Genomic DNA, 227,252 nt, shown 5'->3' on the forward strand with positions numbered 1-227,252 from the left:
AGACCCGAGGCGGCGACGTCCTCGAAGTCGATCGCCTCAAGCTCCTTCAGACGCTGGAGGCGCTTGTAGACGGTGGAGAAGTTGGTGAGCATGCCACCCAGCCAGCGCTGGTTGACGTACGGCATGCCGACGCGGGTCGCCTGCTCGGCGATGGCCTCCTGCGCCTGCTTCTTCGTACCGACGAACATGATGGAGCCACCGTGCGCGACGGTCTCCTTCACGAACTCGTAGGCGCGGTCGATGTACGACAGCGACTGGAGCAGGTCGATGATGTAGATGCCGTTGCGCTCGGTGAAGATGAAGCGCTTCATCTTCGGGTTCCAGCGACGGGTCTGGTGACCGAAGTGGACGCCGCTCTCCAGCAGCTCCCGCATCGTTACGACGGCCATGGCCATCTCCTTGGTTTCTCGGTTTTGGTTCCTGACGCCCCGCCGCGCCCTGCCCCTTGAGGGACCGAGAGACGCTTTCACCTGACCGAACCGGTCGGCGCTGGGGCGTGCGAAGTCGACCCGGTGACCCGGATCGCCACAAGAAGTGTACGGGACCCGGCGGTATGCCGGGTGACGCCGTTGTCCACAGCCCCGCGGCCGTCCACAGGCGCGGGCCGGCCGGGCCGCCCGCGCGGGATCCTGCCGGGCATGACGAAACTGCTGCTCATCCTGCTTCTGGCCCTGCCCCTGCCACTGCCCGGGCCGCCGCCCGCCCCCGGGCCGCAGGCCCCGGATCGCGGCTCCTCCGCGCCCGTCGCACCGGTGCGCGGCGGGGGCGCGGTGCGCGGGGTGCGGGGCGCGCGCCCCCTGCCCGCGCCGCTGTCCGTGGCGCGCTGGTGGGATCCGCCGCCGACGCCTTACGCGGCCGGCCACCGCGGTGTGGACCTGTCGGCGGCGGCCGGGGCGGAGGTACGGGCCGTGGGGCCCGGCCGGGTGCACTTCGCGGGACCGGTCGCGGGGCGCGGGGTGCTCTCGCTCACCCTCCCGGGCGGGCTGCGCACGACGTACGAGCCGGTGCGGCCGCTGGTGGCGCAGGGGGAGGCGGTCGTGGCGGGGCAGGTGGTGGCGGTGCTCACGGAGGGCTCCCACTGCCCGGGCCCCTGCCTGCACTGGGGCCTGCTGGCGGGCAAGGACGCCTACCTGAACCCGCTGGCCCTGCTCCCGGCGCCCACGCCCCGGCTGCTGCCGGGGGCTCCCCGGGCCGTGGCCCCCGGCCCGGCCCGGGCGGCCGTCAGGCCGTGACGCCCCGCAGGGCCATGGAGACGGCGGTCTCGGTGATCACGGCGGGGTCCTCGGCGGCGCCGAGCTCGATCCGGCGGGCCGCGGCGTCCACGACGCCCTGGAGCAGCATCGCGGAGAGGCGGGGCTCCGGCAGCCCGAGGGCGCCCAGGGCCTCGACGATCATCGCCACCAGGCCGCCGTGCGCGGCGCGGATCTTCTCCCGCGCGCCGGCGTCCAGCTCGCCGGCGGAGATCGCCACCACCGCGCGGTGGCGCTGGTCCCCCACCAGCCCCAGCTGGGTGCGCACGTAGGCCTCGATCTTCGTCTCCGGCGTGGGCGCCTGCTCCATCGCCGCCTCGATCTCGGCGGCCCAGACGGGGAAGTCCACGGCGCACAGCTCTTCGACGACGGCCGCGCGGGACCGGAAGTACTCGTACACGGACGACCGGGCGAGCCCGGTCCGCTCCGCCAGGGCGGGGAAGGTCAGGGCTTCCGTCCCGCCTTCGGACAACAGGGAACGTGCGGCGTCCAACAGGGCGCCGCGCTGCATCGACCGGTGCTCGGCCACGGAGGCCGCTCGAATCCTGGGCACGTCACCACTCTACGGAGGCCCGCAAGGGGTGTCGGCCCCGCCGGAGAGGGCTCAGCGGCCGACGTCGGCGAGCTTGGCCCGCAGCTGCAGCACGGACTTGGTGTGGATCTGGCTGACCCGGCTCTCGGTCACGCCCAGCACGTTGCCGATCTCGGCGAGGGTCAGGCCCTCGTAGTAGTAGAGCGTCACCACTGTCTTCTCCCGCTCCGGGAGGGTGTTGATGGCCCGCGCGAGCAGCCGGCGCAGCTCCCGGTCCTCGGCCACCTCGACCGGGTTGTCGGCGGCGGTGTCCTCCAGGGTGTCCATCAGGGAGAGCCGGTCCCCGCCCTCCCCGCCCACGTGCAGCAGCTCTTCCAGGGCGACCACGTTGGCCAGGGACAACTGACTGAAGACCGTGTGGAGTTCCTCCACCGCGATGCCCATCTCCCCCGCGACCTCACCCTCCGTGGGGGTGCGCCGCAGCTGGGCCTCCAGCGTCGCGTAGGCGCGTTCTACGGCCCGCGCCTTCTGCCGCACGGAGCGCGGGATCCAGTCCAGCGCGCGCAGCTCGTCGATCATCGCGCCGCGGATCCGCGTGATGGCGTACGTCTCGAACTTGATGGAGCGTTCGATGTCGAACTTCTCGATCGCGTCGATCAGGCCGAAGACCCCGGAGGAGACGAAATCGGCCTGCTCCACATTGGGCGGCAGGCCCACGCTGACCCGGCCGGCCACGTACTTGACCAGGGGCGAGTAGTGCAGGATCAGCTGCTCCCGCAGCCGCTCGTCGCCCGAGTCCTTGTATGAGCGCCAGAGCACCTCCAGGGACGAGGGCGCGGTGGACCGCTCGCTGCCACGGGCAGCGGGGGGCACCGCAGCGCGGTCGGACCCTGAGGTGTGCTGGGGCATGCTTCGCCTTTGCCGGAGCGGGATTCCTTGGGAGCGTAGCGTGACGGAAGTGTCGCGGTGCGCGAAGAGTACGGGATGGCGCGGGGGCCCAGGGGCGTCCGCCCTCGCGCGGGCGGCCCGGGACCGGCGCCTCGCGCACGGTCCCGGCGACTGCCACCGGGAGGACCGCGTCTGTCATCGCCGTCACTCTTTCACCGGAACGCCCCAGGTCAACGACCGCCTCGCCGGTCGGCTCCGGATTGCACCCCCTCTCGCGACGTCCGCGGGGTCAACCGCCAGCCGTCGCCCTGCCGTTCGACGAACCCCAGAGAGTGAAGTTCGTACAGTCTGCCGATGACTTCATCGGTGCCGACGGCCGCGCCGAGGGCGATCTCGTCGAGGCCCGCCGGGCGGCCCGCGGGGAGCGCCTCCAGCACCCGTGCGGCGCCGGGGGCCAGCAGGTCCCGGGCGTGGACCGGGCCGCGCCGGGCGGGGGCCAGCTCGCCCATGTCGCCGACGAGTTCGACGATCTCGTCGGCGTCGGTGACGAGCACCGCCTCGCCGCGCAGCAGTTCGTGCACCCCGGCCGAGAGGCCGCTGGTGGCGGGGCCGGGTACGCCCATGGTGAGCCGGCCCAGCTCCTGGGCGCGGCGGGCGGTGACCAGGGATCCGCTGCGGTGGGCGGCCTCCACGACCACCGTGCCCCGGGTGAGGGCGGCGATGACCCGGTTGCGCAGCACGAACCGGCTCGGGGTGGGGTGGGTGCCGGGCGGCAGTTCGCCCAGGACCAGACCCTGACGGGTGATCCGGCCCAGGAGTCCGGCGTGGCCGCGCGGGTAGGCCGTGTCCACCCCGCAGGCCAGTACCGCCGCGGTGGCTCCGCCCGAGGCGAGGGCCCCGCGGTGGGCGGCGCCGTCGATCCCGTACGCCGCCCCCGAGACGACCACCCAGCCGCGCTCGGCGAGCCCGGCGGCCAGGGTCTGCGCCATGTGGGCCCCGTACGGGGTGCACGCCCGGGCCCCGACCACGGCGACCGAGCGCAGGGCCCAGGTCCGCAGGTGGGGGCGGCCCCGCAGCCAGAGCCCGACGGGCCGGGCGTCGCCGAGGTCGTCCAGCTGGGTCGGCCACTCCGCCGCGCCGGGGCACACGAAGCGCACGCCCGAGCCGGCGGCGCTCTCCAGGTCCCGCAGGGGCTCCGCGACGGCGGCCCGTCTGCGGTACCCGGCGAGCCGCTCGGGCCCCACCCCGGTCAGCGGCCCGGGCTCCGGGTCGGGGCCGGTCAGGAGCCGCATCACCGCGGTGGCCCCGAGCTCCCGGATCCAGCGGCCGCCGTGCTCGTCCCCCGGCTCCAGCACCCTGGTCAGCGCGGCCCGGGCCAGGAGCTCCGGATCGGGCCGCCCTTCCGCGCTCACGAGCCCGACCCCACGGCTCGGGCGGCGCCCCGGGCGATGCCGGTGCGCAGCTCCAGTGCGACGGCCGCGTCCAGCGCCTCGGGACGGTCGCGGCCCCGCAGGTCGGCGACGGTCCAGGCGACCCGCAGCACCCGGTCCAGCCCCCGCGCGGTGAGCAGTCCGCGCTCCATGTCCCGCTCGGCCAGGGCCAGGGCGCCGGGGCCGGCGGGCCAGCGGGTGCGCAGCTCGTGCCCGGGCACCTCGGAGTTGAGCCGCCACGGGGTGCCGGAGAGCCTGGCGGCGGCCCGGTCGCGGGCCTCGCGGACCCGGTCGGCGACGGCCGTTGTGGCCTCTCCCCGGCCGCCCCGGCCGAGCAGGTCGGAGCGGGTGACCGGCTCCACCTCGACCCGCAGGTCGACCCGGTCGAGCAGCGGCCCGGACAGCCGGGCCTGGTAGCGCCTGATCACCGAGGCGGGGCATTCGCAGCCGGACCCCGTGAAGCCGTGGCGGCCGCAGGGGCAGGGGTTCGCCGCGAGGACCATCAGGAAGCGGGCGGGCAGCCGTACCACCCCGGCGGCCCTGGCGATGACCACGTGCCCGGCTTCGAGTGGCTGTCGCAGGGCGTCCAGCACCTTGCCGCTGAACTCGGCGGCCTCGTCCAGGAAGAGCACCCCCCTGTGGGCCAGGGAGACCGCTCCGGGCCTGGGGATCCCGGCCCCGCCGCCGACCAGCGACTGCATGGTCGCGGAGTGGTGCGGGGCGCAGTACGGGGCCCTGCCGACCAGCGGTTCGCCGGGCGGCAGGATTCCCGCGACCGAGTGGACGGCCGTCACTTCCAGGGAGTCCTGTCGGGTGAGCGGCGGCAGCAGCCAGGGCAGGCGCTCGGCGAGCATCGTCTTGCCCGCGCCCGGGGGCCCGCTGAGGAACAGGTGGTGGCCCCCAGAGGCCGCCACCTCCAGGGCGCGGCGGGCGCCGTGCTGCCCGGCGACGTCGGCGAGGTCGGGGAAGTCCGCGGGGTCGCCCCGGCCCGAGAGGCCCGTACCGAGCCCGGTGCCGGGCAGGACCAGGCCGGCGAGCATCGGATCGGGGCGCCCGGCCTCCGGTGCGGGCTCCTCGTCGGGTGCCTCCCCGTCGGTCAGCACCGCGATCAGCTGCCGCAGGCTGCGCACGCCCAGCACCGAGACGTCCGGGACCAGGGTGGCCTCGGCCGAGCACTGCTGCGGCACGACCACCTGCCGGTACCCGGCCTCGGCGGCGGCGAGCACGGCCGGCAGGATCCCCCGCACCGGGCGCACCCGGCCGTCGAGGCCCAGCTCCCCGATGAGCACCAGGTCGGCGATCCTGCCCGGGTCGACGACCTCGGCGGCGCCCAGCACGGCCGCGGCGACGGCCAGGTCGAAATGGGCGCCGGACTTCGGCACGGACGCGGGGCTGAGGCCGACCGTGAGCTTCTTCTGCGGCCAGGGGGCGCCCGAGTTCGCCACCGCCGCCCGTACCCGGTCGCGGCTCTCGACCAGGGTCTTGTCGGGCAGCCCCACCAGGGTGAAGGCCGCCACCCCCGGCTCCAGGTCGGCCTGCACTTCCACGAGTACGCCCTCGACGCCCACCAGGGCCACCGAGCAGGCCCTCGCGAACCCCATCAGGCCACCCCCCTGACGTGCTCCACCACGGGCGCCCCGCGCCGGGGCAGCAGGACGCCGACGAGGTCGATCCGCACCCCGCCCGGCGGCGGGCCCCCGTGGTCGGCGAGCCACCGCCCGGCGAGCCGGCGCAGCCGCTCGGCCTTGCCGGCCCGGACGGCGGCCATGGGGTGTTCGAAGTCGCCCGCGCGGCGCGTCTTGACCTCGCACACGACGAGGGCGTCCCCGTCGCGGGCGACGATGTCGATCTCCCCGGCGCGGCACCGCCAGTTCCTGGCGATCACCGTCATCCCGGACTCGGTCAGCCTCCGCGCGGCGAGCTCCTCGCCGTACCGCCCCAATGCCTGCTGTGCCACGCCCTTCGCGCTCATCCGGCACCACCTCCGACGCCGACGGTCCCGCGTTCCGGCGCAGCAAGTGGATCTTGGTGGAAAACCAGGGCGTTGTGGACGACCGGCTCACCCCTCAGGGTGAACCGGCCGGTAGGAGGTCGGAGGGTTGGGGGGCCCGGACCGGTCCGCGGATCAGCCCGGCAGGTCGGCGCCCGGCAGTTCGAGGTCGCTCTTGTTGAGCTCCTCGATGTTCACGTCCTTGAAGGTCAGGACGCGGACCTGCTTGACGAAGCGGGCCGGCCGGTACATGTCCCAGACCCAGGCGTCGGCCATGGAGACCTCGAAGAAGACCTCGCCCTGGACCGAGTGCACCTGCATCTCGTAGTCGTTGGTGAGGTAGAAACGTCGTTCGGTCTCGATCACGTACTTGAACAGCCCGACGACGTCGCGGTACTCCCGATAGAGCTTCAGCTCCATCTCGGTCTCGTACTTCTCGAGGTCCTCGGCGCTCATGGCATGTTCCCCTTCAGCCGTGCGTCCCCCTATTGTGCGCCAGCGCCGTACGCCCCTAAACGATTTCCGGGGCGAGGACCACCGGAGCGCCCGGAGGACCGTCGTCGAGCAGCGTCCGGAGCAGCTCGGCCAGTCTGGTCGGGTACACCGTCTCACGGGCCGCGAGAAGTTCCTCGGAGGTCCACCACCTGGCCCCGGTGACGCTGCGCCGCTCCAGCTCGGTGAGGCCGCCCATCTCGGTGTCGGTCTGGGCGGTACGGGCCAGGAAGTACCACTCGTCCTGCTCCCAGCGCCTGCCGTCGAAGGGGAAGGAGCAGTACCGGCGCCACAGCACCGGCCCCAGTTCCACCTCTGTGATCCCGGTCTCCTCGGCGAGTTCCCGCAGCGCGGCCTGCTCCCGGCTCTCGGCGCCCTCCAGTCCTCCGCCGGGGGTGAACCACCAGTCGTCCGCGGGGTCGTCCGGCTGGAAGCCGTGCAGCAGCAGGATCCGGTCCGCGGGGTCCAGCAGGACCACCCTGGAGACCTTCCGCGGCCTCCCGGCCGGCTCAGCGGCCATCGGCGCCCGCCTTCCCGCGCCCGCGCCCCAGGAGCCGCGCGAGCGGCCCGTAGGCGCCGCCCAGCACCACCAGGGCCCCGCCGGCCAGCACCGCGGCCACCTGGAGCCGCAGCGGCCCGGGAGCGGAGATCCCTCCGGGCAGGGCGGCGAAGACCTGCGGCCGCTCCAGCATCTTCACGGACGGCCACGCCAGCGCGTCGACCCGGGCCGAGACCGCCGACCGGGGCACCGTCCCCTGACCGACGTCCTCGAGGTGCGAACGGGAGTCCAGCGAGCCGCCGCGGCGGTCGCCCATCAGGAAGAGGTTGCCCTCGGGCACCTTGACCTCGAACGGCTTCGTGCCCGCCGCCGCAGCCGCGCTCGCGCCCTCCCGGTCCAGGTACGGCTCGTCCAGCGGCTCGCCGTTCACGGTCACCCGGCCGCCCTGGCCACAGCAGGAGACGGTGTCGCCGCCGACCGCCACGACCCGCTTGACCATGGGCGAATTGCTCCACACGGTGTCGGTGAAGACGACCACGTCACCTCGCCGCACCTCGCCGCCGTCGATCCGCTGCGCCAGCACCCGGTCGCCGGGCTGCACCGTCGGCACCATCGAGTCCGTCGGCACCGTGTACGGCTGGTACACCAGGGCGCCCCAGACGAAGCCGCCGAGGAAGATCACAAAGCCGACGGCCACGGCGATCCCCGACAACGTGTTGCCGAGGCCGCCGCGGCCGTCCTTGCGCGTACGTATTGCCTGCGTTCCGCCCATTGCAGCGCCCCCATGACTCGGGATCGTCGACCTGGGCGGCACCCTACCGGGCGGTACGCCCCTTGGTCAGCCTCCGCCTGCGCCACATGACCAGCGGCACGGCTCCGACGAGCCCCAGCGCGGCCGGGGTGACCCCCGCCGTGCCCGGCCCGCTCGCCTGCGGCGAGTGCAGCGGCGCCGGGGGCTGCTTGCCGATGCCCGGCTGGTCGAAGGTGTCCGGCACGGGGAGGGTGGACCAGCGGGTGAGGGGCCACGCCACCACCACGGCCCGGCCGACGACGTCCTTGACCGGGACGAAGCCCTGGGTGGAGTCCTGCTGGTGGTAGCGGGAGTCCTGGGAGTTCTGGCGGTGGTCGCCCATCACCCAGATCTTGCCCTTGGGCACGGTGATCGGGCCGAAGGGGAAGTCGTCGCACGCGCTGTTGCCGGGAAAGATGTACGGCTCGTCCAGCGCCTTGCCGTTGACGACGACCGGTCCACCCTTCTTGCACTCCACGGTGTCCCCGCCGATGGCGATGGTCCGCTTGATCAGGTCCTTCTCGTCGGCGGACGGCATCAGGCCGATCTTGCTGAGGATCGTCTGCGCGATGTTGGGCTCCGGGGTGGGCTCCCCGGCCAGCCAGTTCGCGGGGTCGTGGAAGACCACGACCTCGCCGCGCTCGGGCTCCGAGCCGAACCACGGGGTCAGCTTGTCCACCAGCACCCGGTCACCGCGCTGCAGGGTGTTCTGCATCGAGTCGGACGGGATGGAGAACGCCTGCACCAGGAAGGTCTTGATCAGCAGGGCCAGCAGCAGGGCGATACCGATGAGGAGCGGGAGCTCCTTCCAGAAGGAGCGCTGCGGCTGCTCCGCCTCGGCGCCCTCCTCCTCGGTCTCGTGCCCGACGGCGTCGTCCGGCCGCTCCTCACCCTCATCGCGTCCGGATCGCGCGCCTACCGCCACGTCCCCCACATCCACTCCTCACTCGGAAAACCGCTGCCCGTACCGGAACAGGAACGGGCCCTCCCCTCCCCTAACGAGCGGGAGTTCCCTAAGGCGCGGGAGACCAGGGCCACACTATGCGAACGCCGTGCCGCGACGGCGCCGACCGGGCCCGCGCCGCCTGCCGCCGCGCACGGGATCCGGTACTTGCAGGAAGGTCGCCGGCTGGTCGAGTCCGCGCCAGTGGTCGTAGGGCCAGGCGATCACCACAGCCTGCCCGACCACGCCCTTCTCGTCGATGGTCCCTTCGAAGGCCTCGTCGAGGTGGTAACGGGAATCGGCCGAATTGGCGCGGTGGTCGCCCATCACGAAGATCCGCCCGGCCGGTACGCGCACCTCGAATCGGATTTCGGAGGGGGCGTTGCCGGGTGACACGTAAGGCTCATCGAGCGGCGTTCCGTTGACGGTCACCCGGCCCCGGGCGTCGCAGCACTTCACCGTGTCCCCGCCGATGCCGATGACCCGCTTGATCAGGTCCTGCTCGTCCGCCGAGGGCAGCAGGCCGATGAAGGTCAGGGCCTGCTTGATCTGCTTGACGCCCGCCGGGTCCGGTTCGGGCCTCGCGGCCTCGCCCTTGAGCCAGCCGCCCGGGTCCTTGAACACGACGACGTCGCCCCGCCGGACCTTCGAGCCGAACCACGGGGTCAGCTTGTCCACCAGCACCCGGTCCCCGATCCGGATCGTCTGCTCCATGGAGCCGGACGGGATGAAGAAGGCCTGCACCAGGAAGGTCTTGAGCACCAGGGCTATGCACAGCGCGACCGCCACCAGCAGCGGCAGCTCGCCCACGCGGCGGGTACGCCTGCGCCGGCGGACCTTGCGCGCCAGTCGGCGCCGTTCGGCCCGCCCACCGGGCTCGACGGGCTCGACGGGCTCGACGGACTCCACGCCCTCGGCACTCGCCGCCTCCCCGGGCGCCCGCTCCGGCGCGGCCTCGCCCGCGGGCTCCGCCGCGGGCGCGCGCCGGGGCGCCCGCTCCGGGCTCCGCCGGGGCCGTTCGGGCCGCTCCGCCCGGTTCCCCCGCCCCGGTTCCGGGCGGCCCGCACCTCGCGGGCGGCCGCGGCTACCCATGCGGGCCGTCCCCGGTCCGCGCCCCGGACACCGAACCCCAGCGCGACACCGGCCAGCCGATCCAGTCGGCCCGGCCGATCACCTTGTCCACCGGCACCATCCCCCCGCCAGGCTCCCCCAGGTGGTCCCGGGAGTCCCTGGACTGGGAGCGGTGATCGCCCATGACCCACAGGGTCCCCAGCGGGACGACGATCCGGAAGGGCACCTTCGAGGCCGAGTCCCCTGCGTACAGGTAGGGCTCTTCCACCGGGACCCCGTTGACCTGGATCCGGCCGCCCTGGTCGCAGCACACCACGTCGTCCCCGCCGACGCCCACGACCCGCTTCACGAAGTCGGTGTCGGAGGGCTCCGCGAGCCCGAGCGCCGAGAGCGCGCCGTGCACCGCGTCGGCCACCGGATTGCCGCCCGCGGGCTCCCGCACGAAGGACCCGGCGCCGTCGAAGACCACCACGTCCCCCCGCCGGGGCTCGGCGCCGAAACGGTACGCCAGCTTGTTGACCAGGACCCGGTCCCCCACCCGCAGGGTCGGCTCCATGGAACGGCTCGGGATCTGGAAGGGCTGGACGACGAAGTTGGCCAGCAGCAGGGAGACGGCGCAGAGCGCGCCGATCAGCCCGGCCCGCCGCCAGGAACCCGAAAGCCGGACCCCGAACGGCCAGGACCCGGGAAAAGCAGAACGCGGCCGCCCCTCCCCCTGTGCGGGGGAGGAGTGGCCGCGCTGTGTGAGCTCTGCTTCGGTGTCCATCGGGTGCGAGCCTATCCGCCCGTCCCCGGGACCCGGAGAGGAGATCAGCGGTCGCGCTTCTCCTTGATCTTCGCGGCCTTGCCGCGGAGCTCACGGAGGAAGTACAGCTTGGCGCGACGCACGTCACCGCGGGTGACGAGCTCGATCTTCTCGAAGATCGGGGAGTGGACCGGGAAGGTGCGCTCCACGCCGACGCTGAAGGAGACCTTGCGAACGGTGAAGGTCTCGGAGACGCCAGAGCCCTGGCGACGGATGACAACGCCCTTGAACTGCTGGATACGGGAGCGGTTGCCCTCGATCACGCGGACGTGCACGTTGATCGTGTCACCCGGGCGGAAGGCCGGGACGTCCGTGCGCAGGGAGGCGGCGTTGACGCCATCGAGCAGGTGAGACATGTTGTTCGTCTGCTTTCTTCGCACGACGCCACAGGTCGCCGGTGCGGGTTTCCGTAGAGAATTCGGGAGCCGTGCCACTCCCCGTACGGCGATCCCCCTGTGGCAGGAGCGTACGGAAGCACACAGCAGCCGCCTATTCTTCCACGGCCTGCGGCCTGCGCCAAAATCGGCCGTCTCCGGACGGCTTCCAGCCCAGGATGCTGAGGATCTCGCGGTCCTTCTTGTCGAAGGCCGAGGCCTCGCAGCGCTCGATCAGGTCCGGCCGGTTCTGCGCGGTGCGGCGGAAGGCCTCGTCGCGGCGCCAGCGGGCGATCTTGCCGTGGTGGCCGCTGAGCAGCACCTCGGGGATGCCCCGGCCGCGCCACTGCGGGGGCTTCGTGTAGACGGGGCCTTCGAGCAGGTTGGCCATCTCGCCGGGGGCGAAGGAGTCGTCGCGGTGCGACTCGGCGTTGCCGAGCACTCCGGGCAGCAGCCGGGCCACGGCCTCGGTGACGACCAGCACGGCCGCCTCCCCGCCCGCCAGGACGTAGTCGCCGATGGAGACCTCGTAGACCGGCATCCGCGTCGCGTACTCGTCCATGACCCGGCGGTCGATGCCCTCGTACCGGGCCGGGGTGAAGATCAGCCAGGGGCGCTCGGAGAGCTCGACGGCCAGTTCCTGGGTGAAGGGCCGGCCGCTGGGCGTGGGGACGACCATGACCGGGCCGTGCGCGCCGGTCTCGTAGCCGTCGGCCAGCGCGGAGTCCAGGGCCTCGCCCCAGGGGTCGGTCTTCATGACCATGCCGGGGCCGCCGCCGTAGGGGGTGTCGTCGACGGTGTTGTGCCGGTCGTACGTCCACTCCCGCAGGTCGTGCACGTGTACGTCGAGCTGCCCGCGCGCCCTCGCCTTGCCGACGAGGGAGACGTTCAGCGGCTCCAGGTACTCGGGGAAGATCGTGACGACGTCGAGCCGCATCAGACGTCGTCCCCGGACTTCTCGGCCTCCGGGGAAGCCTCGGCGTCGCGGGCGGAGGCGACCTCGGCGCGGTCGTCGATCAGGCCGGGCGGCGGGGTGATGACGCAGCGCTGCTCCTCCAGGTCGATCTCGGCGACGATCTCCTCGACGAAGGGGATCATGACCTCGGTGCCGTCCGGGCGCTCGACGATGAAGAGGTCCTGCGAGGGCAGGTGCGAGATCTCGGTGATCCGGCCGATCTCGGTGCCGTCCTCGAGTACGACGTCCAGGTCCATGAGCTGGTGGTCGTAGTACTCGTCCTCCTCCTCGGGAAGCTCCGCCGGGTCGACGTCCGCGATCAGGAGGGTGTTGCGCAGCCCCTCGGCGGCGGTGCGGTCCTTGACGCCCTCGAAGCGGAGCAGGAGCCGGCCGCTGTGCACCCGGCCCGTCTCGATGGTCAGCGGACCCGCCGACGCCGGTTCGGTCCGCAGCACGGCACCGGGCGAGAGCCGCAGCTCCGGCTCGTCGGTCCGCACCTCGACGGTGACCTCACCCTTGATCCCGTGGGCGCGGCCGACCCGCGCGACTACCAGCTCCACCTGTATCTCCTGTTCAGACGACAACGGGCCGGGGCGGGCACGTGTGCCCTCCCCGGCCCGTGCCGGTGTTCAACTGCTCAGCGGACCTGGTCCACGTCGACGAGGTCGACGCGGATCCCCCGGCCGCCGATGGCGCCCACGACGGTACGCAGAGCACGAGCGGTGCGGCCGTTGCGGCCGATCACCTTGCCGAGGTCGTCGGGGTGTACCCGGACCTCCAGCACCTGCCCGCGGCGCAGGTTGCGCGAGGCGACCTGCACGTCGTCGGGGTTGTCCACAATGCCCTTTACGAGGTGCTCAAGAGCCTCCTCGAGCATGCTCAGGCCTCGGTCGACTCGGCGGCGGCCTCAGCCTCGTCCGCCTTCTTGTCGGCCTTCTTCTTCTGCGTGATGGCCTCGCCCTTGCCCTCGCCGATGCCCTCGAGGGCCTTGGCGAACTCGTCGAAGGAACGACGCTTGTCTTCCTTCGTCGCCGGCTGCAGCAGCGGCGCCGGGGCCGGAAGGCCCTTGTGCGCCTGCCAGTCACCGGTGAGCTTCAGAATGGCGAGGACGGCCTCGGTGGGCTGGGCGCCCACGGACAGCCAGTACTGCGCGCGCTCGGCGTTGACCTCGATGCGCGAGGGGTTGTAGGTCGGCTGGTAGATGCCGATCTCCTCGATCGCGCGACCGTCCCGGCGGGTGCGAGCGTCGGCGACGACGATGCGGTAGTGCGGGGAGCGGATCTTACCGAGGCGCTTGAGCTTGATCTTGACTGCCACTGGAGTGGTGTCTCCTGAACTTGACGTGGTTGGGCACTTGAGATGCCACGTGGGGTTGCGGTACTCGGGTGCCCGATGGACGCGTCAGCCGGAGGAGAGAGGGGTCCTATGCGGCTGTCGAGTACAGCTGCCCATTGTGCCACACGCCCGCGGCGCTTCCGAGCGGGCGGGAGTTCCCCGGCCGCCCGCACCGCAGGTCGCGGAGCGGGCCGGACCGGCCGCGCCCCGGCCGCCCGTCCCGCTCCGCCGGACCGCGCCCGCACGCCACGTGCCGGGGCGGCCGCGCTCAGGATGCAGCCGCGGTGGCGACCTCGGGGATGCGGAAGGGCTTCATGCAGCCGCCGCAGACGATCGGCGCCTGCGCCAGCACGGAGGGGACCACCCGGACGTTGCGCCCGCAGTCGCAGACCGCCTTGACCCGCACGCCGCCGCCCGAGGAGCCGTGCCGGGCGGCCGGGCCCCGGAAGCTGCGCTTGGTGTCGGCCGCGGTGGCCGCCGTATGCGCCTTGAGGGCGCGCTGGAGCCGCTCGATGGTGGGGCGGTAGCGCTTCTTGGCCTCGGGGTTGAGGGTGACCAGGGAGAACCCGCTGCTGGCGTGCGGCTCCTCGGAGTGGTCCAGCCCCATCTCCTCGGCGATCGCGAGGAATCTGCGGTTGTGGTAGCGGCCGGCGCGCGAGGTGTCACGCACTCCGCGGGCGGCGGCGATGCCGTGGACTGCCTCGTGCAGCAGTCGCTCGAAGGAGAGCTCGGCGCCACAGGCGGACGAGGACTCTCCGATCAGGGACTCGGGCGCGGCAAGGTCAGGCAGCTCGGGGTGGTACCGCTGAATGTCGGCCCACGCCTGCGCCAGCTCTGCGGCGAGAACAGGTGGTGTCGTGCTCACGTCGTGACAACGAGCCGGGGGGCCCCGGTGTTCCGATTCCGGGCCATTCCAAATTTTTTGCACGTACCAGTCAGTTCACGCTGATGCGTCCTGACGAGGACGGGTGCGCATATCCCAGGAGGAGTCGGTACGTAACGAGGGCTATCGACACCGACGCCCCCGGCGCGCGGCCGGAGCCGCACGCCGGGGGCGCCGGGGCAAATCAGTAGGAGCGCGCGACGATCGCGAGCGTACCGGGGGCGTCGTCGGCCACCGGGACCGACCCGTCCTCGGCCACCAGGCAGCGCACCGAGACGGCCTGCTCGCCCAGCTTGGCCTCGCCCTCGGGGCCGAGGTCGGCCCACGGGATGCGCGCCCAGCCGCCCGCGATGGCGGCCTCGGCGGCCTCCTCGATGGTGGCGACGTCGCTCGTACGGGACTCGCGGCGCTCGCGGGACTCGCGCAGCAGCTGCGCCTGGTCCTCGTCGAGGACCTTGGGCAGCAGGTCGGCGAGCGCGTCGATCTGCACCGGGGTCTTCCCGCCCGGGATCCGGCGGGCCAGCATCGCGGTGCCGGCCTCCAGGTCGCGGGGGCCGATCTCGATGCGCACCGGTACGCCCTTGAGCTCCCAGTCGACCGCGCGGCGGCCGAAGGGGGTGTCGACGCGGTCGTCGACGTGGACGCGGATGCCCGCGGCCTTGAGCCGGTCGCCCAGCTCGCGGACCTTCGCGACGGCCTCGTCGCCCTTGATCGCCATGACGACGACCTGGACGTTGGCCAGGCGCGGCGGCACCCGCAGGCCGTTGTCGTCGCCGTGGGACATGATCAGACCGCCGACCATGCGGGTCGAGACGCCCCACGAGGTCTGCCAGACCAGCTCCTGCCGGCCCTCCTTCGACAGGTACTGGGTGTTGAAGGCCTTGGCGAAGTTGGTGCCGAGCTCGTGGCTCGTGCCCATCTGCAGGGCCTTGCCGTCGCCCATCATGCCCTCGAGGGTGAGGGTGTTGATGGCGCCGGCGAAGCGCTCCTTGGCGGTCTTGCGGCCGAGCACGACGTCGATGCCGAGCACGTTCGTCATGAAGTCGCCGTAGACGTCGCGGTGGATCCGGGCCGCGTAGTCGCGGGCGTCCTCGTACGTGGCGTGGGCGGTGTGGCCCTCCTGCCAGAGGAACTCGCTCGTACGGAGGAACACGCGGGGGCGCATCTCCCAGCGGACCACGTTGGCCCACTGGTTGATCAGCAGCGGCAGGTCCCGGTAGCTCTGCACCCACTTGGAGAAGTAGTCGTTGATGATCGTCTCGGAGGTGGGCCGGACGACGACCGGCTCCTCCAGCTCCTTGCCGCCGCCGTGCGTGACGACCGCGAGCTCGGGGGCGAAGCCCTCGACGTGCTCGGCTTCCTTCGTCAGGTACGACTGCGGGATGAACAGCGGGAAGTACGCGTTCTGTGCGCCGGCGTCCTTGATGCGGGCGTCCATCTCCTGCTGCATCCGCTCCCACAGGCCGTAGCCGTAAGGGCGGATGACCATGGTGCCGCGGACCGGACCGTTGTCGGCCAGCTCGGCCTTGTTGATCAGATCCTGGTACCAGCGGGGGAAATCCTCCGCCTGCGGGGTGAGAACGGGTGCCTTTGCCATGGCGCGAATGGTACGGCGCCGGGCGGGTCGAGCGTGAATCGGGTGGCGCGCTCCTCTGGACGCGGGGGCGAATGGGGAGTTCCCTGGCAACGGGGGCAAGGGGGCGACACGGAATCAGGAGCGCTCTTTCGATGACACCGACGCCGACGGCGACGCTCGTCGCCCGGGACTGGGCGGAGATCCAGGAACGGATGCTGGTACCGCTGTACGAAGCGGTATACGACCGGCTGGAGATCGGGCCGGGTGACCGGCTGCTGGGCCTCGACTGCGGGGCCGGGCTGGCCCTGCTGCTGGCCGGGGGGCGGGGTGCCGCCGCCACCGGCGTGGAGGCGGATCCGGCCCGCCGGGCGCTGGCCCGCGAACGGCTGCTGGAGGTGGTGGCGGCTCCCCCGGTGCCCGCCGCGCGCCCCTACGACGTACTGCTCGCCTTCGCGCCCTCCGCGGGCGCCCTGGCCGCGGCCCTGCCGGCGGTCCGGCGGGGCGGGGCGGTGGTGCTGGCCGGCTGGGGTCCGCCGGAGCGCTGCACGGTGCCTGCGGTGCTGGGCGGCGGCCCGGCGGCCCTGGACCTGGACGCGCTGGCGGCGCGGGCGGGGCTGGTGCCCGACGGGTCGGGGCGGGTGTTCTGCCCGTTCGGGTACGCGGACGTGGACAGCGCGGTCCGGGGCCTGCTGTCGACGGGGCTGTACGGCGGCGGGGCGGATCCCGCCCTGGCGGAGAAGGAGCTGTCGGAGGCCCTTCACCCGTACGAGCGGGCCGACGGAGCCGTCTGGCTGCCGAACATCTTCCGGTACGTCGTCGCCCGGGTGGCGTAACGGGGGCGCGGGTTATTTGGCGAGGCGGGGGATGCCGGCCGCCGCGTACGCCGCCTGCTCGTCCAGGGTCTCGGCCTCCAGGAGGGCCTCGGCGAGGGCGTCGAGTTTCGGCCGGTGCTCGCGCAGCAGGCGGCAGGCCTCCTCGTAGCACTCGTCGACGATGCGGCGCATCTCGTGGTCCACGGTGTCGAGCGTGGTGGGCGCGGCGGCCAGGCCGTACGGGCCCTGCCCGTCGGAGGGGACGGCGGTGAGCTTGCCGACGCGCTCGCTCATGCCCCAGCGGGCGACCATCCCGCGGACGATGTTGGTGACCTGTTCGAGGTCGTTCTCGGCGCCGGTGGTGATCATGTCGTAGACGGTCTGCTCGGCCGCCATCCCGCCGAGCGCGCCGATGATGCGGCCGCGGAGGTACTCCTCCGTGTACGCGTACCGGTCCGCGTCGGGGGTGGAGAGGGTGACGCCGAGGGCCCGGCCGCGGGGCACGATGGTGATCTTGCGTACGGGGTCGGCGCCCGGCTGGAGCATGCCCAGCAGGGCGTGGCCGCCCTCGTGGTAGGCGGTGCGACGGCGCTCCTCCAGCGGCATCACCAGGGGGCGTTCCGCGCCGAGCTGGACCTTCTCCAGGGCGTCGGAGAGGTCCGCCTGGGTGACCTGGCGCTGCTTGCGCTTGACGGCGAGCAGCGCGGCCTCGTTGGCCAGGTTGGCGAGTTCGGCCCCGGTCATGCCGGGGGTGGTGCGGGCCACCTGGGCGAGGTCGACGCCGGCGGCGAGCGGGATGTCGCGGGTGTGGATGCGCAGGATGGCCTCGCGGCCGTCCCGGTCGGGCGGGGAGACCACGACCGTGCGGTCGAAGCGGCCGGGGCGGGTCAGGGCGGGGTCGAGGACGTCCGCCCGGTTGGTGGCGGCGAGGACGACGACGCCCTCGGAGCCGGAGAAGCCGTCCATCTCGGTGAGGATCTGGTTCAGGGTCTGCTCGCGCTCGTCGTGGCCGCCCATGCCCGCACCGCCGCCACGCACCCTGCCGATGGTGTCGATCTCGTCGATGAACACGATCGCGGGGGCCACCTTGCGCGCCTCGGCGAAGAGCTCCCTGACCCTGGAGGCGCCGACGCCCACGATCATCTCGATGAACTCGGAGGCGGACGCGGAGAAGAACGGCACCCCGGCCTCGCCCGCGACGGCCCGCGCGAGGAGGGTCTTGCCGGTGCCGGGCGGCCCGGCGAGGAGGACGCCGCCGGGCATCCGGGCGCCCATGTCGCGGTACTGCTGGGGGTTCTTGAGGAAGTCGACGACGTCGTTCAGCTCGCCCTCGACCTCGTCGATGCCGGCGACGTCGTCGAAGGTGGTGCGCGGGGCGCCCGCCTCCAGTTCCACGGGCTTGGGCGGGCCCTTGCGGCCCAGCGCGCCCATCCCGCCCATGGCCGAGCCCATCCGGCGGGCGATGAGCAGCCACAGGCCGACGAGGAGCAGCATCGGGGCGAGCGAGATCAGCAGGTTGGCCAGGAAGCTGCGCTGCTCGACCACCGGGGAGGCGGTGACGGTGACGCCCTTGCCCGTGAGGCTGGACCACAGCTGGTCGTCGGCGAAGGCGGGGCGCTGGGTGACGAACTTGGTGTAGTCGCCCTTGCCGCCGGGGACGGGCTGCTCGCTCTTGAGCTGGCCCTGGATGGCGTCTCCCTTGGAGTAGATCTTGGAGACGTTCCCGTCGGCGACCTGCTTGCTGAACTCCGTGTAGGAGATCGTCGGCTCGTCGCCCTCGTTGAAGAAGGACAGCACGAGGTTGGTCAGCAGGAAGACGATCAGGGCGGCGAGGACCAGTCCGCGCCATCCCCCGCCGGGCAGCTTCCGCTTGGCGGGCGGGGCGGGCGGGGCGCCCTCCGAGCGCCAGGGGGTGTCGGCGCGGTCGCGCGGCGGTACGGGGGTGGGGCTGGGCACGTGGGCGCCTCCTTATGCCGTCATGCCGTCCTCCCGGCCGACCATAAGCGACAAATAGACCCGCTGCCCCCGCAGATGCGGAAGGGCCCCGGCCGCATGACGCGCCCGGGGCCCTTCCGCAGCGGCTTCCCGCCCTGCTACTTCATGAACTTCTTGAACTCGTCCGGCAGGTCGAAGTCCTGACCCGGCTGGCCGCCGCCGGCGGGGAGCCCGAACGGGTTGCCGCCCTCGGCCGGAGCGCCGGGCTGCGCGCCCTGCTCGCGGCGGGCCGCGGCCGCGGCCTCCTCTTCCTTGCGCTTCATCGGGTTGCCGCTCTTGCGCTTGCCCTTGGCCTGCTTGACCTGCTTCTTCTGCCGGCCGGGGCCGCCGCCCATGCCCGGGATGCCGGGCATGCCGGGCATCCCGCCGCCCTGGGCCATGCGGGACATCATCTTGCGGGCCTCGAAGAAGCGCTCCACCAGCGACTTCACGGCGCTGACCTCGACACCGGAGCCCTTGGCGATACGGGCGCGGCGCGAGCCGTTGATGATGTGCGGGTCCTGGCGCTCGGCCGGGGTCATCGACTTGATGATCGCGGCGGTGCGGTCCACGTCGCGCTCGTCGATGTTGTTGATCTGGTCCTTGATCTGGCCCATGCCCGGCAGCATGCCGAGGAGCTTGGAGATGGAGCCCATCTTGCGGACCTGCTCCATCTGGGCCAGGAAGTCGTCGAGCGTGAACTCCTTGGGACCCTTGGCGAGCTTGGCCGCCATCTTCTCGGCCTCGGCCTGCGAGAAGGTCTTCTCGGCCTGCTCGATGAGGGTGAGCATGTCACCCATGTCGAGGATCCGGCCCGCCATGCGGTCGGGGTGGAAGGCGTCGAAGTCGTCGAGCTTCTCGCCGTTCGAGGCGAACATGATCTGCTTGCCGGTGACGTGCGCGATGGAGAGCGCGGCACCACCACGGGCGTCGCCGTCGAGCTTGGACAGCACCACGCCGTCGAAGCCGACGCCGTCGCGGAAGGCCTCGGCGGTGTTGACCGCGTCCTGGCCGATCATCGCGTCGACGACGAAGAGGATCTCGTCGGGGCTGACGGCGTCGCGGATGTCCGCGGCCTGCTGCATCAGCTCCTGGTCGATGCCGAGGCGGCCGGCGGTGTCGACGATGACGATGTCGTGCTGCTTGGCACGGGCGTACTCGACGGAGTCCTTGGCCACCTGGACCGGGTCGCCGACGCCGTTGCCGGGCTGGGGCGCGTAGACCGCGACGCCGGCGCGGTCGGCGACGACGCTGAGCTGGTTGACGGCGTTCGGGCGCTGGAGGTCGCAGGCGACGAGGAGCGGGGTGTGGCCCTGCCCCTTCAGCCAGAAGCCGAGCTTTCCGGCGAGGGTGGTCTTACCGGCACCCTGGAGACCGGCCAGCATGATCACGGTGGGCGCGGTCTTGGCGAAGCGCAGCCGGCGGGTCTCGCCGCCGAGGATGGAGACCAGCTCGTCGTTGACGATCTTCAGGACCTGCTGGCCGGGGTTCAGCGCCTTGCTGACCTCCTCGCCGCGGGCCCTTTCCTTGACGTTCGCGATGAAGGAGCGGACGACGGGAAGCGCGACGTCGGCCTCGAGGAGGGCGATACGGATTTCCCGCGCCGCAGCGTCGATGTCCTGCTCGGAGAGGCGGCCTTTGCCCCGGAGGGACTTGAAGGTCGCGCTGAGGCGGTCGGAAAGCGTATCGAACACGGTGGTCGCGATTCCTCGGGTCGGGGGCGTGGTGGTCGTCCCCCAGGGTATCCGGCCGTTCCCCCTCCCGGGGGCGGGGTCGGGGGGCCGCTGCGCGGGGCCGTCCCCTGCCCGCCCTTCCACCGTTCCCAGGGGCTCCGCCCCTGACCCCGTTCCGTGCGCTCCGCGCCCGGCGCGCTCAAGCGCCGCGCGGGCTGGATGTATCCGGCCCCGCCGGCGTTTGAGGCACGGGGGTCTGGGGCGGAGCCCCCAGGGGACGGGCGAAGGGCGGGCAGGGGACGGCCCCGCGCAGCGGCCTACGTCAAGGCCGCCTGGACGCGGGAGGCGACTTCGGCGGCAGCCTGCGGCGGGAGGGGTTTGCCGTCCGGGTCGACCACGTAGACGGTGTCGACCGCGTTCGCCCCCAGGGTGGAGACGTGCGCGCTGCGCACCCGCACCCCCGCCGACTCCAGGGCCCGCCCGATCCGGTGCAGCAGCCCCACCGCGTCCGGGGCGCGGACCTCCAGGACCGTGGCCAGCGGCGAGACGTCCGGGACCACCGTGACGCGCGGCGGCGGCGGGACCACCCCCCGCCGGCGCGGGTACGCCGCCTCGCGGCCGGCCAGCTTCGCCGGGACGTCCAGGGTGCCGTCCAGCGCCCGCACCAGATCGGTCCGCAGCCGGGCCGCCTGCGGCAGCGCCCCGAACTCCGCGGCCACCCGCCAGCGCAGCACCAGCACCTCGCCCAGATGGTCCGGCAGCTCCAGGAACCGCAGGTCCGCAGCCCGTACCGTGAGCCGGTGCAGGGCGAGTACCCCGGACACCGCCGGGAGCACCCCGGGCTGGTCGGGGACGGCCACGACCAGTTCGACGCCGACGGCCTCGTCCTCCTCCTGCCGGGCGTGCAGGGTGAGCACCGGCTCCCCGGTGCGCAGCGCCTCCAGCGCCAGCCGCTCCTGCTCCGTGGTGGGCAGGTCCGGCTCGGGGCCGGCCGGCGGGGCCCCGCTCAGCACGGCGGCGACCCGCCGCACCAGGTCGGCCACCAGGGAGCCCCGCCAGGTGCTCCAGGCGGCGGGCCCGGTCGCGAGGGCGTCGGCCTCGGTGAGGGCGTGCAGGATCTCCAGGGTGCCCGTCGACCCGACGGCCCGGGCCACGGCGGTGACGGTCGCCGGGTCGTCGAGGTCCCGCCGGGTCGCGGTGTCCACGAGCAGCAGGTGGTGGCGTACGAGCGTGCCCAGCACGGCGGTGTCCTCGGCGTCGAAGCCCACCCGCACGGCCGTGTCGCGGGCGATGGTCTCGCCGACGACGGAGTGGTCGCCGGGCCAGCCCTTGCCGATGTCGTGCAGCAGGGCCGCCATCAGCAGCAGGTCGGGCCGGCCGACCCGGCGGGTCAGCGCCGAGGCCCGCACCGCCGTCTCGATGAGGTGCCGGTCCACCGTCCAGGTGTGCACGGGGTTGTGCTGGGGCCGGCAGCGCACCCGCTCCCAGTCGGGCAGCAGCCGGCTGATCAGGCCCTCGGCCTCCAGGGCCTCCCACACCCCCACCATCGGCTCGCCCGCGCCCAGCAGGGTCAGCAGCTGCTCCCGGGCCTCCGCCGGCCACGGCACGGGCAGCGGCCGGGCCTGCGCGGCGAGCCGGCGCACGGCGTGCAGCGAGACGGGCAGGCCCGCCTGCGCGGCGGCGGCGCCGAAGCGCAGGGGCAGCACGGGGTCCCGGTCGGGCCGGGCGGCGAGCGCGAGCACCGCCTCCCCGTCGGACTCCACCACCCCCTCGGCCAGCGGCGCCCGCTCGGGGGCGGTCGTCCCCCGGGTCCCGAGCAGTCCGCGCAGCCTCGGCCGGGCGGCCCTGGCGCGCAGCACCCGCCCGACCTCCCGCCAGGTGACGTCGCCGGCGTACGCGACCACCCGCGCGGCCCCGTACACCTCGCGCAGCAGCGCGTCGGCGTCGAGCAGCCCCAGCCGGGCGGCGACCTGGGGCTGTTCCTGGAGCGAGAGCCGGTCGGTGGCCCGGCCGGTGACCAGGTGCAGGGCGTCGCGCGCGTCCAGCAGCCGCCGCCGGGCCTCGGCGAGCCCCTCGCGCGGGGCGTCGGCGAGCCAGGAGGCGGCGACGGCCCGCAGGACGGTGGCGTCGCGGAGCCCGCCGCGCGCCTCCTTGAGGTCGGGTTCCAGCAGGAAGCGCAGCTCCCCGGCCCGCTCGGCCCGCTCCCGGCACAGGGCGTGCAGCTGCGGGAGGCGTTTGGGGGCCTGGTTGCGCCAGTCGGCGAGGACCGAGGTGCGCAGCCCGGCGAGCAGGCCGGCGTCGCCGGAGACGAGCCGCGCGTCGAGCAGTCCGAGGTGGGCCTTGAGGTCCTCGGCGGCGGTCTTGCGTGCCTCGGCGGGGGTGCGTACGGAGTGGTCCAGGGCCAGGCCGAGGTCCCAGACGGGGTACCAGAGGCGGTCGGCGAGGGCCTTCAGGTCGGCGGGGCGCGCCTTGCCGTCGTGGAGCAGCAGCAGGTCGAGGTCGCTGCGCGGGGAGAGGTCGCCGCGTCCGTAGCCGCCGACGGCGACGAGGGCGGCGCCCCGTACGCCGGTCTCCCGCGCGGCCCGCGCGAACTGTGCGTTCAGCCATTGGTCGGTCAGCCCGGACAGGGCGGAACGCCGGGAAGGCCCGGACCGCGACTCCTCCTGGAGGAGTCGCAGCCGGGCCTCGGCGTAGCCGCCGGGTCCGGAGCCGGCCGGGTCGTCCTGCGTGGTCTCTTCGACGCTCGTCACCCGGGGCTCCCGTCGTCTAGAGCGCGTCGGCGCCGCGCTCGCCGGTGCGGACCCGGACGACCGAGTCCACGGGGACGCTCCACACCTTGCCGTCGCCGATCTTCTCGGTCCGGGCGGCGCTGACGATGACGGAGATCAGCTCTTCGGCCTCCTCGTCCTCGACCAGCACCTCGATGCGGATCTTCGGTACGAGGTCCACGGTGTACTCGGCGCCGCGGTACACCTCGGTGTGGCCGCGCTGGCGTCCGTATCCGCTGGCCTCGGAGACGGTGAGGCCCTGGACCCCGAAGGCGTGGAGGGCTTCCTTGATCTCGTCCAGCTTGTAGGGCTTGACGATGGCGGTGATCAGCTTCATGCGTCGACCTTCTTGCTCGCGGCGGCGGGGGCGGGTGCGGCGGTGGTCCGTGCGGAGATCCCGCCGCCGGCGCCGCTGAAGTCGTAGGCGGTCTCGGCGTGCTCGACCTGGTCGATGCCGGAGACCTCGACGTCCTCCGCGACCCGCATCCCGATGGTCTTGTCGAGGAGGAAGGCCATGATCGCGGATACCACGAGGGAGTAGGCGAGCACGGAGAAGACTCCGACGGCCTGCTTGCCGAGCTGCTCCAGCCCGCCGCCGTAGAAGAGGCCCTTGGCGTCGGACTGGACGCCGCCGGTGGCGAAGAAGCCGACGAGCAGGGAGCCGGCGATGCCGCCGACGAGGTGGACGCCGACCACGTCGAGGGAGTCGTCGTAGCCGAACCTGTACTTCAGGCCGACGGCCATGGCGCACAGCACGCCGGCGATGGCGCCGACGGCGATCGCGCCGAGCGGGCTGACGGAGCCGCCGGCGGGGGTGATGGCGACGAGTCCGGCGACGGCGCCGGAGGCGGCTCCGAGGGTGGTGAAGGAGCCGTGGCGCAGCTTCTCGTAGCCGAGCCAGGCGAGCATGGCGGCGGCGGTGGCGACCTGGGTGTTGACGAACATGACGGCGCCGATGCCGTCGTCGTTGCCGAGCCAGGAGCCGGCGTTGAAGCCGAACCAGCCGAACCACAGCAGGCCCGCGCCGAGCATGACCAGGGGGAGGCTGTGCGGGCGCATCGGGTCCTTCTTGAAGCCGACGCGCTTGCCGATGACCAGGATGACGCCGAGGGCGGCGGCGCCGGCGTTGATGTGGACGGCGGTGCCGCCGGCGAAGTCGATGACGCCGAGCTCGAAGAGCCAGCCGCCGGCGCCCCACACCCAGTGGGCGACGGGGAAGTAGACGACGGTGACCCACAGGGCGGTGAAGAGCACCCAGGCGCTGAACTTGACGCGGTCGGCGAGGGCGCCGCTGATCAGGGCGGGGGTGATGACGGCGAACATCAGCTGGAAGACGGCGAAGACGTAGACGGGGATGGTGTAGCCGTCCCACAGCTCGGTGAGGCCGATTCCGCTGAGGCCGACGTAGTCGGAGTTCCAGCCGATCAGCGAGCCCGAGTCGGTGCCGAAGGCGAGGCTGAAGCCGTAGAGGACCCAGAGGATCGTGACGATCCCGAGGCTGATGAAGCTCATCATCAGCATGTTGAGGCTGCTCTTGACGCGGACCATGCCTCCGTAGAAGAAGGCGAGTCCCGGGGTCATCAGCATGACCAGGGCGGAGCAGATGAGCATGAACCCGGTGTTCGCGGCAGACAGGGTCGGGGCGTCTGCTGCGAGGGTCGTGATGGCTGATGCCATCGGCGTCTCCTCGTCGTCGGTACGTTCGCGTGCGGGCGATCGTGGGAAACCTGAGCGGCGGCGTAAGGTCTGGCCGGTTATTGGCCCTGAGATTCGCGCAGGACGGTTTCCGGCGGCGCCGCTGGGTGTTTCGCGCCGATGACGAAGAGGTCGGGCGTGTTACGCCTCCATGAACCGGTGAGGTACGGGTCCGGTCCGGGTCATGTGAGGGTCAGGCCGGGGTCGGGCGCACGTCAGGCGCGCGACCGGGCCGCGGGGCGGCTCAGACGGCCTCGGCGGCCTCGGGCAGCCGGGAGGCGAGGAGGTCGGTCAGCCGGACCACCTCGGCCACGTCCCCGTATTCACGGGCGGCGGTGTCGACGGTCTTGCGGAGCCGGGTGTTCACCCGTTCGGACCGCACCTTTCTCGCCACGTCGAGGGCTTGGTCGACGAGGACGGTGGCCTGTTCCGGCTCGCGCTGGAGCAGGTGGACGGTGGCCATGCCGATGAGGTTCAGGGCGTACGAGCGCTGGTGCTCCTCGTCCTTGGCGAAGAGTTCCACGGCCCGTTCCATCACCGGTTCGGCGAGGGAGGCGTAGGTGGGGCTGCGCCCGGCCACGTAGGCGAGGTCGCGGTAGGAGTGCGAGTTCTCGCCGTTGAGTTCGGCCTCGGAGAAGAAGCGGATCCAGTCGGGTTCGGGCTCGGAGTCGAAGCCGACGTCGGAGAAGGTGTCCTCGGCCATCCGCACGGCCCGCTTGCAGCGGCTGGGCTGGCCCATGTTGGCGTAGGCCCGGGCCTCCATCGCGTACAGCATGGCCTGGGTGCGCGGTCCGGCGCAGTCGCGGCTGCCGTACTGGGCGAGGTGGATCAGCTCCAGGGCGTCCTCGGGGCGGCCCAGGTGGATCATCTGGCGGCTCATCCCGGACAGGATGTACGAGCCCAGCGGTTTGTCGCCGGCTTCCTTCGCGGCGTGCAGGGCGAGGACGAAGTACTTCTGCGCGGTGGGGTGCAGGCCGATGTCGTAGCTCATCCAGCCGGCGAGTTCGGCGAGCTCGGCGGCGACCTTGAACAGCCTCTTCATGACCGGGGCCGGGTGGCTCTCCTGGAGCAGGTCGGTGACCTCGTGGAGCTGCCCCACGACGGCCTTGCGGCGCAGGCCGCCGCCGCACTGGGCGTCCCACTGGCGGAACATCACGGTGGTGGCTTCGAGGAGGTCGAGCTCCGGCTCGGACAGCCGGGGCGGCCGGTGCCCGCCGAGCGCGCCCGAAGGACCGGCGTCGGGGCGCGGTCCGAGGTCGGCGGCCGGGGAGGGTACGAGCCAGCGCTGCATGGGCTCGATGAGGGCGGGGCCCGCGGAGAGGGCGAGGGAGGTCCCGAGGAAGCCCCGGCGGGCGAGCATCAGGTCGCTGCGGGAGAACTCGCTGAGGAGTTCCACGGTCTGCGGGCCCGCCCAGGGCAGGTCGACGCCGGAGACGGAGGGGGTCTGGTGGGCGGTGCGCAGGCCGAGCTGTTCGATGGCGACGACGGAGCCGAAGCGTTCGGAGAAGAGCTCCGAGAGGATGCGCGGGACGGGTTCGCGGGGCTGTTCACCGTCGAGCCAGCGGCGCACGCGGGAGGTGTCGGTGCTGATGTGGTGGGCGCCCATCTGGCGCGCGCGGCGGTTGACCTGGCGGGCGAGTTCGCCCTTGGACCAGCCGCTGCGGACGAACCACGAAGTCAGCTGTTCGTTCCGGACAGCGGATTCGCCGCTCGTTCCGCTTGCGCCGTTGCCGCTCACTGGAACGCCCCCATCCGCATCGCCTCTTCACACGAACCCTGGCCGGGGCGGCCGTCTCCGCCAGGGACCTTCACAGGTCCTCCACCGATTGCCTCCGGCATACCCACGGTTGGGGTCCGCCGTCCAGGTTCGTGCACCGAAAGTAATCCTACGATCACCCCGTCGGCGAGGTCGATTCCAGAAACGCCACCATTCGCCACCCCTTCGAATGAACTCCCCACCGGCCAGGCGCGATTCACTTGACACCAAGGCGAAACAGCAGTGGTTGGACGGGAGTGCGCTCGGGGCGCGCGCGGCGAGGAGTGCGCCGGGCGGCTCCGGTGGACGGCGCGCGCCACCCGGCCTCCGACAGGTCTCGCCGACGTCGTAACCACCGGCGCGTCCGACCCGTTGGAGGGGGCATGGGCATGGGCTTCACGATCGGCGGCAGCCGCAGCACCAAGGAGTTCCGTTCCGGCGTCCGGCGCCGCGGACGTACCTCGGAGTGCACGACGGTGGCGGAGTACACCGGGCTCTGGGGCTGGGACGCGGTCCCGGGGGCCCGCGCCGCGGGTCCGGCCCGCGACTGCTCCTGCGGTCATACGAACTGCGGTGCGCCGGGGGCGCACCCGCTGGACTTCGCTCCGACCGTCCCGGGCGGCGCCACCCTGGACGAGGTCTCCGAGGTCTGGGGCGAGTACCCGGGCGCGGCGATCCTGCTCCCGGTCGGCCGCTCCTTCGACGTCATCGAGGTCTCCGCCGAGGCCGGGCGGCGCGCCCTGGTCCGGCTGGAGCGGATGGGCCTGCCGCTGGGGCCCGTGACGGCCACGCCGGACGGCCGGGCGCAGTTCTTCGTCGCCCCCGGCGCCGCCGCCGAGCTGCCCGAGCTGCTGTACCGGATGGGCTGGGACGACGCCGATCTCGACCTGCGCGCCCTGGGCCGCGGCGCCTTCCTCACCGCCCCGCCCTGCGACCACGCGGGCCTGGGCCCGGCCACCTGGCTGCGCGGGCCCGCGCTGGACAGTGCGGGCGGCCCCCCGCAGGCCCGGCTGCTGCTCGGCACCCTGGCCTACACCTGTCACCGCTTCCGCCGCTGAGGGCCCCCGCCCACGGCAGTGCCCCCGGGTCCTGGAAACCGCCGGACGGACACGGGGGCACTGGTCTGCGTAGATCCTTCGGCGGGGTGCCGGCTCCTCAGTCGCCGATGAGGGCGTCCACGAACGCCTCCGGCTCGAAGGGGGCCAGGTCGTCCGGGCCCTCGCCGAGGCCGACGAGCTTGACCGGGACGCCCAGCTCGCGCTGGACGGCGACGACGATGCCGCCCTTGGCGGTGCCGTCGAGTTTGGTGAGCACGATGCCGGTGATGTCCACGACCTCGGCGAAGACGCGCGCCTGGGTCAGGCCGTTCTGGCCGGTGGTGGCGTCCAGGACCAGGAGCACCTCGTCCAGCGGGCCGTGCTTCTCCACGACGCGCTTGACCTTGCCGAGCTCGTCCATGAGGCCGGTCTTGGTGTGCAGGCGGCCGGCGGTGTCGATGAGCACCACGTCGGCGCCCTCGGCGATGCCCTCCTTGACCGCGTCGTAGGCGATGGAGGCCGGGTCGCCGCCCTCGGGGCCGCGGACGGTACGGGCGCCCACGCGCTCGCCCCAGGTCTGGAGCTGGTCGGCGGCGGCCGCGCGGAAGGTGTCGGCGGCGCCGAGGACCACGCTGCGGCCGTCGGCGACCAGCACCCGGGCGAGCTTGCCGGTGGTGGTGGTCTTGCCGGTGCCGTTGACGCCGACGACCATCACGACGCCCGGGGTGTCGGTGCCGCTCTCGGTCTTCACGGCACGGTCGAAGTCGGTGCCGACCAGGGCCAGCAGCTCCTCCTTCAGCAGGGTGCGCAGCTCGGCGGGGGTGCGGGTGCCGAGCACCTTGACCCGCTCGCGGAGCCGCTCCACCAGTTCCTGCGTCGGCGCGACACCGACGTCGGCGATGAGGAGGGTCTCCTCGATCTCCTCCCAGGTGTCCTCGTCGAGGTGCTCGCGCGAGAGCAGCGTGAGCAGCCCCTTGCCGAGCGAGTTCTGCGAACGGGCGAGCCGCGCCCGCAGCCGGACCAGGCGGCCGGCGGTGGGCTCGGGCACCTCGATCTCGGGCGCGGCCGGGGCCTCCGGCTCGGCGACGGGCGCTTCGACGGCCTCGGGGGCCGCGGCCTCCGCCTCGGGGAGCACGACCTCCTCGATGGTCCGGCGCGGCTCTGCGACCGTCGGTGCGGAGTCCTCCCCCACCTGCGGTTCGGCGGGCGGGGCAGTGATGGTCGGCGTGCTCGGCGGCGCCGTGGGGGGCAGCTGCTTCTTCTTGCGGCTGCTGACCACGAGCCCGCTGATCGCACCGACCGCGACCAGGGCGATGACTACGGCAAGGATGAGGATTTCCATAACCCGTCCAGTATCCGCCACGACGGCCCCGGAGCCCGGACCTCGGCGCCCGTACCCGGCCCTAAGCCCCTATTTATGTGATTCGGCGCAAATCTACGATGATGGACGACTTCCCGTCCTCGCACGCCCCACGGAGCAACCGCATGCCCTCCGAGCCCGCCACCGGCGCAATACCGGCCGAGACCGCCGCCGGAACCGCAGCAGCCCAGGCCACCGGCAAGACCGCCGCCGAGACCCGCGGGCTGGAGCCCGTGCCCGACGGAGAGCGCACCGGCCGGGTCCGCGAGCTGGTCCCGACGTGGGTCGCCGCCAACATCAGCGTGCTGCTGCTCACCATGGGCGCGGGCCTGGTGATCTTCAACAAGCTCAACATCTGGCAGGTACTGGTCGTCGCGCTCGCCGCGCCCGTCGTCTCCTACGGGATCGTCGGCCTGATCTCCATCGCCGGGAAGCGCGGCGGCGCGCCGGGCATGGCGCTCTCGCGGGCCGTCTTCGGCCAGCGCGGCAACCTCTTCCCCGGCGCCCTGATCTGGGTGGCGCGCTGGGGCTGGGAGACCATCAACGCGGTCAGCGGCGCCTACGCCGTGCTGACCGTCCTCGACCTGCTCTTCGGCGTGAAGAGCAACACCGCGCTCATCGTCGTGACCCTGCTGTTCTTCGTGGGCTGCACCTTCGTGGTGTCGGGGCTGGGCATCAACGCGCTGCGCGTCTGCTCGAAGTGGTCGACGTACCTCTTCGGCGGCTTCAGCGTGCTCGTCCTCGGCTAACTGCTCTTCACCACCGACTGGTCGGCCGTCTTCGGCAAGCCGGCCGGCTCCACGGCGATGATGGTCGCGGGCATCGGCACCATCGCGGCGGGCGGCATCAGCTGGGTGCCGTCCGGCCCGGACTTCACCCGCTACCTGCCGCGCACCGCCTCCGCCAAGGGGATGGTCGGCGCGACGATCGGCGGCGCGGGCGTGGTGGTCCTGCCGATGGTGCTGATGGGCGCGGTGATGGCCGTCGGCACGCCGGACCTGGCGAGCGCGCAGGACCCGGTCTCCTTCATCGGCGAGCTGCTGCCGACCTGGATCGCGGTGCCCTACCTGCTGATCGCCCTGATCGGGATGCTCCTGATCAACTCGATGTCGATGTACTCGGCCGGGTTCACCGCGCAGACCCTGGGCATCAAGGTGCCGCGCGCCTGGGCCGTCAGCGTGAACGCCGTGATCAGCCTGGTCTTCGGCTTCCTGCTGATGGTGGTCGCGACCAGCTTCTTCGGCTCGTTCATCTCCTTCCTGACCCTGCTGGCCGTGGCCTTCTCGGCGTGGATCGGCGTGTTCGGCGTGGACATGCTGCGCCGCCCCTCCTACGACGGTGCCGCGCTGCTGGACACCACGCCGGCCAGCGCCTACTGGTACCGGGGCGGTTTCGCCTGGCAGGCGATGACGGCCTGGGGCGCCGCCCTGGTGGCCGGGCTGCTGTTCACCAAGGTGGACTGGTTCAGCGGGCCGCTCGCCTCCACCTGGATCGGCGAGAACGGCCTCGGCTGGGTGACCGGCATCCTGGTCTCCGCCGCGCTGTACGCCGTACTCCCGCGCACCCCCGCCCCGGTGGCGCCGGAGGGCGGGCACGAGGCCGGGCGCGAGGCCGCCGGAGCCCTGTCCATCTGACACTGCGTCAGCTAACGTCCCCCCTCGCCCGACCGTCCGCATCCGGCGAAGGGGGACCTCCCATGCCCATCACCGTGGCCCGGTTCAACCTGATCGACCCCGACGGCACCCCGGCTACGCTGGCCGCCCGCTACCAGGCGGCGGTGGAGATGGCCCGGTACGCCGACGAGCACGGCATCGACACGATCCAGACCGAGGAACACCACGGCACCGACAACAACTGGCTGCCCTCCCCCTTCGCCTTCGCCGGCGCCGTCCTCGGCGCCACCCGGCGGATCGCGGTCACCGTCTCGGCGATCATCGGCCCGCTGCACGACCCGCTGAAGGTGGCCGAGGACATCGCCGTACTGGACCTCATCGGCGGCGGGCGGCTGGTGACCGTGGCCGGCATCGGCTACCGGCCCGAGGAGTACGAGCAGCACGGGGTGGAGTGGGGACGGCGCGGCAGGCTCCAGGACGAGCTGCTGGAGACCCTGCTGAAGGCCTGGACCGGCGAGCCCTTCGAGTTCCGCGGCCGCACCGTGAAGGTGACCCCGGTGCCCTTCACCCAGCCGCACCCGATGCTCCTGGTGGGCGGGAGTTCGAAGGCGGCGGCGCGGCGGGCGGCCCGGCTGGGGCTGCCGTTCTTCCCGAGCGCGCACCTGCCGGAGCTGGAGGCGTACTACGCGGAGCGGCTCGCGGAGTACGGGACCGAGGGCTTCTGCATGATGCCGGCGCGGGAGACCCCGCTGCTGCACATCGCGGAGGACCCGGAGCGGGCGTGGGCGGTCTACGGGAAGCACTTCCTGCACGAGGCGGGCACGTACGCCTCCTGGCAGTCCAAGGACATCCGCTCGGCGGTGCGGTCGGGCGCCCGCACGGTCGAGGAGCTGCGGGCCGAGGGGGTCTACCGGATCCTCACCCCGGAGGAGGCGGCGGCGTACGCGCGCGGCGCCGGCGAGGCCGGGAACCTCGTCCTGCACCCGCTGTGCGGCGGGATGCCGCTGGACGAGGGCCGGCGCAGCCTGCGGCTGCTGTGCGAAAAGGTGCTGCCCCGGCTCAGGGACTGAGCCGGGGCAGCACCGCGGAGGAGAGGGGTGGTGGCGGGGAGTTGTTACCCCATCTCCTCCAACGCCTTGCCCTTGGTCTCCGGCACCCACTTGAGGATGAACGGGATCGAGAGCACGGCGAAGACCGTGTAGATGACGTACGCGCCGGACAGGTTCCAGTCCGACAGGGTCGGGAAGGTGACGGTGATGACCCAGTTGGCGACCCACTGGGCCGCGGCGGCGACGCCGAGCGCGGCGGCGCGGATCCGGTTGGGGAACATCTCGCCGAGCAGCACCCAGACCACCACGCCCCAGGAGAGGGCGAAGAAGAGCACGAAGGCGTGGGCGGCGATCAGGGCGATCGTGCCCTGGGTGTCGGGCATGGTGATGTCGTCGCCGGTACCGGTCTTGAACGAGAACGCCCAGGCACAGAGGCCGAGGGAGACGGCCATGCCCGCCGAGCCGATCAGCGCGAGCGGCTTGCGGCCGATCCGGTCGACGAAGATCATCGCGATCACCGTGCCGATGATGTTGATGATCGACGTGGTGAAGGAGTACAGGAACGAGCTGGTCGGGTCGATGCCGACGGACTGCCACAGCGAGGAGCTGTAGTAGAAGATCACGTTGATGCCGACGAGCTGCTGGAAGACCGAGAGGCCGATGCCGATCCAGACGATGGGCATCAGGCCGAAGCGGCCGCCGAGCAGGTCCTTGAAGGTGGACTTGTGCTCGGAGCGCATGGCCGCCTCGATCTCGGCGACGCGTCCGTCCAGGTCGGCCTTGCTCCCCTCGACCTCGGCCAGCACCTTGCGGGCCTCCTCGGTGCGGCCCGCGGAGATCAGGAAGCGGGGCGACTCGGGGATGACGAAGGACATCAGGCCGTAGAGCACGGCCGGGACCACCATCACGCCGAGCATCCACTGCCAGGCTTCGAGCCCGCCGACCTTCCCGCGCTGGTCGCCGTCGGCGAGGTTCAGGATGCCCCAGTTGACCAGCTGCGAGATCGCGATGCCGATGACGATGGCGGCCTGCTGGAAGGAGGCCAGCCGGCCCCGGTAGGCGGGCGGGGACACCTCGGCGATGTAGGCGGGACCGATGACGGACGCCATGCCGATGCCGAAGCCGCCGATGACGCGCCACACGGCGAGGTCCCAGAGCGCGAACGGGAGGGCCGAGCCGATGGCGCTCGCCGTGAAGAGCACGGCGGCGATCTGCATGCAGCGGATGCGGCCGATCCGGTCGGCGAGGCGGCCCGCGGTGGCGGCGCCGAGCGCGCAGCCGATCAGCGCGGCGGCGATCACCTGGGCGAGCGCGGCCGAACCGATGTCGAAGCGGTCGCGGATCGCGACGACGGCGCCGTTGATGACGGAGCTGTCGTAGCCGAAGAGGAATCCGCCCATCGCGGCGGCCGCGGTGATGAAGATGACGTGCCCGAGGTGGTCGGGCTGGGACGCGCGTCCGCCGCCGGGCGTGGGTGCCTGCGCAGTGCTGCTGGTCAAGGTGTGCTCCGTGGGGGGTTCTGTCCGTTCTCCCAGTGGCGCACAGGTCAAGATCGGGCACCACCGGAAGGCGGGAGGCAGCACAGAGCCTATGTGTTCATTTCCTGAAGTCAATAGGTGATGTGAAGGTCGGATTAAGTTTGCAACCAGGGCCTTGTTTTCATTTCTTGAAGCTGTGCAGCTCAGCGGAGCCGCTGGCTGATGACCTTCGAGACCCCGTCGCCCTGCATCGACACTCCGTACAGGGCGTCCGCGACCTCCATCGTCCGCTTCTGGTGCGTGATGACGATCAGCTGCGAGCTCTCCTGGAGCTCCTCCATGATGCGGATCAGCCGCTGGAGGTTGGTGTCGTCGAGCGCCGCCTCGACCTCGTCCATCACGTAGAACGGGCTGGGCCTCGCCTTGAAGATGGAGACCAGCAGCGCCACGGCCGTCAGCGACCGCTCGCCGCCGGACAGCAGGGACAGCCGCTTGACCTTCTTGCCCGGCGGACGTGCCTCGACGTCCACGCCGGTGGCCAGCATGTCGTCCGGGTCGGTGAGCACCAGACGGCCCTCGCCACCGGGGAACAGCCGCGAGAACACCCCCTCGAACTCCCGGGCGGTGTCCCGGTACGCCTCGGTGAAGACCTGCTCCACCCGCTGGTCCACCTCCTTCACCACTTGAAGGAGGTCGGCACGGGTCTTCCGCAGGTCCCCCAGCTGCTCGCTGAGGAACTGGTGGCGCTCCTCCAGCGCCGCGAACTCCTCGAGCGCCAGCGGGTTGACCTTGCCGAGCTGCTGGTAGGCCCGCTCGGCCGCCTTGAGCCGCTTCTCCTGCCGGGCCCTGTCGAAGGGGCCGGGCCGGTTGCGGGGGTGCTCCGGGTCCTCCGGGAGCACCTCGCCCTCGGCCGGCGGGGACGGGGGGACCGGCTGGTCGGGCCCGTACTCCGCCACCAGGGCGACGGGCTCCACGCCCAGCTCCTCCAGCGCCCGCGCCTCCAGCTGCTCGATCCGCAGCCGCTTCTCGGCGCCGAGAACCTCGCCCCGGTGCACCGAGTCGGTCAGCTTGTCGAGCTCGCCCTTGAGGTCGCGGCCCCGGCCGCGGGCCTCGCCGAGCTCCTGCTCGCGCAGCCCCTTGGCGTGCTCGGCGGCCGAACGCTCCAGCTCCGCCCGGCCGATCGACACCTCCAGGTGCGCCAGCAGCTGCCGTGCCCCGTCGGCGACGGCCCGGCCCACCTCCGCCTCGTACCGCCTGCGCTGCCGGCGCCGCTCCGCGCGGGCCCGGGCCTCGCGCTCGGCGCGGGCGCCCCGGTCGAGCGCGTCGGCCCGGCCGGCCAGCCCCTTGACCCGCTCCTCGTGCGTACGCAGCTGGAGGCGGGCCTCCATCTCGGTCTGCCGCGCGTTCGCCCCGTCGGCGGAGAGCCGGTCCCGGGCCGAGGTGTCGGGCTCTTCCGCCAGCGGCATCTCCTCGGCGACCGCGAGCCGCTCCGCGCACTCCTCGACGTCGACCCGCGCGCGTTCGAGCGCCTCCAGGGCGGTGGCCGCCGCCCGGGCGCTGCGCTCGGCTTCGCCCAGGGCGCCCTTCGCCTGCCCGGCGAGCCGGCCGAGCTGCTGGGCGGCCCCGGCACGGGCCCGCTCCCCGGCCCGGCGCCGCTCCGCCAGCTCCTCGGTGCGCGCCGCCGCCTCGGCGCGGTGCCCTTGGGCCGCCTCCTCGGCGGCGGCCAGCTCCCGGCACTCGCCGTCCAGCCGCTCCAGTTCCGCCGCCGCCTCGTCGACGGCGGCCTGCACCTCGATCAGGCTGGGCGCGCCCGCGGAGCCGCCGTGCGCCAGGTGGGCGCCGAGCACGTCCCCGTCGGCGGTCACCGCGACCAGGTCCGGCCGCGCGGCGACGACCGCCTCGGCCTCCTCCAGGCTCCCGACCACCACGTGCTCCCGCAGCACCCACCCCACGGCCCGCCGCACCTCGTCGTCCCCCCGAACGAGCGAAGCCGCCTCCAGGTACCCGGCCCCAACGGCCACGTCCGACGCCGCTTCCAGCCCCACCGGCGCCACGTCCGGCCCCGCCGGCGTTCGAGGCGCGGGGTCCGGGGCGGAGCCCCAGTTTCGGGAAGGGGCGGGGTGGGGGAGCTCGGCCTCGGCCTGGGCCTGCCCGGGCAGCCCGGCCCCGCCCGGGGCCACGGGGCCCTGCCCCGGAATCACAGCGGCAGCCACGGGCGCGATGAGGAACGTGGCCCGCCCCGCATCGGCGTCCCGCAGGTGCCGGATGGCCCCGGCCGCCGCCCCGGCGGAGGCCACCGCCACCGCGTCCGCGGCGGAGCCAAGGGCGGCGGCCACCGCGACCTCGTACCCCGGCACGACCGTCACCCGCTGCGCCGCCGGCCCCAGCACCCCCGCCAGCCGCTCCCGCACCGCGAGCAGCGCCCCGGTCCCGTCCTTGCGCCGCAGCCCCAGCGCGAGCGCCTCCCGCCGCGCCGACACCGCCGCGCGGGACCGTTCCGCCGAGCCCAGCGCATCCCGGGCGGCGCCCAGCGCGGCCTCCGCCCCGGTCAGCCCGGCCTTCGCCGCCTCGTACTCCCCCTCCACCGAAGGGTCCTCGAGCCCGCCGACCTCCCCGGCCAGTTCCTCGTACTCCTCCCGGGCCGCCACCGCCCGGGCCTCGGCCTCGTCCCGGGCCGTCACGAGCCGCTCGATCTCCGCCTGCGCCGCGCCCGCCCGCGACCGGGCCGCCCCCAACCGACCGGTCAGCCGGGCCAGTTCCTCACGCCGGTCCGCAAGGGCCCGCGCGGCGTCCCGCAGCCGCCGCTCCTCCTCCGCGAGGGCCCGCTCCAGCTCGGCGCGGTGCGCGGTGGTGTCCTCCAGGGCCCGCTCCGCGGCCTCCAGCGCGGCGGTCAGCTCCGCCTCCTGCTCCCGGATCCGCGCGGCCTCCCGCTCCGTCTCCTCGGGGTCGCGGCCGCGCCGCTCCTCCTCCGCCGGCGCGGACGCGCTCTTGACCCGGGCTTCGGCCAGCGACGCGGTGCCGCGCACCCGCTCGGCGAGCTGCGACAGCTCGTACCAGGTCTGCTGGGCCCGCTGGAGCCGCGGCGCGAGGCGGCGTACCGATTCCTCCAGCTCGGCCTCCCGGCGCAGCGCGTCCGCGAGGTCCCGCTCGGCGGACTCCTTGCGCTCCTTGAGCGCGGCCTCGTCCGCGATCTCCGCGTCCAGCGCTCCCCGCAGCGCCACCAGGTCGTCGGCGAGCAGCCGCAGCTTCGCGTCGCGCAGGTCGGCCTGGATCACGGCGGCCCGGCGGGCCACCGCCGCCTGCCGGCCCAGGGGCTTGAGCTGGCGGCGCAGTTCGTCGGCCAGGTCCTGCACCCGCGCGAGGTTGGCCTGCATCGCGTCGAGTTTGCGCAGCGCCTTCTCCTTGCGCTTGCGGTGCTTCAGTACGCCCGCGGCCTCCTCGATGAAGGCGCGGCGGCCCATCGGGTCGGCGTGCAGGACGGAGTCGAGCTGCCCCTGTCCGACGATGACGTGCATCTCGCGGCCGATGCCGGAGTCGGAGAGCAGCTCCTGGATGTCGAGGAGCCGGCAGGTGTCACCGTTGATCTGGTATTCGCTGCTGCCACCGCGGAACATGATCCGCGTGATGGTGACCTCGGCGTAGTCGATGGGCAGCGCGCCGTCGGAGTTGTCGATGGTGAGGGAGACCTCGGCGCGTCCCAGCGGCGGGCGTCCCGTGGTGCCCGCGAAGATGACGTCTTCCATCTTCCCGCCGCGCAGGGACTTGGCCCCCTGTTCCCCCATGACCCAGGAGAGCGCGTCCACCACGTTGGACTTGCCCGATCCGTTCGGGCCGACGACGCAGGTGATCCCGGGTTCGAAACGCAGGGTGGTGGCGGAGGCGAAGGATTTGAAGCCACGCAGGGTCAGGGACTTGAGGTGCACGCCGCCGGACTCTACCTTTCACGTTCGGTTTCACCCATGAAGGTGCAGGGCACATCAGACGTCAAAGGGATCAGCCCCCCACCTGGCCCAATGCGCGACGCACGGGCGGAAAGAAAGAAGGGACGCCGAGGCGTCCCTTGCATATCATTCGGGGCTGGAGTCGAACGACGGTGAGCGCGGATCAGGTGAGCGCAGGCTCCGCCTGGGGTACGTCGATCTCGATGCTGTCGAGCAGCGAGTCTCCGTGCTGAGCGGCGGCCGCGGTCAGAGCGTCGTTCTCGGACTGGATCCGTCCGAGCTCGGACTCGAGGTCCTGGACGCGCTGCTGAAGCCGTCGCATCTCGGCGAGGAGTCGCGGGTCGGAACCGCCGACGTAACCGAGAAGCGCCTTTGCCATGATGGATGGTCCTCCACACTGAGTGACCGACCGAAGCGGTGTGGGTCGTGAGGGAATCGCACCCGCGGATGTCCGGCAGCGACAGTCAGTCACTGCGCTTGCTAGTGCCACCACTGCCAAACAGCTCAGGTGCGCGGGGCTTCCAGCGTCTCACCAAAAAGTTTGACGGTCAACACGATCACGCCCCGTATCGGCGGGCGGCCCGGTCCGCGCAAGGGGCGGAGAGATCAACCTCGTCTCCGAGCCTTCCACGGATCGCCCGCCGCGGCAACGTGTCGGCGGCGAATGCGCAGATCCGACCGGGTGCGGACGTTCCGGGGGTCTGATCAGTCCATGATCAGTCGATTGATCACCGGATCTCGAAGCCGTCGTAGCCACCGCGCGGTGTGCCCCAGATCTCTGTCACGCCGTCCACCCGTCCGGGCGTGTCGGCGGAGCGGAGCCAGTCCAGCAGCCGGTGGCAATTCTCACGTTGACCTTCCGCCACGACCTGCACTCGGCCGTCGTCCAGGTTGAGCGCGAAGCCGGCCATGCCTCCGATCTCCAGCGCATTGGCCCTGGTGAACCAGCGGAAGCCCACTCCCTGTACACGGCCGCGCACCCAGGCGGTCATGCGCACGTCTTCATCCATGCATGAACGCTAACCGGGCAAACGGTTCCGGATCCCACCGCCCCCCTTGGCTCATGGGCTACAGTCCCCCACCAATGCATCACCCTTTCGGGTGAGCAAACGTTGATCTTGCAAAGGGAAGGCACGGCACCCATGGGACGCCACCGACTCCACGCCGCACCTCGGCGCGGCGCCAAGCGCACCGCCGTGCGCACCGGGCTGCTCGGCGCGTCCGTGGCCGTGGCCCTCGGTACGGCGGCCGTGACGACCGGGTTCGTCCCGGTCGGCGGCTCCTTCCCGTACGTCGGCCAGGACGCCGGGGAGAAGACGGAGGCCCGGGCCGAGCCCTCCGCCGCCGCCTCCCGCAAGGCGGCGGAGCAGCCGAACGGCCTGGCCAACCTGTCGGGCCGGGCTTCCGCGGCCGCCCCCCAGGCCAGTACCTCCCCCGGCACGCCCTCCGCCTCCCCCAGCGCCTCGGCCTCGCCCTCCCCGTCCACGTCGCCCACGGCGTCCCCGTCCCCCTCGGCCTCCAGCAAGGCGCCGGAGAAGAGCGCCGCCCCGAAGCCGGCCGCCCCCAAGCCGCCCGCGGCGCCCAAGCCCGCCGCCCCGACGGCAGCCGACGGGCCGTCCGCCGAGGAGGCCGAGGTGCTCGCGCTCGTGAACCAGGAGCGCGCCCAGGCCGGGTGCGTACCCGTCCGGGCGAACCCGCCGCTCGCGGCGCTGGCCGGCGCCTTCAGCAAGGACATGGCCGTACGGGGCTTCTTCGACCACACCGACCCGGACGGGAACTCCCCCTGGCAGCGGGCCCAGAACGCGGGGATCTCCGGTATGGGCGGCGAGAACATCGCGCGCGGCCAGGGCGACGCGAAGTCCGTGATGCAGGCCTGGATGAACAGCCCCGGCCACAAGGCGAACATCCTCAACTGCGAATTCCGCACCCTCGGCGTCGGCGTCCACTTCGGCTCCGGCGGCCCCTGGTGGACCCAGGACTTCGGCTTCTGACGGACCCTTCGGGCCTACGGCGAACGGGCGGACCACCCTGGGGTGGTCCGCCCGTTCGCCTTGGCGCGGAGGAGGTCAGACCGCGGCCGCCGCCAGGGCCGCCCGGCCGGCGATGACCACGCGGGCGTGCTCGGCGACACGCCGGCCCAGGTGCTCGGCGGTGGCGATGTCGGCCTTGTGGACGCCCTCCGGACCCTCGTCGTTGTTGGTCTGGGCCGCTGCGCCGGAGGAGAAGCCGAGGCGGTTGAGGTCGAACTCGGTGCCGGCGGTGGAGTTCCAGCCCGGCTTCAGGCCCAGGTTGACCCAGCTCATGCCGTGCTGCGAGGCCAGGATCTGGAAGAACTGAAGGGTGTTCAGCTTGTCCCCGGCCTTGGAACCGGAGTTGGTGAAGCCCGCCGCGACCTTGTCCTGCCAGGTGTCGCCGAACCAGCGCTTCGAGGTGGCCTCGGCGAAGACGTGGAAGGCGCCCGACGCGGTGCCCATGTAGGTCGGCGAGCCGAAGACGATCGCGTCCGACTCGTCCAGCAGCGCCCACTCGGCCTCGGTGATCTCGTCGACCTTGATCAGGTGGACCGTCGCGCCCGTGTCGGCGGCGCCGGCCCGTACGGCCTCGGCGACGACGGCGGTGTGGCCGTAGCCGGAGTGGTAGGCGATGGAGACGACGGGGGTGGGGGTGTTCGCGGACATGGCTGTTCTCCTCGAAAGCGTGGGGCGGCGCAGTGCGACCGGGCGCAGGGCTGCGCTGAACCCAGAGAAGCACTAACTTTTAGAAAGCGCAAGCAGACAGTTAGCGCTACCTGGGAGTACGCTTGTTCCATGGAGAAGCCTCCCTGTACCGAAGCCCTCCCGGCCGACCTGCCGTTCGACGTCTTCGCGCGCGCGTGCCCCTCACGGGAAACCCTGGAACACGTCACCGGCCGCTGGGGCAGCCTCACCGTGGGCGCGCTCCGCGAGGGCCCCTGCCGGTTCAACGAGCTGCGCCGCCGCGTCGACGGCGTGAGCGAGAAGATGCTCTCCCAGACCCTGCACTCCCTGGAGCGCGACGGCATAGTCCTGCGCGAGGCGCAGCCGACCAACCCGCCCCGCGTCGACTACGAGCTGACCCCCCTGGGGCGCGAGATCGCCGAGCGCCTGCTCGCCCTCATCCACCTCCTGGAGGGCAGCATGGACGAGGTGATCGCCTCCCGGGAGACCTACGACGCGGCGCGCGGCGGCCGCTGACAGCGCGGGCAGAAGTAGCTGGACCGGTTCATCCACGCCCGGCGCCGTATCGGGGTGCCGCAGCGGCGGCAGGGCTCGCCCTCGCGTCCGTAGGCGTCGAGCGAGCGGTCGAAGTAGCCGGACTCGCCGTTCACGTTGACGTACAGGCTGTCGAAGCTGGTCCCGCCGACGGCGAGCGCGGCGTCCATGACCGCCCGGACGTGGGTGAGGAGTTCCGCGCTCCGGGGGCGGGTGAGGGTCGCGGTGGGGCGCTCGTAGTGCAGCTTCGCGCGCCACAGGGCCTCGTCGGCGTAGATGTTGCCGACCCCGCTGATCAGCGACTGGTCCAGCAGCGCCCGCTTGACGGTGGTGCGCTTGGCGCGCAGCGCCAGGTGGTAGGCCCCCTCGTCGAAGAGGGGGTCCAGCGGGTCGCGGGCGATGTGCGCGATGACGTCGGGCAGGCCCTCGTCGCTGCCGGGGACGGTCTCGTGCAGCGAGAGCCCGCCGAAGGTGCGCTGGTCGACGAAGCGCAGCTCGGTGCCCGTGTTGTCGGCGAAGCGCAGCCGGATGCGCAGGTGCTTCTCGTCGGGGGCGTCGGCCGGCTGCACCAGCAGCTGCCCGCTCATCCCGAGGTGCCCGAGGACGGACAGGTCCCGCCCCTCCAGGGGCAGCCACAGGTACTTCCCGCGCCGCCGCGGCACCCCGATGGTCTGTCCGGCCAGGCGCGCCGCGAAGTCGGGACCGCCCGCCAGGTGCCTGCGCACGGCCCGGGGGTGGAGCACCTCCACCGCCTCGACGGTCCGGCCGGCCACCCAGCGCTCCAGGCCGCGCCTGACCACTTCCACTTCGGGCAGCTCGGGCATGGTGTTCCTCCTGGAAGGGGGCGCGGCGTAGAACAGGAAACCCCGCCGCACCGGGGTGCGACGGGGTCACTGTAGAAGAAAGCGGTCAGGCGTCCGGCGCCGGGTCGGCGGGCGTCGGCGCCCCGTCGCCCTGTGCCGGCGCGGCGGCGGCAGCGGCTTCCGCCGCCTTCCGCTCGTCCGCGGCGGCGCGGATGCCGCGCCAGGCGGACTCCGCGGCCTGCTGCTCCGCTTCCTTCTTGCTGCGGCCGGTACCGGTGCCGTACGAGACACCACCGACGCGGGCGGCAGCGGTGAAGGTCTTCTCGTGGTCCGGTCCCGTCTCGGTGACCAGGTATTCCGGTACGCCGAGGCCCTCGGCCGCCGTGAGCTCCTGGAGACTGGTCTTCCAGTCCAGGCCGGCACCGAGGTTGGAGGACTTCTCGATGAGCGGGTCGAAGAGCCGGTGGACCAGCTCCGAGGCCGCGTCGAGGCCCTGATCGAGATAGACCGCGCCGATCACCGCTTCGAGGGTGTCGGCGAGGATGGAGGCCTTGTCCCGGCCACCCGTGCCCTCTTCGCCCCGGCCGAGCCGGATGAAGGAGCCGAGTTCGAGGCCGCGCCCGACCTCCGCCAGCGCACGAGAGTTGACCACCGCGGCCCGGAGTTTGGCCAGCTGGCCTTCCGGAAGGTCGGGGTGGGTGGTGTACAGCGTGTCCGTGACCACCAGGCCGAGCACGGAGTCCCCGAGGAACTCCAGACGTTCGTTGGTGGGCAGACCGCCGTTCTCGTACGCGTACGAACGGTGGGTCAGCGCACGCACCAGAAGGGCGGACTCGAGTTGATACCCGAGCCGCCCTTCCAGAAGCGTGTGGGACGAGGCCGCGTTGTTACTGTCTGCCTGCTTCTCAGCGTTGGACAGCTCAGACATTGCGCCTCTCACCAGCCGCTCAGACCTCGAGGACCTGGCGCTTGTTGTAGGTGCCGCAGCTCGGGCACGCGATGTGCTGGAGCTTCGGCTCCTGGCAACGCTCACACGAAACCAGGGTGGGGACCGCAGCCTTCCACTGCGACCGGCGGTGGCGCGTGTTGCTGCGCGACATCTTCCGCTTCGGAACAGCCACGGCTACTTCTCCTGCTTCTCGGCGGCGCTCTGAACTCCGTCAGACGCAGTGCCGCTCATGTTGTCCTTCTCATCGCCCTGATCGGTGACGAGTCCCTGCAATGCCGCCCAACGGATGTCGACGGCGTCGTGGTGGTGCTCCGGGTCGTCGTTCAGGCTGAGCCCGCAGTCGGGGCACAGTCCGAGACAGTCCTCCCGGCACACCGGCTGCATGGGCAGTGCGAGCACCACCACATCGCGCAGCACGGGTTCGAGGTCGAACAAGCCGTCCTCGAGGAAGAGCATGTCCTCGTCGTCCTCGGCGTCGTCGGCCGGCTCCGCCTTGGGGCGGCCCCGGTCGTCGGCGTCAGGGTACGAGAACATCTCCTGGAAGTCCGCCTTGAGCTCGCGCTCGACGGTCTCCAGACACCTTACGCACTCCCCCGTCGCCGATGCACGGACGGTGCCTGTGACAAGCACCCCTTCCATGACCGACTCGAGGCGGAGGTTGAGCTTCAGCGGCGCGCCTTCCGGCACTCCGATGACGTCGACGAGACCGAAGTCCGCCGGCGCCGGGATCTCGCGGGACAGCCGCAGCATGGCACCAGGACGCCGGCCCAGCTCGTGCGTGTCGAACACGAGGGGGTTGCGGTGGTCGAGGCGGGTGTTCAGGGCCGTTCCTGCTTTCAAAGATCGCTGAAGATCAAAAATTCCGCCGCTCACGGGCAGCATGGATCGCGACGCATACGCGCGACCGAAGAGCCAGGATACCCGGCGCTTCGCTCTGAGCCCAATCCGGGATCAGTGCCCCTGTCCGTACTGGCGCAGCTGGTCCAGGTTGATCATGCTCGTGTCGAAGAGGCTGGTCTCGTCGAGCGCCGCCTGCCGGGGGTGCTGCGGCTGCTGGGCCTGCTGGTAGTAGGCGTACGGGTCGGGCTGCTGCTGGTAGCCGCCGGCGTACGGGTCCGGCTGCTGCGAATAGGACGGGTAGGGGTCCTGGTAGGCGTAGCCGTCCTGCTGGGGGTGCGGGGCGGGCTGCGCGGGGTACGCGGCGGCGTAGGTGTCGTACACCGGCTCCGGCTGGGAGGGCACGGGCAGCGGCCCGGGCCCCGGTTCCGCCAGACCGGCCAGGAACTCGGCGTCGCTCGACGGGCGGGCCCCCTGGGCCCCGGCGGCGTCCTGGGCGGCCATGTGCGCGCCGAGGTCGTCCGTGGGCGCCCGGCCCAGGAGCTTCTGGCGGCCCCGTCCGACGGCCTCCAGGGTCTTGGAGAGCACGGCTTCGAAGGTGGCGAGCTTCTGGTCCACGTACGCGTCCGCCTGCTCGCGCCGGGTCCCCGGGTCGGGGCTGGGTTCGGGGGCGCCGCTGTCGTCGTGGCCCCGCTCGTCCGTGCCGGGTCCGCGGCCGAGCAGCTTCTCGCGGCCGCGGTCCACCGAGCCGATGGTCTTGCTGAGCACGACCTCGAAGTTGGCGAGCTTGCTGTCGACGTAGTCGTCGGCCTCGGCCCTGATCTCGGCGGCCTCCCGGCGGGCCTCGGCCAGGATCCGGTCCGCCTCGCCCTGCGAGCGGCGGGCGATCTCGGTGTCGGAGATCAGCGAGCCCCGCTGGGCGTGGGCGGCCTCGATGATGCGCTCCGCCTCCCGGCGGGCCTCCTCGACCATCTGCTCGCGCCCGCCGATCAGTTCCCGGGCCTGGGCGAGCGAGCCGGGCAGGGCCTTGCGTACGTCTTCGAGCCGCGCGAGGAGTTCCGCGCGGTTGATCACGCAGGAGGCCGACATCGGCATGGTGCGGGCGCCGCCCACGGCCGCGACGATCTCGTCCAGCTTCTTCTGTACGTCCATGGGGGGCTCGCGCTCTCTCGGCCTAGGACTGACGAGACGACTGTAGGGCCCCCGGACGGACGCGCGGGACGGGCCGGCGAAGCTCGGCCCGTCCCGCCGGGGTCACTTCGCGCGCAGTCGTTCGACCAGCGCCGCGTGGACGTGCGCGGGCAGCAGGTGGGCGACGTCGCCGCCCCACGTGGCGACCTCCTTGACCAGGGAGGACGACAGGAAGCTGTAGGTGGGGATGGTCGGCACGAACAGCGTCTCGACCCCGGAGAGCCCCATGTTCATCTGGGCCATCTGGAGCTCGTAGTCGAAGTCGCTGACCGCGCGCAGGCCCTTGACGATGGCCGGGATGTCCCGCTGCTTGCAGAAGTCGACGAGCAGGCCGTGGAAGGACTCGACCTCGACGTTGCCGTAGTCGGCGGTCGCCTCGCGGATCAGCTCGATCCGCTCCTCGACGGTGAACAGCCCCTTCTTCGACTGGTTGATCATCACGGCGACGTGCACGACGTCATAGAGCCTGGAGGCGCGTCCGATGACGTCGAGGTGTCCGTTGTGGATGGGATCGAAGGACCCCGGACAGACGGCGCGGCGCAACTGAGCTCCCTCGTTCATGAGTCTTCGCTGGTGGAGGCGGCGCGACCGTACCAAAGGGTGCCTTCGCCGTACTTGCGCGAACGCAGCGGCTCGAACCCCTCCGGCCACGGGAACGGACCGCTCCTCGTGCTGCGCTCCACGGTGACGAGCGCGTCGTCGGTGAGCCAGCCATTGGCGCGGAGTGTGAGGAGGATCTCGCCAAGATCGGCGTGCTCCACGGCGTACGGCGGGTCCAGGAAGACGATGTCGTACGGGTCTCCGGACGCGGTGGCGGCCACGATCTGCTCGGCCTTGCCCGCCCGGAATTCGGCGCCGGGCAGGCCCAGGGCCTTGATGTTGTCCCGGATGGCCTTGGCGGCCTTGGCGTCGGCCTCGACCAGCAGGGTGTGGGCGGCGCCCCGGGAGAGGGCCTCCAGCCCGACGGCGCCCGAGCCGCCGTAGAGGTCGAGCACGCGGGAGCCGTCGACGCCGTGCAGGGACTCCCAGGTGGAGAAGAGCCCTTCGCGCATCCGGTCGGAGGTCGGGCGGGTGCCGGTGCCGGGCGGCACGGTCAGCCGCCGCCCGCCGGCGGTGCCGGCGATCACGCGGGTCATCTGGGGTCCTTCTCTGGGGCGGTCGGGGGAGGCTCTGGCCTCCGTTCTGGCCTCCAACGATAGGTCGTGCGCCTCAGCCCTTCTCCAGGTACTGCTCCCGCTCGGCGTCCAGCAGCGCGTCCAGCGCGGTGCGCAGCCCCGGCAGGTGCTCCAGTTCGGGGTCGGCGGCGACCACGCGGGTGGCCTCCTCACGGGCCTGGGTGATGACCTCCTCGTCCTCGATGACGGCGAGCATGCGCAGCGAGGAGCGGACGCCGGACTGGGCCTGGCCGAGGACGTCGCCCTCGCGGCGCTGCTCCAGGTCGATCCGGGACAGTTCGAAGCCGTCGAGGGTGGCGGCGACGGCGCCGAGCCGGGCGCGGGCGGGGCTGGCCTCGTGCATCTCGCTGACGAGCAGGCACAGGCCCGGGGCGGAGCCCCGGCCGACGCGGCCGCGCAGCTGGTGGAGCTGGGAGACGCCGAAGCGGTCCGCGTCCATGATCACCATGACGGTGGAGTTGGGGACGTTCACGCCGACCTCGATGACGGTGGTGGCGACCAGCACCTTGACCTCGCCGGCGGCGAAGCGGCGCATCACGTCGTCCTTGTCGGCGGGGTCCATCCGCCCGTGCAGGACCTCGACGGACAGTCCGGCGAGGGGTCCCCGGGTGAGCTGTTCGGCGATCTCCAGCACGGCCAGCGGCGGCCGCTTCTCGGCCTCGTCCTCGGCGGAGGCCTTCTTCTTCTTGGGGTCGTCCTCGCCATCGCCGATCCGGGGGCAGACCACGTACGCCTGGTGGCCGTTCTCCACCTCCTCGCGGACCCGCTCCCAGGCCCGGGCGAGGAAGTGCGGCTTGTCCTTGGCGGGCACCACGTGGGTGGCGATCGGGGAGCGGCCGGCGGGCAGCTGGTCGAGGACGGAGGTCTCCAGGTCGCCGAAGACGGTCATGGCGACGGTGCGCGGGATCGGGGTGGCGGTCATGACCAGCAGGTGCGGGGGCTGCTTCCCCTTGGAACGCAGGGCGTCGCGCTGTTCGACTCCGAAGCGGTGCTGTTCGTCGACGACGACCAGGCCGAGGTCGTGGAACTGGACCTTGTCCTCGATCAGGGCGTGGGTGCCGATGACGATGCCGGCCTCGCCGGTGACCAGGTCGAGCAGGGCCTGGCGGCGGGCGGCGGTGCCCATGGAGCCGGTGAGCAGCACCACCTTGGTGCCCTGGTCGGAGCCGCCGAGCATGCCTCCCTCGGCGAGCTCGCCCATCATCTCGGTGATCGACCGGTGGTGCTGCTGGGCGAGGACCTCGGTGGGCGCGAGCATGGCGGCCTGCCCGCCGGAGTCGACGACGGCGAGCATGGCCCGCAGGGCCACCATCGTCTTTCCGGAGCCCACTTCGCCCTGGAGGAGGCGGTGCATGGGGTGGCTGGTGGCGAGGTCGTCGAAGATCTCCTTGGAGACGGTCTGCTGGCCTTCGGTGAGCGTGAAGGGCAGCTTGGCGTCGAAGGAGTCGAGGAGGCCGCCGGGGGTGGCGCGGCGGGCGACGGCGGGCAGCTGGGAGTCGGCGTGCCGGCGGCGGGCCAGGGCGACCTGGAGGACGAAGGCCTCGTCCCACTTGAGCCGCTGGCGGGCGTCCTCGATGTCGGCCTTGGTGGCGGGGCGGTGGATCTTGAGGAGGGCCTCGGTGAGCGGGACCAGTCCGCGGCCCTCGCGCAGGGCGGGCGGGAGCGGGTCCACGGCCTCCTGGGCGCGGGGCAGTACCGCGTCCACGCACTTGGCGACCTTCCAGGACTCCAGCTTGGCGCAGGCCGGGTAGATCGGGATCAGCTGGTTGGCGAAGGCGGTGGCGGCGTCCCGGTCGGAGGCGTCGGCGCCGAGGGGTTCGTACGCGGGGTGCGCGAGCTGGAGCTTGTGATTGAAGCGGGATACCTTGCCGGCGAACATGGCGCGGCTGCCGGGCAGCAGCTCCTTGTGCGGCTTGTGGACGCCCGCGCCGAAGAAGACCAGCTGGAGGCGGCCGCTGCCGTCGGTGATGGTGACCTCCAGGCGCTTGCCGCCGCCGCGGCCGCCCTGGTAGGTCAGCAGGCGGGCGTCGGCGACCTGGGCGACGACGGTGACGTGCTCGTCGAGCTGGTCGGCGAGGTCGGCCAGGGAGGTCAGCTCGCCGCGCTCCGCGTACCGCCGGGGGTAGTGGTGGAGCAGGTCCAGGGCCGTGTGCAGGCCGAGCTGCTCGGCCAGCACCTTGGCGGTGGCGGGGCCGAGGGTCTTCTTGAGGTCTTCGTCGAGCGCGGGCACGTGTTCCATTGCACACCATCCCGCTGACAAGCCGGCTATTCGACTCCGATGAGCAGGGGCGCCGAGTAGCGGCCGCCGCGGTAGGTGACGGTGTCGACGGCGAGGTGCGCGTGCTGGACGTACTCCTCCAGGCGCGCGGCCAGGGTGTCCGGTACCTCGGGGCCCAGGACGAGGGTGACCAGTTCGCCGCCGGAGCCGAGCATCCGCTTCAGGACCGCCTCGGCGGTCTCGGGCAGGCCCGCGCCGATGACGGCGACGTCTCCGTCGATGAGCCCGAGGACGTCCCCGGCCTGGCAGATCCCGGCGGAGGTGAAGGACTGGCGTTCGGCGACGGCCAGTTCCGCGTACCGGGTGGCGCCCGCGGCCGCGGTCATGGCGACGACGTCCTCGTCGAAGCTGCCGTCCGGGTCGTGCACGGCGAGGGCGGCCAGGCCCTGCACCGCGGAGCGGGTGGGGATCACGGCGACCCGTACGCCCTCTGACCGGGCCTGTTCGGCGGCGGCCGCGGCGGCGGCGCGCAGCTCTGGGCAGCCGGGCAGCAGGACCACCTCGCGGGCGTGGGCGCGGCGGACGGCGTCGAGCAGCTCGGCGGCGGCGGGCTGCTCCCCGGGGCGGGCCAGCACGGTGGTGGCGCCGGCCTCGCCGCACAGGGCGGCCAGGCCCTCGCCCTGGACGACGGCGACCACGGCCCGCTGCGCCCTGGGGGCGGCCGCGCGGCGGCGCTGGTCGCCGAAGTGGGTGATCCGGATCCGGTGCGGCCGGCCGGCTTCCACTCCGGCCTCGACGGCCGCGCCGGGGTCGTCGACGTGCACGTGGACGTTCCACAGCCCGTCGCCGCCGACCACCACCAGGGAGTCGCCGAGCAGGTCGAGGCAGGAGCGGAGCCCGGCGACGGCCTCGTCGGAGGCCTCCAGCAGGTAGACCACCTCGTACGCGGGGCCGCCCTGCTCGTGCCCGCAGGGCTCCGGGTCCAGCGGTACGGGTACGGGCACGGCGGGGCCGCGCACCGGCTCGGCGGCGGGTTCCTGTCCGGACAGCGCCTGCCACAGGGCTCCGAGTACGGCGACCAGTCCGCAGCCCCCGGCGTCGACCACGCCGGCGTTCCCCAGCTCGGGGAGCTGCCCCGGGGTCTCGGCGAGGGCGGCGCGGGCCCCGTCGTACGCGGCGCGGGCGACCTCGGCGGCGGTGGCGGCCGCGGTCCCGGCGGCGGCACCGGCCCGGGCGGCGGCGCCGGCGACGGTGAGCATGGTGCCCTCGACCGGGTGTGCGACGGCCCGGTAGGCCTCCTCGGCGGCGTGGGTCAGGGCCTGTGCGAGGAGCGGGCCCGGGGCGCGGTCGAGGGGGGCGGCCGGGTCGGCGGGCTCGGCTCCGAGGACGTCGGCGACCCCGCGCAGCAGCTGGGCGAGGATGGTCCCGGAGTTGCCCCGGGCGCCTATGAGGGCGCCGTGCGCGTAGGCCCGTACGGCCTCGGCCAGGGAGGCGGGGCCTGTGGGGTCCGTCACGCCCGCGAGGGACTCGTCGAGGGCGCGGCCGGCGGCTTCGGCGGTGAGGTAGAGGTTGGTTCCGGTGTCGGCGTCCGCGACCGGGTAGACGTTGATCGCGTCGATGTCCTCGCGGGCCCGGCCCAGTGCGGCCAGGGCCAGCGAGCTCCAGGTGCGCACCGCTTCGGCGTCGAGGGTGTGCGGGCCAGGCTCGTGCGCCACCGGGCGTTCCTCCTTGTGCGGGCCAGGGTTCACCGCAGGGTAACGAAGGGAGCCCTCCGCTCGGGGGCCCCGGGGCGGAGCCGGGCCCCGTCATGGTAGTTTTCTCGGACCCAAGCAGTCGTTGTATGCTGCTCAGGTTGCCCGTCGAGAGTCGGGTCATTCGTCCGGCAAGCCACTTCAGATCTCTGATTCCGGTGCGCCGGATTCCACCGTAATTGCATCTGAAGTCTTGGAGTGACCTGTGGCTGCCAACTGCGACGTTTGCGCCAAGGGGCCGAGCTTCGGCAACAACATCTCCCACTCGCACCGCCGCACCTCGCGTCGCTGGAACCCGAACATCCAGCGCGTCCGTGCCGTGGTCAATGGGACGCCGAAGCGCCTCAACGCCTGCACCTCGTGCATCAAGGCCGGCAAGGTCTCGCGCTGACGCCTCCCGTCGTCGTAGCGCAGCCCTTTCCGGTTGCCAAGAAGGCCGGTTCACCTCTGGTGAACCGGCCTTTTGCCTTGTCCGGGGCGGCGAGGAGCACCTCCTGACGTCGGGAGGTGGTCCTCATCCGGTTCAGCGCCACCGCCAGGCGTGGTCCACCGGGCCGATGCCGCCGCCGAGCGCGAAGCCGGCGGCGATGGCGCCCGTGACGTACTCCTTGGCGGCCGTGACGGCCTCCGGCACGTCCAGGCCCTTGGCCAGACCCGCGGCGATCGCGCTCGCGAGCGTGCAGCCGGTCCCGTGGGTGTGCCGGTTGTCGTGCCGGGGGGCCCGCAGCCACAGCTCCCGGGAGCCGTCGCTCAGCAGGTCCACGGCCTGGTCGCCGTGGGCCGCGAGGTGGCCGCCCTTGATCAGCGCCCACCGGGGCCCGTAGCCGAGGACCGCGTCGGCGGCCCGCCGCATGTCGTCCTCGGTCTCGACGGCCAGCCCGGTGAGCTGCGCCACCTCGTCCAGGTTCGGGGTGGCGACCGTGGCCCTGGGCAGCAGCTCCTGGCGTACGGCGTCCAGCGCCGAGGCGGCGAGCAGCGCGTCCCCGTGCTTGGAGACCCCGACGGGGTCCACCACGGCCGGGGCGGGGGTGCCGGCCAGCAGCTCGGCCACCGTCTCCACCAGCACGGCGGAGGACAGCATCCCGGTCTTGACCGCGTGCACGCCGATGTCGTCCACCACGGCCCGGTACTGGGCCGTGACGGCCTCGGCGGGCAGCTCCCAGGCCCCCGACACGCCGAGGGAGTTCTGGGCGGTCACGGCGGTGATCACGCTCATGCCGTGCACGCCGAGCGCCAGCATCGTCTTGAGGTCGGCCTGGATGCCCGCGCCGCCGCCGGAGTCGGATCCGGCGACGGTCAGGCACAGCGGCGGGGCGGCCCCGGCGACGCTCACGCGGTCTCCCCGTCGGCCGGGTCGGCGCCGAAGTGGTCCCAGCCGCCGGTGCTGGTCCACGGGGCGCCGTCCACGGTCACCTGGGGCAGGGCGGAGCGGTGCTGGACCGACCCGATGACCTTCCAGCGGGCCGGGAGCTTCACGTCGGGCGGGAAGGTGGCCACGATGGCGTGGTCCTCTCCGCCGGTGAGCACCCACTGGAGCGGGTCGACGCCGACGGCCTGGCCGATGTCGTGCATCTGGGTCGGGATGTCCACGGCGCCCGAGCGCAGGTCGATGCGGACCTTGCTGGCTTCGGCGATGTGGCCGAGGTCCGCGATCAGGCCGTCGCTGACGTCGGTCATGGCGGTGGCGCCGAGCCCGGCGGCCGCGGGGCCGGCGTGGTAGGGCGGTTCGGGGCGCCGGTGGGCCTCGACGAAGGCCCGCGGGGAGCGGAAGCCGCGCGAGAGCACCGCGAAGCCGGCCGCGGACCAGCCGAGCCAGCCGGTGACGGCCACGACGTCGCCGGGCCGGGCGCCGGAGCGCAGCACGGGCTCGTGGTTGCGCAGGTCCCCGAGGGCGGTGATGGAGACGGTGATGGTTTCGCCGCGCACGACGTCACCGCCGACCACGGCGGCCCCCGCGACCTGGCATTCGTCGCGGATGCCGTCCATCAGCTCGGTGGGCCAGGTGACCGGCAGCTCGGCCGGGACGACCAGGCCGAGCAGCAGCGCGGTGGGCACGGCGCCCATGGCGGCGATGTCGGCCAGGTTCTGTGCGGCGGCCTTGCGGCCGACGTCGTAGGCGGTGGACCAGTCGCGGCGGAAGTGCCTGCCTTCGAGCAGGATGTCCGTGCTCGCCACGACCCGCCGGTCGGGGGCCGACACCACCGCGGCGTCGTCCCCGGGTCCGAGCCGGACCGCGGGGGTGGTGGTGAGCCGTGAGGTGAGCTCCCGAATGAGCCCGAACTCCCCCAGCTCGCCCACAGTGCCCTTCATCGCTGTGCCCCTTCTTGGCAAGTCCGCTTGCGGTCGCGAGCCGTCACAGCTCTGGGTACCGTCAACAGATACGTCAACTTCTGCTCTGCGTACGCCCCGCTGTGCGTGGCGCCGGGCCCCCGGGTCTCCCCGTGGCACGCGGCGACGCGGTACCGTGGCGTCCCTTCTTCCCCGGGCCCGCCCGATGTCCCCGGGCCCATCCGAAGGTTAGGGGAAATGATCCTCGTGGCCGCCCTGGAGGTTCCGTGGTACAGGCGTACATCCTCATCCAGACCGAGGTGGGCAAGGCGTCGGTCGTCGCCGAGTCCATCTCCAAGATCGCGGGGGTGATCCAGGCCGAGGACGTGACGGGGCCGTACGACGTGATCGTGCGCGCCCAGGCCGACACCGTCGACGATCTCGGCCGCATGGTGGTCGCCAAGGTCCAGCAGGTGGAGGGGATCACCCGCACCCTGACCTGCCCGGTGGTCCATCTGTAGCCCCCGTCTAGTCTTGGCCGGTGATGTCTTCGCACCACCGGCCCCTCCGTCTACTGGCCCTGCCCGCCCTGGTGGCGGTCGTGGCCCTGGCGGGCTGTGCCCCCGGGGCCTCCGAGGCCCGGGTGACACCCCCGCCGGCACCGCCCGCCGGTGTCGCGCAGCTCTGTGCGGCGCTGCACAGGGAGCTCCCGGGAACGGTGTCGGGGCTGGCCCGGTCCGTCACCGCTCCGGAGACGGATCTGACCGCCGCGTGGGGCGGCTCGGCGATCGTACTGCGGTGCGGTATCCCCAAGCCCCCCAAGATGGCCGATCCCAAGGCGGACGGCGTCGAGGTCAACGGCGTCGGCTGGCTGGTGGAACAGCCCCCGGAGGGGGGCCTGCGGTTCACCACCACGGGCCGGCTGGCCTACACGGAGGTGTGGATCGACAAGGAGCATGCCACGGACGCGAGCATGCTCGTCGGTCTGTCCGCCGCCGTGGCCGCTTCGGTCCCGGCCGGCATCTCCTCGTACTGATCCGTCCGCCCCGCGCACACCGCCGCCCGCTGGCGCGCTCTCGGAGAGAGGGCCTTCCAGCGGGCGGTCTGCTGTACGGGTGCGGCTAGCGCAGTCCGGTGGAGCGGCGCAGGGCCGCCTGGATCAGGAGGTCCACCAGCTCCTGGTACTCGATGCCGGACTCCTGCCACATCCGCGGGTACATCGAGATCGGCGTGAAACCGGGCATGGTGTTGATCTCGTTGATGACGAAGGTGCCGTCTTCGGTCAGGAAGAAGTCGGCGCGCACCAGGCCCTCGCAGGAGGCGGCCTCGAAGGCGTCGATCGCCAGCTTCTGCACCTCGGCGGTCTGCTCCGGGGTGAGCGGGGCGGGGACGAGCCCGGTGGCGGAGTCGATGTACTTCGCCTCGAAGTCGTAGAAGTCGTGGCTGGAGACCGGCGGGATCTCGGCGGGGGCGCTGGCGCGCGGCCCGTCCTCGAACTCCAGGACGCCGCACTCGATCTCGCGGCCGCGCAGCAGCGCCTCCACGATGATCTTCGGGTCGTGGCGGCGGGCCTCGCGGATCGCGGCGTCGAGCCCGGAGGGGTCGTCGACCTTGGTGATGCCGATGGAGGAGCCGGCCCGGGCGGGCTTGATGAACAGCGGCCAGCCGTGCTCGCCGGCGAAGTCCAGGATCCTCGCCTTGGCGGCGGCCTGGTCGGCTTCCCACTCGCGGGGGCGGATGGTCACGTACGGGCCGACGTTCAGCCCGAAGGACGTGAACACCCGCTTCATGTAGTCCTTGTCCTGGCCGACGGCCGAGGCGAGGACGCCGGAGCCGACGTAGGGGATCCCGGACAGCTCCAGGAGGCCCTGGAGGGTGCCGTCCTCGCCGTAGGGGCCGTGCAGCACGGGGAAGACGACGTCGACCTCGCCCAGTGCCTTCGGGACGGCGCCCGGCTCGGAGTAGACGACCTCGCGGCTGGCGGGGTCCACGGGGAGTACGACGGTGCCGTCCGGGGACTCCGCCAGCGCCTCGACGCTGGGGAGCTGCCGGTCCGCGATGGCCATGCGCTCGGGGGCGTCGGCGGTCAGGGCCCACCGGCCGTCCGTGGTGATGCCGATGGGCAGCACCTCGTACTTGGACCGGTCGATGGAGCGCAGCACGGCGCCCGCGGTGACGACCGAGATGGCGTGTTCCGAGCTGCGGCCGCCGAAGACGACGGCCACGCGGGGCTTGCGGCCCTGCTGCTCAGGGGTCTGGGGGAGGTTCTCGCTGCTCATATCGCCACGAGAGTACCCGCTCATGCGTCCGGAAAGGTGTCAGTGACGTTCCGGTTTGGCGCTGCGGCCCATCAGTTCCTTCAGCGCGACCAGCGGGGGCTTGCCGTGGTGCACGATCTCGACGACCGTGTCGGTGATCGGCATGTCCACTCCGTACCGGCGTGCCAGATCCGCCACGGACTGGCAGGACTTGACCCCTTCCGCGGTCTGGCTGGTGACCGCGATGGTCTCCTCCAGGGTCATCCCGCGGCCCAGGTTGGTGCCGAAGGTGTGGTTGCGGGAGAGCGGCGAGGAGCAGGTGGCGACGAGGTCTCCGAGGCCGGCGAGGCCGGAGAAGGTGAGCGGGTCGGCGCCCATCGCCAGGCCGAGGCGGGTCGCTTCGGCGAGGCCGCGGGTGATGAGCGAGCCCTTGGTGTTGTCGCCCAGGCCCATGCCGTCCGCGATGCCCACGGCCAGGCCGATGACGTTCTTGACGGCGCCGCCGAGCTCGCAGCCGATGACGTCGGTGCTGGTGTACGGGCGGAAGTACGGGGTGTGGCAGGCGGCCTGGAGGCGCTGGGCCACCGCCTCGTCCACGCAGGCGACTACGGAGGCGGCGGGCTGCCGGGCGACGATCTCGCGGGCCAGGTTGGGGCCGGTGACGACGGCGACGCGCTCGGCGGGGACCTTGGCCACCTCTTCGATGACCTCGCTCATCCGCTTGGCGGTGCCGAGTTCGATGCCCTTCATCAGGGAGACGAGGACGGCATCGGCGGGCAGCAGCGGGGCCCATTCGGCGAGGTTGGCGCGCAGGGTCTGGGAGGGGATGGCCAGGACCGCGAAGTCGGCGTCCCGGGCGGCCTCGGCCGCGTCGGTGGTGGCGCGGACGTTCGCGGGCAGTTCGACACCGGGGAAGTAGTCCGGGTTGGTCCGGCCGGTGTTGATGGCGTCGGCCAGCTCCTGGCGGCGGCCCCACAGGGTCACCTCGCAGCCGGCGTCGGCGAGGACGACGGCGAAGGCCGTGCCCCAGGAGCCGGTTCCGAAGACGGCTGCCTTCACGGGACGTGTCACTTCTTGCCCTCCCCCGCGGCCTTGCGCCGCTGTTCCGCCCTGGCCTTGCGGTGGTCGTACGGCTCGGCGGGCGCCTGCTGGCCCCGCAGCTCCTCCAGGAGCTTGGTGATGTCGGCCATGATGGCCTCGGTGGCGCCCTTGAGGACGTCGGGCGTGGGCTCGCGGTCGTAGTAGGCCGAGAGGTCCACGGGCGGTCCGGCGAGCACCTGGAGGGTCTTGCGCGGGAACAGCCGGACCTTGTTCTCCTTGGCGTAGGGCGGCATCGCGAGATTCGCGCCCCACTGGGCCACGGGAATGACGGGGGCCCTGGTCATCAGCGCCACGCGGGCGACGCCGGTCTTGCCGGCCATCGGCCACATCTCCGGGTCGCGGGTGAGGGTGCCTTCCGGGTAAAAGGCCACGCATTCACCGCGCTCGACGGCGTCCACGGCGGCCCGGAATGCGTCCAGGGCGTTGGTGGTCTCACGGTAGACGGGGATCTGTCCGGATCCGCGCAGGATCATGCCGACAAAAGGCACCTTGAAGAGGCCCGCCTTGGCGAGCAAACGCGGCACCCGGCCGGTGTTGTACTGGAAGTGCGCGTAGGAGAGCGGGTCCAGATACGAGTTGTGATTGACGGCGGTGATAAATCCACCGTCAGCCGGAATGTGATCCATTCCCCGCCAGTCCCGCTTGAAGAGCACTACCAGCGGCGGTTTTGCGATGACCGCCGCCAGGCGGTACCAGAAGCCGATTCTGCGGCGGGACACTCGGACACCTTCCTCTAGGACCGGTGCGCGGCTTGGGCACCTTGTGGGCCGGACAAGTGTCGCTGCGGGTCCGGCCTCTGTCGAGGACACCGTACGCCCCGCTCGCACCACGCTGCCCCCCTGCGGCCGATCGGGGGCGACAATGGGCCGAGTGATGACCGGGCCGTGACCTGCCGATGGGTCGGGCGGGTGCCGCAGCGCACCGGAGGGAAGGGGGCCGCCACGAACGCCGCATGGAGCCTGGTGGTTCCGCTGAAGCCCTTGGCGCTGGCCAAGAGCCGTCTCGCGGCGGCCGTGGGAGCGTCCCGGCCCGGCCTGGCACTGGCGTTCGCGCAGGACACGGTGGCGGGGGCGCTGGCCTGTGCCTCCGTCGCGGATGTGGTGGTCGTCACGGACGACGCCGTGGCGGGTGCGGAGCTGGCGCGGCTGGGGGCGCGGATCCTGCCGGACGCCCCCGGCGCGGGGCTCAACGCCGCGCTGGACCACGGGGCGCGGGCGGTGCGGGCGGGCCGGCCGGGGGCGGCGGTGGCCGCGATGAACGCCGACCTGCCGGCCCTGCGGGCGCCGGAATTGCTACGTGTGCTCGATATTGCGGGGCATTTTCCCCGGGCATTTCTGGCGGATGCGGCCGGAATCGGCACCACGCTGCTTTCCGCGGCTCCCGACGTGGAATTGGCACCTTCGTTCGGCGGCCCCTCCCGGGCCCGGCATTCGGCCTCGGGAGCGGTGGAAATAGCCCTCGCGGACGTGGAGAGCGTACGCCGGGACGTGGACACGGGAGCGGACCTGCGCACGGCCCTGGCCCTAGGGGTGGGGCGGCACACGGCCCGATACAGTTCCCGTATGCAGGCGACCGCGTACACGTACGACTCCCAGACCCGCAGCGGCAGTGTGCTGCTGGACGACGGCACCCCGGTGCCCTTCGAGACCGCGGCCTTCGACGCGGGCGGCCTGCGACTGCTGCGGCCCGGGCAGCGGGTCCGCATCGAGACGGACGGCGAGGGCCCGGCCCTGCGCATCACGCTGGTGACCCTGCAAACCTTCTGACCCCCGTGCCGGGCCTGCCAACAGGCCCGTGACCTGCGAAGGAACGCACCGCGGGCCGGCCTCCCCACCTGGGGAAGCCGGCCCGGCGTGTGTAACCCGTGCCCTTACTTCTTGCGGGCGGTGGTCTTCTTCGCGGTGGCCTTGCGCGTCGCCGTCTTCTTGGCGGGCGCCTTCGTCGCGGTGGCCTTCTTGGCCGCCGGGGCGGTCTTCTTCGCGGTGGCGGTGGTCTTCTTGGCCGCCGTCGCGGCCTTCTTGGCCGGAGCCGCCTTCTTGGCGGTGGCCGTGGCCTTCTTGGCGACCGCGCTCTTCGCCGCGGTCTTCTTGACGGTCGTCGCGGCCTTCTTGACGACGGCCTTCTTCGCCACGGTCTTCTTCGCGGCCGTGGTCTTGGCGGCCGTGGTCTTGGCGGCGGCCTTCTTCGCCGTGGTGGCCTTCTTCGCGGCGGCCTTCTTGACCGTGGCGGACGCGCCGCCGGTCAGGCTGCCCTTCGGGGCCTTCTTCACGGCGACCTCGTCGCCCTTGGGGAGCTTCTTGGTGCCGCTGACCAGGTCCTTGAAGCCCTGACCCGCGCGGAAGCGGGGGACGGAGGTCTTCTTGACCCGGACGCGCTCACCCGTCTGCGGGTTGCGGGCGTAGCGGGCCGGGCGGTCGACCTTCTCGAACGAGCCGAAGCCCGTGACCGAGACCCGGTCGCCCGCGACGACCGCGCGGACCATGGCGTCCAGTACCGCGTCGACGGCGTCCGCGGCCTGCTGGCGGCCGCCCAGCTTGTCGGCAATCGCTTCTACGAGCTGCGCCTTGTTCACGTCTTCCCCTTCGGAGACATCGCCAGAACGAATGTGTTCAAGCTTATTTCGCACGTTAGGCGGATATATACCGCAAATCAAACACGAAACGGGCTAATCACCCTAGTGCCGCAACGATGTAGGCCGTTACGGAGTTCCTTCGCATCAGTCGCCTTCAGGGAATCGACCCTCGTCGAGGTCCTTCATCAACCTGTCCAGGCGCCTTGCCGCGTCGGCGAGATCGTGCTTCGCCGCGGCAGTGACGACCAACAGCTTCCGGGACAGCGTCATCCGTACGCCCTCCGGGACTTGCAGTGCGCGCACCCTTGCGTGTGCTTCTTTCAACCGGTCCGCGACGAGCTCGTAGAGCTCGAGTTGACTGTCGCGTTCCATGCACAGATTGTGCCATCTGGGGCGAGTTGTCGCCTCACGGGGCCTCAACAAACGGCTGTGCCCCCCGCCGGAAGGCGGGGGGCACGGTGTTGCCGACGTGATCACCCAAGGGTGAATAAGCGCTGATCAGGCAGGAATCAGTGCTGAATGGTGCGCGGCTTGAAGGCCGGGCGGCCGCTTTCGTACGCGTCGATGTCGGCTTCGTTCTGAAGGGTGAGCGAGATGTCGTCCAGGCCCTCCAGCAGACGCCAGCGGGCGTTGTCGTCGAGCTCGAACTCCGCCTCGATCCCCTCGGCTCGGACCTTGCGGTCGACCAGGTCGACGGTGACCTCGGCGGTGGGGTCGGCCTCGGTGAGCTCCCACAGCCGGTCGACGGTCTCCTGCGGCAGGACGACGGTCAGCAGACCGTTCTTCAGCGAGTTGCCGCGGAAGATGTCGGCGAAGCGGGAGGAGATGACCGTCTTGAAGCCGAAGTTCTGCAGGGCCCAGACGGCGTGTTCGCGCGAGGAGCCGGTGCCGAAGTCGGGACCGGCGACCAGCACGGTCGCGCCGGCCCGCTCGGGGCGGTTGGTGACGAACTCCGGGTCCTTGCGCCAGGCCTCGAAGAGCCCGTCCTCGAACCCGTCACGGGTGATCTTCTTCAGCCAGTGGGCCGGGATGATCTGGTCGGTGTCGACGTTGCTGCGGCGCAGCGGAACGGCCCGGCCGGTGTGGGTGGTGAAGGCTTCCATGGTTCAGACTCCGGCGGTCGCGTCGGCGGCGGACAGGTCGGCGGGCGAGGCCAGATGGCCCAGCACCGCGGTGGCGGCGGCCACCTGCGGGGAGACCAGGTGGGTGCGCCCGCCCTTGCCCTGCCGGCCCTCGAAGTTGCGGTTGGAGGTGGACGCGGAACGCTCACCGGGGGCCAGTTGGTCGGGGTTCATGCCCAGGCACATCGAGCAGCCCGCGTGCCGCCATTCGGCGCCAGCCTCCTTGAAGACCTTGTCCAGGCCCTCTTCCACGGCCTGGAGGGCGACCCGGACCGAGCCCGGAACGACCAGCATCCGTACGCCGTCGGCGACTTTGCGGCCCTCGATGATGCCGGCGACGGCGCGCAGGTCCTCGATGCGGCCGTTGGTGCAGGAACCTACGAAGACGGTGTCGACCTTGATCTCGCGCAGCGGCTGCCCGGCCGTCAACCCCATGTACTCCAGGGCCTTTTCGGCGGCCAGGCGCTCCGAAGCGTCCTCGTACGAAGCCGGGTCGGGGACGTCGGCCGACAGCGGCGCGCCCTGGCCCGGGTTGGTGCCCCAGGTGACGAACGGGGACAGCGAGGATCCGTCGATGACGACCTCGGCGTCGAAGACCGCGTCCTCGTCGGTGCGCAGCGTCTTCCAGTAGGCGACCGCGGCGTCCCAGTCCCCGCCCTCGGGGGCGTGGTCGCGGCCCTCCAGGTAGTCGAAGGTGGTCTGGTCGGGGGCGATCATGCCCGCGCGGGCGCCGGCCTCGATCGACATGTTGCAGATGGTCATGCGGGCTTCCATCGAGAGCTTCTCGACGGCCTCGCCGCGGTATTCCAGGATGTAGCCCTGGCCGCCGCCGGTGCCGATCTTGGCGATGATCGCCAGGATCAGGTCCTTGGCGGTGACGCCCTCGGCAAGCTCGCCGGTGACCGTGATGGCCATCGTCTTCGGGCGGGCCAGCGGCAGCGTCTGGGTGGCCAGCACGTGCTCGACCTGGCTGGTGCCGATGCCGAAGGCCAGCGCGCCGAAGGCGCCGTGCGTGGACGTGTGCGAGTCGCCGCAGACGACGGTCGTGCCGGGCTGGGTCAGGCCCAGCTGGGGGCCCACGACGTGGACGACACCCTGCTCTACGTCACCCAGCGAGTGCAGGCGGACACCGAACTCGGCGCAGTTCTTGCGCAGCGTCTCCAGCTGGGCGCGGGAGACCGGGTCGGCGATCGGCTTGTCGATGTCGAGGGTGGGGGTGTTGTGGTCCTCGGTCGCGATGGTGAGGTCCAGACGGCGGACCTTGCGGCCGGCCTGGCGCAGGCCGTCGAAGGCCTGCGGGCTGGTCACCTCGTGCAGCAGGTGGAGATCAATGAAGAGGAGATCGGGCTCGCCCTCGGCGCGCCGGACGACGTGGTCGTCCCAGACCTTCTCCGCGAGTGTCCTACCCATCGCTTTCCCTCCGGCCGGCCGGTTGTGCCGGCGCTTATTTAGAGATCTGGTGCGCCTGCTCGCCCGCTACCCCACCCGCGGAACGACGGCTCGGACCCAGTGGTTCGTGGACCCGCACATACAGACTCGCTCGTTCTTGGAAAATTTGAACTTGCGTTTCACAGTGTGAGACGTGAATATCGTTTCATGGACAACTCTAGCGGCGTCGGCGTTCTCGACAAGGCAGCTCTGGTACTGAGCGCACTGGAGTCCGGTCCGGCCACCCTCGCCGGGCTGGTCGCGGCGACAGGGCTCGCACGACCCACGGCACATCGCCTGGCCGTGGCACTGGAACACCACCGGATGGTGGCGAGGGACATGCAGGGCCGGTTCATCCTCGGTCCGCGGCTGGCAGAGCTTGCCGCCGCGGCCGGCGAGGACCGCCTGCTGGCGACGGCCGGACCGGTGCTCACACACCTCCGTGACGTGACGGGCGAGAGCGCGCAGCTCTACCGCCGTCAGGGCGACATGCGTATCTGCGTGGCGGCCGCCGAGCGGCTGTCGGGCCTGCGGGACACCGTCCCGGTGGGCTCCACCCTGCCGATGAAGGCGGGCTCGGCCGCGCAGATCCTGATGGCCTGGGAGGAGCCCGAGCGGCTCCACCGCGGGCTGCAGGGCGCGCGCTTCACGGCCACGGCCCTGTCCGGCGTACGCCGCCGCGGCTGGGCCCAGTCGATCGGCGAGCGGGAGCCCGGCGTGGCGTCCGTCTCGGCGCCCGTACGGGGCCCGTCGAACCGCGTGGTGGCCTCCGTGTCGGTCTCCGGGCCGATCGAGCGCCTGACCCGCCACCCGGGGCGCATGCACGCCCAGGCCGTCATCGACGCGGCCGCCCGTCTGACGGAGGCCCTGCGCCGCTCCGGCTGAACCTGCCCTGCTTGACCAACCCCCGGGCCCGGGGGCGCGTACGACGCCGCACACGTCCGAACTCGCGCCTCCGGGCCCGTACTTGTACCCCGGCCCCGGCCGGCCGGGCGCGGTCCCGGAAACACGGGAGAGGCCCTCCGCGATGATCGCGGAGGGCCTCTCCTCTTGTACCCCCGACCGGATTCGAACCGGCGCTACCGCCTTGAGAGGGCGGCGTGCTAGGCCGCTACACAACGGGGGCTAGCTTTACTGCGGTACTGCGCTGGGCTACCAGGACTCGAACCTAGAATAAGGGAACCAGAAACCCTCGTGTTGCCAATTACACTATAGCCCAATGGTCTAGACCTGCCAGACCTTGGTACCCCCGACCGGATTCGAACCGGCGCTACCGCCTTGAGAGGGCGGCGTGCTAGGCCGCTACACAACGGGGGCCCTAGCGATCCTGCATCAAGATCTCCGGGAGCGACCCTGGAGATCCCGCGGGAAGGATCTGTACCCCCGACCGGATTCGAACCGGCGCTACCGCCTTGAGAGGGCGGCGTGCTAGGCCGCTACACAACGGGGGCAAAGCACTGCGTTACTACTGCACTGCGCTGGGCTACCAGGACTCGAACCTAGAATAAGGGAACCAGAAACCCTCGTGTTGCCAATTACACTATAGCCCACCGAACTTCAAGCCCCTGGGGGCCTTTCGTTTGGTTAGCGCCTGTGGTTTCCGGCCTTTCGGCCCGTTCCCCGGCGCAGAAAGAACATTACCGGATGCCTGACCGTGCTCCAAAACGGGTATCCGCGCCCAGCAGCTCGGGCAGCCGGGCGAGCCCCTCGATCCTGTGCACGCCGGCCGGACCGGGCCCCCTGCCGCCCTGCCGGTCGAGCCAGACGGCCGTCAGTCCGGCGTCCCGCGCGCCCCGCGCGTCGATCTCCGGCTGGTCCCCGACGTACGCGACCTGGCCCGGAGGCAGCGCCAGCGCCTCGCAGGCGGCCAGGAACGCGGCGGCGTCGGGCTTGCTCACCCCCAGCTCGGCGGCGCAGACCAGCACCTCGAAGCGGTCGCGCAGTCCGAGGTGGCGCAGCTTGGGGTCCTGGTTGGCGGCGGAGGAGTTGGAGAGCACCCCGTGCCGATGGGTGCCGGCGAGGGCGTCCAGGACGGGCAGGACGTCCGGGAAGAGCGCCCAGGCGGCCTTGTAGTGCTCGACGTAGCGGTCGAACCAGGCGTCGGCCTGCGGCGCCGTCATGGCGGGCCTGCCGAGGAAGTCCCGTACCCGGTCCTGCCGCTGGCCCTGGAAGGTGACCTCGCCGGCGGAGAAGCGGGCCCAGTTCAGCTCCGTGATCCTGCGCCAGAGGGCCAGGGCCTCGTGCGGGGACCCGTAGCTCTCCCCGAGCCCCTCGTCGCGCAGGTGGGCGGCCAGGCCGGCCGCATCGGCCCCCGTGTAGTCGAACAGGGTGTCGTCGATGTCCCACAGCACTGCGCGGATCGGCATACGGGCGAGCCTACGCCGCCGGCGGGTCCCGTGCGGGGCCGTCGGCGAAGTCCGCGTAGGGCGCGTCACGGTGCGGCCGGAGCCGTGGCGGCCGTGGCGGGTGTGGCCGTTCTCACCGCGCCCTCGGAGCCCGGAACGCCGTAGGGGCGGCAGCCGGGTCGGCTGCCGCCCCTACGGGGTGGTGCGGGTCAGGCGGAGAGCTTCGCCAGGGTCGCGTCGATGCGCGCGAGCGAGCGCTCCTTGCCCAGGATCTCCAGGGACTCGAAGAGCGGCAGGCCGACGGTACGGCCGGTGACGGCCACGCGGACCGGGGCCTGGGCCTTGCCGAGCTTGAGGCCGTGGGCCTCGCCGGCCGTCAGGACGGCCTGCTTGAGGGACTCGGGGTCCGACCAGTCGGCGGCGGAGAGGTTCTCCCGCGCCGTCGCCAGCAGGGCCGCGGGCTCGCCCTTCATGGCCTTGTCCCAGGACGCCTGGTCCTCGACGGGCTCCTTCAGGAAGAGGAAGTCCACGTTCGCGGTGATGTCCGAGAGGACGGTCACCCGGGTCTGGGCGTGCGGCGCGATGCGCGCCCAGGCCTCGGCGTCGAAGTCCTCGGGCGCCCAGTTGGCGTGGGGGGCACGCAGCCACGGCTCGCAGGCGTCCGCGAAGGCCTTGGGGTCCATCCGGCGGATGTGGTCGGCGTTGATCGCCTCGGCCTTCTTGAGGTCGAAGCGGGCCGGGTTGGCGTTGACGCCGTCGATGTCGAACTTCGCCACCATCTCCTCGATCGAGAAGATGTCCTGGTCCTTGGAGAAGGACCAGCCGAGGAGCGAGAGGTAGTTCAGCAGGCCCTCGGGCAGGAAGCCGCGCTCGCGGTAGAGGTTGAGCGAGGACTCGGGGTCGCGCTTGGAGAGCTTCTTGTTGCCCTCGCCCATCACGTACGGCAGGTGGCCGAACTGCGGGGTGGCCTTGGCGACGCCCAGCTCGGTCAGCGCCTTGTAGAGGGCGATCTGGCGGGGGGTGGAGGACAGCAGGTCCTCGCCGCGCAGGACGTGCGTGATCTCCATCAGCGCGTCGTCGACCGGGTTGACGAGCGTGTAGAGCGGGGCGCCGTTCGCGCGGACGATGCCGAAGTCCGGCACGTTCTCCGGGGTGAAGGAGAGCTCGCCGCGGACCAGGTCCGTGAAGGTGATGGTCTCGTCGGGCATCCGGAAGCGGACGATCGATGTGCGGCCCTCGGCCTCGTACGCGCTCTTCTGCTCGGCGGTGAGGTCGCGGCAGTGGCCGTCGTAGCCGGAGGGCTTGCCGGCCGCGCGGGCGGCGTCGCGGCGCGCGTCGAGCTCCTCGGTGGTGCAGTAGCAGTGGTAGGCGTAGCCGCCGTCCTGGAGCTTCTGCGCGACGTCCTTGTAGATGTCCATGCGCTGGGACTGGCGGTACGGGGCGTGCGGGCCGCCGATCTCGGGGCCCTCGTCCCAGGTGAAGCCGAGCCACTTCAGCGAGTCGAGGAGCTGCTCGTACGACTCCTCGGAGTCGCGCGCCGCGTCGGTGTCCTCGATGCGGAAGACGAACGTGCCGCCGTGGTGGCGGGCGAACGCCCAGTTGAAGAGGGCGGTCCGGACCAGGCCCACGTGGGGGTTGCCGGTCGGGGAGGGACAGAAACGTACGCGCGGGGGTACCCCCTGTTCGAGCGGAGTCGAGAGCTTGGGGGAGTTCGCGTTAGCCACGCTTGATCACCTTGTTGGTGAGAGTGCCGATGCCTTCGATGGTGACGGCGACCTCGTCGCCGACGTTGAGGGGGCCGACTCCGGCCGGGGTCCCCGTGAGGATGACGTCGCCCGGGAGCAGCGTCATGGCCTCGCTGATGTGCACGACCAGGTCCTCGACGGAGCGGACCATGTCGCTGGTGCGGCCGAGCTGGCGCTGTTCGCCGTTGACGGTGCACTGGATGGTCAGGTCGGCCGGGTCCAGGTCGGTCTCGATCCAGGGGCCGAGGGGGCAGGCGCTGTCGAAGCCCTTGGCCCGGGCCCACTGCTTCTCGCGCTGCTGGACGTCGCGGGCGGTGACGTCGTTGGCGCAGGTGTAGCCGAGGATCACGTCCTTCACGCGCTCCTTCGGGACCTCGCGGCACATACGGCCGATGACCACGGCGAGCTCCGCCTCGTGGTGCACGTCCTGGGAGAAGGAGGGGTAGACGATCGGGTCGCCCGGGCCGACCACGGAGGTGGAGGGCTTGAAGAAGGTGATCGGCGCGTCCGGAACCTGGTTGCCCAGCTCCGCCGCGTGCTCCGCGTAGTTGCGGCCGACGGCCACGACCTTGTTCGGGAGCACGGGCGGCAGCAGCCGGACCTTGCTCAGCGGGACCTTCGTGCCGGAGAGCTCGAAGTCCGCGAACGGAATGCCCTTGATGATGTCGAGGACGAGCTCACCTTCGGCGCCGGGGGCAGTGCTGCCCTCGACCGCGCCGAACGCGACATTGCCGTCGATCGAGAACCTGGCGATGCGCACGTGTTGCGTCTGCCCCTCTGTATTTCCGCTGGCTGGAGTCTGCGGACTCCAGGCTAACGCGGTGGGCGGCGGCGCTTCACGCTCCTTTACGGCGCCACTACTGCGGAGGGACTACTGTCCCGCGGCGACCGGCGCGTCCATGAGGACGGTGCGGCGGGGGTTCGCGGTCTGGGTCGGCAGCTCGACGGAGTGCTCCGGGGTGGCCGGCGCCGCCTGCAGGTCCTCGGCGTCCTTCAGGTGCGCAAGGGTGGTGCGGCGGGGGTTGGCTATGTTGCGGAACATCATCGTCGTCTTCATCGGAGTCTCGGGCCCTCGGGTCGCTTCGTGGGATGAGGGTTGTCTGGTGCGCCGGATGTGGCGCCAACCCTTTAACAGGCAAGGCTAAACATCCGAATCCCCGTCTGAACCGGTAAGTAATGACCACAGTCGTGTGAGTTTGCTCACCAGCGACCGGGCAATACGGGCATAACAGGCGGTCAATTCGGCCCGTCGAAACGGACATTGCGCCACTGAATGCGCCATTCCGCTCCTGATCATCTCGACTGGGACACCTTGCCAGAGGGGAGCTTTGGTTGACGTAAGTCCGTTTCCTCCCCATAGTGCCTCCACATCGCGTAGCCCCGCTGTCACAAGCCGTGACGGGCCCGCCAGGGCGGCACGCGCACCTTGTTGGAGATCCCCCACTGTGCTGGAATTCGCGGGACCGCCGCGGGTATCAGCCGGCGCGCAGGTGGCGCAAGAGAGCGCCGCGCGCGGCGGGAACGGAGAGGGAGACGCGCCGGTCACCGACGACCACCACCGGGCCGTCAGTGCCCCACGACTCGACACCGTTCCGCCGTTCACCCGGCGGGGCGCCTGGTCCAGAGGTTGCGACGCTAGTGCAGGGACGATTCAAGAGGGATGGCAGCGCTGCGGCGGAGCAGGAGCCGCGCGGCGGGATCGACCGTGGCTCCTCACCCCAGCACGCCCAGAACCGCGGGCCCGCTGTCGAAGGAGCCGCTCCCGACACCTCCTCGGTGAAGGCGAAGGGCCGCGGCAGGTCCGGCAAGGCCGGGAAGCCCGGCAAGGCCGTCAAGCCGGGCAGGGCCAAGGGCAAGGCCGAGTCGCCCGCCACCGAAGAGGCGATACCGAAGGCCCCCAGCGGGCCCGGTTCCCGTCTCGCCATGCAGAACTGGCGCATCAGCACGCGACTCGTGTCGCTGCTGACCCTGCCCGTCGTCGCCGCCACCTCGCTCGGTGGCTTCCGCATCAACGACTCGCTCGAGGACATCCAGCAGCTCGAGCACATGCAGCTGCTGACCGTGATGACCCGCCAGGCGACCAGCCTCGCCGCCATGCTCCAGGAGGAGCGGGACAAGTCGGCCGGTCCGATGTCGCTCACCAAGGACGGCAAGGCCAACAGCCTCGTCGAGGGTGTCCGCGATCAGACCGACGCCGCCGCCAAGGCCTTCGCCGCCGCGACCGACAAGGTCGACAACGCGGAGGACAAGGACGAGACCCTCAAGTCGATCCGCAACAACATCCTCCAGATCGGCCGCCAGCTCACCGGCATCGAGGACATCCGCAAGAAGGCGTACCAGAACGGCGCCCAGCAGACCGTCACCGAGTACAACGCGCTGATCGTCTCGCTGCTCTCGCTCTCGCAGGACATGGCACAGGCCACCTCGAACCCCGAGATGATCAAGCGCACCCGCGCCCTGGCGGCCTTCTCCTCCGCCAAGGAGTACGCGTCCATCCAGCGCGCGATCATCGCCGCCTCGCTCCCCGAGAGCGGCGACAAGCAGGGCAAGCTGGAGGAGAACGACCGCCTCTACGCCCTCTCCGCGCTCCGCGGTGAGAGCCAGGCGAAGAAGACCTTCGAGCTCGTCTACCAGGGCAAGCCCGAGGAGCTCCTCAGCTCCCTCGGCGACGGCAACTCCGAGATCGGCAGCGCCGACCACTACGCCCGCCGCGTGCTGAGCACCCAGGGACAGTTCGTCAAGGAGAAGAACCGCTCCTGGATGGACTGGTACGACGCCGACGACACCAAGCTCCGCGCGATGCAGCAGATCGAGCTCTCGCTGCTGGAGGACATGGAGCAGAAGGCCCGCGAGCTCAAGAACGAGTCGCAGCAGGACGCCATCATCAACGGTGCCCTGATCCTCCTCGTCCTCGGTGTCTCGCTCATCGGCGCCTTCGTCATGGCCCGGTCCATGATCCGCTCGCTGCGCCGCCTGCAGGACACCGCGACGCGCGTCGCCCAGGACCGTCTGCCCGAGCTCGTCAAGCAGCTCTCCGAGTCGGACCCGCAGGACGTGGACACCTCCGTGGAGTCCGTCGGCCTGCACACCCGCGACGAGATCGGCCAGGTGGCCGCGGCCTTCGACGACGTGCACCGCGAGGCCGTCCGCCTCGCCGCCGAGCAGGCCCTCCTCCGGGGCAACGTCAACGCGATGTTCACCAACCTCTCGCGCCGCTCCCAGGGCCTCATCCAGCGTCAGCTGTCGCTCATCTCCGAACTGGAGTCGCGCGAGGCCGACCCGGACCAGCTCTCCTCGCTCTTCAAGCTCGACCACCTCGCGACCCGCATGCGCCGTAACGGCGAAAACCTCCTCGTCCTCGCGGGCGAGGAGCCGGGCCGCCGGTGGACCCGCCCCGTCCCGCTTGTCGACGTGCTCCGCGCCGCCGCGTCCGAGGTGGAGCAGTACGAGCGCATCGAGCTGGCGGCGGTGCCCGGCACCGATGTCGCCGGCCGCGTCGTCAACGACCTCGTGCACCTCCTCGCCGAGCTGCTGGAGAACGCCACCTCGTTCTCCTCCCCGCAGACCAAGGTCAAGGTCACCGGTCACGCGCTGCCCGACGGCCGCGTGCTCGTCGAGATCCACGACACCGGCATCGGCCTCTCCCCCGAGGACCTCGCCGCGATCAACGAGCGGCTCGCCTCGCCGCCCACCGTGGACGTCTCGGTGTCCCGTCGAATGGGTCTGTTCGTGGTCGGCCGCCTGTCCCTGCGACACGGCATCCGCATCCAGCTGCGCCCCTCCGACTCGGGCGGTACGACGGCCCTCGTCATGCTTCCGGTGGACGTCGCCCAGGGCGGCAAGAAGCCGGGTCCGATGCCGGGCCAGGGTGGTCAGGGCGGTCCCGGCGGCGCGCCGGGCGGTCCCGGCGGTCCGGGTGCCCCCGGCGGCCAGCAGGCCTCCGTGCCCACTGCGGGCGCACGTCCCCCCGTGGGCGCCGGCCCGCAGCGCGGCCAGGTCGCCGGCGGCGGCCAGCGCGCCGCCCTGCCGGGACGCGACGGCGGACCCGGCCAGCAGCGCCCGCAGGGCCCGCAGGGCCAGGGCCCCCGTCCGCAGGGCGGTCCCTCCGCCGCGACGGGCCAGTCGCAGGGCCAGGGCGCCTTCGGCGGCGGTGCTCCGCTGCCGGCCCGCGGCCAGACCGGCGCTCCGCAGGGGCGGCCGGCGGGCGGTCCCGGCGGTCCCGGCGGCTTCCCGCAGCAGGGCGGCGCCCAGGGCGGCTTCCCGCAGCAGGGCAACGGCTTCGAGCGGCCGCAGCAGCAGGGCCAGGCCCCGCAGCAGCAGCCCCAGCAGGGCCGGCCCCAGCAGCAGCCCGGTGCCCCCGTCAAGCGCAGGCGGCCGCAGCTGCCGGCGCGCGACGGCGGCGCCGCGCGTCCGGAGCTTCCGGGCGCCGGCGGTCCGGCGGCTCCGGCCCCGGCCCCGGCCCCGGCCCCGCAGGGCACCAGCTGGGGTGCCGCCGCCCAGGGCGGCCACGAGGTCCCGCGCGGCCACGACGAGCTGTCGGGCCCCGGCTCCACGGCCGAGTTCGCCCGTCCCGACTTCAACGCGCCGTACCCGCAGGGCGGCGGCACCGGCCAGTTCGAGCGGCCGCAGCCGGCGGGCCCGCTGGACCCGTCCTCCACCGGCCAGTTCGCCCGCCCGGGCGGCCCCGGTGTCGGCGGCTACGGTGAGCAGCAGGCACAGCAGCCCGGCGGTTACGCCCCCGCTCCGGCCCAGCGCGCCGAGGCCCCGGGCCTCCCGCAGGCGTACCAGCCGGAGGCCCTGCCGCCGGCTCCGGCACAGTCGCTGGAGTCGAACTGGTCCCACCAGGGCGGGCAGCAGCCCGCCGGGCAGGTAGCCCAGCAGCCGTACCAGCCCCAGCAGGCGGCCCCGGTCGCGCCCGCTCCCCAGCAGCGCCCGCAGCAGCCGCTGCCGCAGCGCGGCCAGGAGCTCGCGGCCGAGCCCGCCGCGGCGGTGACCGGCAGCAGCCCCACCGTCAGCTGGAAGTCGTCCCCGAACGACGAGCTGATGCGGCAGGCCGAGCGCGTGCGCCAGCCCGCCGCCGGCGGGATCACCACCTCGGGTCTGCCCCGCCGGGTGCCGCGTGCGAACCTCGTGGCGGGTACCGCGCAGCAGCAGTCGGACACCCAGGCCGGCCCGCAGGTGTCGCGTGCTCCGGACGACGTCCGCGGCCGTCTCACCAACCTCCGTCGCGGTATCCAGCAGGGCCGCCAGGCCGGCACCACCGGCCCCGCGACCGGCAGTTACCACATCGACCCCACTTACCAGCAGGAGCGATAGTTGAGTTCGATGAGCCAGGCGGCACAGAACCTGAACTGGTTGATCACCAACTTCGTGGACAACACCCCCGGGGTGTCCCACACGGTGGTGGTCTCCGCCGACGGACTCCTTCTGGCGATGTCCGAAGGATTCCCCCGTGACCGCGCCGATCAGCTGGCGGCCGTGGCCTCCGGCCTGACCTCGCTGACCGCCGGGGCCTCCCGGATCTTCGAGGGCGGCGCCGTCAACCAGACCGTCGTGGAGATGGACCGCGGGTTCCTCTTCCTCATGTCCGTCTCCGACGGATCCTCGCTGGCCGTCCTGGCGCACCCCGAGTGCGACATCGGCCTCGTCGGCTACGAGATGGCCCTCCTCGTTGACCGCGCCGGCAACGTCCTCACCCCGGACCTGCGCGCGGAGCTCCAGGGAAGCCTGCTCATCTGACACCCCCCTCTCCGGCCGGACGGTACTTCCGGCCGGGGAACCGGGTCCGCACACCCGGAATCCAGTACCCCCGACAGGCCGTCATGTCCCCCCACCGGCCGCCCTGTCAGACGGCACGCTGACCACTGCTGTCCAGCCCGGAGGATCAATGACCCCGCCCCCCGCCTACCCCGACGCGTACGGAGATTCGTACTCGGAAGGCGATCAGCCGCTCGTCCGCCCGTACGCGATGACCGGCGGCCGGACCCGTCCGCGCTACCAGCTCGCCATCGAGGCGCTGGTCAGCACGACGGCCGACCCGATGCACCTGTCCGGCCTGCTGCCGGAGCACCAGCGCATCTGCACCCTGTGCCGCGAGGTGAAGTCGGTCGCGGAGGTCTCCGCGCTGCTCTCGATGCCGCTCGGCGTCGCCCGCATCCTCGTCGCCGACCTGGCGGAAGCCGGCATGGTGGCCATCCACCAGCCGGGCAATGGAGAGGCCGGCGGAACGCCGGATGTAACGCTGCTCGAGAGGGTTCTCAGTGGACTTCGCAAGCTCTGACGGTGGGGCGGCTCCTCGCTCCACCACCTCCGCGAAGATCGTGGTGGCGGGCGGCTTCGGCGTGGGCAAGACCACGTTCGTCGGCGCGGTCTCCGAGATCAATCCGCTGAGAACCGAGGCCGTGATGACGTCCGCGAGCGCGGGCATCGACGACCTCACGCACACCGGTGACAAGACGACCACCACGGTCGCCATGGACTTCGGCCGCATCACCCTGGACCAGGACCTGATCCTGTACCTCTTCGGTACCCCCGGACAGGACCGCTTCTGGTTCATGTGGGACGACCTCGTACGCGGCGCCATCGGCGCGATCGTGCTGGTCGACACGCGGCGCCTGGCGGACTGCTTCCCGGCGGTGGACTACTTCGAGAACAGCGGCCTGCCGTTCGTCGTGGCCCTCAACGGCTTCGAGGGACACCAGCCGTACACGCCGGAGGAGGTCCGCGAGGCCCTCCAGATCGGCCCCGACGCCCCCATCATCACCACCGACGCCCGCCACCGCGCGGACGCCAAGAGCGCACTCATCACGCTCGTCGAGCACGCCCTGATGGCCCGGCTCAAGTAGCACGCATTACAAGGCAATGCGCCGGGGCGGGCTGTGTTCTCGAACACGGCCCGCCCCTCGCGTTCATAACGTTTCGACAGTGAATTGCCGTCTGCCGGACACTGCGTGCGTTCGGGTGGTGCCGCTGTGCGCACAACGGGCCCTATTTTTGGCGCAGCTCGCTCTTTATGTCCGTTTTATGTGGGGCGTAAGGTTCTGGGAATGGCCGGATTCAACTGTTTGGAACACGGCGCTTAACCGTGCTGGAATTCAACGAACCAGCTAGTAGCACCGCCGAGAGGTTGTTGGTCGAGTGAGGCGAAGCAACTCGAGCCCCGCGGATGAACCCGCGCGAGGCAACTTCACCCCGCCGCCGCGCGCGGCCATGTCGCCCGTCGACGTGCCCGTGGAACCAACCACGAGCAGCGGAAGCACCAGCAAGCTCTCCCCCCGCAACTGGCGGGTGGCCACCAAGCTGAACGCCATCCTCATGGTCCCCGTCCTCGTCGGACTGGTCATGGGCGGCTTCCAGGTGAAGGGCTCGGTCGACAGCTGGAACGAGGCCAAGGACGCCGAGAAGACCGCCCGGATCGTCCAGGCCGCGGCCGAATACGGCCAGGCCCTCCTCAACGAGCGCGACCTCACCGCCGAGCCCCTCCTCAAGGGCGACCGCAACAACGAGGCGGTGACGAAGGCCTACGCGGCCACGGACGCGGCCAAGGCCAAGTTCGCCAAGGCCGTGAAGGACCTCCCGTCCAAGCAGGGCCTGGAGCGCCGCCTCGAACTCTTCCGCCAGGAGGAGCCGAAGCTGGAGCAGGTCCGCAAGACGGCCTACGCCGTCCCGGAGACCCAGAAGAAGAACCTCCCCGCCTCGGCCGGCCCCATCCCGACCGAAGAGGGGTACGTGCTGGTCCAGCACTACCTCATGCAGTTCTCCAACGAACTGGGCCTGGGCACCGGAAACGTCACCAGCTACGGCCGCATGGTCTACGCGGTCGAGCTGGCCAAGGCCGCGAACTCGCTCCAGCGCTCCGTCGGCACGCACCTGCTGGTGCGTCCGAACGAGAACGAGGAAGTCCGCAAGGCCCAGCTCGTCGCCTTCTCCTCCTACGCCTACCTCGAAGAGATCGCCATCGGCGAGTACGTCGCCGCCGGCACCGACGAGGACACCAACAGGCTCAAGGAGGTCATGGGCAAGAAGTCCCAGGAGGGCGCCGCCAAGCTCGCCCAGGCCAAGCAGGCCGCCGAGCAGGCCGGCACCGTCTTCAAGGCTCCGCCCGTGGTGAACGGCTCCGCCCTCACCGGCATGACCGAGGCGATAGCCGGGGGCGAGAAGCCCGCCAAGCTCGCCCTCAACGGCACCACCGCCCCCGCCTGGCAGGCCGCCGCCACCGCCAAGTTCGACGGTTACGCCGAGATCGAGAAGGACCTCCTCGACAAGGCCGTCAAGGACGCCGTCGCGGTCTCCGACAAGTCGCGCGGCGACGCCATCCTGACCGGCGCCATCGTGGTCGTGGCCCTGCTGGCCGCCTTCATCCTGGCCGCGATGATGGCCCGCCAGATGAGCCGCTCGATGCGCCGTCTGCGCAGCTCGGCCTTCGACATCGCCGAGCAGCGCCTGCCCGCGCTCGTCGACCAGCTCTCGCGCACCGACCCGGGCAAGGTCGACACCCGCGTGGAGCCGATCCCGATCACCTCCCGTGACGAGATCGGCGAGGTCGCCCGCGCCTTCGACCAGGTCCACCGGGAAGCGGTCCGGCTCGCTGCCGAGCAGGCGCTCCTGCGAGGGAACGTCAACGCGATCTTCACCAACCTCTCCATGCGCAACCAGTCGCTGATCGAGGGCCAGCTGACCCTCATCACCGACCTGGAGAACAACGAGGCCGACCCGGACCAGCTGGAGAACCTCTTCCGCCTGGACCACCTGGCCACCCGTATGCGCCGCAACGGCGAGAACCTCCTCATCCTCGCGGGTGAGAACCCGGGCCGCCGCTGGGACCAGCCGGTGCCCCTCGTCGACGTGCTGCGCGCCGCCTCCTCCGAGGTGGAGCAGTACGAGCGCATCGAGCTCTCGGGCGTCTCCGAGGCCGAGATCCACGGCCAGGCCGTGACCGACCTCGTGCACCTGCTCGCCGAGCTCCTGGAGAACGCCACCACGTTCTCCTCCCCGCAGACCAAGGTCCGCGTCACCGCCACGCGTCTGCCCGACGGCCGCGTGATGGTCGAGATCCACGACAAGGGCATCGGCCTCACCGCCGAGGACTTCGCGGACATCAACCACAAGCTGGCCAACCCGCCGACCGTGGACGCCGCGATCTCGCAGCGCATGGGTCTGTTCGTGGTCGGCCGGCTGGCGGACCGCCACAGCATCCGCGTCCAGCTGCGCCCCTCGGGCGAGGCGGCCGGCACCACCTCGCTGGTCATGCTCCCCGACGCCATCACCCACGGTGGCGGTGGCGAGGGCATCCCGGACGACGACTTCACCGTCTCCTCGATCATTCCGCAGCAGAAGGCCCAGCAGGCCGCCCCGCTGCGGACGGCCGCCGAGCTCGGCTTCGACGACTCCGCCTACGACGCCCCCGGCGCCCAGGGCGGCGACGCGAAGCCCGCGGACCCGCTCGGCCGGTCGCTGGGCCGCGAGGAGCGCCGGGCCGCGCTGGAGGCGCAGCTCAACTTCCCGCAGTCGCAGGACCAGGAGCAGTACCCCGGTCCCGAGGCGCAGGAGTATCCGGAACCGCAGCCGGAGCACGGGTACCAGGAGTACCAGGGCTACGACCAGCAGTCCGCGCAGGGCTACGAGGCTCCGTACGACTCCCCGCAGCAGCAGGGGGCCTACGAGGCGTACCCGGAGCAGGGCTACGCGTATCCGGAGTCCGGCTACCAGGACGGGCAGCAGCCCGCCCAGGCGTACGACGGTGGCTACGAGGACGGGTCCCAGCAGGCCGAGTGGCCCGGGCAGAACACCTACCCGGGCTCCTACCAGCAGGATTACGGGACCGATTCGGAATCCCCCTCCGCTCCCGAACCGGCCTTGGACCGCGTAGGCTTCGACCGTCCGGGCGCCGCTGCCGACGCCGGTCACCAGTTGACCGGGGCGGGCCTGCCGCGACGCGGCAGCCAGCAGCAGTGGCAGCCGGCGCAGCAGGAAGCGGAGTCCGCCGGATCCCTCTTCGAGCAGCGGCCGCAGCGTCAGCAGCAGCCCGCCGAACCGAAGCAGGAGCCGGAGGAGGGAACTTCCGGCGCGGGCTGGCGCTCGACGAACGACGAGCGCTGGCAGCAGGCCGGCAAGCTCCGTGAGCCGAAGGCCGGCGGGGTCACCTCGTCCGGTCTCCCTCGGCGCGTGCCCAAGGCCAACCTGGTCGAGGGCGCTGCGGAGACGACCCCGCAGGGAGGCCCCCAGGTCTCCCGTGCCCCGGAGGACGTCCGTGGCAGGTTGAGCAACCTGCGACGCGGTGTCCAGCAGGGACGCAGCGCGGGTTCCGAGCAGTCAAGTAACAGCTATGACCAGGAGCGTTAGTGTGAGCGCGATGAGCCAGGCGGCGCAGAACCTGAACTGGTTGATCACCAACTTCGTGGACAACACCCCCGGGGTGTCCCACACGGTGGTGGTCTCCGCCGACGGCCTTCTGCTGGCGATGTCCGACGGATTCCCGCGCGACCGCGCCGATCAGCTGGCGGCCGTGGCCTCCGGCCTGACCTCGCTGACCGCCGGTGCCTCCCGGATCTTCGAGGGCGGCGCCGTCAACCAGACCGTCGTGGAGATGGACCGCGGGTTCCTCTTCCTCATGTCCGTCTCCGACGGATCCTCGCTCGCGGTGCTCGCGCACCCCGAGTGCGACATCGGCCTCGTCGGCTACGAGATGGCCCTCCTCGTTGACCGCGCCGGCAGCGTCCTCACCCCGGACCTGCGCGCGGAGCTCCAGGGAAGCCTTCTCAACTAGCAAACGGGCAGTGCGTTTCGCGCCATCGCACCGTAGGGTGCGGTGGCGCGGTTCCACAGGGAGTACTGCGTTCTTGGAGTCGGAGGAGGAAACGTGACAACACCCGGAGGACATCCTTATGGCGGCCTGCAGCCGCAGGGTGGGCACGACCAGAACCGCTTCAACTTCCCCTCCTCTCCCAGCCGGCCCGTGCCGGAGCACAACCCCTACGCCCAGCAGCCGTACGGCCAGCCCCAGCAGCCCCAGGCGCCCCACAGGCTTCCGCAGCAGCCCCCCAGGGCCGCGCAGCCGCAGGCCCCGAAGGCGCACAACCCGCTGGTGCGCCCGTACGCGATGACCGGCGGCCGTACCCGGCCGCGCTACCAGCTCGCCATCGAGGCGCTGGTCAGTACCACGGCGGATCCCGCGCGCCTGCAAGGGCAGTTGCCCGAGCACCAGCGCATCTGCCGCCTGTGCCAGGAGATCAAATCCGTTGCGGAGATCTCGGCACTTCTCTCCATTCCTCTTGGTGTCGCCCGAATCCTCGTCGCCGACCTGGCGGAGGCGGGCCTTGTCGCCATTCACCAGCCCGGCGGCGACGAGTCTGCCGGCGGCCAGCCAGATGTGACACTGCTCGAAAGGGTGCTCAGTGGACTTCGCAAGCTCTAACGGCGGAGCGGCTCCGCGCTCCACCACCTCCGCGAAGATCGTGGTGGCGGGCGGCTTCGGCGTGGGCAAGACCACGTTCGTCGGCGCGGTCTCCGAGATCAACCCCCTGCGCACCGAAGCCGTCATGACCAGCGCCTCCGCCGGTATCGACGATCTCACCCACACCGGTGACAAGACGACCACCACGGTCGCCATGGACTTCGGCCGCATCACCCTGGACCAGGACCTGATCCTGTACCTCTTCGGTACCCCCGGACAGGACCGCTTCTGGTTCATGTGGGACGACCTCGTACGCGGCGCCATCGGCGCCGTCGTCCTCGTCGACACCCGCCGCCTCGCCGACTGCTTCCCCGCCGTCGACTACTTCGAGAACAGCGGCCTGCCGTTCGTCATCGCCCTCAACGGCTTCGACGGGCACCAGCCCTACACCCCCGAGGAAGTCCGCGAGGCCCTCCAGATCGGCCCCGACGCCCCCATCATCACCACCGACGCCCGCCACCGCGCGGACGCCAAGAGCGCACTCATCACGCTCGTCGAGCACGCCCTGATGGCCCGGCTCCGGTAAGCAGAGCGGAACGACGCAGAAGGCCCCCGTGTCCCGGACACGGGGGCCTTCGCCGTACCCGGGACCGTGCCGTCCCGGGTACGGGTACGGGTACGGGTACGGGTACGGGTACGGGTACGGGTACGCGGAAGGGCCCCGCACCCTGTCCAGGGTGCGGGGCCCTTCCGGCGTTCGTGCGTGCGCTGCTCAGCCGCGCCAGCTGTGGGGGGCCTGGAAGCCCCGGCTGCGCTCCAGGCGGCGCCAGCCGGCCGTGGTACGGCCCGTGGCGGCGGCCTCCTCCGGGGTGGCTGCGGCGCGGGCGAGGAGGATCGCGGTGATCGCGGCCAGCTCCTCGGGCGCGGCGTTGCCCTTCTCGACCTTCAGCAGGGTGTCGGTGGCGGTGCTCATCGTCGGCAGGTCTCCTTCGCTCGTTACTGCGGCGGGTTGCCGTGCTTGCGAGACGGCAGATCGGCGTGCTTGGTGCGGAGCATCGCGAGGGCGCTGACGAGCACCCCGCGGGTCTCGGCGGGGTCGATGACGTCGTCGACGAGGCCGCGCTCGGCCGCGTAGTACGGGTGCATCAGCTCGGCCTTGTATTCCTTGACCATCCGGGCCCGCATCGCCTCGGGGTCCTCGGCGTCGGCGATCTGCTTGCGGAAGATCACGTTGGCGGCGCCTTCGGCGCCCATGACGGCGATCTCGTTGGTGGGCCAGGCGTACGTGAGGTCGGCACCGATGGACTGGGAGTCCATGACGATGTACGCGCCGCCGTAGGCCTTGCGCAGGATCAGCGAGATCCGCGGCACCGTGGCGTTGCAGTACGCGTACAGCAGCTTGGCGCCGTGGCGGATGATGCCGCCGTGCTCCTGGTCGACACCGGGCAGGAAGCCCGGGACGTCCAGCAGCGTGACGATCGGGATGTTGAACGCGTCGCACATCTGGACGAAGCGCGCGGCCTTCTCGGACGCGTGGATGTCCAGGACGCCGGCGAGGTGGCCGGGCTGGTTGGCGACGATGCCGACGACCTGGCCGTCCAGGCGGGCCAGGGCGCAGATGATGTTGCGCGCCCAGCGCTCGTGGATCTCCAGGACGTCCCCGTCGTCGACGAGCTCCTCGATGACCTTGAGCATGTCGTACGGGCGGTTGCCGTCGGCGGGGACCAGGTCCAGGAGGACGTCCGAGCGCCGGTCGGCGGGGTCGGTGTTCTCGTGGACCGGGGGGTTCTCGCGGTTGTTCGAGGGGAGCATCGTGATGAGGTACCGGACCTCGGCGATGCAGGTCTCCTCGTCGTCGTACGCGAAGTGCGCGACGCCCGAGGTCTCGGCGTGCACGTCCGCGCCGCCGAGGCCGTTCTGGGTGATCTCCTCGCCGGTCACCGCGCGGACGACGTCCGGGCCGGTGATGAACATCTGCGAGGTGTCCCGGACCATGAACACGAAGTCGGTCAGGGCCGGGGAGTACGCGGCGCCGCCGGCGCAGGGGCCGAGCATGACGGAGATCTGCGGGATGACCCCGGAAGCCTTGGTGTTGCGCTGGAAGATGCCGCCGTAGCCGGCGAGAGCGGAGACGCCCTCCTGGATGCGGGCGCCGGCGCCGTCGTTGAGGGAGACCAGCGGGGCACCGGCCGCGATGGCCATGTCCATGATCTTGTGGATCTTCGTGGCGTGGGCCTCGCCCAGCGCGCCGCCGAAGATCCGGAAGTCGTGCGCGTAGACGAAGACCGTGCGGCCCTCGACCGTGCCCCAGCCGGTGATGACACCGTCGGTGTAGGGCTTCTTCGCCTCCAGGCCGAAACCGGTCGCCCGGTGCCGGCGAAGCTGCTCGACCTCCCTGAAGGAACCTTCGTCGAGCAGGAGCGCGATGCGCTCGCGCGCGGTCAGCTTGCCCTTGGCGTGCTGCGCCTCGGTCGCGCGGTCGCTGGGGCCGCGCCGGGCCTCCTCGCGGAGGGAGTGCAGCTCGGCCACGCGCCCGCGGGCGTCCGTCGGCTCGCTCGGAGTCTGGTCCACAACGGTCATGTACCGACCTTACGAAGCGTGGCCGTCAAAACCCTCCGTTGGTTCTACACAGTCTCGGGCCCCGTCCGCTGTGCGGCCCGGACAGAACCTCCGAAGGATGCATGGACTCCCCCAGCGGGGACCTCCGGCCTTTGTGGAGCTCCTACAAAACGGCGACACCTCGACCCAAGAAGTTGAAATTTGAACGGAATGGGCCTAGCGTCTCCCTTGTTGAAAGTTAAACCAACCGAGACTCCCCAGGAGGAAGTCATGGGCCTCTTCTCCCGCCGCAGCAGCCAGACCGTCGCCCCCGTCCAGCAGGGCACGGTCGCCACGCTCCCCGTCGACCCGGCACTCGCCGCCCTCACCGGCGCGTACGCCATCGACCCGGCGCACAGCAGCATCGGCTTCACCGTCCGCCACGCCATGGTGACCAACGTCCGCGGCGGCTTCGCCCAGCACGAGGGCACCCTGCACCTGGACGGCAGCGACCCGTCCCGCTCCACTGCCTCCATCGACGTGCAGATCGCCTCGGTCAGCACCGGCATCGCCGACCGCGACGCCCACCTGCTGGGCAGCGACTTCTTCGACGCCGAGCTCTTCCCGCTGATGACCTTCCGGTCCACCTCGGCGGCGCAGCTGGGCGGCGACAAGTACCGCATCACCGGTGAGCTGACGATCAAGGACGTGACGCGCCCGCTCTCCATCGACCTGGAGTTCGCCGGCTCCGCCACGGACGTCTACGGCAGCGAGCGCGTGGGCTTCGAGGGCTCCGCCGAGATCCTGCGCTCCGACTGGGGCCTGACCTGGAACGCGGCCCTGGAAGCGGGCGGCGTGATGGTCAGCGACAAGGTGAAGCTGACCTTCGACATCTCGGCGGTCAAGCAGGCCTGATCCCGGCCCGCACGGAACCCCCGGGGGCGGCTACCAGCCGCCCCCGCCGTCGAATCCGCCACCGCCCCCGTCGAATCCGCCACCGCCGCCGAAGTCCCCGCCGCCGAAGTCGGACGGGTTGAAGTCGGCGCCCGAGACGTCCCCGCCCTCGAACCCGCTGCCGTCGTAGCCGCCGTACCCCCCGCCGAAGTCCGAGGCGTACGCGGGGCTGGACATCATCGAACCGAGCATCGTGCCCATCAGCAGGCCGGGCAGCATCCCGCCGCCGAAGTACCCGCCGGCCCAGGGCCCGTACGCCGGGCCCGCGTCGTAGTACGGGCGCGGACCGTGCTCCGTGGCGACGGTGCGCACCGCCGGGTCCAGGCCGTCGCGCAGCCGTACGCCGTCCGCCGCGCAGACCGGCACGGTACGGCGCGCCCCGCCCGCCGGGGCCCAGTCGGCGTCCTCGGTGCTCGGCCCGTGGCGCGGGTCGAAGAAGCAGGGCGCGCGGCGCTCGGGCAGCGGCCTGCCCTGCCGGCGGGCGTCGAGGCTGGCCAGCGCGAACCGGCCGTCCTCCAGTGCCTGGGTCACCCCCTGCACCTCGTGCGGCTCCCGCACCGAGGCCATGATCCGCTTGGCCGTCTCGTAGGAGTCCAGCCCCTTCTCGTAGTCCCCGCGCATGGCGTCGTCGGCGCCGGGCTCGCCGGGGTGGAAGTCGAGGCGTTCGAGTTCCTCGCCGAAGGCGGTGATGTCCTCGTCCACGACCACGCTCAGCCGGGCGATGGCCTCCCGCCGGGTCTCTTCCTTCTTCTTCCGGTTCCGCTTGACCAGCAGGTACGCACCACCGCCGCCCGCCAGGGCCACCGCGCCGAGGGCGATCAGCGCTCCGGCCGAGGAGCCGCCGCCGTCGGAGGCCCCGCTCCAGGAGGCCGGGGCGTGGCCCTTCATCTGCGGGAGGGCCTGGTCGACGAAGTTGTTCAGCTCGGTCGCGGCGTCCACCGCCCCGCCCGCCTTCACCGCGTCGGTGAGGTTGCGGACGGCGTTGACCGGCATGACGGCCGGGTCGGCCCCGGCGTTGAAGCCGTCGCCGAGCCGTACGGCGTACAGCCCGGTGATCCCGGTCTGGGTACGGAGCGTGCGGAGCACGCTGTCGGCGGGGAAGGCCGGGGTGGCGGGCAGCACGGCGACGAACAGCGACTTGCCCGAGGCCTTGATCTTGGCGGCCAGGGCGTCGGCCTGGGCCGGCGACAACTGCGCGGCGGCCCCGGGGTCGACGTAGACCGGGCCCTTCTTGAACGCCTCCGCCACCGCGGCGGTCCCGCCGTCGGCGGCCACCGCGGCCGGCGCGGCCCCGAGCCCGCCCACGGTCAACGCCAGCAGCAGACCGGACAGCACCGATCCAATACGCACGGATATCAGCCTGGTCCTCATACTGACGACGCTACCCGAACCGGCATTTTCCTGTGTGAGACGGACATAAGACCGTTCGGCCCTGCCCGGCCGACGGATCAGGAGTCCGGATGGACGGCGTGGACCACGGGCCCGACCGCCGCGGGCGGCTCGTTCCCCCCTGTTCGAGCCGCCCGCCTCCTGGCGGGCCGAGCCCGACGGCGAACAGAGGGTCCCGCCGGGGTCCACGTACGCGGTGCGTTTCAGCTCGTACGACGACGGCCTGCCGGGCGGCGCCTACGACGCGCACGTCCACTTCACGGCCGAGGACCTCGCCGGGCTGGAGCCCGGCGGGGTGTGGGCCGACGGCAGGGCCATGTCCCCGAAGAAGTTCGGGGAACTCGTCGCCGACACGTGCCGACCGCCGCCGGGACTACTCCGCCGGTTCGACGCCCGCGTGCAGGAGGCCGAAGGTGTAGGCGTCCTCCAGGGCCTGCCAGGAGGCGGCGATGACGTTGGGGGCGACGCCCACCGTGTTCCACTCGCGGGTGCCGTCCGTCGTGGAGATCAGGACGCGGGTCGTGGACTCCGTGCCGTGCTTGCCCTCCAGGATGCGGACCTTGTAGTCCACCAGCTCGAACTTGGCCAGCTGCGGGTAGAAGCGCTCCAGCGCGACCCGCAGTGCCCGGTCGAGGGCGTTGACCGGGCCGTTTCCCTCCGCCGTGGCGACGATCCGCTCGCCCTTGGCCCACAGCTTGACCGTGGCCTCGTTGGCGTGGGTGCCGTCGGGGCGGTCCTCGACGATGGCCCGCCAGGACTCCACGCGGAAGTACTTGCGCGCCCGGCCCTCGGCCTCGGCGCGCAGCAGCAGCTCGAAGGAGGCGTCGGCGGCCTCGTACGTGTAGCCCGCCAGCTCGCGCTCCTTGACCCGCTCGACCACGCGGGCGATCAGCGCGCGGTCGCCGCCGAGGTCGACGCCGAGCTCCTTGCCCTTGAGCTCGATGGAGGCGCGGCCGGCCATGTCGGAGACCAGCATGCGCATGGTGTTGCCGACGCGCTCGGGGTCGATGTGCTGGTAGAGGTCCGGGTCGACCTTGATCGCCGAGGCGTGCAGGCCGGCCTTGTGCGCGAAGGCGGAGACGCCGACGTACGGCTGGTGCGTGGAGGGGGTGAGGTTGACGACCTCGGCGATGGCGTGGGAGATGCGGGTCATCTCGGCGAGCGCGCCCGCGGGGAGGACCTTGCGGCCGTACTTGATCTCCAGCGCGGCGACGACCGGGAAGAGGTTGGCGTTGCCGACGCGTTCGCCGTAGCCGTTCGCGGTGCACTGGACGTGCGTGGCCCCCGCGTCGACGGCGGCCAGGGTGTTGGCGACGGCGCAGCCGGTGTCGTCCTGGGCGTGGATGCCGAGGCGGGCCCCGGTGTCGGCCAGCACGGTCGAGACGACGGCGGTGATCTGGGCGGGGAGCATGCCGCCGTTGGTGTCGCAGAGGATGACGACGTCGGCGCCGGCCTCGTGGGCGGTGCGCACGACGGACTTGGCGTACTCGGCGTTCGCGCGGTAGCCGTCGAAGAAGTGCTCGCAGTCGACGAAGACCCGGCGGCCCTGGGCGACGAGGTGGGAGACGGTGTCGCGGACCATCTCCAGGTTCTCTTCCAGGGTGGTGCGGAGCGCGAGTTCGACGTGCCGGTCGTGGGACTTGGCGACGAGGGTGATGACCGGGGCGCCGGATTCCAGGAGGGCGCGCACCTGCGGGTCCGAGGCGGCGGCGCCGCCGGCCCGGCGGGTGGCGCCGAAGGCGACGAGCCGGGCGTTCTTGAAGTCGATCTCGGCCCGGGCGCGGGCGAAGAACTCGGTGTCGCGGGGGTTGGCGCCGGGCCAGCCGCCCTCGATGAAGCCGACTCCGAACTCGTCCAGGTGCCGCGCGATGGTCAGCTTGTCCGCGACCGTGAGGTTGATGCCCTCACGCTGGGCGCCGTCGCGCAGGGTGGTGTCGAAGACGTGGAAGGCGTCGTCGAGGGCCTCTGTCGGCTGGGTCGCCTCTGTCGTCGTCATGCTGATCTGACTCCTGTCGGATGAGTGGTTCCGGAGACCGGGGATCCACTGCCCCCATCATCGCGCGCTGCCCGGTTCCGGCATGTTTCTGCCCTTGGAAACGAAAAGACCCCTCGCGGGTGCGAGAGGTCTGCGCGCGGGTCTGAGGCACGGTGGCCGCTGCCGCGGAGGTCGTCCACGGTTTCAGCGGTCACAGAGGACCGGCGCGCTGCTGTCCATAATCATGAGCTGAGCAGACACGCTCGCAGTGTGCCACACGGCCGTCGCCGGTGGACGCCGGTCTCAGCATGCGGGCACCCGCCGTCCGGCAGGCGGCCCCCGCCGGAGAAACCCCTAGCCGGCGAGGGTTTCGGCGAGGAACTCCGAGACGTGTTCCAGGATGTCCTCGCGCCCTATGCCGGGCAGGCCCACGGCGACCTGGATGCTGAAGCCGTCGAGCAGGGCCCGCAGCCTGGACGCGAACCGGTCGGGGTCCACGGCGCGGAACTCTCCGCGCGAGATGCCCTCGGCGAGCAGGGCGACCAGGTCGCGGTGCCAGGCGCCCTCGATGGCGGCCTGCCGTTCGCGCTCCTGGGGGCCCGCGTTCTGGGACCGGTTCCAGACCTCAAGCCACAGGGTCCAGTGCGGGTCGCGGGCACCGTCGGGCACGTACAGGTCCACGTACGCCCGTACGCGCTCGCGCGCCGGGCCGCGGCGGGCCAGCAGGGCCCGCCGCTCGGTGCCGAGGGCCGCCTCGCTCCACTCCAGGGTCTGCAGCAGGAGCTCGTCCTTGCTGCCGAAGTAGTAGAGGAGGTGGCCGCTGCTCATGCCGACCTGGCGGCCCAGGCCGGCCATGGTCAGGCCCTCCAGCCCGCGCTCGGCGATCGTGGCCATGGCGGCGACGAGTACGTCCTCGCGCGGGGGCGCGTTCTTGCGCGCCGCCCGTACCGGTACTCCACCCGCCACCATGGTCACTCCTTCACGCGGTCCGCCCGGGGTCAGACCTTCGGCTGCTGCTGGGTGATGCAGTGGATACCGCCACCCCCGGCGAAAATCGTACGTGCGTCAACGAGCGTCACGGTCCGCTCGGGGAACAGTCCGCGGAAGATCTCGGCGGCCTCCTCGTCGCGCGGGTCGTCGAAGGCGCACAGCACGACGCCGCCGTTGCAGAGGTAGTGGTTGATGTAGGAGTAGTCCACCCACTCGCCGTCCTCCTCCAGCACGGTCGGCGCGGGGACCTCCACGACCTCCAGCAGCCGGCCCTGGGCGTCGGTGGAGGCGCGCAGGATGGCGGCGATGGTCTTGCAGCGCTCGTGGTCCGGGTGGGCCGGGTCGGGCTGGGTGTGGACCATGACCACGCCGGGGCGGGCGAAGGCGGCGACGATGTCCACGTGGCCCTGGGTGCCGTAGGTGCCGTAGTCGCCGGCCAGGCCGTACGGCAGCCAGATGGCCTTGGTGGTGCCGAGGTGGGCGTGGATCTCCTCCTCGACCTGTCGGCGGGTCCAGCCGGGGTTGCGGCCCTCGCCGAGTTGCACGGTGTCGGTGAGGAGCACGGTGCCCTCGCCGTCGACGTGGATGGCGCCGCCCTCGTTCACCAGCCGGGTGCTGTAGGTGCGGGTGCCGACGACGTCGGAGACGTGCCGGGCGATCTTCGAGTCGTGGTCCCAGCGGGCCCACTCCTGGGCGCCCCAGCCGTTGAAGGTCCAGTCGACGGCGGCCAGTTCGCCGGCGTCGTTGGTGACGAAGGTGGGGCCGATGTCGCGCATCCAGGCGTCGTCGAGCTCCTGCTCGACGAGCTGGACGTCGTCGCCGACGATCGCGCGGGCGCTCTCGGCGTCGCCCGGGGAGACGACGAGGGTCACCGGCTCGTAGGCGCGTACGGCGCGGGCGACGGCGCCCCAGGCCTGGCGGGCCTCGGCGAGCTCCTGCTCATTGGTGAAGGTGGGGTTGGGGCTGGGCCAGGCCATCCAGGTGCGCTCGTGGGGGGTCCACTCGGCGGGCATCCGGAAGCCGTCGTTCACGGGCTTGGCGGGCTGTGCAGTCATGGCGGGGTCCTTACGGCTTACAAGAAGTACAGGCGGTTGAGGGAGACCGAATCGGCCGCTTCGGAGCGCAGCGGTTCCCCGTCGAGGGAGACGAGTCCGCTGCGCGCGTCCACATCGACCGCGCCCACCCGGGAGTTGAGGAGCATGTCCTTGGGGCCGATGCCGCGGGTGCCGCGTACGGCGACCCGGCGGCGGCGGGTCGGCATCTCGTCGCTGCCCAGCGCCGCCGCGGCGGCGGAGACGAAGGCGACGGAGATGTCGGCGGCGGTGGCTCCGTACGAGCCGAACTGCGGGCCGAGGACGAGGGGTTCGCAGGTGTCGGTGGCGGCGTTGGGGTCGCCGGTGACTCCGTAGGCGGGGAAGCCGGACTTCAGCACCAGCTGCGGCTTGGCGCCGAAGAACGGGGGGCGCCAGAGCACGATGTCGGCGAGCTTGCCGATCTCGATGGAACCGATCTCGTGCGCCAGGCCGTGGGCGATCGCCGGGTTGATGGTCAGCTTCGCCATGTAGCGCAGCACGCGGGCGTTGTCGTCGCCCTCGCCGTCGCCGTCGAGCGGGCCGAGCTCGCCCTTCATCTTGGCGGCCATGGCGAAGGTGCGGCGGACGGTCTCGCCGGCCCGGCCCATGCCCTGGGCGTCGGAGGAGGTGATGCCGATGGCGCCCAGGTCGTGCAGGACGTCCTCGGCGCCCATCGTCCCGGCGCGGATCCGGTCGCGGGCCATCGCGGCGTCGCCCGGGAGGTCCGGCTTGAGGTCGTGGACGGAGACGATCATGCCGTAGTGCTCGGCGACCGCGTCCCGGCCGAAGGGGAGGGTGGGGTTGGTGGAGGAGCCGATCACGTTCGGCACGCCCGCCATCTTCAGGACGTTGGGCACGTGCCCGCCGCCGCAGCCCTCGATGTGGAACGCGTGGATCGTGCGGCCTTCGAGGACGCGCAGGGTGTCTTCCACCGAGAGGCACTCGTTCAGGCCGTCGGAGTGCAGGGCGACCTGCACGTCGTGCTCCTCGGCCACCCGCAGCGCGGTGTCCAGGGCCCGGGTGTGGGCACCCATGTCCTCGTGCACCTTGAAACCGGACGCGCCGCCCTCGGCCAGCGCCTCCACCAGGGGCGCCGCGTCCGAGGAGGAACCCCGCGCCAGGAAGCCGATGTTCACCGGCCAGGCGTCGAACGCGTTGAAGGCGTGCTTCAGCGCCCAGGGGGAGTTGACGCCGACACCCCAGACGGGGCCGAACTCCTGGCCGATGACGGTGGTGACGCCGGCGGCGAGGGAGGCCTCCATGATGCGCGGGGAGAGCAGGTGGACGTGGGTGTCCACGGCGCCGGCGGTGGCGATCAGGCCCTCGCCGGAGACGATGCTCGTGCCCGTGCCGACGACCACGTCCACCCCGTCGAGGGTGTCCGGGTTGCCGGCCCGGCCGATCGCGTGGATACGGCCCTCGCGGATGCCGATGGACACCTTCTTGATGCCGAGGACGGCATCGATGACGAGCACGTTGCTGATCACGACGTCGCAGGTGTCCCGGACGGCGGCGCCCTTCAGGTGCAGGCCGTCGCGGGCGGTCTTGCCGAAGCCGGCCAGGAATTCGTCCCCCGGCTTCTGCGCGTCGTGCTCCACGCGGACGGTCAGCCCCGAGTCGCCGAGCCGGACCCGGTCCCCGGCGCGGGGGCCGAAGACGGAGGCGTACTCGTGCGGGTCGATGTGGCGGCTGCTGCCGGGGGCGCAGTGCGCGCTGTGGTCGGTGTGGGGGGTCTGCCGGCTCACGCCCGGTCTCCCTTCGGGTCGTCTTCGGTGGTGGCGGCGCCGAGGTAGCCGCAGGCGGCGGCCCGGCGCAGGGCCTCTTCCCGCGCGCCGGGGGCGTCCAGGGGGCCGTCCACCAGTCCGGCGAAGCCGATGGCGATCCGCTCGCCGCCGATCGGGACCAGGCCCACCTCGCCCTCGCCGTGCGGGTCGAAGCGCACCGAGGAGCCGGCCGGCACGCACAGCCGCATGCCGTAGGCGGCGGCCCGGTCGAAGTCGAGCCGGGGGTTCGCCTCGAAGAAGTGGAAGTGGGAGGTGACGCTGACCGGCACGGACGCGGTGTTGCGCACGCGCAGGTGTACCTGCGGCTCGGGCTGCGGCGCGCCGGGCCCGGGGACGACAGCGCCCGGGGCGTCGTCGCCGAGGGAGACGGCGCCCTGGATGGGCGCGGATACCACCGCGAGGCGGGATCCGTCGTCGAAGACGGCCTCCACGTGCACCTCGGTGACCACGTCGGCCACGCCGGGCAGCACGTCGTCGGGACCCAGGACGCTCCGGGCCTCCTCGATCGCCTCGGCCAGGCGCTTGCCGTCGCGGGCGGCCTCGCAGACCGTGTCCGCGATCAGCGCGGTGGCCTCGGGGACATTGAGCCTGAGGCCCCGGGCCCGACGGGCCCTGGCCAGTTCCGCGGCGCTGCGCAGCAGCAGCCGGTCGCGCTCCGTAGGGGTCAGCCGCACGCCGATCCACCACCTCTTGAGTCGAAGAGTTAGAGCATCACTCTAACTCTTCATTTCCGAGCAATGAAGCATTGACCTGGGACCTGGGCTCAGGTCACATTGAATGACGCTCAAACGAATGCGCAACCACCCCGCCGCCCTGCCAAGGGAGTCCCCCCATGCCCATCGAACAGCGCGGAGTCGACACCATCCCGGAGGAGGAGCGGACGAGCGGTCCCCGCGACCTGGTCTCGATCCTCCTGGGCTCCAACCTCTGCCTCGGCGTGATCGTCTTCGGCTGGCTGCCCCCGTCCTTCGGACTCGGGCTGGTGCCCTCCGTCACCGCCATCGTGACCGGCACCCTCGTCGGCATCGCCTTCACCGCGCCGCTCGCCCTGGTGTCCCTGCGCACCGCGACCAACCTGTCCACCTCCAGCGGCGCCCAGTTCGGCGTACGGGGGCGGCTGGTCGGCTCCGTGGTCGGCCTGCTGCTCTCCCTCGGCTACACCGCACTCACCCTGTGGATCGGCGGCGACGTGATGGCGGGGACGCTGTCCCGGCTCACCGGGCTGCCCGACACCGGCCTCACCCGGGCCGCGATGTACGGCGTGCTCGCCGCGTGCACCGTCGTCGGAGCCGTCTTCGGCTACCGGCTGCTGCTGCGCATGAGCAAGGTGCTGTCCGTCGCCATGGTGGTGCTGCTCGCCGTCGGCGTGATCGCCTACGCCCCCCACTTCACCGCCGCCGCCCCGCCGGACACGGAGTACCTGCTCGGCTCCTTCTGGCCGACCTGGCTGCTGGCCGCCGTCGCCGCCGGGCTCAGCGGGCCCGTCGCGTTCATCACCCTGCTCGGCGACTACACCCGCTACGTCTCCCCGCGCCGCCACGGCTCCCGCAAGGTGTTCCGGGCCACCTGCCTGGGGCTGCTGGTCGGCCTGCTGATACCGCAGCTGTTCGGCACCTACACCGCGCTCGCCGCCCGCGCCGGGGCCGACTACGCCGGGCCGCTCGTGGCCGCCGCGCCCTTCTGGTACCTCGTCCCGCTGCTCGCCGCCGCCGCGGCCGGCTCGGTGGGCAACGCCGGGCTGATGCTCTACTCCATGGGCCTGGACCTGGACGCCATCGTGCCCAGGGCGACCCGCACGAAGGCCACCGTGATGGCCGCGGCCGTGGCCACCGCGTTCGTCTTCTTCGGCTCCTTCGAGTGGGACGTGCAGTCCGCGATGACCTCCTTCGTGCTCCTGCTCACCGCGATCGGCACCCCCTGGGCCGTGATCACCCTGATCGGCTACGTGCGCTGCCGGGGGGCCTACGACGCCGACGCGCTCCAGGTGTTCAACCGTCGGGCCCGCGGCGGCGTCTACTGGTACAGCGGCGGCTGGAACCTCCGCGCCACCACCTCCTGGGCGGCGGGCGCGGCCGTGGGACTGGCGGCCGTGTCGACCCCGGTGTACGAGGGCCCTCTGCTGGCGCTCACCGGCGGGGTGGACTGTAGTTTCGTCCTGTCGGGGCTGGTCGGAGGCGCGGTGTACACCGCGCTGACGTTCCGGCCGCAGGCGGCACCGGCTGCCGGACCGACGGCGGAAGCACTGATGGCGGCGGCCGACTAGGACAGGGGTCGCCGCTTAGGACACGGGGAGGCGTCGTGGAAGAGATCGCATACGTGGCGACGAAGATCGTCAAGGGGATCGCCGGCCTGGCCTACATGATCGGCGACGGGCTGCTGGCCGTGACCGGCACGGACGGCCCGGTCCGGGGCACCGGGAAGAAGGACGGCGAGAAGGACGAGGAGCGCTGACCACGCCCCTCTCCCCCACCGCAAGGCGAAGGCCCCCGCGCAGCGGGGGCCTTCGGGCGTCTCGGGGGCGGGAGCCCCCTAGCCGAGCGGGTGCATCCAGCCGTGGGTGTCGGCGGTGTGGCCGGTCTGGAGCTCCAGGAGCGCCTTGCGGAGCTTCATGGTGACCTCGCCGGGCTGCCCGTCGCCCTGGGTCCAGTTGGCGCGCTCGGACTTGACCGAGCCGACCGGGGTGATGACGGCGGCGGTGCCGCAGGCGAACACCTCGGTGAGGGTGCCGTTCTCGTTGTCGCGCTGCCAGTCCTCGGTGGTGATGCGGCCCTCCTCGGCGGTGTAGCCGAGGTCGCGGGCGATGGTGAGGAGGGAGTCGCGGGTGATGCCGGGGAGGAGCGAGCCGGTCAGCTCCGGGGTGACGATGCGGTCGCCGTACACGAAGTACAGGTTCATGCCGCCCATCTCCTCGATCCAGCGGTGCTCGACCGCGTCCAGCCAGACGACCTGGTCGCAGCCGTGGGAGGCGGCCTGGGCCTGGGCGACGAGGGAGGCCGCGTAGTTGCCGCCGGTCTTGGCGGCTCCGGTGCCGCCCTTGACGGCGCGGACGTACTCCTCGGAGAGCCAGACGGAGACGGGCTTGACGCCACCGGGGAAGTAGGCGCCGGCGGGCGAGGCGATGATCATGAAGAGGAACTCGTTGGCCGGGCGGACGCCCAGGCCGACCTCGGACGCGAACATGAACGGGCGCAGGTACAGCGAGGCCTCGCCGGAGGACGGCACCCAGGCGCGGTCCTGCTTGATCAGGGCGTCGCAGGCCTCGATGAACAGGTCGGCCGGCAGCTCCGGCATCGCCATGCGGCGGGCGGAGGCCTGGAAGCGCTCGGCGTTGGCGCGCGGGCGGAAGGTGGCGACGGTGCCGTCGGGCTGGCGGTAGGCCTTGAGGCCCTCGAAGATCGTCTGCGCGTAGTGCAGGGTCATGTTCGCGGGGTCGATCGACAGCGGGGCGTACGGGACCAGCTCGGCGTCGTGCCAGCCGCGGCCTTCGGTCCACTTGATCGTCACCATGTGATCGGTGAAGTGGCGGCCGAAGCCGGGGTTGGCCAGGATCGCCTCGCGCTCCGCGTCGGACAGCGGGTTCGAGGAGGGCTTGAGCTCGATCGTGGGCGTCGTCATGAGTGCTTGTCCTTCACCGGTTGGGTATGGCGGACCGCGCTCATGCGTACTAGGACGTCCGAGCTTCCCCGTAATCCGCGGCCTTGCGTTCGATTATCGCGCGCGGGCAGGCTTCGGAGAAACGGGGCTTAAGCGGCCCAGGGGAGATGGTGGCACCGGGGGCCGCACAGGAGAAGCCGCCAGGTCCGTTTGTGACCTGGCGGCTTCCTGGGTGGAACGGCCGGGTCAGCCGGCTACTCGCGCGGCGAGGGCGTCGCCGATCGCGTCGGTGGAGCGGAAGGTGCCGTCGCGCTCGGCCAGGTCGGCGGAGACGGCGTCCTCGATGCGGACGGCCTGGGCCTCGTAGCCCAGGTGGCGCAGCAGGAGGGCGACCGAGAGGATCGTCGCGGTCGGGTCGGCCTTGCCGGTGCCCGCGATGTCGGGCGCCGAGCCGTGGACGGGCTCGAACATGGACGGGAAGGCGCCGGTCGGGTTGATGTTCCCGGAGGCGGCCAGGCCGATGCCGCCGGTGACGGCCGCGGCCAGGTCGGTGAGGATGTCGCCGAACAGGTTGTCGGTGACGATGACGTCGAAGCGCTCGGGCTGGGTGACGAAGAAGATCGTCGCGGCGTCGACGTGCAGGTAGTCGGTGGTGACCTCGGGGTACTCCTGGCCGACCTTGTCGAAGATGTTCTTCCACATGTGGCCCGCGTACACGAGGACGTTGTTCTTGTGGACGAGCGTCAGCTTCTTGCGGGGGCGGGCGTTGGCCCGCTCGTACGCGTCGCGCACGACGCGCTCCACGCCGTATGCCGTGTTGACGCTGACCTCGGTGGCCACCTCGGCGGGCGTGCCGGTGCGCAGGCTGCCGCCGTTGCCGGTGTACGGGCCCTCGGTGCCCTCGCGGACCACGACGAAGTCGATCTCCGGACGGCCGGCGAGCGGGGTCGCCGTGTTCGGGAACAGCTTCGAGGGGCGCAGGTTGATGAAGTGGTCGAAGGCGAAGCGGAGCTTCAGCAGCAGGCCGCGCTCCAGGACGCCCGACGGGACCGACGGGTCGCCGATGGCGCCCAGCAGGATCGCGTCGTGGTGCTTGAGGGCCTCCAGCTCCGCGTCCGGGAGGGTCTCGCCGGTGCGGTGCCAGCGCTGGGCGCCGAGGTCGTACTCCTTGGTCTCCAGCTTCACATCCTGGGGCAGGACCGCGGTAAGGACCTTGAGGCCCTGAGCCACGACTTCCTGGCCGATGCCATCACCGGGGATCACTGCGAGATTGATGCTGGTCGACATGTCGGAACCGTACTCCGTGTCCCAGCCCTCAGACATATCCCGTCCAGCATTTGGACCAATGGGGATGGAACGTGTCCGGGTGCGGGCGGGCCGGGCCACGGGTTTCGGCCGGAGTCCGGTCAGTGGCCGGTCGAGCCGCCGTTGTCACGGCGGTCCAGGGCCCGCTGGAGGGCGGCGGCGGCGTTCTTGCGGTCGGCGTCGGCCGGGGAGGTGTGGCGGACGCGGCGGGAGGCGGCGGTGGTGGGGGTCATGGTGATCGACTCCTTGGGATCACGGCGTGGCGGGGCCACGGATGAGGGGTGTTCCTTCAAGGCGCCGGAAGAGGCGGGGAGCAGTGCGCCGCAGGGGTTGCCTGCCGGTGGGCGCGCGCTCTCGACCGCCATTCGCAGGATCAGCGAGACGTTCGGCTCCTACAAAGCTAGGGCAGGTCCGGCTGTATGTCTCCGCAATTACTCGGACTTCCTAGTATCTGAGACGGGAAACCCCTCGAAGGGAGCCTTCCGCAGGTTCCGTCTTCAGGCCCTTTCGGCCCTGAGTTCCCTGATCAGAGCCCTTACGGCGAGGGTCGAGGCCAATTCCGTCGTGGTGACGTATCCCACCTGCCTCACCGGCCTCCGGGGCCCCAGAGGGGTGATCTCGACGGTCTCCGGCGCCTCGCGCAGCGACAGCTCCGGCATGATCGCCATGCCCAGCCCCCGGCCGACCATGGTCAGCACCATGGCGTCGTCCTCCGCCTTCACCGTGGCCCGGGGGATCCAGTCCTGGGACCGCCACCACGCCCGGGTGTAGGAGCCGCAGTTCTCGTCCCAGTCCAGCAGCGGCAGCGCCTTGGGGTCCGGGTGCCCGGCGGGGTGCACCAGGGCGTACGCCTCCTCCGCGAGCACCCCGGTCAGCAGCCCCGGCGGTACGTCCTCCCGCGCGCCCAGCGTCGCGATGCCCAGGTCCGCCCGGCCCGCGGCCACCTCCCCCGCCGTGCCCGCGCCGATCTCGCGCACCACCCTGACCTCGGGCCGGATGCCGGGGTGCAGCGCGGCGAGCCGGTCCAGCGCGGGCGGCAGCAGGTGCAGGGCCGCGCTGCGGAAGGCCGCGACGCGCAGCACCCCCTCCACCGCGCCCCGCCCGGCGGGGGCCCGCGCCGCTCCGCGCGCCTCCGCGCCCAGCACCTCGTACAGCCGCAGGATGCGCCGGCCCAGCGCGACGGCCCGCTCGCCCGCCGGGGTGGGCGAGGCGCCGGACCGCCCCCGCTCGAAGAGCACCGCGCCGACCTTGCCCTCGCTGCCGCGCACCGAGTGCGAGACGGCCGACTGGCTGACGCCGAGGGCGGCGGCCGCGGCCGAGAAGCCGCCCGTGTCGGCGACGGCGACCAGGACCCGGAGTTCCTGCGGGGCGAGCTCGGTCACGGGTTCCCACCTCGGTGTATGAGCGGCGTTCATGGATGTGCGGCTTCCATGAGGGCAACCCCCTGCCCGGCCGCGGGATTCCTTCCTAGGTTCTCGGCCATGAGCACCGACACCGCCCACGCCGTCCACCAGATCGCCCGCCCGACCGGATTCCCGGCCGCCTCCGACTTCGCGTACACCTCCTCCCCCGTCCCCGAACCCGCCCCCGGCACCGCCCTGGTGGAGAACCTGCTGCTGTCGGTGGACCCGTACCACCGCGGGATGATGGACGGCGGCGAGGGCGGCTTCGAGCTGAACACCCCGCTGGAGGGCCGCACGGTCGGCCGGGTGACCGCCTCCCGCGACCCGGGCCTGAAGGAGGGCGACCTGGTCTTCCACCGCGCGGGCTGGCGCACCCACGCCCTGGTCACCCTGGGCGTGGACGGCACCCGCCGGCTGCGGGGCCACGAGGGCGTCCCGCTGGAGGCCTACCTGTCCGTCCTGGGCGGCACCGGCCTGACCGCCTACGCCGCCCTCACCCGGACGGCGGCCCTGCGCGAGGGCGAGGACCTGTTCGTCTCCGCCGCCGCCGGCGGGGTCGGCACCGCCACCGGGCACATCGCCCGACTGCTCGGCGCCCGCCGGATCATCGGCAGCGCCGGCTCGGCGGCGAAGGCAGCCCACCTCACCGGGGCCCTCGGCTTCGACGCCGCCTTCGACTACCACGACGGGCCGGTCGGCGAGCAGCTGGCGCAGGCCGCGCCGGACGGCATCGACGTGTACGTCGACAACGTGGGCGGGGACCACCTGGAGGGCGCGATCGCCTCGCTGCGCGAGTACGGCCGGATCGCCTGGGTCGGCGCGATCTCGACGTACAACGGGGACCGGTCCCCGGCCGCGCCACGCAACCTCTTCGAGGTGGTCCACAAGTCGCTGCGCCTGGAAGGGGTATTGGTTCGCAACCACACCAATCTCCAGGACGAGCTGGAGGACTTCCTGGTCCCCCACCTGCGCAGCGGCCGGATCGGCACCGACACCACCGTTGTCCAGGGGTTCGACCGTACCGTCGAGGCCTTCCTGGGCATGCTCCGCGGCGAGAACACGGGCAAGATGCTCGTACGGACCGGGAGCTGATTTCCGGCCGTCCCGATGTTCACCGAGTTCTTACCGCACGGATGTAGACCTTTGCGGCGGCTGCCGCCACTCTTGCCGTCAATGTGCCAGAGGGGCAATTGAGTTGGAGGCGAGCAGCCAGTGACACCCATCAGCCGCAGGGGTTTCGTGGGGATCGGCGCCGGGCTCGTGGCGGGGGCGGCCCTGCCCGCCGCCCTGCCGTCGACGGCGGCGGCCGCCGCCGCGACGGGCACGATCACCGACGTGAAGCACGTGGTGGTCCTGATGCAGGAGAACCGCAGCTTCGACCACTACTTCGGCAGGCTGAAGGGCGTCCGCGGCTTCGGCGACCGCGCCGCCGGCAACATCCCCGGCGGCTGGGGCACCTTCAACCAGCCGAACTGGGGCGGCCGCCAGTACCCGTGGAAGCTGTCCGCCACCCCCTCGGCCGGCGGGGCCGACGGCGAGACCCTGGCCCAGTGCACCGGAGACCTCCCGCACAGCTGGACCTCGCAGCACGCGGCCTGGAACAACGGCCGGATGGACAACTGGGTCGCCGGTGTCGGCAAGACCCACACCCTCGGCTACCTGGAGCGGGGCGACATCCCCTTCCACTACGGCCTCGCCGACAACTACACGATCTGCGACGCCTACTTCTGCTCCACCCTCAGCGCCACCGGCCCCAACCGCACCTTCCTGTGGAGCGGCAGGGTCGACGCGGGCAGCAAGGACGGCGGCGAGGAGTCCGGGCTGACCTGGGAGTCGTACGCGGAGGCCCTCCAGCGGGCCGGGATGAGCTGGAAGGTCTACCAGAACGCCCAGGACAACTACGGGGACAACGGGCTGGCCTACTTCAAGAAGTTCACCGACGCGCGGCCCGGCGACCCGCTGTGGGACCGGGGCATGGCCTCGGTCCCCAGGGCCACCGGCTCCACCCCCGACGACATCGCCGCCGCGATCCGCGCGGACGTCGTCGCCGGAACCCTGCCCCAGGTGTCCTGGGTGGTGGCGAGCGAGGCGTTCTCCGAGCACCCGTACGCCCCGCCCGGCGACGGCGCGCACTTCGTGGACCTGGTCTACCGCGCGCTCGCCGCGGACCCGGAGGTCTTCGACTCCACCGTCCTGTTCCTCAACTACGACGAGAACGACGGCTTCTTCGACCACGTCCCGCCGCCGGTCGCCCCGCCCGGAACCCCGGACGAGTACATCGACGGCGCCCCGATCGGCCTCGGCTTCCGCGTCCCCATGCTGGTGATGTCCCCGTGGACGCGCGGCGGCTGGGTCAGCTCCGAGGTCTTCGACCACACCTCGGTGCTGCGGTTCATGGAGAAGTGGACGACCGCGATCGGCACGCCCGCCCTCTGCCCCAACATCAGCGCCTGGCGCCGCAAGGTGACCGGCGACCTGACCGGCGTCTTCGACTTCGCGCACCCGGTGTACGGCGTCCCCGCGGGCCTGCCGTCCACCGCGAAGGTCATAGGCCAGTCCACCTGCGGCCCGCTGCCCAACCCCGTCCCGCAGAACAACGCCCAGCCGGCCCAGGAGCCCGGCACGCGGCCGGCCCGGGCCCTGCCGTACCAGGTGAACGGCAACCTGGACCGCTTCGAGTTCGGCCCGATGGGCAAGATCCTGGCCTGGTTCTCGATGACCAACCAGGGCCCCCAGGCCAAGCAGGCCGCGCACTTCTCGATCCACCCGCACCAGTACCGGGACACGGCCGCCTGGCAGTACACGGTGGACCCGGGCGCCACGTCGGCCGACTGGTTCAGCATCGGCCTGGGAGCCGGCTCGGGCAAGTACGACATCTCGATGTACGGCCCGAACCGGTTCCTGCGCCGCTTCATCGGCGACGCAACGAAGCCGGGGAAGGACCTGGAGGTCGCGGCCCGCTACGCGGTGGAGTCCGGCACCGGCAAGATGGCGGTCTGGTTCAAGATGACCAACTCCTCCGGCTCCCCGGCCACCTTCACCGTCCGCTCCAACGCCTACCGCACGGACGGCCCCTGGACCTACACCGTCCCGGCGAACTCCTCGCGCGAGGACTTCTTCAACGCGGTGGCGTACAGCAAGGGCTGGTACGACTTCACGATCCTGGCCGACGCCGACGGCACCTGGTCGCGCCGCTACACGGGCCACATCGAGACGGGCACCCCGAGCGTCTCGGGCTCCTAGGCCCTGTCCGGGCGACCCGCTACACCACGTCCCCGTCCCGCCAGTCGAAGTCGAGCCGCCCGGCGGAGTCCGGCGCGACCCCGCCGGGCGGCGTCCACACGTAGGTCGAGCCCTCCTCCTCGGGCAGCCGCTCGGGGCCCGCCGGACCGAGCACGCCGATCTGCCCGGGGTACGGCTTCCAGCCCCGGCTCTCGTACAGGGCCGCGCCCTCCTCGGACGCCGACAGGGCACCCAGGACGTAGGCCCCGGCGATCACGCGCTCCAGCGCGGCCATCACCGCCCCGCCGAGCCCGCGCCTGCGCCGGTCCTCCCGTACGGCGACGGCCTCCACGTACCCGGTCCGCAGGGCCCGCCCCTGGTGCAGCACCCGCCGCTGGACGAGGCTGCCGTGCGCGACGAGCGCGCCCGCCTCGTACACCAGGGCGTGCATGCCGCCGAGGGCGTGCTCGAAGTCCTCGTCGCCGAAGTCCCCGTCGAAGGCCCCGTCGAGCAGGTCCCGGACCGCGGCGAGGGCGTCCTCGCCGAGCTGGGAGGTGTGCGCGAGGCGGGTGCGCGTGTCGTCGCTCATGCCCCCAGTCTGCCCCGGAGCCCATCCAGTTCGGCCGCCGTCAGCCCGGCCCCGCGCAGGTAGGCGTCCGCATCCAGCCACGCCGCGGCGTCCCGGGCCAGGGCGTGCACGGTGGTGCCGAGGCCGGCGACGTACTCCTCGATCTCGGCGCCGTCGTAGGACCCGCCCCGGGCCTCGTACCGGGCCCGGACCCGCGGCTCGCTCAGCGCGTGGTCGTCGGCCGTCTCCTGCGGGCTCGCCCCGGCCAGCCGGAGCAGGACGAGCGCGATGATCCCCGTACGGTCGCGGCCCAGACCGCAGTGGAAGACGACCCCGCCCGGCGGGGCGGTGGCGACGGCGCGGGCGACGGAGGCCACGCGGTCGGGGAAGCGCTCCAGGAAAGGCCGGAAATACGCGGGGGTGCCGAAGCCGGGAGTGCCCCACCACACGTCCCAGAAGTCCCGGTGCTCGATGCCGTCGAGCGGGATCCGCAGGGTGGTCAGCCCGGCCGGGCGCGGGGCGTGGTCCACCTCGGCCTCGCCGTCGTTGCGCAGGTCGATGACGGTCCGCACCCCGTGTTCGGACAGCGTGGTCCAGCCACGGGCGGTGAGCCCGTCGAGGCTGTCCGCCCGTATGAGCACCCCCGGCCGCAGCGCTCCCAGACCGCCGAGGTCGCGGGCGTTGAAGCAGCCCTCCCAGTCCACGAAACGACCGACGTTCGACACGGTCATAGCCCCCCTGTCTGTACACAACGGACATTGGTTCATGACGTTCCCCTGGCCTCAGGAGTTCCCTCGCTGGAAGATCGGCGCATGTCGCCTGATACCCAGCAGTGGACCCCCACCCACGGCCAGCCCTACCGGCCCGTCGCCTACTCTCCCGCGCGCATGCCCGGCCCCGAATCCCTCGCGCGCGCGGCGGAGTTGCGGGCCCGGATGGACGAGCGGCGGACCGTGCGCCACTTCTCCACCGATCGCGTCCCGGAGCAGGTCGTCCGCGACGCCATCGCCTGCGCCGCCACCGCCCCCTCCGGTGCGCACCAGCAGCCGTGGACCTTCGTCCTGGTCAAGGACCCGGCCATCCGGCAGCAGATCCGCGCCGCCGCCGAGCAGGAGGAGCAGATCTCCTACGACGGCCGGCTCGGCGACGAGTGGCTCGCCGCCCTGCGCCCCATCGGCACGGACGCCGTGAAGACCCACCTCACCGACGCGCCGGCGCTGATCGTGGTCTTCCAGCAGCGCTACTGGCTCGGCCCGAACGGCACGAAGCGCAAGCACTACTACGTCGACGAGTCGGTCGGCATCGCGGTCGGCATGCTGCTCTCGGCCCTGCACCTGTCGGGTCTGGCCGCGCTCGTCCACACCCCGAGCCCGATGCGCTTCCTGTCGCACGTGCTGAACCGCCCGGAGAACGAGAAGGCCTTCGCGGTCATCCCCGTCGGCTACCCGGCCGACGACTGCGAGGTCCCGGACCTGGTCCGCAAGTCCCTGGACCAGGTCCTCGTGGAGGTCTGAACCCTGGAGCCCCGGAAATGGGGACCGCCCCCGCTCCGGACTTGGGGGTACCGGAGCGGGGGCGGGGTTCAGCTGTGGGCGGGTCAGCCCATGTGGGGGTAGCCGTACTCGGTCGGCGGGACCAGGGTCTCCTTGATGGAGCGGGTCGAGGTCCAGCGCAGCAGGTTGGACGCCGCGCCCGCCTTGTCGTTCGTACCCGAGGCACGGCCGCCGCCGAAGGGCTGCTGGCCGACGACGGCGCCGGTCGACTTGTCGTTGATGTAGAAGTTGCCCGCCGCGAAGCGGAGCTTCTCCATCGTGTCGGCGGCCGCGTAGCGGTCCTGCGCGATGACGGCACCGGTCAGGGCGTACGCCGAGACGTCCTCCATCTGCGCCAGCATCTCGTCGTACTTGTCGTCCTCGTACACGTGGATCGCGAGGATCGGGCCGAAGTACTCGGTCGTGAAGACCTCGTTCTCCGGGTCGGTGCACTCGATGACGGTCGGGCGGACGAAGTAGCCCTCCGAGTCGTCGTACGTGCCGCCGGCGACGATGGTGCAGGTCGGGTCGGCCTTCGCGCGGTCGATCGCGGCCTTGTTCTTCGCGAAGGAGCGCTCGTCGATGACCGCGCCGATGAAGTTGGTCAGGTCGCGGACGTCACCCATGGTGATGCCGTCGACCTCGGCCGCGAACTGCTCCTTGAAGCCGTCGTTCCAGATGGAGGCCGGGACGTAGGCGCGGGAGGAGGCCGAGCACTTCTGGCCCTGGAACTCGAAGGAGCCGCGGGTCAGGGCGGTCTTCAGGATCGCGCGGTCCGCGGACGGGTGCGCGACGACGAAGTCCTTGCCGCCCGTCTCGCCGACCAGGCGCGGGTAGGAGCGGTAGTTCTCGATGTTGTTGCCGACCGTCTTCCACAGGTACTGGAAGGTCTTGGTCGAACCGGTGAAGTGGATGCCGGCGAGCTCGGGGTGGTTCAGGGCCACCTCGGAGACCGCGATGCCGTCACCGGTGACGAGGTTGATGACGCCCTTGGGCAGGCCGGCCGCCTCCAGGAGCTCCATGAGGAGGACCGCGGAGTGGGTCTGCGTCGGGGACGGCTTCCACACGACCACGTTGCCCATCAGGGCCGGGGCGGTCGGCAGGTTGCCGGCGATGGCCGTGAAGTTGAACGGCGTGATCGCGTAGACGAAGCCCTCCAGCGGGCGGTGGTCGCTGCGGTTCCACACGCCGGCGCTGTTGGCGGCCGGCTGCTCGGCCAGGATCTGGCGGGCGAAGTGGACGTTGAAGCGCCAGAAGTCGACGAGCTCGCAGGGGGTGTCGATCTCGGCCTGCTGCGCGGTCTTGGACTGGCCCAGCATGGTGGACGCGGCCAGCTTCTCGCGCCACGGCCCGGCCAGCAGCTCGGCGGCGCGCAGGATGATCGCGGCGCGGTCGTCGAAGGACATCGCGCGCCAGGCCGGGGCGGCGGCCAGGGCGGCGTCCACGGCCTCCTGGGCGTCGGCCTGGGTGGCGTTGGCGTACGTACCGATGACCGACTTGTGGTCGTGCGGCTGGACGACGTCGAAGCGCTCGCCGCCGCCCATCCGCTTGACGCCGTTGATCGTCATCGGAAGGTCGATCGGGTTCTCGGACAGCTGCTTCAGCTGGATCTCGAGGCGCGCGCGCTCGGCACTGCCGGGGGCGTACGAGTGGACCGGCTCGTTGACCGGCGCGGGGACCTGGGTCACAGCATCCATGGGGCGATAACTCCTTGACCTGGTTCTTGGCTAGTTCTTGGTGATCATCGAGCGGAGGAAGAACAGCAGGTTGGCCGGCTTCTCCGCGAGGCGGCGCATGAAGTAGCCGTACCAGTCCGTGCCATAGGCCGTGTAGACCCGCATTCGGTGCCCCTCGGAGGCGAGCCGGAGGTGCTCCTCGCTGCGGATGCCGTACAGCATCTGGAACTCGTACTCGTCCAGCTTGCGGCCCGCCTGCCGGGCGAGCTCCTGCGCGATGGCGATCAGGCGCGGGTCGTGGGACCCGATCATCGGGTAGCCCTCGCCCTCCATCAGGATCTTCATGATCCGGACGTACGCCTTGTCGATCTCGGCCTTGTCCTGGATGGCGACCTCGGCGGGCTCCTTGTAGGCGCCCTTCACGATGCGGACGCGGCTGCCGGCGGCGGCCAGGCGGCGGGCGTCGTCCTCGGTGCGGAAGAGGTAGGCCTGGATCACGCAGCCGGTCTGCGGGAAGTCCCGGCGCAGCTCCTCGTGGATGGCGAACATCGAGTCGAGGGTGGTGTGGTCCTCGGCGTCCAGGGTCACGGTGGTGCCGATGGCGGCGGCGGCCTCGACGACCGGGCGGACGTTGGCGAGGGCCAGCTCGTGGCCGCCCTCCAGCGCCTGGCCGAACATGGACAGCTTGACCGACATCTCGACCGTCTCGCCCAGCTCCAGCTCCTTGAGGCGCTGGATGAGCTCCAGGTAGGCGTCCCGGGCCGCGTAGGACTGCTCCACGGCGGTGATGTCCTCGCCGACCACGTCGAGGGTGACCTCGAGGCCCTTGCGGGTCAGCTCCTCGACGATCGGGATGACCTGGTCGACCGTCTCGCCGGGGATGAACCGGTTGACCACCGGCTTGGTCACCGGGGCGGCAGAGACGATTCGGCGCATCTTGTCGCTGCGCGAAGCGGCGAGGATCGCGGGACCCAGCACGGGGCACCTCCAACGTGGTGGCAGAAGCGGACGAACGGACGCCGCAGGGGTGGGCCGCGACCGTAAGGAAAACGCAAGTAGAACCACCGTGAAACCTAAGGATCTCCACGATCCTCTGCCATCGACAGCTGTCACGCATCCGTGGCCCGGATCTCATACATCTGTCTGAAGGGCCCGTCGCGGGGTGGGAGAATGTCCGCGTGAAGGGCGATTACCAGGACCTGGTGGACGAGATCTCGGCGCTGCTCGGTGCCCCGGCGACGCTGGAGAACCGGGACTTCCGGCTCATCGCCTTCGGTGCGCACGACAGCGAGGACGACCTCGTGATGGACCCGGTGCGCACCCGCTCGATCCTGACCCGACAGTCGACCGCGGCCGTCCGGTCCTGGTTCGAGGGCTTCGGGATCGCCCGCGCCACGGGCCCCGTGCGGATCCCGGCGGCCCCCGACGCGGGGGTCTTCCGGGGGCGGATCTGCCTGCCGGTGCGGTACCGGGGCATCGTGCAGGGCTACGTCTGGCTCCTCGACCAGGACCCGGGCCCCGGGCCGGCCGCCCTGGAGGCCGCCATGGACGTGGCCCAGCGGATCGGGGTGCTGCTCGCCGAGGAGGCCAAGGCGGGCGCCGACCTCTCGCGGGAGTTCCTGGCGGTGCTCACCGCCGGCCGGGGCTGGCAGCAGGACATGGCGGTGGCCGCGCTGCGGGTGGCGCTGGGGCCGGGGGCCGAGGGGCCGCACGCCGCCGTGTGCGTGGCCCCGTGGTCCGGGGAGGCTCCGGGGTCGGTGCCGGGGGCGGCTGCGGTGTGCGTGGTCCCGGCGGGCCCCGAGGACCGGGACGGTCCGGGCCCGGGGACGGGGATGCTGGCGGTGCTGGTGCGGCTGCGGTCGGGGGACGCGCTGGGGCCGGCCCTGGCGGCGGTCGGGCGGCTGCTGCCCCGCGCGGCGGCGCCGGGGTCCCCCGGCGCGCGGGGCCCCGCCGGCGGGGACGGCTCCGTCACCGCGGGGCTCTCCGACCCGGTGCGGGCGCTCGCCGACCTGCCCGGGGCGTGGGCCCAGGCCACCGCCGCCGCCCGGGCGGCGGCGGCGCAGCCGGGGCTGGGTCCGGTGGCGCAGTGGGCGGGGATCGGGCCGTACCGGATGCTGGCCGCCCTGGGCGCCGGCCCGGCGGACGACCCGGCGACGCGGGCCCTGCTGGGCCCGGCCCACCGGGAACTGGCCCGCACGGCCGAGGTGTTCCTCGACTGCGCGGGGCAGGCGGGCCGCGCGGCGGCCGAACTGGGCATCCACCGCCAGACCCTGTACTACCGGCTGGGCCGGGTGGAGCAGCTGACGGGGCTCGACCTGGACGTCGGCGAGGACCGGCTGCTGCTGCACATGGCCCTCAAGGCCGCGCGCCTGCGGGCCTGAGGCCCGGCGGGCCGGCGGGCCGGCCGGGCCGAGGGGCTACTCCCCCGTCGGCGCGGCGGAGCCGCCGTGGAGCGACACCGTCAGGGCCTCCGCGATCCGGCGCAGGCCCTCCGTGAACTCCTCGGCGGAGGAGGCGGTTGCGGGGTCGAGGAGCCACTGGATCATCAGCCCGTTGAGCAGCGCCTGGACGACGGAGCCGAGGGTGCGCTCGTCGCGTTCGGTGAGCTCCTCCTCCGGGGTGCCGGTGAAGAGCGAGATCAGGCCCCGGCGGCCCTCGGCCTGGGAGGCGGCGAGCATCCCGCGCAGCTGCGGCAGCCGGTCACCGCTCAGCGCGACCTCCATGCTGGCCGCCCAGACGGGCGCCGATGCGTCGTGCTGCGCGAGCACGCCGTCCCACATGGCGCGCAGGCGCTCCGGGGAGCCGTCCGCACCCGGCAGGCCGCCGTGGAAGGCGGACTCGCCCCACTCCTGCATCAGGGCGATGAACGCCTGGGTGAGCAGGGCGTCCTTGGAGCCGTAGTGGTAGCCGATGGACGCCAGGTTCGTACCGGAGGCGCCGACGATGTCGCGCGCCGTGGTGCGTACGAACCCCTTCTCGACCAGGCACTTCTTGGCGCCTTCGAGCAGATCCTCTTTGTGTCCCATGGCCGCCACCGTAGCAAGACGGCCGTCCTAGACGAAGGTCCCACACGAACTTTCCATACGATCGTCATAGACAAGCGTTTCACACGCTTGTACATTCCTGCTGATGACGAACCCCGCCGCCACGGCACCCCTCGCCGGCCGCCGCGAATGGACCGCCTTCACCGTCCTGCTGCTGCCCCTGCTCCTGGTCTCGATGGACGTCTCCGTCCTCTACTTCGCGGTCCCGGCCATCACCCGGGAGCTCGACCCGACCGCCGCCCAGCAGCTCTGGATCTTCGACAGCTACGCCTTCGCCCTCTCCGGGCTGCTGATCACGATGGGCTCGCTCGGCGACCGGATCGGCCGCCGCAGGCTGCTGCTGATCGGCGCCGGCGCCTTCGGCCTCGCCTCCGTCGCCGCCGCCTTCGCCACCAGCGCCGAAATGCTCATCGCGGCCCGGGTCCTGCTCGGCGTCGGGGGCGCCACCCTGATGCCCTCCACGCTGGCCCTGGTCCGCAACCTCTTCCAGGACGCCGGACAGCGCGGCAAGGCCATCGGGATCTGGTCCGGCGCCATGACCGGAGGGGTCGCCCTCGGGTCGGTGCTCAGCGGCGTGATGCTGAAGCACTTCCACTGGGGCTCGGTCTTCCTCGTCAACGTGCCCGCGATGCTGCTCCTGCTGGCCCTGGTCCCGGTCCTGGTACCGGAGTTCAAGGACCCGGCCCCCGGCCGCTTCGACCTGCTGAGCGTGCCGCTGTCCATGGCCGCCGTGCTGCCCGTGGTCTACGCGCTGAAGGAGATCGCCGCCGAGGGCTTCGAGCCGCTGTACGCCGCCTGCCTGCTGGTCGGCCTGGCCTTCGGGTACGCCTTCGTCCGCCGCCAGCGGGGCCGCGAGGACGCGATGGTGGGCCGGGCGCTGTTCAGGGACCGCCGCTTCGGGGCGGGCATCGGCCTGAACTCCGTCGCCGCCTTCGCGATGATGGGCTCCGCCTACTTCACCACCCAGTACCTGCAGTCCGTGCTCGGCAAGGACACCCTGGAGGCCGCCCTGTGGAGCCTGGCGCCCTCGCTGCTCATCGGCGCCGCCGCGCCGGTCGCGGCCGCCCTGGCGCAGCGCACGGACCGGTCCCGGGTCATCGCCGGGTCCTTCGCCGTCGCCGCCGCCGGGTTCGGGCTGGTCTCCCTCGTGGGCACCGACTCCCTGTGGCTGCTGCTGGCCGGCGCCGGGGTGCTGGCCTCCGGCGTCGTCAGCGTGATGTCCCTGGTCTCCGACATGGCCCTCGCCACGGCACCGGCCGAGAAGGCCGGTTCGGCCGCCTCGTTGCTGGAGACGGGCCAGGAGTTCGGAGGGGCCCTCGGGATGGCGCTGCTGGGCAGCCTCGGCACCGCCGTCTACCGCGCCGACCTGGCGGGCGAGCCGTCCGCCGTACGGGAGACCCTGGGCGGCGCCGTCGCCGCAGCCGGGCAGGCCGGGGACGCGGCCGGCGGGCAGCTGCTGGCCCTGGCCCGGGACGCCTTCGTGCACGGGATGCAGTACGCGGCCTGGGGCGGTGCGGTACTGCTCCTCGCGGCGGCGGGGCTCGCGCTGGCCCTGACCCGGGGCGGGGCGATCGGGGCTCCCGCCGGGGCGGAGCCGGCCCCGGCCGAACCGGCACCGGCGCGCTGAGCCGCGTACGGCGTGTGGACGGGGTCACGCGAAAGGGCCCGGGGTCACGACCCCGGGCCCTTTCACATGCGCGCGTCGGTCAGACGAGGTTGACCGTACGGGCCGAAGCGGCGCCGATCTCCGCCGAGATGGCCGTGAGGACGTCCACCGGGACCTCCGCGTCGACGGTGAGGACGACGAGCGCCTCGCCGCCCTCCTCGGCACGGGCGACCTGCATGCCCGCGATGTTCAGGCCGGCCTCGCCGAGCAGCTGGCCGACCTTGCCGACCACGCCCGGGCGGTCGGTGTAGCGCAGCACGATCATGTGGTCGGCCAGGGCCAGGTCCACGTCGTAGTCGCCCACGCCCACGATCTTCTGGAGGTGCTTCGGGCCCGCGAGGGTGCCGGAGACCGACACCTCCTGACCGTCCGACAGGGTGCCGCGGACGGTCACCACGTTGCGGTGGTCCGGGGACTCCGAGCTGGTGGTCAGCCGGACCTCGACGCCGCGCTCCTGCGCGAACAGCGGGGCGTTGACGTAGGAGACCGTCTCGTCGACGACGTCCTCGAAGACTCCCTTGAGGGCGGAGAGCTCCAGCACCTTGACGTCGTGCTGGGTGATCTCGCCGCAGACCTCCACGTCGAGGCGGACCGCGACCTCGCCCGCGAGGGCGGTGAAGATGCGGCCGAGCTTCTCGGCGAGCGGCAGGCCCGGACGCACGTCCTCGGCGATGACGCCGCCCTGGACGTTGACCGCGTCCGGCACGAGCTCGCCGGCGAGCGCGAGGCGCACCGACTTGGCGACCGCGATGCCGGCCTTCTCCTGGGCCTCGTCCGTGGACGCGCCGAGGTGCGGGGTGCAGACGACCTGGTCGAGCTCGAACAGCGGGGAGTCCGTGCAGGGCTCCTTCGCGTACACGTCCAGGCCGGCGCCGGCGACGCGGCCCTCCTTGATGGCCGAGTACAGCGCGGCCTCGTCCACGATCCCGCCGCGCGCGGCGTTGACGATGCGGACGGACGGCTTGACCTTGTGCAGGGCCTCGTCCCCGATGAGACCGAGGGTCTCGGGGGTCTTGGGGAGGTGCACGGTGATGAAGTCGGCGACCTCCAGCAGCTCGTCCAGCGTCAGCATCTTGACGCCCATCTGGGCGGCGCGCGCGGGCTGCACGTAGGGGTCGTACGCGACGATCTTCATGCCGAAGGCCGACATGCGCTGGGCGACCAGGACGCCGATGCGGCCGAGGCCGACGACGCCGAGGGTCTTCTCGCTGAGCTCGACGCCCGTGTACTTGTTCCGCTTCCACTCGCCGTTCTTCAGGGCGGTGTTGGCCTGCGGAATGTTGCGGGCGGTGGCCACGAGCAGGCCGCAGGCGAGCTCGGCGGCGGTGACGATGTTGGAGGTCGGGGCGTTCACGACCATCACGCCGGCCTTGGTGGCGGCGGAGACGTCGACGTTGTCGAGGCCGACACCGGCGCGGGCGACGACCTTCAGCTTCTTGGCGGCGGCGATCGCCTCGGCGTCCACCTTGGTGGCGGAGCGGACGAGGATCGCGTCGACGTCCGCGATCGCGGGGATCAGCTCGCCGCGGTCGGCGCCGTTGACGTGCCGGATCTCGAAGTCCGGACCGAGCGCGTCCACCGTGGCGGGCGACAGCTCTTCGGCGATGAGTACGACAGGTTTCGAGCTCACGTGGGTCCTCACAAGTCCAGTGCGGACGGCCGTCCCGACGGCCGCAGGCGGTGGAGGGGGTAGCCGCGTGGAAGACGCACGACACTGTGGGCCTGACGCGTTGTGTTGAGCAGTGTAGTGGCGGATCGGGTGCGGATTTCCGCCTGTACGGAAGGATCACCCGTCCGGGATTGGCCGGGGTGGACAATCCGTCCTGTCCGAGGGCTGCGTTCCGGTGTTCTCCGGCCGGGGCCGGAGGGGAGCGGGTATGCGGCGGGGCCGGGACGCACCGTCCCGGCCCCGCCGTTCACGAGATCAGCTCTCGTCGCTGTCGACCCAGCTCATCAGCTTGCGCAGCTTCTTGCCGGTGGTCTCCAGCAGGTGCTCGGAGTCGGCCTTCTTGTACTCGTTGTACTTCGGCAGGCCGGCCTTGTACTCGGCCATCCACTCCTCGGCGAACTTGCCGCTCTGGATCTCCTCCAGGACCTTCTTCATCTCGGCCTTGGTGGCGTCGGTGATGACGCGCGGGCCGGTGATGTAGTCGCCCCACTCGGCGGTCTCGGAGACCGACCAGCGCATCTTCTCCAGGCCGCCCTCGTACATGAGGTCGACGATGAGCTTCAGCTCGTGCAGGCACTCGAAGTAGGCGATCTCCGGCTGGTAGCCGGCCTCGGTCAGGGTCTCGAAGCCGGCCTTGACCAGGGCGGAGGCGCCACCGCAGAGGACGGCCTGCTCACCGAACAGGTCGGTCTCGGTCTCCTCGGTGAAGGTGGTCTTGATGACGCCGGCGCGGGTGCCGCCGATGCCGGCCGCGTACGACAGGGCCAGGGCGAAGGCGCTGCCCGAGAAGTCCTGCTCGACGGCGGCGATGCACGGAACGCCGCGGCCCTCCTCGTACTGACGGCGGACGAGGTGGCCGGGGCCCTTCGGGGCGACCAGGGCGACGTCCACGTTGGCCGGGGGCTTGATGAAGCCGTAGCGGACGTTGAAGCCGTGGCCGAAGAAGAGCGCGTCGCCCTCCTGCAGGTGGTCCTTGATGGACGCCTCGTAGATCTCGGCCTGGAGCGGGTCCGGGGTCAGGATCATGATGACGTTCGCCCACGCCGCGGCCTCGGCGACCGGGAGGACCTTCAGGCCCTGCTCCTCGGCCTTGGCCTTGGAGCTGGAGCCCTCCTTGAGGCCGACGACGACGTCGACGCCGGAGTCACGGAGCGACAGCGCGTGGGCGTGGCCCTGGCTGCCGTAACCGATGACCGCGACCTTGCGGCCCTGGATGATGGACAGGTCGGCGTCGTTCTCGTAGAACAGCTCGGCCACTGGGATATCTCCTTGGTGCGCTGGTGTTGCTCCCACCGTACGGCGGGGAACGGAATAAGAGTTTCTCGGTCTCGCTATGCGGGCCGGCGTGTCAGTCGCCACGTCTTGGATCCGGCGCGGCTGAACAGGACGCCGCGGGCTCAGGCGCTGCGTTCGAGCGAGCGCAGGCTGCGGTCCGTGATGGACCGGCCGCCACGCCCTATGGCGATGGTGCCGGACTGCACGAGTTCCTTGATGCCGAAGGGCTCCAGCATCTTGAGCATGGCGCCGAGCTTGTCGGCGCCGCCGGTGGCCTCGATGGTGACGGCCTCCGGGGAGACGTCGACGGTCTTGGCGCGGAACAGCTGGACGATCTCGACGATCTGCGAGCGGGTCTCGTTGTCGGCGCGGACCTTCACCAGGACGAGTTCGCGCTCGATGGCGTTCGACGGCTCCAGCTCGACGATCTTGAGCACGTTGACCAGCTTGTTGAGCTGCTTGGTCACCTGCTCCAGCGGGAGGTCCTCGACGTTCACCACGATGGTGATGCGGGAGATGTCGGGGTGCTCGGTGACGCCGACCGCGAGGGAGTCGATGTTGAACCCGCGGCGGGAGAACAGCGCGGCGATCCGGGCGAGGATGCCGGGCGTGTTCTCGACCAGGACGGAGAGCGTGTGCTTGGACATGTGAGTCGTTCTCTCTCTCAGGCTCTCTCGGCTCAGTCGTCTTCGTTGTCGCCGAAGTCGGGGCGGACGCCCCGGGCTGCCATGACCTCGTCGTTGGAGGTGCCGGCGGCGACCATCGGCCACACCATGGCGTCCTCGTGGACGATGAAGTCGATCACGACCGTGCGGTCGTTGATCGCGTTGGCCTCGGCGATGACCTTGTCCAGGTCCGCCGGGTCCTCGCAGCGCAGCGCGACGCAGCCCATGGCCTCGGACAGCTTGACGAAGTCCGGGACGCGGGTGCCCTGTCGGGGCGCCGCGGACTCGCCGAGCTGGGAGCCGACGTCGTGGCCGGTCTCGTCCGCGTGCAGCACGGTGTTGGAGTAGCGCTGGTTGTAGAACAGGGTCTGCCACTGGCGGACCATGCCGAGGGCGCCGTTGTTGATGATGGCGACCTTGATCGGGATGTTGTTCAGCGCGCAGGTGGCCAGTTCCTGATTGGTCATCTGGAAGCAGCCGTCGCCGTCGATCGCCCAGACCGCGCGGTCCGGCATGCCGACCTTGGCGCCCATCGCGGCGGGGACCGCGTAGCCCATGGTCCCGGCGCCGCCGGAGTTCAGCCAGGTGCGCGGCTCCTCGTACTTGACGAAGTGCGAGGCCCACATCTGGTGCTGGCCGACACCGGCGGTGAAGATCGTGCCCTGCGGGGCGAGCGCGCCGATCCGCTCGATGACCTGCTGCGGGGAGAGCGAGCCGTCCTCGGGCAGGTCGTAGCCCAGCGGGTAGGTCTCGCGCCAGCGGTTGAGGTCCTTCCACCAGGCGGTGTAGTCGCCGGCGTTGCCCTCGGTGTGCTCGGCCTGGACGGCCTGGATCAGGTCGGCGATGACCTCGCGGGCGTCGCCCACGATCGGGACGTCGACCTCGCGGTTCTTGCCGATCTCGGCCGGGTCGATGTCCGCGTGGATGACCTTGGCGAAGGGGGCGAAGCTGTCCAGCTTGCCGGTGACGCGGTCGTCGAAGCGGGTGCCGAGGGCGATCAGCAGGTCCGACTTCTGGAGCGCGGTGACGCCGGTGACGGAGCCGTGCATGCCGGGCATGCCGACGTGCAGCGGGTGGCTGTCGGGGAAGGAGCCGAGGGCCATCAGGGTGGTGGCGACCGGGACGCCGGTCAGCTCGGCGAGGACCTTCAGCTCGGCCGTGGCGCCGGACTTCATGACGCCGCCGCCGACGTACAGGACCGGGCGCTTGGCCTGGCAGATGAGCTTGGCGGCCTCGCGGATCTGCTTGGCGTGCGGCTTGGTGACCGGGCGGTAGCCGGGCAGGTCCATGGCCGGCGGCCAGGAGAAGGTGGTCTTCGCCTGGAGGGCGTCCTTGGCGATGTCGACCAGGACCGGGCCGGGGCGGCCGCTGGCGGCGATGTGGAAGGCCTCGGCGATGGTCTTCGCGATGTCCCCGGCCTTGGTCACCAGGAAGTTGTGCTTGGTGATCGGCATCGTGATGCCGACGATGTCCGCCTCCTGGAAGGCGTCGGTGCCGATCGCCTTGGAGGAGACCTGGCCGGTGATCGCGACGAGCGGGACGGAGTCCATGTGCGCGTCGGCGATCGGGGTCACCAGGTTGGTGGCGCCCGGGCCGGAAGTGGCCATGCACACGCCGACCTTGCCGGTCGCCTGGGCGTAGCCGGTGGCGGCGTGGCCGGCCCCCTGCTCGTGGCGGACCAGGATGTGACGGACCTTCTTGCTGTCCATCATCGGGTCGTACGCCGGGAGGATGCAGCCGCCCGGGATACCGAAGACGGTGTCGCACCCCACCTCTTCGAGAGAGCGGATGAGGGACTGCGCGCCCGTGACGTGCTCAACTGCGGTGGGCTGGTGCCCACCCGTACGGGGCCGCGGCTGCGGATGGTGGGCCCCGGAGGCCTGCTCGGTCATCGGCATTCTCTTCTCGAAGCTGAGGGTTTTACGAGGAGCGGGGGGTGATCCGGATCTGGGCCGGATGCGTGTGCCAGTGCAACAAAAAACCCCTCGTGCCGGGTGGCAAGCGAGGGGAGCGCGTCGGTGGTGTCGAGCGGGGACATGCAGGCCCCAGCTTCAGCCGACGCGCTTTCCAAGTACGAGAATTCGGGTGCGCATGGCATTGACCCTCCCTCCGGCGGGAGGTGGATGTCAAGCGGGTGGGACGGGCGTCTCATTATTTGAGCCTCTATGGATGACCATCGAGCCACCGGACGAGCCGCCGGCCAAGGCGGGCTGGGCCGTACCGCCCGGTACTGGGAACGTACCTCTCGCGAGCGCGCGCCGCAGCCTGTATTCGTCGAGTGGTCCGGAGAAGGCCGCGCCCTGGCCGTGGGTGCAGCCCATGGCCCGCAGCGCCAGCACCTGCTCGGGGAGGTCCACCCCTTCGGCCACGGACTGCATGCCGAGGTCGTTTGCGATCCGCAACAATCCGGCCGTGATCTTGTGCAGCCTGGCCGATTCGACCACCCCTTCGACCAGGCCCCGGTCCAGCTTGAGGAGGTCCACCGGGAGCCTGCGGAGGGCGCTGATGGCCGCGTAGCCGCTGCCGAAGCCGTCCAGGGCGATCCGTACGCCGAGCCGGTGCAGGGCCGTCAGGCGGCGCTCCAGCTCGTCGAAGGGCACCCTGGGGTCGGAGGCGGCCAGTTCGAGCACCAGGGAGCCGGAGGGCAGCCCGTGGCGGGTCAGCAGCGCCTCCACGCTGCCGCCGGGAACGGAGCGGTCCAGCATCCGCTGGGCGGTCATCCGGACGGCCACTGGTACGTCGTGCCCGGCCCGGTGCCGCTCGGCGGCCTGCTCGACGGCCTCCTCCAGGAGCCAACGGCCCAGTTCCGCGGTGCGCGAGCCGTCCGGTCCGGCCCCCGTCCCGCCCTCGCTGTGTTCGGCCACCCGGAGGAACTCGGCCGGGGTGAAGAGGATCCCCTGGGCGGAGCGCCAGCGGGCCTGGGCGGCGACGGCGGAGACCTCGCCGGTGGCCAGGGAGACCACGGGCTGGTGCAGCAGGGCGAACTCGCCCTCGTGCAGCGCGGTGCGCAGCCGCCCGGCCAGCTCGGCCTTGCGCACGACCTCGGCCTGCATCTGGGGCGCGTACAGCTCGACCCGGTCCTTGCCTCCCGCCTTGGCCCGGTACATCGCGAGATCCGCGTTGCGCATCAGGTCCGAAGGGGTGATGCCGGGGTCGGCGAAGGCGACCCCGATGCTGGCGGCCACCCGGACCTCGCTCCCCGCGATGCGGTAGGGCTGGGAGAGGGTGGCGCGCAGCCGGTCGGCGATGTCGTGGACCTGGTACTCGCGGGCGCTGCGGTCGCGGCTGCCGTCGCCGAGGATCAGCGCGGCGAACTCGTCGCCGCCGAGCCGGGCGGCGGTGTCCCCGGCCCGGACGGCGTCCTGGAGGCGGCGGGCGGCCTCGACGAGGAGCTCGTCGCCGGCCTGGTGGCCGATGGTGTCGTTGACGGCCTTGAAGCCGTCGAGGTCGATGAAGAGCACGGCGGTGCTGTGGTCGCCGGCCCGGCGGCCGGTGAGGGCCTGCCGGACGCGGCGGGTGAACAGGGCCCGGTTGGGCAGGTCGGTGAGCGGGTCGTGCTCGGCGCTGTGCTGGAGCTGCGCCTGGAGGCGGACCCGCTCGGTGACGTCGCGGCTGTTGAGGATGAGGCCGCCCTGGTGGCGGTTGACGGTGGACTCCACGTTCAGCCACTCGCCGCCGCCCGACTTGAACCGGCACTCGATGCGGGTGGTGGGCTCCTCGGCGGGCGGGGCGGCCAGGAAGCGGCGTACCTCGTGGACCACCCGGCCGAGGTCGTCGGGGTGGATCAGGGCGGCGAGCTCGGTGCCGACCAGTTCCTCCGCCTCGCGGCCGTAGACCCCGGCGGCGGCGGGGCTGACGTAGCGCAGGGTCCCGGTGGGCGCGGCGATCATGATGACGTCGCTGGAGCCCTGCACCAGGGAGCGGAAGTGGTTCTCCTTCTGGGCCAGTTCCTGGGTGAGCGCGATGTTGTCGAGGAGCATGATGCCCTGCCGGATGACGAGGGCGAGGACGACGGTGCAGCCGGTGAAGACCACCATCCGGTCCACCTTCCGGCCGTCCACGACGTTGTAGAGGATGCCGAGGGTGCAGACGGCGGCCGCGAGGTACGGGGTGAGCGCGGGCAGCGAGCCGGTGATGGGGCGGCTGTGCGGGCGGTCCGGGCGCGGGGGCGCGGGGCGCGGCACGGGCTCGGGCCGGCGGGCGCCCCAGGGGGCGTAGGCGAGCAGCAGCGAGCCCGCGAACCAGCCGGCGTCGAGGATCTCCCCCGAGCTGTAGGTGGTGTTGAGCAGCGGCGAGGTGAACAGTGCGTCGCTCAGGACGGTCAGGGCGAGGGCCGCGATCGCCGTGTTGACCGCCGAGCGGTTGTTCGCCGAGCGCCGGAAGTGCAGCACCAGGACCATCGAGACGAGGGCGATGTCGAGCAGCGGGTACGCGAGCGAGAGCGCGGCGCGCGGCACGCTGCCGGGGGCGCCCGACTGGGCGGTGCGGGCGGCGTTGGCGAGGGCCAGGCTCCAGGACAGGGTCAGCAGCGAGCCGCCGATGAGCCAGGAGTCGAGGCCGAGGCAGACCCATCCGGCCCGGGTGACCGGGCGTTTGGCGAGGACGAGCAGGCCCACGATGGCGGGCGGTGCGAAGCAGAGGAAGGCGAAGTCGGCGAGCGAGGGCTCGGGGACCTGCCGGCCGAGGACCACCTCGTACCAGCCCCAGACGGCGTTCCCCAGGCAGCCCATGAGCGAGGAGAAGGCGAACATCAGCCAGGCGGGGCGTTCGCGCCGGTCGATCGCGCGTGCGTAGTGGTAGCAGGAGACGGCGGCCAGTAATCCGGCGGCGCTGAGTCCGAAGTCGCCCATGATCTTGGCGAGTTCGTCCGACCCCCAGCCGAGGGCGGCCCCGACGGCGTAGCCGCCGCTGACCAGTGCGAGGAGGAGTTGCGCCGCGAGGCCCCGGCCCCCTCCGCCGGTGACCGGCGGCCGGGTCAGCAGCGCCGCCCCCGGGGCGCTCACCGGTGCCCCTCGCCGGCCGCTTCCGGTGCAGCCCAGTCTCGGCGGCGTCGCCTCCGGCGGCCCTGCCGCATCGGATCCTTCGTCCATTGGCCGTGCATCGCCCGTCGCCCCCCAAAGTGTCCGATCACTCCCCAGCGCCATACGTACGTGGCGCAGCCCCTTGTTCCGGACGATACACCACTTTCGTCACTCAGCGACATAGCTCCTCTACGCTCCGTCACCAAGAGGGGGGTCCTGGCCACCGGTCGCGTACGCTTCGTCGCCCAGCGTAGCCACGCGCCGTTCCGAAGTGTGGGACGCGCCCGCGTCAGTCCTTGATCAGGACGGTGTTGTGGACCTCCTCCCCGGCGGCGAACCGGGCGAGCTGGCGGGCCACGAGCCGCTTGGCCCTGGGTTCGAACGCCGAACTGCTGCCGCCCACGTGAGGGGTGATCAGGAGGTTCGGGGCGCGCCAGAGGGGGTGGCCCGCGGGGAGCGGTTCCGGGTCCGTGACGTCGAGCGCGGCCCGCAGCCGGCCGGAGTCCAGCTCCGCCAGCAGGGCCGCGGAGTCGACGACCGGCCCGCGCGAGACGTTCACGAGGAGGGCGCCGTCCTTCATCCGCCCGAGGAAGGCGGCGTCGACGAGTCCCCGGGTGTCCTCGGTCAGGGGGGTGGTGAGGACGACCACGTCCGCGCCGGGGAGGAGGCCGGGGAGGTCGGCGAGGGCGTGGACCGGCCCGTGCGGGGCGGTGCGGGCCGAGCGCGCGACGCGCGTGATCCGCCCGCACTCGAAGGGGGCGAGCCGGTCCTCGACGGCCGCGCCGATCGCCCCGTAGCCGACGATCAGGACGGACCTGTCCGCGAGGGCGTCGTAGAAGCCGCCGCGCCACTCCTCGCGGTCCTGTCCGCGCACCATGCCGGGGATGCCGCGCAGGGAGGCGAGGACGAGGGTGAGGGCGAGCTCGGCGGTGCTGGCCTCGTGGACGCCGCGGGCGTTGCACAGCCGGACGCCCGGGCGGAGGTCGCCGAGGCCGGGCAGGACGTGGTCGATGCCGGCGGTGAGGGTCTGCACCACCCGCAGGGCGGCCATCCGCGGGAGCGGACGCAGGGTCACCGCCTGGGACTTCATGTACGGGGTGACGTAGAAGACGCAGTCGGCCGGGTCGGCCGGAAAGGTGTCCTCGCCGTCCCACTGGCGGTAGCGGAAGCAGTCGGGGAGGCCGTCGATCTCTCCGGGCGGGAAGGGGAGCCAGACGTCCCCGGTCGTTGCAGTCATGATCACGAGGCTATGCGAAGGGAACTGGATCAAGCCGTTACTTTGAGGGCCGGACCGGGACCGGGCCGGAAGGGGGACGCAGGGGTGGAGCGCAGGTCGATCGGGTCGGGACCGCTGACGGTAGGAGCCATAGGGCTCGGCTGCATGCCGATGAGCTGGGCCTACGCGCCTTCGCTCCGGAGGGGCGAGGAGTCGCTGCGCACCCTGCACACGGCACTGGACCTCGGGGCGAACCTGCTGGACACGGCCGACCTGTACGGGCCCTACACCAACGAGCTGGTGCTGGGCCGGGTGCTGCGGGAGCGGCGGCCCGAGGCCTTCGTGTCCGCCAAGGTGGGGCTGCGGGCGGGCGAGGGGCACGTGGTGGCCGACGGGCGGCCGGGGTACGTGCGGCGGGCGTGCGACGCCTCGCTGCGGCGGCTGCGGACCGACGTCATAGACCTGTACCAGCTGCACCGGGTGGATCCGGAGGTGCCGGTGGAGGAGACCTGGGGCGCCATGGCGGAGCTGGTGCAGGCGGGGAAGGTGCGGGCGCTGGGGTTCTGCGCGCTGGGCGCGGGGGCCGGACCGGGCGCGGGCCGGCGAGGGGACCGGGGGTACCGCACGACGCTGCGGCACCTGGAGCGGGTCCAGCAGGTGTTCCCGGTGACGGCGGTGCAGGCGGAGCTGTCGGTGTGGTCGCCGGAGGCGGCGTGGCAGCTGCTGCCGTGGTGTGCGGCGCGGGGGGTGGGGATGCTGGCGGCGATGCCGCTGGGCAGCGGGTTCCTGACCGGGACGCTGACTCCGGGGCAGGGCTTCGAGGAGGCTGACGTACGGGCGCGGCACCCGCGGTTCACGGCGCACGCGATGGCCTCCAACCAGGTGCTGGTGGCGGGGCTGCGGCGGATGGCCCGGCGGCACGGGCCCGAGGTCACGGCGGCGCAGGTGGCGCTGGCCTGGGTGCTGGCGCAGGGGCCGCACGTGGTGCCGGTACCGGGGGCGGAGCGGGCGCGGTGGGCGGCGGAGAACGCCCGGGCAGCGGAGGTGCGGCTCACGGGCGCGGAGCTGGCCGAGATAGCGGCGCTGCCGGCGGCGGTGGGAGCCTGGGACTAGGTCCGGTTCGCCTTCCGGTGGGGCAGGTCCACTCGATCGGGTGTACGAGGGGTGGAACTTCGGGACCGGCCGGGTCTGTTGAGAGTGGTGAAGGGCAGGACTGGAGGACACCGGACAGGGGACGGACGACCGGAGGGGAGCGGGACGATGCGGTACGGGCAGTTCCACAGGGGCGGGGCGGTGCGGGGCTTCGGGGAGGCGCCGGGGTACGGGGGCACGGGCGCGCGGCGCCGGGGCGTGCTGGCGGCGCTCGCGCTGGCCGGGTGCGGCGCCCTGCTGGCGGCGGGCTGTTCCCCGCCGGAGGGCGAGCGGGCCGGGCCGGGCGGTTCCCCGCCGGGCTCGCCGCCGGCGGGAGCGGCGTCCTCGGGGGCGTCCGGGGCGCCGGAGGGCTCGGGGCCGCCCGCGAAGGGTTCGGTGACGGTGTCGGGCGAGGCGGCCAAGGGCCTGGAGTCCCCCTGGGGCGTGGCTCCGCTTCCCGGCGGGGACCTCCTGGTCGCCTCCCGGGACAAGGGCACCATCAGCCGGGTGCGGACGGACACGGGCGCGGTGACGCAGATCGGCAAGGTCCCCGGGGTGGCCCCGGGCGGGGAGGGCGGGCTGCTGGGGCTCGCGCTGTCCCCGGACTTCGCCTCGGACCGGATGGTCTACGCGTACTTCACGACCGAGTCCGACAACCGCATCGCCCGGATGCGGTATGACGAGCAGAGACCGGCCGGGCAGCAACTGGGGGCGCCCGACACGGTGTTGCGGGGGATTCCCAAGGGGCTCATCCACAACGGCGGCCGGATCGCCTTCGGTCCGGACCGGATGCTCTACGCCGGCACGGGCGAGACCGGGAACACGGGGCTGGCGCAGGACAGGAAATCGCTGGGCGGGAAGGTCCTGCGGATGACCCCTGACGGGAAGCCGGTGCACGGGAATCCGGAGGCCGGCTCGATCGTCTACTCCTACGGGCACCGCAATGTGCAGGGCCTCGCCTGGGACAAGGACAAGCGCCTCTGGGCGTCCGAGTTCGGCCAGCGCACCTGGGACGAGCTGAACCTCATCGAGCCCGGGGGGAACTACGGCTGGCCGGAGGCGGAGGGGAAGGCCGGCAAGGCGGGATTCCGTGATCCGGTGGCGGTGTGGAAGACGGACGAGGCCTCGCCGAGCGGAATCGCCTGGGCGGAGGGCTCGATCTGGATGGCCGGACTGAAGGGCGAGCGGCTGTGGCGGATCCCGCTGAAGGGCACCGCTGCGGCGGCGGAGCCGGAGGCCTTCCTCCAGGGGAAGTACGGCCGGCTGCGCACGGTGGTGCCCCTGGGCGGGGACGGATTGCTGCTGGTCACGAGCGAGACGGACGGACGCGGGTCGCCGGAGTCGGGCGACGACAGGATCCTGAGACTGACGGTGCGGTGACCTGAGCGGCCCCGGAGGGGGCGGAAGGCAGGGTGGGCGCGGTGTTCAACATGATCGAGGAGCTGTTCAACCCGGGACGCAAGCACGCGCACGAGGAGAAGAAGCGGCTGGAGCTGTCCCGGACCGACGTCGGTGACGGCGATCCGGGACGGGGCCCCATAGACCTCGACTCCGGCAAGGTGCTCATACGCCCGGCCGAGGCCGCCGAGCACGGCGCGGCCGACCCGGGCGAGGACACGCTCTAGGAGCGTCCTCCCGGGCCCGGGGGCGTGTGGGACGCCGGGGCGAGGGGGGTGGTGAAGAGGCGCAGCCGGTGGGCGAGGGCCGCGGCCTCCCCCCGGCCGGCGACTCCGAGCTTGGCCAGGATGTTCGAGACGTGCACGCTGGCCGTCTTCGGGGAGATGAAGAGCTCCTCCGCTATCCGGCGGTTGGTGCTGCCCGTCGCGACGAGGCGCAGGACGTCCCGTTCGCGGCTGGTGAGCCCCAGGGCCTCGATGGGGTCGGTGTCCGGTACCGGGGCGGCCGGGTGGGCCTCCTCGGCGGTCAGCGGGAGCCGGGCGCGCTGCGCGAGCAGCGCCAGGTCCTCCCGGAGCCGTCGGGCGCCGAGCCGGTCGGCGGCGGCGTGGGCGTCCCGTAGCAGGTCGGCGGCCGTCTCGCGGTCCCCGCCCGAGAGGAGCAGCGCCTCGGCGAGCCGGTGGCGGGCGCGGGCGAGCAGGTACGGGCGCTGGAGCGGGCGTACGGCGGCCTCGACCGCGGTCCAGTCAGCGACGGTGTCCCGGGCCTCGGCGCGGAGCAGTTCGGCCCGCAGGTACTCGGCGTGCGCGGCCCATACGGGGACCGGGGTCGCCAGGGTCCGGGCGGCGGTGCGCAGCACCTCCAGGGCGGCGTCACGGCCGGCGTCGGCCACGGGCAGGCCCCGGGCGTCCGCCTCGGCGGAGGCGGAGGCAAGCAGCAGCGGCCAGGCGTAGCGGTGCTGGCCGAGGGGGAAGCCGTGGGCCACGGCGTCGGCGGTCTCGGCGCGGACGTCGGCTATCCGGCCCTCTCCGTCGGCCAGTCCGATGGCCAGCCGGTAGAGCGGGAGCCGGCGCTGCGGCTGGCGGTCGTGGGTGCCGAAGTGGGCGTGGGCGGCGGCGAGCTGCTGGGCGGCCTCGGTGAGTTCGCCGCGGGCCAGGGCCAGGTAGGCCAGGCGGGCGGAGGCGGCGCCGCGCGGGGCGGCGCTCTGGCCCACGCGCAGGGTGCGGCGGGCGGCCTCGGTGGCCTCCTCCCAGCGGCCGAGGCTGTAGAGGCTCTCCGCCATGTTCCCGCAGACCCAGGCCTCGGTGTCCAGGAGCCGGGACCTGCTGACGAGTTCGACCCCTTGTTCTGCCAGTTCCACGGCTTCGCGGGACCGGCCCATGGCTTCGAGTTGAGAGGTGATGTTGACGTGAGCGCGACCCGCGACCACGGTGAGGCCGAGTTCGGCGGCCCGGTCCTTGACCGCGTGCAGTTCGTCGAGGCCGGTGGTGTCGTCGCCCGAGTCGGTGAGCAGGCAGCCGTAGGTGATCCGGGCGTTGAGCTCGGTCTCCTCGGCACCGATCATGCGGGCGTACTCCACGGCCCGTTCGGCGGCGGCGAGGTTTCCGGGGCCGGGGTTGTGGAGCATGCCCCAGCCCGCGGCCCGGACGAGGACGTCGGCGTGCACCTGGGACGGGGGCAGCCCCTTGACCAGTTCCTGGGCGGTGGCGATCTCGTGCCAGCCGTCGCCCCGGCCGAGGTTGGCGACGAGGCGGGAGCGCTCGGTCCAGAACCAGGCGGCGCGCAGCGGGTCGTCGCCGTCCTCGTCGAGGGTGCGCAGGGCCAGCTTGGTGAGTTTCAGGGCGCGTTCGCGATCGCCGCCGAAGCGGGCGGCGACGGTGGCCTCGGCGAGCAGGTCGAGGCGCTGGAGCGGGGTGGTGGCCGGGTCGCAGCCGCAGGGCGGGTAGACCTCGGTGTAGTCCGCGGGGCGCAGGTCGGCGCGGACCTCGTCGGGGACGCTGTCCCACAGGTCCATGGCCCGTTCCAGCAGGCTGAGCTGCTCGGCGTAGGCGTGCCGCCGGCGGGCGGTGACGGAGGCGGCGAGGACCGCGGGCAGGGCCTTGGCGGGGTCGTTGGCCGCGTACCAGTAGTTGGCCAGCCGGATGACCCGCTCCTCGGCGCGGACCAGCGTTTCGTCCTCTTCCATGGCCTCGGCGTAGCGGCGGTTGACGCGGGCGCGCTCGCCGGGCAGCAGGTCGTCGCTGACCGCCTCGCGGACCAGCGAGTGGCGGAAGCGGTAGCCGTCGCCGTCGCTGGTGGCGAGGAGGATGTTGGCGCCGACTGCGGCCCTCAGGGCCTCTATGAGTTCGTCCTCGCCGAGCCGGACCACGGCGCGCAGCAGGGCGTACTCGACGGTGGAGCCGCCCTCGGCGACGATGCGCACCACGCGCTGGGCGGCGTCGGGCAGTACCTCGACGCGGACGAGCAGGAGGTCGCGCAGGGATTCGGTGAGCCCGGTGCGGCAGCCGCTCTCCTGGGAGGCGACGAGTTCCTCGACGAAGAAGGCGTTGCCGTCGGAGCGGTCGAAGACGGAGTCGACGAAGCTCTCCTCGGGCCGCGAGGCGAGGATCCCGGCGAGCTGGCGGCGTACCTCGGCCCGGTTGAAGCGGGACAGTTCGATGCGCTGGACGGTGCGGAGCCGGTCGAGTTCGGCGAGCAGCGGGCGCAGCGGGTGGCGGCGGTGGATGTCGTCGGCGCGGTAGGTCGCGACGAGGACGAGCCGGCCCCGGGCGAGGGTGCGGAAGAGGTAGGCGAGCAGGTGCCGGGTGGAGGTGTCCGCCCAGTGCAGGTCCTCCAGGACGAGCACGACGGTGCGGCCGGCCGCGAGCCGTTCCAGCATCCTGGCGGTCAGTTCGAAGAGGCGGGCGGTGCTCTCCTCGTCGTGGGGGCCGCGGGGGGTCTCGCCGAGTTCGGGGAGGATGCGGGCGAGTTCGTCCTCCTGGCCGGCGGCGGCCGCGGCCAGTTCGTCGGGGAGCAGGCGGAGGAGGGTGCGCAGGGCAGTGGAGAAGGGGGCGAAGGGAAGTCCCTCCGCCCCTATCTCCACACAGCCTCCGACCGCCACCACGGCGCCGCGGCGGGCGGCCTCCGTGAGGAACTCCTCGGTCAGGCGGGTCTTGCCGACTCCGGCCTCTCCTCCGATGAGCAGGGCCTGCGGCTCTTCGCCGGCGGCGCGCGCCAGGGCGTCCACGAGTGCGGCCAGTTCGTCGGCTCGGCCGACGAACACCGGGCTGACAGATCTGGTCTCCACGCCGCCGAGCATCGCACACGGGTACGGCCCTGCGGCAGTCGTTATCGGTGCGCTCGTCATATCGGGTCGGTCCACGTGGTCCGCGGCGCGGGTTACGCGGCGCGGGTGAACAGGCCCCGGTGGCGACTCACCGTCCTCTCGGATTCCTGGCTCCGAGAGGAGCGGGCGGCCTTCTTGGCCTCCCGGGCGATCCGGTACCGGTCGGCCTCGCGGATGAGGTCGGCGCGGCGGGCGGTGGCGATCTCGTACTCGAACATCTCGTTCTCCCTGGTTGCTTTTCTCGGGCACCTCGTTCGGTGTGATCCAAGATTCGCTTCCCAGAGGGGTGCGGCACATGGGGCTCATGCCGCATCTCCGCGGTCCCGGGGTCCTTAGGCCGGGGTCCGGGGACCCTGAGGCGGCCTCGGGCGGCCTAAGGCCCGGCGGGGAATCCCGTAAGGCGGTGCCTACTGGGCGGCCGTGGGGAGGGGGAAGAGCAGGTCGAAGTACATGAGTCCGAAGAGCAGGACCCCGAGGAGGCCGAGGGCCACGGCGGCCCAGGAGACGGAGCGGACCCAGGCGGGGTGGACCCGGCCGGGGGCGCCGAAGGCGGGGGCGGCGAGGACGAAGACGGCGATGAGGAGGGCGAGGGTGGAGAGGACACCGTTGACGAGGGCGGTCATGTGCCAGGCGTCGCCGTACAGGGCGGCGATCTTCTCCTTGGCGGTGGTCGCGCTGACCGATTCGATCTGGCCGATGAGGGTCTGGCGTTCGGCGGCGACGCGGGAGACCCAGCTGCCGCTGAGGGCGACGAGGCCGAGACCCGCGGCGACGACGGCGGATGCGGCGGCTCCGACGCCGGTGCTCCGTTCGGGGGCGTCCTCGTCGAGGCCGTCGGTGTCCTCGGTGTCCTCAGGGGTGGCGGCCCGCTCGCCGGCGGGGTCCGCGGCGGGCTCGGCGGCTGCCGTCCCGGGGGTGGCGGCCTCGTCGGGGGTGTCCGCGTCCGCGTCGGGGGCGGCCGGGACGGGGGTCTTCGTGGTGTCCATGCCGGGCACCGTAGGCGGCGTTTCTGAGAGGTTCCTGAGAGGGCGCCGGAAGCCCGGCCGGCCGTGGGCCGCGGGCCTCCGGCAGTGGTGGCTACGCCTTGCGGGCGGCGGCCCGTTCGGGGGCGAGGACGGCCCAGACCTCGGTGTCCTGGCGGACGCCGCGGTGGAGGTGGTTCTGCCGCATGACGCCCTCGCGGGTCAGTCCGAGGCGTTCGGCGGCGGCGATGCTCTTCTCGTTGCCGGCGGCCACGTGCCACTCCACGCGGTGCATGCCGCGCACGTCGAAGGCCCAGTCGATCAGGATCCGGCAGGCCTTGGTGACCAGGCCCCGCCCGGCCCCGGCGGGCTCCAGCCAGCAGCCGACCTCGCAGTTGCCGGCGGCGGCGTCGAAGGTCCGGAAGAGGACCCCGCCGACGAGGGTGCCCTGGACGCGGATGCCGTAGAGCCGGGCGCCGTCCTTGGCGGCCTCCTCCGCCTTGGAGCCGAGCAGGTGCCGCGCCGATTCGAGGTCGGTGACGCGGTCCGGGAGGCCGATGAACCGGCCGATGAACTCGCGGCCCCGGTCCATGTGCGCCAGGAACTCCTCGGCGTGCCACACCTCCAGCGGGAACAGCTGGGCGTCGTCGGCCAGGTCTATCGCGAACATCGGTGCTTCCTTACGGCTCGTGACCGGTCAGCGGGGCGTGCGGGCCGGTTCGGCGTGGTCGGCCTCCGGGCGCTGCGACGGAAGTGTCGCACGGGGAGTGGTGCGTTCCGGCGGCTCGATGCTGATGCGGGGCAGCCGGCGGTCGAGCCAGGCGGGGATCCACCAGTTCGCGCCGCCGAGCATGTGCATGAGCGCCGGGACGAGCAGGGTGCGCAGGACGAAGGCGTCGAGCGCGACGGCGGCGGCGAGAGCGATGCCGAACATCGCGATGAGCCGGTCGCCGCTGAGCACGAAGGCCAGGAAGACGGAGATCATGATGACGGCCGCCGAGTTGATCACCCGGCTGGTCTCGGCGAGGCCCACGCGGACGGCCCGCCTGTTGTCACCGGTTTCGAGCCACTCCTCGTACATCCGGCTGACCAGGAAGACCTGGTAGTCCATGGAGAGCCCGAAGAGCACCGACACCATGATCACCGGGAGGAAGGGCTCGATCGGCCCGGCGCTGCCCAGGCCCAGCAGTTCGCTCCCCCAGCCCCACTGGAAGATCACGACGACGACGCCGAAGGAGGAGGCGACGGCGGCGACGTTCATGGCGGCGGCCTTGAGCGGGATGCCGATGGACCGGAAGGCGAGCAGCAGCAGGGAGCAGCCGAGCGCGATGACCACCCCGACGAAGAGCGGCAGCTTGCCGACGATCACCTCGGCGAAGTCGTCGTAGCCGGCCGTCACCCCGCCGACGTGGGCGTCCATGGTGCTGCCGTGTCCGGCGCGCGGGATGACGTCCCGGCGCAGGGTGTCGACGAGTTCGCTCGTGGCCCTGGACTGCGGGGCGGATGCGGGGACGACGGTGAGGACGGCGGTGTCCCCGCTGCGGTTGAAGACGGCCGGGCCGGCGGAGGCGACGCCCTCGGTGCTGCGCAGCGCCTCTGTCAGCCGCTCGAAGGCGACGCGGTCCCCGGCCCCGTCGAGCCGGGCTACGACGCTGAGCGGGCCGTTCGTGCCGGGCCCGAAGCCTTCGGCCAGCAGGTCGTAGGCCTTGCGGGTGGTGGAGGCGGCGGGGTTGTTGCCCTGGTCGGAGGTGCCGAGGTGGAGCGAGAGGGTCGGCAGCGCGAGCACGGCCATCACCAGGGCGGCGACCAGTCCGAGCAGTTTGGGGTGGCGCTCCACGAAGGCCGACCAGCGGGCGGCGAAGCCGGTGGGCGGCTGGGGCCGGGGGCCCTCGGCGGCGAGCCTGCGCCGTTCGCGGCGCGAGAGGGCCCGCATGCCGATGTACGAGAGGAGGGCGGGCAGCAGGGTGACGGAGGCCGCCACGGTGAGTATCACGGTGAGGGACGCGGCTATCGCGACCCCGTTGAGGAAGTTCAGCCGCAGCACCAGCATGCCGAGCAGGGCTATGCAGACGGTGGCCCCGGCGAACACGACGGCCCGGCCGGTGGTGGCGACGGCGCTCGCGGCGGCTTCCTCGACGGTGAGGCCGCGCGCGAGGCCCTTGCGGTGCCGGGTGACGATGAACAGGGCGTAGTCGATGCCGACGCCGAGGCCGACGAGGGTGCCCAGCATCGGGGCGAAGTCGGCGACGGGCATGGTGTGGCCGAGGAGGGTGATGCCGAAGTAGGCGCTGCCGACGCTGACGAGGGCGGTCGCGATGGGCAGCAGGCTCGCGGCGAGGGAGCCGAAGGCGAGGAAGAGGACCACGGCGGCGATGCCGACGCCGATGACCTCGGCGAGGTGGGCGCTGGGCGCCTCGGTCAGGCCGATGGCGCGGCCGCCGAGTTCGACCTGGAGGCCGTCGGCCTGGGTGGTGGCGTTCCTCGCGGTGTCGACGACGGCCTTGGCCTGGGCCTTGGGTACGGAGTCGGCCTGGCGGTCGAAGGTGACCACCGCGTAGGCGGTGCGGCCGTCGGGGCTGATCTGGGCGGCGCCGGCGGGGCCCGGTGCGTAGGGGCTCGCGACGGATGCCACTCCGGGCAGTGCCGACACGGCGTCCAGGGCCCGGGTCATGCGCTGTTCTATCTCCGGAGTGCGTGCCGTCCGGTGGTCCGGGGCCCGCCACACGATGGTGTCGGTGTCGCCGCCCTGGCCGTGGAAGCCGTCCCGCAGCAGGGCGTGGGCCTTGGCGGACTCCGTGCCGGGGACCTCGTAGTCGTTGGAGAACGCGTTGCCGGCCGCTCCGGCCGCCGCGGCGGTCCCGCCGAGGGCGAGCAGCCAGATCAGGACGGTGACCAGTCGGTGCCGCAGGCACCACCGTGCGATTGCTGCCAACGGACGTGCTCCCTGGTGGTTCGGATCTTCACCGGGAGGTAGCCCGACGCAAAGAACTCATGAACTCGTGAACTTGTGAAGGTTCGGCCGCGAGGTCCACCGCGGCCAGGGTGGTCTACACCTCGATTGACACGATTCCAGCCTTTCGTGATCGTTGGCGGGTTTCGTGTGCATCGTCACAGGCTTGTGGCGGGATGCGGGACCTTGGTCACTGGCGCTCCGGGGCGGACGGCTCGTCGGCCCGGTAGCCGGGGAGCGAGGGCCAGCGGACGGTGAGGACCACCGTGTCCTCCTCCGCGTACCAGGAGTGGTCGACCCCGCGCCCCCACACCACGTAGTCCCCCTGCTCGGCGAGGACCACGGTGCGGCCGGGGAACTCCAGCCGGAACCGGCCGCTGATCAGCACCTGGAGGGCGGTGCGGCGCTCGCCGGTCACCCACCGGTCTCGTTCCTCGCCCTTGGGGTGGACCCCCCACTTGATCTCGACGTCCTCGCTGTGGCGGGGATCGCCGGCGTTCTTGAAGTGGCCGAGGAGCCAGCCCCGGTCGGCGGCGGCGTCGGGGGTGGCCTTGCCCGTGTAGATGGCCGAGTCGTCAGTCACGGGCCGAGGCTAATGCAGTTGTCCGCGCGGCCCCGCACCTGGTCAGCTGGCCCGCATGACGATGGGACTTGAAGAACTGCTGAAGGTGCGCGACCGCTACGACGCGGAGATGCGGCGCGACGCGCAGCCCGACGCCGCGCACGCGCGGGTGGAGCGGGCGGGCCGGGTCGTGCGCCAGACCGTGCAGGGGCTCGGCTGGAACGGTGTGCTCTGGTCGGACCTGGACGAGGGCACGGCGGACGCGGAGATCGCGGCGCAGGTGGCGTACTTCGAGGGGCGCGGGGAGGACGGGGGCGGGCCGGAGTTCGAGTGGAAGCTGTACTCCCACGACCGACCGGCGGACCTCGGGGACCGGCTGCTCGCGGCGGGGTTCGTACCGGAGCCCCCGGAGACACTGCTGGTGGCGCGGACGGCCGATCTCGCCGCCCTGCCGGTGGAGCCGCCGGAGGGGATCACCCTGCGGGTGGTCACGGACGAGGCCGGCGTGGACCTGATGATGGAGGTCCACCACCGGGCCTTCGGCACGGAACGGCCCCGGATCCGCGAGCAGATGCTCAGCCTGCTGCGGGACGAGCCGGACGCCGTTGAGGCCGTGCTGGCGATGGCCGGGGACGTCCCGGTGAGCGCGGCCCGGATGGAGATGCGCCCGGGCAGCGCCTTCGCCGGGCTGTGGGGCGGCGGCACCGCCCCGGAGTGGCGCGGCCGCGGCATCTACCGCCTGCTGGTGGCCCACCGCGCCCGTGTCGCGGCAGCCCGGAACATCCCCTACCTCCAGGTGGACGCCTCGGACGACAGCCGCCCGATCCTGGAGCGCCTGGGCTTCGGCGTGCTCGGCGTGACGACGCCTTACATCTGGCCCTCCCCGACGGCCTGACACGCGGGAGGATCCCCCATGGAGAACATGGAGAGCGCGGAGAGCATGGAGAACGCGCAGAGCAGGGAGAAGGCCGAACGCGTCGGGCCGCCGCTGACCGGCGGGGAGCGCGAAACGCTCCGGGCGTACCTCGACTACCACCGGGCCACCCTCGCCTGGAAGTGCGAGGGCCTCGGCGACGAGGAGCTGCGGCGGCAGGCGTCGCCGCCGTCCACCCTGTCCCTGCTGGGGCTGGTGCGGCACATGGCCGAGGTGGAGCGGCACTGGTTCCGGCGCACGGTCGGCGGCGCCGACGTACCGCACCTGTGGTCCGACGGCCACGACTTCCAGGCCGCGTACGACGCCACGACCGCCACCCGCGCCGAGGCCTTCGACGCGTGGGAGGCGGAGGTGGAGCACTCCCGCGCGGTCGAGGCCGCCGCCGGGTCCCTGGACGTGACGGCGTACGTCGCCAAGTGGGAGCAGGAGGCCTCGCTGCGCCTGGTGATGCTCCACATGATCCATGAGTACGCACGCCACAACGGCCACGCCGACTTCCTGCGCGAGGCCGTCGACGGCACGGTCGGCGCGTAGCCGGGGCGCGGCCGAAGCGCCGCCGGGCGCAGGACGGTCCTAGGCGGCGCGCCAGTAGCCCAGGCTGTTGACGCGCTGCTTCGGCAGGCCCAGGTCCTTCTTCAGGTATCCCGCCAGGTCCCGGGTGGTCGCCGTGTCGCAGGCCGGCCAGACGTACGCGGCGGCCGGGTCCGGGCCCAGCAGCTCCGGCAGTTCGGCCCGCACCCGTTCGGCCAGCGCCGAACCGCCGCGCGCCACCCGCCGGACCTCGTGCCGGCCCGGGTCGGCGCGTACGGGCAGGTCCGCGTCGGAGTCGTGCCGGGTCTCGAACCGGATGGTGGCCGGGGTGCTCGGGTAGGCGTCCAGCAGGGAGTTGACGGCCGGCAGGGAGGCCGGGCCGCCGATCACCAGCAGCCGCTCCGGCTCCGGGTCCGGCGCCGTGAAGCCGGTGCCCTGGACGGTGGCCTCCAGGGTGTCGCCCGGCGCGGCCGTGCGGGCCCACCGGCTCGCCAGCCCGTCGTGCAGGGCGAACTCGAAGGCGAAGGTGCCTGCCACCGGGTCGGGGTCCACCAGCGTGTAGGCCCGCTGGTGCGGACGGCTGCCGCCCTGGAACCAGACCCGGACCCACATGGTCGGGTGCGGCGAGGCGCCGGCGGCGGCCAGCAGCCCGCCGTCGCCGAAGCGGACGCGGCGGAAGTGCTCGGTGACCTCCTCCACCGCGGTGACCGTGAACGTGAAGTCCTTGCCGCGCAGCAGCTTGAGGACCACGCCCTCCCAGCCCTTGCCGACCGCCAGGTCCACCCCTCCCCCCGACACCCTTATAGTAAGGCGAGCCTAACCTAAGACGCCCGGGGAGACGTGAGCAGTGTGACTACAGAGCCCTACGAGGTCTACCGCGACAGCTGGGGCATCCCGCACCTGCGCGCCTCCGACCCGATCCGCCTCTCCTACGCGCAGGGCCGCGTCACCGCCCTCGACCGGGCCTGGCAGCTCGAGGTCGAACGGCACCGCGCACAGGGCTCCAGCGCCGCGTTCCTCGGCGCCGAGTGCGTCCCCTGGGACCGCTTCGCCCGCCAGGCCCGCCTCGACGACACCGCCCGCCGCTGCCACGAGGCCCTCGACCCCGAGACCGCCGCCTGGCTGCGCGCCTACGTCGACGGCGTCAACTCCGGGCTGGCCGAAGGCGCCGCCCGCGACGAGCGCTTCGCCCGCACCGGCCACACCCCCACCCCCTGGGAGCCCTGGGTCCCGCTGTCGGTCTGGATCGCCACCCACATCCTCTTCGCCGGGTTCGCCACGAAGCTCTGGCGCGAGCGCGTCGCCCGCGTCCTCGGCGACGGCGCCGCCACCCTCTTCGCCACCGACGGGCCCGGCACCGCCGGCAGCAACGGCTGGCTGGTCCCGGGCGACCGGACCACCACCGGCGCGGCGATCATCGCGGGCGACCCGCACCGGTTCATCGAGGACCCGGGCGTCTACCAGCAGATACGCCTCTCCTGCCCCGAGTACGACGTCCTCGGCCTGGCCGTCCCCGGCGTCCCCGGCCTCGCCCACTTCGGCCACACCGGCAGCGCCGCCTGGGCCATCACCAACGCCATGGCCGACTACCAGGACCTCTACGCCGAGCGCCTGCGCCCCGCCGGCGACGGCCTGGAGGCACTCGGCCCCGACGGCACCTGGGAGCCCGTCGCCCGGCACACCGAGACGATCGCCGTGGCCGGCGCCGCCGACGTCGAGGTGGAGGTCCTGGAGACCCCGCGCGGCCCGGTCGTCGTCCACGGCGACGCCGACGGCCTCGTCCCCGAAGGCGCCGACGCCCTCGCCCTGCGCTACCCGCCGCGGGTCCGCCGCGACCTGGGCTTCGCCGCACTGCCCGCCCTGCTCCGCGCCCGCACCGTCGCCGACGTCGACCGCGCCCTCGACGGCTGGGCCGAGCCGGTCAACGTCGTCCACGCCGCCGACTCCGAAGGCGGCCTGCTGCACCGCGTCGCCGGAGCCGTCCCGCTGCGCGACGGCGCGAACCGGCTCCGGCCGGTGCCCGCGTGGGACGCCCGGCACGCCTGGCAAGGCTGGGCGCCCACCCCCGCCGAACCGGTCCAGGGCTTCGCCGTCATGGCGAACGCGCGCGGGATCGCGTCCCCGCTCGGCGTGGAGTTCGCGCCCCCGCACCGCGCGGACCGGATCCGGGAGCTGCTCAGCGGCTCGGCCGACTGGTCCCCGAAGGCCATGGCCGACGTACACGGCGACACGTACCTGGCCTCCGCCGAACCGCTGCTCGCACTGCTGCCCACCCCCGACGTCCTCTCCCCCGCCGCCGCCGGGCTCCGCGAGCGGCTCCTCGCCTGGGACCGGCACATGGCGGCCGACAGCACCGACGCAGCCGCCTTCGCCGCCTTCCGGAGCGCGACCGTACGCCGCCTCAGCGCCGACCCCGTCTTCGCGGACCTGGCCCCGGCCCCCGTCGGCCCGGAGGTCTTCCACCCCTGGCTGTACCTCCTGCCCCGCGTCGGCTACGCCCTGGAGGGCCTGCTCACCACCACCCTCCTCCCCGGCCTCGACCGCGCCGCGCACGTGCGCGCGGCCCTGGAGGAGACGGCCGCGGCCGGCGCCCACGAGACCCCCTGGTCCCGGCTCCACCTCCTCGCACCCTGGTCGGCGCTGCCGGACCCGGACGCCGAGTGGCCGGGCCTGGGCGGCGACCACGACTGCGTCAACGCCACCTCCTCGGTGCCCGGCTTCACCGACCGCGCCGCCCGCGCGTCCGCGGCCCGCTACGTCTGGGACCTGGCCCGACGCGAGGACAGCCTCTGGGCCGTCCCCCTGGGCGCGGACGGCGTCGCCGGCTCCCCCCACCACCGCGACCAGCTCCCCCTCTGGGCGCGCTGCGAACTCGTCCCCGTCGTCACCGACTGGGCCCGCCTCACCAAGGAATCCGCATGATCACCGGCTCCGCCGCCTCCCCCGCGTCCACCCGTACGCCCGTCCACACCCAGCACGTCGAGGGCTTCGGGACGGTCACCATCACCCCCGTCGACCCCGCCGCCGACTCCGCGCTGATCCACTCCTGGGTCACCGAGGAGCGGGCGCGCTTCTGGGGCATGGCGGAGGCCAGCCGCGAACTGGTCCAGGAGATCTACGAGGACGTCGACCGCCGCACCACCCACCACGCGTTCATGGTCCACCGCGACGGCGAGCCCGCAGCGCTGTTCCAGACGTACGAGTGCGCCGAGGACCGGGTCAGCGAGTGCTACGACGTCCTGCCCGGGGACGTCGGCGTGCACCTGCTGGTCGGACCCAGCCACGGCGGGGTCCGGCACGGCTTCACGGGGGCCCTGATGGGCACCTTCATCGCGTACCTGTTCTCCGACCCCGCCACCCGCCGCGTCGTCGCCGAACCGGACGCCCGCAACGCCAAGGCCATCTCCCTGCTGGAGCGGACCGGCTTCGAGCTCGGCCCCGAGGTCGAACTGCCGGAGATCGACCTGCCGGAGGTCTACCTCCCGGCGAAGCCGGCCCGGCTGGCCTTCCTCAGCGCGCCGGACGCGCGCTGAGGAACTCCGTGACCAGGGCGGCCCATTGCGCCGGGCGCTCGGCGAACGGAAGGTGCCCCGTGGGCAGTTCCGCTCGCCGCGCGTCCGGCAGGGCGTCCGCCAGCTCCCGCTGGGCGGCCCGCGGCACGAGCCGGTCCCGGGTGGTCTCGACGACCAGGACCGGTACGCCGATCCCCGCGAGTTCCGGACGCAGGTCCGCCCCCTTGATCAGGGCGGCCTGGTCCCCGCTCCCGGGCGTCACCGTGGACGCGGTCCCCCGCACCGCGTCCTCCAGCTCCTCGGGACCCAGCGCCTCCAGCTGCTCCTCACCGAGGACGAGCGGTACGAGGAGCCGCGCGAGCAGCTCGTTCTCGCCGCGCCGGCCCAGCTCGGACCACAGCTCCGCCAGCAGCCCGAAGCCGTGGCCGGCCCGCGCGAAGCTCGCGGTGAGCACCAGCGCCGTGACCCGCTCGGGGTACCGGGTGGCGACCCGGACGGCCACGTTCCCGCCGAGCGAGTAGCCGAGTACGGCGAACCGCTCCAGCCCCTCGGCGTCCGCGGCGGCCACGAGCTGGTCGGCCAGCTCGTCGAGCTCCAGCGGCTCCTGCGACCTCGGGGTGTCCCCGGCGCCGGGGTAGTCGACGCCGACGACGCTGTGCCGGGCGGCGAGCGCGTCCAGCAGCGGCCCGAAGTTGGCTTCCACCGACCCGCCCGCCCCGTGGGCCAGCAGCAGGCCGGGGCCGCCGCTCTCGGTGCGGACGGTGCGGGCGTAGTCGGCCCGGCGGGCCCTGGTCGTGGTCGCGGACATGCGGATCCCCCGTTTCTTTCGGTAGCGGTCGCTACAGAAAGAAACCTACCCGATTTACCTAACGACCGCTACAGAAGGTCGTCCACCCCGGGCACCACCAGGCCGAAGAGGTCGGTGACCGCGGTCAGGGCGGCGGCCTGGAGGACTGCGGCGGGCAGGACGGCGCCGTCCGGGGCGGCCAGGGCCCGGGTGGCGGTGGCCTCGCCGACCACGGTGGGCCGGTAACCGCGGTAGAACGCACCCTCGGCGGTGAAGGTCACGCACATGTGCGTCATGAACCCGGCCAGCACCAGGCCCTTCCCACTGCCGACACCGAAGCCCAGGCCGGAGAGGACCTTCTCCAGCTCGGTGGCGTGGAAGGCGTTCGGGGCCTGCTTGACCACCACCGGCTCGCCCTCGGCCGGGGCGACCTCGTCGCTGATGGCGCCGATGCGGGTGCGGACGTCGTACGGAGTGCCCTCGCCGCCGTCGTTGACGATGTGGACCACCGGCGCACCTGCGGCGCGGGCGCGCTCCAGCAGCCGGGCGCCCGCCGCGAGCGCCTCCTCGGCACCCTCCAGGGCCATCACGCCGGCGCGATAGGTGTTCTGGAAGTCGATCATCACCAGAACGGAGTCCGCCAGCCGGGCCGGACGCCCCTCAAGCCCGTTCAGGTCGCGCAGGGTCGTGGACGCGGTGCTCGTGACCGTGTTCGCGTTCGTGCTCATGAAAAAACCTTTCAAAAAGGGATGAATCACAGCGAAGAGGGCATGGCGAAGCCACTCCTCCAACGGATCGGTGCGGGTCAGCCGGCCTGCGTGCGGAAGCGCCGGCGGTAGGCCGCCGGGGTCGTGGCGAGCTGTCGGCGGAAGGCCCGGTGCAGGGTCTCCGCCGACCCGAGACCCGCGGCCGCCGCGACCTGGTCGAGCGGGCTGTCGGTGGTCTCCAGCACGCGCCGGGCCACCTCGATGCGGGCCGCTTCGACGTAGGCGGCGGGACTGGTGCCGGTCTCCTGGGTGAAGACGCGGGCGAAGTGCCGCTCGCTCAGGCACATCCGGGCCGCGAGGGCCGGCGCGGACAGGTCCGCGTCGAGGTGGTCGGAGATCCACAGCCGCAGGTCGTCGATGTCCCGGCGGCCGGCGGCCGGACGGCTGAGCGGCACCGAGAACTGGCTCTGGCCGCCCTGCCGCTTGAGGTACATCACCAGCTGCCGGGCCACCGCCAGGGCGGTCTGCTCACCCTGGTCCTCCGCGACCAGGGCCAGCGCCAGGTCCAGACAGGCACTGATCCCCGCCCCGGTCCACAGCCGGCCGCGGTCGGTCCGTACGAAGATCGGATCCGGGTCGACCACGACCTCCGGATGCTCGGCCGCCAGCTGGGCGGCGGTCGACCAGTGGGTGGTCGCCGTCCGCCCGTCCAGCAGCCCGGCCGCCGCCAGCAGGTGCGCCCCCACGCACACCGACGCCACCCGCCGGGCGTGCGGGGCGGTCCCCCGCACCCACGCCACGACGGCGTCGTCGATCCGGGCGACCGGTCCGGCCTCGGTCATGTCGACCGCGCCGGGCACCAGCAGGGTGTCCACCCGCGCGCCGACCTCGTCGAAGGCGCGGTCGGCGAGCAGCCGCACCCCGGCCGAGGTCCGCACCGATCCGGCCGTGGGCCCCGCGAGGGTGACCTCGTAGCCGGCCCGCCCGTCGGTCTCCCGGTTGGCCAGGGCGAAGACCTCGGCCGGACCGGTGACGTCGAGGAGGTCGACATCGGGGAAGACCGCGATGACGACCCGGTGCGGAGTGGGCATGAACCCATCCTCACGCGGCCCCCGCATGGCGGCAATGACGATTCCCCGTCACATCCGGACACGGCGAAGGCCCCGCACCGGGATCCGGTGCGGGGCCTTCGTCAGGAATGCCCGGGGATCAGCCCTCGACGCCGAGGCGCTCCAGGATGAGCTCCTTGACGCGGGCCGCGTCGGCCTGGCCGCGGGTGGTCTTCATGACCGCGCCGACCAGGGCGCCGACGGCGGCGACCTTGCCGCCGCGGATCTTGTCCGCGATGGCCGCGTTGCCCGCGATGGCCTCGTCCACGGCCGCGCCGAGCGCGCCCTCGTCCGAGACGACCTTCAGGCCGCGCTTGTCGACGACCTCGTCCGGGGTGCCCTCGCCGCCGAGGACGCCCTCGATGACCTGGCGCGCCAGCTTGTCGTTCAGGTCGCCGGCCGCGACCAGGGCCGCGATCCGGGCCACCTGGGCCGGGGTGATCGGCAGCTCGTCGACCGAGACGCCCTTCTCGTTGGCGTTGCGCGCCAGCTCGCCCATCCACCACTTGCGGGCGGCGGTGGAGTCGGCGCCCTCCTCGATGGTGGCGACGATGGAGTCCACCGCGCCGGCGTTGAGGATCGACTGCATGTCGTGCTCGCTGACGCCCCACTCCTCGCGGAGGCGGTTGCGGCGCACGCGCGGCATCTCCGGCAGCCCGGCGCGCAGCTCCTCGACCCAGGCGCGGGCCGGGGCGACGGGGACCAGGTCCGGCTCGGGGAAGTAGCGGTAGTCCTCGGCGTTGTCCTTGATGCGGCCGGCCGTGGTGGAGCCGTCCTCCTCGTGGAAGTGCCGGGTCTCCTGCACGATCGAACCGCCCGACGAGAGCACCGCCGCGTGGCGCTGGATCTCGAAGCGGGCCGCGCGCTCGACGGAGCGCAGCGAGTTGACGTTCTTCGTCTCGCTGCGGGTGCCGAACTCGGACTCGGGGGTCGGGCGCAGCGACAGGTTGACGTCGCAGCGCATCTGGCCCTTGTCCATGCGGGCCTCGGAGACGCCGAGCGCCTTGATGACCTCGCGCAGCTCGGCGACGTACGCCTTGGCGACCTCGGGGGCCCGCTCGCCCGCGCCCTCGATCGGCTTGGTGACGATCTCGATGAGCGGGATGCCGGCGCGGTTGTAGTCCAGCAGGGAGTGGGACGCGCCGTGGATACGGCCGGTGGCACCGCCGACGTGCAGCGACTTGCCGGTGTCCTCCTCCATGTGGGCGCGCTCGATCTCCACGCGGAAGATCTCGCCGTCCTCCAGCTGGACGTCCAGGTAGCCGTTGAAGGCGATGGGCTCGTCGTACTGGGAGGTCTGGAAGTTCTTCGGCATGTCCGGATAGAAGTAGTTCTTCCGGGCGAAGCGGCACCACTCGGCGATCTCGCAGTTCAGCGCGAGACCGATCTTGATGGCGGACTCGACGCCGATCGCGTTGACGACCGGGAGCGAGCCGGGCAGACCGAGGCAGGTCGGGCAGGTCTGCGAGTTGGGCTCGGCGCCCAGCTCGGTGGAACAGCCGCAGAACATCTTGGTCTTGGTGCCGAGCTCGACATGGACCTCGAGGCCCATGACGGGGTCGTACGACGCGAGGGCGTCCTCGTACGACAGCAGTTCGGTGAAGGTGGTCACGGTGAAACTTTCCCTCTCAGCCCAGCAGGACGTCGTCGTCGCCGAGGCGCTTCAGCTCGCGGTACAGGATCGCGAGGCCGGTGACGATGGCGGCGGCGGATACGACGGCGTCGACGAGCTGCAGCGTGTCGTTGTCGGTGCGGGCCTTGCGGACCTGCTTGATCACGCTGATGGCACCGAAGGCGGTGGTGCCCATCGACAGGTACGTCCCGGTCCTGGACTTCTTGAAGCCCTTGGCCTTGGACAGTGCACTGGAACTCACAGCGACGGAGCCTCCTCAAGCAGCGGGTGGCCCCAGCGCTCGACGAAGGCGGCCTCGACGGCGGCACCGACCTTGTAAAGGCGGTCGTCCTTCATCGCCGGGGCGATGATCTGCAGACCGACCGGGAGACCGTCCTCCGGTGCCAGGCCGCAGGGCAGCGACATGGCGGAGTTGCCGGCCAGGTTGGTCGGGATGGTGCACAGGTCCGCGAGGTACATCGCCAGCGGGTCGTCGGTGCGCTCACCGATGGCGAAGGCGGTGGTCGGGGTCGTCGGGGAGACGATCACGTCGACCTGCTCGAAGGACTTCTCGAAGTCCTTGGTGATGAGCGTGCGGACCTTCTGGGCGGAGCCGTAGTACGCGTCGTAGTAGCCGGAGCTGAGCGCGTACGTACCGAGGATGATGCGGCGCTTGACCTCGTCGCCGAAGCCGGCCTCGCGGGTCAGGGCGGTGACGTCCTCGGCGGACTTCGTGCCGTCGTCGCCGACGCGCAGGCCGTAGCGCATGGCGTCGAAGCGGGCCAGGTTGGAGGAGGCCTCGGACGGCGCGATCAGGTAGTACGCGGCCATGGCGAGGTCGAAGGACGGGCAGTCCAGCTCGACGATCTCGGCACCGAGCTCCTTGAGGAGCTCCACCGACTCGTTGAAGCGCTGGACGACGCCGGCCTGGTAGCCCTCGCCGGCGAACTGCTTGACCACACCGACGCGCATGCCGGCGACGGAGCCGTTGCGGGCGGCCTCGACGACCGGCGGGACCGGGGCGTCGATGGAGGTGGAGTCGAGCGGGTCGTGGCCGGCGATGACCTCGTGGAGGAGGGCCGCGTCCAGGACCGTACGGGCGCACGGGCCGCCCTGGTCGAGGGAGGAGGAGAAGGCCACCATGCCGTAGCGGGAGACGCCGCCGTAGGTGGGCTTCACGCCGACGGTGCCGGTGACGGCGGCGGGCTGGCGAATGGAGCCGCCGGTGTCCGTGCCGATGGCGAGCGGCGCCTGGAAGGCGGCGAGCGCGGCCGCGGAACCGCCGCCGGAGCCGCCGGGGATCCGTGTGAGGTCCCAGGGGTTGCCGGTGGGGCCGTAGGCGCTGTTCTCGGTGGAGGACCCCATGGCGAACTCGTCCATGTTGGTCTTGCCGAGGATGACGACGCCGGCTTCCTTGAGCTTGCGCGTCAGGGTGGCGTCGTACGGCGGGATCCAGCCTTCGAGGATCTTCGAACCGACGGTGGTCGGGACCCCGACGGTGGTGAAGATGTCCTTGAGGGCGAGCGGGACGCCGGCCAGCGGGCCGAGCTTCTCGCCGGCCGCCCGCTTGGCGTCCACGGCGCGGGCCTGCTCCAGGGCGCCCTCGCGGTCGACGTACAGGAAGGCGTTGACCTTCTCGTCCGTCGCCTCGATGCGCGCGAGGTGGGCCTCGGTGACCTCGACGGCCGTGAGCTCGCCGGAGGCGATCTTCTCGGCGGTCTGGGCGGCCGTGAGCTTGATGATGTTGGTGTCAGCCATGGTGATTAGTCCTCCCCCAGGATCTGCGGCACCTTGAAACGCTGCTGCTCCTGGGCGGGAGCGCCGGAAAGCGCCTGCTCGGGGGTGAGCGAGGGACGGACCTCGTCCGCGCGCATGACGTTCGTCAGCGGCAGCGGGTGGGAGGTCGGCGGGACGTCTTGGTCGGCGACCTCGGAAACGCGGGCGACCGCGCCGATGATGTCGTCGAGCTGTCCGGCGAAGTGGTCGAGCTCTTCGCTCTTCAGTTCCAGACGTGCCAGCCGAGCGAGGTGGGCGACCTCCTCGCGCGTGATGCCAGGCATGCAGCGATCCTCTGGGGGTGAGTGTGTAGGTTTCGGCCCCAATCCTATGGGGCCGACCGCTGGACCTGGTAAACGGTTTGCCCGGCGCCTGCGGCACGGTGCGCGTGTACCGCTGCGCGGAGCGGCGTCAGGGGCCGGCCGGGGTTTCCGCGGCGGCGGCGAGTTCCGCCGTGATGTCGGCCGGGCGGCGCCAGCCGCGCTCGCCGCGGGCCAGCAGCCAGGCGGTGGCCTCCTGCGGGGGCATGGCGGCGGCGACCAGCCAGCCCTGGACCGCGTCGCAGCCCAGGTCCCGCAGGCGCTCCCAGGTCTCGTCGTCCTCGACGCCCTCGGCGACGACCAGCAGGCCCAGGGAGTGGGCCAGGTCGACCGTACAGCGGACGATCTCCGCGTCCTGGGCGTCCACCGCCAGGCGGGCGACGAACGAGCGGTCGATCTTCAGCTCGCTGACCGGCAGCCGGCGCAGGTGCACCAGCGAGGAGTAGCCGGTGCCGAAGTCGTCGAGGGACATCTTGACCCCGTGCCCGGTCAGCCCGGCCATGGTGTCGGCCGCCCGCTGCGGGTCCTCCAGCAGGACGTGTTCCGTTATCTCCAGCTGGAGACCGCTCGCCGGGACCCCGTGCCGGGCCAGCCGGGCGGCGACGGCTCCCGCGAAGCCGGGGGTGTGGACGTCGCGCGGCGAGACGTTGACGGCGACAGGGACCTTCAGGCCTTGTGCCCGCCACCGGGCGACCTGGGCGAGGGCCGTCTCCAGGACGTACTCCGTCAGGTGCGGCATCAGCCCGGAGGTCTCGGCGATCGCGATGAACTCGTCCGGGGAGACCCGCCCCCGCTCGGGGTGCACCCAGCGGACCAGCGCTTCCAGACCGGCCACCTGTCCGTCGAAGCGGACCTTCGGCTGGTAGTGGAGCTCCACCTCTCCGGCGTCGAGGGCCCGGCGGAGGTCGCCGAGGAGGCCGAGCCGGTCGGGGGTGTTGCTGTCGCGCTTGGACTCGTAGACCTCGACGCCCGTGCGGTCCCGCTTGGCCTGGTACATGGCCACGTCGGCGCGGCGCAGCAGGCCTTCCGCGTCGAGCGCGTGGTCGGGGAAGACGGCGAGGCCGGCGCTGGCCTCCAGGACCAGGGTGAGGCCGTCGAGGTCCAGGGGGGAGCTGAGCTCGGCGACCAGGCTGCGGGCGACGCGCTGGGCGCTGGTGGTGGAGTCGGTGGCGGGCAGGAGTACGGCGAACTCGTCGCCGCCGAGCCGGGCCGCCTCCGCGTCGGCCGGGAGCGCCTGGCGCAGCCGCTCGGCGATCTGGAGCAGCAGCCGGTCCCCCGCGAGGTGGCCGAGCGTGTCGTTGACGGCGCGGAAGCGGTCCAGGTCGATCAGCACGAGGGCCGACCGGGTGCCCTGGCGTTCGGCCTCGTCCAGGGCGGACCAGGCCCGCTCCAGCAGCCACTGCCGGTTCGGCAGGCCGGTCAGCGGATCGCGCAGTTGTTCCTCGGCGCGGGCCCGGGCGATCCACAGGGTGGAGTCGAGGGCGATGAGCGGTACGGCGAACAGCGGCAGCAGCACCGGCTGGGTGCTGGCGACCACGCAGATCAGCGGGGCGATGCCGAGCAGGGCCGCGGCGACCAGGGCCTGGCGCAGGATGGTCGCGCGGGCCACGGTGGGCAGCCCGCCGCCGCGCGGAGTGAGCGCGAACCACAGCAGGATCCGGGTGACCAGCAGGTAGGCGAGGGCGACGAGGACCACTTCGGGGGCGGCCGCGAGGTCCCAGTCCATGGGCAGCCACGGCTGCTCGACGCTCGGCGCGTCGCCGAAGGCCGCCAGTACGAGGGCCCCCGCGCCGATGCCGAGGATGTCGACGGAGCCGTGCAGCAGGCCTTGGCGCCAGCGCTGCCTGCGCGCGGCCCCGACGAGGGAGACCACCGCCAGGGACACGAGTCCGGCGGGGATCCAGCCGTAGAGGATGAGGACGCCGAGGGTGAGCGCCGCACCGGATCCGGTGCCGCCCCACCAGCGGTCGCGGCCCAGGGCGACGAGGTGGCCGACGATGATTCCGGTGAGCAGGGCGAGGCCCCACCCCACGGGGCCGCCGGGGAACAGCGCCTGACGGTCGGTCAGTGCGGAGGTGATGCCGGCGGCGAGCACCACGGCGGCGAAGCCGACGAGGGCGAGGGGCAGCACGGTGCGCCGCCGCTCCTGTCCCGCTCCGCCCGCTCCGGTGTCGAGGGCGCGGGTCTCCGGTGTCCTGGCACCCAGGACACCCGGCCGGCCCGCCCGCACGGGTGGGATCTCCCCGCCGGATTCAGGTGACGGGTCGGCGCTTTCGGTGGGTTTCATGCCCGTCCCTCTCACAGCCGGCGATGCCGATGTCACGCGATGGCCCCGATGTCATGCCATCACGGCTGAAAGCGCATCAGGCAGCCGCGCACGACAGGCGCACCCCACAACAGTAGGACGCGAGAGGCTCCCAGGGGCAGCGGTCGGCGGTGGTTGCCCGAATGCGGCCCAGCCATCCTCATCAGTACGGTATCCGCCGAACGGGTGAGTTTGGACCAGGACCCCCCCGTCACCCGTCCGATGATCCGACAGCTCATCGGCCCTCGACCAGCCGTGTACCGGCCGTTTACCACCGGGAACCGCGCCCGGCGTGCGCCCGCCCGTACGGCCGGGCGCCATGCATCCGTTCGCCTGCGCCGCCCCCTGGACGACTCCCGTACGGGTTACTGCCCGTCCCCGGCTCCGGCACCGCCCTCCAGCGGGAGCGCGGCCTCACGCGCGGCGTCGGGCCCCTGTTCGAGGAGCACCTCGAAGCCGGCGTCGTCGAGGACCGCGAGCTTGAGCTGTACGGCCTTGTCGTACTTCGAGCCGGGGTTGTCGCCGACGACGACGAAGGAGGTCTTCTTCGACACCGAGCCGGTGACCTTGGCCCCGCGGCTCTGCAGGGCCTCCTTGGCCCCGTCGCGGGTGTGGTTCCGCAGGGTGCCGGTGACGACCACGGTGAGGCCCTCCAGCGGGCGCGGCCCCTCCTCCTCGGCGGAACCTTCCTCCTCCATGCGCACGCCGGCCGCGCGCCACTTGCGCAGGATCTCCTGGTGCCAGTCGACGGCGAACCACTCCTTGAGGGAGGCGGCGATGATCGCCCCGACGCCCTCGGTTGCCGTCAGCTCCTCCTCGGTGGCCTGCTCGATGCGCTCGATGGAGCGGAACTCGCGGGCGAGGGCCTCCGCGGCGACGGGGCCCACGTGCCGGATCGACAGGCCGTTGATGATCCGGGCCAGCGGGCGCTCCTTGGCGGCCGCGATGTTCTCCAGCATGGCCAGGGCGTTCTTCTTCGGCTCGCCCTTCTGGTTGGCGAAGACCGTGACGATCTTCTCCTCGCCGGTCTTCGGGTCCCGTTTGGGCAGTCCGCTGTCCGGGTCCCGGACGTACGCCTTGATGGGGAGGATGTCCTCGATGGTGAGGTCGAAGAGGTCGCCCTCGTCCAGCAGCGGCGGCTGCGCCGGCTCCAGCGGTCCGGTGAGGGCGGCGGCCGCGACGATGCCGAAGTTCTCGATGTCCAGGCTCTGCCGGCCGGCGAGGTAGTAGATCCGCTCCCGCAGCTGCGCGGGGCAGGTCTGCCCGTTGGGGCACCGGACGTCGATGTCCCCCTCCTTCATCGGGCGCAGCTCCGTCCCGCACTCGGGGCACAGGGCGGGCATGACGAACTCGCGCTCGGTGCCGTCCCGCAGGTCCACCACCGGGCCGAGGATCTCGGGGATGACGTCGCCGGCCTTGCGCAGGACGACGGTGTCCCCGATGAGGACGCCCTTGGCCTTGACGACCTCCTGGTTGTGCAGGGTCGCGAACTCGACCTCGGAGCCGGCCACCGTCACCGGCTCGACCTGGGCGTACGGGGTGACGCGCCCGGTGCGGCCGACGCCGACCTTGATGTCGACGAGCTTGGTGTTGACCTCTTCGGGGGCGTACTTCCAGGCGATGGCCCAGCGGGGGGCGCGGGCGGTGGAGCCGAGGCGGCCCTGGAGGGCGATCTCGTCGAGCTTGACGACGACGCCGTCGATCTCGTGCTCCACGGAGTGCCGGTTCTCGCCGAAGCGGGCGATGAACGCGCGCACCTCGGCGAGGGAGGAGACGACCTCGTTGTGCCGGGCGGTGGGCAGGCCCCATTCGCGCAGCAGCTCGTACGCCTGCGACTGGCGCTCGATCTCGAAGCCCTCGCGGGCGCCGATGCCGTGCACCACCATGTGCAGCGGGCGGGTCGCGGTGACCTTGGGGTCCTTCTGGCGCAGCGAACCGGCCGCCGCGTTGCGCGGGTTGGCGAAGGGCTTGCCCTCGGCCTCGACCAGCCGGGCGTTGAGCTCCTCGAACTTCTCCATCGGGAAGTACACCTCGCCGCGGATCTCGACGAGGGCCGGGACCCGGTCCCCCTTGAGGCGGTCCGGGATCTCGGCGATGGTGCGGACGTTGGGCGTGATGTCCTCGCCGGTGCGGCCGTCGCCGCGGGTGGCGGCGCGGGTGAGGCGGCCGTTCTCGTAGGTGAGGTTGACGGCGAGGCCGTCCACCTTGAGCTCGCACAGGTAGTGGTAGTCCGGGGTGTTCACGTCCCGGGCCACCCGGTCGGCCCAGGCGGACAGCTCCTCGTCGTCGAAGGCGTTGTCGAGGGAGAGCATCCGCTCGCGGTGCTCCACGGAGGCGAAGTCCGTCTCGTACGCCCCGGCCACCTTCTGGGTGGGCGAGTCGGGCGTGCGCAGCTCGGGGTACTGCTCCTCCAGGGCCTCCAGGGAGCGCAGCAGCTGGTCGAACTCGGCGTCGCTGACGACCGGCTGGTCGTTCACGTAGTACCGGAAGCGGTGCTCCTCGACCTGCTCGGCGAGCAGCTGGTGCTGCTCGCGCGCCGCCGTCGGTACTGCCGTGTCCTGCTGTTCGGCTGCCATGCCGTGTCCTCCCGTGGCCCGTGCTCGACCGTCACTCAGGGTTGTCGGCGAGCGACCTCGCCGCCCTGACGCAATGGGCCTGCGCCGCGCGGGCGTACGCGGGCGAGGCACCCGCCAGACCGCACGACGGGGTGACCACGACGGACTCGGCGAGAGTCCCCGGGGCCAGTCCCAGCCTGCGCCAGAGCTTCCTGACACCCATGACGCTACCGCCCGGGTCCGACAACGGGGCATCGGTGCCCGGCACCACTCCGGCGAAGAGTTTCAGGCCGCTTTCGACGGCTTCGCCGATGGCGTCGTCCTCGCGCTCGGTGAGCAGGGAGAAATCGAACGAGACGCCCGTGGCGCCGGCCCGGTGCAGCAGTGCGAAGGGGACCTCGGGCGCGCAGGAGTGCACGACGACCTCCCCGTCGTGGACGGCGAAGAGGTCGCGCAGGGTGCTCTCGACCACCTGCCGGTCGACGGCCCGGTAGGTGCGGTAGCCGCTGGCGGAGCGCACCCGGCCGCGCAGGACGGCGGTGAGCGAGGGCTCGTCGTACTGGAGCACGATCTCGGCGCCGGGGACGCGCTTGCGTACGTCGGCGAGGTGGTCGCGCAGGCCCTCGGCGAGGGATCCGGCCAGGTCGCGGCAGGCTCCGGCGTCCTGGAGGACGGCTTCGCCTCCGTGCAGTTCGAGCGCGGTGGCGAGCGTCCACGGTCCGACGGCCTGGACCTTGAGCTTGCCGGTGTGGCCCTGGGTGAACTCCTCCAGGGCGTCGAGGTCCTCGCCCAGCCAGGAGCGGGCGCGGCGGGTGTCGCGGCCGGGGCGGTCGCTGACCCGCCAGCCGCTGGGCTCGACGTGGGCGTACATGTCGACGAGCAGCCCCAGGGAGCGGCCGATCATGTCGGCGCCGGGCCCGCGGGCGGGCAGCTCGGGCAGGTACGGGAAGTCCTCGAAGGAGCCCGTCGCGGTCTTGGCGGCCTCGCGGGCGTCGCCGCCGGGCAGCGAGCCGACGCCGGTGGCGCTCGCGGTCATCGGCCGGGCCTGACGGACAGGTCGTTGACCTCGGCGTCGCGCGGCAGGTCGACGGCCATGACGATGGTCGTCGCCACGGACTCGGGGTCGATCCAGCGCTCGGGGTCGTACTCCTTGCCCTCCTGCGAGTGCACCTTGGCCTGCATGGGGCTGGCGGTGCGGCCCGGGTAGACGGAGGTGACGCGGATGCCGTTGGCCTTCTCCTCGGCGCGCAGGGAGTCGGCGAGGGCCTTCAGGCCGTGCTTGGAGGCGGCGTACGCGCCCCACTCGGCGTGGGCGGTGAGGCCGGCGCCGGAGTTCACGAAGACGATGGTGGCCTTGGAGGCGCGCAGGGTGGGCAGCAGCAGCCGGGTGACCTCGGCGGGGGCGATGAGGTTGACGTTGAGCTGCTGGTGCCAGGTCTTGGGGCGGAGCTCGCCGACGGGTCCGAGGTCGACGATGCCGGCGATGTGGAGCAGGGAGTCGATCCGCTCGGGCACGGGCTGCTTGGAGAACGCCCACGACAGCCGGTCGGGGTCCGCGAGGTCGCCCACGAGGGTCCGCGCGCCCGGGTAACGCTCGACAAGCTGCCGGGCGCGGGCGGCGTCGCGGGCGAGCAGGACGAGGTCGTCGCCGCGGGCGTGCAGGCGGGCGGCGACGGCGGCGCCGATGCCGGAACCGGCACCGGTGATCAGGTGAGTAGGCATACCGCCATGCTCGCATCCGCCCGGCGGGTCAGAGTCCCGCGGCCTCGCGGAGCGCCGCGGCCCGTCCGGTGGCGTCGTAGCCGGCGGGGACGCCCTCGGCCAGGAAGGCGGTGCCGGGGATGTGGTCGGTGCGCAGCGGGAGGATGGCCTGGTACGCGTCGGAGGCGTACCAGGCGCGGGCCCGCTCGATGTCGGGGAAGCCGATGATGACGACGGTGCCGGGGAAGGGGCCTTCGAGGACCTCGACCTCCTTGCCGTGGACGAGGAAGCGGCCGCCGAAGGGGTCCATGGTCGCCTGGATCTCCTCGATGTAGCGCAGGACGTCCTCGTTGACCGTCGGCCGGTGCAGGTGGGCGATGGCGTACGCGGTCATGTGGGCCTCCCCTGTCGGTGCGCCGGGCGGTCCCGGCCGTTGCTCCGATGCTGTCAGCGGGGGTCGGCGGTGGCGATTACCCCGGAGGTCATGCCCGGGCGGCGGGCCGGAAGGTGCGGCGGTAGGCGATCGGGGAGACGCCGATGGACGCCCGCATGTGCTGGCGCAGGGAGTTGGCGGTGCCGAAGCCGGAGCGGTGCGCGACCAGGTCGACGGGGAGGTCGCTGGATTCCAGCAGGTGGCGGGCGATCTCCAGGCGCTGGGCGGTGAGCCACTGGACGGGGGTCATGCCGACCTCGTCGCGGAACCGCCGGGTGAAGGTGCGCAGGCTCATCCGGGCGTGGTCGGCGAGTTCGGCGAGGGAGATCGGCTCGCCGAGGCGTTCCAGGGCCCAGGCGCGGGTGGCGGTGGTGGTGGCGACGGTGGGCTCGGGCACCGGCCGGTCGATGAACTGTGCCTGGCCGCCGTCGCGCCAGGGCGGTACGACGCACATGCGGGCGGCCCGGTTGGTGACGGCGGCGCCGTGGTCGCGGCGGATCAGGTGGAGGCAGAGGTCGACGCCGGCGGAGACCCCGGCGGAGGTCAGCACGTCGCCGTCGTCGACGAAGAGGACCTCTTCGTCGACGCGGACGCGGGGGTAGGCCCGGCGGAACTCGGGGGCGAGGTTCCAGTGGGTGGTGGCGGGCCGGCCGTCGAGGAGTCCGGCGGCGGCGAGCACGTACGAGCCGGAGCAGATGGAGACCAGGCGGGTGCCGGGCCGGATGCCGGCGATGGCGGCGGCCACCGCGGGCGGCAGCGGGCCGCCGAGCGCGAGCTCGGGCATGGCGTGGGTGGGCGGGACGATCACCGTGTCGGCGGTGGCGAGGGCCTCGGGGCCGGCGGCGGGCTGGAGGCTGAAGCCGGAGTCGCTGGGGACGGGCTCGCCGTCGACGGTGCAGACGACGACCTCGTACAGGGGTTCGCCGGCCTCGTCCACGGCCTGGCCGAAGACGCGCGAGGGGATGCCCAGCTCGAAGGGCGGGAAGCCGGGGAGGGCGAGCACCGCGATCAGGTGCCTGCCGTGGGGGCCGCTTCCGTCCGGGTACGTGCTCATGGCCAGATCCTGTCACATGGTGGCCGGACGGCCAATACCACGGTGGTGTGCGATGCCCGAATCTGAGTGATGTCGCCGGGCAGCGCCCGGAAAAGTACGGAATCAGTCGGAAAGAGGCAGTAGAGATGCGTGCGATCGTCGTGAACGAGTGGGGCGGCCCCGAGACCCTCGTCGAGCGGGACGTCGAGCGGCCCGAGCCCGGGCTGGGCGAGGTCCTCGTCCGCGTCCACGCGGCCGGCGTCAATCCGGTCGACTGGAAGACGCGGGCCAGCGGTGCCCTGATCGCCTGGGGCGAGACCCCGATCGTGGGCTGGGACGTGTCCGGCACCGTCGAGGCCGTCGGTCCCGGCACGACCGTCTTCCGGCCGGGTGACGAGGTGTACGGCATGCCGCTCTTCCCGCGGCAGGCCGGCGGATACGCGGAGTACGTGGTCGCCCCGGCCCGGCAGCTGGCGGCCAAGCCCGCCTCGCTGAGCCACGTGGAGGCCGCGGCGCTGCCGCTGGCCGCGCTGACCGCCTGGCAGGCGCTGGTGGACACCGCGGACGTGCGTCCGGGCGAGCGGGTCCTCGTGCACGCCGCCGCCGGTGGGGTCGGGCACCTGGCGGTGCAGATCGCCAAGGCGCGCGGGGCGTACGTGATCGGCACGGCCAGCGCCGGCAAGCACGAGCTGCTGCGCTCGCTGGGCGCCGACGAGGTGGTCGACTACCGCGCCGTGGCGTTCGAGGACGTGGTCCCGGACGTGGACGTGGTCCTGGACGGCCTCGGCGGCGAGGTCGCCGAACGATCCCTGTCGGTGCTCCGCGAGGGCGGCCGGCTGGTCACCCTGCCTGGCCCGGACGACGTCCCGGCGGACACCCGCGGCTTCCGTGCCGACTGGGTGCTGGTCGAGCCGGACCGGCTGGGGCTGCGCGAGATCGCCGCACTGGCCGACGCCGGCGCGCTGAAGCCGCTGGTGGACACGGTCCTGCCTCTCGCGGAGGCCTCGAAGGCGCACGAGATCGGCGAGCGGGGCCGCACCACCGGCAAGATCGTCCTGACGGTCGCCTAGGGGGTGTCCGGCGGATCCGGGCCTAAGCGGTGGCGGTGGCCGCCGCCCGGGTCGTCGTCGCGATGGTGGCGGAGCCGACCACGCGGGTGTCGTCGTAGAGGACGATCGCCTGGCCGGGAGCCACGCCGCGGACCGGCTCGGTGAAGGTGACGCGCAGCTCGCCGTCCACGACCTCGGCGAAGACCTCGGTCTCGCCGCCGTGGGCGCGCAGCTGCGCGGTGTAGGTGCCCGGGGCGGCGGGCGTGGAACCGCACCAGCGGGGGCGGATCGCGGTGAGGGCGGTGACGTCGAGGGCCTCGACGGGGCCGACGGTGACGGTGTTGTTCACCGGGGAGATGTCGAGGACGTAGCGGGGCTTGCCGTCGGGGGCCGGGTGGCCGATCCGCAGGCCCTTGCGCTGGCCGATGGTGAAGCCGTAGGCGCCCTCGTGGGTGCCGACCTTCTCACCGGTGGCCCCGTCGACGATGTCGCCCTCGGCCTTGCCGAGGCGCTGGGCGAGGAAGCCCTGGGTGTCGCCGTCGGCGATGAAGCAGATGTCGTGGCTGTCGGGCTTCTTCGCGACGGCCAGGCCCCGCCGCTCGGCCTCGGCGCGGATCTCGTCCTTGGTGGTGATCGTGTCGCCGAGCGGGAAGAGGGCGTGGGCCAGCTGCTTCTCGTCGAGGACGCCGAGGACGTACGACTGGTCCTTGGCCATGTCGGAGGCGCGGTGCAGCTCGCGGGAGCCGTCTGCGTTCTCGACGACGGTGGCGTAGTGGCCGGTGCAGACGGCGTCGAAGCCGAGGGCGAGGGCCTTGTCGAGCAGCGCCGCGAACTTGATCTTCTCGTTGCAGCGCAGGCAGGGGTTCGGGGTGCGCCCGGCCTCGTACTCGGCGATGAAGTCCTCCACGACGTCCTCGCGGAAGCGCTCGGCGAGGTCCCAGCAGTAGAAGGGGATGCCGATGACGTCGGCGGCGCGGCGGGCGTCGCGGGAGTCCTCGATGGTGCAGCAGCCACGGGCGCCGGTCCGGAAGGACTGGGGGTTCGCGGAGAGCGCCAGGTGGACCCCGGTGACGTCGTGCCCGGCTTCGACGGCGCGGGCGGCGGCGACGGCGGAGTCCACACCTCCGGACATGGCGGCCAGGACGCGGAGGGGGCGGGCGGTGCGCGGCAGGTTCTCAGTCATAGCACCGTCCAGGGTACGGGGAACCGGGCGAGGTCACAGCGCGTTATCGGCTGTGGGGGGTGGATCACATGACCGAGCAGGTGGAGAAGGGGCCGCGCCGGACCCGGCGGGCGGTGCTGCTGGGCGGGCTGGGGGTCCTCGCGGCGGCGGGCTTCGCGGCCCGGGACGAGATCGGGCGGGCCTGGTGGCTGCTGCCGGGGGTGTCCAAGCCGCGCAAGGAGGGCGAGCTCGACTACGCGGGCGCGAGCTGGACGGCGGCCTCGCCGGCGAACTGGCGGCTCGCGGACCGGCCCGACGACTACCGGGTGGACCGGATCGTCGTCCATGTCACCCAGGGCGGCTTCGAGTCCTCCGTCGACGCCTTCAAGAACCCGTGGCACAAGGCGTCGGCGCACTACATAGTGCGCCAGGACGGCCATGTGGAGCAGATGGTGCGCGAGCTGGACGTGGCCTTCCACGCGGCGAACCGGGACATGAACGAGCGCAGCGTCGGCATCGAGCACGTGGGCTTCGTCGACCGGCCCAGGGACTTCACGGACGCCATGTACGCGGCCTCGGCCCGGCTGGCCGCCGATGTCTGCCGGAGGTACGGCATACCGGCGGACCGCAAGCACATCGTGGGCCACGACGAGGTCCCGGGCGCCGACCACACGGACCCCGGCCCGCACTGGGACTGGGACCGCTACGTCCGCATGGTCCGCCAGGAGCTCGGGACGGCGGCCGCTAGCTGAGACCGGCGCTGCGGGCGCGTTCCACGGCGGGGCCGATCGCGGCGGCGACCGCGGCGACGTCCTCCTTGGTGGAGGTGTGCCCCAGGGAGAACCGCAGGGTGCCGCGGGCCAGCCGCGGGTCCGTTCCCGCCGCCAGCAGGACGTGGCTGGGCTGGGCGACCCCCGCGGTGCAGGCGGAGCCGGTGGAGCACTCGATGCCCTGCGCGTCCAGCAGCAGGAGGAGCGAGTCGCCCTCGCAGCCGGGGAAGCTGAAGTGGGCGTTGGCCGGCAGCCGGTCCACCGGGTCGCCGCCGAGGACGGCGTCGGGGACGGCTGCCAGCACGGCCGCGATCAGCTCGTCGCGCAGGGCGCCGACCTCGGCCGCGAACCGCTCCCGCCGCTCGGCGGCGAGTACGGCCGCCACCGCGAAGGCGGCGATGGCCGGCACGTCGAGGGTGCCGGAGCGGACGTGCCGCTCCTGGCCGCCGCCGTGCAGGACGGGGACGGGGGTCTGGTCACGGCCCAGCAGCAGCGCGCCGATCCCGTAGGGGCCGCCGACCTTGTGGCCGCTCACGGTCATGGCGGCGAGGCCGCTGTCCCCGAAGCGGACGTCGAGCTGCCCGAAGGCCTGGACGGCGTCGGAGTGCAGGGGCACGGCGAACTCCCGCGCGACGGCGGCCAGTTCGCGGACCGGCATGACGGTGCCGATCTCGTTGTTGGCCCACATCACGGTGGCGAGGGCGAGGTCGTCGGGGTTGCGCTCGACGGCCGCCCGGAAGTCCTCGGGGCGCACGCGGCCGTAGCGGTCGACGGGGAGGTACTCGACCTCGGCCCCTTCGTGCTCGGCGAGCCAGTGCACGGCGTCGAGGACGGCGTGGTGCTCGACGGGACTGGCGAGGACCCGCCTGCGGGCCGGGTCGGCGTCGCGGCGGGCCCAGTAGAGGCCCTTGACGGCGAGGTTGTCGGCCTCGGTGCCGCCGGCGGTGAAGACCACCTCGCTCGGGCGCGCGCCGAGCGCCTCGGCGAGGGACTCGCGGGCCTCCTCGACGGTACGGCGGGCACGGCGGCCGGCGGCGTGCAGGGAGGACGCGTTACCGGTGGCGGCGAACTGTGCGGTCATCGCCGCAGCGGCTTCCGGGAGCATCGGCGTGGTCGCGGCGTGGTCGAGGTAGGCCATGATTTTTTGATTCTACGAGCCCGCCGCCGCGCCGGGTCCCGCCCGGGGGTCCTTGGTCCGACCACCGTCCCGGTGTGCGGTGCCGCTGCGCGGGGCCGGGGTCCGCTGCGCGGGGCCGGTCCCCTGCCCGCCCTTCCACCGTTCCCCGGGCCCCGCCCGGACCCTTGCGGGGGCTCCGCGCGAGGGCCTAACGCGGGGCGCGGGCCAGTTGGCGGGACTGGGCCACCAGGCGGTCCGCGGAGTCCCAGACCTCGGCGTCCTCCTCCAGGAAGCCCCCGGCGAGGTTGCGGGTGACGATGCCCACCCGCAGCGGCCCCGGGGCGGGGCGGCACCGGATGTGGGTGGTGAGTTCCACCGTCGGGGCCCAGCCCAGCAGTCCGAGGTCGAAGGCGGTCGGCGGCAGCGCGTCCACCGCGAGCAGCAGCGACAGCGGATCGGCGTCGCGGCCGTCGGCCAGCTCGAACCAGGCCCGCATCTCCCCCTTGCCGGAGGGGGCGCCGACCGCCCAGCCCGCGGTCGCCGGGTCCAGGCGGAGCCGGAGCCGGTCGACGATCGCGCTGCTGCCGGGGATCGGGGCCGGGCCGGCCTCGGCGCCGAAGCAGTCCTCGTACGCCGGGATGGCCGGCGGCCGCGCCACCGTGTGCACGGCGTCGGGGAGGGCGGTCAGGTCCCCGTACGAGGCGAGGACGCGGATGCGCTCGATCTCGGCGCCGTTCTCGTCGTACTGGAACAGCGAGGCCTGGCCCGTGGAGAGCGTGCGGCCGACGCGGACCACCTCGGTGCGGATCACGGCGGGGCCGGGCACGGAGGAGGTCAGGTAGTGGGCGGACACGGTGAAGGGGTCCGGGTGCGGCAGGGCCGCCGCGAGGGCCCGGCCGACCAGGGCCAGCAGGTAGCCGCCGTTGACGGCGGTGATGATCGTCCACCCGGCGGACAGCTCCGCGTCGTACACCCCGGGCTCGCCCGCGCGGGCGGTGATGGCGGTGTCGCGGTCGAATTCGCTGTCGCCGATGGAGGCCTTGGCCGCTGCGTAAGACATGCCGACGACGGTACACCGACAAGCTACTAAGCGGTAGCTTTTCTTTGCCGGGGCCGGCCTACGGCTCTTCGGCCACCGAGGAGCGTCGGTTCCAGGCCAGCGGGGCCCGCCAGTGGTAGCGCATCGCGAGCAGGCGCAGCACGAAGGTGGTGACGATGGCGATGCCGGTGGTCACCGGGTTGAGGACCTCGAAGCCGATGAACACGGCCACCATCGCGGCGCCGACGACGGCCGGGACGGCGTACATCTCGCGGTCGCGCAGCAGCGAGGGCACCTCGTTGGCGAGGACGTCGCGCAGCACGCCGCCGCCGACGGCCGTGGCCAGCCCCAGCGCGGCGGAGGCGGTCAGGCCGAGGCCGTACTCGTAGGCCTTGGTCGTGCCGGTGACGCAGAACAGCCCGAGGCCGGCGGCGTCGAAGACGTTGATGGCGCGGTTGATGCGCTGGACCTCGGGGTGGAGGAAGAAGACGAGCGCGGCGGCGATCAGGGGGGTGACGAAGAAGCTGAGTTCGCTGAAGGCCGCGGGCGGGACGGCGCCGATGCAGAGGTCCCGCAGGAGGCCGCCGCCGAGGGCGGTGACGAGGGCGAGGACGCAGATGCCGAAGACGTCGAAGTTCTTGCGGACCGCGAGGAGGGCGCCGGCGGTGGCGAAGACGAAGATGCCCGCGAGGTCCAGGGCGTGCTGGATGCCGGGCGGGAAGAGATCGTGGAGCACCAGGCCATTGTCGCCTGGCGGCGGGGCGGTGGTGTCCCCCGTCGTTGCGCCGCCGCGGGTGCCGCTGCGCGGAGCCGGTCCCCTGCCCGCCCTTCCACCGTCCCCGGGGGCTCCGCCCCCGACCCCGCGCCTCGATCGCCGGCGGGGCTGATCTTCAGCCCCGCCGGCGATCGAGGCCTGGGAGTCCCGTCAGGAAGAGGCAGGGGCGGCCTCGGGGGCGTTCTCCGGGTGGTGGCAGGCCGTCTGGTGGCCCGGCTTGATCGTGAGCAGCGGCGGGTCCTGCTTCGCGCAGAGCTCCGTCGCCTTCCAGCACCGCGTGTGGAAGCGGCAGCCGGCCGGCGGGGAGATCGGCGAGGGGACGTCGCCCTTGAGCAGGATGCGGCCGCTCTTCACCCCGCGCCGCCTCGGGTCCGGTACGGGGACGGCGGACAGCAGGGCGTTCGTGTACGGGTGCATCGGGGACTCGTACAGCGACTTGCGGTCCGCCAGCTCCACGATCTTGCCGAGGTACATCACCGCGATGCGGTCCGAGACGTGCCGGATGACCGACAGGTCGTGCGCGATGATCACGTACGTCAGCCCGAGCTCCTGCTGGAGGTCGTCCAGCAGGTTCACGACCTGCGCCTGGATCGACACGTCCAGCGCCGACACCGGCTCGTCCGCGACGACCAGCTTCGGCTTCAGCGCCAGGGCGCGGGCGATGCCGATGCGCTGGCGCTGGCCGCCGGAGAACTCGTGCGGATAGCGGTTGTAGTGCTCCGGGTTCAGGCCGACGAGCGAGAGGAGGCGCTGGACCTCCTTCTTGACGCCGCCCTCGGGCGTGACGCCCTGGAGCTTGAAGGGGGCCGAGACGATCGCGCCGACCGTGTGCCGCGGGTTCAGCGAGCCGTACGGGTCCTGGAAGATCATCTGCACGTCGCGGCGCAGCGGGCGCATGCCGGCCACGCCGAGGTGGGTGATGTCCTTGCCCTCGAACTCGATGCGCCCGCTGCTCGGCTCCAGCAGCCGCGTGATGAGGCGGCCCATCGTCGACTTGCCGCAGCCGGACTCGCCGACGACGCCGAGGGTCTCACCCCGCCGGACGTCGAAGTCGATCCCGTCGACGGCCTTGACGGCGGCGGTCTGGCGGCGCAGCAGCCCCTTGCTGATGGGGAAGTGCTTGACCAGGCCGGTGACCTTCAGCAGCGGCTCCGCCTCGGCGACGGCCGTCGCCGAGTCCTGGGCGGCGGTGTCCTTCTTCATGTCCGTCACAGCTTCGGCGCAATCTCTTCGGTCCAGATCCGGGTCCGCTCCTCCTGCGACATGTGGCAGGCGGACCAGTGCCGGCTGTCGTCCTGGGTCAGCTCGGGCCGCTGGGTGCGGGTGATGCCCCCCTTGGGCAGGTCGGCGTAGGGGCACCGGGGGTTGAACGCGCAGCCGCTCGGGATGTTGATGAGGCTGGGCGGCGAGCCCTTGACCGGGATCAGGCGCTCGGTCTGGTCGCGGTCGATGCGCGGCATGGAGCCGAGCAGTCCCCAGGTGTAGGGGTGGCGGGGCTCGTAGAAGACCTTCTCGGCGGTGCCGCGCTCGACGCACCGGCCGCCGTACATCACGAGGATCTCGTCGGCCATCTCGGCGACCACGCCGAGGTCGTGCGTGATCATGATGACCGCGGAGCCGAACTCCTTCTGCAGGTCGCGGATCAGGTCGAGGATCTGCGCCTGGACGGTGACGTCCAGGGCGGTGGTCGGCTCGTCCGCGATGAGCAGCTCGGGGTTGTTGACCAGCGCCATCGCGATCATCGCGCGCTGGCGCATGCCGCCGGAGAACTCGTGGGGGTACGCGTCCACGCGCCGGTGGGGCTCCGGGATGCCGACGCGGTCGAGCATCTCGACGGCGCGGGCGCGGGCCTTCTTCTTGTCGACGTCGTGGTGGGTCCGGTACGCCTCGACGATCTGCTTGCCGACCGAGTAGTACGGGTGCATCGCGGACAGCGGGTCCTGGAAGACCATCGCCATCTTGCGGCCGCGCAGCCGGCGTACGTGGTCGGCGTCGGCGCTGACGAGCTCCTCGCCGTCGAGCACCACCTCGCCCGAGATGTTCGGGCGGCTGCGCGCGTTGCCGGTGCGGTGCAGGCCCATGATGGCCAGCGAGGTCACCGACTTGCCGGAGCCGGACTCGCCGACGATGCCGAGGGTCTTGCCGCGCTCCAGGTCGAAGGTCAGGCCGTCGACGGACTTGACCAGGCCGTCGTCGGTCGGGAAGTGGACCTTGAGGTCGCGCACGGAGAGGAAGGGGGCCGCGTCGCGCGCGCCGCCCTGCTCGGGCACGAAGGCCGGCTGGTCGGAATCGTTCTTGGTCACGTCAGCCTCACGCGCGGGTCGATGACGGCGTACAGCAGGTCCACGATCAGGTTCGCCATGACCACGAAGAGCGCGGCGAGCAGGGTGACCCCCATGATCACGGGGAGGTCGCCGGCGCTGATCGCGGCCACGGCGGCCGTGCCCAGGCCCTGGAAGTTGAAGGTGGTCTCGGTGAGCACCGCGCCGCCGAGGAGGCCGCCGAGGTCCAGGCCGAACATGGTGACGACCGGGGTGAGCGTGGAGCGCAGGGCGTGCTTGCGGATGACCACGCCCTCCTTGAGGCCCTTGGCGCGGGCGGTGCGGATGTAGTCCTCGCCCATGACCTCCAGCATGGTCGCCCGGGTGATGCGGGCGTAGGTCGCGGCGAAGAGGAAGGCCAGGGTGACCCAGGGCAGGATCATGCTGTTGAGCCAGGCCAGCGGATCCTCGGTCAGGGGCTGGTAGTTGGAGACGTCCAGCCAGCCGAGGCTGTAGACGAAGATCGCGGGGGCCACCATGCCGGTGAAGAAGATCGGCAGGGAGACGCCGGCGAGCGCGCCGACCATGACGGTGCGGTCGATGGCGGTGCGGCGTTTGAGTGCGGAGACCACGCCCGTGGCCACGCCGGCGATCACCCAGATCACGGCCGCCCCGAGGGCGAGCGAGAGGGTGACGGGGATGCGGTCCATCATGGTTTCCCAGACGGGTGCCTCGGTCTTGAAGGAGTAGCCGAAGCAGGGGGCCGCACAGTGGGTGATGTCGGTGCCGCCGTCGTAGTCGCGGCCGGCGAAGATGCCCTTGACGAAGAGCAGGTACTGCTCGGAGATGGGCTTGTCGAAGCCCATCTTCACGCGGATGCCCGCCAGGGCGGTCTCGTTGGTCTCCCGGCCTGCGTACATGAGCGCGGGATCGCTGCCGGTCAGCTTCGGGACCGCGAAGAAGATGCCGAAGGTGACCACGGAGACCACCAGCAGCGTGGCGGCGACGTTGAACAGCCGCCGTATGAGGTAGACGAGCACTGCAGTCGGCCGCCCGGGGCTGTTGGCCGCCACCCCTCGTGGGGGCGGCGGCCAGCGCCTGCGGCCTTCACCTGCCCTTCGGACTAGCGCATGTGCGGTGAAGGCACTTACTTACGTGCTGAGTTGCTGTTGCGTGCCCGGCGGTCGGCCGGGCTGCCCGGCTGCCCGGCTCATCGCCGGGCAGCCTGCTGGTCCTGCTGCTCTGCTACTACTGCTTGATGCCCACGGTGGCGAGGTCGATCTTGCCGAAGGACTCGTTGAAGAAGACGTTCGTCAGGCGCGGGTTGTGGTAGACGAGCGCCTTGTCGAAGTTGATCGGCAGGTAGAGCGCCTTGTCCATGACCTTCTTGTTGATCTCCCCGTAGAACGGGGCGGCGGCCTCCGGGGTGGCGGCGGCAGCGGCCTTGTCGAACAGGCCGTTGATCTCGCTGTCGTTGACCTCGGTGTAGTTGTTGTTGCCGTTCGGCAGGATGAACGATCCGTCGACCAGCGGCTGCAGGAAGCCCGCGCCGGAGTTGTAGTCGGCGCCCCAGCCCATGACGATGATGCCGTAGCCCTTCTTCTTCACGTTCTCGGGCGAACCGATCGTGGAGGAGGAGAGCTTGCCGTCGAACTGGTCGATCGTCGCCTTGATGCCGACCTTGGCGAGCGAGGCCTGGAGGGACTCGGCCGTCTTCACCTCGGGGGCGCGGTTGTTGCGCACGGCGATGACGGTCTCGAAGCCGTCGGGCTTGCCACAGGCCTTGAGGGCCTCCTTGGCCTTGGCCTCCTGCGGCTTGCCCTTCGTCAGGCCGAAGGGGTCGTACGCCTTGTCCGAACCGGGGACACCGGCCGGCAGCATGTTCGCGCCGAGGTCACCGCTGGTCGGGCCGCCGCGGGCGGTCTGGAGCGACTTCGGGTCGGCCGCGTAGATGACGGCCTTGCGGCACTCGATGTTGTCGAACGGCGCGACCGTCTGCGGGAAGGCGAAGTAGCGGATGTAGCCCGTGAACGGGTTGTCCGCGTTGGCCTTGAGCTTGTCGTCCTTGAGGATCTTGTTCTTCGCGGCCTGCTGGACACCGGTGCCGTCGACGGCCATGTCGATGTCGCCCGAGAGCAGGCGCTGGTCCATGTCGTCCGGGTTGGTGGTGACCGTGAAGGAGACCTTGTCCGGCAGACCCTTGCGGATCGGGTCCGTCTTCGGGTCCCAGTTCTCGTTGCGGACGAAGGTCGCGCCCTTGCCGGCGGTGAAGCTCTCGACCTTGTAGGGGCCGGTCGAGATCGGCTTGTTGGTGTACGTGGCGCCCGTGTCCTTGCCCGCCGGGACCGGCGAGGAGGACGGCATGGCCAGCAGGTAGCTGAAGTCCGAGTTCGCGCTCGCCAGGTTGAAGACGATCGTCTTGTCGTCCGGCGTCTCGACCGTCTTCAGACCCATCTTGTTCGGGTCGGTGTCCTTGTACGGGCCGGGGTACTTCTGGCCCTGGTCCAGGAGGTCGATCAGGTAGGTCGGACCGCCGGACAGCACGTCCTGCGCGAAGACGCGCTCGACGCCGTACTTGATGTCCTTCGAGGTGATCGGCGTACCGTCCTCGAACTTCACCCCGTCCTTGAGCTTCAGGGTGTAGGTCTTGCCGTCGTTGCTGATGACCGGCAGGGCCTCGGCGAGGTCGGGGACGACCTTCGTGCCGTCCTTGCCCGGCTTGGCGTCGTAGGCCAGCAGGCTGCGGACGTAGAGCCGCTGCATGTTCCAGACGAAGCCGTAGTAGGCGCGCGCCGGGTCGAGGTAGTCGACGTCCTGCGGGGACCAGAGCTTGAGCTCGCCGCCCTTGGCGTCCGAAGGGTTGATCACGGCGGTGGCGGCACCGCTGTAGCCCTTGCCGCTGTCGCCGTCGGCCTTGTCGTCCTTCTTGTTCTCGGTACCACCGCACGCGGCGGTCATCGAGAGCGCGGCGATCACGGCGGTGATCGCGAGGGCCTGCTTTCTGCGGGTCACGGTTGTCCAACCTCCATAGGTGGTGAATCGAAGAAGCGGTTCAGCTGCCCTTGGGGTCGAGTGCGTCACGCAGCCCGTCCCCGAAGAGGTTGAACGCCAGGACGGTGATGAAGATCGTCATACCGGGAACCACCATGTACATGGGGTCGTCCTGGTAGATGGGGACGGCGTCGGAGAGCATCTTTCCCCAGGAAGCGGTGGGCGGCTTGACGCCGGCACCCAGGAAGCTGAGGGCCGCTTCGGTCAGGATGTTGGTCGGGATGATCAGCGTTGCGTAGACGAGGATCGGCGCGACCAGGTTCGGCAGCAGCTCCTTGAGGAGGATGTAGCCGCGGCCCGCTCCGAGGCTGCGCGCGGCCTCGACGTACTCGCGTTCGCGCAGGGAGATCGTCTGGCCCCGGACGATGCGGCCGATGTACGGCCAGCCGAAGAAGCCGATGACGAGGATGAGCACGCCCATCCGGACGCCCGAACCCTCGAACCCCCACACGGAGTTGGGGACCACGGAGACCAGGGCGATGGTGAACAGCAGCTGGGGGAAGGCCAGCAGCAGGTCCATCAGGCGGCTGATGACGCCGTCCACCCAGCCGCCGAGGAAGCCTGCCAGGGCGCCCAGGAGGCTGCCGAGGACGACCGAGACGAAGGCCGCCAGGAAGGCGACGACCAGCGAGATGCGGGCGCCGTAGACGATCCGGCTGAACACGTCGCGTCCGTTGGTGGGTTCGACGCCCAGCAGGAAGTCGGAGCTGATGCCGCCGAAGGAGCCGAGCGGCGTGCCCAGGTCCGGATCGATCATGTCCTCGTGGAACTCGTTGGGGTCGTGGCCCAGCAGGTTCACGATCAGCGGCGCGAAGACCGCCACCAGGATCAGGAGGATCACGATCACGCCGCCGGTCAGCGCGACCTTGTCGCGCTTGAGCCGCATCCAGGCGATGCGGCCGGGCGAGCGGCCTTCGATGGCCTTGGCAGGGACGTCGGCTACGGACACGGGTGCGGGTGTTTCCGCGCTCGTGTCGTGCAGTGGTGCCGTCATCGTGGTGGGGACCCCTCTCGGCCGACGGGTGGGTCGGCCCATGCCCGCCGCTGTGGCGGCGTTGGTGCGGAGTGGCGCTCCAGTGCTCGGGGCACGTGAACGCGTACGAGGTGCGAGGTACTGGCTGTGCTGGCAGTGCGGCCGTGCTGTGGGTGGAGCAGGGTGCGGTGCGTGCGGTGCGGTGCAGATGAGGTGCGGGAAGTGCGGAAGCGCCGTGTCGGGACGAGCGGCGAAGTCCACGTGCCGAACCGCGCCCTGGAGGACTGACCGGCTCTTGGGTGGGGAGTCTTCATCGGGCGCTCGACCAGCCGCCAGACCCGCAGATGAATGGATGCGCAACCGTGATCTGACGCCCTGGTTCCCGTTATCCGGACTCCGCTCACGGCTCAGCGGAGCAAGACCGTCCGTTCGGTACGCAAACGGACATCACGGCGAACTCCGGGGAGGAGTGCGCCAATTGGACGCCCACCTGGGGTGATATCCGGACAAGGCGAAGGCCGCCGGGAACCGTGGTTCCCGGCGGCCGGATGTCCGTCGGACAGGGTCGTCTCAGGGTGCGGGCGCACCCCGGAAATCCCTGTAGGGAGCTCGGGGAAAACGTCCCCGGAACCCCCGGAGGGGGTCAGTAGGCGGCGGCCTGCCCCTCGCGGTCGTAGAAGGGCCGGGTCTGCGCACGCAGCCACATGGCCACCGGATCGTGCTCGTCCGCGAGCGCGACCGTGCACACCGGAACGCCCTCGGGCACCGCGCCGACCGACTGGCGCATCATCTCCCGTACGGATTCCAGCGCGGGCGCCGAGGCGTCGTACAGGTCGAGCCCCACCGCGAGGTAGGCGGACCCGAGCGAGGGCTGCACCCAGGCGCGCCGCAGCGACCTCACGGCCGGCGTGCGGTGCGCGTGCTGGGTCAGCAGCCCGTAGAACTGCGGGAGCTCCAGGGCCGGCTCGGACAGCCGCAGCGGCCCCGCCGGCATCCGGTCCAGGCCGGTCGCGACGCGGCGCAGGTCTGCCCAGGGGATGCCGAGGCCGCCGCCCTGGGCGTGCGGGTTGACCCACAGCCCCCAGCGGTCCGGGTAGAGGGCGCGGGCGATGTCCCGGCCCGTCACCACCTCGTAGCCGCGGTTCCAGCCGCTCGCGGCCAGCTCCTGCGGGGAGGTCACGCAGGGGGCGTAGCCCAGCCCCTCGACCTCCATGCCGCCGTACTGGGCGTCCGGCGAGCCCGGCTGCCCCTGCCACAGCAGCATCCACAGCCTGCCCTCGGCGAGGGCGTGCAGGAATGACTCATAGCCCTCATAGCGCCCGGGAGTCACCTGGCGCAGCATGTGCTCGACCTGCCCGGCCGCGGCCGTGCCTGACGCACTCACCCGGTACCCCTCTTCGTCTTCGTCCGCCCGTCGTCCACACGTCCCGACCAGCTTAAGCGGCGCTACGGGAGGTAGAAGGGGCGTACGCGCTCACGAATCCACTCCGTGACCGGGTCCTCGGCGGCGTCCAGCAGGATCAACTGCACCGGCCAGGGCGCCGGTACGCGGGCCAGGGCGCGGCCGAGCGCCTCCAGCGGGGCGTTCCGCGACTCGGGATCCCATCCCACCAGCCGGACACCGATGAAGAGCTGGGGGTCGCCGCCCTCGACGCTGGCGAGGCAGCGGTGGGCGGCCGCGACGGCTCCGGTGGCCCGGAACTCCTCGGTGGCGGCGGCGAGGAAGTCGACCGGGTCGTCCTGCCAGTCGGGCTCGAAGAGCCGGACGCGGCCGCCGGTGGCCGGCCCGTCGAGCTCGGTCCGGCCGGTGCGGCACAGCTCCGCGACGGCGGCCGGGGGCAGCGGGACCCCGACGGCGCCCTCGGGATTCAGGGCGATGCCGAGCTGCGGGGGCAGGCCGCGGGCGAACTCGACGGCGGGGGCCACCGCGAAGTCCATGGCGGGGCCGGCGGCGAAGCGGAACTGGGCCTCCGAGCTGTAGACGGGGACGTACGCCGCGCCGTCGATCAGCATCGTGGGGAGGTCGAGGGAGGCGCTGTCGGGCCCGCCGCCCTGGGGGAGCGGCACCCAGACCTGGCTGCGGCCGAGCGCGTCCATGATCCGCGGGCCGGCGTCCGCCTGGCCGAGCGCCGCCCCGAGTACCTGCTCCAACTCGTTCGCCGGCCAGCCGTTGCCTTGCATGTGCGCCTGCTCTCCCTGTGTCCGCGCCGATGTCGCCCCGAGGCTACCGTGGCCTCCGGCGGTGGGCGGGGGTGCCGCCGCCTCTGTGACGCGTGGGGGTGCGGGGGCGGTTTCACGGCGCGCCCCCCGCTGCCGTTCCGTCCGCCGGCCGGGCCCGTGCCGGGCGCGGGGACGGCTCCGCGCAGCGGCGCAGCAGGCCGCGGCGCGCACGGCGGGACCGCGTCAGGCGTCGAAGGCGATCCGGGTCACGGCGGCGGCCGAAGGGCGGTCCAGGAGCGTGACCGAGGCGCAGCCGCGCGGGGCCCGGCCGGCTTCCGCGGAGCGCAGGAGGCGGGCCACCGCCCCCCGGTGCCGGGCGAACGCGTACGCCGACACCCGACGGCCGCGGGCCTCCTGCCCGGACAGGGCCTCGTCGGGGGTGCTGTCCAGCAGCAGCAGGTGCAGCGCCCGCCCCCGCCGCCGCGCGACGGCGGCCAGCAGGCCCCGCACCCACGGCTGGGTGCCGCAGTCGTGGACCACCACAGAGGCGCCGGAGCGCAGCTCGCGCCACAGCCCCCCGTAGTGCGCGGCGCGGACCAGCGGCCGGTACACCGCGTACGGCAGGCCGGACGGCATGCGGCGCTCCCAGCGCTCGCGGGTGTCCTGCGAGTCGATGGCGGCTTCGGCGGCCCGCTTGATCAGGGTGCTCTTGCCGCCGCCGGGCAGCCCGGACACCACCACGATGTCCCCGGCGGCGTAGCTCAGCCGGTGCGGCCGCGCGGGCTGTCCGCGCAGGTCGCGGACGGGGCCGGGGCCGCCGGCCGCCGCGGGCCGGGCGGTGCTCCGCTGCTCCGGAACCGCGCCGACCGCACCTGTCGTCGTAGCCACTCCGAGTCTCCGCACAGTGATCGTCTCCCCCGAATCGGGCCGCGAGGGCCCCATGCCCACTGAATGTAAAGAGACGGTAATCCGACGGCCCCGGTTGCGGCCGGGCGTTCCACAGCGCGGACGGCCGGTCCCGTCCGGACCGCACGTTCTTGCGGGCCCCACTGCCCTCCCCCGCCCGTCCCGTGCAATGATGTGCGCCATCTGGACACCAAACTGCATACCGGCCGCTTGAATCCGCGCGGGAGAGTCCCGGCAGGCCGCGAGGCCGTGCCCGGGCGCCGAAGGAGCAAGTACCTCCCTTGAATCTCTCAGGCCCCGTACCGCGTGGATGAGGCAGATCTGAAAAGCGAGCCCCGCCGCGTCCGTCCCCGACGGCCGCCAGGCGCGTGCTCCACCCAAGGTGCAAGTCGGCGTTCCCCCTCCGGGAACTCTCGGCGAACCTCTCAGGTTCCGATGACAGATGGGGAGGATCCTCCTCGTCATGTCATGCCCTGGGACCCGGGAGCCACACCCATGAGCACTGCCCCCCGCCTGACCGCGCTCGACGCGCTGCACCGCTCGCTCGGTGCGACCATGACCGACTTCGCGGGCTGGGACATGCCGCTGCGCTACGCCAGTGAGCGCGACGAGCACACCGCCGTGCGCACCAAGGCCGGCCTGTTCGACCTGTCCCACATGGGCGAGATCACCCTGACCGGCCCGGAGGCCGTGAAGGCGCTGGACTACGCGCTGGTCGGGAACATCTCCACCGTCGGCGTCGGCCGCGCCCGGTACACGCACATCTGCCAGGAGGACGGCGGCATCCTGGACGACCTGATCGTCTACCGCCTCGGCGAGACCGAGTACATGGTCGTCGCCAACGCCTCCAACGCGCAGGTCGTGCTCGACGCGCTCACCGAGCGCGCCGCCGGCTTCGACACCGAGGTCCGCGACGACCGTGACGCGTACGCGCTGATCGCCGTCCAGGGTCCGGAGTCCCCCGGCATCCTGAAGTCGCTCACCGACGCCGACCTGGACGGCCTGAAGTACTACGCGGGCCTGCCGGGCACCGTCGCGGGCGTGCCCGCGCTGATCGCCCGTACCGGCTACACGGGCGAGGACGGCTTCGAGCTGTTCGTCTCCCCCGAGCACGCCGTGGAGCTGTGGCAGGCGCTGACCGAGGCGGGCGAGGGCGCCGGTCTGGTGCCGGCCGGCCTGTCCTGCCGCGACACGCTGCGCCTGGAGGCGGGCATGCCGCTGTACGGGCACGAGCTGACCACCGCGCTGACCCCCTTCGACGCCGGGCTGGGCCGGGTCGTGAAGTTCGAGAAGGAGGGCGACTTCGTCGGCCGCGCCGCCCTGGAGGCCGCCGCCGAGGTCGCCGCCACCAAGCCGCCGCGGAAGCTGGTCGGCCTGGTCGCCGAGGGCCGCCGCGTCCCGCGCGCCGGCTTCCCGGTCGTCGCCGGCGGCGAGGTCGTCGGCGAGGTGACCTCCGGCGCCCCGTCCCCGACGCTGGGCAAGCCGATCGCGATGGCGTACGTCGACGCGGAGCACGCCGCGCCCGGCACCTCCGGCGTCGGCGTGGACATTCGCGGTACGCATGAGCCGTACGAGGTCGTGGCCCTGCCCTTCTACAAGCGGCAGAAGTAACCCTCGTACCGGGCTCTCCCGTCTCAGCAAGCAAGACCACCGTTCGTATCCACCTCCCCGCATCCAGGAGAATCAGGTCATGAGCAACCCCCAGCAGCTGCGTTACACCAAGGAGCACGAGTGGCTGTCGGCCGTCGAGGACGGCGTCGCGACGGTCGGCATCACGGAGTTCGCGGCCAACGCGCTCGGTGACGTCGTCTACGCCCAGCTCCCCGAGGTCGGCGACACCGTCACCGAGGGCGAGACCTGCGGCGAGCTGGAGTCGACCAAGTCGGTCAGCGACCTGTACTCCCCCGTCTCCGGTGAGATCACCGAGTTCAACCAGGACGTCGTGGACGACCCGTCGCTGGTGAACTCCGCCCCGTTCGAGGGTGGCTGGCTGTTCAAGGTGCGCCTGTCGGAGGAGCCGAAGGACGCGCTCTCCGCCGATGAGTACGCCGCGCTCACCCACTCCGACAACTGACACCCCAGGGGATCCTGAATGTCTGTTCTGAACACCCCCCTCCACGAGCTCGACCCCGACGTCGCCGCCGCCGTCGACGCCGAGCTCGTGCGCCAGCAGTCGACCCTGGAAATGATCGCGTCGGAGAACTTCGCTCCGGTCGCCGTCATGGAGGCCCAGGGCTCGGTCCTGACCAACAAGTACGCCGAGGGCTACCCGGGCCGCCGCTACTACGGCGGCTGCGAGCACGTCGACGTGGTCGAGCAGATCGCGATCGACCGCATCAAGGCGCTGTTCGGCGCCGAGGCCGCGAACGTCCAGCCGCACTCGGGTGCGCAGGCCAACGCCGCCGCGATGTTCGCGCTGCTGAAGCCGGGCGACACGATCATGGGCCTGAACCTGGCCCACGGCGGTCACCTGACCCACGGCATGAAGATCAACTTCTCGGGCAAGCTCTACAACGTGGTCCCGTACCACGTCGACGAGACCGGCCAGGTCGACATGGCCGAGGTCGAGCGCCTCGCCAAGGAGTCCAAGCCGCAGCTGATCGTCGCCGGCTGGTCCGCCTACCCGCGCCAGCTGGACTTCGCCGCGTTCCGCCGGATCGCGGACGAGGTCGGCGCGTACCTGATGGTCGACATGGCCCACTTCGCGGGCCTGGTCGCCGCGGGCCTGCACCCGAACCCGGTGCCGCACGCCCACGTCGTCACCACCACCACGCACAAGACCCTCGGCGGTCCGCGCGGCGGCGTCATCCTGTCGACGCAGGAGCTGGCCAAGAAGATCAACTCCGCGGTCTTCCCGGGTCAGCAGGGCGGCCCGCTGGAGCACGTGATCGCGGCCAAGGCCGTCTCCTTCAAGGTCGCGGCCTCGCCGGAGTTCAAGGAGCGCCAGGAGCGCACCCTGGAGGGCGCGAAGATCCTCGCCGCCCGCCTGGTCCAGGACGACGTCAAGGCCGTGGGCGTGGACGTCCTCACCGGCGGCACGGACGTGCACCTGGTCCTGGTCGACCTGCGGAACTCGGAGCTGGACGGCCAGCAGGCCGAGGACCGCCTCCACGAGGTCGGCATCACGGTCAACCGCAACGCCATCCCGAACGACCCGCGGCCCCCGATGGTCACCTCGGGTCTGCGGATCGGTACGCCGGCCCTCGCGACCCGCGGTTTCGACGCCGAGGCCTTCACCGAGGTCGCCGAGATCATCGCGCAGGCGCTGAAGCCGAGCTACGACGCCGCCGACCTCAAGGCCCGCGTCTCGGCCCTGGCCGCGAAGTTCCCGCTGTACCCGTCGCTCTAGGCACGGCCCCTGGGGGCCCGGCCTTGTTTCCCACAAGGCCGGGCCCTTTCCATGACCGGACACCGGAACGCGACCCGGCTCACGTCCCGCGGCCCCTTCCGGGAGGCGAACCGTTCATCTCCACGCGTTACGCTCGTCTACCGGACAAAATCCGCAGATCCCCCGCCTTGATCACCACACCCCTGCCCCCTCCCCACCCCACGAGCAGACAAGGGAGTCCGCCAGTGGCCATCTCCGTCTTCGACCTCTTCTCCATCGGCATCGGCCCGTCCTCCTCCCACACGGTCGGCCCGATGCGCGCGGCCCGCATGTTCGTGACGCGGCTGAAGAAGGACGGCCTCCTCGCCCAGACCGCCTCCGTGCGGGCGGAGCTCTTCGGCTCCCTCGGCGCGACCGGCCACGGGCACGGCACGCCCAAGGCGGTCCTGCTCGGCCTGGAGGGCCACTCCCCCCGCACCGTGGACGTCGAGACCGCCGACGACGAGGTGGAGCGCATCCGCAGGAGCGGCAAGCTGCGGCTGCTGGGCACGGAAATAGGCGGTGCCCACGAGATCGACTTCGACGAGCCGAGCCAGCTGATCCTGCACCGCCGCCGCTCGCTGCCCTACCACGCGAACGGCATGACCCTCTTCGCGTACGACGCCTCCGGCGCCCCGCTGCTGGAGAAGACGTACTACTCCGTCGGCGGCGGCTTCGTCGTGGACGAGGACGCGGTCGGCGAGGACCGGATCAAGCTCGACGACACGGTGCTGAAGTACCCCTTCCGCTCGGGCGACGAGATGCTGCGCCTGGCGAACGAGACGGGCCTGTCGATCTCCTCCCTGATGCTGGAGAACGAGAAGGCCTGGCGCACCGAGGAGGAGATCCGCGAGGGCCTGCTGGAGATCTGGCGGGTCATGCAGTCCTGCGTCTCGCGCGGCATGTCCCGCGAGGGCATCCTCCCGGGCGGCCTGCGCGTCAAGCGCCGCGCCGCGTCCACGGCGCGCCAGCTGCGCACCGAGGGCGACCCGATGATGCACCGCAGCGAGTGGACGACGATCTACGCGATGGCGGTCAACGAGGAGAACGCGGCGGGCGGGCGCGTGGTGACCGCCCCCACGAACGGCGCGGCGGGCGTCCTGCCGGCCGTCCTGCACTACTACGTGAACTTCGTGCCCGGCGCCGACGAGGACGGCGTGGTGCGCTTCCTCCTCGCCGCGGGCGCGATCGGCATGCTGTTCAAGGAGAACGCCTCGATCTCCGGCGCCGAGGTCGGCTGCCAGGGCGAGGTGGGCTCCGCCTGCTCGATGGCGGCGGGCGCCCTCGCCGAGGTGCTGGGCGGCACCCCCGAGCAGGTCGAGAACGCCGCGGAGATCGGCATGGAGCACAACCTCGGCCTGACCTGCGACCCGGTCGGCGGCCTGGTCCAGATCCCCTGCATCGAGCGCAACGGCATGGCTGCCGTCAAGGCCGTCACCGCCGCGAAGATGGCGATGCGCGGGGACGGCAGCCACAAGGTCTCCCTCGACAAGGTCATCAAGACCATGAAGGAGACCGGCGCCGACATGAAGATCAAGTACAAGGAGACGGCGCGCGGCGGCCTCGCGGTCAACGTCATCGAGTGCTGATCTGATCCGCCGAGTACGGCCGGCGCCGCCGGCACCCGGGGCGTCGAACCGGGCCCGCCCTCCCCCCGGAGGGCGGGCCCTTCGCGTACCCCGTGGCCGAAAAGAGGCCGTGCGGCCCGGCGGCTCGGGACCTTCGGCCCCGCGGTGCGCCCCCGGGCCGGGGATAGCGTGCCGGTAGGGGCGCGGGAAGACCCCGCGCGCGAGGAGAGGCAGCCGCCGATGGCCACCATCACCGAACAGAGACTCCTGCCGCTGCGGCTGGAAGCAGCCCCCCTGTCCGTCCCCCTGACCGGCCGCTTCGTCTACCGCACGGACCGCCCGTACGAGGTGGCCGTCGACTTCCGGGGCGCCGGGACGCACCTCGCCCGCTGGGTGTTCTCGCGGGAGCTGCTGCTCGACGGCCAGACCGCCGTCACCGGCGAGGGCGACATACAGGTGTGGCCGCGCTGGAGCGGCTCGGAGCCGCGCGTCCTGCTCGGTTTCGGCAACGGCGAGCAGAGCTGCGTGGTCTCCGCCCGCGCCAAGGACGTGCGCGAGCTGTGCCGGCGGATGACGGAGCTGGTGCCGCGCGGGCAGGAGCGGCGCCACTACGACCTGGACGCCCAGCTGAGCGCGCTGCTCGCGTACTGAGGCGGCGCGCGTGGAACCGCGCGCGTTCCGGCGGTGTCATATCAGATGACATGCAGTCCCCGTCTCACGGAACCGGGGAGACATCATGCGTCACCCGCACCGCCGCCGGATCGTGGCCCTCGCCACGGGTGCCCTGCTCACCGCCGGGCTCGCGCTCTCCGCGTCGCCGGCTTCCGCCGCCACCACGACCACCCGCACCCAGACGCCGCTCGTCGTCAATGCCCGCTGGGGCGGGCACTGCACCTACGACCGGCTCGTGATCGACCTCCAGGGCTACGTGCCCCCGGTCACCGTCACTCCCGTGTCCGAGCTCGTCTACGACGGGTCCGGCCAGCCCGTACCGCTGGCCGGGAAGTACTTCCTGGAGATCCGCCTGCACCCCGCGGCCGGGCACGACGACGCGGGCCAGAACGTCTACCAGGGGCCCAGGCTCCAGAAGATCTACCTCAGCAAGCTCAAGGGCATGGCCATGACCGGCGACTACGAGGGGTACGTGACCTTCGGCGCCGCCTTCGACACCAAGCCGGCCTACAACACCTCCGTCCTGCACTCGCCCGAGCGGCTCGTGCTGGACTTCCCGCACCCCAACACCTGCTGACCCGCGGCGACGGGGCCGGGGCTTCGCACGCCCCCGGCCCCGCCGGCGGTCAGCCCGCGGGGCGGATCCGCATCCGGCTCGGGTCGCCGTTGCCGAACCAGTCCTGGGTGCAGGACCAGCGGCCGGGCGCGGCCGCGCCCACCAGGCCGAGACAGGCGGCCATCGCCCGCTGCCCGTGGGCGTTGGGGTGCATGGACTCCTCCAGGGTGCCCTGGGTGTTCGCGTAGTCCAGGAAGCGGAACCACTCGTGCCGCCGGGGGTCGGGCCCGCCCCGGCCCACCTGTTCCACGCCCAGCGAGCACACCTCGTGCCCGGCGAGGGCGTCGCGGAGGTCCAGGTAGTCGGTGCCGCGGGCCCCGGCGACCGCCTTCACCATGTCCCCGATCCGCGGGACGAGGGTGTACGCGGCCCAGTCCGCGTCCCGGTCGTTGAAGGGGCAGCCGTCCTTGAACATCCGGTCCGAGTCTCCCTGCGGCAGCCGGAAGGACTCCCCGCCGGGGATCGGGGACGGGTAGGACTGCAGGACCAGCCGGTAGTCGCCGTCGGCGTAACCGGCGCCGCGCATCGCCGCCCGGATGCCGTCGACCACGGCCGTGACCCGGGCCTGCACCTGCGGGAGCTTCTGCTCGACGACGGGCGCCTGCTTCTTCCAGCAGAGCCGCCCGAAGTACCAGTCGTACGCGCAGTCCCCGATGATCTGCCCGAAGCCGAGGTCGTTGCCGCCGACGGACAGGGCGATGAGCCTGACGTTCCTGGTCCGCGCGATCTCGGCCAGCCGGTCCGTCTGCGGGGCCTCCCCGTGGTACGGCTGCCCGCCGGCGGCGGCGCCGAGGACGTGGACGGTCTCGGCACCGGAACAGGCCAGGTTGATCCGCTCCTCGATGCCGGGCAGCGGGGCGGTGTCGATCTCGGACACGTCGGACCGGTGGCAGCCGCCGACCGCGGCCGTGGCCCCGTACACCCGGGCCGGGTCGTAGGCCGAGCCCCCGGTCCAGGCACGGTCGGTGCCGTTGCGGGCGCCCTCGTAGCGGTCGGTGTTGCCGAGCCAGCGGCCGCCCTCGCCGGAGATGAAGCTGTCGCCCATGGCGACGGCGACGGCGGGGCCCGAGGGGGCGGAGGGCGCGGCCGTCGCCTCGGGGGCGGTCAGCCCGGCCAGGGCGAGGAGCGCGGTGCTCAGCACCGCTGCGGCGCACGTGCGGGTACGCATGCGGGGGTCCTCTCACACGGGTCGGGGAGCGGGGCGCGCCCGGCGGGCCGGAACCGGCCGGGGAGCCGAAGCGGAACGGACGCCACCCCTGCTCCGTCGGGGTCGCCAGACCGTACGATCGGCGGCCACCGGCGTCCCATCCGCCGGCCACCCGTCCGCCACGGCCCACTGCGGAGTCCGCGATGCCCCTGGTCTTCACCCTGCTCGGCCCGGTCCACGTCACCCGCGCGGGAAGGCCGTTGGAGCTGGGCGGGCCGCGCAGCCGGCGGGTGCTGGCCGCGCTCGCGCTGGAGGCGGGGCGGGTGGTGCCGGCCCACGGACTGGCGGCGGCGGTCTGGGAGGACCCGCCGGCCACGGCCCGGGAGCAGCTGCAGAACGTGGCGGCCGCGCTGCGCCGGCTGGGGGTGCCGGTGCTGCGCACGGAGGCCGGGTTCGTGCTGGAGCCGGGGCAGGCCCTGGTGGACGTACGGGAGTTCGCGCGGCTGGGCGCGGCCGCGGAGGCCGCCGGCGGGCCGGCCGAGGCGCGCCGGCTGCTCGGGCTGGCGCTGGACCTGTGGCGGGGGCCGGTGGCGCTGGCCGGGCTGCGCGGCCGGGTCTTCGAGGCGGCCGCCGCGCGGCTGGCGCAGGAGCGGCTGGACTGCGTCGAGCGGGCCTTGGCGGCGGACCTGGAGCTGGGCCGGCACGCCCGGGTGTGCACGGAGCTGGCGGCGCTGGCGGCCGAGCACCCCGGGCGGGAGCGCCTGGTGGAGCTGCTCATGCTGGCGCTGTACCGCTCGGGGCGGCGCGGCGAGGCCCTGGCGGCCTACTCCCGGGCCCGCCGCGGCCTCGCCGCCGGGACCGGCCTGGACCCCGGGCCGCGGCTGCGCGCCCTGCACGCGGCGGTGCTCGCCGACGCGGTGGCGCCCCGCACCCCGGCGTCCCCGTCGCCCCCGGCCGCCGCCGGGCCGGGGGCGGCGCCCGCGCAGCTGCCCGCCGCCGTGGCGGGCTTCGCGGGGCGGGAGGAGGAGGCCGGGGCGCTCGCGCGGGGCCTGCGCGACGGCGGGGTGTGCGTGGTGAGCGGGCCGCCCGGGGTCGGCAAGACCGCGCTCGCGCTGCGGGTGGCGCACTCCCTGAGCGGGGAGTTCCCCGACGGGCAGCTGTACGTGGACCTGCGCGGCGCGGACCCGGCGGCCGCCGCCGACCCGGCCGAGGTGCTGGCCGGGTTCCTGCGCGCCCTGGGCGTCGACGGCCCGGCCGTGCCCGCCGACCCGCAGGAGCGCGCGGGCCTGTACCGGAGCCTCCTCGCGGGCCGCCGGGTGCTGGTGGTGCTGGACAACGCGGCCGGGGAGCAGCAGGTCGGGCCGCTGCTGCCCGGGGCCGGCCGGTCGGCCGCGCTGGTCACGGGCCGGCGCCGGCCGGCCGGGCCCGGCCCGCGGGTCGCCCTGGTGCTCCCGCTGCTGGACGAGCCCACCGCCCTCGGGCTGCTCGCCTCCGCCGCCGGGGCCGGGCGGGTGGCGGCGGAGCCGGGGGCCGCCCGGGACCTGGTGCGGCTGTGCGGGCGGCTGCCGCTGGCGCTGCGCGTGGTGGGGGCGGAACTGGCGGCGCTCCCGCACCGGGACCTGGCCTCGCTGGCGGCACGCCTGGAGGACGAACGGGCCCGCCTGGACGTGCTGGACGGGGTCCGGGCCGGACTGCGGCTGAGCTACCGCGCCCTGCCGGCGGGGGCCCGCGCCCTGCTGCGCGGGCTCGCGGCGCTGGACGCACCGGACCACGCGGCGTGGACGGCGGCCGCGGTACTGGGCGGGCCGGCGGGCGCCGCCGAGGCTGCCCTGGACGCGCTGGTCGCGGCGCACCTGCTGGAGGTGGCCGGCCGGGACGAGGCGGGCGGCCACCGCTACCGGATGCACGACCTGGTGCGGGCCTTCGGGCGGGAGCTGGGCGGGGCCGGGGAGGCCGTGCGCCGGGTGCTCTCCTGCTGGACGGCCCTGGTGCGGGAGGCCCGGCGGGCGCACCAGGGCCTGGACTACCCGGGGCTGGCCCGGACCGCCGCGCGGGTCACCGATCCGGCGCTGCTGGCGGGGCCGCGGGCCGAGCCGGTGCGCTGGCTCGGGGCCGAGCGGGAGTCCCTGGTCGCCACCGTCCGGCAGGCCGTGCGGGTGGATCCGGGTGCCGCGTGGGAGCTCGCGGCGGCCGGGGAGTACGTGTTCGACCTGCGCAGCGATCTGGCCGGCTGGCAGGCGGTGCAGGAGGCGGGCCTGGCAGCGGCCCGCGCGGCCGGGGACCGGACCGGTGAGGCCCTGATGCTGGTCGGGCTGGGCCGGCTGCGGGCCTGCCGGGAGGAGTGGGGGCCGGCCCGGGAGACGGTGACGGCCGGTGAGGCGCTGTTCGAGGAGCTCGGGGACGCGCACGGAGCCGCCTACGCGGGCTGGGTGCTCTCGTACCTCGACCGGCTCCAGGGGCGCTTCGACGAGGCGGAGTCCCGCTGCCGCCGGGGCGCGGCGGTCTTCGAGGCGGCCGGCGACCGCTACGGCCAGGCGCACGCCCTGCGCGGCATCGGCCAGGTGCTGCTGGCGCGCGGGGACACCCGCGGGGCCCTGCGGGAGCTGCGCCGAGCGCTGGCGGTGGCCGAGCTGGGCGGGGCGGCCTGGCCCCGCATGTGCATGCTGCGCTGGGTCTCGGAGGCGCTGCGGGTGGAGGGGCGCCTGGAGGAGGCGGCGGAGGGCTTCGCGCGGGTGCTGCGGCACACGCGGGGTTCGGGCGACCTGGCGGGCCAGTGCGCGGCGCTGATCGGGCTGGGCCGGATCGCGCTGGCGCGCGGGGACACGGCGGAGGCGCTGCGGGAGCTGCGGGCGGCGGATGCGCTGGGCCGCCGCTCGGGCCAGACGCTGGTGCGGGCGCTGGCGGTGCCCCCGCTGGCGGAGGCCCTGCTGGCGGCCGGGCGGCCCGCGGAGGCGCGGGCGCTGCTGGAGGGGGCGGTGGAGGACTGCCGGAGGATGAACGCACGGCCGCTGCTGGCACGGCTGGAGTCGGCGCTGGCGGAGACGGGCCCGGCGTGATCCGGAGGACGGGACCTAGCGGTGTTCGGGGTTGGGGAAGTCGAAGCGGCAGCCGGCGTCCCACAGGGAGCGCTGGTTGCCGTGGGCCGGCATGCCGCCGGCGCGTTTGAGGAGCGCGGCCAGGTGCATCAGGTTCCACGACATGAAGGTGGTGTTCCGGTTGGTGAAGTCGTTCTCGGGACCGCCCGATCCCGGGTCCAGGTAGGAGGGGCCGGGGCCGGCCTCGCCGATCCAGCCCGCGTCGGCCTGGGGCGGCACGGCGTAGCCGAGGTGCTGGAGGCTGTAGAGGATGTTCATGGCGCAGTGCTTGACGCCGTCCTCGTTCCCCGTGATCAGCGCTCCGCCGACGCGCCCGTAGTAGGCGTACTGGCCCTGCTCGTTCAGCAGCGAGGAGCAGGCGTACAGCCGCTCGATGACCTGCTTCATCACGGAGCTGTTGTCCCCGAGCCAGATCGGGCCGCACAGCACCAGGATGTCGGCGTCCATGATCTGGCTGTAGAGGACCGGCCACTGGTCGCTCTCCCATCCGTGGTCGGTCATGTCCGGCCAGACCCCGGTGGCGATGTCGTGGTCGACGGCGCGGATCAGCGAGGTGCGGGCCCCGGCCGATTCCATGACGGCCCGGCTCCGCGCGATCAGTCCCTCGGTGTTGCTGGTCTCGGGAGAGCGTTTGAGGGTGCAGTTGACGTAGACGGCGGAGAGGTCCTCGTACCGGGGGCTGTCGTCGGCGGCCATGCCCTCCACCGTGCCGGGCGCCCGGCGGGCCGGCCAGTGGGCCTGGCCCGTCCGGGTGCGCGGCGGGGCGGGCGGACGGGCCGGTGGCCGGATCGGTCCGGGTTGTGACGGTCCGTGCGTGCGACTAGGGTCATCTGGCCTTGGTGTTCGGGAAACCGGTGGAAGACCGGTGCGGCCCTCGCCACTGTGATCGGGAAGTCCGGCTCCACTCTCCCCCAGACTCCGTCCGGGAGGTGCCCCCACCGCGGGAAGCCACTGGGCCCGCGCGGGAAACCGCATGGGCCCGGGAAGGCGGAGCCAGGGCATCAGTACCCGTGAGCCAGGAGACCGGCCGGGGCGCGTCGTCCATCCACGAGGTGCTGGAGAGGTCTCCCAACCCATGCATATAGCCGAGGGGTTCCTGCCCCCCTTGCACGCGGCCGCCTGGGGCGCCGCGTCCGCCCCCTTCGTCGTCCACGGGGTCCGCGCGCTGACCCGCGAGGTGAAGTCGACCCCGGAGAGCACGCTCCTGCTCGGGGCGTCCGGTGCGTTCACGTTCGTCCTGTCCGCCCTGAAGATCCCTTCCGTGACGGGCAGTTGTTCGCACCCGACGGGGACGGGGCTCGGGGCCATCCTGTTCCGGCCGCCGATCATGGCGGTGCTCGGCACGATCACCCTCCTCTTCCAGGCACTGCTGCTGGCCCACGGCGGGCTCACCACACTGGGCGCCAACGTGTTCTCGATGGCCGTCGCCGGACCCTGGGCGGGCTACGGGGTCTACCGGCTGCTGCGGAAGTTCGACCTGCCGCTGATGGTGACCGTCTTCTTCGGCGCGTTCTTCGCCGACCTCGTCACCTACTGCGTGACCTCCGTCCAGCTGGCCCTGGCCTTCCCCGATCCGGCGAGCGGCTTCCTGGGCTCCCTGGAGAAGTTCGCCGGCATCTTCGCCCTCACCCAGATCCCCCTCGCGATCAGCGAGGGCCTGCTGACGGTGCTCGTGATGCGGCTGCTGATGCAGTCCAGCAAGTCGGACCTGGTACGGCTCGGGGTCGCGAAGCTGACCGGCGGCAAGCAGGCCCGGCAGGAGGCGGCCCTCTGATGACGAGGAACGCGAAGATCAACACCCTGCTGCTGCTCCTGGTGGCGGCACTGGCCGTGCTCCCCCTCGCGCTGGGGCTCGGCGATGACAAGGAGGAGCCCTTCGCCGGCGCCGACGCGCAGGCCGAAGCGGCCATCACCGAGCTGGAGCCCGACTACGAGCCCTGGTTCTCCCCGTTGTACGAACCTCCCTCGGGCGAGGTCGAGTCCGCGCTGTTCGCCCTCCAGGCGGCGCTGGGCGCGGGCGTGCTCGCCTACTACTTCGGCGTCCGCAAGGGCCGCCGCCAGGGCGCGGCGCAGGCCCTCGCGCAGGCCGGGTCCGAGACCACGGAGGGCGCCGGGACCGCCGACGCCGCGAAGCCCCGCTCCACCCCGGAGTCGTAGGCGGTGCTGCCGATCGACGTGGCGGCCCACTCCAGCCGCTGGCGGGGCCGCCACCCGCTGGAGAAGGCCCTGCTGGGCCTCGGGCTGACCGTCACCGCCGTGTGCCTGCCGCCCTGGCCGGGCGGGCCGCTGGTGGCCGCCGCGACCCTGGCCGTACTGCTCGGGCCGGCCGGGGTGGCCGGGCGGCAGCTGTGGCGGGCCTTCCGGGTCCCGCTGGGCTTCTGCGTGACCGGGGCGCTGCCGCTGCTGGTTTCGGTGGGCGGCCCGGACGGGTTCCTCGCCCTGGCCCCGGACGGGCCCCGGCACGCGGCGGAGCTGCTGCTGCGCACCTCGGCGGCCTCGCTCGGGGTGCTGCTGTTCGCCTTCACGACCCCGGTCTCGGACGTGCTGCCCCGGCTGGTGCGGGCCGGGGTGCCGGCGCCCGTGGTGGACGTGGCCCTGGTGATGTACCGGATCGGCTTCCTGCTGCTGGACTCGATGGCGCGGGTCCGGCGCGCCCAGGCGGCCCGGCTCGGGCAGACGGGCCGGGCGGCGGTGTGGCGTTCGCTGGCCGGGCTCGCGGCGACCTCGTTCGTCCGGGCCTTCGACCGCGCGGCCCGGCTCCAGGAGGGGCTGGCTGGGCGCGGTTACGACGGCGCGCTGCGGGTGCTCGTACCCGACGCGGCGCTGTCCTGGCGGTTCCTGACGGGGTCCGCCGCCCTGCTGGCCGCCCTGGTCGCGGGGACCCTCGTACTGAAGGAGCTGTGGCTGTGACCCCGTTGGTGGAGCTGGTCGGCGCGGGTTACGCGTACGAGGACGGCCCGGCCGTGCTGTCCGGGGTGGACTTCGGCATCGCGGAGGGCCGCGCGCTGGTGCTGCTGGGCCGCAACGGCAGCGGCAAGACGACGCTGATGCGGCTGCTCAGCGGGGGCCTGCGGCCCGGCTCGGGGGCGCTGCGGCTCGGCGGCACGGAGGTGGCGTACGACCGCAAGGGCCTGGTCCGGCTGCGCACCTCGGTGCAGCTGGTGGTGCAGGACCCGGACGACCAGCTCTTCGCGGCCTCCGTGGAGCAGGACGTGTCCTTCGGCCCGATGAACCTGGGGCTGCCGGCGGCGGAGGTCCGCGAGCGGGTGGACGCCGCTCTGGCCGCGCTGGACATCACAGCGCTGCGGGACCGCCCGACGCACCTGCTGTCGTACGGGCAGCGCAAGCGCGCCGCGATCGCGGGCGCGGTGGCGATGGCCCCCCGGGTGCTGATCCTGGACGAGCCCACGGCCGGGCTCGACCCGGACGGGCAGGAACGCCTCCTGGACGTCCTCGCGGGCCTGCGCGCGGCCGGCACCACGGTGGTCATGGCCACCCACGACGTGGACCTCGCGGTCCGCTGGGCCGACGACGCGGCCGTACTGACCCCGTCGGGGATCCGCACGGGGCGCGCCGCCGAGCTGCTGTCGGACCCGGAGCTGCTCGCGTCCGCGGGGCTTCGGTCGGCCTGGGCCCCGGTGGTGGGCGCGTTCCTGCGGGCCCGGGGGATGCTGGCGGGCGGGGCCCCGGGGCCGCGGACCCCGGAGGAGCTCGCGGCGCTGGGCTGAGCCCGGGGGGCGATCACCCGCAGCGGGGCGACCTACGATGGCGGCATGTCGCTGCCGCACGCCATCCTCACCGCCCTGCTGGAGAAGCCCTCGTCGGGGCTGGAGCTGACCCGGCGGTTCGACAAGTCGATCGGCTACTTCTGGTCCTCGACGCACCAGCAGATCTACCGGGAGCTGGGGCGGCTGGAGGAGGCGGGGCTGATCCGGGCGCTGCCCAGCGGGGTGCCCGTGCGCGGGCAGAAGAAGGAGTACGAGGTGCTGCCCGACGGCCGCGCGGAGCTGGCGCGCTGGGTGGACGAGAGCCAGGACCCGAAGCCGGCGCGGGACGCGCTGCTGCTGCGGATCCGCGCGGCGGCGGTGGTCGGGCCGCAGCGGCTGGGGCCGGAACTGAGACGCCATCTGGAGCTGCACCGGGCGCAGTTGGCCACGTACGAGGCCATCGAGGCGAAGGACTTCCCGCCGGGTCGGGACGCGGCCGCGGACCGGCTGCGCCGGCTCGTGCTGCACGGCGGCATCGCCCTGGAGGGCTTCTGGCTGAGCTGGCTGGAGGAGGCCTTGTCCGAGGTGGAGGCCCTGTCCGGGGCGGAGGGTCCGGCGCGGGAGCGGGCGCCGGAGGGCGGGGCCTGACGCGCCCCCGCCCCGGCGGGCGGGGCGGAGGCGGACGCGCCTACTTGTTCAGGGAGGCCCAGAACTCGTCGAAGCTCATCAGCTTGTCGCCGTCGCTGTCCTTGGCGGCGATCACGGAGTCCGCGACCGCGGCGGTGACGAAGTGGTCACCCATCGCCTTCATGGCCGCGCTGTACTCGTCGGCCGTGACGAAGCCGTCACCGTTCACGTCGAACTTGTCGAACGTCGCCCGTGCGCTCTCGATGTCAGCCACTGGGTCCACCCCTTCTCGGTGCTTGTTGACCGGCTCAGGGTAGCGGCCCGGGGCGCGGGGGGCTGCCGCGGGTCCGGTTCGGTGCGGCGACGGTGCCCCGGGAGCTGTGCGAGCTCCCGGGGCACCGTCGCGTCCCGGACGGCGCGCGGACCGGGCCTACCGGAAGATGCCGGTGTGGCCGAGGGAGTAGCGGCCGGGCTGCGGGTACACGGCCAGGCCGTGGGGGCCGCCGCCGACCGGGATGCGGGCCAGCTGCTTGCCGGTGACGGTGTCGATCGCGTAGACCTCGGAGTTGTAGCGGCCGGAGAGCCACAGCACCTGGCCGTCGGCGGAGACCCCGCCCATGTCGGGGCTGCCGCCGTCGGGCAGCTGCCACTTCTTGGTGAGGCGGTTCTCCTTGAAGTCGAAGACCGAGATGCTGCCCTCGCCCCGGTTGGAGACGTACATCTCCCTGGAGTCGCGGCCGACGTACAGGCCGTGGCACCCCTTGCCGGTGGGCAGCAGCTTGGGGACGTCGAACTTGTCCCCGCTGAGCACCCACATGCCGTGCGCCATCATGTCGGCGACGTAGAAGGTCTTCCCGTCCGGGGAGATCTTCACGTCCTGCGGCATGGCGCCCTCGAAGGGCAGCTTCTGCTGGCCGATGACCTCCATCTTCTCGGTGTCGACCTTGAGCAGCTCGCCGGAGAACTCGCAGGAGACGATGAAGTAGCGGCCGTCCGCCGAGAAGTCGGCGTGGTTGACGCCGAAGCAGGTGACGGGGACGGTCTTCACGCGGTCCATGGTGTGGGGGTCGCGGAAGACCAGCTCGCGGTCCATGGAGGCCATCACGACGGCGTACTTGCCGTTGGGCGTGAAGTACAGGTTGTACGGGTCGTGCACCTCGACGGGCTTGCCGGCCTCGCCGGTGGCCGGGTTGATCGGCGTGAGCGTGTGGCCGCGGTTGTTGTTGACCCAGAGGGTCTTCATGTCCCAGGAGGGCACCACGTGCTGCGGCTGGACGCCCACCGGGATGGTGTCGATGACCTTGTACGTGGCCGGGTCGATGACGGACACCGTGTTGGAGTTGGTGTTCGGCACGTAGACCCGGGACGGGAAGTCCTTGACCACCGGGGACAGTTTGTTGGGCCGGTCGGCGGCGTACACGTCGTGGGGATCGAGCAGCGGGGGCATCCCGGCCAGTCCCGGCGGCACGGCCGGGACGGCCTTGACGGGCTTGGCGGGCCCCTTGGAGCCGAGCGCCTCGGCTGGGGCCTTGTCTGCCGATCCGCAGCCGGCCAGGGCGGCGAGGACCAGACCGGCCAGCAGCACGGCGGCCTTCCGGGGAAGGCGGGTGGTCTTCATGAGGTCAGCAGCTCCGTGGTGGTCACCGCGCGCAGTTCGCGGCGCGCGAGTTCTTCGAGGAGGGGCGGCATCGCGTCGACCGTGTCCGCGTAGCCGAAGTGCAGGCTCACCACCGATCCGGGCCGGATCGTCCCGGTGACGGTGCGGATGACGGCCGCCGCGCCGGGCGAGGTGAAGTCGAGGGAGTCCACGTCGTACGAGAGGACGTGCGGGTAGCCCGCCCGCTGGGCGAGGGTCCGGACGAGGGGGGTGGCGTACTGCGTCTGCGAGGGGCGGAACCAGGTGCCGATGGAGCCGGTGAGCCGCTTGAGGCGCTGGGCGCAGCCGGTGATCTCGGCGTAGGCCGCGGCCTCGGACATGCCGTTGATCGCGAGGTGGCGCTGGGTGTGGTTGCCCAGTTCGTGGCCGCCGTCCAGGATCCGCCGGGCCATGTCGGGGTGCTCGTCGAGCCAGCTGCCGATGGCCAGTACGGTGACCCGCGCGCCGGCCTTCTCCGCCGCGGCGAGTACGGCGCGGGCGGTGGCGGGATCCCCGTTGCCGTGGAAGGTGAGCGCGACCCGGGGCCGGTCGCGGGGGCCGTGCGCGATCTCCACCGGCTGCCCCGGGAAGCGGCGGGGGGCCGGGGCCGCGGGCGCCCGGCCGGCCGGCCGGGCGGGTTTGGCGGGGGCGGCCCGGACGGGTCCCTGCGCCGCAGGGCCTCCGCCCGTTCCGCAGCCCGCGGTGAGGGCGCCGGCGGCGGCCGCCGCCGTGGCGCGCAGGGCCGTACGACGGTCTGGATAACAGAGCACCCGCCCATTTAAGAGCCGGATGACCCTCAAGGTAATGATTGACCCAATTTGGGACTTTCGTCGGGCGGGCTCCCGAAGGCGGCTGTCCGCTATGTGATCAACGATTTACACAGAGCGGTCGATACTTATTCGTTGATTACGAGGTGAGTGGCCCATCTCACCTAGGATTTAGGTGGAAACTCTTGGGATATGCACACTTATGTCCGAGTCGGGACTTTTGGCGTTTGAGCCCTCGTCTGCCATAGTCGGAACCACGGCTTCCCATTGACCCGAGCGAAGCCCCTCGCCGAGGATCACACACCCCACCGATCCTCGGCGCACCCATGAAACCCCCGCAGCGCCCCACCTCGGCGACAGGGGGTTTCTGGCGTTCCGGGGCCGCTCAGCGGTCGGCGACCCGCATCTCGAACCAGGTGATCTTGCCGCGCGGCAGCAGGTCGGCGCCCCAGCGGTCGGAGAGCTTGTCGACGAGGAACAGCCCCCGGCCCGTGGTGTCCAGCTCGTGAACCGGCATCAGGCAGGGCAGCCCGCGCGAGGGGTCGCGCACCTCCACCCGGATCCAGCCGCGCCGCCGCAGCATCCGCAAGCCGAAGGAGCGGGCCCCGGTGTGGCGCACGGCGTTGCCGACGAGCTCCGAGACCAGCAGGACGGCGTGCTCGGAGATCTGCGGCGACAGCCCCCAGAAGCGGATGACCACGCTCTGGGTGAGCCGGCGGGCCGTGCTCGCGGACTCCGGCATGGACGGCAGCGTCACTTCCGCCTCGGCCGGGTTGCCGTACAACTCCAGGGCCCTGAGGCCCTGTTCGTCCTCGACCGCCGCCGTGAGCCGTACGGCCGAAGCGCTGCTGCGCTGCCGCGGCTGTTCCACACCCTCCAGGCCCGCCATGCACCCATCATGGACGGCCCGTGCGCCCGTCCGGGCCGTTCCGCAGGAATACACCCCCCGGAACCATGGATTCCGAGGGGGTGCTCCGGCATATGCGAAAGGCAATCGAGGGCCGCATGAACCACCCTGACCAGGTGTTACGTTGCGCTGCGCGGCGGTCACCGTCAGTGGATCACCAGGTCCCTTTAAGGCTGCCTTAAGGCCTGGCTAATCCACCCGCAGGGGTTCCCTGCGGCCGCGCTCATGCCTCCCTCGAGCCGCGGCCCGTACGGCTGGGCCCACAGGGCTGCGCTCAGCCGGCCGCGCTCACACGGCCGCGCTCACACGGCTGCGCTCATACGGCTGCGCTCATACGAACTTGGCCTTGCCCGGGCCCTCTTCGACGAAGCTGCGCATCCCGCGCTCGCGGTCCTCGGTGGCGAACAGGCCCGCGAACCAGTTGCGTTCGATGGTCAGACCGGTGTCGATGTCCGCCTCCAGGCCGGCGTCCACGCACTCCTTCGCGGCGCGCAGGGCGATCGCCGGGCCCTGCGCGAGCTTGGCGGCCCATGCGTGCGCCTGCTCGTACACCTCGGCGGCGGGCACGACGCGGTCCACCAGGCCGAGGGCGAGGGCCTCGTCGGCCTTTACCATGCGGCCGGTGAAGATCAGGTCCTTGGCCTTGGAGGGGCCGATCAGCCGGGAGAGCCGCTGGGTACCGCCCGCGCCCGGGATCAGGCCGAGCAGGATCTCGGGCTGGCCGAGCTTCGCGTTGTCGGCGGCGATCCGGTAGTCGGCGCACAGGGCGAGCTCGCAGCCGCCGCCGAGGGCGTAGCCGGTGATGGCGGCGACGACGGGCTTGGGGATGCGGGCCACGGCGGTGAAGGCGTCCTGGAGCGCACGGGACCGGGCGACCATGGCCGCGTGGTCCATGTTCTGCATCTCCTTGATGTCCGCGCCGGCCGCGAACACCTTCTCCCCGCCGTAGAGGACGACCGTGCGCACGTCGGCACGGTCCGTGGCCTCCACGGCGAGCTCGCGCAGCCGGTCCTGGGTGGCGATGTCCAGGGCGTTCATGGGCGGGCGGTCCAGCAGGATGGTGCCGACGCCTTCGGAGACTTCGAGAGAGATGGTCATACGGGGGAGGTTAGTGGCCAGGGGGCCTGGGGGTCTCCCCCAGAAGGGCGCAGCACGCGAAGTGGCCCGGTGCTGTGGGTCACAGCACCGGGCCACCGGTTCACGTACGCGGATCGGTTACTTGATCCACTCCGCCCAGTCCATGTTCCAGCCGTTGAGGCCGTTGTCCGGGGCGATCTGCTTGTCCTTGGAGTTCTTCACGACGACCACGTCACCGATCAGCGACTCGTTGAAGAACCACGCCGCCGGGGTGTTCGGGTCGCCGGCGCCGCGCTCGTCCTCCAGGCCGACGCAGCCGTGGCTGACGTTCTCGTTGCCGAACGTGCTGGAGGAGGCCCAGTAGTTGCCGTGGACGAAGGTGCCGGAGGTCGACAGCCGCATCGCGTGCGGGACGTCCGAGATGTCGTACTCGCCGCCGAAGCCGACGGTGGCGCCGTTCATCCGGGTCACCTTGTACTTCTCGCTGATGACCATCTGACCGTTGTAGGTGGTCGTCGACGGGGCGCCCGCGGTGATCGGGATGGTCTTGAGGACCTGGCCGTCGCGGACGACCTCCATCTTCTTGGAGGTGGCGTCGACGGTGGTGACCTGGGAGCGGCCCACGGTGAAGGTGACCGTGCGGGTCTGCTTGCCGTAGACGCCGGGGCGGCCCTCGACGCCGTCGAGCGCGAGCTTCACGGTGACCTTGGTGCCCGCCGCCCAGTACTTCTCGGGACGGAAGTCGAGGCGGTCGTTGCCGAACCAGTGGCCCTCGACCGGCACGGACGGCTCGGCCGTGACCGTGATGGCCTTCTCCACGGCCTCGGTGTTGGTGATGCCGCGGGTGAAGTTGATGGACACCGGCATGCCCACGCCGACGGTCGAGCCGTCCTCGGGCGTGTAGTGGCCCACGAAGGTGTTCTGCGGGGTCAGGGTGCTGAAGGTGGTGTCCTTGGCGGACTCCCGGCCGGCCTCGTCCTTGGCGACCGCGTGCACCTTGTACTCGGTGGCGGCGGCCAGGTTGCGGGCGGGCTCCCAGGTCGCGCCGTCGGCGGCCAGCTTGCCCTCCACCGCGTTGCCCTTGGTGTCGGCCACCGTCACGGTGGTCAGCTTGCCCCCGCTGCTGGTGATCTTCAGGACGCCGCTGGTGGCGACTTCCTTCGACCCGTCGTCCGGCTTGACGTTGACCACGGCCTTGGACGCCTCGGTGCCGGTCTTCGCCGTGCCACCACCGGCCTTGCCGTTGTCCCCGCCGCTGCCCCCGCTGTTGCCGCCGCCGCTGCACGCGCTGGTCAGCAGCAGGGCCGCCCCCAGCAGAACGGCCGGCAGGCCGGTGCGGACGCGGCCGCGTATCGGCTGCAGGTTCACTCGTGTTCTCCCCATGTCCCCCGCGCACGGACAGTCGCGCGCTTGTCGACAGGAAATCACATGGGGAGATTACGAATAGGCACAGTCATGTCACCGTTCCGTCCCAAGTGCCGGGGCGGACGGCCTGTCAGGCCTTGCGGTCGCCGCCCAGGGGCCACTCGCCGGGGTTCCAGCCGGGGCCCTCGGGACGGCCGTGGTCGGGCTTGCCGTGGTCGGGCTTCCCGTGGTCGGGCTTCCCGTGGTCGGGCTTCCCGTGGTCGGGCTTGTCCTTGCAGTGGCAGGTCTGGCCGTCTTGCGCCCGCTTGTTGAGGAGGGTGACGGCGATCCGGTGGCCCGGGGTGCGCCCGTCCAGGGTCAGCGGACCCGTCACCGGGTCGCGCGGCAGCACGTAGCCGTCGGGGACGTCCACCTCGACCACGTAGTACGCGCCGTCCGGGAGCCCGTCGAAGGCGCAGACGCCGTCCCGGCCGGTGGTGCACTCGTCCCCGACCCGCTCGTCGGCGTCGGTGCCGCTCCGCTGGAGGCCCACGGCCCGGCCGGTCTCCCGCCACAGCTCGAACTCCGCGCCGCGCAGCGGCCGCTTCGTCTTGGCGTCCTTCTTCAGCACCTTGATGGTGCCGGCCGGGTCCTCTTCGGCCTTCCTGTTCGGGACGGTGACGACGACGTACTCCTCGGTCTCACCGCGCTCCAGCTCGAAGGCGGTCACCGGGTCGCGGGGCCGCTCGTAGCCCGCCGGCAGGCCGACCTCCCGCCAGTAGTAGCGCTCGCCGACCGGCAGCTCGACCGTGCAGGTGCCCCGTGCGTCGGTCACGCAGGCGCCGTCACCGAGCAGGGTGTCGGGGTTCTCGCGGGTCTGGAGGCCGTCGGTGCCGTTGCTCTCGCGCCACAGCTCGAAGCGGGCGCCGGGCAGCGGTTCGCCGGTGTCCTTGTCGACCTTCCGCAGCACGACCCGGGCGCTCTCGTCCGGCGGCTCGGGGGTCCTGGTGTTCACGGCCGTCCACCGCACTCCCCGCGCGGCGTTCTCCGCCGTCAGGACCAGCGTGTGGACGGGCTGCGCGGGGAGGTCGTAGCCGGTGGGCGGGGTGGTCTCGCGCCAGTGGTAGGTGCCGAGCTCCTCCTCCCGCGCACAGATCCCGTCCGCGCCGGTGGTGCAGTCGGCGACCTTGGTGTCGAGCTCGCCCGCGCCCTCGTACTGGAGGCCGTCCCGGCCGTTGGTCTCCTTCCACAGCTCGAACTTCGCCCCGGCGAGGGCCCGGCCGTTCTCGTCGTGCTTGACGACGGACACCGAGCCCCTCGCCGGCGGGACGGGTGCGCAGTCGGGCAGGTCGCCGTTGAAGGGGTAGGCGTGGAACTCGGCGCCCAGACCGGTGGTCTCCGTCGGGCTGGTGTGGGTGACGCTGCCGGCGCTGAAGAAGCGGCCGTTCATGCCGATCACCGAGACGGTGGCGACCGACGCCTGCGGCCCGATCAGGACGCTGCCGCCGAGCTGCGCCGAGCCCGCGATGGTGGCCGCCTCGGCGTTGGGGAAGTTCCACAGCAGCCGTTCGCGCAGCCCGGCGGGGAGGAAGGCGTTGTTGACGCGCAGGGCGGGGTTCTCCCCGGTGACGTTGACCAGGACCGTGGCGTCGTCCGGGATTCCGGTGAAGCGCAGGGACTGCTGCCCTTCACCGGAATGGGCGGAGAGGTCGAAGTCCACGTTGAAGACCTGGAGCGGCGAGCGGCCGTCGCCGGTGAAGACGGTCTCCTGAGCACTCCACACCGCCCGGCCGGTCGGCGTGCGGGGGACTCCCCCGGGCAGGGCGTAGCAGGTGCTGGCGGTGGTGAGCGCGCCGCGCAGGCGGGTGTAGGGGTCGGCGGCGCTCGGGTCGGGGTCGAGGGTGCCGGTCACGATGCCGGTGAGGTTGCCCGCGTAGTGGACGCGGCCGCCGTCGGCGAGGAGCCGCTGGCGCGGGGCGACGGTGATGTCGCCGCCGGTGACCAGGAAGTCCGAGTCGGTGGGCGGGGGGACGCGGGAGCCGACTCCGGCGATGCCCACGTTGTAGACGCCGGCCGTCTTGTTCATGTCGAAGTCGCCGAGGACGACGACCCTGCCCTCGGCCTCGGCGGCGCCCCGACGCACCAGCATGTCCCCGCCGACGAACACGTTGACGTTCGCGTCCCGGCCGGTGAAGCCGTCGCTGTTGGGATCCCGCCAGACCGGCGGGCAGCCCTCGCCGGGGGGGCCCGGGATGCAGGGCCCGAGGCCGCCGGGCAGCGGGGCCCTCAGGGTGCGCGCCGTCGTCGGCGGTTCGGTGCCGGGGCCCGCCGCGAGGGCCGTGGGGGCCCCGGAGGCGAGTACCGCTCCCACGGCCAGCCCGAGGGTCCATCTCCTTGCTGACATGACACTCCGTCCGCTGTCTCGGCCACCCGCCCGCGCCGATGGCCCTGACAGGCTGCGGGCGGGCTTCGGCGCGGCGGACGGAAGACACTCGGCGAGTACGGCATTCCGGTCCGACAATCACTCGATTGCACCGCTCCCCCGGGATGCGGGGAGGTCCGGGATGTGTCAGCCGGTGGCGGAGCCCGCCACCCAGTCGGCCCAGGACATGTTCCAGCCGCCCAGTCCGTTGTTGGGGGCGACGGTCCTGTCCTGCGAGTTCACGACCTCCACCACGTCCCCGACCAGCGTCCGGTCGAAGAACCAGCCGGCCGGGGTGTCCGAGCCGCCGCCCTTGTCGTCGCGCAGGCCGACGCAGCCGTGGCTGGTGTTGGTGGAGCCGAAGGTGTCGGGGCTGGCCCAGTAGTTGCCGTGCAGGAAGGTGCCGGAGGCGGTGAGGCGCATGGCGTGCGGAACGTCCGGGATGTCGTACTCGCCCTTGCCGTCCTCGCTGGTGAAGCCGACGGTGGCGCCGTTCATCCGGGTGACGTCGAACATCTCCATCACCACCATCTTGCCGTTGTAGGTGGTGTTCTTGGGCGCCCCGGCGCTGATGGGGATGGTGGACAGCAGCTGCCCGTCCCGGCGGACCTCCATGGTGTGCGCCTCCGCGTCGACGGTGGAGACCTGGGACCGGCCGACGGTGAAGCGGATGGTCTTGTCCTGGATGCCGTACGAGCCGGGCGCGCCCTCGATGTCGCGCAGCTTCATCTTCACGGTGACCTCGGTGCCGGCCTTCCAGTAGGTCTTGGGCCGGAAGTCGAGGCGCTCGGAGCCGAACCAGTGGCCGACGACCTCCACGGCGGGGTCGGAGGTGATGGTGATGGCCCGTTCCACGTCGGCGCGCTGCTTGATCGACCGGTTGAAGTTGAAGGAGACGATCATGCCGGTGCCGACGGTGGAGCGGTTCTCGGGCTTGAAGTAGCCGATGAACCGCTCCTCGGGGACGTAGGTCGTGAAGGTGGTGTGCCGGGCCTGGCGGCGGTTGTGCCCGTCGAGGGCGACCGCGTCGACGGTGTACTTGGCGGCGAGCGCGAGCCGTCCGGCGTCGGGGTCGGGGCTCCAGCTGAGGCCGTCGGCGGCGATCTCGCCGGGGACCTCCTCCTCCTGGGCGTCCTCGACCTTGGTGACCCTGACCCGTTCGAGGCGGCCCTCGGGGACGTTCACCCGCAGCGGGCCCTCGGCCGGCACGCCCTTGGCGTTGTCGTCGGGGGTGATCCGGATGGCCTCGTCCGGGGAGCGGGGTTTGCCGGGCATCTCGATCTCGACGGGGGATCCCCCGTCCTCGGTGCAGCCGGCCAGCCCGCCCAGCAGGCCCGCCCACGCCGCCACGGCGGCCAACCCCGCCCCTGCCCGCCTCGTCAGAAGAGTCACGTTCCGTCCAACGACCGGGGCCCTCCGGGGGAAACGTGAGGGCCGGGCACGTTCCGGGCAGAACAGTCCGGGCAGAACAGTGGGAAGGACCAGACGGGGGCGGGCCCGGCCGGGACGCCGGGCCGCACTCCCCCCCGCCGGTACCCAGGAGCCGTGGAGGCGGGCAGTGTCGAGCGCAGCCGAGCAAGAGGCGGTGGATACCGCCGCCAGCGACGCCAGCAGGGCCGTCGATGGCATGGACGCCGTACGGGAGCGGGTCCAGGCCAAGGTGTTAAGGGCCGCAGCGCACCCGCCGCCACCGGTGTGGCCGGGCTCCTCGCACCCGCTGGGGGCCCGCTACCACGCGGGGCCGGCCGGGGCGGAGGGCACCAACTTCGCGCTCTGGGCGCAGGGCGCGGAGGCGGTGGAGCTGTGCCTGTTCGACGCCCTCGGGGCGGAGACCCGCTGCACCCTGACCGAGCTGACGCACGAGATCTGGCACGGCTTCGTACCGGGCGTGCGACCCGGGCAGCGGTACGGCTTCCGGGTGCACGGGCGCTGGGACCCCTGGACGGGCGCCCGGTACAACCCGGCGAAACTGCTGCTGGACCCGTACGCGCGGGCGGTCGACGGTGACTTCTCGCTGCCGCCGGAGGTGTACGGGCACGTCCGGGACTGGCCGCAGCAGTACATCGCGGACACGGTGCGCGACGACCGGGACTCGGCCCCGTTCGTCCCGAAGGGCGTGGTCGTCCACGATGACGACGACTGGTCGGACGACGTCCGGCCGAAGACCCCCTGGGCCGATTCGGTGATCTACGAGCTGCACGTGCGCGGTTTCACGATGCGCCATCCGGGTGTTCCCGAGGAGCTGCGCGGCACGTACGCGGGCCTCGCCCATCCGGCGGCGGTGGAGCACCTGAAGACGCTGGGCGTGACGGCGGTGGAGCTGCTTCCGGTGCACCAGTTCGCGCACGAGGACCACCTGCTGCGGCGCGGCCTGCGCAACTACTGGGGGTACAACTCGGTGGGCTACTTCGCCCCGCACGCCGGGTACTCGGCGAGCGGGACGGCGGGGCAGCAGGTCGGCGAGTTCAAGCGGATGGTGAAGGCCCTGCACGCGGCGGGGATCGAGGTCATCCTCGACGTGGTCTACAACCACACGGCGGAGGCCGGGGAGCTGGGGCCGACCCTGTCGCTGCGCGGGGTCGACAACCGGGGCTACTACCGGCTCCAGTCCGACCAGCGCCGCTACGCCGACTACACGGGCTGCGGGAACACCCTGCACGCCGGGCGCCCGCACGTGCTGCGGCTGATCACGGACTCGCTGCGGTACTGGGTGACCGAGATGGGGGTGGACGGCTTCCGCTTCGACCTGGCGGCGGCGCTGGCCCGCTCGATGCACGACGTGGACATGCTGTCGCCGTTCCTCGCGGTGATCGCCCAGGATCCGGTGCTGCGGCGGGTCAAGCTGATCGCGGAGCCGTGGGACGTGGGCTCGGGCGGCTACCAGGTGGGGGCGTTCCCGCCGCTGTGGACGGAGTGGAACGACCGGTACCGGGACGCCGTACGGGATTTCTGGCGGGGCGCGCTGCCCGACGTACGCGACCTGGGGTACCGGCTGTCGGGGTCGAGCGACCTGTACGCGTGGGGCGGGCGGCGGCCGTACGCCTCGGTGAACTTCGTGACCGCCCACGACGGGTTCACCCTGCGCGACCTGGTGTCGTACGAGCGCAAGCACAACGAGGCGAACGGGGAGGCCAACCGGGACGGCACGAACGACAACCGGTCCTGGAACTGCGGTGCCGAGGGCGAGAGCGGGGACCCGAGGGTCGGGGCGCTGCGGCGGCGGCAGCTGCGCAACCTGCTGACGACGCTGCTGCTCTCGACGGGGGTGCCGATGCTGGTGGCGGGCGACGAGTTCGGGCGCACGCAGGGCGGCAACAACAACGCGTACTGCCAGGACAACGAGACCGGGTGGGTGGACTGGTCGCTGCTGTCCGACCCGGAGTGGAGCGGCCTGTTCGCGCTGACCCGGCGGCTGATCTCGCTGCGCCAGGCCCATCCGGTGCTGCGCCGGCGGGCGTTCTTCTCGGGGCGGGCGCAGGGTGCGGACGGGCTGCGGGACCTGGCCTGGTTCACCCCGGCGGGGGCGGAGATGACGGAGCGGGACTGGTACGCGCCGGCCGCCGCGGTGGGCCTGTACCTGTCCGGGCGGGACATCCCGGGCCGGGACGAGCGGGGCCGCCAGGTGACGGACGACAGTTTCCTCGCGCTGCTGCACGCCGGGGACCGGCCGGTGGAGTGGGTGCTGCCGGGGGCGCCGTGGGCGGCGGCGTACGAGCTGGTGCTGGACACCGCGCGGGAGTCGCAGGAGGCTCCGCCGGGGACCCGGCACCGGGGCGGGGAGCCGCTGACGGTCCCGGCCCGGTCGGTGCTGCTGCTTCGGGTGGTGGGCTGAGACAGATCCGGAGCGGAAGCTTTCGTTCCCCCTGCGATGATGTGCCCTTCCTGTGAACACACGAACACATGACCACATGGACAGGGGCAGGCATGGGGACAGTCGGGACCGCGCTCCGGGAACTGCGGACGGCCCAGAAGTCGGCCAAGGGGGTGTCGCTCTACTCCCGGTTCGTCAACCGGCCCGTCGGCCGGTACCTGGCCGCCGGTTCGTACGCCCTGGGACTGACGCCCAACCAGGTCACTCTGGTCAGCGCCGCGTTCAGCTTCGGCGCCGTCGCCGCGGTCGCGCTGGCCGCGCCCTCCTGGGGCCTGGGCGTCGCCGTCTGGGCGGCGCTCGCGGTCGGTTTCGCCTTCGACTCGGCCGACGGCCAGCTGGCCCGGCTCCGCGGCGGCGGCAGCGCGGCGGGCGAATGGCTCGACCACGTGGTGGACGCCGCCAAGCTGACCGCGCTGCACTCCTGCGTGCTCATCGCCTTCCACCGCTTCCCGGAGGCGTTCGGAATCGGAGGGGACGGGACCGGCTCGGACGCCTGGCTGCTGGTGCCGCTGGGCTTCCAGTTCGCCGCCGTCGTCACCTTCTTCGGCGGACTCCTGACCGAGAAGCTCAAGCCGAAGGCCGCGCCAGGGAGTCCGGCCGCCGCCCCGTCGACACTGCGCGCGGTGGCACTGCTCCCCGTGGACTACGGGGTGTTCTGCCTGGTGTTCCTGCTGCTGGGCGGCGGGGCGCTGTTCCGCTGGGCCTACGCGGGCCTGGGCGCGGTCGCCGCCCTGTTCCTGCTGGCCTTCCTGGCGAAGTGGTTCCGCGAGCTCAGCGCCGTTCGGCGGTGAGCTGCTCCGGCAGCGGCGGGCGCACGGGCTGGGCGAGGGCGTCCAGGGCGCGGCGCAGCTGGGTGCTGGAAGTGTGCACGGTGTAGGGGAAGTAGACGACGTCGACCCCGTGGACGGCGAAGTCCCGTTCCAGCTTGTCCCCCTTGGGGGTGCCGCGCCAGTCGTCGCCCTTGAAGATGACGTCGAAGCGGACCTGCTTCCAGGTCTCCACCTTGTCCGGAACCGTCTCCACGAAGGCGGCGTCGACGTACTTGACGCTGCGGACGATCTCCAGCCGCTCGACGAGCGGGATCATCGGGCGCTGCCCCTTGGCCAGTTCGGCCATCTCGTCCGAGACCACGCCGGCCACCAGGTAGTCGCACCGACTGCGGGCGTGGCGGAGGATGTTGAGGTGCCCTATGTGGAACAGGTCGTAGGCACCGGGCGCGTAGCCCACCCGGTACGGCCTGCGCGCGGACGGCACAGGATCGGTCATGTCGCGCTCCGTCATCGGTTACCCCCCAGCGGCCGCACCCCCCGGCGCGGCGGATTAGCCGACAATAGCGTGCGCGTTCCACTACCGGTCGGGTGAACGAATAGGGTGACGTGCGCATCATCCAGGGGAGAAGGGGACGTTCAGTGTCCACATCCGGTCACCGGCGCCTGCTGCTGGTTTCCACCAACTACGCCCCGGAGCATGCGGGCATAGGCCCGTACGCCACCCAGATCGCGGAGCACTGGGCGAGTACCGGCCACGACGCGCACGTTCTGGCGGGCATGCCGCACTACCCGGCCTGGTCGGTCGAGCCGGAGTACAAGGGGAAGCTGCGGCACACCGAGGAGCGCGCGGGGGTCACCGTGCACCGGCGCGCGCACACGGTGCCGCCCCGTCAGACGGCCGTCAGGCGGGCCCTGTTCGAAGGGTCGATTCTGCTGCACGGTGCCGTGGCCCCGCCCCGGATGCCGAAGCCCGACCTGGTCATGGCGCAGATGCCGAGCCTCGCCGGCGGGGTGACGGCCGCGCGGCTCGCGGCCCGCTGGAAGGTGCCGTTCGTACCCGTCGTCCAGGACCTGATGGGCGCGGCCGCCGCACAGAGCGGCATCAGCGGCGGGGACAAGGCGGCCGCGATCGCCGCGCGCGCGGAGGCGTACGCCCTCAGGCGGGCCACCCTGGTCGGCGTCATCCACGAGACGTTCGTGGACCGGGTCGTGGCGATGGGCGTGGACCCGAAGAGGATCCGCCTCGTCCCCAACTGGTCGCACGTGGCCAAGCCCACCAAGCCGCGCGGGGAGACCCGCCACCACCTGGGCTGGGCGCCCGGGCAGACCGTCGTCCTGCACTCCGGGAACATGGGCCTCAAGCAGGGCCTCGAAGTCCTCGTCGGCGCCGCCCGGCTGGATCCGGACGTCCGCTTCGTCCTCATGGGCGACGGCAGCCAGCGCGCGGCCCTCGCGAGCCTGGCCGCCGACGTGCCGAACCTGGACATCATCCCTCCCGCCGCCGACGGCGGGTTCCCGGACGTCCTCGCCGCGGCGGACGTCCTCGCGGTCACGCAGCACGCCGCCGTACTGGACATGAGCGTGCCGTCCAAGCTCACCTCCTACTTCCAGGCAGGCCGGCCCGTCGTCGCCTCCGTCGCGGCGCAGGGCGGGACCGCGCAGGAGGTACGGCGTTCCGGCGCCGGGGTGCTCGTACCGCCGGAGGACCCCGAGGCGCTGCTGAAGGCCGTCCGGTCCCTGGCCGAGGACCCCGAGGGCGCGGACGCCCTCGGTGCGGCCGGGCCCGTGCACGTGGCGGCCCACCTGAGCCGCGAGGCGGGCCTGGCCCGCATCGACGCACTGATCGACGAAGCACTGGGGGGTCCCCTGTCGTGACCGAGACGAACCGCCCGGCGACACCCCCCGCCGAAGACGAACCCGATCTCCTGCGGGACCAGTTCAAGCAGCTCCTGCGCTACCGCCGGCTCCTCGGCGCCGGCGTGGCCGTCGGCCTGCTGGGCGGCGTCTACCTCGGCGTCTCCACGTCGGACACCTACGTGTCCGTCGCGGACGTGGTGCTGCGTGCGCCCACCGACGACCCGTTCAACCCGAGCCTGGCCCCCGACAAGGCCATCAACATCGGCTCGGAACGCCAGGTCGCGCTCTCCAGCTCCATAGCCGAGCAGGCCGCGAAGACGCTCGGCGTGGCTCCCGAGGACTTCCCGGCGCTGCGCGGCGGCCTCCAGGTGACCAACCCGCCGCAGACGATGGTGCTGCGCTTCACCTACACGGCCGCCTCCCCCAAGGAGGCCGCCAAACGCGCCAACGGCATGGCCGCCGCCTACCTGCTCAAGCGGCGGGAAGCCCTCGACGTCACCCGCGACACGATGGTCAAGGGGTACGAGGCCCAGCGCGACCCAGTCGCCAAGCAGCTCGACGAGGTGGCCCGGCAGATCAACAACATGCCGGCCGGTACCGCCCGCGACGCCTCCCTCTCCTCGCGGACCGACCTCCAGAACAAGGTCAACACCCTCAACGGCAACATCGCCAAGCTCCAGGCCCTGGACATGACCCCGGGCCGGGTCACCAGCGCCGCCGCCCCGCCCGCCGCACCCGACGGGCCCGGCGTCCCCATGTCGCTCGCGCTCGGCGCGGCCGTCGGCCTGGCGCTCGGCCTCCTCGCCGCCTGGGTCCGGCTGGTCTTCGACCCGGCGCCGCGCTCCGAGGGCGACGTCGCCCGGTCCCTGCGCGCGCCCGTACTGGGCTGGCTGCCGCGGGACCGGACCGGCGGCGGCCCGCTCCTCGCGGCCGGGGAGGCCGATCCGCGACTCGCCGAGGAGTACCGCTCGGTGGCGTTCCGGCTCGCCTACGACTCCCGGTTCGCCGGCCGGCGCCGGCTGCTGGTCGTCGCCCCGCGCGGCAGCAGCGAGACGGCCGCCGCGGTGGCCGTGAACCTGGCCGCCTCCTTCGCCGAGACCGGCAAGGACGTCCTGCTCATCGAGGCCGACCTGCGCACCCCGGTGCTGGCCAGCCAGCTGCCGACCGACACCGGCGACCGGCCGCGCTGGAGCACGGCGGCGGGCGGGGCCTCCGGCGACTCCGACTGGCCCGCCGGGCGGCGGCTCGTGGTGGACGCCGCCGAGTCCGGCGACTTCGACCTGATCCCCGGCGACCGGGTGCGCAACGTGCCCCGTGCGCTGACCTCCGCGCGCACCAGCCGGCTGATCTCCGAGGCCGACGACCCCAACTCCACCGTCGTGGTGCTCGCGCCGCCCGTGCTCTCGTACGCCGACGCGCTCGCCCTGGTCGACCGCGTCGACGGCGTCCTCGTGGTCTGCGACCCGCGCGCCGTGCACCGCAGCGACCTGTCCCGGATCCGCGAACTGATCAGCGGCGCCGGCGGGACCGTGCTGGGCGCGGTGCTGCACGCCCCGCTGCCCTCCGACAAGCGCGGCGGCGGGTCCAAGGGCGCGGCCCCGGCCGGCTCCGGCCCGGACGCACCCCCGCCGGCCGGCGGGGGCGCCGGGTCCGAGGAGCCCGCCCCGGGCGACGGCGGCGACACCGTGGCGCTGCGCACGGTCCGCACGGGCCAGAGGTGAGCCGGCGGGGTCTCGCCGCGGTCTCCTCGGTCCTGGACCAGGCCGCCTCCAGCGCCACGAACATCCTGGTGCTGGTGCTGGCCGCCCGGCTGTCGTCGGCTTCGGGGTTCGCCGCCTTCTCGATGGTCTACGTGGCCTTCAGCGTGCTGCTCGGGCTCAACATGGCCTACGTCGGCCAGACCGTGGTGCTGGAGAAGGGCGAGGCGCTGGGGGCGGTGTGCCGCTCCTCCGTGCTGTTCACGGCCGCCGCGTCGGCCGCGGCCGGGCTCGTACTGGCCCTGGCGGGCCTCGCGGTGCCCGGGGACGCCGGGTGGGCGCTGCTCGCGCTGGGCCTCGTACTGCCGCCGGTCCTCGTCCAGGACGGGCTGCGCTACTGCTTCTCCGCCCTGCGGGTGCCCGAGCGGGCGCTGGCCGCGGACTCGCTGCGGCTGGTGTGCGTGGTCGCGGCGCTGGCCGTGCAGCCGCAGGGGGTCTCCGCGGGCCGGCTGGTCCTGGTGTGGGGGCTGTCCGCACTGCCCGCGCTGGGGCTGGGCCTGTGGCTGCTCCGCCCGTACGTCCAGGGGGCGAGCGCGGACCTCGGCCCGTACCTCCGGCGGGGGCACCTCGGGCAGCGCTTCGTCGTCGAGTACGCGGTGGGCAACGGCTCCAGCCAGCTCGCGGTGCTCGGCCTGGGCGTCTTCGCGACCCCCCTCGCGGTGGGCGCGCTGCGCGGCGCCACCACCCTCTTCGGCCCCTTGAACGTCCTGTTCAACTCGGCGAACGCGTTCGCCCCGCCGGTCGTCGGCCGGCTGGCGGGCAAGCGGGCGGTCGTACGGGCCACCCTGGTACTGGGGCTGGCCCTGTCGGCCCTCGCGGCGGGCGCGGCGGGCGGCCTGTACGCCCTGCCCGACCGCTGGGGCCGCGAACTCCTCGGCGACACCTGGCCGGCGGCGGCGGAGCTGCTGCCCGCGACGGGCGCCCAGTACGCCGTGATGGCCCTGGGCACCTGCGGCCTGCTGACCCTGCGGGTCCTGGCCCCCAGGGCCACCCTCTCGGTGCAGGTGGTCTTCTCCCTGCTCTCGGTGGCCCTGCTGCTGGCCGGGTACGCGGTCTGGGGCGCTCCGGGCGCCGCCTGGGGCCTCGCGCTGGGCTCGGCCCTCAAGGCCGTGGCAGCCTGGTGGCGGGTCTCCCGCCTGCCTGCGCCGGCGCCCGTACCCCAGCCTGCCTGACCACCGGGAGCCCGTATGCGGGCTCCCGTACCCGGTGGAATAGTGGGGAGCGGGTGCGAGAAACCCATGGGGAAAATGAACACGGCACGGGCGCGGCGTTCCGCGTTGCCGCGCCCGGCGGCTTCTGTCCCGGGCCGCCCTGAGCGCCGGCACCCGACATCCGCCGGCACCCGACATCCCGAAATCCTGGCAGAGAAGGCAGAAACGGCAGAAAGGGGAAACCCATGCGCCGAAGGATCCTGTCATGCGCGGTGGTGATGGCCGTGTCGATCGGCGGCTCGACCGTCGTCGGCATGACCACAGCCGAGGCGGCACCCATCGCGCCCAGCCAGCGGTGCTTCCTGCGGGAGGGAGCCAATAACCTCTTCGACGTCAGGTCCCAGGGATTCATCGAGGACGACGTGATCTTCCTGCGGAACTCGAGAGGGACCGTGGTGCGCACCGTCAAGGTGGGTGAGCTCGGCCTCAACACGATCACCGGAGTGCCGAACGACACCTACACGATCACCGCGAGGGATCACAAACAGGACAGGGCGGTCTGCCTGAAGTTCGTGTCGGACGAGGAAGCCGCGATCACGTGCACCGTGACCAAGGGACCGGGACAGACCTACGGCGTGTCCGGCAGGGGTTTCCCGGAGGCCGAGACGGTCACGCTGAGGAACTCCCAGGGCGCGGTCGTGGACACGACCGTGACCATCAAGGACGGATTCTTCGAGTTCACCGGGGTGCCCAACGGCACGTACACGGTCACCTCGAAGTTCGCCAAGACGACCTGCCCTCAGTCCACTGACCCGGGCGTGGACACGGACACCGACACAGGCGGTGACACGGGCACCGACACGGGCGGTGACACGGGCACCGACACGGGCGAGTAACCGGATCAGCGCAGGGTGGTGCCCTTGTCCTGCCGGTACGTGGCGACGAGCGCGAGGCACATCGCGGCGATCGCGACCCGGCCGGAGGCCTGGAGCAGCGGACCGCGCAGCAGGATGAAGGAGTACCCGGCGACCAGCGGGACCACCACGGAGATCAGGCTGCCCGGAGCCGAGCGGCGCGTGGCCCGCCTGGCGTAGCGACGGTCGACGCGCCCGGCGGCGTACCCGATGCCCAGCAGCCCGGCGCCCATGCCCAGCGGGCCGAAGTCCAGCCAGAGTTCGGCCCAGATCGGGGAGGAGAGGTTGGTGTTGACCGTGCCCATCCACTGGCCGACCATCACGCCCGTGTCGCGCGGCTTGCCCGGCCACACCGAGCGGGGCACCGCGAAGAAGACGGATCCGGCGAGCTGGCGCCCGTAGAAGTGGCCGGGGCCGGAGTCGGAGAAGGTGATGGTGTTGGCGAACATGCCGATCTGGTCGTAGTCCTTGAGCGCCATCGGCTCCAGGAACGAGGTCGTCTCGACGGGCTTGTAGTTCTTCTCGTCGTAGCGGAAGCGGTCCGCGAAGGGGAAGACGAGCAGGGCAGCCACGACGGCCGTCGACAGGGCCGCCCGGTACATGGCGGCGCTCACCGGGAAGACGGTGAACAGCAGCGCGAACAGGACGGTCAGGAACCAGTAGCGCGGGTTCGAGACCGGGTTGTTGACGATCACGTTGAGCACCGCCAGCGCCGCCCAGGTGACGATGACGGACACCTTGCGGCGGGCGAACGTCGAGGTGATCAGCCACCGCGTGTACAGGAGCAACGCGAGCAGCGCGGGCACGGTGCCGAAGCCGCGCAGCAGGGCCTGCCCGGCCTGGCCGTCCCCGTTGGAGACGCCCGCCTCCTGGATGCCGGCGATGATCTCCTGCCGGCTGGAGAAGAAGACGGCCGGGCCGCCGAGCTTGAGGATGAAGGCGGCGCTGCCCAGGAAGGCGAGGGCGGCCAGCAGCCCGAGCCGCCGCCGGTGGGCCATGAGCGGCCGGGGTTCCTTCGGGGAGCCGCCCGCCCGCCCGGCCGGCCGGTGCCGGGCGAGCAGTACGCCGACGTCGAAGGCGGTGCAGCCGAGCAGGACCAGCCCGATGGCGAGGGTGAGGTCGGAGCGGGGCCCGACGACGGGGGTGGGGACCCGGCCCAGGACGGCCTGGGCGAGCGGGGCCACGCCCATGGCCATGTAGACGAAGAGCCAGAAGGAGCCCTGGAGCAGTTTGCGACGGCTCGTCAGGACCATCGCGGAGAGCCGGGCGCCCGCGTACATGGTGAGCAGGAGCTGCAGCCAGAAGGCGGCGTCGCGCCGGCCGTCGCCGGACTGGGCGGCGACGAAGAGGGGGAGGAAGACGGTGAAGCCGAGGGCGAGCGGCACGGACAGCGCTCGCGAGAGCAGGGTGCGCGGGGTGGTGACCCTCCCCCACCGGGACTCGTCCCCGGTGGGCTGCGGCACCGGTCGCACGGCGGGTTCGCGTATGTCCGTGGCCACTGTTGCCCCCACCCCTGTACGTGATCAGCGCGCAGTCTAGTCTGGGCGTTCGGCGCCCGGGGAGGCGCGCCCGGGGTGGACGACGAGGGGCTTCTGTTGCGCGATCTTCCTGCCTTCACACTGGCCGGATACGACAAGGGGCGCGGGTTTCTGACGCAGGCTCTGTGGTTCGCCGTGATGAACACCCTCTTCATGTCCTGGTTCTGCCCCGCCCGGCTGCGCGTGGCGCTGCTGCGGGCGTTCGGGGCGAAGATCGGCGAGGGGGTGCTGATCCGGCACCGGGTGCGGGTGTTGTGGCCGTGGAAGCTGGAGGTCGGCGACCACACGTGGATCGGCGAGGGCTGCTGGCTGCTCAACCTGGAGCCGGTGACCATCGGTTCGCACGTGTGCCTCTCGCAGGAGTCGATGCTGTGCACCGGCTCGCACGACCACCGGGCCGCCGACTTCCGCTACCGCAACGCCCCGATCACCGTCGAGGACGGCGCGTGGGTGGCCGTACGGGCGACCGTGCTGGCGGGCGTGACGGTGGGCCGCTGCGCGGTGGCGGGCGCGGGCGCGGTCGTCCACAAGGACCTGCCCGAACTGACCCTGCAGACCCAGGACGGCCGCCGCCGCCCGATGGAGGAGCCCAAGTGAAGGTCCTGCACGCCGTGACCCTGCACTCCCCCTCGCACGCCTTCGGCGGCCCGGTGCGGGTGGCGCTGAACCTGGCCAAGGGCCTGCGGGCGCGGGGCCACGAGGCGCGGCTCCTCGCCCTGGGCGAGGGCTTCGACCCGTGGCCGGCGTCGGTGGAGGGCGTCCCGGCGAAGCTGTTCCCGGCCCGGCGCATCCTCCCCCTCGGCTTCAGCGGGATGACCTCGCCGGCGCTGCTGGCCTCGGCGTCCCGCCTGGTGCGGGACGCGGACGTGGTCCACGTCCACCTGGCCCGGGACCTGGTCACCCTGCCCGTCGCCCTGGCGGCCCTCCGTGCGCGCAAGCCGCTGGTCCTCCAGACCCACGGCATGGTGGACCCGAGCGAGAAGCTCCTCGCGAAGCTCCTGGACGCGGTGGCGGTACGCCGCCTGCTGCGCGGCGCGGACGCCGTGCTGTACCTGACCCCGCACGAGCGCTCGGGGCTGGACGCGGTGGTCGGCACCCCGCCGCTCGCGCAGGCGGTCCGCCTGGTCAACGGCACTCCGGCCCAGGAGCAGCGCCCGCGGCCGGCCGGCCCGCCGCGCGTCCTGTACTCGGCCCGCCTCCAGGCCCGCAAGCGCCCGGTGGACTTCGTGGACGCCGCCCCGGCGGTCCTCGCGGCCCACCCGGACGCGGAGTTCGTGGTGGCCGGCCCGGACGAGGGCGAGCTGGCCGCGGTCCGCGCCCGGATCACCGCCCTGGGGCTCACCGACCGCTTCACGGTCCCCGGCGCCCTGTCCGGTGCGGAGGTCCTCACCGAACTCCGCCGCGCGCACGTCTACGTACTGCCCTCGGTGGACGAGCCGTTCCCCATGTCGGTCCTGGAGGCGCTCGCGGTGGGCGTCCCGCCGGTGGTCACCCACTCCAACGGCCTGGCCCGCGACATCGCGGCGGCCGGCGCGGGCCACGCCGTGGACCCGGGCCCCGCCCCGGTGGCGGAGGCGGTCCTGGCCCTCCTGGACCCCGCCGCCAACGCCAAGGCCTCCACGGCCGCCCGCGAACTGGCCGCCGCCTCCTTCTCCATGGACGCCGTACTGGACGCCCTGCTGGACGTGTACGCGTCCGCCGTACGCCGCTGAGGGCTCAGATTCCGTCCCGGTGGTGCTCCTCCACCACCGGGAGGGCGGCCGTACGGCGGCGCTTGAGGACGCTGGCGTAGACGCCGAGGCCGATGCCGCCCGCCACCATCATGATCAGGCCGACGAGGTCGAGGTTGACGCTCTCCAGCTCCCAGTCGCTCGCGAAGGTGAGGACGGCCCCCACCACGATCAGGGCGATGCAACCGCCGATGCCGCGCATAGGATTCGCCTCCGCTGTGTCGTGTGACGGCGCGGGTACCCGGAAGGCGGCAGGGGAAACGCCGCCGGTGCCCGGCGGGCCGGGCGCGGCGGCGTTCTCGCGGAGAGTGCCCGGGGTTACGCCGGGAGCCAGGCGTAGCAGCCCGTCGAGGTGAACCGGTCGGCGCCGGCCGGGACCGTGGCCGTGATCCTGTCGCCCGGCTTGGGCGGGGCTTCCGGGCCCGAGGCGAGGACGGAGCCGTCCTTGGACTTGGCCTCCCAGGTGCAGGTGGTGCTCTGGGTGGCGGCCCGGTAGGTGCCGGGGGCCGGGGCGGGGCGGGGGCCGTCGGCGAAGCCCTTCTGGGCCGCCTCCAGGACGGGCTTCTGCTCCGGGCAGAGGAAGGTGATCGCGTCCTTCGCACCGGTGACCTCGCCGGACACGATGGACGCGGCCGCCGCGTCCTTGTCCCGCTTGGCCGTGCGCGCCACCCGCTGGCAGGTTTCCTGGCCGGTCTGGAGGACGGCCGCCGGGTCCGTCTTCTCGGGGACGCGCCCGCTCAGGTACTTCTTCTCGTTCTCCCGGAAGCTGCCCGTCTTCGGGGTGAGCTTCGCGTCCGGCAGGACCGGGCCCGTCGGCTTGGCGTCGGGCGGGGCCGCCGCGGCGGGCGGCGCCGTGGCGTCCGCCGGGTCGGGGGCCGAGGACGGGGCCGGGGGCTTCGGTGTGGCGGCGGCCCGGGCGGTGTCCGCCTTGCCGCCGTCCTGGGAACTGCAGCCGGTCAGCGTCAGGGCGGCGGCGAGGAGGACGGCGGCCGCCGCGGAGCGTCGGTACATCAGGTGGCTCCCGTACGTGGGGAGGAGTGCGGGGCCCGGCGCTTGGCGTGCAGGGCCCCGCACTCCGTCAGGCGGTTACTTCTGGCCGAAGGTGAGGACCAGCTGCGGAGCGGCGTCCGCGGCGGTCGACTCCGAGGACCAGATCCACAACGGGTCGGTGCCCGTGCTGGTCAGGCCGAGGCCGTAGCTGCTGCCCAGCACCGCGGAGACCGCGGCGGTGTCGAGCTCGACGTTCTGGACGGCCGAGCCGTCCGGCACTCCCGCGATGCTGCCGAGCGGGGTGGTGCCGAGGGCGGGCTTGGTGTTGAACGTCGTGCCGGCGCCGCTCCAGGTGCCGGTGACCGGGACCGCGGAGACGGTGTCGGCGGTGCCGGCACCGGTCTGCGTGGAGGTCTTGAACTGGAGCGAGGCGGCCTTCAGGACCTGCCCGGCCGGGGCGGCCGGGAGGGTGAAGCGCAGGTACGTCTCGTACGCCGAGGTGCCGCGCACCGCGAGGGAGGACGAGGTGCCGTAGGCGGTGCCCGGGGCTCCCTGGTTGACGTAGGTGTCCTCGGCGGCCGTGACCTTGGAGACCGTGTCGGCCGGGGCCTTGGCCAGGTCGAAGTGGGCCTTGACCTGGGCCTGGGTGAGCGCCGACGGGTAGACGGCGGTCTCGTCGAGCTGGCCGGCGAAGAAGTTGCTCGTCGGGCGGTTGGGCCAGCTGGCGAGGTTGTCGCCGCCTACGTGCCAGTAGCCGGCGTACGGGGTGGAGTTGGTGGCGCTGTTGGTGCCCTTGTTCTGGCCGTCCACGTACAGGGTCATGCCGCCGGGGCCCTGGGTGCCGACGACGTGGTGCCACTTGTTGTCGTTGTACGTCTCGAACAGGCCCGTGGTGATGGTCCGGGTCGAGCCGTTGAAGACGCCGAAGGCGAGGCGGCCGGTGTTGGTCATGTACAGCTGCTTGTCGTACGAGCCGCTGCTGTTGACCGTGTTGTTGCCGAAGCCGATCAGCTTGCCGCCGCGCGTGGTGTTCGTCTTGAACCACGTCTCGACGGTGAAGGAGGCGCCGACGCTCTGCCGGTGGTCGCTGTACACCTGCTGGCTGGTGCCGTTGAAGCCCATGGCCGTGCTGGTGCCGCTGACGGCGCCGGGGCTCTGGCGCAGGGCCGGGGCGTTGACCTGGATGCCGCTGGTGTCACCGCCGTTGGAGGAGTCCGCGACGTACGGGCTGACGGTGTCGTCGTAGCGCCAGTACAGGTTGGCGCCGTCGGCGCGGACCCTGTCCGGGTACGCCTGGACGGAGGCCGGGACGGTGACGGAGGCGTTCGCCGACAGGGCGCTGGTGTTGCCGGCGCCGTCGGTGGCGGTCACCCGGTAGGTGTAGGACTGGCCGGCCTTGACGGTGGTGTCGTTCCATGAGGCCTGCGGCCGCTCGAACTCCAGGGAGTCGGCGGTCACGGTGGCGATCGGGGTGGCCGAGCCGTTGCGGTAGATCCGGTACGTCAGCTTGCTGTCGTCCTGGTCGTAGCTGGTGCGCCAGCGGACCTGCGCCTCACCGGGCTTGACGCTGGCGGCGCTGGCGACGGGGGTGGTCGGCGCGCCGACGTCGCCGGTGTCGGCGAAGCGGGTCAGAGCCTGCTGGGGCTGGCCGTTGATGAGGGTGAACTCACCGCCCGCCCAGAGGTACTTGACGCCGTTCTTCTCAGCGACGGACATGACGCGCGGGCCGATGCCCTCGCCGATGCCGTCGTTGGCGGTGGGGTGCCAGCCGAGCTTGCGCGGGCCGCGCACGAAGCCGTCCGCGGGCGGCGGGGCGGCGCCGGTGTGGTCGGTGGGCTGGGCGAGGAAGAAGTTCCGCTTGCCGTCGGGGAATTCCAGTTCGCTGGAGCAGTCGTGGGCGTGCGAGGAGCTGTAGAGGACCCCGTCGTACGGCAGCACGTACTGGGTCGCGCCGAGGCAGCGGTCGCGCCACTTCTCGCTGAAGTCGGTCTTCAGGCCGATGCGGCCGTCGAAGACGCCGCCGCCGGAGCCCTCGTTGGCGGTGTAGTAGCCCGTCGCGTCGGCCGAGATGTGCTTGACGACCGAGTTGGAGGGGATGTCGGAGTACGTCTTGGCGACCGCGCCCGTGGTGGCGTCGACGACCGCCAGGGCGTGCGTGTTGGCGCCGTTGACGGCGAAGAAGTCGCCGCCGAGCAGGACGCTCTTGCCGTCGTTGCCGACCTTGACGGCCCGGCCGGGCTCGTCCGCGTTGGCGGTCCAGGGCTTCAGGGCGCCGGAGGCGGCGTCGACCGCGGCGAACCGCTCACGGGTCTGGCCTTCGACGGCGGCGAAGTCGCCGGCCACGTAGAGGGTGTCGTCGGTAACGTCGAGCGCGCGCACGGTGGCGGGCACGCCGGGGTGGAAGGAGGCCTTGGGGGTGCAGGTCTCGATGTCGATCGCCGCGAGGCTGGAGACCGGGGTGCCGTTGACGGCGCCGAAGTAGCCGCCCGCGTACAGGGTCTTCTTGTCCTTGGAGACGGCCAGCGCCCGGACGGTCGCGCTGCCGTCGCTGATGGTGAAGGCCAGTTTGCAGGAGGTGGGGTTGCCCGTCGCGGCGTCCAGCGCCACGAAGTTGACCGCTTCCTGCTCGGCGCCGCCGACCGCGTCGGGCGGGCGTACCGCCGAGAAGGTGCCGCCGGCGAAGACGGTGCCGTTCGCCTGCTCCATGGCGAAGACGACGCCGTTCGGCTGCCAGGTGGGCAGCTCGTCGGCGGTGAACGCCACCGGCGGTGTGATGGCGGATGCCTCGGGCATCAGCACCAGGCCGAGGCCCGTGCCGGCACCGGCCAGTGACAGTGCGAGGGCAGCACTCAGCCCTCTGGATCTACGCATGAGCCCCCCAGGGCCGTTGGCCCGGTTTGATGGCTGGAATTATCCGAACAGCCGTATGTACTGGCGCAGACTAGGGCTCACGCGAGGACCCGGTCACCTCTCTTGACCCATTGCATACCAACTTGGAATCAACGGAGTTCAGGCTGGAGGGTGTGCACCGTGGACATACGGCGGGTGCGCACCCGGCCATACCCCTGCGGAGCCCTGAGCTCGCGGGTATGACCGGGACACGGCAAATCGTAGGCGAAAGCCGGAGCCTCAGCGGTCGATCCGGACGGTGGCGCCCGCCAGTTGGTCCTCGACCTGGCGGACATCGGCGTCCACCATGATCTGCGCGAGTTCGGGCACCAGGACGGTCGGCTTCCAGCCAAGGATCTCCCGGGCCTTGGAGGCGTCGCCGATGAGTGCGTCGACCTCGCTGGGGCGCTCGTACTTGGGGTCGTAGCGGACGTGGTCGGTCCAGTCGAGGCCGGCGTGGGCGAAGGAGGACTCGACGAAGTCCCGCACGGTGGCGGCGACTCCGGTGGCCACCACGTAGTCGGTCGGTTCGTCCTGCTGGAGCATGCGCCACATCGCGTCGACGTACTCGGGGGCGTAGCCCCAGTCGCGGACGGCGTCGAGGTTGCCGAGGTAGAGGTGGTCCTGGAGGCCGGCCTTGATGCGGGCCACCGCGCGGGTGATCTTCCGGGTCACGAAGGTCTCGCCGCGGCGGGGAGACTCGTGGTTGAAGAGGATCCCGTTCACGGCGAACATGCCATAGGCCTCGCGGTAGTTGACCGTGGTCCAGTACGCGAAGACCTTCGCCCCGCCGTACGGGCTGCGCGGGTGGAAGGGGGTGTCCTCGTTCTGCGGGGGCGGGGTGGAGCCGTACATCTCCGAGGACGAGGCCTGGTAGATGCGGGTGTCGACGCCGCTGGCCCGGATGGCCTCCAGGAGCCGCAGCGCGCCGAGTCCGGTCACGTCGCCCGTGTAGAGGGGGGCGTCGAAGGAGACGCGGACGTGGGACTGGGCGCCGAGGTTGTAGACCTCGTCGGGGCGTATGTCGCGCAGCAGGTTCACCAGGGCGACGCCGTCGGAGAGGTCGGCGTGGTGCAGGACGAAGGAACGATTCGCCGTCTGCGGGTCCTGGTAAATGTGGTCGATCCGCTCCGTGTTGAAGCTGGAGGACCGCCGCACGAGCCCGTGCACCGTGTAGCCCTTGGAGAGCAGGAGCTCTGCGAGGTACGAGCCGTCCTGTCCGGTGACGCCGGTGATCAGTGCGGTCTTGCCCATGTGGTGTCCCCCTGGGGTCCGTTGCTGTTCTGATGTGCTCCGGCCTCTGGCACGGCCGGTCTCTTGATGTACGCCCTCGGTCCGGCGCCCAGGGCCCCCCGACGGCCCCGCGGCATTCCGGCGGGCAACGGGCCAGGCCCGCCCGTCCCTGGTCCGGGACTGGATGCGTACCGTACACGCCCGCTCCGCATGACCCACCCCCGCGGCACGACGATCCGGCCCCGCCGCACGGTCCGGCCCCGCCGGACACTCCAGCCCCGCCGGCGTTTGAGGCGCGGGGGTCCGGGGCGGATCCCCCGGCAGCGTCGCCGCACACGCACGACGGCCCAAGGGGTGGCAACCCGGCGGCCCGGACACCGGGTCCGGGCCCCCGACACCCGCGGCCTGCGGACTGGCATCATCGGCGGTATGACAAGCACCCCGCCCCTCCTGCCCCCGCACGCCCGCGTGTTCGTCGCCGGACACCGCGGCCTCGTGGGGTCCGCGGTCGCGCGCCGCCTCACCGCCGACGGCCACGAGGTGCTCACCCGCGCCCGCGCCGACCTCGACCTGCGCGACGCCGCGGCGACGGAGGCGTACCTGCGCGACGTCCGCCCGGACGCGGTCGTGCTGGCCGCCGCCAAGGTCGGCGGGATCATGGCCAACAGCACGTACCCGGTGCAGTTCCTGGAGGACAACCTCCGGATCCAGCTCAGCGTCATCTCCGGCGCGCACGCCGCCGGTGTGGGCCGCCTGCTGTTCCTCGGCTCCTCCTGCATCTACCCGAAGCTGGCCCCGCAGCCCATCAGCGAGGACGCCCTGCTGACGGGCCCGCTGGAGCCCACCAACGAGGCCTACGCCCTCGCCAAGATCGCCGGCATCGTGCAGGTCCAGTCGTACCGCAAGCAGTACGGGGCCCCGTACGTCTCGGCCATGCCCACGAACCTCTACGGCCCGGGCGACAACTTCGACCTCCAGTCCTCGCACGTGTTGCCGGCGCTGATCCGCCGCTTCCACGAGGCGGCGGCCGAGGGCCGTGACGAGGTCGCCCTGTGGGGCAGCGGCACCCCGCGCCGGGAGTTCCTGCACGTGGACGACCTGGCGGCCGCCTGCGCGGTGCTGCTGGAGCGCTACGACGGCGACGAGCCCGTCAACATCGGCTGCGGCGAGGACCTCACCATCAAGGAGCTGGCCGAGACGGTCGCCGAGGTCACCGGGTTCCGGGGCCGGCTGGCCTGGGACACGTCCAAGCCGGACGGGACCCCGCGCAAGCTGCTCGACGTGTCCCGTCTGACCTCGCTGGGCTGGAAGCCGGGCATCGCGCTGCGGGACGGCATCGACGCCACCTACCGGTGGTGGCTCGACCAGAGCTGACGTCACCTCGTGGCCCCTCAGTACGCTCCGCGGCCGTCGACCACGGCGCGGAGCGTACGGCCCATCACGTCGACATCGCTGGTGAAGGACCAGTTGTCCACGTACTGCAGGTCGAGCTGAATCGTTTCGTCCCAGGACAGGTCCGACCGTCCGCTGATCTGCCACAGGCCGGTCATCCCGGGTCGTACGGTGAGCCGGCGCAGCTCGACCTCGTCGTACGCCGCCGCCTCCTCCGGCAGCGGCGGCCGCGGGCCGACCAGCGACATGCTTCCCGTCAGCACGTTCACGAGCTGGGGCAGTTCGTCCAGCGAGGTGCGGCGCAGCAGCCGTCCCACCCGGGTGACCCGGGGGTCGCGGCGCATCTTGAACATCAGGCCGTCGTTCTCGTTGGCCCCCGCCAGCCCGGCCTTCAGGCGGTCGGCGTCCGTCACCATCGTGCGGAACTTCCACATGACGAAGGGGACCCCGTCGCGCCCGATGCGCCGCTGGCTGTAGAAGGCCGGCCCCTTCGAGCCAAGGCGGATGGCCAGGACCAGCCCGAGGAACAGCGGCGACAGCAGCAGCAGCCCGAGGGCGGCCCCCACCCGGTCGAGCACCGTCTTGAGCAGGGGCTGCACCCCCCGCCGCACGGGCGGCGCGACGCGCAGCACGGCGAGCCCGCCCGCCGAGAGGGTCTCCAGCCGCTTGACGGAGATCTCCACCAGCCCGGGGAAGACGGCCAGTTCGAGCCCTTCGTCGTGCAGGGCCCAGGCCACCCGCCGCAGCCGCTCCCCCGCGAACCGCGCCCCGGGTGCCACCAGCACCAGGTCGGCGTGGTGGCGGCGGACGGCGCGCAGCACGGCGGACGCGTCCCGGTTCGGCGCCTTCGGCATCGAGGCGTCCAGCCTGGCCGCGACCGGCATGCCCCCGGTGAGGGGGCCCCCGCCGACGGGGACGATGCCGACGACGACGTACGGGTGGTCGGTGCGCGCGGCAAGGTGCGCGATGAGGTGCTCGGCGGCGGCGGGCTCGCCGACCACCAGCACCCTGCTGACCGCCTGCACCTCGCGGCGGGCGGCCGACAGGTGGCGGTACGTCAGTTTGTGGCAGGCGACGGTGACGAGGAGCGCGGGCAGGAGTGCGCCGAGGGCGGCGAGGCGGGGGGTCTGCTCCGCCGTCACCACGCGGGCGACGGCCAGGACACCGATCAGAATCAGCCAGTCGTGGAGTACGGGGAGCGCGCCGCGGGACTCGCCGAGCACCCGGGCGGCGTACCGCCGGCGCAGCGCCTGCACGCCGGTCCAGGCGAGGGCCGCGCCGAGTGCGCAGTGGAGGGGTCTGGCCTGCCCGGCGGCGTCGAAGACCAGGCCGACGGGCACGGCGGCGCCGACGAGGTCGGCGGTCACGGCCGCGGGCAGGTACCACCGCGCCTTGTCACCGAGCCCCCGGACAGGGGTCGTTGCCGGCCCGTCGGGGCCGGGCACCTCGGGGGCCACTCTTTGCTCAGGAAAATGAACATGCCTCATGGGCCCCCCTGGCACGTGGTCTATGTCGGTGTCACCTGTCCACTGCTTCCCCTGGCAGCGAACACATGTCGCACCGGGAAACAGTACGACAAACACCCGTACGGTAAATGCCGTTCGGGTTAACGGGACCCCTTGTTGCCCAAGTGTTAACAGCCGGTAGCAACCGTTCCACCCGTCGGAGCCACTCCTCCCGCACAAAGGTGAATGGTTCGGATACCGGATACGTATCTTCGGACAACGGACTGCTTCCGGCCAACCTTTTGATGTGGCCCTGACATCGCGGCCAGCAGCTGGCACTCTTCGATCCGTTCATCGCACCAGCCCTGATCTGCCCGGAGGCCCACCCAGCCATCCGGAACCCCCCTTGCAGAAGGAGTCTGCGTTGAGTCCCACCCCCCAGCGGCGCGCCACCGCGGCCGGCGCGCTCGTAGCCGCGGCCGCCCTGCTCGCCGTAGGCATACAGGCCGGCACCGCCACCGCCGACGCCACCGCGTCGCAGGCCCGCACGGCTGCCCAGCCCAACCCGGGCGCGGCCCCTGCCGCACTCAGCGCTTCGGAGCGTGCGACGCTCATCACCGAGGCCAACTCGACCACCGCCCAGGCCGCCAAGGCGCTCGGCCTCGGTGGCGGCGAGAAGCTGATCGTCCGCGATGTGGTCAAGGACGCGGACGGCACCACGCACACCACCTACGAGCGGACCTACGACGGTCTGCCCGTGCTCGGCGGTGACCTCACCGTCCACGCCAAGGACGGCGTCACCAAGAGCGTGACCAAGGCGACCCAGCACGAGATCAAGGTCTCGGACACGAACGCCACCGTCACCCCGGCCGCCGCCGAGGGCCAGGCCGTTTCGTCCGCGAACGCCGAGGGCTCCAAGCAGTCCAAGCCCGACAAGGGCGCCCGCAAGGTCATCTGGGCCGCCGACGGCGTCCCGGTCCTCGCCTTCGAGACCGTCGTCGGCGGCCTCCAGGACGACGGCACCCCGAACCAGCTGCACGTGATCACGAACGCCAAGACCGGCGCCAAGATCACCCAGTGGCAGGGTGTCCAGACCGGCACCGGCAACACCATGTACAGCGGCCAGGTCACCCTCGGCTCCTCGCAGTCGGGCAGCAACTGGACGCTGACCGACGCCGGCCGCGGCAACCACAGGACCTACAACCTCAACGGCGGCAGCTCCGGCACCGGCACCCTCTTCTCGGGTCCGGACGACGTCTGGGGCAACGGCCTGCCCTCCAACAAGGAGACCGCCGGCGCGGACGCCCACTACGGCGCCCAGGTCACGTGGGACTACTACAAGAACGTCCACGGCCGCAACGGCCTGCGCAACGACGGCGTGGCCCCGTACACCCGGGTCCACTACGGCAACGCGTACGTCAACGCCTTCTGGGACGACTCCTGCTTCTGCATGACCTACGGCGACGGCGAGGGCAACAACAAGCCCCTCACCTCGACGGACGTGGCCGCGCACGAGATGACCCACGGCCTCACCTCGGTCACCGGCAACATGACCTACAGCGGTGAGTCCGGCGGCCTGAACGAGGCCACTTCCGACATCATGGCGGCGGCGGTCGAGTTCTACGCCAACAACCCGCAGGACGTCGGCGACTACCTGGTCGGCGAGAAGATCGACATCAACGGCGACGGCACCCCGCTGCGCTACATGGACAAGCCGAGCAAGGACGGCGGCTCCAAGGACGCGTGGTACTCGGGCATCGGCGGCATCGACGTCCACTACTCCTCGGGTCCGGCGAACCACTGGTTCTACCTGGCCTCCGAGGGCTCCGGCGCCAAGGTCATCAACGGCGTGAGCTACAACTCGCCGACCTCCGACGGCCTGCCCGTCACCGCGATCGGCCGTGACGCCGCCGCGAAGATCTGGTTCCGCGCGCTGACGGTGGGCTACTTCAAGTCCAACACCAACTACGCCGACGCCCGCGTCCAGACGCTGAAGGCCGCCGCCGACCTGTACGGCCAGGGTTCGGCCACGTACAACAACGTCGCCAACGCCTGGGCCGCCATCAACGTCGGCCCGCGCATCAACGACGGCGTGACGGTCAGCCCGATCGCCAACCAGAACACCCAGATCAACACCGCGGTGAGCCTCCAGGTCCAGGCGACCAGCACCAACCCGGGCGCGCTGACCTACTCGGCGACCGGCCTGCCGGCCGGCCTGTCGATCAACTCCTCGACCGGTCTGATCTCCGGTACGGCGACCACCGCGGCCACGTCCAACGTGACCGTCACGGTGACCGACTCGGCCTCCAAGTCGGCCACGGCGTCCTTCACCTGGACCGTGGGCACCTCGCAGCCGAACGTGTTCGAGAACACGAACGACTACGCGATCGCCGACAACGCGACCGTCGAGTCCCCGATCACGGTGACCCGTACCGGCAACGCGCCGAGCACCCTCAAGGTGGACGTCAACATCGTCCACACCTACATCGGTGACCTGAAGGTCGACCTGGTCGCGCCCGACGGCAGCGTCTACAACCTGCACAACCGTTCCGGCGGCAGTGCGGACAACATCGTCAAGAGCTACACGGTGAACGCCTCCTCCGAGGTCGCCCAGGGCGTCTGGAAGCTCCGGGTCAACGACAACGCGAGCCTGGACACCGGCAAGATCGACAGCTGGAAGCTCACCTTCTGACCCCACCGGGGAAGGCAGTGAACCACGGCTGAACCGCTGAACCACGGGGCCGCCCGGGAGAAGGACTCCCCGGGCGGCCCTGTCCCATTCCCCGTGCGGGGTCCGTCAGCCGATGCTCCGGAAGACGCGGTTCAGGAAGTCGCCCTGGGTCATGCTCCGCCCCTGGCCGGGACGGACCATGCTGCGGTCCTCGTCGTCGTCCCAGTCGTCACGGCCGCCGTGGTGGCCGCCGTGGCCGCTCGGCTTGAAGAAGACCGACCGGACGTTCAGGTCGCGCGCCCGCTCGCCCGGCCGCAGCACCTCCTGGGCCTCGCCGCCGCAGCTGTCGCCCCGGAAGAGCAGGGCGAGGGACTCCGTGTCGTTCTCCGCCCAGAAGGCGGGCCGGTTCCGCGAGGTGCCCGTCAGCCGGTAGCAGGTGTCGTTGTCGGCGGGCTCGATCGTCCTGCGGCGCACGTCGCCGTCGTCGTCGGTGAACCGGTAGTGCAGCTCGCCCAGGCTGTCGTGGTCGCGGTCGTGGCCGACGGCCAGGGACGGGCCGGCGGCCGGCAGGACGAGCGCCAGGGAGGCGAGGAGCGCGGCCGCGGCGGTGGAGCGAAGACGCATGTGAGAGTCCGTTTCTCGGGGTGCGTGGGGACCGGGTCCGGTGGACATCCGCGGGGCAGCCTAGGAGCGGGCCGACCACCGGCCGCACCGCCATGCACAGCGCGTTCGAAGGTTCACCCTCCCGGGGAGCCGCCCGAACCGGCCCGGCGCCCGGACGGCCGTACGGGCGCCGGGGCACCTCAGGCGGGCGTCCGACCGGCCGCGGGAGCGGCGGCCGGGGCCCCCGCCGGAGCCCCTCCCTGCGCCGGGACCCGGGCCCCGGCGGCCGGCCGGCGGACCAGCAGCGCCACCGCCAGCGCGCCCGCCAGGCCCATCGCCCCCGAGACCAGGAAGGTGTCCCGCAGCCCGCTCGCGAAGGCCGCGTCGACCCACTCCCGCGCCCCCGGCGCCGCCAGCAGCCGCCCCGCCCCGCCGGACGCCAGGGCGTCGGCGAGCTCCCGGGGCCGCCCGCCGAGCCCGTCCGCCAGCCCGGCGTGGAACACCGCGCCCAGCACCGCGATCCCCAGCGCGGTACCCAGCTGCCGCGCGGTGTTCAGGACCCCGCCGGCCATGCCCGCCCGGGCCGGGGCCACGGCCCCCATCGCGGTGGCCGCCAGCGCGGGGGTCGCCATGCCCACCCCGACACCGCTCACCAGCAGCCCGGGCGCCAGCGCGGTCCAGCCGTCGCCCGCGTCCAGCATCCAGGCCTGGAGCAGCGCCCCCGCCCCGATCAGCAGCAGCCCGCCGCCGATCGTCAGCCGGGGCGGGGCCCCGTGCAGCAGCCGCCCGGCCGCCGCCGCGACGACGAAGCCGGCGAGGCTCATCGGCAGCAGCACCAGGCCCCCGCCCACCGGGCTCATCCCCTCCGCCGACTGGAGCCACAGGGAGACGTACATCAGGTACGAGAACGCCGCGCCGGACAGCAGCAGCCCGGCGGCCATCACCGCCACGAAGACCGGGCTGCGGAAGAGCGACAGGTCGAGCATCGGGCGGGAGCCGCGCAGTTCGACGAGGACGAAGGCGGCGAAGGAGGCCGCCGCGAGGCCGAACAGCCCGAGGGTCGCGGCCGAGTTCCAGCCGTTCTCGCCGCCCCGGATCAGGGCGTACGTCAGGGCCGCCGCCCCGGCGGTGAAGGTGGCCATGCCGGGCAGGTCGAGCCCCCGCGCACGGGGGTCGCGGGACTCCGCCACGGCCTTCAGGGTCACCCGGACGGCCAGCGCGCAGACGGGCAGGTTGATGAAGAAGATCCAGCGCCAGCCGAAGTGCTCGGTCAGCAGTCCCCCGATGATCGGCCCGGCGGCGGCGGCGGCGCCGTTGACCGCGCCCCACACGCCGAAGGCGACGCCCCGGTCGCGGCCCTGGTAGGCCGCGCTGAGCAGGGCCATGGTGGTGGCGAACATCGCCGCGCCCCCGATGCCCTGCACGGCGCGGAAGGCGATCAGCGCGGCGGGACCGTCCGCGAGCCCGCAGGCGAGGGAGGAGGCGGCGAAGAGCAGCAGCCCGCCGAGGTAGACGCGGCGGCGGCCGATCCGGTCGGCGAGCGAGCCCGCGCCGAGCAGCAGGGCGGCGAGGGCGAGGGCGTAGACGTCCATCACCCACTGGAGGCCGGCGAAGTCGGTCCGCATGTCGGCGGCCATGTCCGGGAGGGCGACCGTCACGATCGTGACGTCGACCAGGAGCATGAACGCCCCGAGGCACACCGCCGTCAACGGCAGCCATTTACGCATGGGTGGTCTCCTCGTTCGGGGGTGGGGCGGGGAACGCCCCCGCGTGACCCCACGGTCCCAGCGGGCCGCTCCGGAACCCCACCCAGCGGCCGCCGTGCGCAGGATTTCCGTCATCGGGGAAGCTGTGGTGATGGAAACCGTGAATCCCGAGGAGCTGGACGGCCTCGACCGCTCCCTGATCCAGGCCCTGGTGGTCGACGGCCGGGCGCCCTTCAGCCGGATCGCCGAGGTGCTGGAGGTCTCCGACCAGACCGTCGTACGCCGCTACCGGCGGCTGCGGAGCGCCGGGCTGATCCGGGTCGTCGGTCTGCCGGTGGGCAGCCGCGTCGGGCTGTTCGAGTCCTGGCTGCGGGTGCAGTGCGCCCCCGACGCGGCGCTCCCGGTGGCCGAGGCGCTGGCCCGCCGCCCGGACATCGCCTGGGTGACCATGAACTCCGGCGGCACGGAGATCCACTGCATGACCCGGGCGCGCACCCGCCGGGACCGGGACGCGCTGCTGCTGGACAAGCTGCCGCGCACCCGCCGGGTCACCGGCATCAGCGCCCACACCATCCTGCGGAAGTTCTTCGGCGGTCCCGACGCGTGGACCGGCGTCGACGAGCTGCGCCCCGACCAGATCGCGGCCCTTCAGCGCCCTCCGGTCCAGCCGGGGCCCGAGCGGTACGTCCTCGACGCGGCGGAGTCGGCACTGCTGGCGGTGCTGGGCCGGGACGGCCGGGCCGGCTATCCGGAACTGGCGCGCGCCACCGGACTGTCGGAGTCCACCGCCCGCCGCCGGCTGGAGCGGCTGCGGGACCTCGGCGCGGTCTTCTTCGACGTGGAGTTCGTACCCGAGCTGTTCGGCTACGAGGCGGAGGCGACGCTGGTGCTGACCGTCCCGCCGGCCCGGCTGGCGGAGGTGGGCAACGCGCTGGCGGGTCACCGCGAGGTGCCCTTCGCCGCGGCCGTGACCGGGGCGGCCTCGCTGATGGCGGTGGTGGTGTGCCGGGACACCGAAGCCCTCTACACCTATCTGACGGAGCGGATCGGCGCGGTGGAGGGCGTGGGCCAGGTGGAGGTGATCCCGGCCCTGCGCAGCGTGAAGCGGGCCGGGATGCTGGTCGAGGGCGGGCGGCTGGTGGATCCGCCGACCGCCCCCTGACTCCGGCCCGCCCCGGCGCCGCTCAGCGCAGCAGTACGCCGCCCAGCGCGTCGGTGTCCACCGGCGCCGCGACCAGGCCCAGTTCGGCCGGGGTCGCCAGCAGCGGGTGCGTCGGCAGGATCCGCACGGTGTAGCCGAAGGGCCCGGTCCGGTCGAGCGCGAGCGGGCCCTCGTACACCCAGCGCCCCTCCAGGTCGGGTCCGGCGGCGGGCTTGAGCGGGAAGGCCCGCCCGTCCCGGATCACGTCCTGGGCGTCGACCCGGCCGGCGACGGCCTGCACCTCCACGTCCTCCGGCGCGAGCGCGTCCAGCGCGACCCGCACCCGCAGCGTGAGGGTGGCGCCCAGCTCGGCGGTGCCCCCCACGGGCGCGGCGGCGACGGCCTCCACGTGCTCGACGGCGACCCGCGGCCAGGAGGCCCGGATCCGGCCCTTCCACCAGGCCAGTTCCTGAGCGGCGTCGGGGGTCAGGGCCCGGTGGGAGAGCGCGGCGGGAGCGTAGAGGCGTTCCACGTACTCCCGCACCATCCGCCCCGCGAGCACCTTCGGGCCCAGGGACACCAGGGTGCGCCGGACCATCTCGATCCACCGCACGGGCAGCCCGGCCCGCCCGTCCCGGTCGTAGAAGCGGGGTGCGACCCGCTTCTCGATCAGCTCGTAGAGGGATCCGGCCTCCAGGTCGTCGCGGCGGTCCTCGTCCGTGCCGAGCCCGTCGGCCGTGGGGATGGCCCAGCCGAAGTCCGGCTCGAACCACTCGTCCCACCAGCCGTCCAGCACCGACAGGTTGAGGCAGCCGTTGAGCGCGGCCTTCATCCCGCTGGTGCCGCAGGCCTCCAGCGGGCGCAGCGGGTTGTTCAGCCAGACGTCACAGCCCGGGTAGAGCTTCTGCGCCATGGCCATGCCGTAGTCGGGCAGGAAGACGATGCGGTGGCGCACGCGCGGGTCGTCGGAGAAGCGGACCAGCTCCTGCACGAGCCGCTTGCCTCCGTCGTCGGCCGGGTGCGCCTTGCCCGCGACGACGATCTGCACCGGCCGGTCCGGGTCCAGCAGGAGCCGACGCAGCCGCTCCGGGTCGCGCAGCATCAGCGTGAGCCTCTTGTACGAGGGCACGCGCCGGGCGAAGCCGATGGTCAGCACGTCGGGGTCGAGGACGCCGTCCACCCAGCCGAGTTCGGCGTCGGCGGCCCCGCGCTGCTTCCACGAGGCGCGCAGCCGGTCGCGCACCTCCTGGACCAGTTGCTCGCGCAGGGTCCGGCGTACGTCCCACACGTCCTGGTCGGCGATCTGCGCGACGGCGTCCCAGCGGGCGGAGGCGCCCACGGCGAGGGCGTCCTCGGTCCGTCCGGCCCCGATCTGGCGGGCGCCGAGCCGCATGACCTCGGGGGCCACCCAGGTCGGGGCGTGCACTCCGTTCGTCACGGAGGTGATGGGCACGTCGGCGGCGTCGAAGCCCGGCCAGAGCCCGGCGAACATCCCCCGGCTGACCGCCCCGTGGAGGGTGGATACTCCGTTGGCGCGCTGGGCGAGGCGCAGGCCCATCACGGCCATGTTGAACACCCCGGGGTCGCCGCCCGGGTAGGACTCGGCACCCAGTTCCAGGATCCGTTCGACGGGTACGCCGGGCAGCTCGCCGCCCTCGCCGAAGTGCCGGGCGACCAGGGAGCGCTCGAAGCGGTCGATGCCGGCGGGCACGGGGGTGTGCGTGGTGAACACGGTCCCGGCGCGCACGGCTTCGACGGCGGCGTCGAAGCCGAGGCCCTGCTCGCCGTCGAGTTCCCTTATGCGTTCGAGTCCGAGGAAGCCGGCGTGTCCCTCGTTGGTGTGAAAGACCTCGGGCGCCGGGTGGCCGGTGATCCGGCAGTACGCCCTCACGGCGCGGACGCCGCCGATGCCGAGCAGCATCTCCTGGAGGAGGCGGTGGTCGCTGCCGCCGCCGTAGAGCCGGTCGGTCACCTCGCGGGCGCCGGCGTCGTTGTCCTCGACGTCGGAGTCGAGCAGGAGCAGCGGCACCCGGCCGACGCGGGCCTGCCAGATGTGCGCGTGCAACGACCGCCCGCCGGGCAGGGTGAGCGACACCCGGGCGGGTACGCCGTCGTCGTGCCTCAGCAGGGACAGGGGCAGCTCGTGGGGGTCGAGCACCGGGTAGTGCTCCTGCTGCCAGCCGTCGCGGGAGAGCGACTGGCGGAAGTAGCCGTGTCGGTAGAGCAGGCCGACGCCGATGACCGGGACACCGAGGTCGCTGGCGGCCTTGAGGTGGTCCCCGGCGAGGATCCCGAGCCCGCCGGAGTACTGGGGCAGGGCCGCGGTGATGCCGAACTCGGGGGAGAAGTAGGCGATGGCGGCGGGGAACTCCGCGGCGTTCTCGCTGGTCTGGTACCACCTGCCGCCGTGGAGGTAGTCGTCGAGGTCGGCGGCGGCGACGGCGAGCCGCCTCAGGAACCGCCGGTCGGCGGCGAGTTCCTCCAGCCGGGAGGCGGGCACGGCGCCGAGCAGCCGGACGGGGTCGCCGCCGGCGGCCTGCCAGCCCTCGGGGTCGACGGATTGGAAGAGTTCGCGGGTTTCCGTATGCCATGACCAGCGCAGGTTGCGCGCGAGGTCGGCGAGCGGCATCAGGGGGTCGGGGAGGACGGGGCGCACGGTGAATCGACGGATAGCCTTCACACGTTCCACCTTCGCAGGGGATGACGGATCGGAGCGACCGCACCACGCTGTGCACCAGCGCGTCGCCCCCGGAAGGCTAGCGGCGGACCCCCGGCCCGGCCATGGCGCCCAGGCGACCGGTGCCGTCCCGCGGACCGGACCTGAGCGCCCCGCACCGCCCCGACGCGTCAGGCGTCCGTCGCGAGACGGGCGTGGAGGTGCTCGTCGTGCCAGCCGTCGGCGTGCCGCAGGGCGCCGCGCATGGTGCCCTCCAGGGGGAAGCCGGCCTTCAGTGCGACGGCGCAGGAGGCCGGGTTGGCCACCGAGTGGCAGATCCGCTGCCGGTGCAGCCCTGCCTCGCGGAAGCCCCATTCGGCCACTGCGGCCACCCCCTGCGGCATCACCCCCCGGCCCCGCCCGTCCGGCAGCAGCCAGTACAGGAACTCGGCGCTCGCCCCCTCCGGATCGAAGTCGGCGAGTCCGATCAGGCCGACGGCCGGGGCGTCCGGTTCCGCCGACACGGCCCAGACCGCCGTCTCCCCCTCCGCCCACCGCCGGTTCCAGCGGGCTATGCGGGCGGCGGCCGACTCCGGGGTCTCCGGCGCGGGCCGGTTCCAGTGCCGGATGCCGGGGTCCTCGTACGCGGTGACGAGCACGGGGGCGTCGGTCTCGCGCCAGGGCCGCAGCACCATCCCGCAGGGGAGGCCGAGCACCGGCTGAGGGGCTCCGCCCCATGGGGCGGGAGGGGCTGTGGGGTCTCCGGTGACGGGAGTGTTTTCGCTGTTCACCGGTCCATCCTCACCGACTTGACGGAGCCTCGGCGGATGCCGAGCCGCGCCGAGCCGTTCCTTGGTCGTCCGCGTCCCAGTACGTACGAGTAGTTAACCGGCGACGCGGATTGGGCGGGGTGAGAGTGGGAAGGGCTGTGCGGGTACACGCGGTACTACACGCACGGCGCACCCGCCCACAACCTTTCCCCGCCACCCGAGTGAACGCGGACAGGAGCGGCCATGCCCGCAGCCCAGCCGTCTTCCGAGCGGCTAGAAACAGAGCGAACAGAGCGTGCACTACCAGCCGTGACTCCGGCTGGACCGTCACCGAGCCCTGCGAACTGCCCCCAGGTGATCCCATCATGATCGGTCGCATTCCCGTGCTGGACGTCCGCCCCGCCGTCGACTGCGGCGCCAGACCCGCCAAGGCGGTCGTGGACGAGGTCTTCGAGATCTCCGCCACCGTGTTCCGCGAGGGCCACGACGCCGTCGCCGCCCATGTCGTACTGCGCGACCCGAGCGGGCGGCTGCGCCCGCCGGTGCCGTTGCGGGAACTCGCCCCGGGTACCGACCGGTGGGGCGCCCGGGTTTCCGCCGAGGTCGAGGGGAGGTGGACCTACACCGTCGAGGCCTGGAGCGATCCGGTCGCCACCTGGCGGGCCCACGCCGCGATCAAGATCCCGGCCGGCCTCGACACCGGGCTGACCCTCCTCGAAGGGGCGGAGCTCTACGAGCGCGCCGCCGCGAAGATTCCCAAGCGGGACGGCCGCGAGGCCGTGCTGGCCGCGGCCGACGCGATGCGCGACGAGGACCGGCCGGCCGCGCAGCGGTACGAGGCCGCGCTCGCGCCCGCGGTGGACGCCGCGCTCGCCCGGCGCCCGTACCGGGAGCTGGTCACGGCCGCCAAGCCGCTGTCCCTGATCGTCGAACGCAAGCGGGCCCTCTTCGGTTCCTGGTACGAGATGTTCCCCCGCTCGGAGGGAGCGGTGGTGGAGCCGGGCAAGGCCCCGGTCAGCGGCACCTTCCGCACCGCCGCCGAGCGGCTGCCGGCCATCGCCGCCATGGGCTTCGACGTGGTCTACCTGCCGCCGGTCCACCCCATCGGGTCGACCTACCGCAAGGGCCCGAACAACACTCTTTCGGCTGGCAGTTGGGACCCTGGTGTGCCCTGGGCCATCGGTTCCCCGGAGGGCGGCCACGACGCGGTCCACCCGGAGCTCGGCACCCTGGAGGACTTCGACGCCTTCGTGGCCCGCGCCCGCGACCTCCGGATGGAGATCGCCCTCGACTTCGCGCTCCAGTGCTCCCCCGACCACCCGTGGGTCGAGAAGCACCCGGAGTGGTTCCGCCACCGCGCCGACGGGACGATCGCGTACGCCGAGAACCCGCCGAAGAAGTACCAGGACATCTTCCCGGTCCACTTCGACTCGGACATGGCCGGCCTCGTCGGGGAGACGGTCCGGATCCTGCGGCACTGGATGGACCACGGCGTCCGGATCTTCCGGGTCGACAACCCGCACACCAAGCCGGTCGTCTTCTGGCAGAAGGTGATCGCCGAGATCAACAAGTCCGACCCCGACGTGATCTTCCTGGCGGAAGCATTCACCCGGCCCGCCATGATGCGCGCGCTCGCCTCGGTCGGCTTCCAGCAGTCGTACACCTACTTCACCTGGCGCAACACCAAGGCCGAGCTGACCGAGTACATGACCGAGCTGTCCGGCGACCGCTCGGCGTCCGTGATGCGGCCGAACTTCTTCGTGAACACGCCCGACATCCTCCACGAGTACCTCCAGCACGGCGGCCGGCCCGCCTTCGAGGTCCGGGCGGTCCTCGCCGCCACCCTCTCCCCCACCTGGGGCGTGTACGCGGGCTACGAGCTCTGCGAGAACACCCCGGTGCGGGAGGGCAGCGAGGAGTACCTGAACTCCGAGAAGTACGAGCTGCGCCCGCGCGACTGGGCCGCCGCCGACCGCGAGGGCCGCACGATCGCCCCGCTGATCACCGCGCTGAACCGGCTGCGCCGGCGCAACCCCGCCCTCCAGCAGCTGCGCGACATCCACTTCCACCCGACCGACAACGAACAGGTGATCGCCTATTCGAAGCACTCCGGCGGCAACTCCGTACTGGTGGTCGTCAACCTCGATCCGCACCACACCCAGGAGGCGACGGTCTCGTTGGACATGCCGGTACTCGGCCTCGACTGGCACGGGTCCCTCGCGGTGCGCGACGAGCTCACCGGCGAGACCTACCACTGGGGCAGGGCGAACTACGTGCGCCTGGAACCGGGCCGTACTCCCGCGCACGTCCTGGCCGCCCTGCGACCGTCCCCGCCCACCGGAGGGTCACCCACCACATGATGATCAACGATCCCGTCCACGACACCTTCGAGGACACCCCCGCCAAGGACCGCGACCCCGACTGGTTCAAGCGGGCGGTCTTCTACGAGGTCCTGGTCCGCTCCTTCCACGACAGCAACGGCGACGGCGTCGGTGACCTCAAGGGGCTCACCGCCAAGCTGGACTACCTCCAGTGGCTCGGCGTCGACTGCCTGTGGCTGCCGCCGTTCTTCGCCTCGCCGCTGCGCGACGGCGGCTACGACGTCTCCGACTACACCTCCGTGCTGCCCGAGTTCGGCGACCTCGCCGACTTCGTGGAGTTCGTGGACGCCGCGCACACCCGCGGCATGCGGGTGATCATCGACTTCGTCATGAACCACACCAGCGACCAGCACGAGTGGTTCCAGCAGTCGCGCAAGGACCCCGACGGGCCGTACGGGGACTACTACATGTGGGCCGACAACGACAAGCAGTACCAGGACGCCCGCATCATCTTCATCGACACCGAGACCTCCAACTGGACGTACGACCCCGTCCGCAAGCAGTACTACTGGCACCGCTTCTTCTCGCACCAGCCGGACCTCAACTTCGAGAACCCGGCCGTGCAGGAGGAGATCATCTCGGCGCTGCGCTTCTGGCTCGACCTCGGCATCGACGGGTTCCGCCTCGACGCCGTGCCCTACCTCTACGCCGAGGAGGGCACCAACTGCGAGAACCTGCCCCGCACCCACGAGCTCCTCAAGCGGGTCCGGGCCGAGATCGACGCGCACTACCCGGACACCGTGCTGCTCGCCGAGGCCAACCAGTGGCCCGAGGACGTCGTCGACTACTTCGGCGACTTCGCCAAGGGCGGCGACGAATGCCACATGGCGTTCCACTTCCCCGTCATGCCGCGCATCTTCATGGCCGTGCGAAGAGAGTCGCGCTACCCCGTCTCCGAGATCCTGGCCAAGACCCCGGCGATCCCGGACGGCTGCCAGTGGGGCATCTTCCTGCGCAACCACGACGAGCTCACCCTCGAAATGGTCACGGACGAAGAGCGCGACTACATGTACGCCGAGTACGCCAAGGACCCCCGGATGCGGGCCAACATCGGCATCCGGCGCCGGCTCGCCCCGCTCCTGGACAACGACCGCAACCAGATGGAGCTGTTCACCGCCCTGCTGCTGTCGCTGCCCGGATCGCCGGTGCTCTACTACGGCGACGAGATCGGCATGGGCGACAACATCTGGCTCGGCGACCGCGACGGCGTGCGGACCCCGATGCAGTGGACCCCGGACCGCAACGCCGGTTTCTCCTCCTGCGATCCGGGCAGGCTGAACCTGCCGGTCATCATGGACCCGGTCCACGGGTACCAGGTCACCAATGTCGAGGCGGCCATGGCGTCGCCCTCGTCACTGCTGCACTGGACCCGCAGGCTGATCGAGATCCGCAAGGCGAACCCGGCCTTCGGCCTCGGCTCGTACACCGAACTGCCCTCGTCCAACCCGGCGGTGCTCGCGTTCCTGCGCGAGTTCGGGGACGACCTGGTGCTGTGCGTGCACAACTTCTCCCGCTTCGCGCAGCCCACCGAACTGGACCTGAGGTCGTTCAACGGGCGGGTCCCGGTGGAGCTCACGGGTGACGTGCGCTTCCCGCCGATCGGCGAGTGGCCGTACCTGCTGACCCTGGCGGGCCACGGCTTCTACTGGTTCCGGCTCCGCAGCGACCAGCGCGCCGACTGACGGACCCGCTACGGGGCGGGCACTCCTTTGGGTCAACGGCCCGCCCCTGTACGGATCATCCTGACCCGACACACGCACATACCGGAGTAGCAACTGCCGCGCATCCGGGACACTCTGCGCATTCTGTGACGGCCCGGGGAAAGGACGCGACGCCATGTCGGAGGCTGCATCCGCCCGGAGCCGGCTGACGGCCGCCCGGGCCGGCGGGAACGCCGGAGGACCGGGGCCCGCCGGAGTACCGGGGGCCGACGGGACCGCCGGGACCGCCGCACTGGAACCGATGCTGAGGGACTGGCTGCCCGCACAGCGCTGGTTCGCCGGCAAGGGGCGCCGGATCGGCAGGATCGAGGCCGTCTCCGCGGCCGAACTGCTGCCGCCGGGCTCCGCCCCCGGACTGCTGCACCTGCTGCTCGACGTGGACGGGGACTGCTACCAACTCCTGCTGGGAGTCCGCCCGTCCCCGCTCCCGCCCGCCCTCGCGCCCGCCCTCATCGGGCACGCCGAGAGCGGCCCCTACGCCGGCCGCGCCGTGTACGAGGCGCTGGGCGACCCCCGGCTCGCCTCGCTGCTGCTGGAACGGCTGCGCTCCCCCGGGACGCTGGGCCCGCTCCGCTTCGACCGGGACCCGGACACACCGGTCCAGGCCGGACTGCTGCCCCGGCCGCTGTCCGGGGAACAGACCAACTCCTCCCTGATCTACGGGGATTCGTACATCCTCAAGGTGTTCCGCCGGGTAGGCCCCGGGGTCAACCCGGACCTGGAGCTGCCCCGGGCCCTGGCCGCCGCCGGCTGCGCCCGGGTGCCCGCCCCGGTGGCCTGGTACGAGGCCGAGCTGGCCGGTGGAGAACCGTTGACCCTGGGCGTGCTCCAGCCCTACCTGCGCGGCTCCGACGACGGCTGGCAGCTGGCCCTGCGCAGACTCGGCGCCGGGGCCGACTTCACCGCCGAGGCGCACGCCCTGGGCCGGGCCACCGCCGAGGTGCACAGCGCCCTCGCGACCGCCCTGCCCACCCTCGCCCTCGGCCCCGAGCAGACCGCCCGGCTCGCCGCCGGCATGACCGCCCGGCTCGCCGCCACCTGCCGGGAGGTGCCCGCGCTACAGCCGTACGAGGCCGGGCTGCGCGGCGCCTTCGACGCCCTGGCCGCCTCCCGGGGCGCCGGGGTTCCCGCCCAGCGCATCCACGGGGACCTGCACCTGGGCCAGACCCTGCGCACCGCCGACGGCAGCTGGGCCCTGATCGACTTCGAGGGGGAGCCGGCCCGGCCGCTCGCCGACCGCCGCCGGCCCGAACCGGCGGTCCGCGACATCGCCGGGATACTGCGCTCCTTCGACTACGCCGCCCGCTCGCACCGGCCCTTCGCACCCGCCTGGGCCGACGCCTGCCGGACCGCGTTCTGCGAGGGCTACGCCCGCACCACCGGCCGCGACCCGCGCGAGGACCCGGTGCTGCTGCGCGCGTACGAGACCGACAAGGCGGTGTACGAGGCCCGCTACGAGTCCCGGCACCGCCCCGACTGGCTGCACGTCCCGATGGCGGCGATCCGCCGGCTGTCGGAACCCCAGCGGCCCGCACACCGCATGCCCCCGCCGGCTCCCGGCACCGCCCCCACCCCCCACCCGAAGCCCCCGAGGAGGCCGCTCGCGTGAGCGCCGCACGACAGCCGTCACCGACCGTCCGTGAGGAAGCCCCGGCCGTACCCGAACCCGCGAAGCGGACCCGCGCGCCGCGCGCCCGCCGCGCCGCGCCGCCCCACGGGGTGCGGCCGGCGCCCCCGCTGGACGGGGAGGAACGGGCCCGGCTGCTGGAGGGCCGCCACCACGACCCGCACTCGGTGCTGGGCGCCCGCGCGCAGCGGGGCGGGGTGGCCTTCCGGGTGCTGCGCCCGTACGCGAAGGCCGTCACCATCGTGGCCAAGGGGCTGCGCGCCGAGCTCTTCGACGACGGGGACGGGCTCTTCTCCGGGCTGCTGCCGCTGACCGGGGTGCCGGACTACCGGCTGCTGGTGACGTACGAGAGCGACGAGATCGAGGTCCACGACCCGTACCGGTTCCTGCCCGCGCTCGGGGAGCTGGACCTGCACCTGATCGGCGAGGGCCGGCACGAGGAGCTGTGGACGGCGCTGGGCGCCCGGCCGATGGAGCACCAGGGCGTGGCCGGCACCCGCTTCACGGTGTGGGCGCCGAACGCCCGGGGGGTGCGGGTCACCGGGGACTTCTCGTACTGGGACTCGGTGGCCTACCCGATGCGCTCGCTCGGCGCGAGCGGGGTGTGGGAGCTGTTCCTGCCCGGGGTCGGCGAGGGCGCCCTGTACAAGTACGACATCACCCGCCCGGACGGCAGCCACACACTGCGCGCCGACCCGATGGCGCAGTACGCGGAGGTCCCGCCGGCGAACGCCTCGGTGGTCACTGCCTCGCGGTTCGTGTGGCAGGACGCCGAGTGGATGGCCACGCGCGGCGCCCGCGCCCCGCACCAGGCGCCGCTGTCGGTGTACGAGCTGCACCTGGCGTCCTGGCGGCCGGGGCTCACGTACCGGCAGCTGGCCGACCAGCTGCCCGCGTACGTGAAGGAGCTCGGCTTCACCCACGTGGAGTTCATGCCGGTCGCCGAGCACCCCTTCGGCGGTTCCTGGGGCTACCAGGTCACCGGCTTCTACGCGCCGACCTCGCGGATGGGCACCCCGGACGACTTCCGGCTGCTCGTGGACTCGCTGCACCGGGCCGGGATCGGGGTGATCGTCGACTGGGTGCCCGCGCACTTCCCGCGCGACGACTGGGCGCTCGCCGAGTTCGACGGCCGTCCGCTGTACGAGCACCAGGACCCGCGCCGGGCCGCGCACCCGGACTGGGGGACGCTGGAGTTCGACTACGGGCGCAAGGAGGTCCGCAACTTCCTGGTGGCGAACGCCGTGTACTGGTGCCAGGAGTTCCACGTGGACGGGCTGCGCGTGGACGCGGTGGCCTCCATGCTCTACCTGGACTACTCGCGCGGCGAGGGCGACTGGTCGCCGAACGAGCACGGCGGCCGGGAGGACCTGGACGCGGTGGCGCTGCTCCAGGAGATGAACGCGGTGGTCTACCGGCGCTGCCCCGGGGTGGTGACGATCGCGGAGGAGTCCACCGCCTGGGACGGGGTCACGCGGCCGACGGACTCGGGCGGTCTGGGCTTCGGCCTGAAGTGGAACATGGGCTGGATGCACGACACCCTGCGGTACGTGTCGAAGGAGCCCGTGCACCGCAAGTACCACCACCACGACATGACCTTCGGGATGGTGTACGCCTTCAGCGAGAACTACGTGCTGCCGATCTCGCACGACGAGGTGGTGCACGGCAAGCGCTCGCTGGTGTCGAAGATGCCGGGCGACTGGTGGCAGCAGCGGGCCACGCACCGCGCGTACCTGGGCTTCATGTGGGCCCACCCTGGCAAGCAGCTGCTCTTCATGGGGCAGGAGTTCGCGCAGGGCTCGGAGTGGTCGGAGGCGTACGGGCCGGACTGGTGGCTGCTGGACTCCTCCTATCCGGCGGCCGGCGACCACCGGGGGGTGCGCGACCTGGTGCGCGACCTGAACCGGGCGTACACGGCGGCTCCGGCGCTGTGGGAGCGGGACGCGGTGCCGGAGGGCTTCGCGTGGGTGGAGGCGGACGCCGCCGAGGACAACGTGTTCGCGTTCCTGCGGTACGCGCAGGACGGCTCGCAGCTGCTGTGCGTGTCGAACTTCTCCCCCGTGGTCCGGCACGGCTACCGGATCGGGGTGCCGGAGGAGGTGCCGCTGTGGCGGGAGGTCCTCAACACCGACCGGGAGGAGTACGGCGGGAGCGGCGTCCACCACGGCCGGCCGCTGCGCCCGGAGCCGGTACCGGCCCAGGGGCGGGCGGCGAGCCTGCGGATGACGCTCCCGCCGATGGCGACGGTCTGGCTCAGGCCGTGACCGGCGCCAGGGCCTCGTCGAGTTCCTGAAGCAGCCGGCGCTTGGGCCGGGCTCCGACGATCTGCCGGACGGGTTCGCCGTCGCGGAAGAGGAGCATGGTCGGCATGGACAGCACCCCGTACCGGGTGACGGTCGCGGGGTTGCCGTCCGCGTCGATCTGGACGACCTTGAGGCGGTCGGCCCGCTCGGCGGCCACGGCGGAGAGCACCGGGGCGAGCTGGCGGCAGGGGCCGCACCAGTCCGCGGTGAACTCCACCAGTACGGGCCTGCCCCGCTCGGCCAGCACCTCCGCCTCGAAGTCGGCGTCGGTCACTTCCGCCACACCCTTGGCGTGGATCATTTTCCGTTCCCCTCTCGTCAGCCGGTCATCTCGCAGCGCGGCACGGCCTGCCCGGCGGCCTCCTCGGCCGCCGCCAGCTGGCGGGCGACCTGGTCGCGGACGTCGGCGAGCTGGCCGATCAGGCCGTCCAGCTCGGCGAGCTTGCGGCGGTAGACCGCGAGCGAGGCCGGGCAGGAGTCGCCGGCCGGGTGGCCGGCGCGCAGGCATTCGACGAACGGCCGGGTCTCCTCCAGTTCGAAGCCGAAGGCCTGGAGGGTCCGGATCTGGCGCAGCAGGCGCAGGTCGTCCTCGTCGTAGTCGCGGTAGCCGTTGCCGGTCCGCCGGGCCGCGAGCAGTCCGCGTGATTCGTAGTACCTGAGCGTCCGGGTGCTGGTCCCGGCCCGCTTCGCCAGTTCGCCGATGCGCATGGGCCGACCGTATTCCTTGACGCCGACGTCAAGGGAAGCGAAGGGAAGCGAAGGGATGGGCGGGGGCCCTCGCCACCCCCGTATGCGAGGGCCCCCGACATGGATCACGGACGGCGGGCCCGGCCGGTTCACACACTGTGACCGGGATCACTCTCCCGGCTTCCCGGGTCACCTGAAATGGAGTGGCCTGATCCGTACGCTGGCCACACCCCCCAAATGGATCTTCCCATGACCCGATTACCGGACAGTCGCCGAGAAAACCACCCAAAGTCATGAACTCCATAGGACTTTCCTACGAGTTATGGGCTTGTTTGAATAGTCTGTAGTCGTCGAAGGTTGGCCACTTCTACCGTGTGCCCTGTGCACTCCAGCCCACCTTTCAATGCCCCCGCCGCGCGTCGCCTGCGCGCGGCCCTGGGCATGGCTCCCGGTCATGTCGCCTACGGCCTGCGGGCCCAGTACGGCCTGCTCGTCGCACCAGAGACCGTGATGGCCTGGGAGCGGGGCGAGCAGTCGCCCACCTCCGTCGAGCTCACGGCCCTGGCCGGCGTGCTCTGGTGCTCGCCCGGGGAGCTGCTGGCCGAGCCCGTCACCCTGCGGGAGCACCGCATCGCCCGGGGCCTGGACCCCGAGGACCTGGCCCGCCGGATCGGGGTCGAGGCGAACGCGTACCGCAAGATGGAGGACACCGGGCGCTGGAAGGGCAACGAACGCCAGTCCGCCGCCCTCGCCTCGGTGCTCGGCCTGACCCTGGCGCAGTTCGTGACGGCGACCGGCAAGCACGAGGAGCTCGCCGACCTGCTGCGCAGCGCGGCGACCACCCGCTGGCAGGCCTACGTGAAGCCGCTGGGCAAGCTGCTCCCGGTACCCAAGGCCCACCTGGAGCGGGTCCTGGAGCTCCTCTACAACGACTACCAGTCGCGGATGGTGGCCACCCTCGGCTGGGGCGGCGCCGAGGGTGCGGCCGGCACCGGCGACGCGGGGCGGGAATTCCTCGCGGAGATCACGGACCGGTTCTGGGCCCTGGCCGGCGGTGCGTGACACGACACGCCGTGCCAAGCACGCGACGGCCCCGGGCGCTTCCCGGGGGAAGCGCCCGGGCCGTTCGGCGGGGGATCCGGGACGCAGGTCCCGGCGGGAAGGGCCGGTCCGCCGGTCAGAAGACCGACTCGGCCTCGTACATCCGGTGCTCCGGAACGGTCTTGAGCTCGGTGACGGCCTCCGCCAGCGGGGCCATCACGATGTCGGTGCCGCGCAGGGCGGTCATCTTGCCGAATTCCCCGCGGTGCACGGCCTCGACGGCGTGCCAGCCGAAGCGGGTCGCGAGGACGCGGTCGTAGGCGGTGGGCACGCCGCCGCGCTGCACGTGGCCGAGGATGACCGGGCGGGCCTCCTTGCCGAGGCGGTGCTCCAGCTCGATGGCCAGCCGGTTGCCGATGCCGGCGAAGCGCTCGTGACCGTACTGGTCGATGGCGCCCTTCTCGTACGGCATGGAGCCGGCGGCCGGGTGCGCGCCCTCGGCGACGCAGACGACGGCGAACTTCTTCCCGCGGGCGAACCGTTCCTCCACCATCTTCACCAGGGCGTCCACCTCGAAGGGGCGCTCGGGCAGGCAGATGCCGTGGGCACCGCCGGCCATGCCGGACTCCAGGGCGATCCAGCCCGCGTGACGACCCATGACCTCGACGACCATCACGCGCTGGTGCGATTCGGCGGTGGTCTTGAGGCGGTCGATGGCCTCGGTGGCGACCGTGACGGCGGTGTCGAAGCCGAAGGTCCGGTCGGTGGAGGAGATGTCGTTGTCGATGGTCTTCGGTACGCCGACCACCGGCATCCCCGCGTCGGCCAGCATCCGGGCGGCCGTCAGGGTGCCCTCGCCGCCGATCGGGATCAGCGCGTCGATGCCGTAACGCCGCGCCAGTTCGTGGGCGTTCTCGGCGGCTTCGTGCAGCCGGGCCCGCTCCATGCGGGCCGAGCCGAGGATGGTGCCGCCGCGGGCCAGGATGCCGCTGACGGCATTGATGTCGAGGGGGCGGTAGTGACCGTCGAGGAGGCCCTTGAAGCCGTCCTCGAAGCCGATGACCTCGTCCCCGTGTCCGACCAGGGCACGGTGTACGACCGACCGGATGACAGCGTTCAGGCCCGGGCAGTCGCCGCCTGCGGTGAGAACTCCGATACGCATCGTGCTGTGTCTCCTGCCGTACATATGAAGGGCGCATTTGATGACGCCTGTCCGATTGTTCCATGTTCCGAGAGGGGTGCGCGCTCGGCACTGCTCCACCCACCAGGCCTTTCGTCCCTCCGGGCCGGACCTTTTCCCAGGGGCGCTCTATCCACTGACGGAGGTATTGTCAAGGGGTCGAGGCACACCAATAAGACATCCACTGCATGGGACGGAGAGCACGCGTGACGCGCAGCGTGTACGTGACCGGTATCGAGCGGGGGGACGGCCGGCAGGTCGTCGAACTGGGAATCATGGAGCTCCTGACCCGGCAGACGGGCCGGGTCGGTGTGTACCGCCCCCTGCTGCACGACGGGCCGGACCGGCTCTTCGACCTCCTGCGGGCCCGCTACCGGCTCGACCAGGACGCCGCGACGGCCTACGGCATGGAATACCACGAGGCCTCCGCCATCCTCGCCGAGAAGGGCAGCGACGAGCTGGTCTCCCGGCTGGTCGACCGCTACCACCGGGTGGCCCGGGACTACGAGGTCATGCTGGTGCTCGGCACGGACTACGCCGACACCAACCTGCCCGACGAGCTCGCCCTGAACGCCCGCCTCGCCAACGAGCTCGGCGCTGTCGTCGTCCCCGTCGTCGGCGGCACCAAGCACCCCGCCGAGGCCGTCCGCGCCGAGGCCCAGAGCGCCCACCGGGCCTACGAGGGCCTCGGCTGCCACGTCGTGGCGATGGTCGTCAACCGGGTGGCCCCCGAGGACCGCGACGCGATAGCCGAGCGGCTCGCCACCCGCCTCCCCGTGCCCTGCTACGTCCTGCCCGACGACAAGAACCTGTCCGCCCCGACCGTCGCCCAGATCACCCGGGCGCTCGGCGGAGAGGTACTCCTCGGCGACGACGCCGGGCTCGCCCGCGACGCCGTGGACTTCGTCTTCGGCGGCGCCATGCTGCCCAACTTCCTGAACGCCCTGACCCCCGGCTGCCTCGTCGTCACCCCCGGGGACCGGGCCGACCTGGTCGTGGGCGCGCTCGCCGCGCACGCCTCGGGCACCCCGCCGATCGCGGGCGTGCTGCTGACCCTGAACGAGCGCCCGTCCAAGGACGTCCTGACGCTGGCCTCGAAGCTCGCCCCCGGCACCCCGGTGGTCTCCGTGGCCGGCAACAGCTTCCCGACCGCCGCCGAACTCTTCTCGTTGCAGAGCCGGTTGAACTCCGCGACCCCGCGCAAGCTGGAGACCGCGCTCGGCCTCTTCGAGCGGCACGTGGACACCGCCGAACTGCGCGGGCTGCTGTCGGTGGCCCGCTCCGAGCGCGTCACCCCGATGATGTTCGAGCACGAGCTGCTGGAGCGGGCCCGCTCCGAGCGGCGCCGCGTGGTGCTGCCCGAGGGCACCGAGGAGCGGGTGCTGCGCGCCGCGGACGTGCTGCTGCGCCGGGGGGTGTGCGACCTGACCCTGCTGGGCGAGGAGCAGGCGATCCTGAAGAAGGCCGGCGACCTGGGCGTGGACATCTCGGCCGCGCAGCTGATCGACCCGGCGACCTCCCCCCTGCGGGAACGGTTCGCCGAGTACTACGCCAAGGCCCGCGCGCACAAGGGCATGACCGTCGAGCTGGCCCACGACGTGGTCACCGACGTCAACTACTTCGGCACCCTGATGGTCCAGGAGGGCCTGGCCGACGGCATGGTCTCCGGCTCGGTGCACTCCACCGCCGCCACCATCCGCCCCGCCTTCGAGATCATCAAGACCAAGCCCGAGGCCTCGATCGTCTCCTCGGTCTTCTTCATGTGCCTGGCCGACCAGGTCCTCGTCTACGGCGACTGCGCCGTCAACCCGGACCCCGACGCCGCACAGCTCGCCGACATCGCCGTCCAGTCGGCGGCCACCGCCGCCGCCTTCGGCGTCGACCCGCGCATCGCGATGCTCTCGTACTCCACGGGCACCTCCGGCTCCGGCGCGGACGTGGAGAAGGTCCGCAAGGCCACCGAGGCCGTCCGCGAGCAGCGCCCCGACCTGCTGATCGAGGGCCCGATCCAGTACGACGCCGCCGTGGAGCCCTCGGTCGCCGCGACCAAGCTGCCCGGCTCCGAGGTGGCCGGCCGGGCCAGCGTGCTGATCTTCCCGGACCTGAACACGGGCAACAACACGTACAAGGCGGTGCAGCGTTCGGCCGGCGCCGTCGCGGTCGGCCCGGTCCTCCAGGGCCTGCGCAAGCCGGTCAACGACCTCTCGCGCGGCGCGCTGGTCCAGGACATCGTCACCACCGTGGCGATCACCGCGATCCAGGCGCAGTCGCAGTCCCGGCCCCAGGCCCAGTGATCCCCCCACTCCACCCGAAGGAAAGACCCTCCACCGTGACCGCAACGCGCGTACTCGTCCTCAACTCCGGCTCCTCGTCGGTGAAGTACCAGCTGCTCGACATGGCCGACCGCTCCCGGCTCGCCGCCGGCCTGGTGGAGCGGATCGGCGAGGAGACCTCCCGCCTCGTGCACGAGCCGCTCACCGGAGCCGGCGCCGGGGGCGGCAAGCGCGAGCGGCTCGGCCCGATCGCCGACCACGGCGCCGCCCTGCGGGCGGTCGCGGCGGAGCTGGCGGCCGACGGACTGGGCCTGGACTCCCCGGAGCTGGCGGCCGTGGGCCACCGGGTGGTGCACGGCGGGACCCGGTTCACGCAGCCGACGGTGATCGACGACGAGGTGCTCGCGGAGATCCGCAGCCTGATCCCGCTGGCCCCGCTGCACAACCCGGCGAACGTGACCGGCATCGAGGTGGCGCGCGAGCTGCGCGGGGACCTGCCGCAGGTGGCCGTCTTCGACACCGCCTTCCACTCGACGATGCCCGAGCACGTGGCCCGGTACGCGATCGACGCGGCGACCGCCGACAAGTACGCCATCCGGCGGTACGGCTTCCACGGCACCTCCCACGCCTACGTCTCGCGGGCGACGGCCGCGCTGCTGGGCCGGCCGGTGGAGGACGTGAACGTGATCGTGCTCCACCTGGGCAACGGCGCCTCCGCTTCGGCGGTGCGGGGCGGGGTCTGCGTGGAGACCTCCATGGGCCTGACCCCGCTGGAGGGCCTGGTCATGGGGACGCGTTCCGGCGACCTGGACCCGGCGGTGATCTTCCACCTGGCCCGGGTGGGCGGGCTGTCCGTCGACGAGATCGACTCGCTGCTCAACAAGAAGAGCGGTCTGCTGGGTCTGTGCGGCGACAACGACATGCGCGAGGTGACGCGGCGCGCGGGCGAGGGCGACGAGGCGGCCCGCCTCGCGCTGGCGGCCTACGTCCACCGCCTGAAGAAGTACATCGGCGCGTACACGGCGGTCCTGGGACGGGTGGACGCGGTGGTGTTCACGGCGGGCGTCGGCGAGAACGCCTCCGCCGTGCGGGAGGCCGCGATCGCAGGCCTGGAGGAGCTGGGCCTCGCACTGGACCCGGAGGCGAACGCCGAGCGCTCCCCGGAGCCCCGGCTGATCTCCCCGGACC

Annotated in this window: 197 protein-coding genes, 5 tRNA genes, 2 pseudogenes and 2 riboswitches (2 of these 206 only partly in view); of the genes and pseudogenes, 67 read left to right on the forward strand and 137 right to left on the reverse strand. The window is 72.3% G+C overall.

The annotated features are described in order from the left end of the window. Positions 1–389: the 5' end (the start) of a 30S ribosomal protein S2 gene (gene rpsB, locus ACZ597_RS00485; protein WP_471323065.1), read on the reverse strand. 514 nt of this gene lie to the left of the window's left edge; the window shows 389 of its 903 coding nt (coding positions 1–389); its start codon is at positions 387–389; its stop codon lies off the left edge, out of view. 249 nt (positions 390–638) lie between these two features. Here rpsB and ACZ597_RS00490 point away from each other — a divergent pair, with 249 nt between their 5' ends. Then, positions 639–1,232 (forward strand): M23 family metallopeptidase, encoded by a 594-nt coding sequence (locus ACZ597_RS00490; RefSeq protein WP_471323068.1) that lies wholly within the window; start codon positions 639–641, stop codon positions 1,230–1,232. Here the strand turns inward: ACZ597_RS00490 and ACZ597_RS00495 are convergent. The 18 genes from ACZ597_RS00495 to proS form a co-directional block, all read right to left on the reverse strand. Continuing rightward, positions 1,222–1,779, reverse strand: a complete 558-nt coding sequence (locus ACZ597_RS00495) for a TetR/AcrR family transcriptional regulator (RefSeq protein ID WP_471325040.1) — start codon at positions 1,777–1,779, stop codon at positions 1,222–1,224. The two genes, ACZ597_RS00490 and ACZ597_RS00495, sit on opposite strands and share 11 nt — an antisense overlap. Positions 1,780–1,854: 75 nt before the next feature. Next, the gene (gene whiG / locus ACZ597_RS00500; protein ID WP_471323071.1) at positions 1,855–2,691 is read right to left on the reverse strand and encodes an RNA polymerase sigma factor WhiG; all 837 of its coding nucleotides are present in this window, start codon (positions 2,689–2,691) and stop codon (positions 1,855–1,857) included. Between the two features lie 209 nt (positions 2,692–2,900). Next, on the reverse strand, positions 2,901–4,082 hold the full coding sequence (gene dprA, locus ACZ597_RS00505; RefSeq protein WP_471323074.1) for a DNA-processing protein DprA: 1,182 nt from the start codon (positions 4,080–4,082) through the stop codon (positions 2,901–2,903). Then, positions 4,079–5,701, reverse strand: coding sequence for a YifB family Mg chelatase-like AAA ATPase (locus ACZ597_RS00510; protein ID WP_471323077.1), 1,623 nt, complete (start codon positions 5,699–5,701; stop codon positions 4,079–4,081). Before ACZ597_RS00510 ends, dprA begins: the two co-directional genes overlap by 4 nt. Beyond that, positions 5,701–6,072: a YraN family protein gene (locus tag ACZ597_RS00515; protein WP_471323080.1), complete on the reverse strand. Its 372-nt coding sequence runs from the start codon at positions 6,070–6,072 to the stop codon at positions 5,701–5,703. Before ACZ597_RS00515 ends, ACZ597_RS00510 begins: the two co-directional genes overlap by 1 nt. A 153-nt stretch (positions 6,073–6,225) precedes the next feature. Next, positions 6,226–6,546: a DUF2469 domain-containing protein gene (locus ACZ597_RS00520; protein ID WP_007266836.1), complete on the reverse strand. Its 321-nt coding sequence runs from the start codon at positions 6,544–6,546 to the stop codon at positions 6,226–6,228. A gap of 55 nt (positions 6,547–6,601) precedes the next feature. After that, positions 6,602–7,102 (reverse strand): NUDIX hydrolase, encoded by a 501-nt coding sequence (locus ACZ597_RS00525; protein WP_471323083.1) that lies wholly within the window; start codon positions 7,100–7,102, stop codon positions 6,602–6,604. After that, complete coding sequence (gene lepB / locus ACZ597_RS00530) at positions 7,092–7,853, reverse strand: signal peptidase I (protein WP_471323086.1); 762 nt, start codon at positions 7,851–7,853, stop codon at positions 7,092–7,094. Before lepB (ACZ597_RS00530) ends, ACZ597_RS00525 begins: the two co-directional genes overlap by 11 nt. Before the next feature lie 43 nt (positions 7,854–7,896). Continuing rightward, a complete protein-coding gene (gene lepB / locus ACZ597_RS00535; RefSeq protein ID WP_471323089.1) occupies positions 7,897–8,796 on the reverse strand; it encodes a signal peptidase I in 900 nt (299 codons plus the stop codon). 114 nt (positions 8,797–8,910) lie between these two features. Further along, positions 8,911–9,906, reverse strand: coding sequence for a signal peptidase I (lepB, locus tag ACZ597_RS00540; protein ID WP_471323092.1), 996 nt, complete (start codon positions 9,904–9,906; stop codon positions 8,911–8,913). Beyond that, complete coding sequence (gene lepB, locus ACZ597_RS00545; RefSeq protein WP_471323094.1) at positions 9,899–10,651, reverse strand: signal peptidase I; 753 nt, start codon at positions 10,649–10,651, stop codon at positions 9,899–9,901. Before lepB (ACZ597_RS00545) ends, lepB (ACZ597_RS00540) begins: the two co-directional genes overlap by 8 nt. A gap of 44 nt (positions 10,652–10,695) precedes the next feature. Next, complete coding sequence (gene rplS, locus ACZ597_RS00550; protein WP_030227407.1) at positions 10,696–11,046, reverse strand: 50S ribosomal protein L19; 351 nt, start codon at positions 11,044–11,046, stop codon at positions 10,696–10,698. A gap of 133 nt (positions 11,047–11,179) precedes the next feature. Then, positions 11,180–12,001 carry a tRNA (guanosine(37)-N1)-methyltransferase TrmD gene (trmD, locus tag ACZ597_RS00555; RefSeq protein ID WP_471323097.1) on the reverse strand — a complete coding sequence of 274 codons (822 nt, stop codon included), beginning with the start codon at positions 11,999–12,001 and terminating at the stop codon, positions 11,180–11,182. Next, entirely contained in the window at positions 12,001–12,579 is a 579-nt protein-coding gene (gene rimM / locus ACZ597_RS00560) for a ribosome maturation factor RimM (RefSeq protein WP_471323100.1), read from the reverse strand. The genes trmD and rimM overlap by 1 nt, the downstream gene beginning before the upstream one ends. A 77-nt stretch (positions 12,580–12,656) precedes the next feature. Continuing rightward, positions 12,657–12,896 carry an RNA-binding protein gene (locus ACZ597_RS00565; RefSeq protein ID WP_007266827.1) on the reverse strand — a complete coding sequence of 80 codons (240 nt, stop codon included), beginning with the start codon at positions 12,894–12,896 and terminating at the stop codon, positions 12,657–12,659. Positions 12,897–12,898: 2 nt separating this feature from the next. Further along, positions 12,899–13,336 carry a 30S ribosomal protein S16 gene (gene rpsP / locus ACZ597_RS00570; protein ID WP_125817063.1) on the reverse strand — a complete coding sequence of 146 codons (438 nt, stop codon included), beginning with the start codon at positions 13,334–13,336 and terminating at the stop codon, positions 12,899–12,901. A 286-nt stretch (positions 13,337–13,622) separates the two neighbouring features. Continuing rightward, the gene (locus ACZ597_RS00575; RefSeq protein WP_125594841.1) at positions 13,623–14,219 is read right to left on the reverse strand and encodes a hypothetical protein; all 597 of its coding nucleotides are present in this window, start codon (positions 14,217–14,219) and stop codon (positions 13,623–13,625) included. A 202-nt stretch (positions 14,220–14,421) separates the two neighbouring features. After that, positions 14,422–15,834 (reverse strand): proline--tRNA ligase, encoded by a 1,413-nt coding sequence (proS, locus tag ACZ597_RS00580; protein ID WP_471323103.1) that lies wholly within the window; start codon positions 15,832–15,834, stop codon positions 14,422–14,424. 131 nt (positions 15,835–15,965) lie between these two features. Between proS and ACZ597_RS00585 the strand changes: the two genes are divergently transcribed. Beyond that, entirely contained in the window at positions 15,966–16,646 is a 681-nt protein-coding gene (locus ACZ597_RS00585) for a methyltransferase type 11 (RefSeq protein WP_471323106.1), read from the forward strand. A 12-nt stretch (positions 16,647–16,658) separates the two neighbouring features. On the opposite strand, the gene ftsH is transcribed toward ACZ597_RS00585, so the two are convergent. From ftsH to nsdA, 6 genes are all read right to left on the reverse strand, one after another. Continuing rightward, positions 16,659–18,581, reverse strand: coding sequence for an ATP-dependent zinc metalloprotease FtsH (gene ftsH / locus ACZ597_RS00590; RefSeq protein WP_471323109.1), 1,923 nt, complete (start codon positions 18,579–18,581; stop codon positions 16,659–16,661). A gap of 137 nt (positions 18,582–18,718) precedes the next feature. Further along, a complete protein-coding gene (ffh, locus tag ACZ597_RS00595; protein WP_471323112.1) occupies positions 18,719–20,293 on the reverse strand; it encodes a signal recognition particle protein in 1,575 nt (524 codons plus the stop codon). Positions 20,294–20,589: 296 nt separating this feature from the next. After that, the gene (locus ACZ597_RS00600; RefSeq protein WP_471323114.1) at positions 20,590–23,022 is read right to left on the reverse strand and encodes a [protein-PII] uridylyltransferase; all 2,433 of its coding nucleotides are present in this window, start codon (positions 23,020–23,022) and stop codon (positions 20,590–20,592) included. 16 nt (positions 23,023–23,038) lie between these two features. After that, a complete protein-coding gene (locus tag ACZ597_RS00605) occupies positions 23,039–23,377 on the reverse strand; it encodes a P-II family nitrogen regulator (RefSeq protein ID WP_361610247.1) in 339 nt (112 codons plus the stop codon). Next, positions 23,374–24,717, reverse strand: coding sequence for an ammonium transporter (locus ACZ597_RS00610; protein ID WP_471323117.1), 1,344 nt, complete (start codon positions 24,715–24,717; stop codon positions 23,374–23,376). The genes ACZ597_RS00605 and ACZ597_RS00610 overlap by 4 nt, the downstream gene beginning before the upstream one ends. Positions 24,718–24,979: 262 nt before the next feature. Next, entirely contained in the window at positions 24,980–26,473 is a 1,494-nt protein-coding gene (gene nsdA, locus ACZ597_RS00615; RefSeq protein ID WP_471323120.1) for a transcriptional repressor NsdA, read from the reverse strand. Positions 26,474–26,880: 407 nt separating this feature from the next. On the opposite strand from nsdA, the gene ACZ597_RS00620 reads away from it, so the two are divergent. Then, positions 26,881–27,549, forward strand: a complete 669-nt coding sequence (locus tag ACZ597_RS00620) for a bifunctional DNA primase/polymerase (protein WP_471323123.1) — start codon at positions 26,881–26,883, stop codon at positions 27,547–27,549. Positions 27,550–27,646: 97 nt separating this feature from the next. Here ACZ597_RS00620 and ftsY read toward each other — a convergent pair whose 3' ends face one another. After that, positions 27,647–28,870: a signal recognition particle-docking protein FtsY gene (ftsY, locus tag ACZ597_RS00625; protein ID WP_471323126.1), complete on the reverse strand. Its 1,224-nt coding sequence runs from the start codon at positions 28,868–28,870 to the stop codon at positions 27,647–27,649. Between the two features lie 143 nt (positions 28,871–29,013). Here ftsY and ACZ597_RS00630 point away from each other — a divergent pair. Then, positions 29,014–30,522: pseudogene (locus ACZ597_RS00630) on the forward strand (cytosine permease). Positions 30,523–30,584: 62 nt separating this feature from the next. Beyond that, positions 30,585–31,571: an LLM class flavin-dependent oxidoreductase gene (locus ACZ597_RS00635; protein WP_471323129.1), complete on the forward strand. Its 987-nt coding sequence runs from the start codon at positions 30,585–30,587 to the stop codon at positions 31,569–31,571. Positions 31,572–31,615: 44 nt separating this feature from the next. Here the strand turns inward: ACZ597_RS00635 and ACZ597_RS00640 are convergent, their stop codons facing one another. The 4 genes from ACZ597_RS00640 to ACZ597_RS00655 form a co-directional block, all read right to left on the reverse strand. After that, positions 31,616–33,049 carry a sugar porter family MFS transporter gene (locus tag ACZ597_RS00640; protein ID WP_471323132.1) on the reverse strand — a complete coding sequence of 478 codons (1,434 nt, stop codon included), beginning with the start codon at positions 33,047–33,049 and terminating at the stop codon, positions 31,616–31,618. A gap of 182 nt (positions 33,050–33,231) precedes the next feature. Next, positions 33,232–36,951, reverse strand: coding sequence for an AAA family ATPase (locus tag ACZ597_RS00645; RefSeq protein WP_471323135.1), 3,720 nt, complete (start codon positions 36,949–36,951; stop codon positions 33,232–33,234). A gap of 181 nt (positions 36,952–37,132) precedes the next feature. Next, the gene (locus tag ACZ597_RS00650; protein ID WP_362457577.1) at positions 37,133–37,348 is read right to left on the reverse strand and encodes a hypothetical protein; all 216 of its coding nucleotides are present in this window, start codon (positions 37,346–37,348) and stop codon (positions 37,133–37,135) included. 349 nt (positions 37,349–37,697) lie between these two features. Further along, positions 37,698–37,979, reverse strand: coding sequence for an acylphosphatase (locus ACZ597_RS00655; protein ID WP_007266807.1), 282 nt, complete (start codon positions 37,977–37,979; stop codon positions 37,698–37,700). 132 nt (positions 37,980–38,111) lie between these two features. On the opposite strand from ACZ597_RS00655, the gene ACZ597_RS00660 reads away from it, so the two are divergent. Beyond that, positions 38,112–38,960, forward strand: a complete 849-nt coding sequence (locus tag ACZ597_RS00660) for a CAP domain-containing protein (RefSeq protein ID WP_471323138.1) — start codon at positions 38,112–38,114, stop codon at positions 38,958–38,960. A 75-nt stretch (positions 38,961–39,035) separates the two neighbouring features. Here ACZ597_RS00660 and ACZ597_RS00665 read toward each other — a convergent pair whose 3' ends face one another. After that, a complete protein-coding gene (locus ACZ597_RS00665) occupies positions 39,036–39,647 on the reverse strand; it encodes a flavodoxin family protein (RefSeq protein ID WP_471323141.1) in 612 nt (203 codons plus the stop codon). 129 nt (positions 39,648–39,776) lie between these two features. On the opposite strand from ACZ597_RS00665, the gene ACZ597_RS00670 reads away from it, so the two are divergent. Beyond that, positions 39,777–40,181, forward strand: coding sequence for a winged helix-turn-helix transcriptional regulator (locus ACZ597_RS00670; RefSeq protein WP_471323144.1), 405 nt, complete (start codon positions 39,777–39,779; stop codon positions 40,179–40,181). On the opposite strand, the gene mutM is transcribed toward ACZ597_RS00670, so the two are convergent. The 9 genes from mutM to ACZ597_RS00715 all read right to left on the reverse strand — a co-directional run bounded on the left by mutM (position 40,154) and on the right by ACZ597_RS00715 (position 49,087). Next, positions 40,154–41,023 carry a bifunctional DNA-formamidopyrimidine glycosylase/DNA-(apurinic or apyrimidinic site) lyase gene (mutM, locus tag ACZ597_RS00675; protein ID WP_471323147.1) on the reverse strand — a complete coding sequence of 290 codons (870 nt, stop codon included), beginning with the start codon at positions 41,021–41,023 and terminating at the stop codon, positions 40,154–40,156. The two genes, ACZ597_RS00670 and mutM, sit on opposite strands and share 28 nt — an antisense overlap. Positions 41,024–41,108: 85 nt before the next feature. After that, the gene (gene rnc / locus ACZ597_RS00680) at positions 41,109–41,930 is read right to left on the reverse strand and encodes a ribonuclease III (RefSeq protein WP_471323150.1); all 822 of its coding nucleotides are present in this window, start codon (positions 41,928–41,930) and stop codon (positions 41,109–41,111) included. A 19-nt stretch (positions 41,931–41,949) separates the two neighbouring features. Then, positions 41,950–42,123, reverse strand: a complete 174-nt coding sequence (rpmF, locus tag ACZ597_RS00685) for a 50S ribosomal protein L32 (RefSeq protein ID WP_003965982.1) — start codon at positions 42,121–42,123, stop codon at positions 41,950–41,952. 2 nt (positions 42,124–42,125) lie between these two features. Next, complete coding sequence (locus ACZ597_RS00690) at positions 42,126–42,773, reverse strand: YceD family protein (protein ID WP_471325043.1); 648 nt, start codon at positions 42,771–42,773, stop codon at positions 42,126–42,128. Positions 42,774–42,902: 129 nt separating this feature from the next. Continuing rightward, entirely contained in the window at positions 42,903–43,940 is a 1,038-nt protein-coding gene (locus tag ACZ597_RS00695; protein WP_471323152.1) for an ATP synthase F0 subunit B, read from the reverse strand. Between the two features lie 102 nt (positions 43,941–44,042). Beyond that, the gene (gene coaD / locus ACZ597_RS00700; RefSeq protein ID WP_471325045.1) at positions 44,043–44,522 is read right to left on the reverse strand and encodes a pantetheine-phosphate adenylyltransferase; all 480 of its coding nucleotides are present in this window, start codon (positions 44,520–44,522) and stop codon (positions 44,043–44,045) included. Between the two features lie 14 nt (positions 44,523–44,536). Continuing rightward, the gene (gene rsmD / locus ACZ597_RS00705) at positions 44,537–45,115 is read right to left on the reverse strand and encodes a 16S rRNA (guanine(966)-N(2))-methyltransferase RsmD (protein WP_471323155.1); all 579 of its coding nucleotides are present in this window, start codon (positions 45,113–45,115) and stop codon (positions 44,537–44,539) included. 73 nt (positions 45,116–45,188) lie between these two features. Beyond that, positions 45,189–47,393, reverse strand: coding sequence for an ATP-dependent DNA helicase RecG (recG, locus tag ACZ597_RS00710; RefSeq protein WP_471323157.1), 2,205 nt, complete (start codon positions 47,391–47,393; stop codon positions 45,189–45,191). 26 nt (positions 47,394–47,419) lie between these two features. Then, on the reverse strand, positions 47,420–49,087 hold the full coding sequence (locus ACZ597_RS00715; protein WP_471323159.1) for a DAK2 domain-containing protein: 1,668 nt from the start codon (positions 49,085–49,087) through the stop codon (positions 47,420–47,422). Between the two features lie 241 nt (positions 49,088–49,328). Between ACZ597_RS00715 and rpmB the strand changes: the two genes are divergently transcribed. Beyond that, positions 49,329–49,514: a 50S ribosomal protein L28 gene (gene rpmB / locus ACZ597_RS00720; RefSeq protein WP_007266795.1), complete on the forward strand. Its 186-nt coding sequence runs from the start codon at positions 49,329–49,331 to the stop codon at positions 49,512–49,514. 132 nt (positions 49,515–49,646) lie between these two features. On the opposite strand, the gene thiD is transcribed toward rpmB, so the two are convergent. After that, positions 49,647–50,456 carry a bifunctional hydroxymethylpyrimidine kinase/phosphomethylpyrimidine kinase gene (thiD, locus tag ACZ597_RS00725; protein ID WP_471323161.1) on the reverse strand — a complete coding sequence of 270 codons (810 nt, stop codon included), beginning with the start codon at positions 50,454–50,456 and terminating at the stop codon, positions 49,647–49,649. Continuing rightward, positions 50,453–51,433 (reverse strand): thiamine-phosphate kinase, encoded by a 981-nt coding sequence (locus tag ACZ597_RS00730; RefSeq protein ID WP_471323164.1) that lies wholly within the window; start codon positions 51,431–51,433, stop codon positions 50,453–50,455. Before ACZ597_RS00730 ends, thiD begins: the two co-directional genes overlap by 4 nt. A gap of 245 nt (positions 51,434–51,678) precedes the next feature. On the opposite strand from ACZ597_RS00730, the gene ACZ597_RS00735 reads away from it, so the two are divergent. Next, positions 51,679–51,912, forward strand: coding sequence for an Lrp/AsnC ligand binding domain-containing protein (locus ACZ597_RS00735; RefSeq protein WP_007266792.1), 234 nt, complete (start codon positions 51,679–51,681; stop codon positions 51,910–51,912). A 23-nt stretch (positions 51,913–51,935) separates the two neighbouring features. Next, positions 51,936–52,427 carry a DUF3515 family protein gene (locus ACZ597_RS00740; protein ID WP_471323167.1) on the forward strand — a complete coding sequence of 164 codons (492 nt, stop codon included), beginning with the start codon at positions 51,936–51,938 and terminating at the stop codon, positions 52,425–52,427. Between the two features lie 85 nt (positions 52,428–52,512). Here ACZ597_RS00740 and ACZ597_RS00745 read toward each other — a convergent pair whose 3' ends face one another. The 3 genes from ACZ597_RS00745 to ACZ597_RS00755 are packed head-to-tail and all read right to left on the reverse strand — an operon-like array spanning position 52,513 to position 55,469. Further along, positions 52,513–53,670, reverse strand: coding sequence for a D-alanine--D-alanine ligase family protein (locus tag ACZ597_RS00745; protein ID WP_471323170.1), 1,158 nt, complete (start codon positions 53,668–53,670; stop codon positions 52,513–52,515). Positions 53,671–53,709: 39 nt separating this feature from the next. Further along, entirely contained in the window at positions 53,710–54,720 is a 1,011-nt protein-coding gene (locus ACZ597_RS00750) for an NAD(P)H-dependent glycerol-3-phosphate dehydrogenase (protein WP_471323173.1), read from the reverse strand. Continuing rightward, positions 54,717–55,469 carry a lysophospholipid acyltransferase family protein gene (locus tag ACZ597_RS00755; protein ID WP_471323175.1) on the reverse strand — a complete coding sequence of 251 codons (753 nt, stop codon included), beginning with the start codon at positions 55,467–55,469 and terminating at the stop codon, positions 54,717–54,719. Before ACZ597_RS00755 ends, ACZ597_RS00750 begins: the two co-directional genes overlap by 4 nt. Before the next feature lie 189 nt (positions 55,470–55,658). On the opposite strand from ACZ597_RS00755, the pseudogene cofC reads away from it, so the two are divergent. After that, positions 55,659–56,297 (forward strand): annotated as a pseudogene (gene cofC, locus ACZ597_RS00760) (2-phospho-L-lactate guanylyltransferase); the annotation flags it as partial. A 323-nt stretch (positions 56,298–56,620) separates the two neighbouring features. Here cofC and ACZ597_RS00765 read toward each other — a convergent pair. The 4 genes from ACZ597_RS00765 to leuC all read right to left on the reverse strand — a co-directional run bounded on the left by ACZ597_RS00765 (position 56,621) and on the right by leuC (position 59,853). Then, complete coding sequence (locus ACZ597_RS00765) at positions 56,621–57,322, reverse strand: HU family DNA-binding protein (protein WP_471323178.1); 702 nt, start codon at positions 57,320–57,322, stop codon at positions 56,621–56,623. A 144-nt stretch (positions 57,323–57,466) separates the two neighbouring features. Continuing rightward, positions 57,467–57,694: an SCO5555 family protein gene (locus ACZ597_RS00770; protein ID WP_007266785.1), complete on the reverse strand. Its 228-nt coding sequence runs from the start codon at positions 57,692–57,694 to the stop codon at positions 57,467–57,469. A gap of 137 nt (positions 57,695–57,831) precedes the next feature. Next, positions 57,832–58,425: a 3-isopropylmalate dehydratase small subunit gene (gene leuD / locus ACZ597_RS00775; protein WP_471323181.1), complete on the reverse strand. Its 594-nt coding sequence runs from the start codon at positions 58,423–58,425 to the stop codon at positions 57,832–57,834. Between the two features lie 3 nt (positions 58,426–58,428). Continuing rightward, the gene (leuC, locus tag ACZ597_RS00780; RefSeq protein ID WP_471323184.1) at positions 58,429–59,853 is read right to left on the reverse strand and encodes a 3-isopropylmalate dehydratase large subunit; all 1,425 of its coding nucleotides are present in this window, start codon (positions 59,851–59,853) and stop codon (positions 58,429–58,431) included. Between the two features lie 186 nt (positions 59,854–60,039). Between leuC and ndgR the strand changes: the two genes are divergently transcribed. After that, positions 60,040–60,756: an IclR family transcriptional regulator NdgR gene (gene ndgR / locus ACZ597_RS00785; protein ID WP_007266782.1), complete on the forward strand. Its 717-nt coding sequence runs from the start codon at positions 60,040–60,042 to the stop codon at positions 60,754–60,756. A 168-nt stretch (positions 60,757–60,924) separates the two neighbouring features. On the opposite strand, the gene ACZ597_RS00790 is transcribed toward ndgR, so the two are convergent. From ACZ597_RS00790 to ACZ597_RS00830, 9 genes are all read right to left on the reverse strand, one after another. Continuing rightward, positions 60,925–60,997 (reverse strand) — tRNA-Glu (locus ACZ597_RS00790). Positions 60,998–61,018: 21 nt separating this feature from the next. Beyond that, positions 61,019–61,090 (reverse strand) — tRNA-Gln (locus ACZ597_RS00795). 22 nt (positions 61,091–61,112) lie between these two features. Beyond that, positions 61,113–61,188, reverse strand: a tRNA-Glu gene (locus tag ACZ597_RS00800). Between the two features lie 61 nt (positions 61,189–61,249). Then, positions 61,250–61,322 (reverse strand) — tRNA-Glu (locus ACZ597_RS00805). Positions 61,323–61,349: 27 nt separating this feature from the next. Beyond that, positions 61,350–61,421 (reverse strand) — tRNA-Gln (locus tag ACZ597_RS00810). A gap of 87 nt (positions 61,422–61,508) precedes the next feature. Further along, positions 61,509–62,237 carry an HAD family hydrolase gene (locus ACZ597_RS00815; RefSeq protein ID WP_471323187.1) on the reverse strand — a complete coding sequence of 243 codons (729 nt, stop codon included), beginning with the start codon at positions 62,235–62,237 and terminating at the stop codon, positions 61,509–61,511. 188 nt (positions 62,238–62,425) lie between these two features. Then, the gene (gltX, locus tag ACZ597_RS00820; protein ID WP_471323190.1) at positions 62,426–63,940 is read right to left on the reverse strand and encodes a glutamate--tRNA ligase; all 1,515 of its coding nucleotides are present in this window, start codon (positions 63,938–63,940) and stop codon (positions 62,426–62,428) included. Beyond that, positions 63,933–64,721, reverse strand: coding sequence for a fumarylacetoacetate hydrolase family protein (locus ACZ597_RS00825; protein WP_471323193.1), 789 nt, complete (start codon positions 64,719–64,721; stop codon positions 63,933–63,935). The genes gltX and ACZ597_RS00825 overlap by 8 nt, the downstream gene beginning before the upstream one ends. 111 nt (positions 64,722–64,832) lie before the next feature. Further along, positions 64,833–65,018 carry a hypothetical protein gene (locus ACZ597_RS00830; protein ID WP_471323196.1) on the reverse strand — a complete coding sequence of 62 codons (186 nt, stop codon included), beginning with the start codon at positions 65,016–65,018 and terminating at the stop codon, positions 64,833–64,835. 581 nt (positions 65,019–65,599) lie between these two features. Between ACZ597_RS00830 and ACZ597_RS00835 the strand changes: the two genes are divergently transcribed. The 8 genes from ACZ597_RS00835 (at position 65,600) to ACZ597_RS00870 (ending at position 75,939) form a co-directional block, all read left to right on the forward strand. After that, positions 65,600–69,277, forward strand: coding sequence for a sensor histidine kinase (locus ACZ597_RS00835; protein WP_471323199.1), 3,678 nt, complete (start codon positions 65,600–65,602; stop codon positions 69,275–69,277). A gap of 9 nt (positions 69,278–69,286) precedes the next feature. Next, entirely contained in the window at positions 69,287–69,700 is a 414-nt protein-coding gene (locus ACZ597_RS00840) for a roadblock/LC7 domain-containing protein (RefSeq protein WP_007266776.1), read from the forward strand. 148 nt (positions 69,701–69,848) lie between these two features. After that, positions 69,849–70,241 (forward strand): DUF742 domain-containing protein, encoded by a 393-nt coding sequence (locus tag ACZ597_RS00845; protein ID WP_007266775.1) that lies wholly within the window; start codon positions 69,849–69,851, stop codon positions 70,239–70,241. Next, positions 70,222–70,806, forward strand: coding sequence for a GTP-binding protein (locus tag ACZ597_RS00850; RefSeq protein WP_266573764.1), 585 nt, complete (start codon positions 70,222–70,224; stop codon positions 70,804–70,806). Before ACZ597_RS00845 ends, ACZ597_RS00850 begins: the two co-directional genes overlap by 20 nt. 292 nt (positions 70,807–71,098) lie before the next feature. Then, positions 71,099–74,302 carry a sensor histidine kinase gene (locus ACZ597_RS00855; protein ID WP_471323201.1) on the forward strand — a complete coding sequence of 1,068 codons (3,204 nt, stop codon included), beginning with the start codon at positions 71,099–71,101 and terminating at the stop codon, positions 74,300–74,302. 10 nt (positions 74,303–74,312) lie between these two features. Continuing rightward, a complete protein-coding gene (locus ACZ597_RS00860; RefSeq protein WP_030037347.1) occupies positions 74,313–74,726 on the forward strand; it encodes a roadblock/LC7 domain-containing protein in 414 nt (137 codons plus the stop codon). Positions 74,727–74,819: 93 nt separating this feature from the next. Further along, positions 74,820–75,374, forward strand: a complete 555-nt coding sequence (locus ACZ597_RS00865; RefSeq protein ID WP_469110932.1) for a DUF742 domain-containing protein — start codon at positions 74,820–74,822, stop codon at positions 75,372–75,374. Further along, entirely contained in the window at positions 75,355–75,939 is a 585-nt protein-coding gene (locus ACZ597_RS00870; protein WP_007266770.1) for a GTP-binding protein, read from the forward strand. The genes ACZ597_RS00865 and ACZ597_RS00870 overlap by 20 nt, the downstream gene beginning before the upstream one ends. A gap of 186 nt (positions 75,940–76,125) precedes the next feature. Here ACZ597_RS00870 and ACZ597_RS00875 read toward each other — a convergent pair whose 3' ends face one another. Together ACZ597_RS00875 and ACZ597_RS00880 are read right to left on the reverse strand one after the other, a co-directional pair. After that, entirely contained in the window at positions 76,126–76,326 is a 201-nt protein-coding gene (locus ACZ597_RS00875) for an acyl-CoA carboxylase subunit epsilon (RefSeq protein ID WP_471323204.1), read from the reverse strand. A 23-nt stretch (positions 76,327–76,349) separates the two neighbouring features. Then, on the reverse strand, positions 76,350–77,933 hold the full coding sequence (locus ACZ597_RS00880) for an acyl-CoA carboxylase subunit beta (protein WP_007266768.1): 1,584 nt from the start codon (positions 77,931–77,933) through the stop codon (positions 76,350–76,352). A gap of 249 nt (positions 77,934–78,182) precedes the next feature. Here ACZ597_RS00880 and ACZ597_RS00885 point away from each other — a divergent pair, with 249 nt between their 5' ends. Continuing rightward, on the forward strand, positions 78,183–78,806 hold the full coding sequence (locus tag ACZ597_RS00885; RefSeq protein ID WP_471323207.1) for a YceI family protein: 624 nt from the start codon (positions 78,183–78,185) through the stop codon (positions 78,804–78,806). A gap of 30 nt (positions 78,807–78,836) precedes the next feature. On the opposite strand, the gene ACZ597_RS00890 is transcribed toward ACZ597_RS00885, so the two are convergent. From ACZ597_RS00890 to ureA, 6 genes are all read right to left on the reverse strand, one after another. Further along, positions 78,837–80,216, reverse strand: a complete 1,380-nt coding sequence (locus ACZ597_RS00890) for a hypothetical protein (protein ID WP_471323210.1) — start codon at positions 80,214–80,216, stop codon at positions 78,837–78,839. Between the two features lie 391 nt (positions 80,217–80,607). Further along, positions 80,608–82,230, reverse strand: coding sequence for a citramalate synthase (gene cimA / locus ACZ597_RS00895; RefSeq protein ID WP_471323212.1), 1,623 nt, complete (start codon positions 82,228–82,230; stop codon positions 80,608–80,610). A 333-nt stretch (positions 82,231–82,563) separates the two neighbouring features. Further along, positions 82,564–83,178, reverse strand: coding sequence for a TetR/AcrR family transcriptional regulator (locus ACZ597_RS00900; RefSeq protein WP_471323214.1), 615 nt, complete (start codon positions 83,176–83,178; stop codon positions 82,564–82,566). A 29-nt stretch (positions 83,179–83,207) separates the two neighbouring features. Beyond that, complete coding sequence (locus tag ACZ597_RS00905; RefSeq protein WP_471323217.1) at positions 83,208–84,254, reverse strand: agmatine deiminase family protein; 1,047 nt, start codon at positions 84,252–84,254, stop codon at positions 83,208–83,210. A 17-nt stretch (positions 84,255–84,271) separates the two neighbouring features. After that, positions 84,272–85,954: an urease subunit alpha gene (locus ACZ597_RS00910; RefSeq protein WP_471325048.1), complete on the reverse strand. Its 1,683-nt coding sequence runs from the start codon at positions 85,952–85,954 to the stop codon at positions 84,272–84,274. 59 nt (positions 85,955–86,013) lie between these two features. After that, positions 86,014–86,730: an urease subunit gamma gene (ureA, locus tag ACZ597_RS00915; protein ID WP_471323220.1), complete on the reverse strand. Its 717-nt coding sequence runs from the start codon at positions 86,728–86,730 to the stop codon at positions 86,014–86,016. 158 nt (positions 86,731–86,888) lie between these two features. Between ureA and ACZ597_RS00920 the strand changes: the two genes are divergently transcribed. Both ACZ597_RS00920 and ACZ597_RS00925 read left to right on the forward strand, forming a co-directional pair. Next, on the forward strand, positions 86,889–88,319 hold the full coding sequence (locus ACZ597_RS00920) for a cytosine permease (protein WP_471323223.1): 1,431 nt from the start codon (positions 86,889–86,891) through the stop codon (positions 88,317–88,319). Positions 88,320–88,354: 35 nt separating this feature from the next. Beyond that, positions 88,355–88,507 carry a hypothetical protein gene (locus tag ACZ597_RS00925; protein ID WP_471323225.1) on the forward strand — a complete coding sequence of 51 codons (153 nt, stop codon included), beginning with the start codon at positions 88,355–88,357 and terminating at the stop codon, positions 88,505–88,507. Positions 88,508–88,585: 78 nt separating this feature from the next. Here ACZ597_RS00925 and ACZ597_RS00930 read toward each other — a convergent pair whose 3' ends face one another. From ACZ597_RS00930 to ACZ597_RS00945, 4 genes are all read right to left on the reverse strand, one after another. Then, positions 88,586–89,671, reverse strand: coding sequence for a branched-chain amino acid aminotransferase (locus tag ACZ597_RS00930; RefSeq protein WP_471323228.1), 1,086 nt, complete (start codon positions 89,669–89,671; stop codon positions 88,586–88,588). Between the two features lie 225 nt (positions 89,672–89,896). Then, a complete protein-coding gene (locus tag ACZ597_RS00935; RefSeq protein ID WP_362462965.1) occupies positions 89,897–90,937 on the reverse strand; it encodes a 3-isopropylmalate dehydrogenase in 1,041 nt (346 codons plus the stop codon). A gap of 119 nt (positions 90,938–91,056) precedes the next feature. Beyond that, a complete protein-coding gene (locus ACZ597_RS00940; protein WP_260614121.1) occupies positions 91,057–91,188 on the reverse strand; it encodes a hypothetical protein in 132 nt (43 codons plus the stop codon). A gap of 264 nt (positions 91,189–91,452) precedes the next feature. Then, positions 91,453–92,337, reverse strand: coding sequence for a LysR family transcriptional regulator (locus ACZ597_RS00945; protein ID WP_471323232.1), 885 nt, complete (start codon positions 92,335–92,337; stop codon positions 91,453–91,455). Positions 92,338–92,436: 99 nt separating this feature from the next. Here ACZ597_RS00945 and ACZ597_RS00950 point away from each other — a divergent pair, with 99 nt between their 5' ends. Both ACZ597_RS00950 and ACZ597_RS00955 read left to right on the forward strand, forming a co-directional pair. Further along, a complete protein-coding gene (locus tag ACZ597_RS00950) occupies positions 92,437–93,450 on the forward strand; it encodes an NADP-dependent oxidoreductase (protein WP_471323235.1) in 1,014 nt (337 codons plus the stop codon). A gap of 120 nt (positions 93,451–93,570) precedes the next feature. Then, positions 93,571–95,601 carry a phosphocholine-specific phospholipase C gene (locus ACZ597_RS00955; protein ID WP_471323238.1) on the forward strand — a complete coding sequence of 677 codons (2,031 nt, stop codon included), beginning with the start codon at positions 93,571–93,573 and terminating at the stop codon, positions 95,599–95,601. Positions 95,602–95,620: 19 nt separating this feature from the next. Here ACZ597_RS00955 and ACZ597_RS00960 read toward each other — a convergent pair whose 3' ends face one another. Both ACZ597_RS00960 and ACZ597_RS00965 read right to left on the reverse strand, forming a co-directional pair. Next, positions 95,621–96,169, reverse strand: coding sequence for a GNAT family N-acetyltransferase (locus ACZ597_RS00960; protein WP_471323241.1), 549 nt, complete (start codon positions 96,167–96,169; stop codon positions 95,621–95,623). After that, the gene (locus ACZ597_RS00965; protein WP_471323244.1) at positions 96,166–96,879 is read right to left on the reverse strand and encodes a tyrosine-protein phosphatase; all 714 of its coding nucleotides are present in this window, start codon (positions 96,877–96,879) and stop codon (positions 96,166–96,168) included. The genes ACZ597_RS00960 and ACZ597_RS00965 overlap by 4 nt, the downstream gene beginning before the upstream one ends. Positions 96,880–96,960: 81 nt before the next feature. On the opposite strand from ACZ597_RS00965, the gene ACZ597_RS00970 reads away from it, so the two are divergent. After that, positions 96,961–97,662 (forward strand): nitroreductase family protein, encoded by a 702-nt coding sequence (locus ACZ597_RS00970; protein WP_471323247.1) that lies wholly within the window; start codon positions 96,961–96,963, stop codon positions 97,660–97,662. A gap of 83 nt (positions 97,663–97,745) precedes the next feature. Here ACZ597_RS00970 and pruA read toward each other — a convergent pair whose 3' ends face one another. Then, on the reverse strand, positions 97,746–99,377 hold the full coding sequence (gene pruA, locus ACZ597_RS00975; RefSeq protein WP_471323249.1) for an L-glutamate gamma-semialdehyde dehydrogenase: 1,632 nt from the start codon (positions 99,375–99,377) through the stop codon (positions 97,746–97,748). 30 nt (positions 99,378–99,407) lie between these two features. Beyond that, a complete protein-coding gene (locus ACZ597_RS00980) occupies positions 99,408–100,334 on the reverse strand; it encodes a proline dehydrogenase family protein (RefSeq protein WP_471323252.1) in 927 nt (308 codons plus the stop codon). 200 nt (positions 100,335–100,534) lie between these two features. Between ACZ597_RS00980 and ACZ597_RS00985 the strand changes: the two genes are divergently transcribed. Further along, on the forward strand, positions 100,535–101,737 hold the full coding sequence (locus ACZ597_RS00985; protein ID WP_471323254.1) for a PucR family transcriptional regulator: 1,203 nt from the start codon (positions 100,535–100,537) through the stop codon (positions 101,735–101,737). A 36-nt stretch (positions 101,738–101,773) separates the two neighbouring features. Here the strand turns inward: ACZ597_RS00985 and ACZ597_RS00990 are convergent, their stop codons facing one another. After that, entirely contained in the window at positions 101,774–102,382 is a 609-nt protein-coding gene (locus ACZ597_RS00990; RefSeq protein WP_471323257.1) for a TetR/AcrR family transcriptional regulator, read from the reverse strand. 103 nt (positions 102,383–102,485) lie between these two features. On the opposite strand from ACZ597_RS00990, the gene ACZ597_RS00995 reads away from it, so the two are divergent. Next, positions 102,486–104,027 carry an MFS transporter gene (locus tag ACZ597_RS00995; RefSeq protein ID WP_471323259.1) on the forward strand — a complete coding sequence of 514 codons (1,542 nt, stop codon included), beginning with the start codon at positions 102,486–102,488 and terminating at the stop codon, positions 104,025–104,027. Positions 104,028–104,106: 79 nt separating this feature from the next. On the opposite strand, the gene serA is transcribed toward ACZ597_RS00995, so the two are convergent. From serA to ACZ597_RS01025, 6 genes are all read right to left on the reverse strand, one after another. Next, positions 104,107–105,696, reverse strand: a complete 1,590-nt coding sequence (serA, locus tag ACZ597_RS01000) for a phosphoglycerate dehydrogenase (RefSeq protein WP_471323262.1) — start codon at positions 105,694–105,696, stop codon at positions 104,107–104,109. Between the two features lie 294 nt (positions 105,697–105,990). Then, positions 105,991–106,992: a ketol-acid reductoisomerase gene (gene ilvC / locus ACZ597_RS01005; RefSeq protein ID WP_471323265.1), complete on the reverse strand. Its 1,002-nt coding sequence runs from the start codon at positions 106,990–106,992 to the stop codon at positions 105,991–105,993. 140 nt (positions 106,993–107,132) lie between these two features. Further along, positions 107,133–107,657, reverse strand: a complete 525-nt coding sequence (gene ilvN, locus ACZ597_RS01010) for an acetolactate synthase small subunit (protein ID WP_007266740.1) — start codon at positions 107,655–107,657, stop codon at positions 107,133–107,135. Between the two features lie 32 nt (positions 107,658–107,689). Next, positions 107,690–109,573 carry an acetolactate synthase large subunit gene (locus ACZ597_RS01015; RefSeq protein ID WP_471323269.1) on the reverse strand — a complete coding sequence of 628 codons (1,884 nt, stop codon included), beginning with the start codon at positions 109,571–109,573 and terminating at the stop codon, positions 107,690–107,692. A 228-nt stretch (positions 109,574–109,801) separates the two neighbouring features. Then, positions 109,802–112,678 (reverse strand): putative bifunctional diguanylate cyclase/phosphodiesterase, encoded by a 2,877-nt coding sequence (locus tag ACZ597_RS01020; protein WP_471323272.1) that lies wholly within the window; start codon positions 112,676–112,678, stop codon positions 109,802–109,804. Positions 112,679–112,985: 307 nt separating this feature from the next. Next, positions 112,986–113,933 carry a 2-hydroxyacid dehydrogenase gene (locus ACZ597_RS01025; RefSeq protein WP_471323275.1) on the reverse strand — a complete coding sequence of 316 codons (948 nt, stop codon included), beginning with the start codon at positions 113,931–113,933 and terminating at the stop codon, positions 112,986–112,988. Between the two features lie 84 nt (positions 113,934–114,017). Between ACZ597_RS01025 and ACZ597_RS01030 the strand changes: the two genes are divergently transcribed. The 3 genes from ACZ597_RS01030 (at position 114,018) to ACZ597_RS01040 (ending at position 116,668) form a co-directional block, all read left to right on the forward strand. Continuing rightward, positions 114,018–115,025, forward strand: a complete 1,008-nt coding sequence (locus ACZ597_RS01030; protein ID WP_471323278.1) for an aldo/keto reductase — start codon at positions 114,018–114,020, stop codon at positions 115,023–115,025. A gap of 147 nt (positions 115,026–115,172) precedes the next feature. Further along, complete coding sequence (locus ACZ597_RS01035) at positions 115,173–116,423, forward strand: PQQ-dependent sugar dehydrogenase (protein ID WP_471323281.1); 1,251 nt, start codon at positions 115,173–115,175, stop codon at positions 116,421–116,423. Positions 116,424–116,464: 41 nt separating this feature from the next. After that, positions 116,465–116,668, forward strand: coding sequence for a DUF6191 domain-containing protein (locus tag ACZ597_RS01040; RefSeq protein WP_471323284.1), 204 nt, complete (start codon positions 116,465–116,467; stop codon positions 116,666–116,668). On the opposite strand, the gene ACZ597_RS01045 is transcribed toward ACZ597_RS01040, so the two are convergent. The 6 genes from ACZ597_RS01045 to ACZ597_RS01070 form a co-directional block, all read right to left on the reverse strand. Next, on the reverse strand, positions 116,665–119,736 hold the full coding sequence (locus ACZ597_RS01045; RefSeq protein WP_471323287.1) for an ATP-binding protein: 3,072 nt from the start codon (positions 119,734–119,736) through the stop codon (positions 116,665–116,667). The genes ACZ597_RS01040 and ACZ597_RS01045 overlap by 4 nt on opposite strands. An 80-nt stretch (positions 119,737–119,816) precedes the next feature. Next, positions 119,817–119,981, reverse strand: a complete 165-nt coding sequence (locus ACZ597_RS01050; protein WP_471323290.1) for a hypothetical protein — start codon at positions 119,979–119,981, stop codon at positions 119,817–119,819. A gap of 189 nt (positions 119,982–120,170) precedes the next feature. After that, on the reverse strand, positions 120,171–120,749 hold the full coding sequence (locus ACZ597_RS01055) for a hypothetical protein (protein ID WP_471323292.1): 579 nt from the start codon (positions 120,747–120,749) through the stop codon (positions 120,171–120,173). Between the two features lie 91 nt (positions 120,750–120,840). Next, positions 120,841–121,395 carry a GNAT family N-acetyltransferase gene (locus ACZ597_RS01060; protein WP_471323295.1) on the reverse strand — a complete coding sequence of 185 codons (555 nt, stop codon included), beginning with the start codon at positions 121,393–121,395 and terminating at the stop codon, positions 120,841–120,843. A 27-nt stretch (positions 121,396–121,422) separates the two neighbouring features. Next, positions 121,423–123,657, reverse strand: a complete 2,235-nt coding sequence (locus ACZ597_RS01065; RefSeq protein WP_471323298.1) for an MMPL family transporter — start codon at positions 123,655–123,657, stop codon at positions 121,423–121,425. Between the two features lie 208 nt (positions 123,658–123,865). Then, positions 123,866–124,258, reverse strand: coding sequence for a cupin domain-containing protein (locus tag ACZ597_RS01070; RefSeq protein ID WP_471323301.1), 393 nt, complete (start codon positions 124,256–124,258; stop codon positions 123,866–123,868). 61 nt (positions 124,259–124,319) lie between these two features. On the opposite strand from ACZ597_RS01070, the gene ACZ597_RS01075 reads away from it, so the two are divergent. Both ACZ597_RS01075 and ACZ597_RS01080 read left to right on the forward strand, forming a co-directional pair. Further along, positions 124,320–125,132, forward strand: coding sequence for a GNAT family N-acetyltransferase (locus ACZ597_RS01075; protein WP_471325050.1), 813 nt, complete (start codon positions 124,320–124,322; stop codon positions 125,130–125,132). 18 nt (positions 125,133–125,150) lie between these two features. Further along, positions 125,151–125,705, forward strand: a complete 555-nt coding sequence (locus tag ACZ597_RS01080; protein ID WP_471323303.1) for a DinB family protein — start codon at positions 125,151–125,153, stop codon at positions 125,703–125,705. Positions 125,706–125,744: 39 nt separating this feature from the next. On the opposite strand, the gene ACZ597_RS01085 is transcribed toward ACZ597_RS01080, so the two are convergent. Continuing rightward, on the reverse strand, positions 125,745–126,479 hold the full coding sequence (locus tag ACZ597_RS01085) for a siderophore-interacting protein (RefSeq protein WP_471325052.1): 735 nt from the start codon (positions 126,477–126,479) through the stop codon (positions 125,745–125,747). 72 nt (positions 126,480–126,551) lie between these two features. Between ACZ597_RS01085 and ACZ597_RS01090 the strand changes: the two genes are divergently transcribed. Both ACZ597_RS01090 and ACZ597_RS01095 read left to right on the forward strand, forming a co-directional pair. Beyond that, complete coding sequence (locus tag ACZ597_RS01090; protein ID WP_471323305.1) at positions 126,552–128,624, forward strand: penicillin acylase family protein; 2,073 nt, start codon at positions 126,552–126,554, stop codon at positions 128,622–128,624. Then, the gene (locus ACZ597_RS01095) at positions 128,621–129,235 is read left to right on the forward strand and encodes a GNAT family N-acetyltransferase (protein ID WP_471323307.1); all 615 of its coding nucleotides are present in this window, start codon (positions 128,621–128,623) and stop codon (positions 129,233–129,235) included. Before ACZ597_RS01090 ends, ACZ597_RS01095 begins: the two co-directional genes overlap by 4 nt. Here the strand turns inward: ACZ597_RS01095 and ACZ597_RS01100 are convergent. The 13 genes from ACZ597_RS01100 to ACZ597_RS01160 all read right to left on the reverse strand — a co-directional run bounded on the left by ACZ597_RS01100 (position 129,213) and on the right by ACZ597_RS01160 (position 143,573). Next, positions 129,213–130,022, reverse strand: a complete 810-nt coding sequence (locus ACZ597_RS01100; protein WP_471323309.1) for an alpha/beta fold hydrolase — start codon at positions 130,020–130,022, stop codon at positions 129,213–129,215. The two genes, ACZ597_RS01095 and ACZ597_RS01100, sit on opposite strands and share 23 nt — an antisense overlap. A 68-nt stretch (positions 130,023–130,090) precedes the next feature. Beyond that, positions 130,091–130,729 (reverse strand): isochorismatase family protein, encoded by a 639-nt coding sequence (locus tag ACZ597_RS01105; RefSeq protein WP_471323311.1) that lies wholly within the window; start codon positions 130,727–130,729, stop codon positions 130,091–130,093. A gap of 77 nt (positions 130,730–130,806) precedes the next feature. Next, positions 130,807–131,799 carry a GlxA family transcriptional regulator gene (locus ACZ597_RS01110; protein ID WP_471323313.1) on the reverse strand — a complete coding sequence of 331 codons (993 nt, stop codon included), beginning with the start codon at positions 131,797–131,799 and terminating at the stop codon, positions 130,807–130,809. 118 nt (positions 131,800–131,917) lie between these two features. Continuing rightward, complete coding sequence (gene gatB / locus ACZ597_RS01115; RefSeq protein ID WP_471323316.1) at positions 131,918–133,429, reverse strand: Asp-tRNA(Asn)/Glu-tRNA(Gln) amidotransferase subunit GatB; 1,512 nt, start codon at positions 133,427–133,429, stop codon at positions 131,918–131,920. Positions 133,430–133,445: 16 nt separating this feature from the next. Then, on the reverse strand, positions 133,446–133,625 hold the full coding sequence (locus ACZ597_RS01120; protein WP_471325055.1) for a hypothetical protein: 180 nt from the start codon (positions 133,623–133,625) through the stop codon (positions 133,446–133,448). Positions 133,626–133,687: 62 nt separating this feature from the next. Continuing rightward, complete coding sequence (gatA, locus tag ACZ597_RS01125) at positions 133,688–135,187, reverse strand: Asp-tRNA(Asn)/Glu-tRNA(Gln) amidotransferase subunit GatA (RefSeq protein WP_471323318.1); 1,500 nt, start codon at positions 135,185–135,187, stop codon at positions 133,688–133,690. 5 nt (positions 135,188–135,192) lie between these two features. After that, positions 135,193–135,489 (reverse strand): Asp-tRNA(Asn)/Glu-tRNA(Gln) amidotransferase subunit GatC, encoded by a 297-nt coding sequence (gene gatC, locus ACZ597_RS01130; RefSeq protein WP_007266718.1) that lies wholly within the window; start codon positions 135,487–135,489, stop codon positions 135,193–135,195. A 127-nt stretch (positions 135,490–135,616) separates the two neighbouring features. Continuing rightward, entirely contained in the window at positions 135,617–137,812 is a 2,196-nt protein-coding gene (locus ACZ597_RS01135) for a putative bifunctional diguanylate cyclase/phosphodiesterase (protein ID WP_471323321.1), read from the reverse strand. 383 nt (positions 137,813–138,195) lie between these two features. Then, positions 138,196–140,406, reverse strand: a complete 2,211-nt coding sequence (gene ligA / locus ACZ597_RS01140; RefSeq protein ID WP_471323324.1) for an NAD-dependent DNA ligase LigA — start codon at positions 140,404–140,406, stop codon at positions 138,196–138,198. Positions 140,407–140,437: 31 nt separating this feature from the next. Then, positions 140,438–141,421: a methionine synthase gene (locus ACZ597_RS01145; protein WP_471323327.1), complete on the reverse strand. Its 984-nt coding sequence runs from the start codon at positions 141,419–141,421 to the stop codon at positions 140,438–140,440. Then, a complete protein-coding gene (locus ACZ597_RS01150; protein ID WP_471323330.1) occupies positions 141,418–142,107 on the reverse strand; it encodes an SDR family oxidoreductase in 690 nt (229 codons plus the stop codon). The genes ACZ597_RS01145 and ACZ597_RS01150 overlap by 4 nt, the downstream gene beginning before the upstream one ends. Before the next feature lie 28 nt (positions 142,108–142,135). Then, on the reverse strand, positions 142,136–142,480 hold the full coding sequence (locus ACZ597_RS01155) for a DUF1330 domain-containing protein (protein WP_471323332.1): 345 nt from the start codon (positions 142,478–142,480) through the stop codon (positions 142,136–142,138). Positions 142,481–142,568: 88 nt separating this feature from the next. Next, complete coding sequence (locus tag ACZ597_RS01160) at positions 142,569–143,573, reverse strand: GlxA family transcriptional regulator (RefSeq protein WP_471323335.1); 1,005 nt, start codon at positions 143,571–143,573, stop codon at positions 142,569–142,571. Positions 143,574–143,698: 125 nt separating this feature from the next. Here ACZ597_RS01160 and ACZ597_RS01165 point away from each other — a divergent pair, with 125 nt between their 5' ends. Next, positions 143,699–144,622, forward strand: coding sequence for an NADP-dependent oxidoreductase (locus ACZ597_RS01165; RefSeq protein WP_471323338.1), 924 nt, complete (start codon positions 143,699–143,701; stop codon positions 144,620–144,622). A gap of 22 nt (positions 144,623–144,644) precedes the next feature. Here the strand turns inward: ACZ597_RS01165 and mnmA are convergent, their stop codons facing one another. Further along, the gene (gene mnmA / locus ACZ597_RS01170; protein ID WP_471323341.1) at positions 144,645–145,784 is read right to left on the reverse strand and encodes a tRNA 2-thiouridine(34) synthase MnmA; all 1,140 of its coding nucleotides are present in this window, start codon (positions 145,782–145,784) and stop codon (positions 144,645–144,647) included. A 68-nt stretch (positions 145,785–145,852) separates the two neighbouring features. Between mnmA and ACZ597_RS01175 the strand changes: the two genes are divergently transcribed. Then, positions 145,853–146,515: an N-acetylmuramoyl-L-alanine amidase gene (locus tag ACZ597_RS01175; RefSeq protein ID WP_471323343.1), complete on the forward strand. Its 663-nt coding sequence runs from the start codon at positions 145,853–145,855 to the stop codon at positions 146,513–146,515. Here ACZ597_RS01175 and ACZ597_RS01180 read toward each other — a convergent pair. The 11 genes from ACZ597_RS01180 to ACZ597_RS01230 all read right to left on the reverse strand — a co-directional run bounded on the left by ACZ597_RS01180 (position 146,508) and on the right by ACZ597_RS01230 (position 158,851). Further along, complete coding sequence (locus tag ACZ597_RS01180; RefSeq protein WP_471323346.1) at positions 146,508–147,671, reverse strand: cysteine desulfurase family protein; 1,164 nt, start codon at positions 147,669–147,671, stop codon at positions 146,508–146,510. The two genes, ACZ597_RS01175 and ACZ597_RS01180, sit on opposite strands and share 8 nt — an antisense overlap. A gap of 187 nt (positions 147,672–147,858) precedes the next feature. Next, positions 147,859–148,710: a thioesterase family protein gene (locus ACZ597_RS01185; RefSeq protein ID WP_471323349.1), complete on the reverse strand. Its 852-nt coding sequence runs from the start codon at positions 148,708–148,710 to the stop codon at positions 147,859–147,861. A gap of 58 nt (positions 148,711–148,768) precedes the next feature. Then, complete coding sequence (locus tag ACZ597_RS01190) at positions 148,769–149,425, reverse strand: trimeric intracellular cation channel family protein (RefSeq protein ID WP_471323352.1); 657 nt, start codon at positions 149,423–149,425, stop codon at positions 148,769–148,771. Positions 149,426–149,614: 189 nt separating this feature from the next. Further along, on the reverse strand, positions 149,615–150,667 hold the full coding sequence (locus ACZ597_RS01195; RefSeq protein WP_471323354.1) for an ABC transporter ATP-binding protein: 1,053 nt from the start codon (positions 150,665–150,667) through the stop codon (positions 149,615–149,617). A gap of 5 nt (positions 150,668–150,672) precedes the next feature. Further along, on the reverse strand, positions 150,673–151,734 hold the full coding sequence (locus ACZ597_RS01200; protein ID WP_471325057.1) for an ABC transporter ATP-binding protein: 1,062 nt from the start codon (positions 151,732–151,734) through the stop codon (positions 150,673–150,675). A gap of 29 nt (positions 151,735–151,763) precedes the next feature. Beyond that, positions 151,764–152,765, reverse strand: a complete 1,002-nt coding sequence (locus ACZ597_RS01205; protein ID WP_471325060.1) for an ABC transporter permease — start codon at positions 152,763–152,765, stop codon at positions 151,764–151,766. Positions 152,766–152,973: 208 nt separating this feature from the next. Beyond that, positions 152,974–154,683, reverse strand: coding sequence for an ABC transporter substrate-binding protein (locus ACZ597_RS01210; protein WP_471325063.1), 1,710 nt, complete (start codon positions 154,681–154,683; stop codon positions 152,974–152,976). 94 nt (positions 154,684–154,777) lie between these two features. Continuing rightward, a complete protein-coding gene (locus ACZ597_RS01215; RefSeq protein WP_471323357.1) occupies positions 154,778–155,770 on the reverse strand; it encodes an ABC transporter permease in 993 nt (330 codons plus the stop codon). Positions 155,771–156,392: 622 nt separating this feature from the next. Beyond that, positions 156,393–157,133 (reverse strand): enhanced serine sensitivity protein SseB C-terminal domain-containing protein, encoded by a 741-nt coding sequence (locus tag ACZ597_RS01220; protein ID WP_405978493.1) that lies wholly within the window; start codon positions 157,131–157,133, stop codon positions 156,393–156,395. Between the two features lie 62 nt (positions 157,134–157,195). Next, complete coding sequence (locus ACZ597_RS01225; RefSeq protein WP_471323359.1) at positions 157,196–157,930, reverse strand: enhanced serine sensitivity protein SseB; 735 nt, start codon at positions 157,928–157,930, stop codon at positions 157,196–157,198. Between the two features lie 222 nt (positions 157,931–158,152). Further along, on the reverse strand, positions 158,153–158,851 hold the full coding sequence (locus tag ACZ597_RS01230; RefSeq protein ID WP_471323361.1) for an AAA family ATPase: 699 nt from the start codon (positions 158,849–158,851) through the stop codon (positions 158,153–158,155). Positions 158,852–159,026: 175 nt separating this feature from the next. Further along, positions 159,027–159,130, forward strand: a riboswitch (glycine riboswitch). A gap of 180 nt (positions 159,131–159,310) precedes the next feature. On the opposite strand from ACZ597_RS01230, the gene gcvT reads away from it, so the two are divergent. From gcvT to ACZ597_RS01260, 6 genes are all read left to right on the forward strand, one after another. After that, positions 159,311–160,426 carry a glycine cleavage system aminomethyltransferase GcvT gene (gcvT, locus tag ACZ597_RS01235; protein WP_471323364.1) on the forward strand — a complete coding sequence of 372 codons (1,116 nt, stop codon included), beginning with the start codon at positions 159,311–159,313 and terminating at the stop codon, positions 160,424–160,426. A gap of 79 nt (positions 160,427–160,505) precedes the next feature. After that, entirely contained in the window at positions 160,506–160,889 is a 384-nt protein-coding gene (gene gcvH, locus ACZ597_RS01240; protein WP_125816127.1) for a glycine cleavage system protein GcvH, read from the forward strand. Between the two features lie 18 nt (positions 160,890–160,907). Beyond that, positions 160,908–162,164 carry a serine hydroxymethyltransferase gene (gene glyA / locus ACZ597_RS01245; RefSeq protein WP_469110995.1) on the forward strand — a complete coding sequence of 419 codons (1,257 nt, stop codon included), beginning with the start codon at positions 160,908–160,910 and terminating at the stop codon, positions 162,162–162,164. 224 nt (positions 162,165–162,388) lie between these two features. Beyond that, complete coding sequence (locus ACZ597_RS01250; protein ID WP_471323368.1) at positions 162,389–163,771, forward strand: L-serine ammonia-lyase; 1,383 nt, start codon at positions 162,389–162,391, stop codon at positions 163,769–163,771. 219 nt (positions 163,772–163,990) lie between these two features. After that, positions 163,991–164,401, forward strand: a complete 411-nt coding sequence (locus tag ACZ597_RS01255; RefSeq protein ID WP_471323371.1) for an SsgA family sporulation/cell division regulator — start codon at positions 163,991–163,993, stop codon at positions 164,399–164,401. Between the two features lie 85 nt (positions 164,402–164,486). Further along, positions 164,487–164,999, forward strand: a complete 513-nt coding sequence (locus ACZ597_RS01260) for an AMIN-like domain-containing (lipo)protein (protein WP_471323374.1) — start codon at positions 164,487–164,489, stop codon at positions 164,997–164,999. A 49-nt stretch (positions 165,000–165,048) separates the two neighbouring features. Here the strand turns inward: ACZ597_RS01260 and ACZ597_RS01265 are convergent, their stop codons facing one another. Then, complete coding sequence (locus tag ACZ597_RS01265; protein WP_471323376.1) at positions 165,049–166,206, reverse strand: SGNH/GDSL hydrolase family protein; 1,158 nt, start codon at positions 166,204–166,206, stop codon at positions 165,049–165,051. Between the two features lie 182 nt (positions 166,207–166,388). On the opposite strand from ACZ597_RS01265, the gene ACZ597_RS01270 reads away from it, so the two are divergent. Continuing rightward, on the forward strand, positions 166,389–169,241 hold the full coding sequence (locus ACZ597_RS01270; protein WP_471323379.1) for a BTAD domain-containing putative transcriptional regulator: 2,853 nt from the start codon (positions 166,389–166,391) through the stop codon (positions 169,239–169,241). 15 nt (positions 169,242–169,256) lie between these two features. On the opposite strand, the gene ACZ597_RS01275 is transcribed toward ACZ597_RS01270, so the two are convergent. Beyond that, on the reverse strand, positions 169,257–169,976 hold the full coding sequence (locus ACZ597_RS01275) for a flavodoxin family protein (RefSeq protein ID WP_471323382.1): 720 nt from the start codon (positions 169,974–169,976) through the stop codon (positions 169,257–169,259). A gap of 124 nt (positions 169,977–170,100) precedes the next feature. Beyond that, positions 170,101–170,326: riboswitch (cobalamin riboswitch) on the forward strand. Between the two features lie 29 nt (positions 170,327–170,355). Between ACZ597_RS01275 and ACZ597_RS01280 the strand changes: the two genes are divergently transcribed. The 5 genes from ACZ597_RS01280 to ACZ597_RS01300 are packed head-to-tail and all read left to right on the forward strand — an operon-like array spanning position 170,356 to position 173,635. After that, positions 170,356–171,054 carry an energy-coupling factor ABC transporter permease gene (locus ACZ597_RS01280; protein ID WP_471323385.1) on the forward strand — a complete coding sequence of 233 codons (699 nt, stop codon included), beginning with the start codon at positions 170,356–170,358 and terminating at the stop codon, positions 171,052–171,054. Next, entirely contained in the window at positions 171,054–171,437 is a 384-nt protein-coding gene (locus ACZ597_RS01285) for an energy-coupling factor ABC transporter substrate-binding protein (RefSeq protein ID WP_471323388.1), read from the forward strand. The genes ACZ597_RS01280 and ACZ597_RS01285 overlap by 1 nt, the downstream gene beginning before the upstream one ends. 3 nt (positions 171,438–171,440) lie before the next feature. Further along, entirely contained in the window at positions 171,441–172,190 is a 750-nt protein-coding gene (cbiQ, locus tag ACZ597_RS01290; protein WP_471323391.1) for a cobalt ECF transporter T component CbiQ, read from the forward strand. Further along, positions 172,181–173,008 carry an energy-coupling factor ABC transporter ATP-binding protein gene (locus tag ACZ597_RS01295; protein WP_471323394.1) on the forward strand — a complete coding sequence of 276 codons (828 nt, stop codon included), beginning with the start codon at positions 172,181–172,183 and terminating at the stop codon, positions 173,006–173,008. Before cbiQ ends, ACZ597_RS01295 begins: the two co-directional genes overlap by 10 nt. A 45-nt stretch (positions 173,009–173,053) precedes the next feature. Next, positions 173,054–173,635 (forward strand): PadR family transcriptional regulator, encoded by a 582-nt coding sequence (locus ACZ597_RS01300; protein ID WP_471323396.1) that lies wholly within the window; start codon positions 173,054–173,056, stop codon positions 173,633–173,635. 40 nt (positions 173,636–173,675) lie between these two features. Here the strand turns inward: ACZ597_RS01300 and ACZ597_RS01305 are convergent, their stop codons facing one another. The 8 genes from ACZ597_RS01305 to ACZ597_RS01340 form a co-directional block, all read right to left on the reverse strand. After that, entirely contained in the window at positions 173,676–173,888 is a 213-nt protein-coding gene (locus tag ACZ597_RS01305) for an EF-hand domain-containing protein (RefSeq protein ID WP_471323399.1), read from the reverse strand. 156 nt (positions 173,889–174,044) lie between these two features. Beyond that, the gene (locus ACZ597_RS01310) at positions 174,045–175,232 is read right to left on the reverse strand and encodes a YncE family protein (RefSeq protein ID WP_471323402.1); all 1,188 of its coding nucleotides are present in this window, start codon (positions 175,230–175,232) and stop codon (positions 174,045–174,047) included. Next, positions 175,229–176,020 carry a polysaccharide deacetylase family protein gene (locus tag ACZ597_RS01315; RefSeq protein ID WP_471323405.1) on the reverse strand — a complete coding sequence of 264 codons (792 nt, stop codon included), beginning with the start codon at positions 176,018–176,020 and terminating at the stop codon, positions 175,229–175,231. Before ACZ597_RS01315 ends, ACZ597_RS01310 begins: the two co-directional genes overlap by 4 nt. Before the next feature lie 382 nt (positions 176,021–176,402). Then, positions 176,403–177,011: an ATP-binding protein gene (locus ACZ597_RS01320; protein ID WP_471323408.1), complete on the reverse strand. Its 609-nt coding sequence runs from the start codon at positions 177,009–177,011 to the stop codon at positions 176,403–176,405. Between the two features lie 243 nt (positions 177,012–177,254). Then, positions 177,255–178,022, reverse strand: coding sequence for an enoyl-CoA hydratase/isomerase family protein (locus ACZ597_RS01325; protein ID WP_471323410.1), 768 nt, complete (start codon positions 178,020–178,022; stop codon positions 177,255–177,257). Between the two features lie 117 nt (positions 178,023–178,139). Then, positions 178,140–179,384, reverse strand: coding sequence for a L,D-transpeptidase (locus ACZ597_RS01330; protein ID WP_471323413.1), 1,245 nt, complete (start codon positions 179,382–179,384; stop codon positions 178,140–178,142). A 112-nt stretch (positions 179,385–179,496) separates the two neighbouring features. After that, positions 179,497–181,749 (reverse strand): choice-of-anchor A family protein, encoded by a 2,253-nt coding sequence (locus tag ACZ597_RS01335; RefSeq protein WP_471323415.1) that lies wholly within the window; start codon positions 181,747–181,749, stop codon positions 179,497–179,499. Positions 181,750–181,914: 165 nt separating this feature from the next. Further along, positions 181,915–183,150 carry a L,D-transpeptidase gene (locus tag ACZ597_RS01340; RefSeq protein ID WP_471325066.1) on the reverse strand — a complete coding sequence of 412 codons (1,236 nt, stop codon included), beginning with the start codon at positions 183,148–183,150 and terminating at the stop codon, positions 181,915–181,917. A gap of 244 nt (positions 183,151–183,394) precedes the next feature. On the opposite strand from ACZ597_RS01340, the gene glgX reads away from it, so the two are divergent. Together glgX and ACZ597_RS01350 are read left to right on the forward strand one after the other, a co-directional pair. Continuing rightward, positions 183,395–185,599 carry a glycogen debranching protein GlgX gene (glgX, locus tag ACZ597_RS01345; protein WP_471325068.1) on the forward strand — a complete coding sequence of 735 codons (2,205 nt, stop codon included), beginning with the start codon at positions 183,395–183,397 and terminating at the stop codon, positions 185,597–185,599. 92 nt (positions 185,600–185,691) lie between these two features. Beyond that, positions 185,692–186,429: a CDP-alcohol phosphatidyltransferase family protein gene (locus tag ACZ597_RS01350; RefSeq protein WP_471323418.1), complete on the forward strand. Its 738-nt coding sequence runs from the start codon at positions 185,692–185,694 to the stop codon at positions 186,427–186,429. On the opposite strand, the gene ACZ597_RS01355 is transcribed toward ACZ597_RS01350, so the two are convergent. Continuing rightward, positions 186,410–186,904 carry an FAD synthase family protein gene (locus tag ACZ597_RS01355; protein WP_471323421.1) on the reverse strand — a complete coding sequence of 165 codons (495 nt, stop codon included), beginning with the start codon at positions 186,902–186,904 and terminating at the stop codon, positions 186,410–186,412. The two genes, ACZ597_RS01350 and ACZ597_RS01355, sit on opposite strands and share 20 nt — an antisense overlap. A gap of 173 nt (positions 186,905–187,077) precedes the next feature. On the opposite strand from ACZ597_RS01355, the gene ACZ597_RS01360 reads away from it, so the two are divergent. The 4 genes from ACZ597_RS01360 to ACZ597_RS01375 all read left to right on the forward strand — a co-directional run bounded on the left by ACZ597_RS01360 (position 187,078) and on the right by ACZ597_RS01375 (position 192,069). Beyond that, a complete protein-coding gene (locus ACZ597_RS01360; protein ID WP_471325071.1) occupies positions 187,078–188,283 on the forward strand; it encodes a glycosyltransferase in 1,206 nt (401 codons plus the stop codon). Continuing rightward, positions 188,280–189,986 carry a lipopolysaccharide biosynthesis protein gene (locus ACZ597_RS01365; protein ID WP_471323423.1) on the forward strand — a complete coding sequence of 569 codons (1,707 nt, stop codon included), beginning with the start codon at positions 188,280–188,282 and terminating at the stop codon, positions 189,984–189,986. Before ACZ597_RS01360 ends, ACZ597_RS01365 begins: the two co-directional genes overlap by 4 nt. After that, complete coding sequence (locus ACZ597_RS01370; protein WP_471323426.1) at positions 189,983–191,194, forward strand: MATE family efflux transporter; 1,212 nt, start codon at positions 189,983–189,985, stop codon at positions 191,192–191,194. The genes ACZ597_RS01365 and ACZ597_RS01370 overlap by 4 nt, the downstream gene beginning before the upstream one ends. Before the next feature lie 224 nt (positions 191,195–191,418). Beyond that, positions 191,419–192,069: an SdrD B-like domain-containing protein gene (locus tag ACZ597_RS01375; RefSeq protein ID WP_471323429.1), complete on the forward strand. Its 651-nt coding sequence runs from the start codon at positions 191,419–191,421 to the stop codon at positions 192,067–192,069. Between the two features lie 5 nt (positions 192,070–192,074). Here the strand turns inward: ACZ597_RS01375 and ACZ597_RS01380 are convergent, their stop codons facing one another. Further along, a complete protein-coding gene (locus ACZ597_RS01380; RefSeq protein WP_471323431.1) occupies positions 192,075–193,550 on the reverse strand; it encodes a hypothetical protein in 1,476 nt (491 codons plus the stop codon). Positions 193,551–193,682: 132 nt separating this feature from the next. On the opposite strand from ACZ597_RS01380, the gene ACZ597_RS01385 reads away from it, so the two are divergent. Both ACZ597_RS01385 and ACZ597_RS01390 read left to right on the forward strand, forming a co-directional pair. After that, positions 193,683–194,222: a WcaF family extracellular polysaccharide biosynthesis acetyltransferase gene (locus tag ACZ597_RS01385; protein ID WP_471323434.1), complete on the forward strand. Its 540-nt coding sequence runs from the start codon at positions 193,683–193,685 to the stop codon at positions 194,220–194,222. After that, entirely contained in the window at positions 194,219–195,337 is a 1,119-nt protein-coding gene (locus ACZ597_RS01390; RefSeq protein WP_471323436.1) for a glycosyltransferase, read from the forward strand. Before ACZ597_RS01385 ends, ACZ597_RS01390 begins: the two co-directional genes overlap by 4 nt. Positions 195,338–195,341: 4 nt before the next feature. Here the strand turns inward: ACZ597_RS01390 and ACZ597_RS01395 are convergent, their stop codons facing one another. The 4 genes from ACZ597_RS01395 to gmd all read right to left on the reverse strand — a co-directional run bounded on the left by ACZ597_RS01395 (position 195,342) and on the right by gmd (position 200,488). Continuing rightward, positions 195,342–195,557 carry a hypothetical protein gene (locus tag ACZ597_RS01395; RefSeq protein WP_471323438.1) on the reverse strand — a complete coding sequence of 72 codons (216 nt, stop codon included), beginning with the start codon at positions 195,555–195,557 and terminating at the stop codon, positions 195,342–195,344. Between the two features lie 116 nt (positions 195,558–195,673). Continuing rightward, on the reverse strand, positions 195,674–196,366 hold the full coding sequence (locus ACZ597_RS01400; RefSeq protein WP_471323440.1) for a hypothetical protein: 693 nt from the start codon (positions 196,364–196,366) through the stop codon (positions 195,674–195,676). A gap of 75 nt (positions 196,367–196,441) precedes the next feature. Next, positions 196,442–199,216, reverse strand: coding sequence for a CBM96 family carbohydrate-binding protein (locus ACZ597_RS01405; protein ID WP_471323443.1), 2,775 nt, complete (start codon positions 199,214–199,216; stop codon positions 196,442–196,444). 258 nt (positions 199,217–199,474) lie between these two features. Beyond that, entirely contained in the window at positions 199,475–200,488 is a 1,014-nt protein-coding gene (gene gmd / locus ACZ597_RS01410; RefSeq protein ID WP_471323446.1) for a GDP-mannose 4,6-dehydratase, read from the reverse strand. Between the two features lie 408 nt (positions 200,489–200,896). Here gmd and ACZ597_RS01415 point away from each other — a divergent pair, with 408 nt between their 5' ends. Beyond that, complete coding sequence (locus ACZ597_RS01415) at positions 200,897–201,841, forward strand: GDP-L-fucose synthase family protein (protein ID WP_471323449.1); 945 nt, start codon at positions 200,897–200,899, stop codon at positions 201,839–201,841. 17 nt (positions 201,842–201,858) lie between these two features. Here ACZ597_RS01415 and ACZ597_RS01420 read toward each other — a convergent pair whose 3' ends face one another. Beyond that, positions 201,859–203,346 (reverse strand): sugar transferase, encoded by a 1,488-nt coding sequence (locus ACZ597_RS01420; RefSeq protein WP_471323451.1) that lies wholly within the window; start codon positions 203,344–203,346, stop codon positions 201,859–201,861. Positions 203,347–203,728: 382 nt separating this feature from the next. Here ACZ597_RS01420 and ACZ597_RS01425 point away from each other — a divergent pair, with 382 nt between their 5' ends. Further along, entirely contained in the window at positions 203,729–205,996 is a 2,268-nt protein-coding gene (locus ACZ597_RS01425) for a M4 family metallopeptidase (protein WP_471323453.1), read from the forward strand. Between the two features lie 105 nt (positions 205,997–206,101). Here ACZ597_RS01425 and ACZ597_RS01430 read toward each other — a convergent pair whose 3' ends face one another. Together ACZ597_RS01430 and ACZ597_RS01435 are read right to left on the reverse strand one after the other, a co-directional pair. Continuing rightward, entirely contained in the window at positions 206,102–206,599 is a 498-nt protein-coding gene (locus ACZ597_RS01430; protein ID WP_471323456.1) for a hypothetical protein, read from the reverse strand. A 179-nt stretch (positions 206,600–206,778) separates the two neighbouring features. Then, positions 206,779–208,305, reverse strand: coding sequence for an MFS transporter (locus tag ACZ597_RS01435; RefSeq protein ID WP_471323459.1), 1,527 nt, complete (start codon positions 208,303–208,305; stop codon positions 206,779–206,781). A gap of 130 nt (positions 208,306–208,435) precedes the next feature. On the opposite strand from ACZ597_RS01435, the gene ACZ597_RS01440 reads away from it, so the two are divergent. Continuing rightward, positions 208,436–209,446: an Lrp/AsnC family transcriptional regulator gene (locus ACZ597_RS01440; RefSeq protein WP_471323461.1), complete on the forward strand. Its 1,011-nt coding sequence runs from the start codon at positions 208,436–208,438 to the stop codon at positions 209,444–209,446. A 22-nt stretch (positions 209,447–209,468) separates the two neighbouring features. Here the strand turns inward: ACZ597_RS01440 and glgP are convergent, their stop codons facing one another. Both glgP and ACZ597_RS01450 read right to left on the reverse strand, forming a co-directional pair. Then, a complete protein-coding gene (glgP, locus tag ACZ597_RS01445; RefSeq protein ID WP_471323463.1) occupies positions 209,469–212,105 on the reverse strand; it encodes an alpha-glucan family phosphorylase in 2,637 nt (878 codons plus the stop codon). Between the two features lie 167 nt (positions 212,106–212,272). Further along, the gene (locus ACZ597_RS01450) at positions 212,273–212,872 is read right to left on the reverse strand and encodes a GNAT family N-acetyltransferase (protein ID WP_471323466.1); all 600 of its coding nucleotides are present in this window, start codon (positions 212,870–212,872) and stop codon (positions 212,273–212,275) included. A 344-nt stretch (positions 212,873–213,216) separates the two neighbouring features. Between ACZ597_RS01450 and ACZ597_RS01455 the strand changes: the two genes are divergently transcribed. From ACZ597_RS01455 to glgB, 4 genes are all read left to right on the forward strand, one after another. Beyond that, positions 213,217–215,211, forward strand: coding sequence for an alpha-1,4-glucan--maltose-1-phosphate maltosyltransferase (locus ACZ597_RS01455; protein ID WP_471323468.1), 1,995 nt, complete (start codon positions 213,217–213,219; stop codon positions 215,209–215,211). After that, positions 215,208–216,914: a maltose alpha-D-glucosyltransferase gene (gene treS / locus ACZ597_RS01460; protein WP_362459543.1), complete on the forward strand. Its 1,707-nt coding sequence runs from the start codon at positions 215,208–215,210 to the stop codon at positions 216,912–216,914. Before ACZ597_RS01455 ends, treS begins: the two co-directional genes overlap by 4 nt. Positions 216,915–217,068: 154 nt before the next feature. Further along, the gene (locus tag ACZ597_RS01465) at positions 217,069–218,562 is read left to right on the forward strand and encodes a maltokinase N-terminal cap-like domain-containing protein (protein WP_471323471.1); all 1,494 of its coding nucleotides are present in this window, start codon (positions 217,069–217,071) and stop codon (positions 218,560–218,562) included. After that, positions 218,559–220,844, forward strand: coding sequence for a 1,4-alpha-glucan branching enzyme (gene glgB, locus ACZ597_RS01470; RefSeq protein WP_471323474.1), 2,286 nt, complete (start codon positions 218,559–218,561; stop codon positions 220,842–220,844). Before ACZ597_RS01465 ends, glgB begins: the two co-directional genes overlap by 4 nt. Here glgB and ACZ597_RS01475 read toward each other — a convergent pair. Both ACZ597_RS01475 and ACZ597_RS01480 read right to left on the reverse strand, forming a co-directional pair. Then, the gene (locus ACZ597_RS01475) at positions 220,834–221,184 is read right to left on the reverse strand and encodes a thioredoxin family protein (RefSeq protein WP_471323477.1); all 351 of its coding nucleotides are present in this window, start codon (positions 221,182–221,184) and stop codon (positions 220,834–220,836) included. The genes glgB and ACZ597_RS01475 overlap by 11 nt on opposite strands. A gap of 17 nt (positions 221,185–221,201) precedes the next feature. Further along, positions 221,202–221,591 (reverse strand): MerR family transcriptional regulator, encoded by a 390-nt coding sequence (locus ACZ597_RS01480; protein WP_471323480.1) that lies wholly within the window; start codon positions 221,589–221,591, stop codon positions 221,202–221,204. 351 nt (positions 221,592–221,942) lie between these two features. On the opposite strand from ACZ597_RS01480, the gene ACZ597_RS01485 reads away from it, so the two are divergent. Then, positions 221,943–222,632, forward strand: coding sequence for a helix-turn-helix domain-containing protein (locus ACZ597_RS01485; RefSeq protein WP_471323483.1), 690 nt, complete (start codon positions 221,943–221,945; stop codon positions 222,630–222,632). A 115-nt stretch (positions 222,633–222,747) separates the two neighbouring features. Here the strand turns inward: ACZ597_RS01485 and ACZ597_RS01490 are convergent, their stop codons facing one another. Next, positions 222,748–223,773, reverse strand: coding sequence for an ATP-dependent 6-phosphofructokinase (locus tag ACZ597_RS01490; RefSeq protein ID WP_125816170.1), 1,026 nt, complete (start codon positions 223,771–223,773; stop codon positions 222,748–222,750). Between the two features lie 224 nt (positions 223,774–223,997). Here ACZ597_RS01490 and pta point away from each other — a divergent pair, with 224 nt between their 5' ends. Together pta and ACZ597_RS01500 are read left to right on the forward strand one after the other, a co-directional pair. Then, positions 223,998–226,085, forward strand: coding sequence for a phosphate acetyltransferase (gene pta / locus ACZ597_RS01495; RefSeq protein ID WP_471323486.1), 2,088 nt, complete (start codon positions 223,998–224,000; stop codon positions 226,083–226,085). A 35-nt stretch (positions 226,086–226,120) separates the two neighbouring features. After that, positions 226,121–227,252: the 5' portion of an acetate kinase gene (locus tag ACZ597_RS01500; protein ID WP_471323489.1), read on the forward strand. The gene runs 83 nt beyond the window's last position; only the first 1,132 of its 1,215 coding nucleotides appear in the window; it begins with the start codon at positions 226,121–226,123; its stop codon lies beyond the right edge, outside the window.

The sequence above is a fragment of the Streptomyces sp. NPDC040718 genome, assembly GCF_055593565.1.

What these genes read in the sequence shown, in the direction of transcription:
- ACZ597_RS00490 (WP_471323068.1), top strand. Translation starts at nt 639, where the DNA reads ATGACGAAACTGCTGCTCATCCTGCTTCTGGCCCTGCCCCTGCCACTG.
- whiG (WP_471323071.1), bottom strand. Translation starts at nt 2,691, where the DNA reads ATGCCCCAGCACACCTCAGGGTCCGACCGCGCTGCGGTGCCCCCCGCT.
- ACZ597_RS00510 (WP_471323077.1), bottom strand. Translation starts at nt 5,701, where the DNA reads ATGGGGTTCGCGAGGGCCTGCTCGGTGGCCCTGGTGGGCGTCGAGGGC.
- ACZ597_RS00515 (WP_471323080.1), bottom strand. Translation starts at nt 6,072, where the DNA reads ATGAGCGCGAAGGGCGTGGCACAGCAGGCATTGGGGCGGTACGGCGAG.
- ACZ597_RS00520 (WP_007266836.1), bottom strand. Translation starts at nt 6,546, where the DNA reads ATGAGCGCCGAGGACCTCGAGAAGTACGAGACCGAGATGGAGCTGAAG.
- ACZ597_RS00525 (WP_471323083.1), bottom strand. Translation starts at nt 7,102, where the DNA reads ATGGCCGCTGAGCCGGCCGGGAGGCCGCGGAAGGTCTCCAGGGTGGTC.
- lepB (WP_471323086.1), bottom strand. Translation starts at nt 7,853, where the DNA reads ATGGGCGGAACGCAGGCAATACGTACGCGCAAGGACGGCCGCGGCGGC.
- lepB (WP_471323092.1), bottom strand. Translation starts at nt 9,906, where the DNA reads ATGGGTAGCCGCGGCCGCCCGCGAGGTGCGGGCCGCCCGGAACCGGGG.
- lepB (WP_471323094.1), bottom strand. Translation starts at nt 10,651, where the DNA reads ATGGACACCGAAGCAGAGCTCACACAGCGCGGCCACTCCTCCCCCGCA.
- rplS (WP_030227407.1), bottom strand. Translation starts at nt 11,046, where the DNA reads ATGTCTCACCTGCTCGATGGCGTCAACGCCGCCTCCCTGCGCACGGAC.
- trmD (WP_471323097.1), bottom strand. Translation starts at nt 12,001, where the DNA reads ATGCGGCTCGACGTCGTCACGATCTTCCCCGAGTACCTGGAGCCGCTG.
- ACZ597_RS00565 (WP_007266827.1), bottom strand. Translation starts at nt 12,896, where the DNA reads ATGCTCGAGGAGGCTCTTGAGCACCTCGTAAAGGGCATTGTGGACAAC.
- proS (WP_471323103.1), bottom strand. Translation starts at nt 15,834, where the DNA reads ATGGCAAAGGCACCCGTTCTCACCCCGCAGGCGGAGGATTTCCCCCGC.
- ACZ597_RS00585 (WP_471323106.1), top strand. Translation starts at nt 15,966, where the DNA reads ATGACACCGACGCCGACGGCGACGCTCGTCGCCCGGGACTGGGCGGAG.
- ACZ597_RS00605 (WP_361610247.1), bottom strand. Translation starts at nt 23,377, where the DNA reads ATGAAGCTGATCACCGCCATCGTCAAGCCCTACAAGCTGGACGAGATC.
- ACZ597_RS00610 (WP_471323117.1), bottom strand. Translation starts at nt 24,717, where the DNA reads ATGGCATCAGCCATCACGACCCTCGCAGCAGACGCCCCGACCCTGTCT.
- ACZ597_RS00620 (WP_471323123.1), top strand. Translation starts at nt 26,881, where the DNA reads ATGGGCTTCACGATCGGCGGCAGCCGCAGCACCAAGGAGTTCCGTTCC.
- ftsY (WP_471323126.1), bottom strand. Translation starts at nt 28,870, where the DNA reads ATGGAAATCCTCATCCTTGCCGTAGTCATCGCCCTGGTCGCGGTCGGT.
- ACZ597_RS00635 (WP_471323129.1), top strand. Translation starts at nt 30,585, where the DNA reads ATGCCCATCACCGTGGCCCGGTTCAACCTGATCGACCCCGACGGCACC.
- ACZ597_RS00650 (WP_362457577.1), bottom strand. Translation starts at nt 37,348, where the DNA reads ATGGCAAAGGCGCTTCTCGGTTACGTCGGCGGTTCCGACCCGCGACTC.
- ACZ597_RS00655 (WP_007266807.1), bottom strand. Translation starts at nt 37,979, where the DNA reads ATGGATGAAGACGTGCGCATGACCGCCTGGGTGCGCGGCCGTGTACAG.
- ACZ597_RS00660 (WP_471323138.1), top strand. Translation starts at nt 38,112, where the DNA reads ATGGGACGCCACCGACTCCACGCCGCACCTCGGCGCGGCGCCAAGCGC.
- ACZ597_RS00665 (WP_471323141.1), bottom strand. Translation starts at nt 39,647, where the DNA reads ATGTCCGCGAACACCCCCACCCCCGTCGTCTCCATCGCCTACCACTCC.
- ACZ597_RS00670 (WP_471323144.1), top strand. Translation starts at nt 39,777, where the DNA reads ATGGAGAAGCCTCCCTGTACCGAAGCCCTCCCGGCCGACCTGCCGTTC.
- mutM (WP_471323147.1), bottom strand. Translation starts at nt 41,023, where the DNA reads ATGCCCGAGCTGCCCGAAGTGGAAGTGGTCAGGCGCGGCCTGGAGCGC.
- rnc (WP_471323150.1), bottom strand. Translation starts at nt 41,930, where the DNA reads ATGTCTGAGCTGTCCAACGCTGAGAAGCAGGCAGACAGTAACAACGCG.
- ACZ597_RS00695 (WP_471323152.1), bottom strand. Translation starts at nt 43,940, where the DNA reads ATGGACGTACAGAAGAAGCTGGACGAGATCGTCGCGGCCGTGGGCGGC.
- rsmD (WP_471323155.1), bottom strand. Translation starts at nt 45,115, where the DNA reads ATGACCCGCGTGATCGCCGGCACCGCCGGCGGGCGGCGGCTGACCGTG.
- recG (WP_471323157.1), bottom strand. Translation starts at nt 47,393, where the DNA reads ATGGAACACGTGCCCGCGCTCGACGAAGACCTCAAGAAGACCCTCGGC.
- ACZ597_RS00730 (WP_471323164.1), bottom strand. Translation starts at nt 51,433, where the DNA reads ATGAAGGGCACTGTGGGCGAGCTGGGGGAGTTCGGGCTCATTCGGGAG.
- ACZ597_RS00740 (WP_471323167.1), top strand. Translation starts at nt 51,936, where the DNA reads ATGTCTTCGCACCACCGGCCCCTCCGTCTACTGGCCCTGCCCGCCCTG.
- ACZ597_RS00745 (WP_471323170.1), bottom strand. Translation starts at nt 53,670, where the DNA reads ATGAGCAGCGAGAACCTCCCCCAGACCCCTGAGCAGCAGGGCCGCAAG.
- ACZ597_RS00770 (WP_007266785.1), bottom strand. Translation starts at nt 57,694, where the DNA reads ATGGAACGCGACAGTCAACTCGAGCTCTACGAGCTCGTCGCGGACCGG.
- leuD (WP_471323181.1), bottom strand. Translation starts at nt 58,425, where the DNA reads ATGGAAGCCTTCACCACCCACACCGGCCGGGCCGTTCCGCTGCGCCGC.
- leuC (WP_471323184.1), bottom strand. Translation starts at nt 59,853, where the DNA reads ATGGGTAGGACACTCGCGGAGAAGGTCTGGGACGACCACGTCGTCCGG.
- ndgR (WP_007266782.1), top strand. Translation starts at nt 60,040, where the DNA reads ATGGACAACTCTAGCGGCGTCGGCGTTCTCGACAAGGCAGCTCTGGTA.
- ACZ597_RS00815 (WP_471323187.1), bottom strand. Translation starts at nt 62,237, where the DNA reads ATGCCGATCCGCGCAGTGCTGTGGGACATCGACGACACCCTGTTCGAC.
- ACZ597_RS00830 (WP_471323196.1), bottom strand. Translation starts at nt 65,018, where the DNA reads ATGAAGACGACGATGATGTTCCGCAACATAGCCAACCCCCGCCGCACC.
- ACZ597_RS00840 (WP_007266776.1), top strand. Translation starts at nt 69,287, where the DNA reads ATGAGCCAGGCGGCACAGAACCTGAACTGGTTGATCACCAACTTCGTG.
- ACZ597_RS00845 (WP_007266775.1), top strand. Translation starts at nt 69,849, where the DNA reads ATGACCCCGCCCCCCGCCTACCCCGACGCGTACGGAGATTCGTACTCG.
- ACZ597_RS00860 (WP_030037347.1), top strand. Translation starts at nt 74,313, where the DNA reads ATGAGCCAGGCGGCGCAGAACCTGAACTGGTTGATCACCAACTTCGTG.
- ACZ597_RS00875 (WP_471323204.1), bottom strand. Translation starts at nt 76,326, where the DNA reads ATGAGCACCGCCACCGACACCCTGCTGAAGGTCGAGAAGGGCAACGCC.
- ACZ597_RS00880 (WP_007266768.1), bottom strand. Translation starts at nt 77,933, where the DNA reads ATGACCGTTGTGGACCAGACTCCGAGCGAGCCGACGGACGCCCGCGGG.
- ACZ597_RS00885 (WP_471323207.1), top strand. Translation starts at nt 78,183, where the DNA reads ATGGGCCTCTTCTCCCGCCGCAGCAGCCAGACCGTCGCCCCCGTCCAG.
- ACZ597_RS00890 (WP_471323210.1), bottom strand. Translation starts at nt 80,216, where the DNA reads ATGAGGACCAGGCTGATATCCGTGCGTATTGGATCGGTGCTGTCCGGT.
- cimA (WP_471323212.1), bottom strand. Translation starts at nt 82,230, where the DNA reads ATGACGACGACAGAGGCGACCCAGCCGACAGAGGCCCTCGACGACGCC.
- ACZ597_RS00900 (WP_471323214.1), bottom strand. Translation starts at nt 83,178, where the DNA reads ATGGTGGCGGGTGGAGTACCGGTACGGGCGGCGCGCAAGAACGCGCCC.
- ACZ597_RS00905 (WP_471323217.1), bottom strand. Translation starts at nt 84,254, where the DNA reads ATGACTGCACAGCCCGCCAAGCCCGTGAACGACGGCTTCCGGATGCCC.
- ACZ597_RS00920 (WP_471323223.1), top strand. Translation starts at nt 86,889, where the DNA reads ATGCCCATCGAACAGCGCGGAGTCGACACCATCCCGGAGGAGGAGCGG.
- ACZ597_RS00930 (WP_471323228.1), bottom strand. Translation starts at nt 89,671, where the DNA reads ATGACGACGCCCACGATCGAGCTCAAGCCCTCCTCGAACCCGCTGTCC.
- ACZ597_RS00935 (WP_362462965.1), bottom strand. Translation starts at nt 90,937, where the DNA reads ATGTCGACCAGCATCAATCTCGCAGTGATCCCCGGTGATGGCATCGGC.
- ACZ597_RS00940 (WP_260614121.1), bottom strand. Translation starts at nt 91,188, where the DNA reads ATGACCCCCACCACCGCCGCCTCCCGCCGCGTCCGCCACACCTCCCCG.
- ACZ597_RS00950 (WP_471323235.1), top strand. Translation starts at nt 92,437, where the DNA reads ATGAGCACCGACACCGCCCACGCCGTCCACCAGATCGCCCGCCCGACC.
- ACZ597_RS00960 (WP_471323241.1), bottom strand. Translation starts at nt 96,169, where the DNA reads ATGAGCGACGACACGCGCACCCGCCTCGCGCACACCTCCCAGCTCGGC.
- ACZ597_RS00965 (WP_471323244.1), bottom strand. Translation starts at nt 96,879, where the DNA reads ATGACCGTGTCGAACGTCGGTCGTTTCGTGGACTGGGAGGGCTGCTTC.
- ACZ597_RS00970 (WP_471323247.1), top strand. Translation starts at nt 96,961, where the DNA reads ATGTCGCCTGATACCCAGCAGTGGACCCCCACCCACGGCCAGCCCTAC.
- pruA (WP_471323249.1), bottom strand. Translation starts at nt 99,377, where the DNA reads ATGGATGCTGTGACCCAGGTCCCCGCGCCGGTCAACGAGCCGGTCCAC.
- ACZ597_RS00990 (WP_471323257.1), bottom strand. Translation starts at nt 102,382, where the DNA reads ATGGGACACAAAGAGGATCTGCTCGAAGGCGCCAAGAAGTGCCTGGTC.
- ACZ597_RS00995 (WP_471323259.1), top strand. Translation starts at nt 102,486, where the DNA reads ATGACGAACCCCGCCGCCACGGCACCCCTCGCCGGCCGCCGCGAATGG.
- ilvN (WP_007266740.1), bottom strand. Translation starts at nt 107,657, where the DNA reads ATGTCCAAGCACACGCTCTCCGTCCTGGTCGAGAACACGCCCGGCATC.
- ACZ597_RS01015 (WP_471323269.1), bottom strand. Translation starts at nt 109,573, where the DNA reads ATGCCGATGACCGAGCAGGCCTCCGGGGCCCACCATCCGCAGCCGCGG.
- ACZ597_RS01025 (WP_471323275.1), bottom strand. Translation starts at nt 113,933, where the DNA reads ATGACTGCAACGACCGGGGACGTCTGGCTCCCCTTCCCGCCCGGAGAG.
- ACZ597_RS01035 (WP_471323281.1), top strand. Translation starts at nt 115,173, where the DNA reads ATGCGGTACGGGCAGTTCCACAGGGGCGGGGCGGTGCGGGGCTTCGGG.
- ACZ597_RS01045 (WP_471323287.1), bottom strand. Translation starts at nt 119,736, where the DNA reads ATGCTCGGCGGCGTGGAGACCAGATCTGTCAGCCCGGTGTTCGTCGGC.
- ACZ597_RS01050 (WP_471323290.1), bottom strand. Translation starts at nt 119,981, where the DNA reads ATGTTCGAGTACGAGATCGCCACCGCCCGCCGCGCCGACCTCATCCGC.
- ACZ597_RS01055 (WP_471323292.1), bottom strand. Translation starts at nt 120,749, where the DNA reads ATGGACACCACGAAGACCCCCGTCCCGGCCGCCCCCGACGCGGACGCG.
- ACZ597_RS01060 (WP_471323295.1), bottom strand. Translation starts at nt 121,395, where the DNA reads ATGTTCGCGATAGACCTGGCCGACGACGCCCAGCTGTTCCCGCTGGAG.
- ACZ597_RS01075 (WP_471325050.1), top strand. Translation starts at nt 124,320, where the DNA reads ATGGGACTTGAAGAACTGCTGAAGGTGCGCGACCGCTACGACGCGGAG.
- ACZ597_RS01080 (WP_471323303.1), top strand. Translation starts at nt 125,151, where the DNA reads ATGGAGAACATGGAGAGCGCGGAGAGCATGGAGAACGCGCAGAGCAGG.
- ACZ597_RS01095 (WP_471323307.1), top strand. Translation starts at nt 128,621, where the DNA reads ATGATCACCGGCTCCGCCGCCTCCCCCGCGTCCACCCGTACGCCCGTC.
- ACZ597_RS01100 (WP_471323309.1), bottom strand. Translation starts at nt 130,022, where the DNA reads ATGTCCGCGACCACGACCAGGGCCCGCCGGGCCGACTACGCCCGCACC.
- ACZ597_RS01105 (WP_471323311.1), bottom strand. Translation starts at nt 130,729, where the DNA reads ATGAGCACGAACGCGAACACGGTCACGAGCACCGCGTCCACGACCCTG.
- ACZ597_RS01110 (WP_471323313.1), bottom strand. Translation starts at nt 131,799, where the DNA reads ATGCCCACTCCGCACCGGGTCGTCATCGCGGTCTTCCCCGATGTCGAC.
- ACZ597_RS01120 (WP_471325055.1), bottom strand. Translation starts at nt 133,625, where the DNA reads ATGGGCACCACCGCCTTCGGTGCCATCAGCGTGATCAAGCAGGTCCGC.
- gatA (WP_471323318.1), bottom strand. Translation starts at nt 135,187, where the DNA reads ATGGCTGACACCAACATCATCAAGCTCACGGCCGCCCAGACCGCCGAG.
- gatC (WP_007266718.1), bottom strand. Translation starts at nt 135,489, where the DNA reads ATGCCTGGCATCACGCGCGAGGAGGTCGCCCACCTCGCTCGGCTGGCA.
- ACZ597_RS01135 (WP_471323321.1), bottom strand. Translation starts at nt 137,812, where the DNA reads ATGAAACCCACCGAAAGCGCCGACCCGTCACCTGAATCCGGCGGGGAG.
- ligA (WP_471323324.1), bottom strand. Translation starts at nt 140,406, where the DNA reads ATGGCAGCCGAACAGCAGGACACGGCAGTACCGACGGCGGCGCGCGAG.
- ACZ597_RS01145 (WP_471323327.1), bottom strand. Translation starts at nt 141,421, where the DNA reads ATGACCGCGAGCGCCACCGGCGTCGGCTCGCTGCCCGGCGGCGACGCC.
- ACZ597_RS01150 (WP_471323330.1), bottom strand. Translation starts at nt 142,107, where the DNA reads ATGCCTACTCACCTGATCACCGGTGCCGGTTCCGGCATCGGCGCCGCC.
- ACZ597_RS01155 (WP_471323332.1), bottom strand. Translation starts at nt 142,480, where the DNA reads ATGACCGCGTACGCCATCGCCCACCTGCACCGGCCGACGGTCAACGAG.
- ACZ597_RS01160 (WP_471323335.1), bottom strand. Translation starts at nt 143,573, where the DNA reads ATGAGCACGTACCCGGACGGAAGCGGCCCCCACGGCAGGCACCTGATC.
- ACZ597_RS01165 (WP_471323338.1), top strand. Translation starts at nt 143,699, where the DNA reads ATGCGTGCGATCGTCGTGAACGAGTGGGGCGGCCCCGAGACCCTCGTC.
- mnmA (WP_471323341.1), bottom strand. Translation starts at nt 145,784, where the DNA reads ATGACTGAGAACCTGCCGCGCACCGCCCGCCCCCTCCGCGTCCTGGCC.
- ACZ597_RS01175 (WP_471323343.1), top strand. Translation starts at nt 145,853, where the DNA reads ATGACCGAGCAGGTGGAGAAGGGGCCGCGCCGGACCCGGCGGGCGGTG.
- ACZ597_RS01180 (WP_471323346.1), bottom strand. Translation starts at nt 147,671, where the DNA reads ATGGCCTACCTCGACCACGCCGCGACCACGCCGATGCTCCCGGAAGCC.
- ACZ597_RS01185 (WP_471323349.1), bottom strand. Translation starts at nt 148,710, where the DNA reads ATGTCTTACGCAGCGGCCAAGGCCTCCATCGGCGACAGCGAATTCGAC.
- ACZ597_RS01195 (WP_471323354.1), bottom strand. Translation starts at nt 150,667, where the DNA reads ATGAAGAAGGACACCGCCGCCCAGGACTCGGCGACGGCCGTCGCCGAG.
- ACZ597_RS01210 (WP_471325063.1), bottom strand. Translation starts at nt 154,683, where the DNA reads ATGACCGCCGCGTGCGGTGGTACCGAGAACAAGAAGGACGACAAGGCC.
- ACZ597_RS01215 (WP_471323357.1), bottom strand. Translation starts at nt 155,770, where the DNA reads ATGACGGCACCACTGCACGACACGAGCGCGGAAACACCCGCACCCGTG.
- ACZ597_RS01225 (WP_471323359.1), bottom strand. Translation starts at nt 157,930, where the DNA reads ATGCAAGGCAACGGCTGGCCGGCGAACGAGTTGGAGCAGGTACTCGGG.
- ACZ597_RS01230 (WP_471323361.1), bottom strand. Translation starts at nt 158,851, where the DNA reads ATGGGGCCCTCGCGGCCCGATTCGGGGGAGACGATCACTGTGCGGAGA.
- gcvT (WP_471323364.1), top strand. Translation starts at nt 159,311, where the DNA reads ATGAGCACTGCCCCCCGCCTGACCGCGCTCGACGCGCTGCACCGCTCG.
- gcvH (WP_125816127.1), top strand. Translation starts at nt 160,506, where the DNA reads ATGAGCAACCCCCAGCAGCTGCGTTACACCAAGGAGCACGAGTGGCTG.
- glyA (WP_469110995.1), top strand. Translation starts at nt 160,908, where the DNA reads ATGTCTGTTCTGAACACCCCCCTCCACGAGCTCGACCCCGACGTCGCC.
- ACZ597_RS01255 (WP_471323371.1), top strand. Translation starts at nt 163,991, where the DNA reads ATGGCCACCATCACCGAACAGAGACTCCTGCCGCTGCGGCTGGAAGCA.
- ACZ597_RS01260 (WP_471323374.1), top strand. Translation starts at nt 164,487, where the DNA reads ATGCGTCACCCGCACCGCCGCCGGATCGTGGCCCTCGCCACGGGTGCC.
- ACZ597_RS01265 (WP_471323376.1), bottom strand. Translation starts at nt 166,206, where the DNA reads ATGCGTACCCGCACGTGCGCCGCAGCGGTGCTGAGCACCGCGCTCCTC.
- ACZ597_RS01270 (WP_471323379.1), top strand. Translation starts at nt 166,389, where the DNA reads ATGCCCCTGGTCTTCACCCTGCTCGGCCCGGTCCACGTCACCCGCGCG.
- ACZ597_RS01275 (WP_471323382.1), bottom strand. Translation starts at nt 169,976, where the DNA reads ATGGCCGCCGACGACAGCCCCCGGTACGAGGACCTCTCCGCCGTCTAC.
- ACZ597_RS01280 (WP_471323385.1), top strand. Translation starts at nt 170,356, where the DNA reads ATGCATATAGCCGAGGGGTTCCTGCCCCCCTTGCACGCGGCCGCCTGG.
- ACZ597_RS01285 (WP_471323388.1), top strand. Translation starts at nt 171,054, where the DNA reads ATGACGAGGAACGCGAAGATCAACACCCTGCTGCTGCTCCTGGTGGCG.
- ACZ597_RS01300 (WP_471323396.1), top strand. Translation starts at nt 173,054, where the DNA reads ATGTCGCTGCCGCACGCCATCCTCACCGCCCTGCTGGAGAAGCCCTCG.
- ACZ597_RS01310 (WP_471323402.1), bottom strand. Translation starts at nt 175,232, where the DNA reads ATGAAGACCACCCGCCTTCCCCGGAAGGCCGCCGTGCTGCTGGCCGGT.
- ACZ597_RS01325 (WP_471323410.1), bottom strand. Translation starts at nt 178,022, where the DNA reads ATGACCATCTCTCTCGAAGTCTCCGAAGGCGTCGGCACCATCCTGCTG.
- ACZ597_RS01330 (WP_471323413.1), bottom strand. Translation starts at nt 179,384, where the DNA reads ATGGGGAGAACACGAGTGAACCTGCAGCCGATACGCGGCCGCGTCCGC.
- ACZ597_RS01335 (WP_471323415.1), bottom strand. Translation starts at nt 181,749, where the DNA reads ATGTCAGCAAGGAGATGGACCCTCGGGCTGGCCGTGGGAGCGGTACTC.
- glgX (WP_471325068.1), top strand. Translation starts at nt 183,395, where the DNA reads ATGGACGCCGTACGGGAGCGGGTCCAGGCCAAGGTGTTAAGGGCCGCA.
- ACZ597_RS01350 (WP_471323418.1), top strand. Translation starts at nt 185,692, where the DNA reads ATGGGGACAGTCGGGACCGCGCTCCGGGAACTGCGGACGGCCCAGAAG.
- ACZ597_RS01355 (WP_471323421.1), bottom strand. Translation starts at nt 186,904, where the DNA reads ATGACCGATCCTGTGCCGTCCGCGCGCAGGCCGTACCGGGTGGGCTAC.
- ACZ597_RS01375 (WP_471323429.1), top strand. Translation starts at nt 191,419, where the DNA reads ATGCGCCGAAGGATCCTGTCATGCGCGGTGGTGATGGCCGTGTCGATC.
- ACZ597_RS01395 (WP_471323438.1), bottom strand. Translation starts at nt 195,557, where the DNA reads ATGCGCGGCATCGGCGGTTGCATCGCCCTGATCGTGGTGGGGGCCGTC.
- ACZ597_RS01400 (WP_471323440.1), bottom strand. Translation starts at nt 196,366, where the DNA reads ATGTACCGACGCTCCGCGGCGGCCGCCGTCCTCCTCGCCGCCGCCCTG.
- ACZ597_RS01405 (WP_471323443.1), bottom strand. Translation starts at nt 199,216, where the DNA reads ATGCGTAGATCCAGAGGGCTGAGTGCTGCCCTCGCACTGTCACTGGCC.
- gmd (WP_471323446.1), bottom strand. Translation starts at nt 200,488, where the DNA reads ATGGGCAAGACCGCACTGATCACCGGCGTCACCGGACAGGACGGCTCG.
- ACZ597_RS01415 (WP_471323449.1), top strand. Translation starts at nt 200,897, where the DNA reads ATGACAAGCACCCCGCCCCTCCTGCCCCCGCACGCCCGCGTGTTCGTC.
- ACZ597_RS01420 (WP_471323451.1), bottom strand. Translation starts at nt 203,346, where the DNA reads ATGAGGCATGTTCATTTTCCTGAGCAAAGAGTGGCCCCCGAGGTGCCC.
- ACZ597_RS01430 (WP_471323456.1), bottom strand. Translation starts at nt 206,599, where the DNA reads ATGCGTCTTCGCTCCACCGCCGCGGCCGCGCTCCTCGCCTCCCTGGCG.
- ACZ597_RS01435 (WP_471323459.1), bottom strand. Translation starts at nt 208,305, where the DNA reads ATGCGTAAATGGCTGCCGTTGACGGCGGTGTGCCTCGGGGCGTTCATG.
- ACZ597_RS01440 (WP_471323461.1), top strand. Translation starts at nt 208,436, where the DNA reads ATGGAAACCGTGAATCCCGAGGAGCTGGACGGCCTCGACCGCTCCCTG.
- ACZ597_RS01455 (WP_471323468.1), top strand. Translation starts at nt 213,217, where the DNA reads ATGATCGGTCGCATTCCCGTGCTGGACGTCCGCCCCGCCGTCGACTGC.
- treS (WP_362459543.1), top strand. Translation starts at nt 215,208, where the DNA reads ATGATGATCAACGATCCCGTCCACGACACCTTCGAGGACACCCCCGCC.
- ACZ597_RS01465 (WP_471323471.1), top strand. Translation starts at nt 217,069, where the DNA reads ATGTCGGAGGCTGCATCCGCCCGGAGCCGGCTGACGGCCGCCCGGGCC.
- ACZ597_RS01475 (WP_471323477.1), bottom strand. Translation starts at nt 221,184, where the DNA reads ATGATCCACGCCAAGGGTGTGGCGGAAGTGACCGACGCCGACTTCGAG.
- ACZ597_RS01480 (WP_471323480.1), bottom strand. Translation starts at nt 221,591, where the DNA reads ATGCGCATCGGCGAACTGGCGAAGCGGGCCGGGACCAGCACCCGGACG.
- ACZ597_RS01490 (WP_125816170.1), bottom strand. Translation starts at nt 223,773, where the DNA reads ATGCGTATCGGAGTTCTCACCGCAGGCGGCGACTGCCCGGGCCTGAAC.